Origin of the sequence: Haematomicrobium sanguinis DSM 21259 (genome assembly GCF_000688395.1) — a bacterium.
Classification (GTDB): Bacteria; Actinomycetota; Actinomycetes; order Actinomycetales; family Micrococcaceae; genus Haematomicrobium; species Haematomicrobium sanguinis.
In genome coordinates, this window is sequence record NZ_JIAG01000006.1 from 1 (window position 1) to 189,058 (window position 189,058).

Sequence of the window (189,058 nt, forward strand, 5' to 3'; positions counted from 1 at the left end):
TATCGTCGGATCGATTTCTCGCACGGTTTGAAGAATGACTCGCTGCTCAAAACTCAACCGCGAATACGCCCTCCCCCGCGCCCTCACGCCCCCGCCGCTCTCCATCAACGCCGTGTCCGGTACACGAGGACCCGTCATGCCCCCGCGGGAGCCATACACCAGTTCCATACCAGCCAGTCTGGCAAACCTGTTCACACTCGTGCGCGCCACCCCGACACGCTCAGCCACCCGCACCGCGGAAACACCCCGAGCAAGCAAATCAAGGCACAACGAAACCTTCCACCACGGAATCACAGCAGGCACGACACACACTCCAAAAAAACTCAGGTGTTGCACTAGCCCCTTGAAACCACCACCAGAATTCGCGTTTTAAGTGGCGACTCGCGGGCAGGTTCAACCCCTCACTGTGATGTTATGTCAACCTCTATTGCGCGAACTTATGTAAACTAGGCTGTGCCCGCTGGCGGTTTCTACCGGTCTCGCGGGTTTTTCGTTGGTGCCATTTTTGGCTGAGAGTCACTCGCACACGGCACCCGAGCGGCCCACACGCTGGCCGCGCATTGAACATGTAGTCGAGCGCCATGACCCGCGCATGAGGAGTAGCAACGCAATGTCGACAACACAAACGGGGGAGAGCGGCACCCCCGCAAACGCGCCGCAAACGAGGCTAGGGGATACTTCGAGTGCGTCTAGCGCCGGGACGCCCGGCTCAACCCGAGCACCCAAGCTGGACAAGCCGGCAAACCTGCCCTTGCAAAAGTGGGTGTTCTTCCCCGCGGCCGGGCTCATCACGCTCGGCGTCCTCTTGGCAGCGCTCTTCCCCACGCAAACCACCGATGTCCTGAACACCCTGCAAAGTACCGTCATTAATGGCATCGGCTGGTATTACGTGGCCATTATTGCGGTGTTCATTGTCTTTGCGCTGTGGATTGGCCTCAGCCGTTACGGCGACATCAAGCTCGGCAAAGACGATGATGAGCCTGAATTCTCGGTCATGTCTTGGTTCGCGCTGCTCTTTGCGGCGGGCATGGGCATCGGTCTGGTCTTCTGGGGCGCCGCCGAGCCGCTGAACCACTTCGCCTCGCCGCCGCCCGGCGTGGAAGGCGACCCGGTCCAAATCGCCCAGCGCGCCATGTCCCAAACGTTCCTGCACTGGGGCTTCCACGCCTGGGCCATTTACGCCGTGGTCGGTGTCGCGATCGCGTATTCCGTCTTCCGCAAGGGCAACCCCATTTCGATCCGCTGGACCCTGGAACCGCTCTTTGGCAAAAAGCGCATTAAGGGCGGCTTCGGCAACCTCATCGACGTGGTGGCGCTCATTGGCACCACGTTTGGTGTGGCAACCTCGCTCGGCCTGGGCGTCATGCAAATCTCGGCCGGATTGCAATCCACCGGGGCCCTGGAAATCGCGCCGGAAACCGAAAACTTGGTCCGCACTGGGCTCATCCTGGGCATCATGACGCTGACCCTTGCCTCGGTCGTTTCCGGTGTCGGCAAGGGCATGAAGTGGCTCTCTAACATCAACCTGATTTTGGCTGGTGTCCTGCTGCTCGCGGTTCTCTTCCTCGGCCCAACCCTGTTCCTGCTGCGCGAATTTGTGCAGTCGATCGGTAATTACCTGCAAAACGTGATCGGCCTGACCTTCAACACCTTCGCGTTTCGCGGAGCTGAAGGCGAAGCCTGGCAAGCCGCTTGGACCACGTTCTACTGGGGCTGGTGGATCTCCTGGGCGCCCTTCGTCGGGATCTTCATTGCCCGTATTTCCAAGGGCCGCAGCGTGCGCGAATTCGTGGCCGCGGTATTGGTGGTACCCAGCCTCGTCGGGTTCCTGTGGTTCTCTGTCATGGGCGGCACCGCGCTCTACCGCGAACTGTTCGGACAAGGGGGCCTGATCGATGAGGAAGGCGCGGTGGACACCAACACCGCACTGTTCACGATGCTCGGCGACCTCCCCGGCGGACTGTTGCTCTCCATCGGAGCGATGATCTTGGTGACGATCTTCTTCATCACCTCCGCCGACTCCGGTGCGCTTGTCATGGGTATGCTCTCCACCGGTGGCGACCCGGAGCCGCGCAATTGGCTTCGCGTTTTCTGGGTGCTCGCCACCGCCGCCATCGCCATTGTGCTCATGGTGACCGGAGGTTTGACAGCCATTCAGACGGCCGCCATTTTGACGGCGCTTCCGTTCTCCATAGTCATCATCATGATGTGCTTTGCGACCGCCAAGGCGTTCCACGAGGAACACAAGTTGCTCTTGCGCGCACAGCGCCGGGTAGCGCGCGAGGAAGCCCGGGCGCACATTGCCCAGGTGGTGCAAACCCAGGTGGAAAGCCACGTGCAAGACTCCATGGCCGAAGCCGTACAAGAGTCAGTGCAAGAGCACTACGCGGAGAATATGGCCGATCAGGTCGCCGAGGAAATCGAAGCGCAACTCAAGGATCACTTGCGTTCGGAAGCTCCCGGCAAGTCATAACGCACGGCCGCACCGGCTGGTGACACCGGTGATTGACCGATCAGGCCGCGCGCTCGCAGCTCCTTGGCCAACAGGGGCGCCGCGAGCGCGTGGCCTTCGGCGTTCAGGTGCACCTTATCCGCAAGGTAGGCGCCCAATCCGTACTGTGTCAGCCACCCGCCCACGTCGATGAACTCCACACCCATGGATGCGGCAAGGCGACCCAAAAGCTGGTCCACCTCCAGGCGCCGCCCGCCACCGTCCAGATAGCTTCGCGACAGCGTACCAATCATCACCATGGGCGAGGTCGGGTAGCTCTTGCGCAATTCGACAACGAGTGCCCGCGCATTGTCGGCAATTTCCGCATCGCTAGCGCCGAGCCTGGCGTCATTGCCGCCGCCTTCGATAACCACCAATGCCGGCCGGCCAAAGGGCAGCACGTAGTCGCCGCCGCGAATACCGTCCAGAAAATTAGGGCCATTCGCTTTCCAATGCGCCACAAAACCGATCCCGCCCTTACCGCGAAATATGGGTGTGAGTCCGGCTTGGCGCAGCCCCTGCAACGGCCAGGTCTGGGCGCTGGGCACCCCGCGCGCACCGGCGGCTTGCGAATCGCCAATGATCACGGCGCTCGAGGATAGATCCGCGCTCGCCGTCTCGATACGTCCCGACTCCGGATTAATGACGCGGGTGCCCGGGATCAGGCTCACGCCTTGGGCCAGGTTGCCGCCACCCAGATGCACGGCTTTTGGCTGCGTGCTCGGCAGGAACGTCAGGCCCACCAATACCAGTACGACGGCGATGCTCGCCACCGCCGCGCGCGTCACCGCATCTTTCGCGCGGGTGGGAAGGGGTGCTCGGCGCTCGCCTTGGCGGGCAGACCTCGCGCACGTGTTTTGTCTGATGCGCATGGCGACCGCCCCCTTTTTTGCCTCAACCGGTGGTCTGCGTGAGTTGATCATATGTTAGTTCCCCCACGTTTTTGATCAGCCTCAGGTATCAATCTAGGTGTCAATTGGGGAGCAGTTGCCTGCACCCACTAGAATGATTCACGGTGCCGTGTGCGCCCACGCTTCTGCCGCTAACGGCAATCCCCTTTTTGAAGAATTGAGTCTGTGAAGCATGTCTGAACTCACTGGTTCCGCCTCCCGCAATGATTTGCGCAACGTCGCGATTGTGGCGCACGTTGACCACGGTAAGACCACCCTGGTGGATGCCATGCTCCGCCAAACGAACTCCTTTGCCGCCCACGGCGAGGTCGAAGATCGCGTGATGGATTCCGGTGACCTGGAAAAGGAGAAGGGCATCACCATCCTGGCAAAGAACACCACTGTGTTCTATGACGGGCCCGCCGCAAACGGTGAACGCATCACCATCAATGTGATCGATACCCCCGGCCACGCCGACTTTGGCGGCGAAGTGGAACGCGGACTGTCAATGGTGGACGGTGTGGTGCTGCTCGTAGACGCCTCCGAAGGCCCGTTGCCGCAAACCCGTTTTGTGCTGCGCAAGGCGCTCGCCGCCAAGTTGCCGGTGATCCTGGTTGTCAACAAGACCGACCGCCCGGACGCGCGTATTGACGAGGTCGTCTCGGAAACCATGGACCTGCTCCTGGGACTCGCGTCTGACTTGGCAGACGAGGTCCCCGACCTCGACCTCGACGCAGTACTGGAAGTTCCCGTGGTGTATGCCGCCGCCCGCGCCGGTGCCGCCTCGCTGGATCAACCTGCCGATGGCAGCATTCCGGACAATGACAACCTGGAACCGCTTTTCCAGACCATCATCGAACACATCCCGGCCCCGACCTATGACCCCGAGGGCGTCTTGCAGGCACACGTCACCAACTTGGACGCTTCGCCGTTCCTGGGGCGTCTTGCGCTGCTGCGCATTTACAACGGCACCTTGAAGAAGGGGCAACAGGTCGCGTGGGCCCGTCAAAACGGCGAAGTCAAGACCGTGAAGATCACCGAACTTCTCGCCACGAAAGCGCTGGAGCGTGTGCCAGCCGAGCAAGCCGGACCGGGCGAGATCGTCGCCGTTGCCGGTATTGAAGACATCACGATCGGCGAAACCCTGACCGACGTCAATGATCCGCGTCCGTTGCCGCAAATCACCGTGGATGACCCGGCGATTTCCATGACGGTGGGCATTAACACGTCTCCTTTGGCGGGCAAGGTCAAGGGCGCGAAGGTCACTGCGCGCCAAGTCAAGGACCGCCTGGACAAGGAACTGATCGGTAACGTGTCGATTCGCGTGCTCCCGACCGAGCGACCGGACGCCTGGGAAGTGCAGGGCCGCGGCGAATTGGCGCTCGCGATCCTGGTGGAGCAAATGCGCCGTGAAGGCTTTGAGCTGACCGTGGGTAAGCCGCAGGTGGTGACCAAGACCATTGACGGCAAGATCCACGAACCGATGGAACACATGACCATCGACGTTCCCGAAGAATACTTGGGTGCCGTCACCCAGTTGCTGGCCGCGCGCAAGGGCCGCATGTCCAATATGTCCAACCACGGCACCGGTTGGGTGCGCATGGAGTTTGTGGTTCCGGCACGCGGATTGATCGGCTTCCGCACTAAGTTCTTGACCGACACGCGCGGTGCTGGCATCGCCTCGTCAATCTCGGAGGGCTACGAGCCGTGGACCGGCGACATCGAGTACCGCACCAACGGTTCGCTCATTGCCGACCGCGCCGGCGTCGCAACCCCGTTCGCGATGATCAACCTCCAAGAGCGCGGAACGTTCTTTGTCCAGCCCACCTCCGAGGTGTATGAAGGCATGATCGTGGGCGAGAATTCGCGCGCGGATGACATGGACGTGAACATCACCAAGGAGAAGAAGCTCACCAATATGCGCTCCTCCACGGCGGACTCCTTTGAAGGTCTCACCCCGCCGCGCACCTTGACCCTGGAAGAGTCGCTGGAGTTTGCTCGCGAAGACGAGTGCGTCGAGATTACGCCGGAGGCCATCCGCATCCGCAAGGTGATCTTGGATCAGAACGAACGCATGAAGGCGGCGCGCGCACGGGCCCGCGCCTAAACTCGCGGCGAAGACGCGTAATCTAGAGCGATGAGCAGAGCGCAACCCGGAGCAGAGAACGCTGTCCCTGGAGCTGAACCGACGGGGGAGGCAAGAATTACCTCAGGCAATCCTGTCGGTGCCGGGACGCCACCAGGTGAGAAGCCCTATGTGGCGCAAGGCAACTATTATTGGGCGCCGAATGGGTTGAGCGTTCCCGAACCGGAACAGCAGGGTGTTGCCACCCCGCTCAATGCACTCCTCCGGGCGCTGGTCGCCGGGATCGTTATTGCGGCGCTCGGTACTGTTCTTCATGCCAATGTGGTGTGGCTCAACGAATCGACGTGGTTCCCGGTGGGAATTTTCGGCTCCTTCGCCCTGGCGGTCTGCCTGTGCGTGCTTGTCGGTGCCTCGAGCGGGCGCCCGATCTTCGCCGTGATTACCGGGCTGATTGCCTATATCGGTGTGGGGCTCATGATGTTCGGTGTCCCCAAACAAGGGCTGATCGCCACTAACACGGCCATTCCGGTCCCCAGCACCGCCATGGGCTGGGTGTGGGTCATTTCGCTCGCTGTCGCGATAGCTGTCGGCTACTGGTTGAGTATGCGCGCCCTGCGAAAACCGCAGCGCTAACCTGCGGTATTATCCAGGTGGTGGGCTAGGAAGAGCGAGGTGGGAGTCCCGTCCGGGTCCGGTTCCCGCCGTGCGTAATCGTTGAGAACGTCTCGCAGCCGTCCCATCATTTCGGTGCGGTTGGCGTCATTGAGTTTCACGCCCATGCGCCACACATCCAGTTCTTCGGGGGTAAGCCCATCGATTTCCTGGAGAAACGTTTCAATCATTACCGGTGCGCCATTAGGCATATTGACGCCCCAGGAGAGTCCCGTTGCCTTATACGGGATTTCCTTGGCGCCGCGGTTCCCGGTACGCACATCTTGCGCCTCAAGGAAACCGGTGGCTAAAAGAGTGCGGACGTGATGCAAAGCAGTGGCCGGATTGAGATCGAGTTTTTGCGCAATTTCCTTATTGGTGTGAGCCTCATGCAAGCAGAGCCTCAAAATGCGCATGCGAACCGGGGAGCTAAGCGCCCGCCCTCGAGCTTGTGCAATGTCATCGGTACTCATGCTTCGAGTATAGGCGCAAATACCCCTGTGATTGAAATAGTCCAACCAGTTTTGCGAAAAAATGCCAATCAGTCAGGCGCGTACTTTCCGGGGATCTGGCGGCTCTGGCACCACTTTCGCCAATCGCACTGTGTCCAATTCGACACTGCGCTCACCCTTTCGGGTCAGCAACGTCACGGTGGTCGATGTGCGCCGTTGAATGTACCCGATGACGTCCGTCATTCCGGACTCAATGGCGTATCGGATGACTACTCTCGTGCCCAGCGGAAGCTCGGTGAGAAGTGCTACAAAACGTTGCGCGCCCATACCCCCAAGTATGCACACCGCCGGTTACTGGGCGATAATGAAACGGTGCCCAATTGGCGCAGACTCAGAAAGGTTCAGCTCGTTGACTTATGTGATTGCGCAACCTTGCGTGGATGTAAAGGACAAAGCGTGCATCGAAGAATGCCCGGTCGATTGCATTTATGAAGGCGAACGCACGCTCTATATCCAACCTGACGAATGTGTCGACTGCGGCGCCTGCGAACCCGTCTGTCCGGTCGAGGCCATCTATTACGAAGATGACGTCCCAGAAGAATGGGAAGAGTACTACAAGGTCAACGTCGAATTCTTTGACGAAGTAGGGTCGCCCGGCGGCGCCGCAAAGCTCGGAAACACCGGGCTGGACCACCCCTTCATCAAGGCGCTTCCGCCGCAGAATCAGGATCATGCCTAAGTTTGGACTCGATCTTCCGGATTACCCGTGGGAGTCGCTTGCGCCCTATCGAGAGATCGCTGCCACGCACCCGCAGGGCGTCATCGATCTCTCCATCGGCACGCCCATTGACCCCACACCGGAGGTTATCCAGGACGCCTTACGCCACGCGAGCGACGCACCGGGATATCCCACCACCCACGGAAGTCGAGAACTTCGCGAGGCCATCGCCCAGTGGTTCTCGCGCCGCCGCCAGTCGCCTGAGGTGAACCCGGACGGAGTCCTGCCGACCGTCGGTTCCAAAGAAGCCGTTGCCTGGCTCCCCGCCCTTTTGGGGTTGGGCAACGGCGATATTGTGGTCTACCCGCGCGTCGCGTACCCCACCTATGACATGGGTGCCCGGCTCGCCGGCGCCGAGGGTATCGCGGCGGATTCGCTGGAGGAACTCTCCGCCGAGCAACGCGGCCGCGTCAAACTCGTGTGGATCAATTCACCGGGGAACCCCACCGGAAACGTCCTGGATAAAGACGCATTGGCGAAGATCGTCGAGCAGACTCGCCAGGTCGGTGCCGTCCTGGCCTCGGACGAGTGCTACGCCGAATTGGGGTGGGGCAGGTGGGACGTGCAGCTGGGCGGTGAGCCGGTCCCCAGCCTCTTGAACCCGGAGGTCAACGGCGGTTCGCTAGACGGCTTGATCGCCCTCTATTCGCTGTCCAAGCAGTCCAACCTGGCAGGCTACCGGGCCGCGTTTATGGCAGGAGATCCCTCCCTCATCGAACCGGTGCTGACCGCCCGCAAGCACGCCGGAATGATCGTTCCTGCTCCCGTGCAGAACGCTATGATTGCTGCCCTGGGCGATGAAGCCCACGTGGTGGAGCAAAAGGGACGGTACCGGGCGCGCCGCGAAGTGCTCCGCCCCGCGCTCACCGCACTGGGTCTCACCATCGAGGAATCGCACGCGGGACTTTACTTATGGGGATCGTTCACCGGCGGCGACGCCGAACCCACTGCGCAAGACACCTGGGACGCCGTCGAACGCTTTGCCCGCATGGGGATTGTGGTGGGCCCGGGAGTCTTTTACGGCAAGGATGGCGACGGCTTCGTGCGGGTGGCCCTGACCGCCTCGGATGAGGATATCGAGGCCGCCGCTGCGCGCATGCACCTGGCGGAGGACACCCGCTCGTGAAAGCGCAGTGCACACCACAGAATTAGGGCATCTCGCTACTAGCCGGTAGCGTTTAAATCGATGTGTCTCACGGTAGAGATTGAGGATATTCATGGCTGAAACCCCTGAAGCGACGTTGAACTATGGCTCCGAGAGCCTCCCCTTGCCACTGGTGCAAGCTCAGGAGGGCAACAACGGCTATGACGTGTCCAAATTGTTGAAGGACACCGGGAACGTCACCTATGACCCGGGCTTCATGAACACGGCCGCAACCAAGTCCGCGATCACCTACATTGATGGTGACGAGGGCATCTTGCGCTACCGCGGCTACCCCATTGAGCAGCTGGCGCAAAAATCAAGTTTTGTGGAAGTCTCATACCTGCTCATTTACGGTGAGCTCCCCACCCCCGAGCAGCTTTCCGCTTTTGACCAGCGCATCCGCCGCCACACCCTGCTCCATGAGGAACTCAAGGGCTTCTTTGGCGGATTCCCGCGCGACGCTCACCCCATGCCGGTCCTCTCCTCCGCGGTTTCGGCGCTGTCCACCTTCTATCAGGATTCCCTGGACCCGTTCGATCACGAACAGGTTGAGGTGTCGACCTACCGGTTGATGGCCAAGGTGCCGGTCATCGCGGCCTACGCACACAAGAAATCCATCGGGCAGGCGCTGCTGTACCCGGACAATTCGCTGAACCTGGTGGAAAACTTCCTGCGCCTGTGCTTCGGCAACCCGGCCGAGCCGTTTGAGCTGGACGAGGATATGGTCCGAGCCCTGGATCTGTTGCTCATCCTGCACGCCGATCACGAGCAGAATTGCTCCACCTCCACGGTGCGCTTGGTCGGTAGCGCGGACGCGAACCTCTTCGCGTCCATTTCCGCGGGCATCAACGCACTGTTTGGTCCCGCACACGGCGGCGCCAACGAGGCCGTTCTGAAAATGCTGCGCCAAATCCGCGACTCCGGCGAACCGGTCGAGAAGTTCGTGGAGCGGGTGCGCAACAAGGAAGAGGGCGTCAAGCTCATGGGCTTTGGGCACCGCGTGTACAAGAACTACGACCCGCGCGCCAAAATCGTCAAGGCCACCGCAGATCAGATCCTTTCCAAGGTTTCCGGGGGCGACGAGCTCCTGGACATTGCGGTCAAGCTCGAGGAGATCGCGCTCGCCGACTCCTACTTCGCGGACCGGAAGCTCTACCCGAACGTCGACTTCTACACCGGCCTCATCTACAAGGCGATGGGCTTCCCGGAGAAGATGTTCACGGTGCTGTTCGCAATTGGTCGACTGCCCGGCTGGATTGCGCAGTGGCGCGAAATGATCGAGGACCCGGCCAAAAAGATCGGCCGCCCGCGCCAGATTTACACCGGCAGCCTAGAGCGCAACTACCCCCCCGCCTAAAATCGACTGTGCAGAACACGCACGCGACACGCCGTAAAAGTGTGCAATATCTGCACAGTCGATATCGAGTGTGCGCGTGAGACAGGCGCATGGTCGCCATTAACCCGCGGCGAACTTTCACAGCAGAGAAGAACGACGGCGATGCGCGCCCAGGTGCCTTAAGGCACCGGGGTGGGTATCGCCGTCGTACATCTTGTGGTGACCGCCGATTAAGGTCACGGGCCGGCAACCTTTGCCTATAACCCGCTAGGTAACCTCCCCAAACCCGAGGTCGCCGCGATACACTCCAATCACCAATTCCCGGTGTCAAGGAGGATCGCTGTGCCCGAATTTAATCTCGCGTCGTTGTTGGAAAGCAGTGCTGAACGGTTCCCGGAGCGAACGGCGATTGTGCTCGGCGAGACACGGCTGAGTTATGCGCAGTTGAACGCGAGCGCAAATCAGGTGGCGAATCTGCTTGTTTCGCGCGGTATTGGCGTGGGGGACAAGGTTGCGCTCATGATCCCCAATCTTCCCTATTTCACCAGCATTTATTACGGGATTCTCAAGGCTGGGGCGGTGGCGGTGCCGCTGAATGTCTTGCTGAAGGAGCGCGAGATTGCATATCACCTTGAGGATTCCGATGCCGTGGCGCTGTTTGCGTTCGAGGGAAGCGATGAACTGCCTATTGGCCGCGAGGCGCACGCGGCCGTGCAACAGGTTGGCACTGTGCGAGAGTTTTTCCTCGTGAACGCGAACCCGGGTGCGTCCGGCTCCGAGAAGGGCGTCGAGACGTTCGCGGCGGCGGTGTCAGGGCAGGCGCCGACCTTCGATTCGGTACCAACCGATGAGGATGATACCGCGGTTATTCTCTACACTTCGGGGACCACCGGGCGGCCCAAGGGCGCCGAACTTCGGCACCGGAACATGCGCGATAACGCGCTGGTGACTCAGGAACTCTTCGGGGCAGATCCGGAGAATCCGGACACGTTTTTAGCGGTGTTGCCGCTCTTTCACACGTTTGGGCAGACGGTCATTCAAAATGCGGCGCTCGCCTTTGGCGGGACGATCGTCATGCTGCCGAGGTTCGACGCGGCGGCCGCCATCGCGGCAATGCTCAAGGAGAAGGTGAGCTTCTTCGCCGGGGTGCCCACCATGTATTGGGGATTCTTGGGTGCGCTGGATGAGACCGTGGACGTTGGTACGTTGGCCGCGAATCTGCGGATGGCGGTTGCCGGCGGGTCGGCGTTGCCGGTGGAGATCCACCGCAAATTTGAGGACAAGTTCGGGGTGGTCATTGCCGAGGGGTATGGGCTGTCCGAGACGTCGCCGGTGGCCGCGTTCAAGCCTTTCGGCGCGCCGGCGCGGCCCGGCTCCATCGGTACCGAAATACCCGGGGTGCAGCTGAAGCTGATTGATCCGTCCTCGTGGGAGGAGATTGATTGGACGCCGGATGCCATTGGTGAAATTGCCGTGAAGGGGCACAACGTGTTTACCGGGTATTACAACCGGCCCGAGGCCACCAGCGAGGCGCTCAGCGAGGACGGCTGGTTCCGGACCGGGGACCTCGCTCGCCGCGATGCGGACGGCTGGTATTACATTGTGGATCGCTCCAAGGACATGATCATTCGCAACGGCTTCAACGTGTACCCGCGCGAAATCGAAGAAGTGCTCATGACCCATCCCGACGTGTCCCTGGCCGCGGTGATCGGAGTGCCGCACGAAGAGCATGGCGAGGAAATCAAGGCGGTGGTGGTGCTCGCGCCGGATGCTAGCGCTACGGGTGAGGACCTCGTGGAGTGGAGCAAAGCAAACATGGCCAACTACAAGTATCCGCGACTGGTGGAGGTGGTGTCCGCGCTGCCAATGACGGCAACCGGTAAGATTCTCAAGCGTGAGCTCAGTTGATCAAGCGGTCCTGCTAGAAGCGGACGCTTGGGTGCGCAGCCTGCCCGGCCTGTGGCGATTCTCGCGTGCCGTGGCGCACGGTGACGGTACGGTCTTCCAAGCGATCGGCGAGGCGAGGTTCGAGCCGTGGTCCCGCGAGGGGTCTGCTGCGGGCGCGACGCCGGGGGCTCGCGTGGGGATTTCCACGCCGCTTCGATGGCGCGAAAAGGGCGAGCTACGCCAGCGCGACGGCGAACATGCTTCGAGCTTTGAGCGCGAATTGCGCCTGGTGCCGCGCGGGGACAGCTGGTGGGTGCAATTTGCCGACGGCCGCGACTTCCACCCGGTACAAGACGGCGCATTCCTGCACGAGTGCGGACGCGACACGTACTCAGGCAACCTGGAGTTGCGCGCGGACGGATCATTTCAGCTGACCTGGACGGTGCGCGGCCCGAAGAAAAGCTACTGGATGGTCACCGAGTATCGGCGCGGCGATTAGCTGGTGTCCCTAATTGGCCTGCTTGAGCATGGTGACGAGGTTCTTGGACCCGTTGACCGCAACGGCACCGGCCTCGAGTACCCGTTTTTTCAGAAGAACATCGGACGTAAAAACACTGACCAAGGCCCTCTCGCCGGCCAATCGCGCCACGTGATCCACAATCGCGCCGTCGCCGTCTCGAGGCGCATCCACCACCTGCACACGACCGGAACTCTTCACGCCCTTCGCTTGCCCCTCCACAACCAGTAACCACTCTGGGAATGCCTCGCTTGGCCGCGGCGCGCCCTCGGAACTCGGCACGTCAAAGTCATGGAACAGGCTCGCGCTGACCGCCGGATTCGTCTTTGCAAAACGCTCAATGTTATCCCGCATCCGGGTGGCCGCTCCGCGACGGTCCTTCCACCATCCGTCCGGTGTGCTACCCATGACGTTGGCGACATCCACGACCAGCACCGGTTTACGGCCCAAGAGCGGCGCGAGAACTGGCCACGCGGCGGCGAACGCCGGGTGCAAATCTCGCTTTTCCACCTGATCCACCGGAACCCAGGCGACATCTTGGCTCTCACTGTCGGTGACTTTCGGCTCAAACGCCGCGACCACGTCCGCAATGACGGTGGTGTAGGTCCACACCCCGCGATCCAACACGAAACTGTATTGTGCCTTCAGCGCGCCGTCGGGGATCCCGGCTTCCTCCTGAGACTCCCGGAACGCGCCCTCGATCGCACACTCGTCGCGGTGCCGCGCACCCCCGGGGATACCCCACGTATCTCCGTGATGGCTGAAACTCGCCCGATGCTGCAGTAACACTGAGCCGGTGGCCGCATCAAAAGCGAGCACCCCGGCTGCGCCGAACTTCCCCCAGTGCTTGTTGCCTTCGCCGTCTTCGACCCATTCGTCGCCCGATTGTCCGCTCATGCTCCCAGCCTAGCCGTGACCTGCGGCAAAATTGAGGGGCGTTTCGACATTTTAGGGCGGTATAGAACCCTAAAATGTCGAAACGCCCCTCAAAAGATGAAGAACGACGGCGTGTCCCCGACTTAGGCGCTTTGGTAACCATTCGGGTTGTTCTTTTGCCAACGCCAGTGATCCTGCACCATGGCGTCCAGGTCAAGTTTGGCGGACCAGCCCAAATCGGCAAGTGCGGCGGACGGGTCGGCGTAGCTGACCGCGGCGTCGCCCGGGCGACGGTCGGTGAGCTCATAGGGGACGGGTTTGCCTGCCGCCCGGCCAAACGCCTCGATGACTTCTAACACGCTGGAGCCGCGGCCGGTGCCGAGGTTCCACCGGTACACGCCGGTGTGGTCGCGCAAATAGTTCAGGGCCGCAACGTGGCCTTCGGCAAGGTCCATGACGTGAATATAGTCGCGGATACCGGTGCCGTCAGGGGTGGGGTAGTCGCTCCCGAAAACCATGACCTTCTCGCGCCGACCCACGGCAACCTGCGCCACAAACGGCATGAGGTTGTTGGGGATGCCCGTCGGATCTTCGCCAATACGGCCCGAAGGGTGCGCACCCACCGGGTTAAAATAGCGCAGCAACGCCACACGCCATTCGGGATCGGAATGGGCAAGGTCGGTGAGGATGTCTTCGATCTGTTCCTTGGTGCGCCCGTACGGGTTGGTGGCGTCCAGGGGCATTTTCTCCACCAGCGGCACCTCTTCAGAGGCACCGTAAACGGTTGCCGATGAGGAGAACACGATGGTCTTGACCCCGTTCGCGTCCATCACACGCAACAGGTTGAGCGTGCCCGCAACGTTATTGTGGTAATACTCCAGCGGCTTCTCCACGGACTCGCCGACGGCCTTAAACCCGGCAAAGTGAATGACCGCCTCGGGGGCTGTTGCCTCAAAGAGCGCGGTGAGCCCGTCCACATCCAGCAGGTCCGTATTGTGGAATTCGACGCTTTTCCCGGTCAGTTCCTCCACCCGGCGCAAGGACTCTTCGCTCGAGTTGGACAGGTTGTCCATTACCACCACCTCGTGTCCAGCCTCTAAGAGCGCTAGTACGGTGTGCGAGCCGATGAATCCACTACCGCCGGTCACCAAAATTTTCACGGAGCCTACTTTCTCTGCTGCAACTAACTCGTCTCTTGTGAATTCTATGGCACCGAGCGGTAGAGTCCGCGTGCCGTGCCGTGCCGTGCCGTGCCGTGCCGTGCCGGTCCGCCCGGCCAGAGAACATCCCTGCGAAGCGGCGGCGCAATTAGTTCGGCGAGCCGCTAGGTCCGGCTACGGTAATGAGCACCTGGCCATCGGTCGATTCGCGGTTCTGCCAGCCACCCGCGGTGCGGTCCCATTCCAGGCCGCCAAAATTGACCCGTTCAATCTGAAACATTTCCGCATTGGCGACGGCCCAGTGCGCCACCGCCCACGCCGCCGATCCCGTAGCCGCGATCGAGAGCGTGGAGCCGGCCTGGCTAGCGGGCAATGGCCCAAACGCGGTGGCCGCGGCCGTCGCCAGCGCGTTGAGATCCCCCGGGGCCGTGGTTGGAGGCAACAGACAGTTCAGAGTGCCCTCAGATTGTCCGGTCAGCGAGGACGCAAACGCGCGCGCCGCCAACTCCCTGCGGGCATAGGCCTCGGGAAACGCGGAGTTTTGGACGGCTTGCGCGGCTTCGGTGAGCGGGATGTTCTGATAGTCGGGAACCCGCAGCAAACGGTCGTAGAAGATGTTGGTGGCATAAACCGGGTCCATGACCTGCGCTTCGGTTCCCCATCCTTGTGACGGGCGTTGCTGATACAGGCCGCGAGAATCCGGACCGGCTTGATCGCCATAGTCCAGGTTTCGCAGGCTGGATTCCTGCATCGCGGTGGCAATGGCAATCGAGGCGGCGCGCGGCGGCAGGCCGCGTTGCACCGAAATTCCGGCAATGAGCGCGGCAAAGGACGCTTGAGACGGGTTGAGGCTGTACGTCGCATCGCCCACCTGCGCCTCGCAGACAGCAACCCGCACCGGTGGCGTCTCCTCCCGGGAATTGACGGCCAGAATCCCGCCAATAATCACGCCGGAGGCCACCAGTACCACGAGCGCCACAAAGACCGCGATACGCGTCGCCGCGGATGCCTTCCTAGCCACTCGCGGATACCAGAAACGGTGCTAGTAGCCCGGCCGCGCCGCTCACACGTGCGCTCATAGGCACGCCAGCAATGGCGCCACAGCCAACCGCACTAATTCTTGTGAAGCGCACTATTGAGCTCAATACCGCCGCCGGAACGCGGCAGGGCTTCCACCGCACCGGTCGTTGAATTGCGTCGGAACAACAAGTTCGGCACACCGGCAAGTTCGCGCGCCTTGACCACCCGTGCGGCGCCTTCGCCGTCAACCAGATTCACGCGCGTTCCGGCCGTCACATAGAGCCCCGCTTCCACCACCGAATCATCGCCAATCGGAATCATGACCCCAGAATTCGCCCCCAGCAGCACCCGCTCGCCAAGCGAAATCTTAATGCTGTTTCCGCCCGAAAGCGTCCCCATAATCGAGGCTCCGCCACCGACGTCGCTTCCCTCACCGACAATCACACCGGCCGACACCCGGCCCTCAATCATGGAGTGTCCCAGAGTCCCGGCATTGAAGTTCACAAACCCCTCGTGCATCACGGTTGTCCCTTCGGCGAGGTGGGCCCCCAACCGCACCCGGTCCGCGTCGGCAATCCGCACGCCGGTCGGCATCACGTAATCCAGCATCCGCGGAAACTTGTCGACCCCATATACGGTCACCGGCCCGCGCGCACGCAACCGCAGGCGCATCGCTTCGAAGCCGTCCACCTCGCACGGCCCAAAATTTGTCCACACATTATTGGGTAGTAACCCGAAAATGCCGTCCAGATTGACGGTGTTGGGCTGCACCAAACGGTGTGAGAGCAGGTGCAGACGCAGGTAAGCATCCGGGGTGGACTTCGGCGGCGCATCCACATCGATCACCTCGGAGACGACCTCCATATGCACCCCGCGCGCATCATCGGTGCCGGCGGCGGCCGCGGCATCTAAGTCTGCACGCAACGATTCATCGATCACAGCATCAAGGCTCGGGTTCGGGAACCAGGTGTCCAAAATGGCACCGGACGCGCTCACGGTGGCAAGGCCCAAACCAGATGCCGGGCGCGCGGGAACGGCGGAAGAATCGGTAGAAGTCATAGCCAACATCCTACCGAGGCGCGGCCGTGTTCTACGCCCCGGCCCTCCACCCGCGGGGCGATATTGCGTAGTGTTGAGGGGTGACTTCTCTCAACCTCACCCAAGACGTAGCCGACCTCACTGCCGAGCTCATCGACATCATGAGCGTCTCCGGCCACGAGGGTCCGATTGCCGATGCCGTCGAAGCGTCCCTTAGGGCCTTGGGACACCTCAGTGTTCACCGGGAGGGTGACGCGATTGTCGCGCGCACCGACCTCGGGCGCGCGGAACGGGTGATCCTGGCCGGCCATCTTGATACCGTCCCGCTTCCCACGGCGCCGGGTTCGCGAGGCACCGTCCCATCCACCTGGGAGAAGAACGACGGCGATGACTCACCTCAAGCGCGCACGCTTTACGGGCGCGGGGCTACAGATATGAAGGGCGGAGTTGCCGTTCAACTCGCCCTGGCCGCCCTACTCACCGAGCCGACCCGAGACATCACCTACGTGTTCTACGATCACGAGGAAGTGGCCGCTGACCTGAGCGGTCTCAAGCGGCTCGTCGATCGCGTCCCAGAGCTGTTGAGCGGAGACTTTGCGATCTTGCTGGAACCGACCAATGGGAACGTCGAGGGCGGGTGCAACGGAACCATCCGCTTTGAGGTGCGGGCCAGCGGCAAGGCAGCGCATTCGGCGCGGGCGTGGATGGGGGAGAACGCCATCCATAAACTCGGCCCCGTGTTGGTGGCGCTCGCCGCCCATGAACCCCAGACGCTCACCGTGGATCGCCTGGACTACCGTGAGAGTCTCAACGGCGTGATCGTCACCGGTGGCAGCGCGGGCAATGTGATCCCGGATCGAGCAGTGCTGGAGATCAATTACCGTTTCGCCCCGAGCCGTACTCCTGACGATGCGGAAGACTACGTCCGAAAGGTCTTGGGGGAGTCTCTGAACGGCGTGGAATTTGTCCGCACCGACGCCGCGCCGGGAGCTCGGCCCGGGCTAGACCACCCTGCGGCGGCAAGCTTCGTTGAGGTGGTGGGAACCACCCCCATGCCAAAGTTCGGCTGGACGGACGTCGCCCGGTTTAGCGCGTTAGGAATTCCTGCGGTCAACTTCGGCCCAGGAGACTCACTGCTGGCCCATTCGGACAATGAACATGTGAGCGCCCAAGCAATCCACGACTGCTTGGGCGCCCTTAAAGCCTGGTTGAGCTAGTACTAGACCGCCCGGCCGTCCTGAATGGCCTCCACCGGGACCGGCGCCTCGATGGTTTTCTTGCTCCGACGCAAACGACGCTCCAACCACACTGCAAAGCCGGAGAGCACTAAACAGGTGGCGATGTAGATCGTTCCGCCCACGAGAGCGGCAGGAATGATCGGGTTTTCGTATGCCGAGAGTCGGAAGAACTGGCGAATCGCATAGAGCAACTCTTCATAGGTAATGATGAACCCGAGTGCCGTGTCCTTCAGCGCCACCACTAGTTGGGCAATGATGACCGGTAACATGTTGCGGATGGCTTGCGGCAACAGAATCGAGGTCATGACCTGGGATTTACGCAACCCGATCGCGTATCCCGCTTCGCTTTGACCCTTGGGTAGCGCTTGAATCCCGGCGCGGAACACTTCGGCCAGAACGGACCCGTTGTACAAGATCAGAGCCGTGACCACGGCAACATACGGTGTCATGCTGATACCGATGGTCGGCAAACCGTAGTACATGAGCATCATAAAAATCAGCACCGGGATGGCACGGAAAAATTCGGTAATCCAGGTGACCGGAATGGAAATCCACTTGTGCACGGACAAGCGCCCCATAGCCAGAACGAGGCCCAATGCCAAGGCGCCAATCGCCGCGACTACGAAGGCACGGAGGGTGGCTAGCCACCCTTCAAAGAGCAAATTCCAGGCCGCGGGTAAGGTGAAGACGGACCACTTACGGGCGCTGAATTGGCCGGCCTCGGCCAACCGCCAAATAATGAGTGCGGCGAGCGCGGCCACAATCACCATGGTGAGGATTGAAAGCATGAGGTTTCGACGCTTAGCCTTGGGGCCGGGCGCATCATAGAGAACTGTTGCTTCGCTACTCATGCCGCGATCCTCCACTTCTTCTCAAATGCTCGTTGCAGTAGTGACAGGATGCTCACAATCAGTAGGAATCCAAGGCAGACCCACAGGAGCCCCACGAGCATATTCTCGCCGCGTTCAGAGAGGTACGCTCTGATCGCGCCCGCCTCAAAGACGGAGAACCCGGCAGCGACCGTCGTGTTTTTTGCCAGAGCAATAAAGACGCTCATGAGCGGCGGGATCACGGCGCGAAATGCTTGCGGCAGGATGATCAAGCGCATGGACTGCAGGAACGTCAGGCCGATGGAGCGTGCCGCTTCGGCTTGTCCCAGCGGCACAGTATTGATCCCGGCGCGAATCGCTTCGGCAACGTATGTTGCGGTGTAGACCGACAGCGCCCCCACAGAGAGTGAGAAACTGTTGCCTACGTTGGGGAACACCAACGGGAGCGCGAAAATCGCATACAAGAACACCAGGGTCAGCGGAGTATTGCGCACCAGGTTCACGTATGCCCAGCCCAGCGCCCGGAGCGGGGGAACCGGGGATACCCGGAAGGCGGCCACAATGGTGCCCAGAATGAGGGAGAATACGGCCGACCAAACAAAGAGATAAATCGTTGTCAGGAACCCCTGGGAGAAAAGTTCCCAGTTGTTAATCAAGACATCCACATGGACCCCTGTCGGATTGAGTGAGATAGACATGAAACGCGGTGTGGGGGCGCCATGCGCCCCCACACCGCGTCGCGTTTAGCTGGCCGGGTCAACCGTGGGTTGTTCAACCTTGGTTCCGGACTTGCCGAGGGTGGCGTCATAGATCTTCGTCCACGTATCCCCGCCGTCGGTCAGGGTCGTGTTGAAGAACTCGGTTAGCGCCGTATCGCCCTTGGGCAGGCCAATGCCGTAGCGTTCCTCGGTGAACGGTTCGCCAACCACCTTGAGGGTGTCCGGCTTCTCGGAGGCGAAGCCAATCAAGATGGCCTGGTCGGTCGAGACGGCATCTACTTCCCCGCTCTCAAGTGCCTGGACACATAGGGAGTACTTGTCGTATTCGAACGGCTCCGCCTCGGGGAAGTTCTCGCGAATGTTCTGAATCGGAGTTGAGCCGGTGGCCGAGCACACTTTCTTACCAGCGAGGTCCTTCTCGCTCTTAATGTCTTCGTTGTCCTTCTTGACCAGGATTCCCTGGCCGGTCACGAAGTACGGTCCCGCGAAATTGATTTGCTGCTTGCGCTTGTCGGTGATGGAGTAGGTGCCGACGTAGAAGTCCACGTCTCCATTCTGGATGGCTTGCTCGCGGCTCGCCGACGGGATGGTCTTGAACTCAATCTTGTCCTCCGGGAATCCCAGCGACGCAGCCATCCATTTGGCGATCTCAATGTCGAAACCCACGCGCTCATCGGTCAAGGGATCCAAGTAACCCAAGCCCGGCTGGTCATCCTTGACACCGATGGTGACCTTGTCGGCGGCTTTCATCTTGTCGTAGGTGGGACTTCCGGTGAGATCGACATTGGTTGCGACGTCATAAGTGAGCGCCGAATCTCCATTGTCGCCGCCGAGTCCGCCACCGTTGGTGGACCCGCCGCTTGAGCCCGAGTCTCCACCGCAACCGCTGAGTGCGAGTGCGGCGATCGCCATCGACGCTACAACGCCGTAGCTTGCCTTCTTGATTTTCATGGTGTTCCTTTCGTCGGTGCGTGCAGTGCGCTCGCACCCTTTGTGGTCGGGAGGTTTACTTCAAGATCTTGGACAGGAAATCCTGTGCTCGGCTACTTTGCGGGTTGGTGAAGAACTCTTCCGGCGTGGCCTCTTCGACGATCTGACCATCGGCCATGAAGATCACTCGGTCGGCCGCCTTGCGGGCAAATCCCATTTCGTGAGTAACCACGACCATGGTCATACCCTCCTTGGCGAGCCCCACCATGACATCCAGCACCTCATTGATCATCTCCGGATCCAGCGCCGAAGTCGGCTCGTCAAAAAGAATCAACTGTGGCTTCATCGCCAAGGACCGGGCAATCGCGACACGCTGCTGCTGGCCACCGGAAAGTTGCGCCGGATACTTTTGCGCCTGGTGATCAACCCCGACGCGTTTGAGAAGCTCCATTGCCTCGCGTTCGGCCTCGGCCTTTTTCATGCCCTTGACCTTGATTGGGCCCAGGGTCACATTTTCCAAAATGGTCTTATGCGCAAAAAGGTTAAAAGACTGAAACACCATGCCCACATCGGCACGCAACTTTGCCAAGCCGCGCCCCTCGTCGGGAAGCACCTTGCCTTCAATGGTGATGGTGCCATCATCGATGGTTTCCAGCCGATTGATAGTGCGGCACAGTGTCGACTTGCCAGAACCAGATGGTCCGATGACCACCACCACTTCACCCGGCATCACGTCCAAGTTGATGTCCTGCAGCACATGAAGTTGCCCAAAGTGTTTGTTCACATTTTGCATGGACACGAGCGCCTCGCCGGACGCACGGGTGGCAGGGGTTTCGCTCGCCTCAATTGTCATGAGTAAGATCATGCCGAATCTTGGGCCGTGACGCCAATCACAATGCGCATTTGTGCGCAATTGTGACCCAAGAGCAACGTGAGCGGCGCACAGCCGCGGCCAGCATTTACGCTAAAGACATGTGTGCAAAAGAGAAATCCCCCAAGAAGCGTTCCCTCCACCGCCGCGGCCAAACCGAATATCGCGGTGATCTGGCCAATGTCGAAATGGCAGACAAGGCCCTCCTTGACACGCAAGATAAACAGGATTTCACCTCAACCGACCCTTGGCGGGTGCTGCGCATCCAAAGCGAATTTGTGGAGGGGTTCGATGCCCTCGCGGGCCTCGGGGCGGCCATTAGCGTCTTTGGGTCGGCGCGCACCAAACCGGGATCGCCCCGCTACGAGTTCGCCGAAAAAATAGGCGCCCTTCTGGCCGAGAAAGGCTACGCCGTCATTACCGGCGGCGGACCGGGAACCATGGAAGCCGCAAACAAGGGCGCCACGGAGGCAGGCGGGCTTTCCGTGGGACTCGGCATTGAGCTCCCGCACGAACAAGGCATTAACCCCTACGTGGAACTGGGCATCAACTTCCGCTACTTCTTTGCCCGCAAGGTCATGTTCGTGAAATACGCGCAAGGTTTCGTGGTGCTCCCCGGCGGCTTTGGCACCCTGGACGAACTCTTCGAAGCCATCACACTCGTCCAAACCGAAAAGGTCACCTCCTTCCCGATCGTTCTGGTCGGCACCGAATTCTGGGGTCCGCTTCTGGACTGGATCAAGGGAACGCTGGCCGCCGAGGGGATGATCTCGGAAAAGGACGTCAACCTGCTCCACCTCACCGACAGCGCCGAAGAAGCGGTCGAACTCGTCACCCAAGGCAAGGACGCCCACTAGCCACCAAAATGTCGGGGCACTCTGGCAAGATGGAGGCATGGAATGGGTAGTCCTTGCCGTCGCCATTGCGGCGCTCGCCGTCATTATCTTTGCCGCCGTCTTCATGAGCACCTCCGAGCGCGCCACGACGGGCGGCAACCAAAAAGGCGTTGCGCGCCAGGCTGAGAAACTCACCGAGCAGCCCGGGTTGCCGGCAGCAGACCCGCTGTTGCCTCCGGTCCTCCTCCCGGAGGACCCGGTAGCCGAGGACATTGACAAGGTGCGCTTCGCCGTCGGATTTAACGGCTACCGCGTCGAAGAGGTCGATGACTTTCTCGACAAGGTTCGCGACGAACTAACCCTGCGCAACCAGCGCATTGCCGAGCTCGAAGCCCGATTGGGTGCGCGGGGCGCCACTGCCGCGGCGAAAGCGGACGAAGCTTGAGCGAGAGCCTGATCCGCTGCAGCTGGGCGCGACACACCGAGATCGAACGCGACTACCACGACACCGAATGGGGCCGCCCGGTCACCACCAATAACGGATTGTTTGAGCGGTTAAGCCTCGAAGCATTCCAATCGGGGCTCAGCTGGCTCACCATCTTGCGCAAGCGCGAGGCTTTTCGGGCAGCATTTGCGAACTTTGACGCCCAGAAAGTCGCCCAGTACGACGGCGATGCCATCCACACGCTCTTGGCTAACCCTGACATTGTGCGCAACAGGGCAAAAATTGAAGCGACCATCGCCAATGCGCAGGCCCTCCTCGAATTGGGTCCCGGAGAAAGTTTGCACGGGATTCTCACCAAATTCGCCCCCGCCGTGCACCGGATCCCAGCCACCCGAGACCACATTCCGTCAAGCACGCCGGAATCGGCGGCCCTGGCCAAACACTTGAAAGCACGCGGCTTTCGGTTCGTGGGGCCCACCACCGCCTACGCCATGATGCAAGCGGTCGGCATCGTCAATGACCACGAAGCCAGCTGCTGGGTCAACACCCAAGCCCAGTTGCAGCACGCGAGAGCGGGGGAGAACTCATGAGCATGCCGCGAGAACCCAGGCACTCGCGCTCGCGCACCGCCCAGAAGGAGCCAGGCAACGATCTTCCTGCGCAACCGGAGAACCACGGCGAGCCGCGCGAGCAAGTCGGGAACACGCCGTCGGACCTCACCGAAGCACCCGCTTACGGCAAGGGACCCCAGCGGCCGCAAGCCGAAAGCGCGGAGGGCGGAACAAGCACATTCACCGATGACTTCCTCGCCTCCTTCGTGAACCTGGTCCGGCCGCTCGGGCGCTTGCCATGGTGGGCGCAAGTGTCCTTGGTGTTCCTGGCTACGCGACTGATCTCCTTCGCGATTTTGGCCGCAGTGGCGCTGCAGCAAGGCCTTTCGCCGTGGGGCAACGCGAAGCCCTCGTACGGCGACTTCATCAACATTTGGGATGCCGAGTGGTACAACCGCATCTTTAGCGAGGGCTACCCGAGCGAGATTCCGCGCAATCAGGACGGCGTCGCGCAGAGCAACCAGTGGGCGTTCATGCCGCTGTTCCCGGGGATTGTCCGGGGTCTAGCGGCGCTCACCGGCGGCAACTGGGCGAGTCTGGCGCCGATCGTCGCGATACTTTTTGCGTGGGCGGCCGCGCTCATGATCTATCAACTGTTTCGGCTCAAGACCTCGCACCGCAACGCGATGTGGGGGATGGCGCTCGTGTTCCTCTTCCCCGCCTCGGCGGTGTTCCAGGTGCCTTACGCCGAATCGACCAACCTGTTTTTCCTGGCGTTGGCGCTGTACCTGGTGATCCAGAAACAGTACTTGTGGGCCATTCCGATCGTGTTTTTCTCCGCGCTCTCCCGCCCGGTTGGAGTGCCGTTCGCGCTCATGCTGGGACTCTATTTTCTCTACCGGTGGATGAAACACAAGCAGATCCCTTTCCCCGTGTCCGAGGTGTGGCGCCTGGTGGTGTTGGGCATTGCTTCCGGTGCTGCCGCGCTTGCCTGGCCGATCATCGCGTGGATGTACACCGGAGAGCAAAGCGCCTACACCGATACCGAAACCGCATGGCGGTATAGCGAGCTGGTGCCGTTCTTGCCGTGGTTTGAGCGGGGGAACGCGCTCTTCGGGCCGCTGCTCGGCGCGATTTTCCCAGTTCTGCTGGTGGTTTTTGTGTACTTCGCGTTCACGAGCAAGCCGATGCGCGCGGTCGGGATCCAGATGCAGTTGTGGTGCTTCAGCTACTTCTTCTATATCTTCGCGTTCCTGAATCCGCAGACCAGCACCTTCCGGCTCCTCATACCGCTGTTCCCGATCGCGCTGGCTGTGGTACTGATGTCCCGCTCGCGCGCGTATCGGTGGAGCACCGCCATCATGTATGTACTGATGCAAATTGTGTGGGTGTATTGGCTGTGGAGGTGGACGCAACTGCCCGGGGGCGGAGATTACCCGCCGTAAACCCGTCAAATTAGCGCCCGGCGCTGCACTCGGGAATAATGGGGAGTGACCAGCGCCATACGCCCGGGCATTGCCACGCCTTGAGCGCAGGATGCTGGAAACCATTACGACGCACTCTCGAGGAACACTCAAGAGCACTTTCCCGAAGGGATGAGATCTCATGGCTGCGATGAAACCGCGCACCGGCGAAGGCCCCATGGAGGCCAGCAAAGAAGGGCGCAGCATCATCCTGCGAGTCCCCACCGACGGTGGCGGCCGCACCGTGATTGAGCTCAATGCGGAAGAAGCCGTAGCATTGCGTGATTGCCTCGTCGAAGCGACGCAGTAACGACTAGTTTTTGACGGCCACGATCAGGCCCGTACCAACAGGCAGCAAGGTAGAGCGGACGCCCTCTTCCTGGCTCAGCTTCTTAATGATCGCTCGCATGATCTGGGTGCTGGGTTTCCGAGATGTCGGTTGAGAAACCTGGTGCTCATCGAGCGCATCATTGATGATCAGCAATCCGCCGGCACGCAAGAGCCGCAACCCGTGGTCGACATAGTCGGCATAGTTGGGCTTGTCCGCGTCCAAAAAGACAATGTCATAGGCGTCTTTGGTCAGCCGGGGCAGAACCTCGGCGGCCTTTCCGGTGATGGGGCGTAGGCGGTTGCCCACAATCCCGTCCTCTGCCAGCGCTACCCGAGTGGCCTTGAGGTGATCGAGGTCCTTGTCGATAGCCGTCAGCACTCCGGTCGGTTTCATTCCGCGAAGCAGTGCCAGGGTGGAGATTCCGGCGCCGCTGCCCACTTCCACGGCCGTTTGGGCGCCGCGGCTGGCCGCCAGCACGGTCAAAAGCGATGCGACCGATGCCGGTACGGCCGCGACACCCAGGTCGGCTGCCCGGGATCGGGCGGCAAGCAAAACCTCGTCCTCCACCGGCAAAGACTCGGTGAAAGACCATGACGCACTCTTGTCGACACTCACAAATGAACTCCTAGACGGGGGAGAATGAATTTCTAGTCTAGTCCGGCGATCGCGAATGAGCGCGGACCCCGCGCGCGCACGTCTGGCGTACAGTCAACTCCCAGTATTGCTTGACACACTAAACTTCAATCCAACCAGGTTTCCAAGGGGAATTGCGTGAACAAAACTGCTTCGACGGCGCCCGTAGCGGGCGCGGGCTCGATGGCGCGCGCCGGAGACCGGATTGCCGCGAGCGTAGACTCTGCAGCCGCATTGCCGGTAAGCGAGGTGCCCACTGGGGAGGAGATTGTTCGCCAGCATGGCGCCCAGGTCATGCGGTTGGCCTACCGTCTGACCGGGAACAAGCATGACGCCGAAGACCTCGCCCAAGAGGCCTTTGTGCGCGTCATTAAATCGCTGGACACCTTTCAGCCGGGAACCATGGGCGGATGGTTGCACCGCATCACCACCAACCTGTTCTTGGACCAGGCGCGCCGCAAATCCCGCATTCGCTTCGATGCGCTACTCGCCTCGGATGACTCTCGACTCTCCACCGATGTGGGTGGCCCAGAGCGTTCCTATGAACTGAACAACCTCGATCGCGACATCATTCAGGCCCTCGCGGAATTGCAACCCGAGTATCGCGCCGCCGTGGTGCTCTCCGACCTTGAAGGTTTTTCTTATGACGAGGTTGCCACCATGCTTGGCATCAAGCTGGGCACGGTCCGCTCCCGCATTCACCGGGGCCGCGTGCAATTGCGGGAAAAGCTGGCGCACCGGGCACCCCGCTCGAAGGTACAGCGGCCAAAAGCACCCAAACTGGGTGTCGTTTAGGCGAAGTGGGAACGCTGATGACCACTTCAGGCGCCCACGAGCAGCCAAAGAAAGCTCCGTCACCCGGCGCCCAGCCCGCTGATTCGCGGCCCGCCGAGCCACAACCGCGCGGCGAAAAGGGTTTGTGGGCGCATCCGGTAGCGGTGTCCGTTTCCGCGGTCACCCTTCTTGCCCTCTTGGGCCTGTTAGCGAGCGCGTATCTCTCCGGTGCGCCAAGCGCTGCGGCCCCGCAACAAACCGGCGCTAATGAGGCGTTGCTCAACGAAATCACGTCCCTCGGCCCGAACGAGCAGATTGACCTCACCCGCGAAGAAGTCGCCCAATTGCGCGCCCTGGGCTGGTCCTGCCCGGATTACGCCACCTCTGGTTTCCGGGCCGAATGGACAACCGCGGCCATGATCAAAGGCGTGCCCACTGTCCGGCGCATCCTCTCCTATGGTCAGTACAAACTTGCCGTATACGAGCAACACAACTCGGCGCAAAAGACCGGCGACGTCCCGCTAGACATTTTCACCGGCGAGAAAATTAACGAGTCGAAATACGTCAAAGACGTCAGTCCAGACCGGACGCTCTGGATCGATGACGGACCGCCGTGGACGGCCGTCATCACCTCCAATGACGTCACCTACACGTTTGTCTCTAATCTGCCGTTACGGTGGATTCCCACCATCACCAGCCGCGCGGCTTTCAACGATTCGACCAAACTCGCCGACCCGGCCGCACCCATCGATGACAGTGTGATGAAGCGCCTGGATCGCGGCTTCAACCGTATTTTCGCGGGGATCTTCACTTAGATGAGTTACCGACCCGGCAAGGCTGCACACGCGGTAATTCCGTTTCACCCGTCTCAAACGGTAATCTGACATTCGTGCCATTTTTTGATATCAACTCGGGCGAGTTCCTGATCTTGCTAGTGATAGCCCTGCTCATTATCGGGCCCTCACGCATTCAGGATTACACGCGCAAGGGTGCCAATATGGTGCGAGAGCTCCGACGTATGGCCAACGGCGCACGCGCGCAACTGGAGGAGGAGGTTGGCGAGGACTTCACTAATATCGATTGGAAAAAGCTGGATCCACGCCAATATGACCCGCGCAAGATCATCAAGGACGTTTTTGCGGAGGACTTCCAAGAGGCCATTGACGAGGTCAAGGACATCACCGCAGAGGTGAAAAAGCCGATTGAAGCGGACGAGCCAAGCCGTCCCGCGGTTCCCATTAAGAAGTATGTTCCCTTGGCCGCCGGTGAGCGCGCCCCCTTCGATACCGAAGCAACCTAAGCTAATTTTTCGGCGAGACGCCGAGTTTGCGTCCGGCAAGTCCGCGCGGGCGTCCAGCGAGCGTGCGGGCAGCCTTGTGAAGTTCGACGGCGGCGGGAGAGTTGGGTGCCGCGATGACCATCGGGGTGCCACTATCCCCGGCAATTCTGAGCTCCGGTTCCAGCGGAATCGTGGCAATGAGCGGAATCTCATAGCCAAGTTCGCGACCAAGCGCGCGAGAAACATCGGCGCCGCCGCCGGCCCCGAAGACGTCCACCATGCTACCGTCGGGGAGCGCTAAGCCCGCCATATTTTCGATCACGCCGACGACCCTTTGTCCCGTTTGCGCGGCGACAGCCCCGGCACGCTGAGCCACCGAGGATGCCGCCAATTGCGGTGTTGTGACCACCACAATTTCCGAATGCGGCAACAGCTGCGAAACGGATATGGCAATGTCCCCGGTGCCCGGCGGCAGATCCAGCAGCAGCACATCGAGATCGCCGAAATAGACATCCTTGGTGAACTGTTCGAGCGCGCGGTGCAACATCGGCCCGCGCCAGGCAACCGGCTTGTTCGCATCGAGAAACATGCCAATGGAGATGACCTTGATGTCAAAGGCGACCGGCGGCAGGATCATATCGTCCAGACGGGTGGGCTTTTGATGAATGCCAAGCAGGCCGGGGATTGAGAAGCCATAGACGTCCGCGTCAATGATGCCGACCTTGAGCCCGTCCCGCGCCATCGCCGCCGCCAGGTTGACCGCCACCGAGGATTTGCCGACGCCGCCCTTGCCGCTGGCGACAGCAATCACCTTGGTGAGCGAATCGGGGCTCGCGAAAGGGTTCTCCCGAGACTTGTTGCCACGCAAGGCTTCGGTGAGTGCGGCGCGTTGCGCCGGACTCATCACATCGAGCTCGACGGCCACGCTGCCCACGCCCGGCACCCGGGCGATAGCCGCCCGAGAAGTCTCGACGATGTCTTCCTTTTTGGGGCACCCCGCAATGGTGAGGTAGATGCCAAGGTGCACATCGCCGTCGTGATTCACCTCAATGTTCTTGACCATGCCGAGCTCGGTGATGGGGCGGCGCAGCTCGGGGTCAAGGACGGTGCCGAGTGCCGCTTCAATGGCGGCCACGCTGGGGGTGCTCACGAGTGGGTGGCGCCCTTCTCTCCGCTGACTTTGGGCAGGGAGGAGGTGTGGTCGCTGGGTTTGCGGCGTTTCTTGGCGGGGGACTCGCCAGTCTCGTTGGCGTCGACAAGCTCCTCAAGCAGTGAACGCAATTCGCTGCGTACGTAGTCGCGGGTGGCCACCTCGCGCAGCGCGATGCGCAATTCGGCGATTTCACGGGTGAGGTACTCGGTGTCCAGCAGGTTGCGTTCGGCGCGCTGCCGGTCCTGCTCGACGCTCACCCGGTCGCGGTCGTCCTGCCGGTTTTGGGCCAGCAGCAAGAGCGGTGCGGCGTAGGAGGCCTGCAACGAAAGCATCAGGGTGAGCGCGGTGAACCCGAGTGCGGCGGAGTCGAAGCGCCAATTTTCGGGAGCCACGGTGTTCCAGAGCAGCCACACCATGCAGAAGATGGTCATCCACACGAGGAATTGCGGGGTGCCCATGAAGCGCGCAAACTTTTCGGTGGCGCTGCCGAAGGCGTCCGGGTTGGGGGAAAGGCGGGGGACCCAGCGTGTGCGGGCGGCGCGCGGTGTGTCGAGACTGTCCTTTTGCGGGCGTTTTTTCTCAGCCACGTGCACCTCCTAGGGTTGCGTCGGTGTGATCGGTTTCGCGCCAATCATTCGGGAGCAGGTTGTCCAACACGTCATCCACTGTGACCGCGCCGACAAGACGTCCGGCCGTATTGACCACCGGGAGGGCGGAGAGGTTGTAGGTCGCCAACTCCCGCGCGGCGGCGCTGACCGGTGCCTGGTCATTAATCGGCTCTAGGTCCGCATCCACGATATTGCCCAGGTGATCGGGGGGCGGGGTGCGCAAGAGTTGCTGAATGTGCACCACGCCGAGGTAGCGGCCGGTCGGTGTTTCCAAGGGCGGACGGCACACAAAGATCATTGACGCGAGCGCCGGGGAAAGTTCCTCTTGGCGCACGTGGGCCAAGGCTTCGGCGACGGTGGACTCGGGGGAGAGGATCACCGGCACCGGAGTCATGATGGAGCCGGCCGTGTCCTCCTCATATTCGAGCAGGCGCCGCACATCCTCGGCCTCCTCCGGCTCCATGAGCTCCAGCAGTTCTTCCTTGTCCGCCTCGGAGAGTTCGTTGAGCAAATCGGCGGCGTCGTCCGGGTCCATTTCCTCCAGAATGTCCGCGGCGCGCTCGCGATCCAGAGAGCTCAGGATCTGGACCTGGTCATCATCGGGAAGTTCTTGAAGCACATCGGCGAGGCGCTCGTCCTGAAGTTCGCTCGCGACCTCGATCCGGCGCTTCTCCGGCATGTCATGAAGGGCGTCGGCAAAGTCTGCGGGTTTGACGTCCTCATAGGCGGCGACGAGTTGGCTCGCGCCTTGGTGGCCGTCGTCATCCCAGTGGTAGAGCTCATCCCAGTTCACAATCTTAGAGTGGCCGCGGCGCAGTCCGCGCAACCGGGAGGCGCCCACTCGGACAAAGAGTTGGTTGACGTGCCAGTCACCGTTTTTATCTTCGGCGATAGCGACGTCTTCAATGGTGCCGTCCTCTCCATCCTTGAGCCGGACCTTGCGGTCGAAGATTTGGCCGACCACGAGTAACTCCACGCCGCGCTGCTCAAAGCGACGCATATTGACCAGACCGGTGGAAATGATTTGCGAGGTATCGATGGAGGTTATGCGGGTCATGGGCACAAATACCCGACGTTTCCCGGGAACTTCCACCACAATGCCGACCGCTTGCGGTTCGGATTGCGGACCGTGATCAAGAACAACCACGTCTCGCAAACGCCCGATGCGATCCCCGATGGGGTCAAACACGTCCAAGCCAAGAAGCCGTGCCACGAAAATGCGATTCTGGTTTTTACTCACCTATCTAGGCTACTTGTCATGGCTAGTCGGGTTCATCCTGGGTTTAAGCCTTCAGGAAAGCGTGACGCCGCATCCAGGTATGTGGGTGAGAATAGAAGAATGTCACAACCTATGGGACCTCGAACACCGATGGATTTGGCGCGCGCTCTTCCCGAGGGCGACGTGGTCGGCCAGTACCGGAATTACTTGGACGCGCAGAAGGCCGTGGATTATCTGGCGGACCAGCAGTTCCCGGTGCAAAGCGTCAGCATTGTCGGAAATGACTTGCACACCGTGGAGCGGGTGACCGCCCGGCTGAGCTACCCGCGCGTGGCTCTCTCCGGTGCTACGCAAGGTCTCATGCTGGGCTTCTTTGTGGGTCTCGTCTTTGCGATCTTTGGCCCGCAGCCCAACTATTTTTTGCTCCTGCCCACGATGGCCATCGGTGCGGCCGTGTTCATGGTCATTTCGGTGATCCAGTATTCGCTGACGCGCGGTAAACGCGACTTCGCTTCGGTGAATGCGATCGTGGCGCGCAGCTATGACGTCATTGTGGAGCGCGAGGTCGCCGGTCAGGCTCGGCAGCTTTTGAGCCAATTGCCGATGAACCCCGGTGCTGCGGCCGTTCAGCCCTTCGGCGGTTCTGGGCACACTAGCGCTCGTCAGGATACTTCGGTGCAGCCGCCGGCGCAGTGGCCGGCTTCGTGGCAGCAGGGCCAGACGAGCCAGCAGGGCCAGACGAGCCAGCAGGGCCAGCAGGGCGGCGCGCCCGAGGGGGCGTCCGGGCAGCCTCAGTCTGGCCAGGATACGCAGGCGCAGGGCACGCAGATTCAGGGCACGCAGGCGCAGGGCCCGAATCCACCGGGAGCCACGCAGGGCGGCGCGCTCGCCGGCGCGCCCGATAACCACACCTCGGGGAATGCCAACGGCACGGATCAAGCGGCTGCCGCGGAACAAGCCCAGAGGCCGAAACCGCCCTCGCAGCGTTTCCCGGATCTTCCCGATGGCCGCCCGATGTTTGGGGTGCGCGTGGATCCGAAAGATCAGCCTAGCGACGGCGAAAACGCCGAGAAATAGAAAACTTCCGTGTGAGCAATCTGTTGCTCACACGGAAGTTTTTAACTCAGCGCCGTTTTGGCGGCTCTGCGAGGCGCGACTCACCCGGCCGCGCGCCGGACGTTAATAGACGCGCTTTCCGCTTTGAACTTTTGCCATCCACGCTTCAATCTCGTCGGGATCGCGCGGTAGCGCAGCGGACAAGTTCACCGGTCCATCCTTGGTGATGAGAACGTCATCCTCGATGCGCACCCCAATACCCCGGTACTCTTCGGGGACCGCGTGGTCGTCTTCTTTGAAGTACAGACCCGGCTCGATCGTGAACACCATGCCCTCTTGGATCTCCCCGTCGAGGTAGAGCTCCCGGCGTGCCTGCGCGCAATCGTGTACGTCCAGGCCCAAGTGGTGGCTGGTTCCGTGCGGCATCCACCGGCGATGCTGCTGTCCTTCGGGGGAGAGCGCTTCCTCGAGAGATACCGGTAGCAAGCCCCACTCCGCCAATCGCTCAGCGAGAACGGTCACGGCGGCGGTGTGCACGTCGCGGAACTTGGCCCCCGGCTTGGCCGCCTCGAATCCGGCATCCGCCGCGTCCAGCACCGCTTGGTACACCTTGCGTTGGACCTCGGAGAATGTGCCGTTGATCGGGAGCGTGCGGGTCACGTCTGCGGTGTAAAGGGAGTCGACCTCGACGCCGCCGTCAAGCAGGAGGAGTTCGCCGTCGGTCAGCGCACCGTTATTGCGGATCCAGTGCAAGACCGTGGCGTTGTTGCCGGCAGCGGCAATCGTGTCATAGCCGAGGTCATTGCCTTCTACCCGGGCACGCGTGAAGAAGGTTCCTTCCACGATCCGCTCACCGCGCGGGTGCCCGATCGCTTGGGGGAGCTCGCGGACTACGTCTTCAAACCCCTTGATCGTGGCGTCCACGGCCAATTGCATTTGCTCGCGTTCCCACTCATCCTTGATCAGGCGCAGCTCCGACACCGCTTCGGTGAGTTTGCCATCGAGTTGGTCGGCGCTTTCCAGGTTGACACCGGTGTTGATGCGGGAGGTGTCCACTAACGCGTCCACGTTGAGGTCGCTTTCGCGCACCAATCGGATCTGCACGCCGCCGATATCGGCAACCCCGGCGTTCTTCGTGACCGCCACCTCCAGATCGGCGAGGTCCTTGACCGGAAGGTCCAGCTTGGCGGAAGTGACTTCGCGGTTATCGCGCGGACCGATCCAAAACTCGCCGTAGCGTGCGTTGGAGTAAAATTCTTCGGTGTCCCGCCCGGCAAGCTCCTTGAAATAGAGCGTCGCCTCATGGTTGCCGCCGTTATCCCCGGTGCCTTCATCTACCGGCTCCATCACAAGGACTGCGTCCGGCTCATGGTCAATGCCAAGACCGGTCAGATGGGCAAACGCCGAGTGGGCGCGGAACCGGTAATCGGTGTCATTAGAGCGCACCTTGAGCGGCCCGGCCGGAATCACGAGGCGCTCACCGGGGAATTTCTCTGACAGGGTACGACGGCGCGTGGCCGCGAAATCGGCGACGGCATCCTTTGCGGGGACTTGGGTATTTTCCTGCGCCCATCCTTGCGCCATGAACTCTTTGAACGCGTCGGAGTCGGGGCGTTGAGAACGGTTATTCACTCGATCGTCGAGGGCTTGGCCGTCGCCGGTGGGATTCTCGCTGGTTTCGGGGGTATTTGATTCGCTCACGTCTCCATGCTTTCACTTGGCCCGTCAACACGCCACTTCACACCGCGCGAGTTGCCACTTGCGTCGCGAAAGGTCGCCGCAAAAGCGTCGCATGTGGCAACTCGCGAAAGGGGGGTGCGGCGTTATTGCGGGAGATCAACCCCCAGAGACCGACTGGATCACGAGTATTTCTTGACCCGGGGCAATCACTGTGGCAACGCCGTCGTACTTCTTGATGTTGCGCCCATCCAGGAAAACATTCACGTGGCGCCGAATGGCGCCCGTCTCATCCCGCACGCGCTGAGTGAACTTGGGGTGCGTGGCTTCCAGGGAATCCAGGACGCTGGCGATGCTGCTCCCTGGCTCCACGGGTAGGAGCGCGGTGCCGTCCTCATCAAGGAGCGGAGCCAAAAAGGGTGCAAGCAGGCTCGTCACGTCCAGCGTGACGGTGTTTCGCGGCGGCTCGGTCATGGGATTAGCTCGGTCATGGTTAGATAGTCGCGGCGCGAATGCACAACACGTCGGCGAGGTGATCCGCAATCAGGCGGTAGGTTTCACCGTTGTCGGCGCTCGCGTACACCGCGCCGCCGCGAGTGCCGAGGTAGATTCCGGCCGGGGCACCGTCGTCAACGGTGGCGGCGTCGCGCAGGACCACGTTCTGCTCAAAGTCGGGGAGACCAGCGGAAAATCGTTCCCAGGTATCCCCGCCGTCTTGGCTGCGGTGCACCGCGAGCTTGCCGTCAACGGGGATGCGCTCGCCATCGCTGACCAGCGGGATCACCCAAATGGTGCCCGGCTTGCTTGGGTGCTGGATCATGTTAAAACCAAAGTTCGCCGGCAGGCCCTCTTCGATGGACTCCCAGGTCTCGCCGGCATTATCGGTGCGATACACGCCGCGATGGTTTTGCGCGTAGAAGCGATGCGGGTTCGCGGGATCGGCGGCGATCTTATGTACGCATTGGCCGTATTCGGGGAGCGGATCTGGCAAAAAGTACGCCGAGATGCCCTTATTGCGCGGGTTCCAGGTGTCCCCGGCGTCTTCGCTGCGGTAGACGCCGCCCGTGCTCATCGCTACGGTCAGCACCTCGCCGTCCGGGACGATGGAGTGGACGGCCGCCCCGCCAGCCCCGGGAAACCAGTCTTGGCGGTGCGGGTGGTCCCAGAGCGCCTGGTTCAAGCGGAACGTCTGGCCGCCGTCGGTGGATTTCCACAGGGACGTGGGCTCGACTCCGGCCCACACTTCATCCGGGTGAGCCGGGTCGCCGGGTTGGATCTGCCAGATGCGCTCCACCGCCGTGTCCGCGTCCTTGGGAAATGCGATGGCCGCGGTTTCCGGTTCGCTCCACGTTTCGCCAAGATCCCAGGAGTGGTACACGGTGGGGCCGAAGTGTTCGGAGCGAACCCCTGCCATGAGATGAGGAGTCTCGCCGCGCGTGTCAATGGAGATGCTGGGCACTTCTTCCATGAAGAAATGGGGGCCGCTCAGCGTGAAATTTTGCCGGTCCTCGCTGCGGGCGAACCACAGGCCTTTTTTGGTGCCGATGGCGACAAGTGTGCTCATACCCCCTAATTCCACCACCGGGGTACGGTGCTGGCAATGGTTTTCTCGGGATTTGTGCGGGCACGCAGTAGGTTGGACTCATGCGAATTGACCTGCACACCCACTCCAACCGCTCCGATGGGACCGAAAGTCCCGCGGATCTGGTGCGTTCGGCGCGAGAGGCAGGACTGGATGTCGTGGCGCTGACCGATCACGACACCGTGAGCGGGTGGGCGTCAGCGGCGCGGGCCGGCGAAGAGTCCGGGGTGCGCGTGGTGCCGGGCATGGAGCTATCCACCCGCTCGCCGCATGGGGTATCGATTCATATGCTCGCCTATGTATTTGTTCCAGCCGCCCCGGGGTTGCGTGCCGAGGCGCGCCGGTCATTCGAGGCACGGATTGGCCGTGGTCAGGCGATTGTGGAGCGGTTGGCGGCGGACTACCCGATCAGCTGGGATCTGGTGCAAGAGCAAACTCAGCCCGGGACCACGATCGGCAGGCCCCACATCGCCGATGCACTGGTGAGCGCCGGGGTTGTTGCCGATCGGGGCGAAGCCTTCGCGACGCTGTTGCACGGGTCATCCCCGTATTACGTCCCGCACTATGCCCCGGAGGCTGTGACCGCGGTGCGTTTGATTCGTGAAGCCGGGGGAGTGCCGGTATTTGCGCACCCCTTAGCGGACTCTCGCGGGCGCGTGGTCGGCGAGGACGCCTTTGACGAATTAGTGGCGGCCGGGCTTGGCGGCCTCGAGGTGCATCACCGGGATAATCCTCCCGCGGCGAAGGAGTGGCTGACCGATTACGCTCACGCTCACGACTTGATCGTGACCGGATCCAGCGATTATCACGGTGCGGGGAAGCCCAACCGCCTGGGTGAGAACCTGACCGCCGAGGATCAGTTGGAGCGCATCCTGGATCAGGGCCTGAGCGTCGAGGCGGTGTTGCGGGACGTCGAGCCCAGCTGAGCCCCGCACATCCCGCCGTTCATCCGCTAATGACGTTTTCATCCGGCAATTTCGTCATGAATATGCAATTAGCGGTTGAGCGCGCATGGGGACGGGCCGGGCTAGAGAAACTCCGCGTGCTCCCCGAGCCGTTTACGCATGACCTCGAGCGACTGCGGATTCTGGTCAATACACACAAACCTCCGTCCCAGCTGCGCCGCAGCCGCACCCAGAGTCCCGGACCCGGCGAAGAAATCCAGAACCCAATCGCCGGGTGCGCTACTTGCCGTCACGATGCGGCGCACCAGTCCCAACGGTTTCTGCGTGGGATACCCGGTTTTCTCCTTGCCGGTCGGCGACACAATCGTGTGCCACCACACATCGGTGGGAAGTTTGCCGAGTTCGCGCTTCTCCGGGGTGACGAGCCCGGGCGCCATATACGGCTCCCGGTCCACCTCGGTCGCGTCAAAGTAGTACGCATCCGGGTTCTTCACGTACACCAGGATGTTGTCATGCTTGGTGGGCCAGCGGCGCTTGGCCCGCGCCCCAAAGTCATACGCCCAGATAATCTCGTTCAAAAAGCACTCGCGGCCAAAAAGCGCGTCCAAGAGCACCTTGGCGTAATGCACTTCCCGGTAGTCCAGGTGCACATACAACGTGCCATGATCGGCCAACAGCCGCCACGCCTCGCGCAACCGCGGCTCCAAGAACTCCCAGTAATCCTCAAAGGAATCGTCATAACTGGCAAGCGCGCCGCGAATCGTCTGGTAGCTCTGCCCCTGAAACCCGATCCGATCGCCCTGCTCGGCACGCACCATTTTCATTTCCTGGCGCCGCTGCACCCGCCCGGTATTGAACGGCGGATCGACATAGATCAGCGAAAACGCGCCGTCCGGCAATTGCGGCAAGACGGCGGCGTTATCCCCGGCAATGACCAAGTTCGGGCCGTCCGCACGCCATGACACGTGCTCGACCATCGGCTACTGCGACTCCGGCGCCGACCGGCGGGTGCGGCGGCGGCGCCGGCCATTTCCCTCACCGTTGGATGTACGACGGCGTTGCTCGCCCCGGGCGCTCTGCTCGCCCTGGCCTTCGCTCGCCTGGGCGTTTGCGCTCGAAGAGTTCTCGGCACCCGCGCGGTTATCCTGCTTCCCGCCGGAACGGCGACGATCGGTGCGGTTGCGGTCCGAGCGGGGCTTCCGCTCGCGATTGCCCTCGCGTCGATCGCTCTGGCCGGAATTGCGTCCCGAACCGCGGCCGCCACTACGGTTGCCGCCAGTTCTGCCGGAGCTCTGGCGGGAACGTTTGCCGTCCGGGCCGCCCAAGTCTTCGACCTCTTCGGCATCTAGTCCGGCAAGCTTTTGCTCTGATTTGGGCAGGCGCCCCTTGGTTCCGGCCGGAATGTTGAGATCGCTATAGAGGTGCTCGGAAGAGCTGTAGGTCTCGACCGGCTCTGGCACATGCAGGCCCAGGGCTTTGTTGATCATTCCCCAGCGGTGCACGTCTTCCCAGTCGACAAAGGTCACGGCGGTGCCCTTGTTCCCGGCACGGCCGGTACGTCCGACACGGTGCAAGTACGTCTTTTCATCATCCGGGCACTGGAAGTTGATGACGTGGGTGATGTTTTCCACGTCAATGCCGCGGGCCGCGACGTCGGTAGCGACCAACACGTCAATCTTGTCGCCGCGGAAGGCGCGCAACGCCTGTTCGCGTGCGCCTTGGCCGAGGTCGCCGTGAATGGTGCCAGCGGCGAAACCGCGCGCGGTCAATTCATCCGAGAGTTTGGCCGCGCTGCGTTTGGTCTGGGTGAAGATGATGGTCTTGCCCCGACCCTCGGCCTGAAGGATACGCGCGACGACTTCATCCTTGTCCAACTGGTGCGCGCGGTAGATGACCTGGCGGATGTCCTTCTTCGTGATGGAGTCATCGTCCGGGTCGGCGGCGCGAATGTGGGTTGGGCGGCTCATATACTGACGTGCCATCGCCACCACCGGGCCTGGCATGGTCGCGGAGAACAGCATGGTTTGGCGCTTGCTCGGGGTGGCGGCGAGAATCGTTTCGACATCGGGCAGGAAGCCAAGATCCAACATTTCGTCGGCTTCGTCCAGCACCACCATGCGCACATCGCCCAAGTTGAGGTGCTTTTGCTTGTACAGGTCGATGAGGCGCCCGGGGGTGCCGACGACGATATCCACGCCGCGGCGCAGTCCCTCGATCTGGGGTTCGTAAGCGCGGCCGCCGTAAATGGTGATGACCCGGACCGGGAGTTTGCGGCTGGCGGTCTGCACATCGTTGGCTACCTGCACCGCTAGTTCGCGAGTCGGCACAACGATGAGGACCTGTGGGGCGCCTGGGTGTGCGAGCTGCGCTTCTTCCGGGCTGTCTTTGAGGATGACCCGGTTGATGGCGGGCAAACCGAAGCCGAGAGTCTTTCCGGTGCCGGTCTTGGCCTGGCCGATCACGTCATGGCCATCGAGTGCCACGGGCAAGGTCATCGCCTGAATGGGGAAGGGGTGAGTGATTCCGGCGTCCGCCAGGGCGGCGACAATTTCTGGCTTGAGACCAAAGTCGGCGAAAGACTCGGACTGAATTTCTTCGCGCTTAGCCTCGGTTTCGAGGTGGTTTTCAACGGGCAATTCTTCGGCAGAGTTGTCTGCATGCAAGGGCTCAATGCCCTCGTGAGTATCAGTGTTCACAGAGGTTCATTCTGGTAAGGCTTGGTCAATGCTCAACGAGAAACCCGGAGCCAGCCAAGGGTGCGGCACGGAAGCCGATCGCGATTTTCTTTGGCGCCGTGGCGCTCTGAAGTGGATTGGGTACAACTGTACGACCGGGCATCCACAAAATACTTGACCATCTTACCGGTATCTTGGCGGTTAATACGTCAAAGGCGGCTTAGGGCTGAATTGTGAACGTCACGGTGCGGGCCAGTATGTCCGCGCTTTCCAGCTTGACCTTGACCCGAGTGCCGGCTTGAGCGCTTCCTGTTGCCGACGCCGCGACCGGCGGGTGCGCGATCTGAATTGTCACTCGGGGCTTCTCTCCAGCGTCCTTGCCGTTGCTGCCATTGATAACCACGGCGTCAAATACTTCGCCGACGCGATCGCGCAATAGGGCCGCCTCTACGGCGTCAATCGCGGCGCGGTCCGCTGCGTTCGCGATCTGATCGCCGCGTCCCATGAGTTTAGGAAGTTCGGGAAGTGCTTGACGAACCCAATCCGGGATGTCGGAATCGCTCGCGATTGCCAAACACAACGCCAGCACAAAGCGGTCCACGAGTCGGCGTAACGGGGCGGTGGTGTGCGCATACGGGGCGCCGATTGCGGACTGCACCGCGTCCTCGGGCACGGTGCCATCAAAGGGCGTGTAACCCACCCCGCGAAAGAGCGAGGTTGCGGCGACGAGAATCGCCAGATGCTGCGGATTTTCCGGGTCGAGCGTTCGCAAATATGCGCCATACTGCATATCTTCGGGCCACGGGGCGTTAAGTACTTGCGTCTGGAGCCGAAACTTGGCAATGGCCTCGGCTGTGGGTTCGGGCATGGTGCGCAATATGCCAATTTTGGCATCAAGCATCAGCTGTGCCGCTTCCATACCGGTCATGAGCGATATTTGCGCATTCCAGGCTTCCACCGGTAAAGCCGGGCGCGAACGCAAACTGTACCGACCGCCGTCGTACTCAATTTCCTGATCCGGAATATTAAGGCTGGCGCCGCCGCGAAGGTTCTCGAGTTCCACCCGCTTGAGCCCGACCGTCTTTAACAAGGTGAGCGTCGGCAGAATGCGTTCGTCCTCGGGAGGCGGGGCGGAACCGTCAATCCAGGCCTGGCACTGCACGTAATTGAGCTTCGCGATGCTCTTGATCCGTGCTCGCTGCAAACTGGTTTTCTGCACTGCGCCGTCGGCGTCGAGATCAAAACGCCAGACGTAGGCGCCACGCACCTGGTCGGCGATCAGCGAGGCCGCGTCCTCGCTGAGCGATTGCGGGTGGAGCGGGATGCGCGCGTCGGGCAGGTAAATGGTTTGGGTGCGCTGGCGGGTTTCGGCGTCGAGCGCGCCGCCGGGATTGACGAAGTGCGGGACGTCGGCAATCGCGTAATGCACGGTATAGCCCGGGGTGTTTTCCTCGAGATACAGCGCCTGATCGAGGTCCATGGAGCCCTCGGGGTCAATCGTGATGAAGGGCAGGTCGGTCGCGTCCTCATCCGGGAGGCGGTACTGCTCGATCGAGCGTTGTGTGTCCTGAAGCACCTCGGGGCTGAAGTCTTGCGGTAGCTTGAATTCCTCGCGGATCGCCGCAAATGCCTTGATGAGCGTGCGTTCGCTGGACGGATTGGTGACGGTGACATGGGTTGCAGGCACGGTGTTTAGCCTAACGCGTGTGCCTGGAGAATGGCACGGCTAAGCTGAGGGCATGAGCGATTCTCAGCCCGTGGAGTCTCATCCGGCGCCCAACGAACAGTCCACCATCGACCTTTTGGGCCTGATGGCGTATGGGGAGCTGTCCGCATTTGAACGGCTCGCCTATGATGCGAGATTCTCGCCCACGTTGGCCGACCGGAAAATGCTCGGGGCGCTCGCGGTATCCGAGTTTGAGCACTTCGAACGCGTGAGCGCTGCGCTCGGTTCGCTTGGCGCCGATGTCGATCAGGCGATGGAGCCGTTCCGCGCCTCGGTCGACTTCTTCCATGAGCGTACGCGGCCGGCGGATTGGTATGAATCCTTGATGAAGGCGTATGTGGCGGATTCGGTGTCCAGCGATTTTTACCGCGAGGTTGCCGACTTTTTGCCGGAATCCGCACGGGAGGTGGTGCAGTCCATTCTGAGCGATGCGCACTCCGGCGACCAGTTGAGGGATCGGTTGCGCAGGGCCCTGGATGAGGACCCGCGGCTGAGTTCTCGCCTGGCCCTGTGGGGGCGGCGGCTGGTCGGCGAAGCGCTGACACAGGCGCAGCGGATCGCGATTGAGCGGGCGGTTTTGATGGGGCTGGGCGTGGACCAACACCCCGAGCTGGCCGCCGCGATCTCCACTCCGCTCATGGCGCGGCTGACCCAGAATCACTCGCGGCGTATGAGCGAACTCGGGCTGACCGCTTGATCCGCGGCGCCCCGCGGCCGGGGATGCGCGCCCACCCGCACCGAGCCCACCCGCACTGAGCGCACCCGCACTGCGCGCACGCGCACTGCGGCCGCGTTATTTGGGAGCGAGCTCGGGTAGCGCCGCACGTAGACGCCTCGCCGCAGCCCGGGGATCCTCGGCGTCGGTGATCGCACGGACAACCACGATCCGGCGGGCGCCGGCGTCCACCACCTGGGTGACATTAGTTTCATCGATGCCGCCGATCGCGAAAAACGGGATGGCGGGATCTAGTCCGGCGGCGTATCTGACCAAATCTAGGCCAACCGCCGTTCGGCCGGGTTTGGTGGGTGTGGACCAGAGTGGGCCGGTGCAAAAATAGTCGAGAGTGCCTGCGGCCAAGGCGGCGTCCACATCCTGTTGCGAGTGTGTGGACAGGCCGATTGCTGGTTCCTGCCCCAGGAATGTACGGGATTGCTCAGGGGTGAGGTCCAGTTGCCCGCCGTGGAACACCGTTGCCCCGGCCAGCGCCGCAATGTCGGCGCGATCATTGACCGCCCAGAGCGCATCGAATTCTTCGGCCACGGTGCGCAACGTCTCTAGCAGCGCGAGCTCTTCTTGCGCCTCAAGGTCCTTGTCCCGAAGCTGAATGATGTCCACACCCCCGTCAAAGGCGGCGCGGAGAAAGCCGGCGAAGTCGCCTTGGGCCCGGCGGGCATCGGTGCACAAATACAGTTGCGCGCTCGCCAGTTTTGACGTCACAGCAGAATCGGTCATGAACTCCACGGTATCGGCGAGTAAGATGAAAACCTACTACGGGAGCCCGCACGGGCTGAGAGGGCGCATAGCGCCGACCGTGATTCTCTACCGCGTTTCGCAAGTGGCGCGCGCACAGAATCGAACCTGATCCGGGTCATGCCGGCGGAGGGAAGGGCAAGGGTGGAGTCACCAACAACAGACGTAGCCGTCATCGGCGGCGGCATCATTGGCTTGATGATTGCCCGTGAGCTCGTCCGCTCGGGGCGCCATGTCACACTGATTGACCCGGCCCCGTTCTCTGGAGCTACCAGCGTCGCGGCGGGCATGCTTGCGGACATCGACGAATTTCATTTCCAAGAAAGCGCCCTGGCCGAATTCACCGTTGCGGCGCGCGGGATGTGGGACGAAATATTCACCCAGTACGGCGCCAGCGAATTAGGGGTGACCACCGGCATTTTGACGGTGGGCGTTGATCGTGATGACCGGGACACTATCGCCAGGTTGCGTGGGGCGTTTCACAGTGCGCAAGGCAGCGACGGATCCGAGGACAGGCTGTTGACGCTCCGGGAGGCCCAAGAGCGCGAGCCACAATTGTCGCGCCGCATTTCTGGGGCATTTTTCTCCCCGACGGGCGCCGCTCTGGACCCGGCCGCGCTCTCCGAACTCTTGTGGTCCGAGTTGCAGGAGAACTCTCGATTCTCCCACCGCCCGCTGGCCGTGAGCGGGCTCGCCGTATCTCATGGCCCGGGCTCAGACGGTATGGGCATCCGCCTCAACGAAGCGGCCGAGCCCGCCCGCGTTCTCGGCGCCGAGTGTGAGAACGGCGAAACGATCTTCGCCCAGGAGACGATCATCGCCAATGCCGTTGGGGCGGCCGCGCTCGCGAACCTCCCCGCGCCGCTTCCGCTCCGAGCGGTATACGGTGACATTCTTCGCCTCATCCCCGCGATCCCCTCGGAGCTCCCAAGACACACCCTGCGGGCCTTAGTCGGAGGCCGCAGCGTTTACCTTGTCCCACGCCGCGACCACATGGTTTTGGGAGCCACCGTGCGCGAGGACGGGCGCCCGGGAGTGAGCGCCGAGGGCGTGCACCAGCTCCTTCACGACGCCCACCTGGTGTACCCGGCAATCTTCAACGCGAGCATCCTCCGCCAGGAAAGCGGCGCGCGCCCGGGTACCCCAGACAATCTCCCGCTACTGGGCCGGTTCCTCGAGGACGAGGGCACAGAGATACCCGGATGCGTTGTTGCGACCGGGTTTTTCCGGCACGGTGTGCTCCTCGCGCCGTTGGCGGCGCGCGCGGTTGCGGACATTCTCGACGCGCCCAAAACACCCGAACGCTGGCGCGCCTTAGCCCCAGATCGCTTCCACTCGCGCCACGGCCAGATCGCCAGGAAGGTCAGCATATGAGCACTCACACAGTAGAAATCAACGGGACTCGGCGTGATGTGCCCGCCCACGCCACCATGATCGACGTGGTTCACATGGTCACGGGACAAAACTTTGATGCCAATGGGCGGCCTACCGACGGCGGGCGGGTCGGCGTCGCGGTGGCGATCAACGGACAGGTGGTACCTCGGAGCAAGTGGCGGGAAACCCGCGTGAGTGAATCAGATCAGGTAGAAATCGTCGGAGCCGTACAGGGAGGCTAACCATGGATGAATTGATGTTCGACGGCGTTGGGCTGGGTTCCCGGCTCATCATGGGTACCGGGGGCGCACCGAGTTTAGCGGGATTGGCGGAAGCCTTGAGAGCGTCCGGAACCGAATTGACCACGGTTGCCATTCGGCGGTGGAACCCGGCACAGACCGGTGGCCTCTACGACGTGCTCGATGAGGCGGGCATCAGGATCTTGCCCAACACCGCAGGTTGCTTTTCGACGCGCGAAGCCGTGACAACGGCAGAACTTGCCCGCGAGGCACTAGAAACCAACTGGATCAAGCTTGAGGTCATTGCCGACGAGGATACCCTGCTCCCGGAAGTCGTGGGTTTGTTGGATGCCACCGAACAACTCGCGAACAAGGGTTTCGTGGTGTTCGCGTACACCAATGACGATCCAGCCGTGGCCCGCGCATTAGAGGATCGCGGGGCGGCAGCGGTCATGCCGCTCGGTTCACCAATTGGGAGCGGGCTTGGCATCTTGAATCCGCACAATATCGAATTGATTGCTGCGCGAGCGTCGGTGCCGGTGGTCCTGGATGCGGGAATCGGCACCGCATCGGATGCCGCCTTGGCGATGGAACTTGGCTGCGACGCCGTGCTCGTAGCTTCAGCAGTGACGCGGGCCGAAGACCCGGTGCGGATGGCAAATGCCATGCGCATGGCAGTCCAAGCCGGTTGGGAAGCCGCGCATGCCGGTCGCATTGTGCGCCGGGAACTCGCCATGGCGTCCTCGACAATGGAGGGGCGCGCCGATCTGTAGCGCGCCCCTCCATTCAGAAACGTTAACGAACTGCGAATCCCACCGGGCGAGACTCGCTGGCACCGATTTCGACGTAGCCCAAAACCGATCCGGGGACGATAATAGTGCGACCCTTGGTGTCTTTGACCACCAAGTCCGTCTTATCGGCGATGGACTTGGACACCTGGGCGGCAAGGTCTTCGGCCGATTGGTCCGTTTCCACCACGATTTCTCGGGAGACGTTTTGCACACCAATTTTAATTTCCACGGTCTAGGCACCCTTTCTCAGCTTTGAATGTGTTGCGAGCGTATCTAAGTTTCTTTCGGGAAGCGGCTGATTCCGCGCCAAGCTAAACGGTAAATCAACCCGATTGCTTCCTCGATGTCTAACGCCCGGTCACTGCGCAACCATTGCAAGGTGCCCTCCTCCACCATGCCGGAGAGTCCGCGGCCCAGCAGCAAGGATTCGTCATTGCCTAAGTGCGTGTCCGCCGCAATGACTTTGGCAATGGCAGCGGCAAATCCCGTGTGGAACTTTTCTAAGAGTCGGTGCACGTCCGGGTCCACCGTCAGGTCGGATTGGAAGACCAAGCGATGCGCCTCGGAGTGTTCGTCGGCGAAACCGAAGTATGCGGCCATGGTGGCGCGCACTCTCTCGCGGTTGTCGTCGGTTGACTCGAGTGCGCGGTCCAGCCGATCGGCCAACTCGGCGAGGTGTTCCTCCAGCAGGGCCAAATACAGTTCCCGTTTTCCGGGGAAGTGCTGGTAGAGCACGGGCTTAGAAACGTGAGCGGCATCGGCAATGTCATCCATGGCCGCACCGTGGTAACCGCGGCTGACAAACACTTCTCGCGCGGCCGCCAGGAGCTGTCGACGCCGCTCAAGGCGAGGCATTCTCAAGGTTCTCGACCCTCCGCCTGTAGACACGAGCCACCTTTCATTGCCAAAGCTCTCCCGCCCGTACGGTGGGCAGTGTCTTTCAGTCTAAACCTTCACGGGCCAGCGGGTGGGCCAAGAAACAGTTATCCAATGCCTGCGCAGCGGGCATACATTGGAAGAATGCAGAATCAGGTCAACAACGGCGGGAAACTCGAACCGCTTGTCCAACCTACTGATGCGCTGAGCGACTCACAGCTGCAACGCTATTCGCGGCACTTGGTCATCCCCGGGTTTGGTGAAGAGGCGCAACGCAGGCTCGCCAATGCGCGCGTGCTGGTGATTGGCGCGGGCGGACTAGGGTCCCCGGTTCTCATGTATCTGGCAGCGGCAGGGGTCGGAACAATTGGAATCGTTGATGACGACACCGTGGACGTGTCCAATTTGCAGCGCCAAATCATCCACGGCCAAGGCGACATCGGAACACTCAAGTCCTCATCCGCGGCACGTTCGATCGCGGAGATCAACCCGGACGTCACCGTGATCGAACACCGCGAACTGCTTGATAACTCCAACGCCGTCGAGCTCTTTTCCGGATACGACATCATCCTTGATGGCACCGACAACTTTGCCACTCGCTATCTGGTTGCCGACGCCGCGACCCTTGCCGACAAACCATACGTGTGGGGATCCATTTTGCGCTTCGAGGGCCAGGTGAGCCTCTTTTGGGACTCCCACGGCCCCAGCTACCGCGATCTCTTTCCCGAACCGCCGCTCCCCGGCACCGTGCCTAGTTGCGCCGACGGGGGAGTGCTCGGCGTACTCTGCGGGATAGTTGGTAGCGTCATGGCGACGGAAGCTATCAAGGCCATCACCGGCGTCGGCAAGACGGCACTGGGCACATTGATGGTGATCGACGCTCTCAACCTGAAATGGCGCACCCTTCAGATCGAGAAGGACCCTGAACGCGCTCCTGTCTCTCAATTGGGAAACTATGAGGCGTTCTGCGGAATCGACACCACCACAATGCTCCCCGAGGTCAGTGTCGAAGAATTGGCCGAACTCCGGCATCGCGGTGAGCCCGCCATTATCGATGTGCGGGAGCAGAGCGAATGGGACATTGTGCACCTCGATGATGCGACTCTCATACCCCGCGGCCAGATCATGAGCGGTGAGCGAGACCCTGGCGCACTCGTCCCGGCTGGCGTGGAAGAAGTCTACGTCTACTGCAAGGGCGGAACGCGGTCCTCGGAGGTTGTGCGGTATTTGCGCAATCGCGGCGTCAACGCGATCAACGTGCGCGGCGGCGTGATCGACTGGGTTGAAAAGATCGAACCGCACAAGCGCCGCTACTAATTCCCATCTATGTAGCGCGACACGCCGAGGAAACACGTGTTTCCTCGGCGTGTCGCGCTACATAGATGAGGGGAGGCTAGGCGGAATGGCGGGTCTCGGTCTCGACGTCGGCACCGGCGCCAGCACCGGCATCGACGGGGCAGCTCGCTTGCGACGCATGGGCACCGGTATCGCCGCGCTCGCCGACCTCGAGTCCAAACAGCGACTCAAGCGCATCGACATACTCTTGACCGCGCCCCTCGGCGGCAAGCTCGCGGGCCCGCACCGTCGGAATGTGCAAGAACTGGCGCATCATCCGGCGCAGCGCGAACTCGACCTCTTCGGCCGCCGCGGTGCACCCGTGTTGCGCACGCACCTTTGCCATCTCGGCGTCCAACACCTGCATTGTGTGCGAACGCAAAGCCACAATCGCCGAGTCGATTTCTCGGGCGGCATTGCGCTCGGCGAACTCCTCGACCGCCGAATCCACAATGTCCCGTGCCTGCTCCACCACGGCCGCTTGCTCCAGCGGCGCCGCCATCCGCACCGACTCCAAGGTCAGCATGTCCACCCCGGGAAGCTGCCCGACACCGGGTTCAAAGTCGTGTGTCAGTGCCAAATCGATCACGGTCAACTGCCGTGCCTCGCGTCCGGACCGTGAGCGTCCGGTGGCAAGCGAGGACGCCTGCACCTGAAAATCCCCGCCGGAGCAACCGATCAGCACGTCGGCGCTAGAAATCGCCGCATCCAACTCATCGGAGGGAACCGCGGCAACCCCGCGCTTGGCCGCAAACTCCGCGGCCCGCCCGGAACTGGAGAACACGCCAATATTGGCGGCACCGCGCTCGCGCAGCAGTGCCACCGTGGCACCGGCATACGCCCCGGTCCCGATAATCACCACGCGCCGATCCGCCCACAACGGCACCTCGGCCAGATCATCGGCCAAATCCAACGCCACCGACACAATGGAGCGGCCACGCTCGCCCAAACTGGTCTGCGCCCCGACCTCTTTCGCGGTCTTGGATGCGGACTGGAACAGCTTAGACAAGGGCTTGCTCGTCAATTGAGCCGCCTGAGCCTCGCTGTGCGCGCGGCGCACCTGCCCGGCGATCTCCCGTTCGCCCACGACCGCGGACTCCAAGCCGGCGCTGACCGCGAAAAGGTGATGAACGGCGTCGTTCTTGGCAAAAACCTGAAACGCGCTCTCCAGGCGAGCCGCGGGAATGCCGGTGGACTCCGCCAGCCCGGCAAGGGCAATACGGCGGGTGCGTTCAACATCGGACTCTTCGGCGACCTCAATATAGAGTTCCAGCCGGTTACAGGTGGAAAGCGGAATGACGCCGGAAACCCAGGAGTGTTTAGACAGCGTGGAAGCGACCTCGGAGAAGGACGTGCTCAGCCGAGCGATCGTCTCCAGGTCTACTTCGTGATGCGATGCAACGAGTGAAATGAGAACCACAGCAGAACAATGCTAACGCGCCGCGCGCCCCAAGGAGCATTAGGCAGACCTAAAGATGCCCCTATTTCTACACGTTGTAGAAGTGATTCTGGCCACGATCGCCACCCCGATTGCTCGCGCGTGCGCCAAACAAGTTGCTCGCGCGTGCACCAAACAAGGCAGAATCGAAGCATGACTGCGCTTTCCACGACTCTCCCCGCGAGCCACCCGCTGACCACCGGCGCCACGGCGAACGCACCGCTCATCCAGGCCTACCGCGGCCAGCGCCCGGATCGACTGCCGGTGTGGTTCATGCGCCAGGCCGGACGCTCGCTACCCGAATACCGCGAATTGCGCGAAGGCGTCGCGATGTTGGACTCGTGCCTGCGCCCCGAGATGGCCGCCGAGATCACCCTGCAGCCGGTCCGCCGCCACGGGGTCGATGCCGCGATCTTCTTCTCCGACATCATGATCCCGCTCAAGCTCGCCGGCGTCGACGTGGATATCAAGCCGAACGTCGGCCCGGTGCTCGGCGCGCCGATCCGCACCGCCGAAGACATCGCGCGCCTCCCCGAGCTGGAGGACGCTGCACTGGATCCCATCCGGGAGGCAGTTGGCCGGGTGGTCGCCGAATTGGGCACGACGCCGTTAATCGGCTTTGCGGGGGCACCGTTCACCTTGGCTGCCTACATGGTGGAAGGAAAACCAAGCCGAGACCATTTGGGGCCGCGCACCATGATGTACGCGGATCCGGCGGCCTGGGATGCCTTGGCCTCGTGGGCGGCGCGCACCTCGGGCAAATTCTTGCGCGCCCAAATAGAGGCGGGCGCCTCCGCCGGGCAGCTCTTCGACTCCTGGGCGGGCTCGCTCTCCTTGGGCGACTACCAAGAGTTCGTTGCTCCCGCATCTGCCACCACGCTCTCTGCCGCCAAAGACCTGGGTGTGCCGCTCGTGCACTTTGGCACCGGGACCAGCGAACTGTTGGTGGCCATGCGAGATGCCGGTGCCGACGTCATGGGAGTGGATTACCGTTTGCCGCTATCCGTGGCGAATCAACGGCTAGGAGGCACCACGCCGCTGCAGGGCAACATCGACCCGGCGTTGCTCGCTGCGCCCTGGGACGTGTTGGAAGCACACGTGCGCGATGTCGTGGAGCAGGGGCGAGCGGCTCCGTCCCATGTGGTCAACCTGGGACACGGCGTGCCCCCGGAAACCAACCCCGAGGTGCTCACCCGTATTGTGGAATTAGTGCACTCACTCTAAATACAGGAGGACGCGCATGGCGGATCGAGACAAAGCGAAACGCGCAGATGTCGTGGTCATCGGCGGCGGCATCGCCGGACTGGTGTCTGCGCTGGAGTTGGCCGATCGCGGCTTTTCGGTAATCGTGATCGAAGCCGCGGAAACCGTAGGCGGTGCTCTCGCGCAACATACCGTGGGCGGTCTGACTCTGGATGCCGGAGCCGAATCCTTCGCGACCCGCAACACCGCGACACGCACCCTGATCGAGGAGCTGGGGCTCGCCGACGCGATCGAAACCCCCGAGCGCACCGCATGGATTCAGTACCCCGGCGAACCGGCAAGCGAGCACGCACGCGAACTCCCGGTCACCGGGATGCTTGGCATTCCCGCCGACCCCGAGAGCAAGAGCGTCACCGAGACCATCGGCACCGCCGGTGCGCTGCTCGCCCTCAAAGACCACGTGGCTCCCACCAAGAAAATTGCCGCGCAACGGCCGTTGAGCCTCGCGCAACTCGTCGAAGCGCGCATGGGCAAGGCGGTACTGGATAAGCTCGTGCGGCCGATTGTCGCCGGGGTGTATTCGGCCGAGCCCGAAGACCTCGACGCGGACCTGGCGCTCCCGGGGATTCGCAAGCGACTGGTGGACGCCGGTTCGCTCGCCAAGGCGGTGGCCTCGATGCGGCAAGCGGCTCCGGCCGGTTCCGCTGTCGGCTCGCTCAAGGGCGGAATGCACACCCTCGTCAAAGCCGTGGATGCGGCCCTTCGCGAGCGTGGCGTCACGATTCTCACCGACACCGCGGCGCACACACTTGAGCGGGAGGGCGAAGAGTGGGTCGTCACCATCCCGAGCCGCGGCAAAGGCGCCGCCGACGCGCACGTGGTGGGCAACGCCGTCGTACTTGCTCTCCCCGAAGCCGAGGCCAGAGCCCTGCTCAACGGAATTCTCGAGGTGCCCGGCGAGGACGCGGTGACTCCGGAAATTCACTTGGTCACGCTGGTGGTGGACAAGCCGGAGCTCGATACGGCCCCGCGCGGTTCCGGCGTGATCGTGGCCGAGGGCGCACCCGTGCAGGCCAAAGCGCTCACCCACGCGAGCGCCAAATGGGAGTGGCTGCGCGAAGAGGCGGGGCCGGGCACGCACGTCATACGGCTGTCCTATGGCAAACAGGGCGACGGCGCCGACTATGCCAGCTGGGACGCACAGACCTGGCGGGACACCGCGCTCGCCGACGCATCGGTGCTGCTCGATACCGAGCTCACCGGCCAGGACGTGCTGGACTGGGACCGGGTGAGCTGGCAGGGCGCGCAACCCTCGGCGCGCTTGGGCCACGCCGCGCGCGCCGCCGCGATTCGCGAAGCCGCTCACGGCGTGCCGGGCTTGGCGTTGACCGGCGCATGGCTCGCCGGCACCGGTTTGGCCCGCGTCATCCCAGACGCTCGGGCGCGGGCCGAGGCGCTCGCCGAAAGCCTCGGCGCCCCGTTGGGGGAGGACCCAGGGATCGGGGATACGCTCGGCGGCCCCTGAGCCGCGTGGGATTGCTCACAAACCGCGCACACCGCTTTTCTACAGGCTGTAGAAGATTTCGTGGAAGCCCGGCAAGTCAATAGACTGGATACGGCAAAAACCCCGAGATTCTGGAGCAGAGCGTGAGCGAAACCGCCGTCACCGAAGAAAAGTTCTACACCCTGTGGACCGTTTTCAAACGCACCGGAGCCGCGGGGGGCGAAGTCGGCCCGGAGCGCGCCGCCGCGGCGTTTGACGAGTTGACTGCTTCTCTTGCCGCCGACGGGGTCACCTTGCGCGGCCTCTACGATGTCTCCGCCATGCGCGCCGACGCCGACGTGATGACCTGGTTCCACGGCGACACCCCGGAAGCGCTGCAGGAAGCCGTGCGCCGGGTGCGCCGCAGCGACCTGTTTACTGGTGCGGAAATTGTCTGGTCCGCGATGGGCGTGCACCGCAACGCCGAATTCTCCAAGGACCACTCGCCGGCCTTCGCGCGCGGCGTGGATCCGAGCAACTGGGTGTGCGTATACCCGTTTGTGCGCTCCTACGACTGGTACATCCTCGATCCGGCCGAGCGCGGCAAAATGCTCCGCGACCACGGGCTCATGGGCCGCGATTACCCGCAAGTGCTTTCCAACACGGTCGCGTCCTTTGCACTGGGGGATTGGGAGTGGATTCTGGCGCTTGAAGCACCCGAACTGACCGATTTGGTCGACCTCATGCGGCACCTGCGCGGCACCGAAGCCCGCCTGCACGTGCGCGAAGAAATCCCGTTCTACACCGGGCGCCGTATTGCCGCGATCGATGTTGCCGAGGTGCTCGCGTGAGTTTCGACCCGTTTGCCGGTGTGGACGATTCCGGTTTCATGACGCCCAAAGCCTATGACGCGATTGTGCTGGCGTCCTTTGGCGGTCCCGAGGGGCAGGATGACGTGATTCCGTTCCTGCGCAATGTCACGCGCGGCCGCGGCATCCCGGACGAGCGGCTTGAAGAAGTCGCCGTGCACTACCGCACCTTTGGCGGCATCAGCCCGATCAATCAGCAAAACCGCGACCTCCGGGCCGCCCTGGAGGATGAGCTTGCCCGCCGTGGCATCGCCTTGCCGGTGTTGTGGGGGAACCGGAACTGGGCGCCTTACCTTGGCGAGGTCCTCCAAGAAGCGTACGACGGCGGTCACCGCCAAATCTTGGCCCTCACCACGAGCGCCTACTCCTGTTATTCGAGCTGCCGGCAATACCGCGAGGACTTTGGCGGGGCGCTCACCGAGCTGGGTTTGGACACCAAACTCAATATTGACAAGGTGCGCCAATACTTTGATCACCCCGGATTTGTGGGCCCCTTTGTTCAAGGTGTGCGCGAAGACCTGGATTCGATCCGCGCCGAGATCGGCGAACGGGTGGATGCCACGGGCGAGGGACGAGTCCACATCCTGTTTTGCACGCACTCGATTCCAACTGCAGATGCCCAGGCTGCGGGCCCGCGCGATGAATCCGGCGGACCCGCGATTGCCGAGGGCGCCTACGTGGCGCAGCACCTGGCTAATGCCGAGGTCATTATCGGGCGGCTGGAGTCAGAAGGCATCGACCTGTCCCAGGTCACGCACTCCCTGGTCTATCAATCGCGCTCCGGCGCGCCGCACGTGCCGTGGCTGGAACCGGACGTCAACGACGCGCTGGAAGAACTGGCCGCCGAGGGCGTGACCGGTGTGGTGGTGGTACCGCTTGGTTTCGTCTCCGATCACATGGAAGTGGCCTGGGATCTGGATACCGAGGCGAAGGACACGAGCGAGCGCCTGGGCCTCGCATTCCGGCGCACACCCACACCGGGAACGCACCCCGACTTTGTGTCCGGTCTTGCCGATCTGATCGAGGAGCGGTTGGCCGAACCGGGAACTGACGCCGCCGCGCTCGCCTCCGGCGACGCGATGAAGGAACGCCCCGCCGCGACCTCGATCGGCCCCTGGCCGGACGTCTGCCCGGCGAACTGCTGCGTCAAGGGAGATGGCTCCAAACCGACCGTGGCAGCCATGGACTCCACGGTTGGTGTCACGCCGTGAGCAGTGCCAGCAACGCTGACAAAGGCGTCATCCGTATTGGAACGCGCGGGAGCAAACTTGCGGTGGCGCAGTCCGGTATGGTCGCACGCGAGGTGGAAGCCATCCTCGGTGTGCCCTGCGAACTCGTCACCATCAAGACCGACGGCGATGTGCTCACCGGGTCCCTGGCGAACCTGGGCGGCACCGGCGTCTTTGTGGCGGCGCTGCGCCAAGCAGTGTTGGACGGCCGCGTCGATATCGCGGTGCACTCGCTCAAGGACATGCCCACCGCCGATGCCCCAGGTTTGGTCATCGCGGCGACCCCGAAACGGGCGGATCCACGCGACGCGCTGTGCGCCCGGGACGGACTCACCCTGGCCGAGTTGCCCACTGACGCGAGTGTCGGCACCGGCTCCCCGCGCCGGGTCTCCCAGCTCAAGGCATTCCGTAAGGACCTGGAGACCCACGATATTCGCGGCAACGTGGACACCCGGCTGGCCAAGGTGCGTGCCAGCTCAACCGCCCAGGCGAGTCACGAAAACGGAGGGGAAGGCACCGGGGTGCTAGACGCCGTCGTACTCGCCTGTGCTGGCTTGGATCGCGTGGGGCTCGCCGAGGCAATTACCGAGCGCATCGACCCGGCAGTGATGCTCCCCGCGCCCGGGCAGGGCGCGCTTGCTCTGGAAACCCGGGCGGATTCCGAGCTCGCGCGGGCCCTCGCCGCTTATGATGATGCCCCGACCCGGCTTGCGGTGACCGCCGAACGTGCGTTGCTCGCCGCGCTCGAAGCGGGTTGCGCGGCACCGGTGGGGGCGCTCGGAACGTTTGCGGACGGGCAGCTGCATTTGGAGGCGGTCGCCGGGACGCTGGACGGTACCACCATGTTGCGACATGCCATGAGCCAGGCGGTCAGCAGCCGGGAACAGGCCCGAGCGTTAGGGTATGAATTAGCTGAATTCCTGCTGGAGGCAGGGGCGGACCAACTGCCAGGAGTTCGCACCTCCAGCGATTCAGGGGATTAGCGTGAGTGATGCGAGTGGCCCGCTATCGGGGCAAACCGTTCTGGTGCCGCGCCCAATTGGCCGGGCCGAGCCGATAGTTCGCGCCCTTGAAGATCGGGGGGCCCAAGCGGTCGTGATGCCGCTCATTGATTTTGAGCGGGTGCAAGACTGCGAGGAATTCACCAGTGCCATGCGTTACCTGCACTCCGGCGAATTTCAGTGGCTTTTGGTCACCAGTGCCACCACCGTGGCGGCGCTCTTGGATTGGTGCCGTTCGCAAGCGCTGAGTTTGCGCGAATTCATCCCGGAATCGACAAAAATTGCTGCGGTCGGTAAGAGCACCGCGGCGGCCCTGCAGGCGCTCGGGCGAGAAGCCGACTTCATCTCCTCCCGCAAGCAAAGCGCGCACGGCCTGGGTGAGGATTTTCCGACGCCTACCGGGGTGGCGCACAGCGTACTGTTACCCCAATCCGACCTCGCCGACCGCGACCTTGTTGAAGCGTTGCTGGATAAGGGCTGGCAGGTGGCGCAAGTAACCGCGTATCGGACCGTCGATTTCCCGGCGGATCCCGAGCGGCGCTTGCCGCTCGGGGCGGAGCGCTCCAGCAATGGCGCGGAATGGAGCGCAAGCCAACTGCCGTTAATTATTCGGGACGCCGACACCGTGCTGTACGCGCTGATGTTGGCACCGAGCGTGGCGCGAAAGTTTATCGAGGCGGCCGGAGCCCGAATCGGTTCGGTGCGGCTGGTCGCCATTGGTGAACGGACCGCACGTGAAATCGAAAAAACCGGGCACCGCGTGTTCGCGACCGCGGCCGAGCCCACCGTAGAAGCCATGATGGCGGCATTAGAAGAGTCCGCCAGCCCTGGCCTTGGACATGGAAAGAGCGTGAAGGCATGAGTTTCCCCACCGACCGGCCGCGCCGGTTGCGGCAAAGCCCGGCGATCAGGGCGATGGTCGCCGAGCACCGAATGGGCGCGCGCGATCTGATCCTGCCGATGTTCGTCAAAGAGGGGTTAGACGCGCCACAGCCGATTTCCTCGATGCCCGGGGTGGTTCAGCACAGCGAAGCGTCCCTGCTTCAGGCAGCGCGCGACGCGCTTGAGGCCGGTATTGCCGGTGTCATGCTCTTCGGTATTCCCGCGGTGCGAGACGCCGAGGGCAGCCAAGGAGTGGACCCGCAGGGCATCTTAAACCGCTCGATTGCGGCGTTGCGCGCCGAATTCGGCGATTCGCTGGTGATCATGGCCGACCTCTGCCTGGATGAGTTCACCGACCACGGGCACTGCGGGGTGCTGCGCGAGGACGGCGCCGTGGACAATGACCGGACCCTTGAAATTTACGCTGCCATGGCGGTGGCGCAGGCGCAGGCCGGGGCCGATGTTGTAGGTCCGTCCGGCATGATGGACGGACAGGTCGGCGTCATCCGGGAAGCCTTGGATCAAGCCGGGTTCCAGGACGTCATCATTCTCGCGTACACCGCAAAATACGCGTCCGCGTTTTACGGGCCGTTCCGCGATGCCGTGGATTCGCAACTCACGGGCGATCGGCGCACCTACCAAATGGATGCGGCAAATCGTCGCGAGGCGCTGCTGGAGTTAGAACAGGATGTGGCAGAGGGCGCGGACATCGTGATGGTGAAGCCGGCCATGTCCTACCTCGATATTCTGGCCGACGTGGCCGCAGCCTCCCCGGTTCCGGTGGCCGCCTACCAAATTTCGGGGGAGTACTCGATGATCGAGGCCGCCGCCGCGAACGGCTGGATTGACCGGAAGGCCGCGATCATGGAGTCATTGCTGTCCATCAAGCGGGCCGGAGCCACCTTGATTTTGACCTATTGGGCGCTGGAAGCCGCCGCCTGGATTCGCGAGGGAGACGCATGAGCAACTCGGATGACCTTTTCGCCACCGCACAAGAGCTCATGCCCGGCGGCGTGAACTCGCCGGTGCGCGCGTTCGGCTCGGTGGGTGGCACGCCGCGTCTCTTAACCGGTGCCCGCGGCGCCTATGTCACCGATGCCGACGGGCGCGAGTACGTCGACTTGGTGTCCTCTTGGGGTCCGGCATTACTCGGTCACGCGCACCCGGCGGTGCTGGCGGCGGTACATCAGGCGGTGGACCGTGGGTTGTCCTTTGGCGCATCCACACCTGCCGAAGCGGAATTGGCTTCCCTGATCACCGAGCGAGTCAGCCCGGTCGAGCGAGTGCGCATGGTGTCTACCGGCACCGAAGCGACCATGACCGCGACCCGCCTTGCCCGCGGGTACACCGGGCGGGACCTGATCGTGAAATTCGCCGGAAACTACCACGGCCACGTCGACTCATTGCTGGCGCAGGCCGGTTCGGGAGTGGCGACGATGGCTCTCCCCGGTTCCGCCGGGGTGTCCGAGGCGGTGGCAGCCGAAACCCTGGTGCTGCCCTACAACGATCTTGACGCCGTTGCCGAAGCTTTTGGCCAACACGGTGAGCGCATCGCCGCCATTATTGTGGAGTCGGCGCCGGCCAATATGGGCGTGGTGGAGCCGCTGCCCGGCTTCAATAAGGGGCTCAAGGACATCGCCGCGGCACACGGTGCGCTACTGATTGTGGACGAAGTGTTGACCGGTTTCCGGGTGGGACCTGCGGGTTATTGGGGTGAAAACGGCGCCAATGAAGGTTGGGCTCCCGACCTCTTTACCTTCGGCAAGGTTATTGGCGGTGGAATGCCGGTGGCGGCCCTTGGCGGCCGTGCCGAGGTGATGAACCAGCTGGCGCCGCTCGGTCCGGTGTATCAGGCGGGCACGCTCTCCGGGAACCCCGTGGCGATGGCCGCCGGTATTGCTACCTTGCAGAACGCGACCGCCGAGGTGTACGCGCACATTGACGCGCGTTCTGCCGAACTGTCCGCCGCGTTGTCTGCGGCGCTGGATGCCGAGGGCGTCAACCACTCGATTCAGCGGGCCGGCAACCTATTCTCGGTGGCCTTTGGCACCGCGGAGCGCGGAGTGCGCAACTACGCGGATGCGACGGCCCAGGAAGCGTTCCGGTACGCCCCGTTCTTCCACTCCTTGCTGGATGCCGGAGTGTACCTGCCGCCCTCGGTGTTCGAGGCGTGGTTCCTGAACGCCGCGCATGACGACGCCGCCATGGAAAAGATCGCCGCGGCACTTCCCGCCGCCGCAAAAGCCGCCGCAAAGGCCCAACCCCACCCCTAATCGCCCCACACCCCTAATCGACTGTGCAGAACACGCACGCGACACGCCGTTAAAGTGTGCATTTTCTGCACAGTCGATTTCGAGTGTGCGCTGTGGTGCCCGCTCACCGGACATTAAAGTACGACGGCGCGTGGTCACCTTTCGTACGAAAGGTGACCACGCGCCGTCGTACCTCATCTATGTAGCAGTTAATGCCCATCCAGAGAAAAACATGGGCATTAACTGCTACATAGTCGAGGGGGTTAGAAGGCGGGGCTGACGTCGCCGGCCGGCCAGGTGTCCTCGATGAACTTCTTGACCTCAGGGGTGTGCAACAGTTCCTCCAGCTTGGCGATGGCCGGGGTGGATTCGCCGGCGCGCCAGACCAGGAAGTTGGCGTACTTGTTGTCGGTCAGCGACTCGACCGCAACCGCGTCTTTGGTGGAGAGGCCCGCGTCCAGGATGTAGTTGCCATTGATGATCGCAAGATCGACGGTCGGGTCCTTCAAGTCATTGACCAACAGTTCCGGCTGGTTCTCGCTAAAGGTCAGTTTTTTGGGATTTTGCTCCTCGGTGAGGGCGAGCACGCTCGCGTCATCCGGCACGTTCTCCAGCAGACCATTGGCTTCCAGGAGCTTGAGCGCGCGGGTCTGGTTGGCCGGGTCATTGGTGATGGCGATCTTGCCGCCCTCGGGGACCTCGGAAATGTCCTGGTACTTCTCCGAGAACGCGGCATACGGCTCCACGTGCACGCCTGCGCCGTGCTCGAAGTTGTAGCCCTTCTCCGCCGACTGGGATTCCAAATAGGGCAAGTGCTGGTAGAAGTTGGCGTCCAGCGAACCGTCCTGCAACGCAATGTTCGGGAGGTTGTAGTCGTCGAATTCCTTGATATCGATCTTGAGTCCGGCTTCGGGAGCCAGTTTCTCATTAATGAATTCTAGGATTTGTGCGTGCGGACGTGGGCTTGCGCCGACGGTAATGGTGACCGGGTTTGCCGGGTCCAGTGTTGCCTGATCGGAGGCATCGGTTGAGCCGGAGTTGGCTCCGCAGGCGCTCAAGCTCATGAGCGCAGCCGCAGAAATGGCAATGGTTTTGAGCGCCAGGCGTCGTTTCATCAGGGTTCTCCTTGTGATGTGAGTGAGTGTTGAGGGACGGGAAAGGGGATTCGCCAGGGTCGCGGGCGCGTCAACTGGCCGTCAGGTTCCGGGCCCGGCGCGGCCGTTTGGCGGCGGCATCCCGGTTCCGATGATCGGCCTTTCGGGCCAGCCAGTCTCCGGTGAGTTGCACCGCCTGCACCAGGATCACGATGATAATGATGATCACCACCATGGTCGTGACATCGAAGCGTTGCACACCATAGTTGTATGCGAGGCGGCCGAGCCCGCCGCCGCCCACCACACCGGCCATGGCCGAGTAACCGATGATGGTAACCACCGTGGTGGTGAACGCGGCAATCAGGCTGGGCTTGGCCTCGGGCAAGAGCACCTTGCGCACAATCTGTGTGGTGGTGGAGCCCATGATTCGGGCAGCATCGATCTTGCCCGCATCGATCTCGCGCAGTGAAACCTCCACCAGGCGGGCGAAAAACGGGATGGTGCCGATGGTCAGCGATACCGATGCCGCAATCGGTCCAATGGAGGAGCCGGTGATGAACCGGGCCACCGGGATCAGCGCCACCATCAGGATCGCGAACGGGATCGACCGGGTGATGTTCACGATCACCCCGGAGAGGATGGCGCTCACCACCGGCATGGGTTTCAGCCCGCCGGGCGCCACAAGATAGAGCAGCACACCAAGCGGCAGGCCGATGAGGAGCGTCAGAAGCGCGGAGATGCCCACCATCTGCAAGGTCGCCACGAACTCGACCGGTAGCGCCTTGGTCAGGGCAGGGTTGCTCGTCAGGTCGCTCCAAAAATCGGTGCGGACGCCCGCGGCCATGGAGCCAGCAAGTGAGATCGCCATCAGCCAGCCACCTCCTCGGCAAGCTGAGAAGCCCCGGAGAGATGCGCCCGGTAGGCCCTGAAGTTCATGGATTTTTCGCCCAAAACCTGTTCCAGCCGGGCGCGCTTCTCGGGGGAGGTTTCGGCAGGGGTATCGATGTAGAAATGGCCAAACGTTTGACCGCCCAATTGCTCCACCGTGCCCGCCAGAATGTTCACGTCCACACCGCTCTCCCGCATGAGCCGAGCAAATTGCGGTTCGGCCGCCTCGGAACCCGAATACAGGACCTCCAGCGCGGAGGCGCTGTCCAACGATGGATCCAAGACCGGCAGCGGCAGCAACGCCTCGCTCAGCGGAGAACCGAAGTCCGCCGCCACCTCGGTGATGTCCCCGCTCTGCGCGATCTTCCCGGCGCTCAAGAGCGACACCGAATCGCACAACGATTTCACAACCGACATTTCGTGGGTGATGATCAGCACGGTGATACCCAGCCGCTCGCGCAAGGAGCGCAAGAGATCAAGGATCTCGCCCGTGGTGCTGGGGTCCAACGCGGACGTGGGTTCATCGCACAACAGCACATGCGGGTCATTGGCCAGGGCGCGCGCAATGCCCACGCGTTGCTTTTGCCCGCCGGAGAGCTGGGAAGGATAGGACTCGGCGAACCCGGCAAGCCCCACCAAATCCAATAACTCGGCGACCTTGCGCGAAATGTCGGCGCGCGGCACGCCGACAATCTCCAAGGGGTGCGCCACATTCTGCGCGGCGGTCCGCGAGTCCATCAGATTAGCGTGTTGAAAGACCATGCCTAAGCGGCGCCGAGCCGCGCGCAATTGCGAATCCCGCACGCCGGCCAGGTCCACACCGTCGATACTGACAGTGCCGCTCGTCGGCCGCTCCAGCAGCGTCAGGCATCGTACTAGCGTGGACTTGCCGGCGCCCGACGGCCCAATAATGCCGTGGATGCGCCCGGCGCCGACCTCCAAATCGACGCCATCCAACGCCACAATATCGGTGGCACCGGAACGGTAGACCTTCCGCAGGTCCGTGACTGAAATCAATGGTTCCCCTCAACACAAGCGATAACTCGTCGCAAAAGCGACTCATTATTACAGCATGGGGCGAACAATCAACAGAAATCGGCCGTCATACTCGATCACAACCGAATATTCTGATCCAATTTCACAATCACGCGCAATAAGTAACGATTATTGCGTGAGGAGGCATCGCCGTCGTCATTAATTCGCTCACTTGCCGGATACCGGCCAACTTCCGTCGATAACCACCCCCGGTTTACTGCGCCTGAGATACTCTTGGAAGCTCGCGGCCTGCTCGCGAGCCCATATAATCTGCGCATCATGCAACGCCTCGGCCTCGATATCCACCTCCGCAAACGCCTGCGCAATTTTGAGCGCCACCTCGAGTGTGGCGATCGAGTCCGCCGCCGAGGAGTGCGCATCATCCAGACGCACACCGTAGTGTTCGGTCATCGCGACCAGGGTGCGGTTGCCGCGCCGAAAACGATCGACGCGCTTGTCCATCACCAACGGGTCCAACACCGGCCGCGGCGACACCTCGCCGAATCCGTGCCGCCTGGCCTCCGCATTGATCAGCGTGAAATCATACGGCGCGTTGAACGCCATCACCGGGGTCCCCGCCGCAAACAAATCGCGCAGCGCCCCCAGGATTTCCGGTAGCGCAACCTGCGGGTCTACGCCCTCGCGCTGCGCTTCTTCGGTGCTGATCCCATGAATTGCGCTCGCCCCCGCGGGGATCGGCACACCCGGGTTCAGCAGCCACGTCCGCTCCTCCACGAGCGAATTATCCGCGCCATAGTGCACAATTGACGCGGTCACCACACGCGCGCTGTGCGGATCCCGACCCGTTGTTTCCAGGTCAAAAGCCGCCCGCGCCTCTTCCGTCCATTTGCTCATGTGACCACGCTAGCGCCTACCTCTGACATTGAGCGCATAAGCTGGATTGGTGCGGGAAAAGCTCACCGAAATTGTGCTCCAGGTAGTGTCCATGGTGCCCGAGGGTACCGCCCTCAGCTACAAGGACGTCGCCGAACTCATCGAGTACGCCGGCCCTCGCCAGATCGGGCGAATCATGGCCGTTGGCGGAATCACGGTGCCGTGGTGGGGGATTGTGCGGGCGGATGGGAGCCTGCCGGGCCACCTTTTTGAGCGGGCCCTGCCGGAGTATGAGCGCGAAAACACCCCTTTAAAGATGTACGACGGCGTGGCGGCGCGAGTTGATATGAAAAGGGCGCGTTGGGTGCCCACTGAGATAGAGCTCGAGGCAATCGATCGGCTGGCCGAACCGTTACACGTGGGGGCGTCCGCGCCCGATTATTGGCAGGGTGCGCGCTCACTGTCAGAGCCGGGTGGTGTGCTGTAGTCATGAATGTGGAGAGAGGGGTCACGCGGGTCGTGGACTGGGACGGGGAGCAAGACGCGTTTATTCGTAGCGAACCCGGCGGCACGAAAGTGCTGTGGGGGGCGCCGGGGACGGGCAAGAGCGCGGCCTTGCTCGAAAAGGTGGGCAACGCCGTCGAACATCAGAACATTGACCCGGACTCGGTACTGTTTCTGACGCCAAGCCGGGTGAGTGCGGGGCGGGCGCGGGAGCGGATTTCGGCGCGGCTGGGGCGAACCATGAGCGTGAATCCGGCGCGGACCTGGAGTTCTTACGCTTTTGATCTCATTCAGCGAGCGGTCGCCGCCGGCCTGATCGAGACGGGGCAACGTGCCCCGAAACTGCTCTCCGGAGCCGAGCAGGATGTCATCATTGCCGAGCTTCTGGCCGGCCACGCGAAGGGGGAGGTGGATGGACCGGAATGGCCGGAAGGGCTGGAATTGGCGGTGCGCACACGTGCCTTCCGGCAAGAGGTCCGCGAGCTTTTTGATCGCTTAAACGAGGCGGGGTTGGACGCCGCGGATCTTGCCGAATTGGGGCGGGAACACGGTATTCCCGAGTGGGTTGGTGCGGCGCAGCTGTTTGGCGAATACCTGGATACCCTGGATTTGCGCATGCCCGAAGCGTTTGACCCGGCTCAAGTCATGCGGGCGGCAATTCTCGTCTTGCGCAATAACCCCGAGTTCCTCGCCGCCGAGCGAGAACGACTGCGTCTTGTGGTGGTGGATGATCTGCAGGACGCCACGGGCGCGCAATTGGAACTGTTGGACGAGTTGCGCGGGTCCGGCGATCAAGCGGCGCCCGCGGTCGTGGTCGCGATTGCGCCGGATTCCACGGTGCAGGGATTTCGCGGGGCGAGCGCCGAAGCGGCGATTGACGTGATTGAGCGTTGGCGGGCCGCGGGGAGCGTGCAGGATGTGGTGCTGGAGACGTCGCACCGGATGTCTGCGGAGGTGGCGCAGGGATGGTCACGCGTTGTCGAACGGATCGGCGTGCGCGGCGGGGGTCGGAACTCTCGCGTGCTGGACACCTCCGGTACCGCCACGGAGCAGCAGGGCGTCCGGGCGGACGTGGCGGCCAGTGTGCACCATGAGCACCGGCTCATCGGGTCTCGGATCATGGATGCTCACCTGGACGAGGGTGTGCCGTTCTCATCGATGGCCGTGATTGTGCGAAACTCTGGGATGGTAGAGCCGCTGGTGCGGTCCCTGGCGCAGCAGGGCGTGCCGGTGCAACGTGCGAGCAGTTCGGAGGTGCTGGCCAGTAACCGGGCGGCGTGGGCGGTGCTGACGGTCTTGAAGATTGCCCGGGATGCCGCGGTCTTGACCGAAGAGATCGCCGTCGAGTTGTTAGGTACACCGTTTGGTGAATCGGATGCGGTGCGCTTGCGGCGTTTGCGGCATCAGTTGACGCGGGCGGCTGCCAAGTCCGGGCGGGAAGTGTCCCCGGAGCCAGGCGTGTTGGCGCGTGCGCTGTTGGGCGACATCGATATCCCGAATGATGCTGGCGCCGATGGGGTGGGAGCACGGCGAATTGCGGCGATGATCGCTGCGGCGCGTGGGGCGTATGCGCGGGGGGTAGACGATATTGAATTGACGCTGTGGAAGGTGTGGGAAGCGGCCGGGGTCGCCGCAACCTGGCAGCGGCTTGCACTCGGGGAGGACGGGCACGGCGACGGTGGGCACAGTGCCGGTGGGCACAGTGAGGCGCTGGGGGCCGGGAATGACGCCGTGGCGAATTCTCGGGCGGCGCGCTCTGCCGCGGCGAGCAGCGCCAACGAGAACCTGGATGCCATGATCATACTGTTTGCCGCGGCAGAACGGTTCAATGAGCAGCTTGCCGCCGCGAACGCCCGACAGTTTGTGGAATACGTTTTGGGTCAAGAAGTGCCGATGGATTCGCTCGCGGGTCCCGACGCGGCCGAGGACTCCGTCGAAGTCATGACGGTCGCCGCAAGCGCGGGACGATCCTGGGAACGAGTTTTTATTTCCGGGGTGCAAGCGGGGGTGTGGCCGAACACTCGAATTCGCGGGCAAGTTCTCCGGAGTGCGGATTTGGCGGACCTGGTGCGAACCGGGGTCATGCAAACCGATTACTCGACCCAAGTAAAAGACGTGGTCTATGACGAGCTAAAAACCTTTGCCGTTGCACTATCGAGAGCACGTACGCACGTCTACGTAAGCGCGGTTGACGGGGATGATGCCGCGGTTTCTCCGTTTGTCGACCTGGTTGATCCTCAAGGGCAGACGGATACGCCGCGTGAACGGGTGGTTGTGCCGCGGACAAAGAATTTGCGGAGCCTCGTTGCGGCGCTGCGTCAGAAGGCGGAAGCCGGGTACGCGGAGTGGCCGGACGCGGGGGCGGACGGAAACGCCGGCATTCGGGACGCGGTAGAGACTCTGACGTTTTTGGGGCAACCGGAACAGGGAGTCGAGGGTGCGCACCCGAACTCTTGGTGGGGGCTGCTGCCGTTGTCGAGCGATGCCGACATCATCGCCGATGGGCAAGCGGTATCGGTTTCACCGTCGCGGATTCAAACCGCGATCGATTCCCCATTGAACTGGTTCCTGTCCGCAGCGGGCGGGGAAGTCGCCACCGACTTTGCCCGCTCGCTGGGTACGCTCGTCCACGAAATTGCCGAACTACTGCCGGCCGGCACGCCACCCGAACTCTCGGCAAAACTTGAAGAGCTCTGGCCCCGTCTGAACATGCCGAACAACTGGTTGGCTGCCAAAGACCGGGAACGCGCAGAGCGCATGGTGGACAAGCTGGGCCGATATATCAATGAGGATCTGCCGGCGAGCGGCCGCGAACTGGTCGGAACCGAGGTACAGTTTCGCGCCGACGTCTCGGGCACGGACCGGTACGCGATCTTGAGCGGCATTGTGGACCGGCTGGAACGGGACGAGCAGGGCCGGCTCGTTGTCATTGACTTCAAGACCGGGCGAACGAAACCTACCGCCGAGGATGTGCGGGAATTGCCGCAACTGGCCGCCTACCAGGTTGCCGTAGAAGAGTCCGCTTTTGGAGACGGGTCAGGAAACGAATCCGGGGGAGCGGCGCTTGTTCAGCTCGGTACAAGCGAGGCGTCTCTCGCGGTGCAAACCCAGGGCCCACTGGGCGCGGAAACCTGGGCGCTCGAATTGCTGCATGAGGCTGTCGATGCAATGTCGGGAAACAGCTTTGCCGCCCACCACGAGGCCGGAAGCGGCGGCCAGTTCGGGGCGCGTTGCACGGTCCCATGGGTGTGCCCTCTGTGTGAAGGATTGCAGGTGACTGAATAATGTACAGCCCCGAAGAGCTTGCCGACATTCTCGGGCAGCACCGGCCCACCGCGCAGCAGTCGGCGGTGATTTCCTCGCCGATGCAACCCGCCCTGGTGGTGGCTGGCGCCGGCTCCGGTAAGACTGCGACGATGGCCGACCGCGTGGTGTGGCTTCTGGCCAACGGTCTTGCCCGTCCGGAAAACATTTTGGGTGTCACCTTCACCCGAAAGGCCGCGGGCGAACTTCAGGCGCGAATCGGTGCCCATATAAGCGCCTTGCGGGACAAGGGTCTGTTGCAGGTAGAAGATCATCAGACTCCATTGGATCCAGAAATATCGACCTACCACTCCTATGCCAACCGCATTGTCAGCGACTATGGCATCCGTTTAGGCATCGAACCGGATGCCACCATGCTGGGCGCGGCGCAAAGCTATCAGGTGGTGTCCCGGCTTGTTGACGAATACCAAGGAGATTGGCAGCACCTGAATCTTGCCCGCTCCAGTCTCATTGCCGCGGTACTCGCGTTTTCCTCCGAGTGCGCCGAACACCTGGTGGATCCCAGCGACGCCGAAGAGTATCTCGCGGGCGAGTTCGGTCGGCTGTCGGCGCTGCCTCAAGAGGAGGGCAAAGCGAAAGCGCCCACGCTCGCTTCCAAAGGGTTGCTCGAACGCTTGCACATACGCATTACCGTGTCTCAATTAGCCGCCGCTTTTGCAGCACGCAAAGCCGAAATGGGTGTACTCGATTACGGCGACTTGGTGCGCTACGCGGCCGAACTCGCCACCACGGTTCCTGCGGTGCGGGATCAAGAACGGGAACGCTTTTCGGTGGTCTTGCTCGATGAGTTCCAGGACACCTCGCATGCTCAATTGAGCCTCTTCTCGAGCCTGTTCTCCGATGCGGCTGTGCCTGAGGGCAACTCCCGCACGCCCCGGGCCGTGATGGCCGTGGGTGACCCGAATCAATCGATTTACGGTTTCCGCGGCGCCAGCGCGGGACAGCTCTTTTCCTTTGCCCATGCCTTTCCGGTGCTGACAACGGAAGGGAAAGCAGTTGCCCCCACATACTTCTTGAGTACCGCGTGGCGCAATAGTATCGCCATTTTGAATGCCGCAAACGCTGTTTCGGCGCCATTGCGGTTGGGTGGAAGCGGTAGCACGCCGTCCGCTGAAGCATTGCCAGAACTCCAACCGCGTCCGGGCGCGCCAGAGGGCGTGGTCTTTGCGCACTTCTATCCCACCCAGGAGGAAGAGGCCGCCGCACTAGCCGACCAGATACTTGCGCTCAAGAACCCCAATGCGTCGGCGGACGGCGCTACCGTGGGCGAGTTACCGGACACCGTCTCAACCATGGCGATTCTGTGTCGACAGCGTTCACAGTTCGCCGCCATCGCCCCGGCGTTACAAGAGCGCGGAATCAGCTACGAAATAGTGGGCCTTGGAGGGCTTATTGCGCAGCCGGAAATTGTTGACCTCATGGCGACGATGCATCTGCTCGTAGACCCTAGCCGCTCGGACGCCCTCATGCGCCTGATGACCGGGGCACGCTGGCGGATTGGCCCCGCCGATCTGATGGCGCTCTCCGATTGGGCGCGCGAGCTCTCCCAGCGGTCCGAAGTTCGCGGCGATGACGCCATGGACTCGCTCAGACACGAACACAGCATCGTGGATGCCATTTCACAGCTACCACCAGAGGGGTGGGTCTCGCAGCGGGGGCGTTCTCTCACCGGGGCCGCGCGGGAGCGCCTGCAGAAGCTACATCAAGAATTGTCCTGGCTGCGAACCCGGCTGAATGAAAACCTGCTGCAACTGGTCGCCGACATCGAGCGAACCATGCTTTTAGATATTGAGGTGGCAGCAAAGCCCGGTGTCACTCTCTCACGCGCCCGCTTGCACCTCGACGCCTTTTATGAGGAAGTGGCGAACTTTGTCAGGGGGAGCGATCGCGGGGATCTCGCCGCGCTTCTGGCGTGGCTCGAAGACGTCAAGGAGCAAGAGCAAGGACTTGCCATGGCCCAAGAGGAGCTCGATCCGAGCGCGGTGCAGATCATGACCGTGCATGCCTCCAAGGGCCTGGAATGGGATGCGGTTTTTGTTCCAGGGCTCGTAGAAGGCAGTTTCCCCACGGCTAAATCCGCACGGTGGAGCCATGATCAGGGGGCACTGCCGTGGCCATTGCGCGGGGACCGCGCGGACCTTCCCAGCTGGAATACGGATCAGCCCGATCTGAAAAACCTGGTGCTTTCGGAAAAGCAATTGGCCGATGATGCCAAAGAGTATTCGCGGGCCGAGGAGCGCCGTCTGGCATATGTGGCGTACACCCGTGCCCGCAATTATCTCTGGCTCTCCGGGGCGCGCACCAAACTCTCCGCGATCAAACCCTTGGAACCCTCAGCCTTCTTTCGCGATGCCATGGAGGCGCTCGAGCTATCCGAGGCTCGAACAAGTGTGGAGCGAGCCCTCGAGATTGAACAAGGCGATCGCGCCGAACTCGATCCCATTCGGGTCGGTTGGCCCTACGATCCGCTCGAAGGCCCGCTGCGGCTGGACACCGGACAAGGCGTTCACCCCCTGCGCGGACGGCGCGAACCCATGGAAGCCATGGCGCAGGACGTGCTCGAGCGTCTGTCCGATCCACAATGGAGCGTTTCGGGGGAATCTGCTTTGCTTGGCGAGGCCGAAAAGCTCCTGGCGCTGCGTGAACTACAGCGGCGTCAGAAAGTCGGCGGTGTTCCGGAGCATTTACGGGCCTCAGATGTTGTCGAAATGGCCGAGGACCCCGAGCAATGGATACGGCAGCAACGTCGCAAAGTTCCACGGCGCCCGTCACGGGAGGCCAAGGCCGGGACGGCCTTTCACGCCTGGGTGGAGAACTACTTTGCCAGCAATGGCGGCCTCGAGCTTGGCGAATTCGTGAAATCGGTCGACGCCGATCTGGGAGCCGACGAGCAGACGGTCAAGCTCCAAGAAACGTTTAAGGCATCCGAATGGGCCGACCGCCAGCCCGCATTCGTCGAATACCCCATTGAGACCGCGATCAACGGCCGCGTCATCCGCGGTCGTATCGACGCGGTGTTCCAAAATTCGGATGGAAGCTGGGAATTGGTGGACTGGAAGAGCGGACAAACGCCGGCGGCCAAAGACCTGAAGACAAAGTCCATTCAGCTGGCGCTCTATCGATTGGCCTGGGCGCGGCTTCAGGGGATCGATACGCAACAGGTATCAATTGCGTTCTATTACGTGGGCTCGGGGGAAACCGTGAGGCCCACCGATCTTCACACGGAATCCGAGCTGGAAGAGATCCTCGGCTCATCTATGTAGCGCGACACGCCGAGAAAACCGGCGTTTCCTCGGCGTGTCGCGCTACATAGACGAGGTTAGGGGTTTTTTGTGTCCTTGGGCTGCGTCGGCGGGGTTAAGGGGACGGTCGGGATCGCCGAGGTTTCCGGTTCTGAGTCGGTTTCGGCTGGGGCTGCCGCAGCCCGATCCTCGCTCACGGAGGCGCCTGCCGTCGCTGGCTCGGCTTCCCGGTCGGCGCGATCCGCCCGTTCGCGTTCGGCAATTGCCGCCAGGCGCGACTGTTCGGCCTCGTCTTTGAGTCGCTGTTGCTCTTCGATATCGGCAACCAACGAATCCATCATGTCCTGAGCTTCGATAATGGTGTGCTCATTTTTCGTTGCCACACCCTTGGCGAGCCATCGGGCCAGCGCGAACTCGGCGTGGAAAGCGGCGCGGGCTTCGATGTGCTCATCCACCTTCTCGTGACGCACGTCCCGGTAGGCCTTGAGGACTTCATCCCGTAGCGTTGGGTCGCTCGCGGCGATGAGCCAGGCAAAATCTTCGGCGGGGTCGGCTACTTTCAGCTCGCTCCATCCGGTCACCGCCCTCACCTCGCGATTACTGAAGTACAGGTTCTCTTCATGGAGGTCACCGTGAACAACGGTCGGGTTGAAACGCCACAGCCCAACGTCTTCCAGCACATTCTCCCAACGCTTAAGGAGCAACGGCGGCACCTTTGAGGACGTCGCGATTTGATCGAGTTCGTTGAGTTTTCGGCCGCGATATTCGTCGGCGTCATAGCGTGGAATGGACGCGAACTGATCGAGCTCAAGGTTCGCGTTGTGTAGCGATGCGATTGCCTTGCCAATGCCGGGACCGTAGCTGGACGCCTCGAAAGCGAGGTCGTCAAGGTCCACCAACTCACCATCGAAATGCGAATACACAAAGGTGGTGAGCCCAAAATTTCGGGTGGTCCCCGCGACGCTTGGCACGGTAAACGACAGCGCTGCGCGAACCTGGGCGCTCAGCGCAGAGAGAACCTGAAATTCGGTTTCAAGACGCAGGCTGGCTTCGGGGTGCTTTGGCGAGCGCACCCGCCAGAGCCGATCCTGCTCGTCGCGCAATACCGCTGCGTCAAAGTCCTCGACGTCATCCGCAGAGGGCGCCACCTGATTGGGCGAAAGTCCGGGAACGGCCGCGGTCGCTAACGCAGCCAACTCAAGAGGTAAGCGGTTCACCCCTCCACGGTATAGCCCGATGGCTCCATTTGGGCTTCTTAACGCGAGGTGAGTCGCCAATAGCCGCGCCGAGCAAAGCGAGCTGTAGTAGAGCACAATGTCACTGTCGGTGAAGAGCAGTACGGTAGGAGTTATGGTTTTCACGCCTCACCCCCCACACCCACAACGCATCGCCAGCAAAGACCTGCCCTTGGCCAGGAATCCGCTCAACCGCAACTCTGAAGCGCGCAATGAAGACGGCTTCTATGAGTCCGTCCTAGCTGACCGGAGCGCTCGCGTACTCGTGCTTGATCGCAATCTCGCCCCGCTTCGCGAGGATCGCCTGGTCACAGTCCCCATAGCGGCCCTCGAACTCCAGGCCGATGCCCGCACCCTCTACTTGGCTAAAGCCGAGGATGCCGCCGCGCACTACGTCCTTGCACTGCGGGAGGACCTAGAAAACCTGCCCGCCGAATTGATGGCAGAAAACATTACCTGGCACACCTTGCGTGAGGCGGCCCGCACGCTGCCCGAGACCGACGCCGCGCTCCTCGTGGAGTCGACGGCGGCACTCCATTGGTTGACGAACCATGGTTTCTGCCCCGTGTGCGGTGCGCCTGCCGATCTGACGCATTCTGGGTGGGTCAGAGTGTGCCGGGCCGAGGGCAGGGAACTCTACCCGCGCACCGATCCCGCCATCATCGTCAGTGTCATCGATCAAGACGATCGGATTCTGCTAGGCACATCGGCCACCTGGAAACGCCACCATTTCTCGGTCCTCGCCGGGTTTGTGGAGCCCGGAGAATCCTTAGAGTCTGCGGTCATCCGCGAGGTCGCCGAAGAGTCCGGGGTGACGGTCACCGATCCCGAATACTTGGCCTCGCAGCCCTGGCCGTTCCCGGCCTCGCTCATGCTGGGTTTCACGGCTCGCGCCGTGACGACAGAGCTTGTCCCAGACGGGCTGGAGATTAGCGCCCTCCGGTGGTTCAGCCGCGAGGAACTCGAGCGGGAGGTGCGTACGGGGTCAATTACCATCCCGGGTCCGGTTTCCATTTCACGGGCTATCATTGAGCACTGGTTTGGCTCCAGCCTCGAGGAGGCGAGCAAGCACGGTGCAAAATTACTTATCGAAAATGCTTCATGACTGAAATATCACCCGAACAACTCCTCGACGCCCTCGACCCGGAACAGCGTCAGGTCGCAGAAACACTCTCTGGCCCAATGAGCGTACTGGCGGGTGCAGGTACCGGGAAAACGCGAGCCATCACCCACCGAATTGCCTACGGTGTGGCCAGCGGCGCATACAACCCCAGCACGGTCCTGGCAGTGACGTTCACGGCCAGGGCGGCCGCGGAGATGCGTACCCGGTTGCGCGCACTCGGCGCCCCGAACGTTCAGGCTCGGACCTTCCACGCGGCGGCGCTGCGCCAGTTGCAATACTTTTGGGCCGATTCCATTGGGGGACAGGTGCCAGTGCTTCTTGATCACAAGGCTGGACTGATCACCGAGGCGGCCCGGAGACTTCGCTTTAGCGTTGACCGGGCAACCATTCGGGATATCGCCGCCGAAGTGGAGTGGGCAAAGGTGTCCATGCTGACCCCGGAGAGCTATGTGCGCGCGGCAACCGGACGGGCAATGCCTCCCGGCCTCGATCAACGATCCATCGGCCGGATCTTCCAGGGATACGAGGACCTCAAATCAGACCGTAACGCCATCGATTTCGAAGACGTCCTGCTCATCACGGTGGGATTGTTGGAAGAAGATGAACGCGTTGCGGCCGCCGTTCGCCAGCAGTATAAGCACTTTGTGGTTGACGAGTTTCAGGATGTCTCCCCGCTCCAGTACCGATTGCTCTCGCTATGGCTGGGCGGACGGCAGGAACTGTGCGTCGTGGGGGACGCGAGCCAAACCATTTACTCCTTTACCGGAGCTCGTTCCAGCTATTTGACCGGGTTTGCCGCGCAGTTTCCCGAGGCGACGCTGGTCAAACTGATTCGGGACTACCGTTCGACTCCGCAAGTGGTTGCGCTCGCGAACTCCCTCCTGGCCGGGCGTAAACCCGAACGACGGCTTGGCCCCGCCGCGCTCAAGACACAGTGGACACCGCCGCTCGAATTGGTGGCTCAACGTGAGGCCGGACCAGAACCCACGTTCTTTGAAGCCGCCGACGATGAAGACGAAGCGGCCAAAATCACCGCGGCAATCCGCACACTCCTGGATCAAGGGGTGCGCGCTCAAAATATTGCCATTCTCTACCGCACCAACGGTCAGTCCGAAGCCTACGAACAGGCATTGGCGGCCGCCAATATTTCCTATCAGCTTCGCGGTGCGGAACGGTTTTTCTCACGCCGAGAAATCCGCGAGGCCATTGCCGCACTGAAATCTGCGAGCCTGGCCCCCGACGGTGAACCGATTGTCGATCGGGTGAAAGACGTGCTGGCGCCGCTGGGGTACACCTCGGCGGCTCCGCAAGGTAGCGGCGCGGTTCGCGAACGCTGGGAGTCGCTCTCCGCGCTGATACTGCTTGCCGAGGAACTCGATGCCGCCCGTCGCCATAACGCCGCCGAACCGCTGACCATGCGTGAATTTGTCACAGAATTGCTCGAGCGCGCGACCACGCAACACGCGCCGCAATCCGACGGCGTGACTCTCGCCTCGTTGCACTCAGCCAAAGGGTTGGAATGGGAAGCGGTCTTTCTCGCCGGTCTCTCCGAGGGACTGATGCCGATCAGTTTCGCGAGCACTCAAGCCGACCTGGATGAGGAACGGCGTCTGCTGTACGTCGGAATCACACGAGCCAAACGCTTCCTCAGCCTGTCATGGTCCCGCTCCAGGACTGCTGGAGGTCGCGGCAACCGTCAGCCCTCGCGGTTCCTGGACGGCCTGCGCCCCGCCAGCGCCACCCAAACCCCGCGCGAGAGCGCCCCGCCACGAACCCGCAAATCCAACACTCGCACCTTTAGCCACTGCCGGGTGTGCGGAAACTCCCTGGCGACCGGCCGGGAACGCAAGATTGGCCGCTGCGGTGACTGCCCGCCGTCGTACTCGGAAAAAACATTCGAGGCACTCCGGCAATGGCGCCTGGACACTGCCCGCGAAGCCGACGTGCCGGCGTTTGTGGTCTTCACGGATGCGACGCTGACCGCGATCGCAGAACTGACCCCCGGCTCGCTGTCCGAATTGGGAACTATCTCCGGGGTCGGCTCGCGAAAACTAGAGCTCTACGGCGATGCAGTGCTCACCGTTCTTGGACGCATTGCAGATGACACCCGCAATCCAGGCTCGGACGTATCAGCGTTCGCTCCACGCTCATAAGACCGGCGTCGCATACCCAGCCAGTTGCGGCCGGTGCAGCCTCAGCCGACCCCTCGTCGAGCCAGCGCAATGCGCTTTCTGCCGCAATACTTGCCACCACGTTTTCGGCGGCAAAGGGGAGTTCCCGGCCAGGAGCCGCTTCCGTCCCTTCCTCAAAGGCGAGGCAAACGCACTCGACGCACGGTTGCGTCAAGGCGGAGGCCACGGGGCCGATGAGTGTCAGCGATCCAGAACGGATGACGGGCAAAACCATGGCGGGCTCCGGCGCAAGCATACGCATGCGCGCGAGAAAGTCGGGTCGGTCGGCATAGACGATGGTCAGTGAATTCTGGGCGGACAAGGGGGCGGGGGACGAGGCATCGCAAAAGTACACCGTCACATTGGGATCTATCGCGCGGGCGTGACTTAGCGCCACCACTCGGAGAGGCAAACCGACGTCCGCTCGAGTGAGGACGTAGCCGCCAAGGTCCTCAGCAGCAACCATTTCGGCAGCGCTCAACTGGATCTGCGGAACGCCGCCGGCCACCAGCTGGGTAGCCACAGCGACGGTAAAGCGGGATGGCGCGTGAATCATGACGCTTGCCGAAAGCCGCCTGTTCAACCGCTCGCTGAGCGCGCGGTCCACTGCCGAAGAAAACTCAATGTCAGAGCCGGCATTTACGCTCAATTCGTCACGGTCGCTGATTTCCATTCCTCGACTCAGCTCCGCGCTCAATCGCTGCCAATCGAATCGAGACAAGGTGTCTAAAGAATCCACGGTCATCACCTCACCTACCCCCATATGTTTGCGATGTGTGCCCAGCATGCCACAGTGTGATTCGCGTCGCAGAAGTTATCCACAGGCACCCTTGTCGCATAGGATTTTTCTGTCAGTCAATGAAGACTCCCGTAGAAAGTGAATGTGATCGCCGTGCCGACTCCTGTCAAGGAATTGCGACAAGAATGGACCGCCCGTGAAGCGCAAGCCGAGGCGCTTATCCCGCTGATCGGGAGCCTGTACCGGGACAACAATGTGGTGACCTCCATTCACGGTCGGAGCCTGATCAACAAATCGGCCATTGACATTCTGAAACTGCACCGTTTTGCCCGTCAGATTGATGAAATTGAGCTGCCGATCGCGGACACGCTCACCTTTGTTAAGGCGTTGGACGCGCTGGACTTGGGCGCTGCGTCGCTGGATATTGCCCAACTGATTTACAAGTTCAAGGAATCCGACTTTGCCAGCCCCGAAGACTTTCTGCGGGCCGAACTTGCCGAGATTGTCGGAAAGAAGGGTGCCGATGAGCGCACCGCAACCGACGTGGTGCTTTACGGGTTTGGGCGCATCGGCAGGCTTGTCGCTCGGATCTTGATTGAAAAGGCCGGGGGAGGGTCCGGCGCTAACCTGCGTGCCGTGGTGGTGCGCAAGGGCGGCGAGGATGACCTGGTCAAGCGCGCCAGCCTGCTTCGCCGCGACTCCGTGCACGGAGCATTCAACGGCACGATCGTGGTGGATAAAGACAACAACACCATTCAAGCCAATGGCACTCTCATCCAGTTCATTTATGCCAATGACCCTGCCGCAATTGACTACACCCAGTACGGCATCAAGGATGCTGTGGTCGTGGACAACACCGGACGGTGGCGTGACGAGGCCGGCCTCAGCCAGCATCTTTCCTCCAAGGGCGTCTCACGCGTGCTGTTGACCGCGCCGGGCAAGGGCAACCTCAAAAACGTGGTGTACGGCATCAACAATGACATGATCACCGATGAAGACAGCATCATCACGGCAGCGTCCTGCACCACGAACGCCATCACCCCCGTTCTCAAGGCCATCAATGATGAATACGGTGTGGAGCATGGACACGTGGAAACCGTGCACTCCTACACCAATGACCAAAACCTGATTGACAACTTCCATAAGGGCGACCGGCGCGGCCGTTCGGCGGCCCTGAACATGGTGCTCACCGAGACCGGAGCGGCGCAAGCCGTCGCGAAAGCGCTACCTGAGATGGCCGGAAAACTCACCGGCAACTCCATCCGGGTACCCACCCCAGACGTCTCTATGGCGATCCTGAACCTCACTCTCGCGAAGGAGACCACCAAGGAGGAGCTCAACAAGTACCTGCGCAAAATGTCGTTGAACTCTCCGCTGCGCAAGCAGATTGACTTCATCTCTTCCCCGGAAGTGGTGTCCACCGATTTCGTGGGGTCCCGTCGCGCCGGAATTGTGGATGGACTTGCCACCATTGTGAATGGCAACCACGCGGTGCTGTACGTCTGGTATGACAACGAATTCGGCTATTCCTGCCAAGTGGTGCGCATTCTTGAGGACATGGCCAAGGTGCACGCCCCGGCTTTCCCGGAGAAGGTGTAACCCATCGCAGGACGCCAGACCCGAGTCACCTACGAGCGTGTGGTCGATGGGACCGCCGTCACCGTGGTGCGCTCGGCGCGGCGTCGCCGCTCGGTCGAAGCCCGCATGGACGGGGACAGATTGGTCGTGCTGCTTCCCACCAGCATCGAGGTGAGCGAAGAAGAACAGTGGATTCGGCGCATGATGGGTCGGATTGCGCCGAAGGTCGCGGCGGCACAGGCGCTACGTGAACAGCATGCCACCCAACTCGAGGTCTTTGGCGACTCGCCGGGCACGCCGGGTAACCACAGTTCCACCGCCAACCTCAAAGAGTGGCTTGCCGCACCGGCGAGTAAGCGCGCGGCGAACGCGCGTTTACTCGCCCGTGCGCAGTGGATCGCAAACCACTATCTTGAAGGCAAACCGCAACCGACTCAGGTCAGATGGGCCACCAATCAGCGAACACGCTGGGGCTCGGCAACCTACTCCACGAAAGTCATTCGTATCTCGTCCCACCTCGGCGGCATGCCGGACTGGGTTGTCGACTACGTTCTGGTGCATGAGCTCGCACACTTGATTGAGCCGAACCACTCGCCCCGATTTTGGGCGTGGGTCAACCGTTACCCGCACACCGAACCCGCGAAACGCTACCTCAAAGTGGCGGCGCTCGCCGGCGTCAACAGCCGCTAAGCTTGGTCCTTCGGAGCATCGCCATCCGGATCGGCCTCATCCGCGCCGCCGCCATCCGCGCCATTGCCGTCGGAACCAGCTGAACCGTCGGACCCGTCGGAATCGGCTGAACCAGCGGAGCCGCCCATGTCGCCATCGAGCAAGGCCTGGAGCGCCTCATCCATTTCACTGGAGGACGCCTCCAGCAGCGACCGCCTGCTCGTAAAGCCTTGCGGATCGTCGAGGTCCTCGTCGCTGGGCATAATGTCCGGGTGCTCCCAAATGGCATCGCGCCCGTCGATTCCGCGCTCGTCCTTCAAATGCGCCCACAAAGCGGCAGCCTCGCGCAGCCGGCGCGGCCGCAACTCCAACCCCACCAACTGCCCAAATGCCTTTTCGCCCGGACCACCGGTTGCCCGGCGCCGCCGCACGGTCTCGCGAAGAGCCGCGGCATTGGGCAAATTCGTGGTGGCCGCCGCGGTGATTTCATCCACCCACCCTTCAATGAGCGCAAGGGTGGTCTCTAGCCGGGTGAGCGCCTGCTTTTGCGGCGGCGTGAGTTCCGGCGTCAACACGCCCCCGGAGAGCGCCTCTTGCACCGATTCGGGGTTGGACGGGTCGATCCCGCGAGCAACGTCCTCGATACGCGACATATCAATGTGCACACCGCTCGCGAACTTCTCAATCGAGCTGATCAGGTGCGGGCCCAGCCACGGCACGCGGGTGAACAAGCGTACGTGTGCGGCCTCGCGGACGGCCAGGAACAAACGTACTTCCTCCGCCTCGATGTCCAGCCCGTCGCCGAAGGCTGCGATATTGGTGGGCAGAAGCGCCATCGTGCCGGGGACCAGGGGTACCCCGATATCGGTGGATGAGACCACATCTTGGGACAGCGTGCCAATGGCCTGCCCAAGTTGCATGCCGAACATCGCGCCGCCCATGTTCTGCAACATCGGCGCCGCCTGGCCCAACATGGAGCGCATCTCTTCGGGCATTTGCTGGGTCAACGCCTCGCTCATGGCGGCTGCCATGGAGTTCGCCACCGGTGTGGTCATCTTCTGCCACACCTCCATGGTCTTTTCCACCCATTCGGCGCGAGACCACGCCTGACCCACCAGACCGGTCTCCGAAAAAGCGGTCACCGGGTCGATCCACAGTTCGGCAACGCGCAGAGCCTGAGCGGCATCATTTTTCTGCTTCTCACTCAGCGAGGGGTCTTGAGTCGAGGCGGCGATCTTGCGGGCCTGCTCCTTAGCCATGGACCAATTCACCGGCGAGTCGCCAGCGGCCGATGGCGTGGTCATCGCCTGGAACATGGCCTGCACCTGGCCCATCATGGCCTGCAACGCGTTCGGGTCCGAGGGCAAACCGGCGGCCTTTGCCAACTCCTCCGGATTGACCGCACCGGATGTGCCAAACATTCGCGCCAGCATTTCCTGGAACGGATCTTTATCGCGATCGTCATTGGGTTCAAGAGGATTGGACGACATTGTGGGGAACCACCCATCTGCTCGTATGTGACTTCCAACTTTACTCTTCCCCAACGAGGCGCACCCCGACCCCGTTCCGCCGTTCGCTACCGGCAAAGTTGAAGCCGTCCAAGCCAAAGCGCGTAGGCTTAGGCAGGTGAGTCAGCGCAATAATCCGCAACCAGCGCCGAACGGCAACCAGGCACCCACCCCGCTCGGGTTACCCGCGCCCAGCGCGCCGACGCGCTCAAGGCGGCAGAACGCCGTCGTACTTTCTGCCACCGGAACCCTGCTGGTTGGTGCCATTGCCCTCTTTTCCCCGACCCCCTATGTGGTGGAATCGCCGGGGCCCACCTATGATACGCTGAGCGAGATCGACGGGCAAAGCCTCATTCAGATCAACGGCACTCAGACCTACCCCACCGATGGCACGCTCAATCTCACCACCGTCTATGTTGCCGGCGGCCCGAGCGGAAGCGTCACCGCATTTGACGCGATCGGCGCTTGGCTGAATCCCACCCAGGCGATCACCCCCGAAGATTTTGTGTACGCGCCGCAGACCACCGCGGATCAGATCAGCCGCCAAAACCAGGCGGATATGACCAGTTCGCAAGAGCTCGCTATCGCGGCGGCGCTCAGGGAGCAGAACATCCCGGTCACCGAGACGCTCACCGTGGCCGGCGTTGTGCCCGGCCTCGCATCCGATGGCATTATCCAGACCAATGACACGCTGCGCACCATCGATGGCACTCCGATTGAGTCGCTTACGCAGCTGCGTGAAGCGCTCAACAGGGCCGCCGGCGCCCCGGTCACCCTGGGCATCACGCGCGATGGCAAGGACGTCGAAGCCCAGGTCACGCCGCGCCAAAATGAGCAGGGCGACTACCAGCTCGGCGTGCAACTCAAGCAAAATTTCACCTTCCCGTTCGAGGTCAAAATCGGGCTGGAGAATGTGGGCGGCCCTTCCGCGGGCATGATGTTCGCGCTCGGGATCATCGACAAACTCACCCCCGGACAGATGACCGGAGGCAAGAACTTTGCCGGCACCGGCACCATCGCCGCGGATGGCTCGGTGGGGCCGATCGGCGGCATCCAGCAAAAAATGGTGGGGGCAAAGAACGACGGCGCGAGCTACTTTATTGCCCCATCCGCCAATTGCAATGAGGTAGTTGGGCATATTCCCGAAGGGCTCAGCGTAGTCAAGGTCTCGAACCTGGGGGAGGCAGTTGATGCGGCCACTCGAATCGGACAGGGCGAGGACCCCGCGAACTTGCCGCAGTGCGGCTAAGGCTCCGCTCTGGGCATGATCGCGCACGCGGGTTAGGCGTGCGGGCTGGAGGCAAGGCAGAATGGAAAATGCTGTAGCCCACCACAAACTATGAGGTAAAACTTGAGCTCCGGTCCCAATTTCCCATTCGGCACCTCAGGCTCCTCCGGGTCTGATTCCACACGAGGCCCGTCGGTTTCCGACACCTTGCGCAAACGCGGGCCGCTCATTGGCACCGTCATTGTGGTGGCGGCGCTCGTCATCGGTTTTGTGTTTTTCACCCAGATTTATGCCGACGTGCTGTGGTTCGAACAACTGGGCTACGTCGACGTGTTCTTCAAGCAGTACGGAACCCGGATCGCGCTGTTCGCCGTGGGGTTCCTGATTACCGCGATTGTCACATTCTTGAGCCTGAACATGGCGTTTCGAAGCCGTCCCACCTACGCCGCGAATTCTGCCCAGGCGGACACCTTGGCGCGCTACCAGGCGCAGTTGGAACCGATTCGGCGCCTCTTGATGTACGGCATCCCGGTTCTGCTCGGTGTCTTTGCCGGTGCCGCGCTGTTCAGCCAGTGGCAGACCGTGTTGTTGTTCTTCTTCCAGGAGCCGTTTGGGCAAACCGACCCCGAATTCGGCATGGACGTCAGTTTCTATGTCAACACGCTGCCGTTCTTGACCATGGTGGTCGGTTTCTTGATGACCGTTGTGGTCATAGCCGGTATCGCAGGGATCTTGACCCAGTACATTTATGGGGGCATTCGCTTCGATGAGCGCAGCGTGGTGCTCACCACCGCCGCGCGCATCCAAGTGATCGTGTTTGCCGGCCTGTTCTTGCTGCTGCAGGCGGTCAATTTCTGGTTGGACCGCTACCTGACATTGGAAACGGTGCGGAGCAACTGGACCGGCGCGATGTACACCGACATCAACGCGGTGATACCCACCAAGACGATCCTGGCGATTGCCTCGGTCTTGGTGGTCATTCTGCTGGTCATTACCGCCGTCTCCGGACGGTGGCGCTTCTCCGTTATTGGGACCGCAATGCTCGTGGTCACGATGATTCTGGCCGGCGGCATTTACCCGGCAGTGGTCCAGCAGTTCCAGGTGCGTCCCACCGAAGAGGGTTTGGAAAGCCCGTACATTCAACGCAATATCGACATGACCCGCCTTGCCTACGGTTTGGATAAGATCGAGTCCACCGAATACTCGGCAACAACCGATGCGGAAGCGGGCGCGCTGCGCCAGGACGCGGCTACGACCGCAAACATCCGCTTGATGGATCCCAATATCATTGGTGCGGCGTTCTCCCAACTGCAGCAGTTCCGCCAGTTCTACGGGTTCCCCAAGAACCTGAGTGTGGACCGGTACAACATTGACGGCAAGATCACCGATACGGTAATTGCGGTTCGCGAGTTGCGCACCCAGGGTGTGCCAAATGACTGGGTGAACCAGGTCATTAACTACACCCACGGTTACGGTGTGGTGGCAGCCGCCGGTTCGCGCGCAGCCGCGGACGGTAAGCCTGATTTCCTCCAGTCAGGAATGCCGAGCAACGGCTTCCTCGGCAATGACAGCGATTACGAGCCGCGCGTCTACTTTGGTGAAAACTCGCCAACCTATTCCATTGTGGGTGCCCCCGAGGGCAGCGCGCCGCAGGAAATTGACCGTCCGCAGGATGCTGAAACCACCGCCGAGGGCCAGGATGCGGCTGAAGCGAGCGATTCAACCGCGGCCCGCTACACGTTCCAGGGCGACGGCGGACCCAATGTCGGCAATATCTTCAACCGCTTGGTGTATTCGATCAAGTTCCAGTCCACCGACCTGCTGCTCTCCAACAACGTGAACTCCGAGTCGCAGATTCTCTACGATCGCAATCCGCGCGAGCGGGTGCAGAAGGTGGCGCCGTACCTGACGGTGGATTCGAATACCTATCCCGCTGTGGTGGATGGGCGGATCAAGTGGATTGTGGACGCCTACACGACGTCCTCGGATTACCCGTACTCGACGCCCACCCAGTTGGCCGCCGCAACCCGGGACGCGCTCAATCGCGATCCGCGCAGCCCCCAGCTGAACCAGGACGTGAACTATGTGCGGAACGCGGTCAAGGCGACCGTGGACGCCTATGACGGCTCGGTGACACTCTACGCTTGGGATGACCAAGATCCGATCCTGAAGGCCTGGCAAAAGGTGTTCCCGACCTCGCTCAAGCCGTATTCGGAAATGTCCGGCCAACTGATGAGCCACGTGCGCTACCCGGAGGATCAGTTCAAGGTCCAGCGCGAGTTGCTCGGCCGTTACCACGTCACCGACCCCGGCACCTTCTACCGCAATGACGACGCCTGGATGGTGCCCGATGATCCGACCAACGCGTCGACGAGCAATGACGGAAACAGCACCGCAAACCCGGCGAACAGCAACACCGGAATCAAGCAACCGCCGTATTACCTGTCCTTGCAAATGCCCGGCCAGGAATCTACGGCGTTCTCGCTGACGTCCACCTTCATTCCGTTTAGCCCGCAAGGGGAGACCCCCCGCAACGTGCTCTATGGATTCCTTGCCGCAAGCGGCGATGCGGGCAATAAGCCCGGCGTGAAGAGTGAAGAGTACGGCAAGCTGCGGCTATTGGAATTGCCGCGTCGCGTCACGGTGCCAGGTCCGGGCCAAGCTCAAAACCGCTTCAACTCGGACCCCGAAGTCTCTCGCGAACTCAACCTGCTCCGTCAGGGCGCCTCGACCGTGGAGAACGGCAACTTGCTTTCGCTCCCGGTGGGCGGCGGCATGCTCTATGTGCAGCCCGTCTTTGTCCGCTCCTCTGGCGATTCCTCCTACCCGACGTTGCAGCGCGTGCTGGTCAACTTCGGCGAGAAGGTCGGATTCGCGCCGACCTTGGACGAGGCGCTGGACCAAGTGTTTGGAGGCGACTCCGGTGTGACCGCGGAGGACGCTGGGAACAACAAGGGCGGCTCCGGTGGTTCCGGTGGTGGTTCCGGTGACACTGGCGGAACCCCGACCACGCCGAGCGATGATCTCAAGAGCGCCCTGGATCGAGCCAACAAGGCCATCCAGGACGGTGAGAAGGCCCTGGCCGACGGTGACTTCGCTGCCTACGGCGAGGCGCAGAAGCAACTGCAGCAGGCCATTGCCGACGCGCTCGAGGCGGAACAGAAGTCCGGTAGCGGGTCCGGGTCGCCGTCGCCGAGCCCGAGCCCCTCGCCGAGCCCGTCGCCCTCCAGCTAGGGGCGCCACACGGCTTCACCCCGCTCGATTTGTGAAACGGCAGGTTAACGCGTAAAGTTAAATGCTGTGCCGCGGGGTGGAGCAGTTCGGTAGCTCGCCGGGCTCATAACCCGGAGGTCGCAAGTTCAAATCTTGCCCCCGCAACCACGAAGGTCCCGGAATCCACGGATTCCGGGACCTTTTTTATGTGCCCGGCGTCCCCTCCGCAAGATTATGTGACGGCTATTCGAAGCGCGCCGTCACACAATCAGCCACCCAATCTGCACCAGCCGGGCACCTAGAGGTGCGGGAACACCGTCGTGTCCGGTTTCTCGCGCGGCATCGGCCCATCCAGGGAGCGTAAGAACTCGACTTCATCCCGGAGCGCGCCGAGGAACGCCGTTGCCAGGTCCTTGGATAGCCCGTTCCGCACCACAATCCGCTGCACCACGATGTCCTCCAGGTCCTGGGGCATCGGGTACGTCGGCACAAGCCATCCGCGCATCCGCAAGCGGTCCGAGAGGTCATACAGCGTCCAGTTTTTATCGGCGGGATTGGTCCCATCCCGCCGAAAACACACCACGGGCAATTCGCTTCCGTCGCCCAGCAGCGAGAAGCCGCCGAGCGCGGACACCCCGGAGGCAATAAATTGTGCGACCTCGCGGCTCGTGCGCTGTACCGAGGTGTATCCCTTCATCCCCAGGCGCAAGAACATGTAGTACTGCAACACCACTTGCGCGCCGGGCCGAGAAAAATTCAGTGCAAAAGTCGGCATATCGCCGCCAAGGTAACTCACCTTGAAGATCAAGTCGGAGGGCAGCAGCGACGCGTCGCACCACACCACCCAGCCAATGCCCGGGTAGACCAGCCCGTACTTGTGCCCGGACGTGTTGATCGACGCCACCCGCGAGCACCGGAAGTCCCAGCCGAGCTCGGGGTCTAGAAAGGGTGCCACCATCCCGCCGGATGCCGCATCCACATGCAACGGCACCGATATCCCACGAGACTCCTCAATCTCATCGAGAGCCGCCGCGATCGCCTCCACCGGTTCAAACCGGCCTGTGTAGGTCACGCCAAGGATCGCCACCACGCCGATCGTGTTCTCGTCCACGTAGTCGGAGAGACCCGCACCGTCCAGCACCGGATGCTCTTCGCTCACCGGCACGAACCGCGGCTCAACATCCCAGTAATTGCAAAACTTTTCCCAACACACCTGCACGGCCGAACTCATGACGAGGTTGGGCCGGGACGCGTCGAGCCCGGCGGCCTTGCGTGCATTTTGCCAGCGCCGCTTGAACGCCAATCCCGCCAGCATGCATGCCTCGGATGAGCCGATGGTGGACGTCCCAATCGAGGACTGGGCATCGGGAGCATGCCACAGTTTCGCGAGCATCCGCCAACACCGCTTCTCGATTTCAGCGGTGGAGGGGTACTCATCCTTGTCGATCATGTTCTTGTCCGCGGTCTGCACGTAGAGGTGCCGCGCCTCGTCATCCATCCAGGTGGTGACGAACGTTGCCAAATTGCGCCGCGCATCCCCGTCCAGCGCCGCTGCGTCATGCACGATTTGATAGGCGGTCTCCGGTAGCGCGGATTCTTGCGGAATCTCATAGCGCGGATACACGCTCGCCTCACCGGGGCGTGAGAACAGGGGGTTGATTTGTGCGTAGGGTTCTGGTGTGTCGTTGTGGCTCACCGAAGTTCCTCCCGAGAGGTGATTAAAAGAACGACGGCGCGTGCCCACCAAAGGTGGGAACGCGCCGTCGTGCTTGGCAAAAGTTGGGCAACGGCTACTGGGCGCTGCCGGTTGGCGAATCCGAGTTCTCCAGGGCGGGGGAGGGCTTGGAGCCGCCGGTCTTTAGCGCGGCCAAGCGCGCCTCGATCTCGGTTTGCTCGCCGAGGTCTTCCAGGCTCTCAAACTGGGCGTCCAGGCTGGAGGACTGGATTTCCGCGGCGCCGCGCACGCGAGCTTCCTCGCGGCGGATCTTCTCTTCGAAACGGCTGACCTCGCTGGTCGGGTCCAGAATGTCGATGCTCTTCACGGCGTCCTGCACCTGCGACTGCGCCTTGGCGGTCTTGGAGCGGGCGTTGAGCTCGTCGCGCTTGGCGGAAAGCTCGGTCAGTTTCTGACGCATGGTGTTCAGGCCGGTCTTGAGCTTCTCGACGACCTCGGACTGCGAGGCAATGGTCGGCTCGGCGCTCTTAGCCTGGTTCTCGGAGGCGATCTGGCGCTGCAGCGCAACCTTGGCGAGGTTATCGAACTTGTCGGCGTTCGCGGTGTCCCCGGAAGTGCGGTACTGGTCCGCCTTCTGGCTTGCCGCGGCGGCCTTGTCACCCCAGGACTTGGCGTTGGCGATGTCCTCGTTGTAGTCGTCCTGCATCATGCGCAAGTTGCCGATGGTTTGGGCGACGGCGCCCTCAGCCTCGGCAATGTTGTTGGTGTAGTCACGAACCATCTGATCCAGCATCTTCTGCGGATCCTCGGCCGAATCGAGAAGCGCGTTAATATTCGCCTTGGCCAATTGTGCAACTCGGCCGAAAATAGACTGCTTTGCCACGTGAGTAACCTTTCGTTGTGGTTGGTGATCCTCTATGCAACCAGCCGGCTGCCTAGTTTTGATACTACTGACATCGTTGGGGGATAAAAACCGTTTTTCGCGAAATTCTGGGCGTCCCCTCGGCGGGGATGCGGGACGCTAAAAGCTGCCGCCGTCTCCGCCGCCAAAACCCCCGCCGAAGCCGCCCCCGCCGTCTCCGCCAAAGCCGCCGAAACCGCCTCCGCCAAAGACGTTGCCGTCGTTTCCGCCGCCAGAACCATGCGAGCCTCCGCCTAAGATCTGGCCGAGGAGGATGCCGCCCAAGAGCGCGCCGCCCATGCCGCTTCCGCCACGGTTGCCGCCGCCCCCGAACATGCCCCCGCCGCCGAAGCCGCCCATATCGAATCCGTCGACGTCTTGCTGCGCTTGTTGCGCCGCTTGCTGGGCCAGCGCGTTGGCTTGTTGAGCGTAGGCGAGCGCGGAGACCGGGTCCGAACTTTGCAGCGCGATGGCTTCCTGGAGATTGCGCTCGGCCTCGGCCAAACGCGTCCGTGCTTCCGCTCCGACGCCGCCGCGACGCGCCCGGATGAAGTCCTGGGTTCCGGAGATTTGCGCCTGCGCAGTTCCGATCCACTGTTGCAGCGACTCTGCGGCGCGGCGAGCTTGCTCCTGCTGATCCCGAATCGCGCCGAGCGGTCCGTCCAAGGTGGATTGTGCCGCCTGCACCTGCTGAAGCAACGCAATGGGGTCGATCCGCCCCGAGGAGAACGCCGTCTTCACGTTTGCCAGGGTGGACTCCATCGAGGCAACCGGTCCGGCGAGTTCTGGGTTGGATCCGCTGGCCACGAGCGCTCTCGCCTGGGCGAGGTCTTGCGCTGCGGTGCCCACCGCGGACTCGAGGGTCTTCCGTTCTTCGGCGAGGTCGCTTCCGGCCTTCTTGATCGCGTCCACCAGGACGTTCGCCTGGTAGACGCTTTCTTCGGCGGCCCGTACCGCGACGGCGGCCGCGGAGGTGTCCCCGGCATCCAGTTTTTGTTGGGCTGTAGTTGCGGCGTTCTTGACAAAATCCAAACGCTCACGGGCCTGATTGACGTTGTCCTTGACTTGAGTCAGTGCCGAATCGGCATAGGTCGCGGCCAGTGAGGCAATGTCTTGATCCGCGGTGGCCAAGCTTGCCTCGACCTTCGCGGCCTCGGCTTGAGCGGAGGCTAAGGCTTCGGGTGCGCGGGATTCCAGCTCGCGCAACTTATCGAAGTCCGCCTTGTGTTCTTGCAACGACTGGTTGACGGCCTCGCAACGTCGGATGATGTCCTTGAGCCAGGTGCGCTGCTGCTCCTCGGTATCCGGGATCGAGTCATCGAGCTGCTGCTGCAGTTTGAAGGATTCGGAGAGATGCCCCTTGGCCTTTTCAATGTCCTCGGCGAAGGTCGTGATGGATTCTTTGCCGTATTGGGCTTCCGCGAAACCGAGCTCCTGCTCACTGGACTTTATGGCGTCGTCGGCAGCAATAAGAAGGCTCCCGGCGCGCTTGCGCAACTCTTCCACGCTCATCGCGTCCAGCGGATCAAGCGGCTTTCCGTCCGGACCCACCTGCGTCTGGAACTGACCCTGCTTGTCGCCGCCCTGCTTCTTCTTCCGGTTGCGCAACACAAAGTAGGTCGCAACGCCGCCCGCTCCCAGGAGTAACACGCCGCCCACCGCGGCGCCGCCAAATCCGCCACCGGACGAGTCAGAGTCGCCCGAACCCGAACCCGACCCGGCCCCCGAGCCTCCAGCCACGGCGTTTTGGAATGCGGCGTTAGTGTCGGCGATTGCCCGCTGGAGGCTTTCAGCCGAGACGTTGCCGCTAATCGAGTTTCGGAACGCTTGCTGGATAGCGTCGCGCTGGCTGGAGGTGAATTGGCTTTGATACTGGGGTGAATAGGCGAGCGCGAATTGCTTGGAACCGGTTGCGACCGCGAGAACCGCAGCATTGTTGGGTAGTTGGTTCTGGTTCCCAACCTGCGACACCCATTTCGTGCGATCCGACGGGTTAGAGAAGTTGTCAACGACCGCGACATAAAGTTGCCCGCGCCCGTTTGACAGCGTTTGATTGATTTCCTCTACCTTGCCATCGAGAATTCCAGTTGTGTCGACAACTTGGCTACCCGAAGGAAACGTCACCGGAGACTCGGCATGAGCAAGCGAGGCGGGAAGAACCAGAGTGAGCGCAAGTGCCAAGACAGCGCCCAACCGAGCGAACCACCGGGGCGAGACACCGGAGCGGTCCTGGGGGAGCTTGTCGTCTGCGTGCGCCATCACATCGGCCTGTCTACGTGCGTTCATCGCTACCCTTCGTGGCACACGAGCGGTGCCAGTACTTGAGGAGAAATCCCCAATGACCTAGTTATCTGTGATTCTATGGTCACCACCGGCAAGCGTCCACAATGCGGGTCTATGCTGAGCGAGAAATCATGCTTTCGGCGGAGCCCACCCCAACGCGGCACTGTAGGAAACTTACAGAAACCATCCAGGAAACGTCACCCAAAGCTCCAGCCGGGACTGGCACAGTGGTGAGAAAGCAACGATCGAGAACAAGGAAGAACTATGAGTAACCCCCTCAACTCTCAGCCAGACCCGAATTACCCGCCCAAACCCCACAACGCCCCGCAAAACTCGCAGCCAGTCGAGAACACCGAGCGCACCGAAGAGCTCGCCTCGGCTCCGCAAACGGCACAACAGTCGCAGCCCGGTTACCAGCAGACCACCGAAATTCCGCGGCACCAGCCCTCAAGCTATGCCTCGCAGTCGGCTCCGGCGCCCGCCCCCGGCACCAATTCCTTTGGCACCCCCACGTATGCCTCCGGCTATGCCACCCCGGTGACCCCGGTCTACAAAAAGCCCAAGAAAAAGGTGGGCATCGCGACCTTGGTGGTCGCCGCGTTGGCGGCAGGGCTGATTGGTGGGGGAACCGCCGTCGGACTTCAAACTGTGCTGAACCCCGGCACCAGCTCCCCGGCCGCAACCACCAGCAATGTCAATACGGACCCGGTCCTTGTCAATAATCCCGATTCCTCGACCAACGTGACCGCCGCGGCGCAAAAGGCGGCGCCGAGCGTGGTGACGATTTCGGCGGCCGGGCAGAGCGGTTCGGGTACCGGCTCGGGCATTATCTTGGATACAGACGGCAATATCCTGACCAACACCCACGTCATTACCCTTGGCGGTCAGGAAGCGAACGCTCAGATTCAGGTGCAGCTGTCCAACGGCAAGGTGTATGACGCGAAGGTTGTGGGCATGGACCCGACCAATGACCTCGCGGTCATCAAGATCGACGCCCCGGATCTGGTCCCGGCAACGCTCGGCGACTCGGCCAAGCTCAATGTCGGTGACGTCGCGATCGCGATTGGCGCGCCGCTCGGCCTCTCCAACACCGTGACCGACGGCATCATCTCCACCCTGAACCGCACCATTTCGGTGCAGTCCTCGGCGGCACCGGAGCAGACCCCGGACAGCCAACAGGGCGAGGGCGGGGACCCGTGGAACTTTGCGCCGCCGGAGGGCGCGACCCCGCGTCAACAGCAGTCCAAGGGCGTGACCTACCTGAACGTGATCCAGACCGATGCGGCCATCAACCCGGGTAATTCCGGCGGCGCGCTCGTGAATGAAAAGGGCGAGGTCATTGGTGTGAACGTGGCGATTGCGTCCGCGGGCCAGTCCTCCGAGGGTGAATCCGGGAACATCGGTGTCGGCTTCGCGATCCCGATCAATAACGCCAAGCGCATTGCCGAGGATATCATCCAAAACGGTAAGGCCTCACACGGATTCTTGGGCGTCTCGGTGACCCCTGTCGGTCCCGAGGGCACGCAGGCGCAGTCCTCGGCATTCTCGGTGGGCGCCCAGGTGCGCTCGGTGGAGCCGAACTCTCCTGCCTCCGGCGCGGGCCTCAAGGAAGGCGACATCATTACCGCGGTGGGCGATCGTCCCATCCGCGACGGCCAGGAACTGACCGCAACCATCCGCGAGTATGCGGCCGGTTCGGACGCGAAAATCACGTTCACCCGTGATGGTCAGAGCCAAACCGTCGATGTGAAACTCGGCACACAACAGCAGTAAAGGTTACCTCCCATTGCCCGGGCCCAGAATCGTGAGAGCGATTCTGGGCCCGTTCTGTGATTAGCTAAAAGGGCAAAAATCTGAGTCGAAGAACTAAGGAACACTGTGTCCGCACTCACGATCGCCGTCCTGGTCAAGTATGTGCCAGATGTGCAACTTGAACGCTCCTTCCGCGCCGACCAACCGGTGCTCGATCGCTCCAATAGCATCCTGTCCGAGCTGGACGAATACGCTGTGGAGCAGGCGGTGCAGATCGCCGAGGCGAACCCTGGAAGCACCGTCACAGCGCTCACGATGGGCCCGCCCGAGGCCGAGAGCGCATTGAAGAAGGCCCTGCAAATGGGTGCCGACCGGGCCATCTTGCTCAGCGATGACGCCCTTGCCGGCTCCGACGCATACGCTAGTGCGCTGGCGCTCACCGAAGCGCTGCGCCGCATCGACGGGGTAAACCTGGTGGTCACCGGTATGAGTTCCACTGACGGGGAGACCGCGCTTGTGCCCGCACAAATTGCCGCCCGGCTGAATTTCGCGCCGGCCCTTTTTGCCGCGCAGGTGAATTACGACGGCGATGCCCTCACCTACCAGCGCGAGCGGGACAACGATTCGCTCACTCTCTCCGTGCCGCTTCCTGCCGTGCTGTCGGTGACCGATCAGGCAAATGAACCGCGGTATCCGAATTTCAAGGCCATCATGGCGGCGCGCAAGAAGCCGTTGGAGACGTGGAGCCTCGCCGAGGTCGGGTTGGATGCGTCGCAAGTCGGCGCCGCCGGGTCAAAGACCGAAGTCGTGTCCGTGGCCGCTCGCGGGGAACGCGGCGCAGGGCAGATTGTGACCGATGACGGCACCGCGGCCGCCCAACTTGCCGAGTTCTTGGCCGCAAAAAAGCTGATCTAAACGGGAAGTTTCAGGAACAACTCATGACAACACTTGTGTATTTGGCCGGAGCGGATGAGCACCTTTCCGGAACCCACCTCGAACTCTTGGCGGCGGCCGGGGCTCTGAGCGCTGGACCGATTGCCGTCGCGATCGCAGGGGAGCCGGACGAGGCGTCCATACCGGCGCTGGTGGCGGCCGGTGTCGACACCATCTACTTCAGCGTGCAGGAGGAACTGGAACCCGGCCTCACGGTGGCGCTCGCGGATTTTGTTTCGCAAGCGGCCACGACGGCCGGTGCTAGTGCGGTGGTCTTGGACAGCTCGCAGGAGTCGGCTGAAATTGCCGGTCGGCTCGGCGTGACCTTGGATGCTGGGGTCATCACCGACGTGGTGGGCATCAACAAGGACGGCTCCGCGCGCAAATCCGTCCTTGCCGGCGAGTTTGTGAGCGTGGCACGGCCTACAGCTGACATCGCGATTTACACCGTGAAGCCCAACTCCTTTGAAGCCGTTCCCGGTAGCGGCACCGCCATTCCGGACGCTGCCGAGGTCGAGACGGCGTTCTCCGATGTTGCCCGCAGTATTTCGTTGATTTCCCGAACCCCGCGCGAGTCCACCGGGCGTCCGGAGTTGACCGAGGCGCGCATTGTGGTGGCTGGAGGTCGGGGCGTCGACGGCAATTTTGCGCCCGTCGAGGAGCTAGCCGATGTGCTCGGTGCCGCTGTTGGAGCGTCCCGAGTGGCCACCGATGCCGGGTGGATCGACCACAACGCACAGGTGGGGCAGACCGGCAAGACGGTGTCCCCGCAACTCTACGTTTCGGTCGGTATCTCGGGCGCGGTTCAACAAAAGGCGGGTATGCAGACGGCGCGGACCATTGTGGCTATCAACAGTGACCCCGATGCGCCGGTGTTTGAGATTGCCGACTTTGGCATCGTCGGCGACCTCTTCGAGGTACTCCCGGCGCTGACCCAAGAGATCAAAAACCGCAAAGGTATGGTCTAAGCGTGGGCGCTGACACCGTTTTGACGGGGCTCGATGACCGGGCGCTGGGGGAGATCCGGCGCGTTCTGGTTTTTAGCGCGCACCCGGATGATGTGGACTTCGGGGTAGCCGGGACGGTTGCGCAGTTGACCGATCGCGGCGTTGAGGTGACCTACGCGATCGTGACCGACGGCGATGCTGGCGGATTCGACGCCGAAACGCACGGTGACATCACCGAGACGCGGCATGAAGAACAGCGCGAAGCGGCGGCAACCGTGGGCGTGAGCGACGTCCGGTTTATGGGCTACCGCGACGGCTACGTGGAACCCAGTATCGAGCTGATCAAGGACATGGTGGCGATCATCCGCGAGGTCCGTCCCGATGTGGTGATCTCAATGCACCCCGAGCGCGACTGGAACCGCCTGCAAAAGAGCCACCCGGACCACCTCGCGAGCGGCGAGGCAGTGGTGCGCGCGGTATACCCGGCGAGCGAGAATCAGTTCGCGTTCCCCGAGTTGGCTGCGGCCGGATTGGACTCCTACCGGGTGCCGTGGCTGTGGCTCTATGCGGCCCCGAGCCACCTAGAAAACTTCGCCGTGGACGTTACGAGTACGGTGGATCGGAAAATGTCAGCGCTGCGCCACCACTTGAGCCAGCACCCCGACATTGAGGGCATGGAGCGCAATGTCCGCGCGGGACTTGAGGAGAACGCCACACGGTTCGCCAAAGACGGCTCCGCGGAACTCTTCCATGTGGTCGGGGTCAATACGCCGAGCACTTTCGCCGGTTTCTAGCCCACCGCTCATCCGCTGTTCATCCGCTAATTGCGTTTTCATCCGGCAATTGCGTCATGAAAACGCAATTAGCGGATGAGCAGCGGGGGATGGCGCTACTCGGCGCCGGCAAAGCCGTTCTGACGCCACGCTTCGTAGACGGCGATGGATGCAGAATTGGCGAGGTTGAGCGAACGGCGTGCCGGAACCATGGGCAGGCGCACCAGAGCGCTCACGTGCGGGTCGGCCTTGACCTCGGCGGGAAGCCCCACCGACTCGGGGCCAAACATGAGTACGTCGCCCGGCTCGTAGGCAATGTCGGTGTGGCGCATCGAGCCTTCCGCGCTGAACGCCCACACCCGCTCGGGTTTCAGATGTTCCCACGCGGCCTCGAGGTTCGGGTGCACTTTCAGGACAGCGAGGTCGTGATAATCCAGTCCGGCCCGGCGCAGTTTCGCGTCTTCGAAATCGAAACCGACCGGTTCCACGACGTGCAATTCGCTTCCGGTGACCGCGGCCAGACGGATCGCGTTGCCAGTGTTGCCGGGAATTTCGGGGGTGTAAAAGAGGATGCGAAACACCTGGACAAGTGTACCGGCAGTCAGTCATCCACTAGTTCGCGGGCGTGCCGCAACGCGGCGAGGTCCACCTTCAAGGGGGTGGGGGAGGAGGCAAAAAAACTCTTGAGCCCGCGAAGGAGGCTTCCGGGATTTGCCGGGGACACGTCGTCGTACTTCCATGCGGGTCCGGTGGATAGGTTGGCAATCACGGGGGTAAAGGGATTCCCGTCCCGGTCATGGAGCACGGCCCAGCCGGCCACCCGGAAGCCGGGGAAGGCGAGCGTCGCTTCGAGGACCTTCATGCGCAAGGGCTCGAGCGATACCTCGGTGTTGCCGTGGCGGAGCGCCGCCCCGTCCCAAGAGTAGGACTCAAAGGGGGCGTGGAGGGACTCGATCACGGCAAGGTGGTCGCCGCCGAAGATGAGGTGGTGCGCTCGGCTTGCGTCTCGCCCCTCGCCGAGCGCCACATTGTTGATGACGCGGGCGGCCTTGTATTTGGTGAGCAGGGTGCCGTTGAGCCAAGTGAGGGTCGCGCGGGCGGCGTCATTGGCTTGACCGGCGCTGCGTCGGAGCGCGTTCAAGCCGCGCGGGGCCGGAATGTCGCCATAAATTTGTTGACTCGCGTCCGCCGGGGAGAGCAGGAACGGGGAATCGCGCTGGAATGGCGGCTCGAATTGCGGGAGACCTGCGAGCGCGGAATCGTCCGGGCTCGCGGCACCAGCGGCGGTGCGGGTCGCGTCGCGTGTGGCCTGGCTGGGACGGGTGCCGTTGCGGTAGGCGCCGCCCGTGTAGGTACCGCTGGTGTATGCGCCGGTCGTCGAGGATGGGCGCGTGCCATTGGTCGAGGGGTTAGTGAGGCGGAGGTCGTAGCTACGGCGCAACTCGACGTGGGAGAGGACCCGATACGCCTCGGCAACGGCGTGGAATTGAGTGGGACTGCCACCGGAGTCGGGATGGGCGGCACGGGCGGCCTTGCGGTAGCCGCGCCGAATTTCGGTGTCTGTGGCGTCGCGGGGCACGCCGAGGATCTCATAATGAGTCGGCGTGGCGGACATGAGCTCTCCTGGGTGAGGCGCCGGGTGCGGGCTTGCGGTAGCCGCGCCGGCGCGAAATTTGTACCTAGCCAGGGTACCGAATCAGTCTTTCCAGTAGCGCAGAAACAGCATGCTGTTCTCCACCAGCGCAGACTTGAGCGTGAAGGGGCTGAGCTGCTCGGAGACGGCGCCGGCGGTGATGCGGGTGGCGTCCGTGAGGGCGAGGTGGGGGCTGAGCGTGAGGCACAGTTCGTCCGCGAGCCCTTGAGCGGCGAAGGCGCCGAAAACGTGCGGGCCGCCCTCGCTGAGCAGCTTGGTCAGGCCGCGATCTTTGAGGTAGTCGATCAGCGCCGTGATGTCGACTGTATTTTCACTGCCGTCGGCGCTGAGCGGCAACACGTCCGCTACCTCGCGGAACTGGTCGCCGCGACTCGCGGCAGCGCTGTCCGTGGTGACCAGAAGTGGCCGGCGCGGCGCCTGGGTGAAGAAGTCGCTACTGGGTTCTAGGGTGAGGGTTCGGGAGAGCACCACTACCAGGGGAGGGTCCTCCCGCTCCACGAGTGCGCCGACGTACCCTTCGGCGCGGATGGTCCCGGCGCCCACAATGATCGCGTCGGCGCTGCGGCGCAATACTTGCATGACTTCCTGATCGGTGGGCGAGCCGAGCGGCCCGGCGTGCCCGTCAAAGGCGGCGATGCCATCGAGCGAAGACACAAAATTGAACCGCAGCCAGGCGGTGCCGGCGGGAAGATCCTCGGGGTAGGCGTAATTTGCCTCGATTTGGGCACTGCTGAGGGCTTTGCCGGGTGTCAGCTCTTCCATGTGGTTCCTCTCTGCGATCGGGCGCCGAGTCTAGTCGTTCCGCTCACCCATATTGTGCTTGAGATACGCCGGTTCGCGCAGACCCAGCACGGCCTCGGTCATCGTCAGTGCCGCTCGGGCGGCGGCAATGTTGTGCATCCGCACGAGCCTCGCCCCGGCAGTGGCGCACATGGTCATGACGGCGAGCGAACCTTCGAGGCGGTGTTCTTTGGTGGCATTCAGGGTTTCGCCGATGAAATCCTTATTCGACACCGCGGCCAAGACCGGGAAACCAGCGTCGGTGAACTCGGCGAAGCGACGGGTAATCTCCAGGCTGTGCAGCGTGTTTTTGTTGAGATCGTGGCCGGGATCGATGATGATCCGATCCTCGGGCACCCCGAGCGCAACCGCTTCATCGACCTTGCGCAGCAGAAATTCGCGTATCTCAGCAACCACGTCGCCGTAGCTGGGTCGAGGGTACTGGGTGCGCGGCGTTGCTAAGGAGTGTGTGATCACCAGGTGCGCGTCATGTTCGGCGACGGCGCGGGCGAGGTCCGGGTAGGCGAGTCCGGTGGTGTCATTGATCACATGCGCGCCGGCGTGGAGGGCAGCCGAGGCGACCGCAGGCTGAAATGTGTCCACCGAGATGATAGCGGCCGAGCGTTCCGCAACTTCTCGCACCACCGGGATCACCCGCTGAATTTCCTCGGCCGCCGGAATTTCCGGTCCCGGTCGAAACGGCACCCCACCGATATCTATCCAGTCCGCCCCGTGGCGTTCGGCCTGCAGACTAGCGGAAACCGCTGCCTCGAGAGCGAAGGTGGCACCAGAGTCATAGAACGAATCCGGTGTCCGGTTCACGATCGCCATCAGCGCAACGCGGGTCGAGAAATCGAAGGTGCGGTCGCCGAAATGGCGCACCGGATGGCGCAGGGTGGGGGCGGTGAACGAGGTCATCGATTCTGAGCCTAGCCGAGCGAGCCCGCACACGCATCGACCCTGAACCGACCAAGAGCCGACCAGGAGCCGACCCGGTCAGGTGCGCTAAAATTGTCTGGTGCCCGTGAACCGTCAAGATCCGGTCTACTTGGATCACGCGGCGACCACGCCGATCAGCGTGCCAGCCCTCGCCGCACTCACCCAAGAACTCAGCCGTAGCACGAACCCCTCGTCCCTGCACGGCTCGGGCCGTCGCGCCCGAATGGTGGTGGAGGACGCTCGCGAAACCATCGCGCGCGCCGCCGGAGCGCACCCCTCGCACGTAATTTTCACGTCTGGGGGGACCGAGTCTGACAATCTTGCAGTCAAGGGTTTGTGGTGGTCGCGGCTGGCCGAAGACCCGGCGCGGCGGGTGATTTTGTGTTCGGCAATCGAGCATCACGCGGTTCAAGATGCCGTGGAATGGCTCGAAAGCCATGAGGGCGCCGAGGTTACCTGGCTCCCGGTGGACGCCGAGGGCCGCATCGATCTCGAGGCATACCGGCAGGCGCTTGCTGAGCATGCCGGGCGGATCAACTTTGCGACGCTCATGTGGGCGAACAATGAGGTCGGCACCATTCAGCCGATCGCCGAGTTTACCGCGCTCGCGGCCGCGCATGGGGTTCCGGTGCACTCGGATGCGGTGCAGGCGTTCGGTCAGATTCCGGTGGATTTCGCGGCGTCCGGCCTTGCCACGATGGCGATTTCCGCACACAAGATCGGTGGGCCTGTTGGCATCGGGGCGCTGCTAGTGGACCGCGCGGTGAAGCTGACTCCCACCCAGCACGGTGGCGGGCAGGAGCGGGATCTGCGCTCGGGAACGTTGGACGCGCCGGCGGCCGCGGCCTTTGCTGTTGCGGCAGGCGAGGTGAGTGCGAACCTGGAAGGCGAGCATCGCCGTCTTACTTCACTGCGGGATGAATTGATTGCCGGGGTTTTGGAGCGCGTGCCGGATGCCCGCCTGAGCGGGCCGAATCCGTTGGCACCCAAGATGTACGACGGCGATGCTCGCCTCCCAGCCAACGCGCACTTTACCTTTCCCGGTACAGAGGGCGATTCGCTGTTGTTTCTGTTGGATGCCGCCGGCGTGGAAAGCTCGACCGGCTCGGCGTGCACGGCCGGGGTGCCGCGGCCTTCGCACGTTTTGCTCGCGATGGGCATGAGCGAGGAACAAGCGCGGGGTGCGCAGCGCTTTACCTTGGGGCACTCGAGTACCCGCGAGGACGTTGCGGCGTTGCTTGATGTGCTTCCCGAGGCGTATGAGCGGGCCCGGAAGGCCGGAATGGCCGGGCACGAGTCGAGAATTCAAACGGCGGCGACGGTGGCACGAAGCCGGGCCAGTTGAAGCGATGATTGAGGATATGACATGAAGATTTTGGCAGCGATGAGCGGCGGAGTGGATTCCGCTGTGGCCGCCGCGCGTGCGGTGGAGGCCGGGCATGAGGTTGTCGGCGTGCACTTGGCGCTTTCACGGATGCCCGGCACTTTGCGCACCGGGAGCCGCGGCTGTTGCACGATCGAGGACTCGCGTGACGCGTGGCGGGCGTGCGACAAGCTGGGTATTCCGTACTATGTCTGGGATTTTTCCGAGCGGTTCAAGGAAGACGTAGTGGATGACTTCATTGAAGAGTATGCGGCCGGGCGGACGCCGAATCCGTGCATGCGCTGTAATGAGCGGATCAAGTTTGCGGCGCTCTTGGAGAAGGCGCTGGCGTTGGGATTTGATGCGGTGTGCACCGGGCATTACGCGAAGGTTGTGACGCTAGAGGATGGTTCGCGCGAGTTGCACCGGGCGGCAGATTGGGCCAAGGACCAGAGCTATGTTTTGGGTGTGCTGACCGCTGAGCAGTTGGAGCACTGCTACTTCCCGCTCGCCGATACGCCGAGCAAGGCCGAGGTGCGGGCCGAGGCGGAGCGGCGTGGGCTCTCGGTGGCGCAAAAGCCGGATTCGCACGATATTTGCTTCATTCCCGACGGGGATACCCGCGGGTGGCTCGAGGAGCGCATCGAGATGAGCGAGGGCGCGATCGTGAACCAGAATGGGGAGACGGTGGGTTCGCACACCGGGGCGAACGCGTTTACCGTGGGTCAGCGGCGCGGGCTGAAGTTGGGCACGCCGGCTGCGGATGGGAAGCCGCGCTTTGTGTTGGAGATTCGTCCCAAGGAAAACACCGTGGTGGTGGGTCCGCAGGAGCTGCTGGACATTGAACAGTTGCGCGGGATCAAGGTTTCCTGGGCCGGAGCACCGGTGCCCGAAGTTGCCGGTGTGTCTTCCGCGGTGGGCAGCGTCGGCGAAGAGTTTGAGTGCATGGCGCAGGTGCGCGCACATGGCGACCCGGTTCCGGCCTCGGCGTGGGTCGAGGTAGTTACAGAGGGGGTGACCGAGCTGGTGGTGCGTCTGGATGAACCATTACGCGGTGTTGCGCCGGGGCAGACTGTGGTGTTGTACCAGGGGTCGCGCGTGTTGGGGCAGGCGACGATTGATTCGGCGCGGTCGCTGGCTTGGGATGCTGCGGCAGTCTCCTAGACTGCTTGTATGAGTTCCACGAGCGCGAACGAGTACACCCCGGCGCCCTTCGACCCGAGGGCATCATCGTTGCAAGGTGAAGTGCCTGAGGACGTGATGGCAGAGCTATTGTCGATGCGATCGAGTATCGACAACATCGACGCGACGTTGGTGTTTTTATTGGCCGAGCGGTTCAAAGCGACGCAACGGGTGGGCGTGCTCAAGGCGCAGCACCAGCTTCCTCCGGGGGACCCGGACCGGGAGGCCGCGCAAATTGGCCGGTTGCGGGTGTTGGCTGAAGAGGCGCACCTGGATCCGGCGTTTGCAGAGAAATTCTTGAACTTCATTATTTCCGAGGTGATTCGCCACCATCAGGCGATTGCCGACGATCATCAACGTGATGACGGCGCCGGTGCCGGCTCAAGTGACGCAGTCCGTGGACGCGATGACGTTGGGCGCAGTGACGTTGGGCGCAGTGACGTTGGCGCGCAAGCTGCGCCGGAGGGTCATGGCGACTGAGCTTGCCGGAGCGGACGGGACGGGCGCAGTCGGGCCGCGTGCGGTTGCGACGGGCTTGGGTCCCTGGCCCGGGAGCGATCCGCTGGAAGCGTGCCGAGTTGTTTTTGGTGAACTCGCCGATTCCAACTTGCCGTTTGTGCCGTTGCTTTCCGCCCGCGGTGCCGGAAGCGACATCATTGGGCGTACGCTCGCGGTCATGCCCGAGGTGTTTGCCGAGACCGCGCCTTACGGTTGGCGGTTAGTCCCAGTTGCCGGGGTAGATCACGGGCGGTTGCTGAGTTTTTGGCGTGACGATCTATTGGCGGTGGAGACCGTTGCACGAGCCTATGGGGATGGGAGGGCGGGCTCAGACCCGGGGCTCAATGCGCTGAAAGTGCAGTTTGCCGGTCCCGCACAACTCTGGTCCAACGTCCGGCTTGGGGTGGGGGAACGCGCCGTTAGAGATTATGGTGCCCGCCGGGATCTGAGTGCTGCGCTGGCCGAGGGTGTCGAGGAAGCTGTCAAGGCACTCTTGGTGTTCAGTCCCGGCACCCGCATCGTGGTGCAACTGGATGAGACGCTGGTGAGCAATGCGCTCGAGGGCACGCTCAAGACCAGTAGCGGATACCAGACGCATCGTTCCGTGGATCGGCAGGAAGTGCGGCAAGCGTGGAGCACGGTGATCGATGCTGCGCACTTGGCTGGGACTAGTGAGGTGTGGGTTAACCTCGTTGGACGGCCGATGTCGGCGATCCCGTGGGAGCTTATCGCGGATTCGCGTGCGGATGGGCTTGTCTCTGATATGCCCTCGAGTGCGCGGGGTCTTGACCGATTGAGCGAGTTCATCGATTCCGGGCGCCACGTGTGCTGGTCTGCTGTCCGAGATGATTCGGTGGCGTCTCAAGCCGGTTCGATTCTGCAGGTATGGCGCGATCTTGGGTTTGGGTCCGCGCAACTCGGTCGACTCGTCCTTGCTCACCGACCAGGGTTGGCTTCTGGAAGTGTGGTGCAGGCTCGGGCAGCGCTCAAGACAGCTGTTTATGTCGCGAGTGCGATCAACGAACAAACCTCGGCGTAATTGTTGCTCCATTTGCCCTGCTGTGGGCTTTTCAGAGCGAAAACATCGTATCTCGATCGAAGTCTCTAAGATTTTTCACTGGTGATCTGCTGTACCGTTTTTCGGGGGTCGCGACGTTCTTGGTATCGATGTGTAAATTCTGACTTAATGCCGTTAGGCTGCAGAATTTCTCGCGTCGACTTGACGCGGCAGATTGCCTGCTGTGAGAGGTAAGCAGAGCGGCTGGATGCGCGCGATAGATTTCTTAAATCGGCGCAGAAAAGATTACGTAAAAGGCTCGTATACTTAACCTTAAACCATTGGTTGAAGAATTGTGTTGAATTATCCGAAATAAGTTGTGGTGTGCCTCACATGAGAGTAGTATTAGGGGTATGGAAGACCTGAATCCCGGGGCGCAACGCCCGGACCGGAAACCCGGTGACACTCGTGGGGATGACACCCCGACTGTCACCGGTCCGGTTGCTGCGGGCAACGGTGCGCGCGAGGCGACGGGGGTGTCCTCGGGTAACGGTTCTTCTGCTCATGGTCCCGACGTTAACAGCCGGCACCGACATCCAGTTTCCGGCCCCGATGCCGTCCCGGAGCCTGCCACCGATACAGACGCTGACACTGACACTGACACTGACACTGGCGCTGACACTGGCGCTGACATTGGCGCTGATGCTGTGGCTGGTGCGGGGGTGGTGAGTGTGTTTTCGGGGGTGGCGGGGTTGGCGGGCGTGTCCGCGGTGTTGCGGGGTCTGGTGGATGAGTTGGGTGTGGTGGGGGTGGGGGCGCCGCGGCGGGATATTTTGGATGCGGCGTTAGAGGTTGAAGCGTTATCCCGTGTGGTGGGTTCGGTGCAGGTGCGGTTGGCCGGGTTGTTGGAGAGCGAGCATGTGGCCTCCAGTCCGCGGGGCGGATCGTATGGGTGGGAGGATGAGCCGTTACGTCCGGAATATAAGACCACGAAAGACTTGATGGTCAACACGTTGCATATTCGGGCCCGGGACGCGGCGAACCGGTTGACCTTGGCGGAGGTGACCGCGCCGCGGGTGCATATGGACGGGTCCCCTCGGGACGCGAAAGAACCGGAGTTGGCCAAACTGGTGGCCGCTGGTGAGGTCGGGATCGATGGTGCGGTGGTGATCCACGAGGCGGTGAAAAGTATCCGGTCCCATAGATCGGTGGTTCCCGCGTTTGAGGGGGAGTCATCGGGCGTGGATGTGGATGAGTTGGCGGTGGCCGCGGAGCAGCATTTGTGTGAGCTTGCCTCCGGGTTCGGGCCCGAGTTCTTGCGTCGGGTCGGGCAGCATTACGAGGCGATCGCTGATCAGGACGGGGCTGAACCCTCTGAACGGTATTTGGCGGTGCATCAAGGATTGTTTTACCTGGGCCGTCAGGGGAAGTTGCATGTGCTCAAAGCTGTGCTCACCCAGGAACAATACGAAGCGTTAGCGACCACGTTGAACGCGTTCCTCACCCACCCCCGCACCAGCGCCGACACCGGCACGGGCGCTAGTACCGGCACGGGCGCCGGTGCTAGCGCGGGCGCGGGTGCTGGTGTGGGTGTGGACACGCCTGTGGGTCAGGTGTTGGCGATGCTCGGTGTGGAACCTAGCGGTAGGCAGGTCGAGCGCTCCAGGCAGGGGTGGGAAGCGACGTACCCGCAAAAACTTCTCGACATCCTCATCGCCACGGCCCGGCACGGCGGGCTCGCGCTCACCGATCCACCCACCAAACCCCGTACCAACACTTCGCCCAGCAGCAAGAATGGCGGCATTGGCCCGGCCGCGGCGGAACATGGAGAATCGGCGCCTGACGAGATGGCCGGCGGGGCGCTCGCGCACCCGGCCGGGGCCGACGGACCCGAACCAGCAGCGCCACCGCGCCCCGCTACCGCAGATTCGGCCGCAGATGTTTCTGCAGGTCCGGGGCCGGAGCCCGGGCCGGTTAGTGGCGATGGTGGCCTGGATTCTCGGGTGATGGTGCGTTCTCAGCAAACCCTGATCGCGATCATTGATCAGAACGACCTGACCGGCGCACTCGAGTCCGCTCACGGGGTCGGGTTCTTGGAACGGACCGGACCGATCCCGGCCAGCCAGTTACGGAAAATGGCGTGCGAGGCGAACATCATCCCCGTCGTGATGGGCGGCAACGGGCAACCCCTGGATGTCGGGCGGGCGAAACGGCTTTTCACCCCCGCCCAACGCGCCGGCCTTTACGCCAGGGACCGGGGCTGCATCTTCCCGAACTGCACCACTCCCATGAGCCTGTGCGAAGCACACCACCTGAACCCCTGGTCCGCTGGCGGGGCCACGAACCTGGACAACGGGGTACTGCTGTGCTCCTATCACCATCATCTGATCCACCGGGAACACTGGAAAATCATCATCACTAACCACACACCCTGGCTCATCCCGCCACCCTGGACCGATCCCGCTCAACACCCCGTGCGCAACCAACTCCACCACAACCCCACCACCACACCACCGCCCCCACCCACACCACGCCAATAAACACGGCGCCAATAAACACGGCGCCAATAAACACGGCGCGAATATGGCGACGCTAATAAACACGGCTTCGCCGCGAACAAGTGGAAGGCGCCGCGATGACGGGCTTTAGGCGGTGACATCGGCTGAGCGATCCCGAACTGGCGTCCTTCAGAGCTCCCAGTCGAGTCGGTGGCTCAAAATTGCCAGGAGCGACCTCGCCTCGTTTTGCCGGTGCAATTGCAGAAACGGGCTGGTCGGGACCTCACGATTCCCGGCCGCAATCATGTAACTCAGCAGAGACGAGTACCAGGAATCAATAAACTCCGCGGGAACATCTCTGGTCAGGGTTGAGCGCAGAATCCACGAATCGACGTCGAGACCTTGGCCGTGAGCCTGCATCAACACATAGAGCCAGTCAGACCATATCGGCCCGATAGTCAGCCAATTCCAGTCGACAATGAAGGCCGCGCCGCCGCTGTCGATCACAATATTGTCGGCTCGCAAATCATTGTGAACTGCGCACTCACCCTCCAACGCTTGTGGCGCGAGCCACGTGAGCTGATCTAGATGGCCAAGCTGTTCTCGGTTGAGGGTGCGTCCTAGCCAGGGTGCGTCAATTTCGCCTCGCATGAGGAAACGAAATGAAGCCATGGCAGAAGAGCCCGGCGTCCAGTCGTCGATCATTCTGCTGAGCTCTAACTCTGGAGGCGCAGGAGCCAACGCTTGCTCGTACTGGATGCAGGCACTTTCGACTCGTGCGAGGTCGTCATGAGTCCAAGGACGGCCGGGCATGTGCCCCAATACCGCTCTCGTCAAGAGAACCTGCCAATTGGCGTCCTGGTGGGGAACGAGAAAGGCGGCAATCAATTCAGGCGCCGGAACCTCGGCTGGAAGAACCTGCAACACTTCGGCTTCACGAACATAGCTTGCAAAGATGTGCTCCGAATCGGTCGAGGTCGCTTTCACAAAGGCGCGGCGCTCCCCGTATGTCACGACCGCCGCGAATCCATCGGTAAAACCTCCGGACGCAACTTCCACGCTAACCCGTCCGGCACCGGCGGCGCTCGGGCTTCCCTCCGAAGGCGAGCACAACACCCCACGCGACAGCACTGCCTCCAGGATCCTCGACTGCACGAGTACAGGCAAAGCATCCCACGGTTGCCGATTGGCCGTCGCTGCGTAATCAATACCAGAAGAATTCACGCTTACAACCGCCCGGCTGCCTTTAAACGTAAATACAAGTCAACGAGCGCCGACGGAAGCTCATACGGAGGAGCTTCTACCACTTCAGCGCCGGTCTGCCTGATCATCTGCGCAAGCGACTGCTGCTCTAAGACCGCGCGGTCGGCAGCGGCTGCCTGATAAGCCGTCGGTACCGTTGCCTTGACAGAACCTTGAGTATTCGAGTGCTCCCCAGCCGGCCGTCGCTTACCGTGAGCATCCACAGTTTCTGTGCCCCAACCGCCGAGGGTATCGTGTTCCAGTTCCGGGTCACGCACCGACGCCACAGCGACCGTATGGCGCGCCGTCAACATCGGCAGTACCGGCAGCAAGCCCTCGAGCACGGCACCCGTATCCAGGGCCGTCAAGAACACCACAAAACTCCGCTGTTTCGACAACCGCAATACTTCTGATGCGACAGCATCCCAGTCAGCCTCAACCAGTTCCGACGTGAGTCCAGACATCGCGGCGCCCAAACTGGTGAGCGTTGCCATTTTCATGGTTGATCGCACCCGTGAGCGCACGCGCCGATCGAAGGCCACGAAGTCAACGCGATCGCCGCCGCGCTCGGCCAGCGCCGCCAAAAGCAACGCCGCCTCAATACCGGTATCCAAACGCTGCTCATCAAGAATTCGGGCCGCCGAAGTCCTCGACGTGTCCAGCACAATGATGACCCGGCGGTCGCGCTCTGGGCGCCAGGTGCGCACCACCACTTCGCGGCTGCGTGCGGTGGCTCGCCAGTCGATGGACCGCACATCGTCGCCGCGAACGTATTCGCGTAACGAGTCGAACTCGGTGCCCTGGCCCCGCACATTCACGCTTGCCCGTGAATCAATCTCGTTCATGAGTTTGAGCTTCGAGGGCAAGAGCCGTTTGGACTTGAACGCGGGTAAAACGCGCAGCACTTCGGGGGCCGCGATCGTTGCCTGCCGACCAGCCACGCCCAACGGCCCCAATGACCTCATCGCCACATGACTTGCCCTGATGTCGCCCCGACGCGACGGGGTCAGCCGATAGCGCAACGCTCGCACTTCGCCGCCCGGAATGTGCAGACGAGCCACATTCCCCTCCGCTCCAGCAGACGGTTGCCACGCATCCTTGACCACCGCACGCAGAGTTTTACGATCGTGATTGGTCAACCGCAACGCGACCTCAGCGGTCTCACCCAAACGCACCGCACGCTCAAGATCGCGGGCCAACTCCACCCGGCGCGGAGAAGCTGCAAGAGCGACATCAACCACAACAGCAACAATGACCAGCGCGAGCCACACCGCCATCGTGACCCAACTCGGAAACAGGGCCACGGGCACCACGCCCAGCAACGCCACAATGACGGCTCGGTAGGTCAGCGCCATATCACTTGGGAACCGGCACGTTAGCCAGAATGGTGCCGAGAACCTCGTCCGCCTTGACGCCATCCATCTCAGCCTCGGGCCGCAACATGACCCGGTGACGCAAAGTAGGCAGCGCCAAATCCTTAATATCGTCCGGAGTGACAAAATCTCGCCCGCCAAGCCACGCCCACGCCCGCGACGTCTTGAGCAAGGCGGTCGCACCACGCGGGGAGACGCCCAAAAGGAAGGACGGCGTGTTGCGCGTCGCACGCACAACGTCCACCAAATAGGCGGCTACCTCTGGAGAGATACGCACCGTTCCCACCTGAGCGCGCGCGGCCTGGATATCCTCGGCCGAAGCCACCGCCCGGATTCCGGCGCCCGCAAGGTCATGCGGATCAAAACCAGTGGCATGGCGCTCGATAATGGCTACCTCGTCTTCGCGGTTCGGCAATGACAAATCCAACTTCATCAAGAACCGATCCAGTTGCGCCTCGGGCAACGCATAAGTGCCCTCATATTCAACCGGGTTCTGCGTCGCCGCGACTAAGAACGGCTGCGGAAGAGGACGGCTGAGCCCGTCCACCGACACCTGTTGCTCCTCCATCGCTTCCAGGAGCGCGGCCTGCGTCTTGGCCGGTGTGCGGTTGATCTCGTCTGCCAGGAAAATATTGGTAAAGATCGGTCCGGGCCGAAAAATGAACTCGGCGTCCTTCGACTCGTACATCATCGACCCGGTGATGTCCCCGGGCATCAAATCGGGCGTGAATTGGACGCGTTTAGTCCCCACGTCCAGGGCGGCGCTCAACGAGCGGACCAACAGAGTTTTGGCGACGCCCGGAACACCTTCCAAGAGCACGTGCCCACCGGAAATGAGAGCGATCAGCATCCCTGTGACCGCGCCGTCCTGCCCCACCACGGCCTTGGCAACCTCGGCTCGAACTCGCGTAAGCGCTTCTTGGGCACTCGCCCCGGGCTCAGCATTCATAGGTCTTCGACGGCACCTTCCAGTTCTCGTACGTTGTGCGCAAACGCCGCCAATTGGCGGTCAGTCTGCGGTAAATCTGCATCCATCACATCACGAATGAGCTGCTCGCGCCCGGGGAGCCTTGCAAAGAGTTCGTCGCGAACGTGCCGAGCGTCAGCGCCGCGCCCGACCCCAAGCTTCTTGCTGATCCGCACCATTGCCGCAGAGCGCAGGTTTTGCGCAGCATGAGCCCGCGCCCGAGCATTCTCATACAATCGCGCGCGCCCCATGGCGGTTTCGGCGGCGGGCACCGTCACCGGCAACGGCTCCAGCACCAACGGCCCTAAACGGCGCGCCCGCCATAGCACCAAGAACAGCGCACACACGAGCAGCCAACCAATCACGAAGTTGTATGCGGCCGGCAAATAGGACAGCGGAGACTTTAGCGGGGCGCTCGCCTGCGTCGCGAGGTCTTCCTCCCCGGGCAGATACCAGACCACGCCCTCGCCACCAGATAACACCCGGAGGGCTAAAGCAGCATTGCCATCCTGATCGATTTGGTCATTGGTCCACACCCGGGCGGAACCCAAAACGTCAACTTCCCGAACGGTATCTCGCACAAAAAGTCCGCCTGCATCCTCGGTATCGCGAAAACACACCGGCCCGTCCTCGCTGCGATACACCGAGGGTGCAACGCCAAGGTCCCGGGACCCGCGGGTCACCGACTCGGCGGCCACCGCATCGGGATCGGCGCAATTGGCCGGTACCGCCCCCAACGCAACGGAATCATCCTCCGCCTCGGCCGAACCGATGGCAGCCACACCAGCGAGACGCACAGCGGGAGTGAACGCCTCGAGCGTCGCCGCAGACGGCGCAATCAACACCGCGCGCTCGGACGCCGCGGCGAGTTCAGCCAACTGTCGCTCATCCAAGCTCACCCGGTTCTCGAAAAGCACCAACCTCGCACGCGGATTCGCGCCCAGCGCAGCTTTCGCATCCGCCAGGTTCCGCACGTCGGTCACCGGAACCCCGTTTTGGCGCAGCACCTCAGCAAGTGCCGCCGCGCCCGGCCCCTTCGGGTTGCTTGGGGCGAGCAAATCCGCCGAATTCTGCGCTCGCGGCCACAACGAGATCACCACAAACGCTACGAGCGCCAGCGCCACCAACCCCACCGGCCACCATCTCCGCCACCGACGCGCGCCCCTCCGCTCATCGGCATCGGCATGATCCGCCGCCCCCAGCGCGGCTGGAACCTCGGTGATCGCGAGCGGACTCATCGAGGCAACACCAACTCGTCGGCGCGCCCGGCGGCACCGGGTCCACGCAATCGCGGCGCCGCCTCGATCAACCGGTCAATGTCCACGACCCGCTCATAATCGTTCCCGGTCGCCTCAACATCGGCGTAAGCAAACGCATTAAAACTGGACGCCAACCAGGCCAGCATCGCGCCATCGATATCCACCGCACGCCCCACCGCGCGCGTAAATTCGCTCACCGTCAACGTCGCAGTAGCATCCACGAGCGCGCGCTCCTCGGCCGAGCGCGCAATGGCACGCACCCGCTCGCGCACGGCCTCATTAAACTGGCCCGCACGGGCCGCCTGCTCGGCCCGTTTTCGGTGCGATGAGGCACTGAGGCGGGCATCGCCGTCGAACATCACCTTCTCTTTGGCCGCCGAGCGCGCGGCAATCCGGGGGCGCACAAAAAGCACAATAAAAAGCACGACGGCGATAATCACCGCTGCGAACAACAGTGTCCCAATTGCCGGGTCAACTTGGCGCACATTGTCGATAACGTCGCCAAGCCAGCGGAAGAAGTCGCCTATCCGCTCGCCGATCCAGTCAGCAATCGTCGGCTGGTATTGCGCCTTGGAGAGCTCGTCTTCGAGCATGCGGCGCGCCTCGTCCTTGCTGAGATCATCCAGCGATGCGGATAACCCGGGCGCGATTCTCATGAGTTGTCGGTGGGCCGATACCCGTAGCTGGTGCCCGGTGTCTCCGGCGAGGGGACGCCGGTGCCGCCGGGAAGATCGGAGGTGTTCTCCATTTCCTGGATGAGCACGGCCTCAAAGCCTTCGCGGCGCATCCGCACGTCGACATAGAGCAGGCCAACCAGAGCCGCGGCGAACGCGCTACCGATACCGGAGAAAATCCCCACCACAAGGTAGGAAATGACCTGTTGAATATTGAAAGTGGCGAGCGTTTCAAATTGGGCCTGCGGATCGGAAAACGGCATGGTGGTCAGTCCAAGGATCGCGTTCACCAAGCCCTGGATGATGCCGGTGATGGCCATGACTATGACGGCGCCCAGAAGGGTGATGCCGAAAACTCGCCACCAGCTTCCCCGGATCAGCGTCCAGGATCGGGCAATCGCGGCGAACACTCCCGCATTCTCTAAGACGATGGCCGGGGGAGCGAAGGCGATCTTGATGCCGATCCAGATCATCAGCACGGCAAAGCCCAAGGCGAGTGGGAGCACGAGTAGCGCACCGGCGCCACCCAAACCGGCGAGAATGCCCGCCACGATCAGGGCGAACACGGTGATGACAATCGCGTATGCCACGATCGTCAAGAGCACAAATCCCAGGAGCGGAAGAATGCGCTTTCCGCCGATGCGGAACATTTGGGTGAAACTTGTCGGGCGGTTCAAAATGGCGCGGGAGACCGGGATGAGGATTAGCCCCTCGGTGACCCTGCTAAAGAGAGCAGTGAGAATCGCGCTCACGACTGCCACCAGGCTCGCGGCGCCCAACATTTGAAATGCCAGCGTGGAGGACATGGTCGTCTCGTCGATGTTGGCGACGCCGATCTGGCTGAAAATGAGGGCGCTGAGCAAACCCACCAGGAAGGTGCTGATCACCGTGACGATGATGGCTGTTCCGAACGTCGCAATGGGGTTTTTGCGGCAGGCCTGGAAGGCGCCGTCCAAGATTTCTCCCACGCCGAGCGGACGCAACGGGATGACACCGGGCTTTGGCGGGGCAACCCAGCCCTGGTACGGGGAGTTGCTATACGGGCTCTGGCCGTATGGGCCCTGCCCGTAGGGGGCCGGGTGCTGCTGGCCATATGGGGATTGGTTTGGCGCGCTCTCCCCGTACGGGTTTGGCTGTTGGCCCCTGGGCGCGCCGTCGCCGCGGTCCGCATACGGGGACGCGGGGTTGGCTGGTTGGGGCCGATTTTCGCGCTCCCACTTTTCCCAGGGCGACTCCTCGCGTCGCTCGGCCGGTGTGCCCGAAACTGGCGGATCTTGCCGAGATTGGTGCTCAGGTTGGTCGTGGTCACCTGGTGGTTGTGAAGACATGCATTTTCCCAATCGCCGTGTACTCGTCAGATTCGTTGTGTTGCTGCGTTGCTCGCCTAGGATGGTGAGTAACTCGCGCCTACTTTGAACTATAGGCTTAAAGAGCAGCGCGATGTTGGGCGTGACACAGCGAGGGCAAACACGGGAGTTGGCATGAAGACACGGGTTCTGGTCGTAGACGACGATGAGGCACTGGCCGAAATGATCGGCATTGTGCTGCGGAACGACGGGTTTGAGCCCATCTTTTGCAACAACGGGGCCGAAGCGCTGGAAACATTCCGCGAGTCCGATCCCGATCTGGTTCTTTTGGACTTGATGCTGCCGGGAATTGACGGCATTGAAATTTGCCGGCAAATTCGGGCCGAATCGGATTTGCCGATCGTGATGCTGACCGCCAAGTCTGACACCGCAGATGTCGTGAAAGGTTTGGAGTCCGGCGCGGACGATTACGTACCGAAACCGTTCAAACCCGCCGAGCTGGTGGCTCGGGTGCGGGCGCGGTTGCGCCCTGCAGATCAGAAGACCCCGGAGAACTTGACGATTGGCGATGTCCACATCGATGTGGCCGGTCACGAGGTGCGCCGTGGAAACGAGCTCATTTCCCTGACGCCCCTGGAATTTGACCTGCTGGTCGCACTGGCGCGCAAACCGTGGCAGGTGTTCACCCGTGAAGTTCTCCTGGAACAGGTGTGGGGCTATCGCCATGCGGCCGACACCCGCCTGGTGAATGTACACGTGCAACGGTTGCGCTCCAAGATTGAGCGCGATCCCGAGGCGCCGGAAATCATCATGACCGTGCGTGGTGTGGGGTATCGCGCGGGCCAAGGATGACGTTTGACCAGTCTTGACCCGACGCCGCTGAAGCCACTGCCGAAACCGGAACGGCCCGAGTGGCTCCGCAAGCTACAGGCTCGCCTTGGCTCCGCATACCGGCGGATCGCATCCGCTCTCTCTGGCGTACTGCATCACTGGCGTACCTCCTTGCAATTTCGCGCCGTTGCGGCGACGGTGCTGCTCACGGCGGTAGCGTTCCTCGGGGTGGGCGCCTTTTTGTCCTCGCAAATAGCCAATGCGCTATATCAGGAGCGGGTTAGCACCTTTACCGAAGAGTCGCGTACGGAACTCAGCCGTATGCAAAACCTGTTTAACTCCTTTACCGATCAGGACAAAGATTCCACCCAATTCGCGGTGCGAAACCAACTCAGCCAGTTGGAACGGACCGGATCGGATATCTCGCGAAAATTCATTCTGACGCCCATTAACCCCGGTCAGGACTCCTGGGTGTACCAGCAATCCTCGCCCGGGCTGGCCCCCTCGCAGATCCCGCCGGACCTGGCCCGGGCAGTGGCGACCGGACCGGACCAGTATTACGAGGCGCTGCAAATTACGAGCGACGGCCGAAACGTTCCCGCCATCGCCTACGGCACGCGCGTCAACGTGCCGCCCAACGCGCAATATGCTCTGTACCTCGTCTATGACTTGGGCGCCATGCAGAGCACGCTCAACAACATTCACGGTGTGCTGTGGCTGGGCGGCAGCATCCTCTTGCTGGCCATTGGCGCCATTGCCTGGCTTGTGACTCGATCCGTCGTAAAGCCGGTCTCGGAAGCGGCGCAAGTCTCGGAGCGGCTCGCGGCGGGCGACCTCGAACAGCGCATGGCGGTTCGCGGCGAGGACGAGGTCGCGCGACTGGGCGCGGCGTTTAACCACATGGCCGCGAGCCTCCAGGAGCAAATTACCCAACTGGGACGCCTGTCAGAAATGCAACAGCGCTTCGTTTCCGATGTCTCGCACGAATTGCGGACGCCAATTACGACCGTCGGTATGGCCGCCGAAATGATTTACGACTATCGCGACTCGCTCTCCCCAGATATCCAACGTTCCGCAGAGCTCCTGCATGATCAGGTTGGCCGGTTCCAGTTACTACTTTCCGACCTGCTCGAAGTATCTCGTTTCGACGCCGGTGTCGCGGTGCTCGATCCGGAACCCACCGACCTCCTGACGCTGGTACAGGACGTCATGGCCGGTTCCGAGCCGTTGGCGACCAGTCACAATGCGCTCGTGCGTCTGCACGCCTTGGCACCGACGTCCGGAGACGAGGGCGGCGAGGATTTTGTTGCCGATGTGGACCGGCGCCGTATTGAGCGCATTGTACGCAATTTGGTGGTCAACGGCCTGGAGCACGGCGATGGGAAACCACTGGACATTTACCTTGCAGGCAACGATCAGGCTATTGCCATTGCCGTACGCGATCATGGTGTCGGAATGACACAAGTTGAAGCGACCCGGGTGTTTGATCGGTTTTGGCGAGCCGATCCGGCGCGCGCTCGCACCACGGGCGGCAGCGGACTGGGCCTGTCTATTGCCACGGAAGACACCCGCCTGCATCATGGGTGGTTGCAGGCCTGGGGAGAGCCGGGTCAGGGCGCATGCTTCCGGCTGACCTTGCCCCGGCACCGTGATGGAGCGCTCACTGGCTCGCCGCTAGCGCTCCCACCCGATCTCACGCTCAGCCAACGGCAGCTTCCCGGACCGGAGGACTTGACCGCGGTCACGAACAGGGCCTCGGGCGATGTCGCCGAAACAGAGAAGGAGGAAGAAATCTCATGACGCGTTCGCGACTTCTCGCCATACTTGTCGGGGTCTTTGCCCTCATTCTCGTTTCCGGATGTTCCACTATTCCCACTTCCGGACCTATTGGGACCAATAAGGCAACCGGCGGGCAGTCGGCGCCCCCACCGGTGATCGACGCGCAAGCGCCCCAAGACGGCGCAACAGCAGAGGATATTGTTCGCGGATTCATTAACGCCGGGGCAAACACGCGCGACGATTTTGAAACCGCCCGCCTGTACCTCAGCTCAAAGCTTGCCGAAACCTGGAAACCGGGAGCCAAGACCACCCTTTACGCCTCCGACTACACCGTCAAGAGCGGCGCGGCCGCGCAACGGAGCACCGCCGAACGGCCAACCGCAACGGCCGAATCTACGCCGACGGCCAGCGAACCCACGGCAACGACCGCCACGGTCGAGTTCCAAATTGCCGGGCAAATCGATGCCAATGGCATTAAGACCTCGAATGGGCGCGGCACCGAAGCAGAATTGCCGGTGCAACTGGTACGTGAGGACGGCCAATGGCGCATTAGCAAGATTGACGACGGGCTGATCATTGGCGAAATGTTCGCCAATCAAATATTCCAGCCGCAGTACCTCTACTTCTACAACTCAAGCTTCACCACCATGGTTCCGGACACCAGGTGGTTCCTCTCCCGCCCTTCGGTGATTGCCGGGAGCATGGTTCAAGCATTGCTCAAGGGTCCGGCCCCGTATCTGCAGGGCGCGGTCGTTTCCGCCTTCCCCGACGGAAGCACAATCGGCGTGAACTCTGTGCCCATTAATTCCGGGCAAGCTGTCGTGGAACTCCCCGAAGACCTCCTCGCCGGGGCTAGCCCCCAGACGGTGCGGCATATGGTTCAACAATTGCAGTTCACACTCCAGGGTTTATCCAGTGTCACGTCGGTGATGCTGACCGTCAATGGGGTAGAAGTGCGTGCAGGAACCCCGGCGGGATTCACCCCGGCTACCAGTTCCGTCTCGGTAGGTACCACGATGGTGGGCACCTCAAAGGATAACCGTCTTGTCACGGTGACCGGCTCAAGCGTGGATCCGCTGGAGGGACTCGACGTTGTCCGCGAACTGCAACCGCGCAAACCCGCCATGTCCTATGACGGCCAGAATTTTGCCTTCCTTGGACCTAACGCCGCGAACCTGTATGCGGTGACAACCCAGAAAACCTACGCGCCCGCGGTCCAGGGCAAAGCGCTCACCGCGCCAAGCTTCAATCAAGTCTCGGTGAACTCTGCCATCCAAAACTGGGTGTGGACAACCTCTCGCGACGGGGACACCGAAGTTATGGCCGCGCGCGTAGACGATGCAATAGATCAGCCCGTCAAGGTCTCGGCCCCCTGGATTTCCAACCTGAAAGTCACCGACTTCCGGGTTTCCCCCGACGGCTCGCGAGCGCTCATCGGAGCGATGTCTGATGGCACCCTTCGGATACTCATTTCCGGCATTGTTCGCGACGGCAACGGTGCGCCACGCTCACTCACCGAACCCATTGAACTCACCACACGGGAGGGCCAAGCCCAAGTGCGGTGGTCTGGTCTCACCGACATTCTCACACTGGGCACCGACCCAGAAAACGAAGGTGTCCCGGAAAGAATTCGGCTGGATAACGCGGACTCCGAATACTTCCAAGGCATCGCCAATGCGAGCGCCATCACCTCCGGCAACGGCGCCAATGAAATATACGTCTCGACAGACACCAGCGTCATGCTGCTCTCCGGAAGCAAATGGGAGGTATTCGCTAAGGACGTGACCCAGGCGGCCTTCCCGGGATAGTCCTCCACAGGCGGGTTTTTTGCCGACTTTCTGGATACTTATCCACAATTGTGTCTTCTGACGCTCTGTAGATCCCATTTTTGTGATGCCCTAAGGAATGCGAACGGCGGGCGGGCTCTACACACTCACACGGCAGATCAGAGACCTAAGTCACCAAGTGCTGGGCGTGATTCTTCCCCAAGAATGCGCGGTATGTTCTCGAGAGGACTGGTCGGTGTGCCCACAATGCCAGAGCCTCGTCCGCCGTTTGACGTCCGTCCCCTTCCGTGCCGAGGCCGGCGCGGAGGCGCTACCGTGGCTTCCCGGCCACGAGTTCGAAACGATTCTGCCGGTGCACGCGAGCGGCCGCTACCTTGGTCCGCTCGCCCAGGCGATGCTCTGCTTCAAAGACTGCGGCGACACCCTGACGGTGCGACTGTTCTCCAGCATCCTGGCCCGAACGCTCGCAACCCTGGCGGCGCACTATCCCGATTCGCTCGTGGTGGTAGTTTCCGTTCCCAGTTCGCTTTCGGCTCGGCTCAAGCGCGGGTTTTCGCCCTTGGAACTGCTCACCAAAAATGTACGACGGCGATGCCTCCTCCCCGACAACCTCACCATTGCGCCGGTGCTGAAACACTCCACGGCCCACGAAATACGCCACCTTTTCCGGGTGAGTCAAAAACGGGCAGACATCCGCCATCGGCAACGGCTGACCCGTGGCAAATTCACGATGAGGCCGCGCAGGCACATCCCGCCGGATGCCGTCGTCGTCATTCTCGATGACGTCTTGACAACCGGAGCAACCATCGCGGAGGCGACTCGCGCCTTGGTGAGCCACGGGATTAAGCCGAGTGCCGCCGTCGTACTTGCCAGCACGAGGTCCCCGCGCGACACGGTTGAGGAGCGCAAGGGGGAAAGTACCTAAGAGTTTGCCGAAAAAGTCTGTGGAAAGGGGTGCATGGAACCGGTGTCTGAACTACGGTGGAGTATGGGCAACATCGTCAAGACAAGAACCCATCTTCAGCGATTGTGATCACCTGATCACAATCGCTGTTGTGTCACCAAGAGCAAAACTGGAGGACACTATGGAACTGATCGTCGCTGGACGAAACGTGAGCATCCCGGACCGCTTCCGCGATTATGTCGAGGAAAAGATCGACAAGGTGGACATGCTCAGTGATAAGGCGCAATATCTGGAAGTCAAGGTCACTTCCGTTGACCATGCGCAACGCGCAGACACCGCCATCACTGTAGAACTCACCGTCAAATGCAAAGGACCGGTAGTTCGAGCCGAAGCCGAGGCTGCAGACAAGTTCGCCGCCTTCGATATTGCTTACGGAAAACTCGTCGAACGATTGCGCCGAGCGCGAGACAAGCGAAAGGTGCATCACGGGCGGCACACGCCCATGGCGGTTTCCGTGGCGACCGCCGGACTTGGCGACGGTCTCAGCCTTGCCGATAGCGACCAACGGCGCGGGGATTTCCCCGATGACGCTGCATCAACGGACGAGGGTGTTGATTCGCCGGTGTTGATCCGCCGAAAGACGTTCCAGGCGGCACCGATGAGCGTCGATGACGCCGTGGACAACATGGAGCTCGTCGGTCACGACTTTTACTTGTTCATCGACCAGGACAGTGGCGAAACGTCGGTGGTGTACCGGCGCAAGGGCTGGACCTACGGTGTGCTTTCGCTCGCCGAGACGCTGGATGGCGAAGGAAGTGAAACGACCGAACTCCCGTACCGGGCCTCCGCGCCCGAACCGGAGCGCGCAAACGCCTCCTAGCCCCTCATCTATGTAGCGCGACACGCCGAGGAAACACCGGTTTCCTCGGCGTGTCGCGCTACATAGACGTAATAGTGTGAAGTCATGCCGCCACGGATCAGCCTGCAACAAGCACGACGCATTGCGCTCGCCGCTCAGGGGTTTGGCGGACGCAAGGACTCTCGGCCCACCTCGAGGGCGCGCATTGTGTCGATGATCGACCGGCTCGCGCTCCTGCAGATCGACAGTGTGAATGTGCTGACGCGGGCGCATTATTTGCCGCTGTTCTCGCGGATGGGCAACTATGACACCGCGGTGTTAGACAATCTCTCGCACCGTAAACCGCGCCAACTCATCGAGTACTGGGCTCACGAGGCAAGCCTGATTCAGCCCCAGTATTTCGCCGCGGCCAAAACCTGGCAACGTCGCGGCTGGTCCTCCACGGACCTGCGAACGCGCGCGGGGGCGGACGGACTCACCCGACGCATTGTCGACCTGCTGGGCGCCGGCAAACCGCGAAGCGCCCGAGCCATCTCCGCTGCCCTGGACATCACCGAGGAGCGGGCCAAGGTTAATTGGGGCTGGAATTGGTCTGAAGTGAAGCTGGTTCTCGAGTCGCTCTTTGAACGCGGAATCGTGGCGAGCGCGCGCCGCAACGCTCAGTTCGAACGCGAATACACGCTGATCGAGAAATTGGGAGTAGGGCTCGATCGGTTCGAGGGCATTAGCGGGCAGCACCGCGACCAGATCGCAGCCGCTGAGGACCCCTTCGGCGCGTTGACCGCCTTTACCCACCCGGATCGGGGCGATGAGGATGCCCAAGCGCACCTGGATCAACTCATTGAAGCGGGTGCTCGCGCGCATGGGATCGGTACGGTTCGTTGCTTTGCCGACTATTTCCGGGTGCCATTGACCCACACCGAGCTAGCAGTGAAACGCTTGAGGGATCGCGGCGTGGTGGAAGAAGTCGAGGTGCCCGGGTGGAAGGGGCCGGTGTACCTGCACGCCGAGGCACGCCGACCGAGAAAAGTCCGCGCCCGGGCGTTGCTCTCGCCCTTTGACTCGCTCATCTTTGAAAGAACACGGCTCGAGCGGCTCTTCAACGTCCACTACCGCATTGAAATCTATACGCCGGAAGCGAAACGGCAGTACGGCTACTATGTCCTTCCCTTCCTGGATGGCGAGAACATTGTTGCCCGCGTGGACCTCAAGGCCGACCGCGCCACCTCCCGCCTTCTGGTGCGCAGCGCCTGGGGTGAGCCGGGCGCTCAGGCGAGCAACGCCGTCGAACTTCACCAAGAGTTGCTGGACATGGCGCACTGGTTGGGACTCGATGAGGTAGAAATTGAGCAGCGCGGAAATTTTGCCGGGCAGCTGCTCGCGGCGGCACGGCAGGCATGACTGTAGGGGAGTGTTCAGTTAGCCCGGCTAAGGTGTCGCATAGACTAGTCAAGCTGATAAGCCTCAACCGGACATGGAGCAATTGCTGTGGCATCAATCCTTGAGCGCGTCCTGCGCATGGGTGACAAGAAGACACTCAAGCAACTTCGCAATTATGCGGACGCAATCAACCTCCTTGAAGACGAATTCAAGGACATGTCAGACGAAGACCTTCGCAACGAAACCACGGTCCTCAAAGAGCGGTATGCGGACGGGGAAACGCTCGATGATCTGCTACCCGAAGCATTCGCTGCGGTCCGCGAGGCGGCCGCCAGGACGCTCGGGCTGCGCGCCTTTGATGTGCAGCTCATGGGCGGCGCGGCACTGCACCTGGGCAATATTGCCGAAATGAAGACCGGTGAAGGTAAGACCCTGGTTGCGACCTTCCCCGCCTATTTGAATGCGCTCACCGGCAAGGGCGTGCACGTGGTGACGGTCAATGACTATTTGGCCGAATACCAGTCCGAACTGATGGGCCGCGTGTTCCGATTCCTCGGGTTGGAAACCGGTTGTATCTTGACCGGCCAGGACCCCTCGGTGCGCCGCGCGCAATATGAAGCGGACATTACCTACGGCACCAACAACGAGTTTGGGTTCGATTACCTGCGCGACAACATGGCCTGGAGCGTGGACGAGCTGGTCCAGCGCGGGCACAACTTCGCGATCGTGGATGAGGTCGACTCGATCTTGATCGATGAAGCGCGTACCCCGTTGATTATTTCCGGGCAGGCGACCGGGGACGTGAACCGCTGGTACACCGAGTTTTCCAAGATTGTGCAGCGTCTGAAGCCTGAAGAAGATTACGAGGTCGATGAGAAGAAGCGCACCGTGGGTGTGCTGGAGAGCGGCATCGACAAGGTGGAGGATTACCTCGGTATCAATAACCTGTATGAGTCCGCGAATACGCCGCTCATTGGGTTTTTGAATAATGCGATCAAGGCGAAAGAGCTGTTCAAGAAGGACAAGGACTATGTTGTCTTGAATGGCGAGGTCATGATTGTGGACGAGCACACCGGACGTATTCTGGCCGGCCGCCGCTACAACGAAGGCATGCACCAAGCCATTGAGGCCAAAGAGGGTGTGGAGATCAAGGCCGAGAACCAGACGCTGGCCACGATCACCCTGCAAAACTACTTCCGTCTGTATGACAAGCTTGCGGGAATGACCGGTACCGCGGAAACTGAAGCAGCCGAGTTCATGAACACCTACAAGCTTGGTGTGGTGCCGATTCCTACGAACCTGCCGCTGGCGCGCGAGGACCAGTCCGATCTGATTTACAAGAATGAGATCGCAAAGTTTGACGCTGTGGTCAAGGACATTGTGGAACGGCATGAGACCGGTCAGCCGGTGTTGGTGGGAACCACCAGTGTGGAAAAGAGCGAGTACCTGTCCAAGCAACTGGCAAAGGCCGGGGTTCGGCACGAGGTGCTCAACGCGAAAAACCACGCACGCGAGGCCGCGATTGTTGCGCAGGCTGGACGGCGCGGCGCGGTGACCGTGGCAACTAACATGGCCGGCCGCGGTACCGACATCATGTTGGGCGGTAACGCCGAGTTTAATGCGGTAGCCGAGATGGAACGGCGCGGCCTGGATCCCGCCGACAACGCCGACGAATACGAGAAGGTGTGGCCCGAGGTGTTTGCGGCGGCCAAGGAAGCCGCTGAACGCGAAGGCGATGAGGTCCGCGAACTGGGCGGCCTGTACGTGCTGGGCACCGAGCGTCACGAGTCGCGCCGCATCGATAACCAGTTGCGTGGCCGTTCCGGGCGTCAGGGCGACCCGGGGGAGAGCCGCTTCTACCTGTCCTTGACCGATGACCTGATGCGCCTGTTCAACGCGGGGGCAGCGGAGCGAATCATGAATACCACATCCATCCCAGACGATGTGGCTTTGGAATCCAAGATGGTCACCAAGGCGATTGCGAGCTCGCAGGCGCAGGTCGAGGGACGCAACGCCGAGCAGCGCAAAAATGTCTTGAAGTATGACGACGTGCTCAACCGTCAGCGCGAGGCAATCTACTCGGATCGGCGCCGCATTCTGGAAGGCGACGACCTGCATGAAAAGGTCAATAACTTCCGCGTGGACGCGATCACGGCGATTGTGCAGGAAGCTACCGCCGAGGGCTCGGCCGAGGACTGGGACCTAGACGCGCTGTGGGCGACGTTGAAGACCGTATACCCAGTGAGCATTACCGTTGAAGAACTTGAAGAAGACGCTGGCGGACGCTCCGCATTGAGCACCGAGCGGATTCTCGAGGAAGTGCTTTCCGATTCCGAGGTGCGCTACGAGGCGCGCGAAGAGTCGCTGGGATCGCCGGCGATGCGCGAGTTGGAGCGCCGGGTGGTGCTTTCGGTGATCGGCCGTAAGTGGCAAGAGCACCTGTATGAGATGGACTACCTCAAAGAAGGCATTGGTCTGCGCGCCATGGCCCAGCGCGATCCGCTGGTGGAGTACCAGCGCGAAGGCTTCGTCATGTTCCAGTCCATGATGGAGGCGATCCGCGAGGAGAGCGTCGGGTACCTGTACAACATGGAAGTTCAAGTGGCGCAACCGGCCGAGCAAGCTCCGGTGAACGTGTCCGGGGCGGTCGATGGCCGTGCGGCTGCGGCCGGCTTGGTCAGCGCTCCGGGACTGCAGGCTCCTCAGCAGCCGGCCACGCTCCAGTTCAGCGCTCAAGGCGATGACGGCGAAATCGAAACCCGCACGCAGCGTACGCAGAGTTCTGGGGCCCGCGGTGGCGCGGATGCGAGTGCGGGTGCAGTTGCGCGTGCGGGTGTTGCGGGGCGCGGAGGCAGCGGCGCCGGCAAGGACAGCGCCGGCAAGGGCGGCGCTGCGCGTTCAGCGGGGAATCGCGGAGGCGGCAATAAGCGCGGCGGCTCGAACTCCAAGAAGCGCAAGCGGCGGTAGGCGTGTGCGCTAGCGGTAAGCGGTAGTCGGTGCGCGCAAGCGGTAGGTAGTAAGAATGGCGCGCAAGCGGTAGTCGGTGCGCACGGCGCGGAAGCGGTAGTCGGATGGCCCGTAGGGTCGTGGGCGCGTCTGCGCCTGTGGCGGTTCGAGCGTGTGGACTCGGACGCTTTTAGGCGATGTCCAGTGCGGTGATCTTCCAGAGCCCGCGGTGTTGCTCAATGCGCAGAGCGATGGCGCGGGCCCGCGTCTTTTCCGCGATGATGACCGCGGTCTCATATATCCCGGGTGCGATCCGTTGCGCCTGGGAGCGCTGAATGTGGGCGCCGGCGTGGACGTTGCGGATGAAACCCGCTGAGTTCAGCCGCACAGTCAGACTTGCCCTGCGCGCTACCCGTTCATATGTCTCACGGTCGAGCCAGCGCGTCAGTTGAGCCAACGAGCGGTGCCCGGCGAGCGCTTCAATGGCTGCCACCGCTACGGCGCAGGCTATTTTGTGGATGTGTTGTTCTTCCCGGGCAAGGTACGGGGACTGCACGTTCGGTACAGCGGCAGATGATTCGGTGGCGGGTGCAAGGGCGGTGTTCATGGTCGGCTCTTTTCGCTAGGTTCTTTCTGGGCTTTTCGGGCTGTTAGGGGCGTTGCTGGTCGGCTTGTTTCGGTCGGTGTTGTTGTCATTGGTTCTTATCTGCTCTGCACAGGCTCTGGGACGGTCAAAACTTGACCGGGCAAGATCAGATCGGGGTCCTCACCGATGACGGACTTATTGGCCTCGTACCAGGCCGGCCAGAGCCGTGCGATGTCCGCGTTGGTGGCGAAACCTCCGAGTTGTCGAGAGGCCAGCGACCACAGCGAGTCGCCGACATCGACGACAACCTTGGTACCCGGCACCATCGCAGTTTCGACGTCCCGCGAAGTATCCGGGATGAGGGCAGAGCCCGAGGTGTCCTCTGGCGACGGGGTCCATAGCGGGTTAGGGTCGGGGGTGCCTGGAGCGGGAATGGTCGGGTCTGGGGCAGGCGCGCCCTGTGACGTCAAGAGCGCGGTGGCGACGGTCGCGGTCGGGGAAACCGAGGCACTTGGAAAGGTAACGGGCTCGGCGAAACTGGCAGTCGCCGCCGACGTGCCGATCAGGCTTGCTCCCAGAACGGCAGTCGCCAGGCGCCTCATGAAGCTCGGCGCGATTTTTCGCGAAATGCTGGCAAGTGCGTTCTGAAAGCGCCCGCGAAGTGCGGGACTTGAGATGTGCCTTTCCAGTTGCGCGAGCCAGAGGGAGAGTGCAGCCGCCACTATCCACCAGAGGGCAAGTGTTGCACCGAGGGTGGCGGCAGTGAGGCCGATCAGGTATTCCACCCGGGTCAGCGGAGCCTCCTGCGGGGTCAATGCCAGCAGTGCGGTGCCTACTGCAATCAGTCCGAATGCGCAGAGGACAAACAGTGCAGCCATAAAGACGTCGGCGACGTGAAGCCGGCTTTGGCATGCGGGACCGAACTCGTCACCAGCGTTGGTCACCGGCCCGCTCTGGTTGGTATCCAAGCATTTAATGGACATCCTGACGCCTTTACTTCAGTTTGATGCAGTTTAATAACTTATGATGCTTAATGATTACCGCAGTATGAATACGATGTCTAGTGGTTGACGACAAGTTTTTTTAGATTTAGCGTGTGCCTATGCGTTGGGAATCACTCTTTGACGACCTAGCCGGGCGTTTCGACGCCCTCAACCAGCAAGAACGCGACAACGACATCCGTGAGATCTTGCGCTACGAGTCCTCCCAGATAGCTCTGCATGAACGGTTACTCGGCGCGCTCGGCACCCGTGTTCGGTTGTGGCTGGATGCCCAGGCGAGTATTACCGGCGTCATACGCCATGTGGGCAGCGAGTGGGTGAGCGCGGAATCGCAAATCGCCTCGCACCTCATCCCGCTGAGCGCCATTAATCTTGTGGAAGGTCTACCGGCGCGGGCGCGCACCGAAACGTCCGCCGTTCAACTGCGCCTCGGCTTGCCCAGCGCAATGCGTGAAGTTGCCGCGCTGTACCAGCCCGTCCATGTGCGACTGGTCTCGGGCAAAGAATTTACTGGGATGATCGCCCGCGTGGGTCGGGACTACGTCGAACTTGTTTCCAGCATGTCGGGGGAGTCCGAGCCTGGAAAGCCGGGACTCGCTATCCCGTTCGCTGCGCTAGCTTGTGTGACAAGCTCCTAATCACGCGAGTCGAGTTCAGAGCGAGGCGTGAGGGACCCCGCCGTAGTTCGCCTACTTTTCCGCCTTCTTACGGTTCTTCTCTTCCAACGCTTTTTCCGTGGCGCGGTACCGATCTTGAATGTACTGCTCCAAGACATCCTGCTCGATTCGCCATTGGCCGCGTCCGCCGACCTGTATGGCGCGCAACTCTCCCGAGGTCACCAAAGCCCGCGCCTGAACCCCAGAAATGCCCAAAATTTCAGCGACGTCGGTGAGTGTAATGAATCGTTGCTGTGCCACGTGCGTCAACTTTCTCTTCGGACTCTGCAGGTTCTGCCGGCCGCCTCCACAATTGCTTCAGCGGCCGACTCGCTGGCCGCCTTGCCGGCTACCCCCAGCGCTACCTGTGAGGATTCCCGCGAATGTGTACCCTAGTCTGCCATCGTTTGATGTCGTTCGCATAAGTTATCCACAGTTTTGACAGATTTGGTGCGAACCCGTTCTCAAACTCGCCAAAGTGAAGCAGAATGACTCTCACTACTGAAAGGCACACCGTGCCTGGCTCAGGATGAACACAATGGGGGATCATGGCTCAGAATCAGGGGACTCAGCGCACGGAAGCGGCTCGGCTCAAAGCGCCGTCGTGGAAAGATCCCAAGCTGCTCATCGGGGTGCTGCTGGTATTGCTCTCGGTGGTGGGCGTGGTGTTCCTCGTCAATGCAGCTAAAAATACGAGCTCCTATTACGCGCTGAAAACCGATCTTGCGGCAGGCTCGCCGCTCTCACCGGACAACCTCACCGTCGTCGAGGCGAATCTGGGCACACAGGCGGAAAACTACCTCCCGGCGACTCAAGACATTCCCTCCAATTCGGTCCTGCAGCGGTTCGTCAAGGCTGGCGACCTACTCGCCAAGGACGTGATGACGAGCGGCGAGGAGATGGATCGCAAGCCGTTTGGATTGATTGTGGAGGATCCGCTTGCGTCCACGGTGACAAGCGGAGACACCGTGGATGTGTGGGTCTCGTTGCCGGGCGAGGATCGGCAATTTCAAGACCCGGTCCGTTTGATTGAACGTGCCGAGATCGCCGAGATCGATCGCGGCGACACGGGTTTCTCCTCCACCACAAAAACAACTGTCCAATTGCTCCTGCCGGACAACGAACTGCCCGCAATCATCAAAGCGGTCAACTCGCAAGCACGCATCTCCCTGGTGCCAAGCGTCAGAGCGGCATCATGAATATTTCGGTTGCGACAGTGGGTGCGCTCGCCTCAACGCATACCGATGCCCTCGAGGCGCTGCGCGGAGAAATCACCGTTTTCAGACGGTGCGACGAACTCACCGAGGCTATCGCGCTTGCCGAAGTCGGCCGGATCGACATCATTGTGCTCTCCGAGGCTTCCCCTGACCTTGACGCGACGCTCATTGAGCGCTTGGGCCAGAGCAACGTCAAGGTCATCGTCATGGATGATGGCTCGCAAACCGAACGCGCCCGCGCGCTCAACATCGCCACCGTATCTGACGTTGCCGAAGTTGATGCGCTCGTCAACGTCATCACTGCGGTGCACCGGGGCCAGCTTGGCGGCGAGAGAGCTCGGCCGGGTGCGGAGAGCTACGCGCGCTCCAGCACGGGCGAGTTGCCTGCGGATGAGTTTGACCGGAATGCGATCACCGGCGATTTTTCCCCATCGGAGAAGCACGACGGCGATGCCTCGCCTCGCCGTCTCGGCTCGCCTTTGAGCGCGCGTCACCACATACCCCAGGATGGGGAGCAGTCGGAGGAGGGGGAGTTGCGCGGTGACTCCCCACTTGGTCATGGAAAGGTCATCGCGGTGTGGGGTCCTTTGGGTGCCCCGGGCACAAGCACGGTTGCGGTCAACCTTGCCGCTGAGCTCGCCCTCGAAGGCGAACAGGTCATCCTCATTGATGCCAACACCTACGGGGCGTCAATTGCCGGGATGCTCGGCCTCTTGGATGAATCAGCGGGACTTGCCGGCGCCTGCAGGCAAGCCGACCAAGGGCTGCTGACTCCGCAATCGCTCCAGTCCCTGGTGCTCAACATCTCGATTCTGGGGGCCCGTCTGCAAGTGCTTACCGGGCTCGCTCTCTCCTCACGCTGGATGGAAGTGCGAGCTGCCGCCCTGGAGAAAGTCATTTCCTGTGCCGCACAATGCGCCACCACCGTGGTGATAGATGTTGGGTTCGCTCTGGAGTCAAGCGACGAACTCTCCTGGGACTCTCCGGTGCCGCGGCGCAACGCGGCAACCTTGCGCTCCTTAGATAGGGCAGAGGAAATCGTGGCAGTGGGAAGCGCAGACAGTGTGGGTGTGCCCCGATTGATCAACGCTTTGGGGGACTTAGCCGAAAACGGGTACACCGCAAGTCTCAAGGTAGTGCTCAATAAGGTTCGTGCCGGCGCGGTCGGTTCGCATCCGGAGCGACAGTTGAGCGCAGCATGGGAGCGATACTCTCCTGTGTCCAAAATCACAGCCTTCTTACCCTTTGATCCAACGGTGTTGGACAAGGCGCTTTTGGCCGGAAAAACCTTGGCGGAAACCGGGCCCGAATCCGAGCTGCGGCGCGGGATTCGAGGGCTTGTGATCTCTCACCCAGAGGCGCCCCGACGCAGAGGCGTGCGCAAGGAAAAAGTCAAAGTGAAGTTTTCTAGAAACGGCGATAGGCTCGAAGGTGACGGGGCGCAAAGGGGCGCCTCAAGTAAGCACATTTGAGAGGCACATCCATGTCGTCGGGTATCCAGAATCTGGATTCACAGCAACGCAACGAAATTTGTCAGAAACTTCAGGAAAGTTATTACCGACTACTGGATCCCGCAGATCTTCAGGGCCATGACGAGAGCGAAATGTCTGAACGCATCGTCGAACACTATGCCCTTGCGACCAACCGCACTAAAGGCGAGGTCAACATCGACGTTGTCGACTTTGAGGACTCGTCGCTCTTAATCATCGTCACCGACGATATGCCGTTCCTTGTCGATTCGGTCATGGCAGAGATCGTCAAAGAAGCGCTGGCCATCCGCCTGGTCATCCACCCGACCTACGTCGTCACCCGAGACATGAGCACTGGGGAGCTCGTCGACGTGATCGATGTGCCCACCAATGTTGCCGTTTCTAGTGGCGACACTGCCACGCTCCCGAACCTTAGCGCGTTGAAAACGGGAGAGAACCAGACAACCGTCATAGAGTCGTGGATTGCCATTGAGCTCGGCAAGATTGATGACGCCCAGCGTGCCACCCTGATCGAACGCCTCGGCAAGGTTCTTCATGACGTCAAGCTTGCAGTGGAAGATTGGCCACGCATGCGCTTTGCCGCCCGCGAGGCTGTTAAGGCCCTTAAGGACGTTCCGGCAGGATCCGGCGTGGCCAACATCGACCAAGCGGAAGAATTTCTCACCTGGCTCGACGAGGGAAATTTCACCTTCCTCGGATACCGCGAATACGAACTGCGCGAGGTCGAGGGCCATAACGCCCTCGAAGTAGTCCCGGAAAGCGGCCTTGGCGTGCTCCGGGACGCACCGAGCTCCAAACCGGTCCAACTGCTGACCGACGCCGGGGATGCAAAGGCGCGGGAGAAAGATCCGCTTATTATCACGAAAGCCAATTCCCGCTCCACGGTGCACCGCGGGAGTTGGTTGGACTACGTCGGCGTCAAAAAATTTGATGCCGAAGGCAATGTCACCGGTGAACGCCGCTTCATTGGACTTTTCGCAACCCGCGCTTACACCACCTCGGTACGTGACATTCCGGTCATTAAAGACAAGGTCGCCGCGGTCCTGAAGAATTGCGGGTTCCCCGCAGACTCTCACTCGGGTAAGGACCTCGTGACCATCCTTGAGACGTACCCCAGGGACGAACTGTTTCAAATGTCGACGGCGGAAATGGAAGAAGCCGCCATCGGCATCCTAAGACTTCAAGAACGGCGCCAAACTCGGGTCTTTTTGCGCCCCGATGTTTATGGTCGCTTCATGTCTGCCGTCGTGTTTTTGCCGCGAGATCGGTACACCACCAACGTTCGATTGCGCATGGAGGCCGAGTTGCGACGCGTCTTCAATGCAGAGTCGATCGACTTCGAAGCACGCATGAGCGATTCGGCGCTCACCCGGGTGTTCTTCCGAATTCGACTGCCGCGCGGCGCGAAGGTCAGCGACGTCAGTGCTAGCGAACTAGAAAGGAAGCTGGCCGCGGCGACCCGCTCGTGGTCCGAAGGCATTGAAGAAGTGTCGCGCCAGCGCTTCGATGTCGCAACCGCGCGAGATCTCAGCGCACGCTGGTCCGAAGCATTCCCGGCCGCATACCGCGTCGACTATGAAGTCGAAGACGCCATTGATGACATCGAACGCCTTCGCCAGGCCGCCCAAAGCGAAAACGGTGTCCCGGTGCTCCATGTGTATGTCCCCAAGGAGACCCCCGCCGAAGAGGGGAATTTCGCGCGGCTTCTGGTGTATTTGAAGGAACCCCAGAGCCTGACCCAGCTCCTGCCGACGTTGCAAAATATGGGCCTGGAGGTCATGGACGAAAAGCCGTACGAGGTTACTCCCGCGGGCGAGGATTCCATGTACATTTACGACCTCGGTTTGCGCTACCCCGACGGAGTAGACCCGGTGGACGCGGCAACGCTGTTGGAAGAGGGATTTGCCGCCGGGGTCACCGGTCAGAGCGAGTCGGACAGCTTTGACCGACTCATCCTCCGCGAATCACTGCCCTGGCGGTCCGTGGCAATGTTGCGAGCCTACGCCAAGTACTTGGGTCAATTGGGTTCGCAAAGTTCCTACGGTTTCCTGGCGGATAATTTGGTCGCCAACCCGGAGGTTTCCAAAGCATTGGTCGCCCTCTTTGAAGCAAGCTTCGACCCCGCAGTTGACGAAGCCGATCGTCCCGCCCGTATCGAAGCCGCCCGCGCTGAACTCTCGGCGGGTCTGGAGAAGGTTCCGACCCTGGATGCAGACCGGGTACTGCGTTCCCTCGCTGAACTCATCGAGTGCACGCTACGCACCAACTACTTCCAGGGCAAAGATTACTTCAGCTTCAAAATCAACACGCGCAAGGTGTCTGGAGCGCCATTTCCTCGGCCGGAATTTGAGGTATGGGTGTACTCCCCGCAGGTCGAAGGCGTCCACTTGCGATTCGGGAAGGTCGCTCGTGGCGGTTTGCGGTGGTCGGATCGACGCGAAGATTTCCGCACCGAAATCCTCGGACTCGTCAAGGCGCAAACCGTCAAGAATGCCGTGATTGTGCCGACCGGAGCCAAGGGCGGATTCTTCCCCAAGCAATTGCCCGATCCCGCGGTGGACCGCAACGCCTGGTTGGAGGAAGGCAAGTCCAGCTACACCACGTTCATCTCAGGTCTGTTGGATATCACCGACAACCTGGAAGACCAGGGTGGTGCTCAAGCGGTCGTTCCGCCGCAAAACGTCGTCCGACACGATGCCGATGACACCTACCTCGTCGTCGCGGCAGACAAGGGCACCGCCACCTTCTCTGACTTGGCGAACTCCATTTCGGCGCAATACAACTTTTGGCTGGGGGACGCTTTTGCCTCGGGCGGGTCAGTGGGCTATGACCACAAAGCCATGGGCATCACCGCGCGCGGTGCGTGGGAGTCGGTCAAGAGCCACTTTGCCGAGTTCAACGTTGACACCCAAACGCAGGACTTCACGGTTGCCGGTATTGGCGATATGAGCGGTGACGTCTTCGGCAACGGCATGCTGCTCTCCGAGCACATCCGGCTCATTGCCGCGTTCGATCACCGCCACATATTCCTGGATCCCAACCCCGATGCCGCCAGCAGTTTCCAAGAGCGCAAACGCCTCTTTGAACTGCCCCGCTCCAGCTGGGATGACTATAACCGTGACCTCATTTCCGCCGGTGGCGGCGTGTACCCCCGATCGGTGAAATCGGTACCGATCAGCCCCGAGGTGCGGGCGGCCCTGGACCTCGGTGCGGACGTCACATCGATGAGCCCTCCGGATCTGCTTCAAGCCATCCTGCGCGCGCCGGCCGACCTGCTGTACAACGGCGGAATCGGAACCTATGTGAAGGCGTCAAGCGAGTCCAACCTGGAAGTGGGGGATAAGGCCAATGATGCCATCCGCGTCAACGGCAACGAGCTCCGTGTGAAAGTTGTGGGCGAGGGCGGAAACCTTGGCCTCACCCAACGCGGGCGTATCGAAGCTGCGCTCGGTGGCGTGCTGATCAACACCGACGCGATCGACAACTCCGCAGGCGTGGACTGCTCCGACCACGAGGTCAACATTAAGATTCTCGTTGACCAAATGGTGACCCAAGGAAAACTTCCGGGCGAAGAGCGCGCCGCCTTCATCGAGTCGATGACGGATAACGTTGCCACTCTCGTTTTGGCCGACAATATCGACCAAAACATGCTGCTCTTGAATGACAAGTACCAGGTCAAAGAGTGGTCGCCCAGTTACGAGCGGTTCATGGACTGGCTGGAAGCCAACGCCGGTCTCAACCGAGAACTCGAAGCACTGCCCACCACCAACGCGCTCCGCAAGCGAATCGACAAGGGGGCCGGACTGACCACCCCAGAGCTGTCGGTACTCGCGGCCTACGCCAAGATCGAATTGGCTAAGGCGCTCGTGGACAGCGACCTCGCCGATGATCCCTTCTTTGTCGACACCCTCGCCGCGTACTTCCCCGCACAAATCGGAGAACGGTTTGCCGCGGAACTGGCAGATCACCCCTTGCGCAAAGAGATCATTTGCACGATCGTGGCCAATGACATGATCAACATTGGCGGCATCACCTTTGCCTTCCGGGTCATGGAAGAAACCAGCGTCAATGAGGCGCAGGTGGCCCGAGCCTTCGTCGCACTCAATGAAATTTTCGGGTTCGAACGCTTTGCGCAGGCCATGCTCCAGCTACCCAAGGACTTCCCTACCGAGCAGTGGTGCCGCATCAATCTGGATGCTCGCCGGCTTCTGGACCGGGCAACCCGCTGGTTCATTAACCATTCGGCGAACACCGGGCCGGTTCAAACCGAAATCGATCGATTCGGCTCGGTTGTTCAGGAACTGTCGCCGCGCCTCATGCAGCTGCTTCAAGGCAATGACCTGGAGCGAGTTGAATCGGCGCTCGGCACCGGACGCGAATGGGGACTGCCAGAAGAATTGGCGGTGCGCTGGGCAGATCAGTTTGAGTCCTACACTCTCTTGGACATCACGCTCATTGCCGAGCGAGCCGAGGAGAGCCCGGCAAGCATTGCGGAGATTTACTACCGCGTGTATGACCAGTTCAACGTCGACGCACTACTGGAGCGCATTACGAGTTTGCCGCGCAAGGACCGTTGGCAGGCTCTTGCCCGTGCTGCGCTCCGCGACGACCTGTACAGCACCGCTGCCGACATCACGCTCGATATTGCGCGCACCACTCCGGCCGACGCCGCGGAGGGGGCGCAAGAACGCATGGATGTGTGGGTGGGGGCGAATCAGGACCGTCTGCAACGAACCAAGGCAATCTTCACCGAGGTGAACAAGCTCGTCAACGATGACATGGCTTCGCTCTCGGTCGCGTTGCGATCCTTGCGTTCCATCGTTCAGCACTAGGCCTCGGTACACCGCATGGCAATGTTCACCGGGCCCCTTGAGGCCTTTACCGGGTTCGAAGCGGGAGACGTCGAATGGTTGCACCTCTTGGTGGGGGATTGGCAACTGGTTGCGGACCTCGCGTTCGCCGATCTCGTGCTGTGGTTTCCGGCCGCAGAGGGCGGATTCGTCGCGTTGGCGCACGTGCGTCCCTCGACGGGGCTCACCGTGTTTCACGCCGACCCGGTTGGCGAACCCATTCCGCCAGCGCTCAAGGACATTGTGCAGAAGGCCTGGGATACTAAGTCTCTGGTGACGCAGGAGGACGTTTCGAGCGATACCGATGACGGCGTACGCATCGAAGCTGTCCCCATGGTGCGTGGATCGAGGCCGTTGGCGGTCATTACCAGCCACTTCGACTTGTCCTCGGCGCGCATGCCCTCACGGCTCGAACTCACCTATCGGCAGTCGGCCCGCGATCTGCTCGCCATGGGCGCCCTTGGGCTCTGGCCGGATTTCGCGACCCCGACCGGCGGGAAACGCGGCGCCCCGCGCGTGGGCGATGGCTTCGTGCGCTTGGACGTGGAGGGCAAGGTTCTCTACGCGAGCCCCAACGCTGTCTCCGCTTTCCGCCGGCTCGGCACCGAGGGCGCGCTAGAGGGCAATTTCTTGGCCGAGATCACGGCAGGGCTGTTGAAGGATCGGCGGCTCATCGACGAAACGCTGCCGCTGGTACTCACCGGCCGCATGCCGTGGCGCACCGAAGTGGAATCGCGGGGAGTCGCACTGACGCTGCGCGCGATTCCGTTGCGCAATACGCAGGGCCGTTTCGGTTCGCTCGTACTGTGCCGAGATGTCTCGGAACTGCGTCGGCGCGAAAAGGAACTGGTGAGCAAGGACGCCACCATCCGCGAAATCCATCACCGAGTCAAGAACAACTTACAAACGGTTGCCGCGCTGTTGCGTATGCAGTCGCGAAGAATGAATTCGGATGAGGGGCGGATGGGCTTGGAGCAGGCGATGCGCCGCGTCTCCACGATCGCGCTCGTGCACGAAACGCTTTCCCAGGGCCTGACCCAAGAGGTCGAATTCGACGAGATGATCGAGCGCCAATTCCACCTCAGCGCCGAAGTCGCTTCCAACGCGACCAACGTCCGCACCCGCATGGACGGCTCGTTCGGGGACATCCCGAGCGATTTGGCGACCCCGCTCGCCCTCGTCATTAATGAACTGGTGACCAACTCGGTGGAGCATGGTTTGCCGGACGGGGGAGAAGTGCGGCTCGTCGCGGACCGCACCATCAACGAAGCCGGAGAGACGATCCTCACCGTCCAGGTCATCGACAACGGCGTTGGGATGGACAACGAGCCCGGCCGCGAAGGCCTTGGCCTGCAAATTGTGCGCACGCTCGTCACGAGCGAACTCTCTGGAACTATACAGTGGGCCCCGGCCAAAAACGGGGGCACCGCGGTCACCCTCGTCATCCCGCTCAAAACCCCCAAATCGACTGTGCAGAACACGCACGCGACACGCCGTTAAAGCGTGCATTTTCTGCACAGTCGATTTCCACTGCGCACTTCTCTAGGGTCGACCGATCACACCTGCCGTCTCGGCGAAAAAGGTGGTGGGCAGGGCAGGTGAGCGCGGGTGCGCTTTGGTGAGGGACGACGGCGTGACCTCACCCCCTTAAGGCAACGCACCGCCGTCGTCCCTCACCAAAATCTATGTAGCGCGACACGCCGAGGAATCCGCGAAAACCTCGGCGTGTCGCGCTACATAGACGGGGGCGGGGGACCGTATCCACAGTCCCCCGCCCCGAAAAAATCTGAAATTGTGCCCTGCTTTAGGAAGCGCGCCTAGCGCGTGCGGCCCGGCGCTTGAGCGCCCGGCGCTCGTCCTCGCTCATGCCGCCCCACACGCCTGCGTCCTGACCGGTTTCGATGGCCCATTGCAAACACGTGTCAACTACTTGACACCGCCGACATACGCTCTTGGCTTCCTCAATTTGCAACAGGGCGGGACCGGTGTTCCCTACCGGGAAGAAAAGTTCCGGATCCTTATCCAGGCAGGCCGCTCGGCTACGCCAATCCATGTTGCTCACAAACTCCTTTGCTGCGTTCAGCCGCATCTTGTGAAAGTTTTCACTAACGCTTTCACAGTAAAGGGCCCCACCCTCGAGGCCCCTGTTTCTCTCGCTTTTAAGGGTTTCACGTAACCATCGGTGAAACAAGGGGTAAACAGCTACTAATTTGCGCCAGACGTGAGGTGTTGATCACACTTGGGCTTAGATATGCACTACCCTGACTATCTCTACTACAGTGCGATTGTGTCAAGAGTGAATCCACAGAACATTTCCCAGCCAACCCGCCCGCCTGCGGCGCTAGCCATTGCGCTCATTCTGCTCGCCGAGTCGGTTCTGCTTGCCGTGCTCGCGGTCCTCTCGGTGATCGATCTATTTATTAACCAGCCGATCTCGCTTGCCGGTTCGATCTTTCTGACGGTCCTTCTGGTCGCCTTCAGCGCCTGGCTTGCGGTCCTGGGCCACTTCCTGTTCCGCGGCTACCGCTGGACGCGCAATCCCGCTCTCGTGATCCAGCTCTTCGCCATCATCCTCGCGTTTCCTGCGTTCCAGGAAGGATTGCCGCTGGTGGGCTTCGCCATTCTGATTCCCGCAGTGATAGCGGTGGTCCTGCTCTTTACCCGCAGGGTTGTCGAATTCTTAGTCCGCACCACCGATTCATCGTCAGGCAACATCCACTGATTCCGAATCCTGTGGCGCGTACGTTTGTACCGCGATAGCTTGCGGGCCGCCGAGCACAAACGCCCGCCCGCGCGGGGCCGGGTATTCGGTTTCCAGCCGGTACCCGAAGTTTTCCGCGTCACCAGATTTATCGGGGGACAACAGTACGACGCCGTTGCCTCCACGAGCGCCCAGCGTCACCGGGCAACGGGCAAACAGTCCGGGACGATTCCCTGCCGTGGCCACAATCGTGAGGCCGGCATGCCCGAGGTCGGCGAGATCTTGTCCTGACGCAGGGGGCAATCGATCCATATCGTCGATGAGCAGAATGGGCGGCTGTTCGTCGAGGTCCCCGGCGCGGGCCCGACCAAGGAGCTCGCGGATTTCTGTCGCGGCCGCGGCGCTAGTGCCTTTTAAGATGTGGGCGTTCGGTCCTGCGATCACGGTGCCAATTCGTGTCAGAAGGCTCGATTTTCCGCTACCGCTCGAGCCAATGATGAGCAATAACGTTCCGGATTCAATCGTGATGACGTGTTCCCGGGTGGGATAGGCTGCAATCCCGAGGGAGACGCTCCACGGCGCGCCTTGTGTAGCTCTGTGCACGGACGCTATTGACGGAATGCCAGGGATGCTGGACGGCTCGCACGCATAGAACGGCAGCGGTTCGATCCTGAACCTCGGCTCTGGAGCAGTGAGCGTACGCGGCAACGGGTGCGTTGCCAAGTCTCGTTCGCGCAATTGGACCGTGGTGCCGGTGAAGGGATTGTCATTGGAGGGCTCGACGAGCGAACCTTGCAGGAAGCCGCGGCCCGGAATCGGTGTCGAGTGCGGCATTTTTGGTAGGAGCATGGTCATATCTTCGGCGCGCTCGTAGCTCAGGGTGACGCGGTTACTCGCCTCGGCGCTGAGCTTGGAGGTCAAGAGCTCGCGTTCGCCGGTGACGACAATGGTGATGTGTCGACGATAGGCCGGGCGGGCAAGTTCAATGAGTTTGTCCTCGATCCAGGTGTACCGTCCCTGCCGGAAAAGTGCTGACCAGGCACCCCAACCGGTGATGACCAGGCACATATGCGGGCCTGCTGTGTCAGCAGCAGTACCGGTATCACGTGCGGCTTGCATGGCGATCTCATGGAGCCGCTCGACAAAGCGCCCGGAATCGATCACACTCTCCTGGCTCTGGTACCCCGCGATCGCCCCGTGGCCCTGCAAGGAACCTAGAGTTCGGTCGCCGTCCATGATGTAGACGAGCGCATCCTCTTGCATGGAGAGAAGGTGTGAGATCAGGTGCCCGATCACCCTGGAGGTTCCAGACTGAGGGGAGCCCACCAGTGCGAGGTGACCGTGACGGTGCGGATTCCACTTCACCGGGGCAACACGTTGCTCAAAGGGCAGATCCTGGACGCCGAGGTCAATCTCGTCGCTCTCGGCCTCGGAGCTCTCGCCAACGAGGAGGGAGGCGGGCAGCGGGTCGCTCACCGGGCGGCGCACACGATCAGCGGGCTGCCACCGCGAGGTAAGCGCGGCAACCGCGCGCGGGAGCGCATCGGGGGCAGGAGCGATGGCGGGCCGCTCCCGAGCGGTGAGCCAGTGGGCAAAAGTTTGCACCGCTTCCGGTGCGAGTGCGTGTGCGCCGGCTCGTATCGCGGTGGATGCGGACTGGAATTCGAGCGGTTCGGTCTGGGCGATTTTGAGGTAGGCACGTCCCGGTGTTCTTGAGTCGATTGACGCCGCGATATCCGTGCCCGTGACGTCAATCGACTCGGCGGCGTGCGCCATCCGTAACGCCACCGTGGTGGTGATATTGGCGCGGATATCGGCATTCATGGCACCTTGCGGGCGTTGCGTGCACAGAATCAGGTGCAGGCCAAGCGAGCGACCAATCGTAGCGATGCGCATGAGCTCGGTCACCGCGGCAGGGCTTTCCTCGCTCAGCATCCGAAATTCGTCAACGACGATCACCAAGCGGGCTAGGCGCTCGCCCTCGGGGCTGAGCTCTCGATAGTGGCGCAGATCGGAGGCGTTGACTGCCCCGAAGAGTCGCTTTCGGTACCGGATCTCGGCACGCAGGCATTCGAGCGTGCGCTCGATCGACTCCAACCCCAAGTCGGTAATGAGTCCCGCGAAATGCGGCAACGGCTGAAAGGGAGCGAGACCGGCGCCGCCTTTGAAGTCGATCATGAGGAAATTGACGTCCCGGGGGCTGGCCGCGTGAGCCAGGGACAAAATCATTGAACGTAAGAGTTCGCTCTTGCCCGAGCCCGTGGTGCCCGCGACCAAAAAGTGTGGGCCGTCGCGTTCAAGATCGATCTCGACGATGCCTTCTTGAGAGAGCCCGATCGGGAAGCGCACCGTGGAGGCGACCTCGGCGGAGGTGCCTATTTCTACGGCGGCGGATTCATGGGCAGAGTTTTCGTCGGCGCCGCGCCCGGTGAGCGAGTCCAAGTCCACCATGGTGGGGAGAGTGCCGTTGGGATCGGCGGCCAGGGCGGATGCGTCACGATGATCAGAGACTCCACATGAATCCAGGAGCGCTTCGGTGCTTTGCGCGTCGGGAACAAACCGTTCCGGTTGGGTCATGCGCGGGTCAAAGAGTGTTCCGCGCGCCGGAGTGAGCTGGACGGTGACGGTGTGAGGTAACGCAACATCGCGGGGCGGGGTAGGGCGCGCCGAGTCGGTGATCCAGATGAGCGCGTCGGTCACGTCCACGTGGTCGGCAACCAGGTCGAGGTCGTCGGTGACAATTACGCGAGCGGTAGCCAAGCGGAGTAGGTCAAGGCGGTGCGGCGGCGTCACCGTGAGCCCGCTTGCGAACCGCCAGGGTTCAATCCAGGACGGGTTGCTACTTGTCAGGATGACCGGTGGAATACGCCCAACGCGGGAAAGGGCGCCGAGTTGAGCGAGGAGTTGGGTAGAGGGTGAGGGTTCTCCGGGGGTGGGGTTTCCCTCCTGCATCACCCTGGCAAAGACCCCTGGGCCAAGGTCAAGGGTCACCGGAAGGCGCTCTATTACGGAGAGCTGGGACGGCTCAAGGGGCGTGCCGTCGGCGTGTAGCAGCGGTGCCGTAATGGTCGTGAGGCCGAGGTTGATGGATCCGCACCAGGTCGATTTGTGGTCGGCGGGAGCGGCGTTGATCCCTTGCCCTGGTGAGCCCAGCGTCAGGAGGTGTGGCACTATGGTGGCCACTCGCCGTCGTAATTCAAAGGCGCGTGACGCTTGGGCGAGTTCGCGGCGGTACTTTTTGCCGCCGGGCGCCCCGAATATCCCGGCGATTCCGGTGATCGCGCCAACCGCGGAAAATGCCAAGAAGAACCAGGACGCGAACGCTACCGCCATGACAACTCCCAGTACCAGTGGAAGGAGAGCTCCCAAGAGCACGACGAACTTTCCGCGCGAGGAGGGCTGGGCTTTGATCTGGATAGGGGAAGCGGGAGGTCCGGGAAAGCGAAGCGGTTGCAAGAGATCGGCCGGGGAATAGACAGCGATTTCCGTGCTGCCAAGGTAGATGCGATCCCCAGAACGCAGCTCCTGACTGGACACCGGCGCTCCATTGACGAGGATTTTGCCGGAGTGGGGAGCAGCGTGGAGCCGAGCGTGGGCACCGGAAAGCTCGATTCTCGCGTGCTCGCGGGACATGCTCGGGTCTGCGATGCGCAGGTTGGCGGCACCGCGGCCAACCGTATAGGTACCGCGGCCAAGAGTGAAGGTCTTACCCATGTCCGGGCCATGCTCGATGCTGAGGATCAGCGAGGGGCCGGCGGCGGTGCGCATGGGAGAGGCTGGGGTTGGGCAGCGGCGTTCCGGCTGCCGGCGCGTCTGTTGTGGGGGCGCATCCGGTGGATGCAGGGCAATGACGGAGCCTGTGGGCAGGTGTTGCTCCAATGGCCCGGGGCCCAGAGCGGACGATTCAACAATGGGTATGCCGCCAAGGTGGTTTCGGCACCACGTGCTCAGATCCTCGCCACTTGCGGCCAGATCAGTATTGATAACGGCCGCCACGGGATCCGCGGTGATCCTCAGCGCGTGCGCGAGTGGATGCGTTGCGTGAGCAGGCGGATGGAATCCCTCGGCTCGGCGAATCCACACCTGGAGCTCCACTTCCGCTCCTTTCTGCCCGTGGTTGCTAACGACGATAGACCGGCGGTGCGCGCGGCGATGCTCCTAAGGTACGGCAGGGAGGAGGCGGGCGCGCGCCAGTATTGCCAATCTGTGGATAACTTTGAAGGATTGCTGGTGAGCTTGCTCACCCGGTTGGCGCCTTGCGGAGCCGGGAACCGGGGATTCTCGGTTTCACCAGGTAGTCTTTATGGTCGAGTACAGATGTCTAAACGGCGCTCGCCGTGTGAACAGGAGAAGCAGTGGATACTGATCTCGTGGTTGTTGGGTCGGGCTTTTTCGGCCTGACCGTTGCCGAACGGGCAGCAAACGAACTCGGCCTCAAGGTAGCGGTGCTGGACCGTCGCCACCACATTGGCGGCAATGCCTACAGTGAGAACGAAGCGCAGACGGGCATTGAGGTTCACCGGTACGGTGCGCACCTGTTTCATACCAGTAATGAGAAAGTCTGGAACTACGTCAACCAGTTCACCGACTTCACCAATTACGTGCACAAGGTCTACACACGTCACAACGGCGAGGTGTACCCCATGCCCATTAACTTGAGCACCATTAATCAGTTTTTCCGCTCCGCGTATTCGCCAAGCGAAGCGCGGGACTTGATCCTGGAGCAGGCTGGAGAGTTGGCGGGGACCGATCCCTCAAACCTGAACGACAAGGGCATTCAGCTCATCGGCCGGCCGCTCTACGAAGCGTTCATTAAGTACTACACCGGCAAGCAGTGGCAAACCGATCCGAAGGATTTGCCGGCGTCCATCATTTCGCGGCTCCCGGTGCGCTACAACTATGACAATCGCTACTTCAACGACAAGTACGAAGGTCTCCCGGTTGACGGGTACACCGCGTGGATCGAGCGAATGGCCGATCACCCCAATATTTCGGTGCATTTGAACACCGACTTCTTCGACGAGGGCGGCGAATTCTCCCGGTCTGCGGTGTCCGGCCAAGTTCCCGTGATCTACACCGGACCGGTGGACCGCTACTTTAATTACGCCGAGGGATCCTTGTCCTGGCGCACCATTGATTTGGAAGAGGAAGTCCTGCCCATTGAGGATTTCCAGGGTTGCCCGGTGATGAATTACCCGGACCAAGATGTTCCCTTCACCCGTATTCACGAGTTCCGGCATTTCCATCCCGAGCGTGACTACACCAAGGACGCGACGGTCATTATGCGCGAATTCTCCCGGTTTGCCGATGAGAACGATGAGCCGTACTACCCGATTAACACGGCCGATGACCGGTCCAAGTTGCTCGCGTACCGAGATTTGGCCAAGGACGAGAAATCGGTCCTCTTTGGTGGTCGCCTGGGTACCTATAAGTACCTGGACATGCACATGGCCATCGGTTCTGCGCTGAGCATGTTTGAAAACAAGATTCGCCCGCACTTCGCCGAAGGCGTGGCATTGGAAAGCGGGGGAGTGGACGCATGAGCGCAACGACCAACGAATCAGACAGCCAAAACCGGGTGCTTCTGCAGCGCGTAATTCTGCCGCAAGAAAGCCAGCAGGATTCTGCGATGCTTTACATCGATTCCGGTGTGGCATTCGGGGCGCAAATCAACACGATGACCGGCGGCGTCAAGAAGTCGGCCGGTGACAGTGATACTGCGGTAGCCGATACCGGCGCCTCAGGGTCGGTGGACATGCACCTCGAAGACGTCGAGTCTCGGCTATCTACCCGCGTGCGTCCCGGATCTCGCCTCTCCTTTGGCACCTATTTCAATGCGTTTCCCGCCAGCTACTGGCGTCGCTGGACCGAGATTGAGACGATCTCGCTGAGGGTTCGTACAGTGGGTGCAGGAAGCATCATTGTCTACAAATCCAACGCGCGCGGATCCATTCAGCACGAAAAGAGCATTCGCGTGTCGGGTACCACCACGACGGAAGTCGATCTGTCGCTTAAGGCTTTCGGCGACGGAGGCTGGTATTGGTTCGATGTGGTGACCGGTGCCGAGCCAATTGTTATGGAAGAAGCTTCCTGGTGGGGATACGCGCAGGAAAAGCCTCGGCCCAAACTCACCATGGAAATCACCACCATGGACAAGGTTGATTACTGCATGCGCAACCTGTCCGAATTGGGGGCACATCCTGAGGCGCTCGATCTGATCGACGAACTCCTGATCGTTGACCAAGGCAAGAAGCTGTTGGCAGAGGCCGAAGGTTTCTCCGAGGTCGCCGGACGACTCGGCGGGAAACTGCGCATCATCGAGCAAGATAACATCGGCGGCTCAGGCGGGTTCACCCGCGGAATGTATGAAGCCGTGCACAACGGCAGTGATTACGTGCTGCTCATGGATGATGACGTAGAACTTGAGCCCGAGTCCATCCAGCGGATGTTGACGTTTGCCACGTATTGCAAAAAGCCGACCATCGTAGGTGGTCATATGTTTGATTTGCACGCACGTTCAGTGCTGCATACTTTCGGTGAAACCGTGAATATGTGGTCCATTTTCCCGGATCAGCCGCTAGCCGAGCAGTATTTGGGCCATGACTTTGCGCGCTCGAACCTACGCACGACCTCTTGGATGCATCGTCGCGTTGACGTCGACTACAACGGGTGGTGGATGTGCATGATCCCCACCAAGATCATTAAAGAAATTGGCCTCTCGCTACCCCTGTTCCTCAAATGGGATGACTCAGAGTATGGGTTGCGAGCCAAAGCACAGGGCTTCCCCACCGTGTCCTTCCCCGGCGCTGCGGTGTGGCACATTTCGTGGGCAAATAAAGATGACGGTGTGGGGTGGCAGTCGTACTACCACTGCCGCAATCGCCTGATTACCGGCTTGTTGCACAGCCCGTATCGCGGCGGTGGCAACGTTGTTGGTCTCACCGGAGCTATCGATTTCAAGCACCTTATTTCCATGCAGTACTACACCTCGGCTTTACGCGCCATGGCGCAAGAAGACATTTTTGAGGGTCCGGAAGCGCTCTTCCGGTTGCAGGCTGAACGGCTGGGCGAGATACGTCAGTTGAGTGCAGAATTCACCGACGCGCAGATGAAGTCGGAGCCGGACGACTTCCCCGAAATTAAGGTCAGTAAGCCGCCAAAACACGGTGGTAAGCTCACAAGCCCGTCATATCTGTTCCTCCTACCCAACTTGCTCAAGACCATGGTGAAACAGGTTTTGCCGGTTTCTCAGGAGCGCCAAGACCACCCGCAAGGTCAGATACCGCACATCGACAATCGTTGGTGGCGGCTGTCCAAATTCGACTCGGTGTTGGTTTCCAATGCCGAAGGCACAGCTATGTCCTGGTACAAACGGCAACCAAAGGTTGTGCGAGAGGGACTGGCAAATGTCGCTAAGCAGAACATGCAATTGCGGTTGAAGTGGAATAGCCTCACCAAACAGTACCGCGAGGCACTGCCCCGAATTACCTCCTTCGATGCGTGGGAAAAGGCGTTTGAGAAGCACACCAAGAATGAGTTTCGTCCGTGAGTGAACAAGGTTTGATCACCCCCGGTCACGGGGGTGGTTTCCGTGAGGTTTTCCGCAATAAGTACTTGCTAAAGCTTCTGGTTTCCAAAGAAGTCAAGGTCCGCTACCGTGGCTCCGTCCTGGGCATCCTGTGGTCCTATTTCAAGCCTGCCGTGCAATTCCTCGTGTTTTGGGTGGCTATCGGGCACTTCTTGAACATGAATTCGCAAGTGCCCAACTTCCCAATCTATCTATTTAGCGGCATTATTCTCATTAACTTTTTTACCGAGGCGCTGAGCAACGCCAGCCGCTCGATCGTGGGTAATGGCGGTCTCATCAACAAGATCTACCTGCCGCGAGAGCTCTTCCCTGTCGCGTCGGTGTGGGTTTCGGCGATTCACTTTGTGCCTCAACTGGTCATTATGATCGCCGCCTCGCTTTTTTTCGGCTGGCGTCCTGGACTAATGGAACTGGGAGCCGCAGTTGCTGCCTTTGTGATCGTGGCTTTACTCGCAACCGGGCTCGGCCTCTTCTTTGGTGCGGTCAACGTGTACTTCCGCGACTCGGAAAACTTTGTTGACATGCTCTTGATGATCGCAACCTGGGCTTCCCCCGTGTTGTACATCTGGACCATGGTCCGCAATGCCCTCGGGGACGTGGGAATGATGATTTACCAAATCAACCCGCTCACTCCGGCCGTGGAACTGTTCCACTATGCCTTTTGGCTACCAACCACCGACCGCTCACCGGATCAGCTGGTCAATGCCATGCCGCCGCACCTCTTTACCTTGTGGACGCCGGTGGCACTAGGTGTGGCGCTCCTCATCCTGATACTTGGCCAATTCACCTTTAGCCGGCTTGAGGGCCGCTTCGCCCAGGAGCTCTAAACGTTGAGTACCGCAATCGATGTACAGTCCGTCTCCAAGGAGTTTGTCCTCAGGCATACTCGGTCCATCAAAGAGGCCTTCGTGTGGCTCATCAAGGGCCGCAAGGGCGAGTTGAGCGAGAAATTCCACGCTCTCAAAGATGTCAACCTGCACGTCAAACAGGGCGAAACGGTCGCGCTCCTGGGCCTGAATGGATCGGGAAAATCCACACTCCTGAAGCACATCTCGGGTGTGATGCTTCCAGACTCGGGCACGGTCAAAACTCGCGGCAAAGTCGCGGGGCTGATTGAAGTGGGTGCTGGTTTTCATCCAGACCTCACCGGTCGCGACAACGTGTACCTGAACGGCGCGATCCTCGGCATGAGCCAAAAGGAGATCGACGTACGCTTCGATTCGATCCTGGCGTTCGCCGAGATCGACCAATTCATCGACACCGAGGTCAAGTTTTATTCCTCGGGCATGTACCTTCGCTTGGCCTTCTCTGTGGCGGTTCATACCAACCCCGAGGTGTTCCTCGTGGATGAAATCCTTGCCGTCGGCGACGAACCCTTCCAAAAGAAGTGCATCGCGAAGATCAAGGAACTCGTCGCTCAAGGGCAGACGCTCGTGGTGGTTTCGCATGACCTGGACCTTGTCGCCCAAATTTGCCAGCGCGGCGTGGTCCTTGACCACGGCAATGTGGTATTTGACGGCAAGATCGATGACGCAGTGCGCAAACTTCGAGGCTAGGGACTAAAAGTCATGGCACACGGACGCGAGCGTATCGCCCGGAGGAGACTGCTTACCCTGGCCTTAGCCCTCCCAACCCTCGCCGCATGCTCACCCCGCCCCGCGCTCTCGCAGCCGCCCGAGCCCTCGGGCGCATTTCCTGTCACTATTGAGCACAGCCTTGGATCCAGCACGATTCCCGCGCCAGCTGAACGGATTCTCACCCTGAGCGGTGCCGACGCCGATATTGCCGTCGCGCTGGGCCGCCTACCTGTCGCCATGGATGATTCGGCAAACTCTGAATGGATGGGTATCGCGGAAGTCGCCCTTGGCCAGGGCATTGCACCGCGATTCTCTAATGCTGAAGGCATTAACTTCGAGGCCATTCGCGAGTTCGCACCAGATCTCATCCTTGCGCTCGAGGCGGGCTTGGACTCCACCTCGTACGCGCAACTTGCAGAGATCGCGCCGACAATTGCACGCCTGAGCGATCATCAGGACTCCCTTGAAGCACCCTTGTGGTTGCGAAATACCGAGGCTGCCGCACGCGCCCTGGGGTACCAGAGTCAACTTGAGAAAGTAAAGAACGACGTCGATGCCTCCTTTGCGGCATTGCCCACCATTTATCCCGGGCTGGCAGGGTCGAGCCTGGCAATGGTCATCTCGCAAGTTGACGTGGGGGCGGACTTTCTCATGTATCGCGGCAATTCGGTTCAAATGACGAACTTGCAGCGCATGGGCACCGTCATGGCGGAAGAGAGCCGTGCGCTTGAGCAAACGGGGACCGCGGTAGAAGAGAACCCGAGCGTTGTGGGTCTGTCCGAAGATGCCGCCCAACAATTGCGTGCCCAAGCCGTCTTGATCGAGTTGGACCCGCGTTCAACGACAGAAAACCTTGGGTCTGCATCTCAGATACCTGCGGTGGTCAACGGCGCGTTTTCAATCCTGGCCGGTGACCCACTGCGTGCGCTGGGAACGCCGTCGCCGCTGGCCGCAAAGTTTGCGTGCGAGAGGGTAGCCTCAGAAGCGGCAAAGGCCGCTTATACCGGCAGTGGCGGTAGCGAGTAACACTAACGACACGCGGTGAGCTCTAGCAACCGCGCAGTTCCTTGCTGTGCCGCGACCCGGACACCGGGAGCGCTCGTGCCGACAACGTCGTCCAAGCCCGCAATGGTATTCCGATTACCGTGCACGCCCTGTTGCCCGAAGTCCAGCGCCCAGTAGGCACCGGTATCGCGCACCGCGTTACACACTTGCGTGTTGTAGGCCGCCTCATCCCACTGGGTGAGCAGCAACTCCTCGTCAGTGCTGCGCTTTCCAAAGATGTGCGGCGCGATGGTGCGGCGGTCGCCCAGCGCAAAAACCAAGGATCCGCCCATCCATGGGTCGGCAACAACCGCCTCGTTTTCCGGCACAATGTCATCCACCTGTTTCAGGATGGCCATTTCATCTGTCGTGACAAGACGGGACTGCGACGTGAGCGCGAACGCGTCTGCAATCTTTCGCTCCGCTTGCGAGAGGGAACTGTTCTGTAATAAGACGCAAAGCGCTAGACCACATACCAGCAGTACCGCTACTTGTGCGCTGGCGAACCGCGACGTAGTGCGGACTCCTGGCACCCGTCGCCACGCGGACGTTGCCTGTTGCGCGAGCCACACGATGCCATAGGTGGCCAACGGAATTGTCGCAAGCGGGAGTAGGGCTGCAAGTCGAGGACTGTCCGAGTACCAGATGCCAGAGAAAAAGAGCCGGAATTCTTCGCGGGGAAAGCTGGATGTCACCACAAAGAGAAAAACACCGACGAGGAAGAATCCGATGAGCGGCCATTTGGTGCGGAAGTTTCGAACGGCGGCAAAGATGCCGACGAGTGTGAGCGCGAGTAGCGGTACGGACGTCGCGGCCCCCAGCGGGGCGCTGGAGAGAGCCTCTCCGAAAGCTTGAGCCGGAGTTTGAACCGGCGGCCAAGTGTCGGCTCCTTCGGGGCGCAGCACCGTTGCTGCGAAATATGTTGCAATCAAGTACACTACGACGCCGAGACAACTCACCGAGATCATGGCCGTCGCACGCGGGGTGCCCCAATACTTCCGCACTCTCTGGACGCCCCAGGCAAAGACGAGCGGGACCGCGAAGAAAAGGAGTGCCATGACTGCGCTCGGGTGTGTAAGTGCCACACCCGGAAGCGTCGCCACGAGAGCTACGAGCGCGAGAATGCGGGATTTCCGGCGTGTGCGCGACAGGCCGAGCGCCTCGACCGTAAGGGCGAGTAATACCGGCAGCATCGCAAACGCGGCGTGGTTCGGGTAGAGCACGCCAAAGGACGCCAGCAAATACGGGAAGGAGGAGAAGGCCATGCTGAGCAGGCCCGCGCCGAGGAAGACAACCTTGGATTCGCCCAGGAGTTTAGTGGTCAGCAAGATCATGCCAAGCGGCCAAGCAATCGAAGCCATCACAACGGTTGTGGCATTGATGACCTCGGGAACACTGAATCCTCCCGTCATGCCAATCAATGCCATGGAGTCGTGAAGCGCAGCGGGGTACAGGCCAGCGGATGTTTCGGTGAGGTTGCCGAGTTTTAAGGTGGATCCCTGACCGGTCTCCATGATGAACTTGACGGCGTTGAGATGAAAAATGTCGTCAAAGGTTTGTGAGATATTCTGCGGATTTCCGATCCCTCGCAGATAGCGAAAGGCGATGAGGGCCATAGGAATGAGAAAGGCGCCCAATAACACCAAAGCCGAGAGAAGTTTAGGCCGCCGGTACGCGACCTTAAAGTCATTGGAGCCCATTGTCGCGCCGTTCCCGCGCCGCCTTAGGATTCTGCGCGTAACCCAGCCAAGGGCAAACACCACGGCGACAAGAACAGCAGAGACGCTGAAGAAAATGGTCGGGCTAAGGGGGAGACCCACAAATCCAAGCGCGATCGCAAGTACCCCCGACACGCCCAACGAAAGCGGGATAGCCAGGGCCAGCGAGTTCAGCCATCGCGCGCCCGCAGCCACTGCGATCAGGAATCCCGGCAGGAATAAAACCGCCAGAGCGGTCACGAATAGCGGTATCGAGCCAAGCCAAATGATCACGGGCACATCCGATTAAGTCTGGAAACGTCTGAATGGTCGCCGCGCGCACAAGGTCAAGCCACTATTCAGGAGGTACCCTTCAGGGTATCAATTCAGTGATGACATTGGGTGCGGACCGTTAGCCAATGCGGAGATTGCCCTGTGCGATAATGGCCAAGTGAGTCGAACGTGGTTTGTGGTGCCGGTTTATAACGAGGCAGAGGTCGTGGGGGAGGTCATCCGCAAACTCCGGGAGCAGTTCCCGTATGTGGTGTGCGTTGACGACGGAAGTACCGATGGATCGCAACAAGAGTGCGCCAAGGCAGGCGCCGTCGTGGTGCAGCACCCGATCAACCTCGGCCAAGGCGCCGCTTTGCAAACAGGGTTCGATTACGCCTTGCAGGACCCCGAGATGACATCGGTAGTGACTTTTGATGCCGACGGACAGCACCGCATAGTCGACGCAAGCGCCATGATTGACATCATCGATCGAGGCGAAGCCGACCTGGTGCTAGGCTCACGATTCCTGGACGACCGGACACAAGTGAGTTCCATGAAGCGACTCGTATTGCGGACGGCTGCGCTCCAGTCCAGATTGTCCACCGGCATGAACCTGACCGATGCGCACAATGGCCTGCGCGCTATTGGCCGAAATGTACTGGAACAGATCCACTTGAAGCAAAACCGAATGGCGCACGCCTCAGAGCTGGTCCATCAATTTGCATCCATCAAGCCCACGTGGGTCGAATACCCCGTGGAAATCCTGTACACGGATTACTCCAAGTCAAAGGGGCAGTCATTGCTCAACGGCGTCAACATTTTGACCGATTTGTTTGTGAAGTGAACCCATGATTGTCGTAGTACAGATACTGCTGGTTATTGCCGTTCTGGTTTTCTCCCTGATCCTATTGCGAGACAGCGGCAGCGATAAGCGGATGGCTATTCGCCGCATCCTTGTTTTGATCTTTGCGGTCGTGGCCATCGTGTCGATCTTCTTCCCGGATATCTTGACCCAAATTGCAAATTTTGTCGGGATTGGACGCGGAACCGACCTCGTTCTTTACGGCCTTGTCGTCACATTTTTGGTCTACATGGCGACAACTCACCAGCGCTTCAAGCAAACCGAATCCATGATTACCCGCCTCGCTCGGCGTATCGCCATTGATGAAGCGGAATCCCCGCGAGAGGCTCACGCTCGCATTACCGGCGAGACCCGTGAGTGAGCCGGTAGAGCTAGGCGCTATCGAAGGAAGTGGAACACCGGCTACGGTATCCGCCTCGCATGCCCTGAAGCTGACGGTATCTTCGGTCATCGCCGGTGTCGCAGGAATCGTTTTACTTTTTGTCGTGGCACGGTCAATTTCGGCCGATGAATACGCACAATTCATGCTTTACTGGTCGCTGTTGTTCTCGCTTTTCGGGCTGCTGACGGGCCTGCAACACGAAGCGAACCGCGCCGTCAGCTATACCCACATGCGGCCTCCCGTTACCGCTTCTGGCTTTAAACCCGTGCGAGTCATACCTGCGTCCTTGATGATAGGCGGGGTCGTGGCGTTGGCCATTATCGCCATCGGACTTGCTACGGCGGTCATTGGGCACACGGGGGATCCGGGTGCTTTGTGGAGCACCGTGGTCATTATTGGCACCCTCGCGATAGCGGCGATTCTCTATGCCGGACAAGCGGCGCTCAGCGGGGCTGTTGCCGGACAGGCGTCATGGGGTGTGCTGGCTGGAATTATCGGTGCTGATGCCATCATCCGCTCGATAGCGGTCCTCATGGTCGTGATTGTTGGTGGCTCGCTTTTGGGCATCGAAGTAGCAAGCGCGGCTGGCGTGCTCACCTGGTTGGTCTTTTTGGCCTTCAGTCCGCAGGCACGCGCCGGCGCTCGGAGTACGGGCGACGTCGATACCAGACGGTATCTTCGCAATGCCGCGCTAACCATGGTGTCTGCCGCTTCCACGACAATTCTGATGGTCGGTTTTCCCATCCTGTTGCGCGTCACCACACCTCAAGAGATCTACACTGGGCTGGGCGGATTATTGCTTGCGATTTCGCTCACCCGCGCGCCCATCATGATGCCGTTGCTGGCCCTGCAATCAGTGGCGCTGAGGTTCTTCGTCTCCACGGCAGCCACTGCACGCAAGGCGCATGTACTAATACCGGTCATGGCGCTTTTGGGCGTTGGCGTCCTCGGTGCGCTCGGCGCATACCTTATCGGACCGTGGCTGCTGTCGCTGTTTAACCCAGAGTTCGTAGTGTCGCCTTGGACACTGGCTTTGCTCACGTTTGCGGCCGCGATCTTTGCGATTTTGACTTTGACAGGGACCGCAAATGTGTCCCTCAACAAGCACGGTGGCTTTGTCGCCGGTTGGGTCACCGCCACCGTGATAGCGCTCGGCGTACTCTTGCTCCCGGCGGACGCCGACGTGAGAACAGTCCTGGCTCTCTTGGTGGGCCCATCAGTAGGAATATTCGTGCATTTGGTATCGCTGTGGAGGCGCTCCAGCAGATAAGATCAGCGGGCGGCCCGACCAGCGGCTAAGCCTTGAGTAGGTTCGTGAGGTAACGGCCGTAACCGCTCTTCATCAGGGGTGTTGCTCGTTCCACAAGTTCTTCGTCGCTCAGCAAACCGGTGCGCCACGCAATCTCTTCGGGGACCCCGATCTTGAGTCCCTGCCGGTTCTCCACCGTCCGTACAAAGTTGGACGCGTCGTTGAGGTCACCAAACGTGCCAGTGTCCAACCATGCGGTGCCACGCGGCAGAATCGAAACCTGAAGTTTTCCTTCGTCCAAGTACAGGCGATTCAGGTCGGTAATCTCCAACTCGCCGCGGGCCGATGGCTTGAGATCCCGGGCAAGTTCTACCACGCGATTATCGTAAAAGTACAAACCCGGTACCGCATAGTGGCTCTTGGGTTGTTCAGGTTTTTCTTCCAAGGATTGAGCAACGCCATCGGCGTCAAAACTGACCACGCCGTACGCGCTCGGGTCGCTGACCCAGTAACCAAATACCGCGGCACCCTCGAGATCACGATAGTGACGCAACTGTGTGCCCATACCAGGACCATAGAAAATGTTGTCACCCAAGATGAGCGCGACATTCTCGTCACCAATATGGTCCTCGCCAAGAATAAACGCCTGAGCCAGTCCGTCCGGCGAGTCCTGAATGGTGTAGCTCAACGAGATTCCGAACTGGCTTCCGTCGCCCAACAGACGCTTGAACTGCTCATTGTCATGCGGCGTCGTAATGATCAGGATCTCGGTGATCCCAGCCAACATCAAGGTCGACAACGGGTAGTAAATCATTGGTTTGTCATACACCGGCATGAGTTGCTTGCTCACGCCAAGGGTAATGGGGTGGAGCCGAGACCCCGTGCCTCCGGCAAGAATAATTCCGCGCATTCCAGCCACCTTTCCGCTCACCACAGCGCGATTCGTACGAGCCGAGGTATTTTTTGCCAATTCCGAGACTTCACCATGGCGGGGAGCTTGCTCAAGAGCGCAACCCGAGAGGTCCAGTGCAGCCGTGCAGCGCGAGCCGCTCTCTTCCAGCCACGTTCAGCAAACGTGGTCGCCATAGTTCTAAAGTAGTTGCTTTCTTCTGCGTAGCGCCGCAAATCGGCAGCTTGTACCGATGAGACGGACTCGCCATGACGCCGATACTGGAAAACAACGTCATTGCCTACCTGAAGCGAACCGCCGCCCAAAACCACGTCCATGGTCAAGGCGAGGTCTTGCACAATCTCAAACCCTTCGCGGAAGCGATGTCCTTGCATTGCGGTTCGCCGCCAGGCCAGCGAGGGGAAATAGAGCCAATTCCCGCTCATGAGGGATGTAGCGAGGTTTTCTCCACTCAGCACCGAGGTTCCGCTGCTTTTGAGCGCCTGAGTGCGGAGCCGAGCCTTGATGCGGTCACCCAGCGGAGCCGCGAGATTGCCCTCGCTGTCAATGACCTCGACGCCGGGTTGAATAATACTGGCCTCGGTACCGGCGGCCAGTTCTAGGACCTTCTCGACGTAGTTTGGTTTCATCACGTCGTCGCCGCCCATGATGACGATCCAGTCGCGTTGCGCATGGTCGAGCGCCTGCTGAAAATTTGCGAGAATTCCCACATTTTCGGCATGCCGGTGATACGTCACACTCTCGTTCTGGCTCGCAATGCGGGAGAAGAGCTCCCGCGCAGCGGGGTCCGGGTAGGCGTCGTCAAGAATGGTGAGGTGAAAATCGGAGGACGTTTGCGCAAGCACCGAATCCACAGCGCGTTTGGCGTACGCCACATCGCCATAGAAGGGCATCATGATGTCAATCGACACGAAGAGAGCCGCCTTTCGCCGCGGGAGGTGTCCACCCAGGCGATTTTAGTAGTCAGGAAAGTGTCAACGCTAGCACGGCACACCGTGCCAGAGAGCTCGGGAGATCAGTAAGCTTGTTGACATGCGCAATATCCTCGTCACCGGCGGCGCCGGGTTCATTGGTTCGAATTTTGTCCACTACGCGGTCAAGAACACCGACCTGAATATCACTGTTCTGGACAAACTCACCTATGCGGGCAGCCTTACCACGCTTGAGGGCCTCCCCGAAGATCGGGTGACATTCGTGAAGGGCGATATTGCCGACGCGGACCTTGTGGATACGCTCGCCAAAGACACCGACGCGATCGTTCACTACGCAGCCGAATCGCACAACGACAATTCTTTGCGAGACCCGCGCCCCTTCTTGGACACCAACATTATCGGCACCTACACGCTGATCGAGGCGGCCCGGAAGCACGGAAAACGCTTCCACCACATTTCCACGGATGAGGTCTGCGGCGACCTTGAACTCGACGACCCGGCACGCTTCACCGAAAACACCCCGTACAACCCGTCCAGCCCCTACTCGTCAACCAAGGCCGGCTCAGACCTGCTCGTACGCGCCTGGGTCCGCTCCTTTGGCCTCAATGCCACCATTAGCAACTGCTCCAATAACTACGGGCCGTTCCAGCACATCGAAAAGTTCATCCCGCGCCAAATCACTAACGTTTTGGACGGCCGCCGCCCCAAACTCTATGGCGAGGGCAAAAACGTTCGGGACTGGATTCACGCCGATGACCACTCCAGCGCCGTCCTCACCATCCTGGATAAGGGCGTCACCGGGGAGACCTACCTCATCGGCGCGGACGGCGAGGTCGACAATAAGAGCGTCGTGGAACGCATCCTGACAGCACTCGGCCAACCAGAAGACGCCTACGACCTCGTCAAGGATCGCCCGGGGCATGACATGCGCTACGCCATCGACTCCACCAAGCTGCGTGAAGAACTGGGCTGGCACCCCAGCTACGGCAACTTTGACGAGGGCCTGGCGGCAACCATCGAGTGGTACCGGGCACACGAAGACTGGTGGCGCCCCTTGAAGGATCAGGTGGAACGCAACTACCAGGAACAGGGTCAGTAAACCGTGAAAGAACTTCGCGTCACCCCCACGCCCATTGACGGTCTCCTTGTCCTGGACCTCCCCGTCCCGGAGGACAACCGCGGCTGGTTCAAGGAAAACTGGCAACGCGCCAAAATGACGGCGCTTGGCCTGCCGGACTTTGGTCCCGTGCAGAACAACATTTCCTTCAACGCCAAGCGCGGCGCAACCCGCGGTATCCACGCCGAACCGTGGGACAAGTACGTCTCCGTTGCGACCGGGCGGATTTTCGGTGCGTGGGTCGATCTGCGCGAGGGCCCTGGCTTCGGCACCGTCTTCACCACCGAGGTAGGTCCGGATACTGCGGTCTTTGTGCCCCGTGGAGTCGGCAACGCGTTCCAAACCCTGGAGGATGGAACCGCATACACATACCTAGTCAACGCGCACTGGTCGCCCGATGCAACCTACACCTTTCTGAACCTTGCCGATGAGACCGCGAACATTCAGTGGCCTATTCCCTTGGAGGATGCCGAACTGTCGGAGAAGGACAAGGCGCATCCCCGGCTGAGCGACGTGATCCCGATGGCGCCGCTCAAAACGCTGGTGATCGGCGCCAACGGCCAACTGGGCCGTGCCTTGCAAAAAATGTACGACGGCGATGCCTCCGTGGACTTCGTGTCTCGCCTTGAATTGGACCTGAGTGATACCAAAGCCCTCCAGGGCTTTGGTTGGGAAAGGTATGGCACGGTTATTAACGCGGCCGCCTACACTGCCGTGGATACCGCGGAAACCCCGCTGGGACGCAAGGACGCGTGGGAAAGCAATGCACGCGCCGTCGTACATCTTGCCAGTATGGCCAATGTTCACCGCTTCACGCTGGTGCACGTTTCCAGCGACTATGTTTTTGACGGCACCGAAGAGGTCCACAGTGAGGAGGAAGCGCTCTCGCCGCTCGGAGTATACGGGCAGTCAAAGGCGGCGGGCGACCTGGCCGCACTCGCCGCCGAACGGCACTACATCGTCCGCACGTCTTGGGTGATTGGCGAGGGGAAGAACTTTGTTGACACCATGGCGTCGTTGGCCGAGCGCGGGATTGATCCCGCCGTGGTGGATGATCAAATCGGGCGGCTGAGTTTCACCGAGGACATCGCCGGCGCGATTCGCCACCTTCTGGATGCGCGCGCGCCATATGGAATCTACAACGTGAGCAACTCGGGGCCGGCCATAAGTTGGGCGGACATTGCGCGCTCCGTTTTCGAATTGACCGGCGCGGACCCGCAGCGGGTGAGCGGGGTGAGCACCGCCGACTATTTCGCCGACAAGCCGGACGCCGCACCGCGCCCGAAGTACAGTACTCTTGACTTGGCCAAGATCACCGCCACCGGTTATGAGCCTGTCGATGCGGCGCAACGTCTGCGCGAGCACCTGCGCCGCGGTTAAATCTTCCCCCACGAGAAAGCCCCACCCCATGCACAAACTTTCGTTGCCGCGAAGGCGCGCTGTCATCACTGCCGCCACTCTTGGACTGCTCGGGGGCGGCCTCGCAAGCGCCCGGGCCGACGAGTCCGGTCCGCAAGTAGATCCCGGGTACTACGATCGTTTGAATTCTGGCGTGCTGGGCCCGGTCAGCGCCTATGCGCTCATCACCGCGGACAGTTTCTTCGCCAAGTACAACGGGAAGTACGTGGATGTGGACGGTGCACCGGCCTACAACAAATACCAGTGCTGGGATGTGTTTGAGGCGTACTCGCGGGAAGTAGTGGGCAAGGCCGGCATCAGCACCGCATATGGACCGCACCCGTGGTACGCGATCGCCCTGTGGGACGGGTATGCCCAAAACGGTGCGAGTTCCGTGTACAGCAAGGTCTCGGCAACTTCCGCGCCGCGCAAGGGCGACGTGGCGATTTGGCAGTGGGGTTCGCGGGTCGCCCCCTACTCGCACGTGGCCATTGTCGCGGCCGATCAAGGCAGCAGCATCAAAACCTTCGGGCAGAACGCGCCCAATGGCGCCCCGGCAAGCTATTTCACCCTGCCGAAAGAGGGCCTCGCCGGATATCTTCGCCGCAAGACCGTCTACACGTTGCGTGGAGCCATCGGCGCACGCTACTACGCCGATGGCGGTGCCGCGGTGTACGGGCAGCCGCTCAGCAACGAAATCGTGCTGCGCGATGGCGGCTGCTACCAAAAGTTTGAGAAGACCCGGATCTTTTGGAAGTCATCGACCGGCGCGTGGAGTGTGCGCGGCGCCATCTACAACAAGTGGCGCGCCTATGGCGGGGAGAACGGACGCATCGGCTACCCCACCGGAGGCATGTATAAGAACTCCAAGGGCGTCACATACCAAGGCTTCGAGGGCGCGGTCATCTACTGGACCTCGACCAAAGGCGCCTGGATTTCCTACCGGTAGCAATCTGGCACGACAAAGTTATCCACAATTTTGTCTCAACCGTCTGGCGCCGTGGCGCTCCCTCTCGTAGTCTGAACACCACTAAGTGCACCCTTCCAACGAGGGAAGCGTGCCGAAGTGGAACAGTTGGGGGAACTGTCTATGGACGCAGTGGCGATCGTGGAGGAAGAAGTCCGCGAACTCATCCGCCGCCAGGGCCTGGATCCGACCACGCAAGTGGCCGAGGTGCGTCGGCTCATCAACGCTGCTGTCAATGACTACGATGACCGCGCGCTCCGTTCCCCACTGCCGCCGCTGGGCCAGCGAGATGTCGCCCAACAACTGCTCTTTGACGCCGTCTCGGGTTTCGGGCCCATCCAACCGCTCCTGGACGATGACGCCGTAGAGGAAATCTGGATCAACTCGCCAGAGCAAATATTTGTGAGTCGCAGCGGCGACAGCGAGTTAACGTCCTTGAGGCTGACCGAGCAGCAAGTGCGGGATTTAGTGGAAAAGATGCTCAAGTCCTCGGGGCGCAGGCTGGATCTGAGTTCGCCGTTTGTGGATGCCACGTTGCCCGATGGTTCGCGGCTACACGTAGTGATTCCCGACATTACTCGCAAGCACTGGGCGGTGAACATTAGAAAGTTCATCGTGCGGGCAAACCGGCTTGAACATCTCGTGGATTTGGGCTCTCTCACACCCGCGGCGGCGCACTTTCTGGCCACTGCGGTGGCCAGCGGACTCAATATCTTGGTGTCCGGGGCCACCCAGGCGGGCAAGACCACCATGTTGAACTGCCTCGCCTCCAGCATCCGACCCCGCGAGAGGGTCGTCACCATTGAGGAAGTTTTTGAGCTTCAAATTCCACTACGTGACGTCGTCGCGCTGCAGTGCCGACAAATGAACTTGGAGGGTGCCGGCGAGATCCCCATGCGCCGGCTCGTCAAAGAAGCTCTGCGCATGCGGCCGGAGCGGATCATCGTCGGCGAGGTCCGTGAGGCCGAAAGCTTGGATATGATTATCGCCCTCAATAGCGGGTTGGCGGGCATGTGCACCATCCACGCCAACAGCGCCCAAGACGCGGTGACCAAGCTGTGTACTCTTCCGCTTCTGGCTGGCAGCAACATTTCCAGCTCGTTTGTGGTCCCCACCGTCGCGTCCTGCATCGACCTGGTGGTGCACTGCGAACGCGACGAAAAGGGGCGGCGACGAGTGGGCGAGATTCTCGCCCTTGGCCGCCGGGTAGAGAACGGCGTCATTGAAACCTCGCCCATCTTCCGCACCGTTGACGGGCAGCTCAAGCTCACGGCCACCTCGATGCCCTTTGATGAAAAGTTCCGCAAGAACGGCGTGAACATGGCACGGCTCATGGGGGCTATCTCATGAGCGTACTCTTGGGAGCGTTGCTCGGCGCGGGGGTACTGCTCGTGTGGTGGTCCTTTTGGCCGTCCGCGCCGCGCGGCAAAAAACGGGCACGTTCCTGGCTTACCGAGAATCTCAACCAGGCAGGAATCGATCGGGTTAAACCAGCCCAGGTGATCGCGAGCTGTATCGGCGTCGGGGTGTTCCTCTTCCTGCTTGTCTACCTGATTTCAAGATCCCTGCCCATAGCCCTGTGCTTCCTGATCTTCGGCTCCTGGTTACCCATTACTCTCATCCGATACCGGGCCAGGAAGCGTCAAGCGGTCTTGCGAAACCTGTGGCCGGACGTCGTGGACCATTTGCGCTCGGCCATTCGCGCCGGAATGTCTCTGCCGGAGTCGCTTGCGCAATTGGGGGACAAGGGGCCAGAAGAACTGCGCCCGGTGTTCCAGGATTTTGCCGCCGATTACCGTTCCACCGGCAACTTTGACCTCACGCTGAACCGGCTCAAGGTGCGGCTTTCGGACCCGGTCGCAGACCGCATAATCGAAGCGCTGCGACTCGCCCGAGAAGTCGGTGGCACCGACCTCGGCAAGCTTTTGGGCACCCTAGGGGATTTTCTGAGAGAGACCACGCGCACCCGGCGGGAACTCGAGGCCAGACAATCCTGGACGGTCAATGCCGCACGCCTCGCGGTCGCGGCCCCGTGGATTGTTCTCCTTCTGCTCTCCACCCAACCGCAGGCCGTGCGCGCCTACAACTCTCCAGCCGGGGTCGCGATTTTGCTCGGCGGGCTCCTTGTCTCCTTCATCTGTTATCGCTTGATGTTGCGCATCGGCGCTCTTCCAGAGGAAACCCGGGTGCTCAAGTGAGTACCGAAGCGATCCTTGCCATTGCCGTGGGACTAGTAGCCGGAGTCGGTCTAGTGCTCATTGCCCGCTACGTTCCGTTCGCCCGCAAACGCAGCTTCGCAGAGCGGATATCGACCCAGCTCTCTAGCGCAGACACCGGATCTCGATTACTCAATCCCGGTGCTAATCCCATCACGCCCTTCGGTTCTCTGGAACGAATTGCGGGCCCCATCATTCGGGACGGCGTGTCCCGCCTCAATCGCCTTTTACCCGTTTCCGCGACGATCAAGATTCGGCTCAACCGAGCCGGGGCGAGCAAAAGCGTCAATGATTTTCGTGCCGAACAAATCATGTGGTCCATCACCGGACTCGCCGGGGCAATCCTGCTCGTGATCTACCTTATTGGGCAGGGGACCGGCAACCTCGTGGTGTATATCCTTCTCATCGCGGCGCTACCGACGATCGCCTTCCTGACCCGCGACTACGCGCTGACCCGCCAGGTTGCCCGGCGCGAGCGGCGCATGCTCGAGGAGTTCCCGGCACTCGCAGAAATGATTGCCCTGGCCGTGGGGGCAGGGGAATCCGCAACCGGCGCGGTGGAACGGGTATGCCGCAGCGCCGATGGCGAACTCGTCCGCGAATTCGAGAACGTTTTGGTGGCCACCCGCTCTGGCGTCCCGCTCCTCGCGGCCCTCCAGAACATGTCCAACCGCGTCCAGGTCACACCGCTGGTGCGATTTGTCGACGGCATCACCGTCGCTGTCGAGCGCGGAACCCCGCTCGCCGACGTGATTCGCGCCCAAGCGCAAGACGTCCGCGATCTCGCGAAACAAGAGCTCATGGAGTCGGCCGGCCGCAAGGAGATCGGCATGATGGTTCCCCTGGTTTTCGGCGTCCTCCCGCTCACCATCATCTTTGCAGCCTTCCCCGGCCTGACACTTTTGCAGATCGGCCTCAACTAGAACTCGTCACCGATGACCTCAACACAAGGAAAGACATGAAACTCATCACCCGATACATACTGACACTTCTCGCGATTGCTGCCACCGCTCGGCTGTGGCTGGTCGATCGCTGTGCCGCTACCGTGGCCCCGCGCGAACACCATGACACGCCCGAGCGCGGCGACGTGCCTGGCTGGGTGCTGGTGACACTGATGACCGCGCTCTTGGTCGCCGGGCTGCTCGCCATCGCGTGGCCGGCGCTGCGCGACATGCTCAACAAAGCCATGACGGATCTGAACCTGGGCAAATAGTTGGTGACTAGGCGAGAGCGGACAGATGAGCGCGGTTCCGCGCCGGTCGAGTTTGTGCTCATCGGCACGGTGCTCATAGTGCTTTTCCTTGCCATCATCCAGCTCGCCTTGGCGCTGCACGTACGCAACACCTTGATTGACGCGGCCAGTTCCGGAGCGCGGCTCGCCTCGCTCGCGGATCGCACCGAGTACGACGGCGTTGACCGCACCAAATCCCTCATCACCTCCCGGTTGAGCTCACGTTTCGCCAACGACGTCACGGTGGCTACCCAAAACATTGACGGGGCCAAGACCGTAGTCGTTACGGTGCGTACCAGTCTTCCGCTCTTCGGCTATTTTGGGCCGAACAACGCTCTAGAAGTGACCGGCCATGCGCCCGCTGGTTAGACGATGCTGGGAGCGGGTAGCAGGCCGTGAGGACGAGGCCGCCGAGGACGGCAGCGCCGTGGTGGAGTTTATTTTTCTGGGCGTTCTGCTGATTGTGCCGCTCATTTATTTCATCCTGACCGTCTCCCAAGTGCAGGCCGCCGCCTACGCCACGAGTAACGCAACCCAAGGGGCCACCACGGTGCTCGCGCAGGCCCCCGACGAAGGGACCGGCCGCGAACGCGCCGAAGCGCTCAAACGGTTCGCCTATGCGGACTTCGGGCTTAACCCTGACGCCGGTGCCATGACCATCAGCTGTGCCGGGTCATGCTTGGCGCCGGGGTCCAAGGTCACGGTATCGATCTCTTACAGTGTCGACTTGCCGCTGTTCTCCAATGTGTTTGGAAGCGGCCTCAAAGTTGTCCAACTCAACGATTCGGCAACCGCCTACATCCCGAGGTACCGATGACACGGCTCGCACCGCGCATCCGGGAGGTGCGTGAGGGACGGGACGAGGGACGCATTATGCTCCTCAGCATCGGTTACCTCCTCATTGCCATGTTGATCCTGACCGTGGTTGTCGCCGTGACGGCAGTCTTTTTGGAACACAAGCGGCTCTTGGACGTTGCCGATAGAGCATCCTCGGCCGCCGCGGATTCTTTCGGCGCCCAAGACGTCGCCACCCGGGGCGGACCCTATCTCGGCGACGCGGCGGTCCGCCGGGCCGCCGAAAACTACCTCACCGAGGTCAATGCCGCCGCGCAATTTAGCGAATTTGGAATTCTCGGAACTACCGGGGCACCCGACGCAACGACCGCGCGGGTGTCTCTACGCGCCGTCGTACATCCGCCTCTGGTGAATTTCATTGTCCCGGCGGGCATCGAGATCGAGGTGGAATCGGATTCGCGCATCGTTCTCTCACGGTAGGCTGGATGGATCATGGCCATTGATTTTCCCGCTGACATTGCTGCGCTTCGCGCCACCTACGCATCCATTGCCGACGTCTCTGACCTCGATCAGATCCGCGCCGACATCGCCGAATTGAGCGAGCAGGCCGGTGCTCCGGACCTCTGGGATGACCCGGATGCCGCGCAACAGGTCACCTCGAAACTCTCACACCGGCAGTCCGATCTGGAACGGCTGGAGCGCTTGGAATCGCGGATTGATGACGTCGAGGTGCTGGTCGAGTTGGCCGGCGAGGAAGGCGACGAAGCTTCGCGCCTGGAGGCCGAGAAAGAGGTCGCCAGCATCGCGAAGGCGCTTGAGGAACTGGAAGTGGTAACGCTCCTCTCCGGTGAGTATGATTCCCGCGAAGCCGTGGTGACGATTCGCTCCGGCGCCGGCGGAGTAGATGCGGCGGACTTTGCCGAGATGCTTCTGCGCATGTACTTGCGGTGGGCCGAGCGGCACGGGTACTCCACGAAAGTCATGGATACCTCCTACGCCGAAGAAGCGGGCCTCAAGTCCGCGACTTTTGAGGTGAACGCGCCGTTCGCGTACGGAACGCTGTCGGTGGAAGCCGGTACGCATCGCCTGGTGCGCATCAGTCCCTTCGATAATCAGGGCCGGCGCCAGACGTCTTTCGCGGCGGTAGAAGTGGTGCCGCTCATTGAGCAGACCGATCACATCGATATCCCCGACGCGGATATTCGGGTAGATGTGTTCCGTTCCTCCGGGCCCGGCGGTCAGTCCGTGAATACGACGGACTCGGCCGTACGCCTGACCCACTTGCCGACCGGCCTGGTGGTCTCGATGCAGAATGAGAAATCGCAGATCCAAAACCGTGCGGCCGCGATGCGCGTGTTGCAGTCTCGGTTGCTGCTGCTGAAAAAGGAACAAGAGGACGCAGAGAAGAAGGCGCTCGCCGGGGATATTAAAGCGTCCTGGGGTGATCAAATGCGCTCCTACGTGCTCAACCCCTATCAGATGGTCAAGGATCTGCGCACCGAACACGAGGAAGGCAACCCCTCGGCGGTTTTCGACGGTGCGCTCGACGCGTTCATTGACGCCGGAATCCGCTGGCGGGCTTCCGCACGGGCCGACGCCGAAGCCTAAACCCCGCGATCCAGCGAACGCCCAGCGAACTCTCCGACGCGCGACGCGTGCGGAAATGCCCCGGATATGCGCTAGCGCGCGTTTATAGTCGAAGAGCCGGGGCTTCCTTCCCCAACCGCCCAAGCCCGGCATGCCAAGCTTCCGATGCTTCGGTAAGGGCAGAGCGAAGACATGATCAGATTCGACAATGTCACCAAGGTGTATAGCCAGAAGTCGCGCCCGGCCTTGGATGATGTGAGCCTTGAGGTTGATCGAGGCCAATTTACCTTCCTGGTGGGTGCTTCCGGTTCCGGAAAGTCCACCTTCATCCGCCTTGTCATGCGTGAGGACCGTGCTACGCGCGGCTCGGTCTATGTGGCCGGGCAGAATGTCGCCAAGCTGGCGAGTTGGCGGGTGCCCAAGCTACGCCGCGGCATCGGCGTGGTGTTCCAGGACTTCCGGCTCTTGCCGCAAAAGACCGTGTTCGCGAACGTCGCGTTTGCCATGCAGGTGATCGGCAAGTCGCGCGCCCTGATCAAGACCACAGTTCCCGAAGTCTTGGAAACCGTGGGGCTCGAAGGCAAGGGCAACCGCATGCCGCATGAGCTTTCCGGCGGTGAGCAGCAACGCGTGGCCATTGCCCGCGCGATTGTGAACAAGCCTGCCATCCTCTTGGCCGACGAGCCCACCGGTAACTTGGACCCCACCACGTCCATGGGGATTATGAGCGTGCTGGACCGCATTAACCAGAATGGCACCACCGTGGTGATGGCAACCCACGACGATGACATCGTGAACACGATGCGCAAGCGAGTCATTGAGCTTGTCAATGGCAAAGTGGTGCGCGACGAATCCGAAGGCATCTATGTGGGTGCCAAACCGGAAGATGTCGAGGGGACCGACAGCGAGCTTCTGGTAGCCGATGACGAGAAGACGGGGGAGAGCGCATGAGGCTTGCCTTTATCCTCGGAGAAATCGGGTCCGGGCTACGCCGAAACCTGTCCATGGTCATCTCGGTCATTTTGGTGACCTTTATTTCCTTGACCTTTGTTGGCGCCTCGGCGCTACTGCAATTGCAGATCAACCAGATCAAGGGCTACTGGTATGACAAGGTCGAAGTTTCGGTGAACTTGTGTGCCACATCCTCGACGGCAGAGACCTGTGCGGGCGGCCCGATCACAGACGAGCGACGCGAAGAGTTGCGCGCCATGTTTGATGACCCTGCTCTCTCCGGATACATCAAGTCCGTGCAGTATGAGTCCCAGGACGATGCGCTCAAGCGTTTCAAGGAACAGTTCGCAAATTCGCCGATCGTCGACTTTGTCACGGCAGACCAATTGAGCCCCTCCTTCAAGGTCGCGTTGAACGACCCGACGAAGTTCCCCATCATTCAGGAAGCCTTTGTGTCCCAGCCCGGCGTGGACTCGGTGTTTGACCAGAAGGAGCTCTTCGAGAAGATCTTTGCCTTCATGAATGGCGCGTCACTGGTTTCTTTGGGCATTGCCGGGGTCATGATCTTCTGCGCGATCCTGCTGATTGCGACAACAATTAGATTGTCAGCTTTCAGCCGTCGCCGAGAAACAGGGATCATGCGTTTAGTGGGAGCCTCCCGCGCCGTCATCCAGTTGCCCTTTGTGCTAGAAGGCGTCATCGCCGCGGCAATCGGTGGACTGTTAGCATCCATTACCTTATGGGTGGTAATGAAGTTCTATGTGAATGGCCCGCTGTCACAAGATATCCTCGATATCCCGTTTATTCCGGCCAGCAACATGTTCTGGTTGGGGCCGCTCCTGATACTGCTCGCAGGCGTTTTGGCAGGATTTTCCTCGATTTTAACCCTACGGCGGTACTTGAAGGTTTAGACTAGGAAACGTTGACTGTCTTTCCACCCCGCTCGATGCGGTGTCCAATGCGTGCCGGAGGGCCCCAAATGCGCACGAATAAAGCTGTTTCGATGGCGCTTGCCACCGTGGCAATGATCGCCATGGTGGCTCCAGCGACGGTCGTGAATGCCGACGAGCTGGATGACAAAAAGGTACAACTGGAGCAACAAGAGCAAGAGCGCGAACAAGCCCTTGAACTTGTGAATTCGGATTTAGCAAAGACGGAAAGGGAACTCCAGGGATACCAAAATCAATTGCCCGGCGCTCGGCAAGCGCTCAGCGACGCCGAGGGCCGCGTGAGTGCCGCTCAAGCGGAAGTTCAGGCTCTGGCAAACCGGGTGAGCCTAGCCGAGGAGAATAAAGCCAAAATTACCGATCGGATTGAAAAGGATAAGGCCGCCATGGTCGAGTCCAAGAAATCGATCGGGCAGATCGCGGCCCAGGCTTACAAAATGGGTGGCGTCCCCTCCACGTTTACCTTGATGTTTAGCGGCGGCGAGTCACAGAATTTCACCGATTCCATGAACATGGTGGACCAGGTTCTGCGCTCTCAGGGCCAGGCCGTGAGCACCCTGGCGGAACAAAACGCGACGAACGTCAACTCCGAGGCGCGCCTTGCAGCCATCGAGGAAGAGATTAAAGCGCTCAAGGAGAAGGCTGATCAGGCGCTGGCGGCAGAGCAGCAGGCGCGTGATCAAGCGGCGCAAAAGAAGGCCGAACTCGATGGCCTGGTCTCCAAGGCGACCGCTCTCTCCGACAAATTGGAGGCGCAAAAGCCCAAGATTCAAGCGCAACTGAACAAGATTCAGGACGCTCAGGACGCGAACAACGCTGCCATTGCCGAGCGCCAGCGCAAGCTCCTTGAGGAGGCAAAGCGTCGCGAAGAAGAAGCGCGACGGCAGGAAGAGGAGCGTCGCCGTCAGGCCGAAGAGGAAGCTCGCCGCAACCAGAACAACGGGGGCGGCGGAGGCGGAGGAGGCGCTCCCGCTCCGGCCCCGCCTCCTCCAGCACCGGCTCCCGGACCCGGAGGCGGCGGCGCGTTCAACCTCATCAACCCTGTCGATGCTCCACTCACCTCCGGTTTTGGCTGGCGCCCCACCCCTCCCGGAACCCGCGACTGGTTCGGCACCGGCGGATATCTCCACTCCGGCCAGGATTATGGTGCAGGATGTGGGGTCCCGATTAGAGCCGCGGCCGGGGGAGAAGTGTGGTTCTCCGACTATGAGGTGTACCCGGGTTCGGGCAACCGCATTGTGCTCAACAACGGAGTTCGCGGCGGGACCGCCATGGTGCAAAACTACTACCACCTGACCCAGCGCTACGTGTCTCAGGGACAGACAGTGTCGCAAGGCCAAATCATCGGCACCGTTGGCACAACTGGAAACTCCACCGGTTGCCACTTGCACTTTGAGACCATGGTTAACGGGACGCTCGTCGACCCGATGCCTTACCTCCCCTAACACCGCCCTCGTTTCGCATCCCCGTAACGCATTTTGAGAGCCGTACGCGGGGATGAGAACGCGGTACGGGGATGCGAAACGCGGGCGGGAGTGGTTGAGTAGCGCCAATCAGTGCTAAGATAGATTCTTCCGTGTCGACAAGCGCTGACGTATGTGAGGAGGTGCGCCGTGGCTAAGTCCAAGAAGGATGACTCGCGAAACAAGGTTGTCGCAACCAATCGCAAGGCCCGTCACGACTACCTCATCCTCGATACCTTTGAAGCCGGGCTGGCTTTGATGGGCACCGAAGTGAAGTCCTTACGGGAAGGGCGCGCCTCGCTCACCGACGGATACGCCACGTTCTACAACGGCGAGCTGTGGCTGGAGGGAATTCACGTACCCGAATATACGCAAGGTTCGTGGACCAACCATGCTGCGCGCCGCCGTCGTAAGTTATTGCTGCACCGCGAAGAACTGAACAAGATGGAGCGGAAGGCCAGCGAAGCTGGACTGACCATTGTTCCGTTGCAGTTGTACTTCAAGGACGGCCGCGCCAAGGTGGAGATCGCGTTGGCGCGCGGTAAGCGTGACTACGACAAGCGGCAGACGCTGCGGGAAAAGCAGGACAACCGTGAGGCGCTTCGCGCCATGCGCGAACGCAACCGCGGCGCCTGAGACTGCCGGGTAGAATGGAATAGTGCGGCCACGGAAGTGGTTGCACATTTGGTAACTCAATATGGGGATGACTGGTTTCGACGATGTGAGTCGCGTCAGGGGAAGCGGGCCGAGGATGCAGAATTATCTCGTAAACGCTTTCTGCAAAACTATAAGTGCCGAATCTAAGCGCACTGACTTCGCTCTCGCTGCCTAAGTAGCGAGACAGTCCGTCAGCCCGGGTTTGCCTTTGACCCGGTCACTGGCGTCAGCTAGAAGGCCACTGCTTGGTGATGATGTCGTGGCGTCACCAGGGACTTTTACACGGCTGGGCTCGGCGATCACTTGTTTGCATGATGATCGGAGCCGAGTAGACCTAGCGCAAACTGCGCCCGGAGAAGCCCTGACAAAGCAACATCGGACCGGGGTTCGATTCCCCGCATCTCCACAGTAAACGCCCTAGCCACACATTGTGGCTAGGGCGTTCGCGTGTCTGCGCGCAGGCGACCGCGCGATTCCGTGGCAGTTTTCGTGGCGAAACTGCCACGGAATCGATTATGTGGCAGTTTGAGCCCCACCGCTGCCACATAAAATCTGCGGTGGCAGAGCACGCAGGGCGTAAAGTGCCACTATGACCGCCTTGCAACGCCGTGTACTCATCGTCGCGATCCTCGCCTCTTTCATGTCAATCCTGGACGGCTCGGTGGTCAATTTGGCGTTGCCCGCCATGACACGGGAACTCGGCGGCGGCCTCAGCTCACAACAGTGGATCGTAGACGCATACCTCTTGACCCTTGGCTCCCTGATTCTCTTGGCCGGCTCGCTTTCGGACCAATTCGGTCGGGAACGGATCATGCGATGGGGGCTGATTGGCTTCGGCATCACCTCGGTCGCCTGCGGGCTCGCGCAAAGCGACCTGCAACTGATCATCGCCCGCGCGATTCAAGGCATCGCCGGTGCACTCCTCGTCCCCAGTTCCCTGGCCATGATCATGGCGGCATTTAGCGGCAAGGCGCAGGGCCGGGCGATCGGGCAGTGGACCGCCGCTACCGGCGTGGCCGTCGTCGCGTCCCCGCTCATTGGTGGACTCGCCGTTGACTTCCTGTCCTGGCGGGTGATCTTTTTCATTAACATCATCCCGATCCTGATCGCCCTGCCGTTTCTCGCGAAGATCCCCAACCTCGAAGAGAGCAAAAGCGCCCGGCACATCGACTTTGTTGGCGCGCTACTGGGCGTGATCGGGCTCGGTGGCAGCGTCTTTGCGTTGATCGAAGCACCCCGGTTGGGACTTTCCGATCCGAGCGTGTGGGGACCACTCGCCGTCGGACTTCTGGCACTGGTGGCGTTCATTTGGTGGGAAAAGCGCGCTAAGGCACCAATGATGCCGCTCGGGCTGTTCTCGATCCGCAACTTCTGGGTGGGGAACCTCTCCACCTTCTTGACCTATGGCGCGCTCAGTCTAGGCACGCTTGCGCTTTCGCTATACCTGCAGCAGGTGGTGGGGCTCTCCGCGACGATTACCGGGCTCGCGACGATCCCGAGCACCATAATCATGCTGACGCTGTCCACCTATTTCGGTGACTTTGCCGGCCGGATTGGACCGCGGATCTTTATGGGGCTGGGCCCGATCATCGCCGGTGTGGGTTTCCTACTCATGCTGACCGTGAGCCGGGACTTCAATTATTGGTGGCAGGTCCTGCCGGGGATTTTGGTCTTTGGGCTCGGGCTCACGATGACGGTGGCGCCGCTAACCGCGGGCATTCTAGGTGCGGTGCCGACGGCCAACGCGGGTGTCGGGTCGGCGATTAATAACGCAATCTCGCGCATTGCCGGGCTCATTACGGTGGCGCTCATGGGTGTGATTGGCGGCAGCACGCTCGGGCTGGATGCGCTGCACCGGCTGGTGCTCGCCACCGGGCTGATGATGATCGCGGGCGGCGTCATTTCGCTAATCGGGATCCAGAATCCGCGGCCGGATAACGCAGTGGCGGTCTCGGCGAGCAAGTAGGGCCTCCGCGCCGGGCACCCGAGCCCGCCCCGCGCCTGGCACCCGGGGGCCCCGCTCCCCGCGCCGGGCACCCGGGGGCCCCGCCGCCCCGTCCGGCGCGCCTCGTCCCCGATTGGCAATTGCGAATCACCGGCGCATTTCCGGGTAGGATGACGTGGTGTCCACCACACCCCCAGATCCCGCGCACCCGGTCGAGCCGGGCCCGCACGAAGGCCCGCGCACAGGCATCCTCCGCGGCCAAGGCATCCTCCGCCGCACCGGCCGCGCCATCCTGCCCCACAACCTCGGCCCGCAATTCGGCCGCCTCTGGGGAAGCGCGATCGCCTCCAACCTCGGCGACGGCATCATGATCGCCGCCGGTCCGCTCATTGTCGCCGCGGTGACCAATAACAACCCGCTTCTGGTGGGCCTTGCCGCCGCGATTCAACGCATCCCGTGGCTCATTTTCGGCCTGTTTGCCGGCGTGGTCTCGGACCGCATCAACCGCAAGACGATCATCATCGCGATGGCCGCCGTGCGCGTGCTGGTGCTCAGCTACCTCGCCGTCACGATCCTGACCGGCACCGTCAACGTCCCCATCTTGATGAGCGTCCTCTTCCTCGTTGGCACGGCGGAAACCTTCGGCGACACCGCAAACTCCGCGGTCCTGCCGAGCATCGTCCCCAAGTCGGCACTCGGCACCGCGAACTCGCGTATCTTCGGCACCGCCATGCTGCTCAACCAACTTGCCGGCCCCGTCCTTGGCGGGTTCCTCTTCCTCGCGGGCATGGCCTTCCCGGTCGGCATCCAAGCGCTGTGCCTGGTGATCGCGATCGCGTTCATCGCCCGCATCCGCCTCCCCGGGCATGAGCCGCGCACCGCGAAAACCGGCATCCACCACGACCTCAAGGAAGGCATCGTGTGGATCTGGCACCACCCGCCGGTGCGCACCCTGATCCTGTTGATCACCGTGTTTAACCTCAGTTTCGGCGCGTCCTTTGGCATGTTGGTGCTGTACGCGCAAGAGTGGCTTGGCATCGGCGAGGCGGGATACGCGATCCTGCTCGCGATATCCGCGGCGGGCGGATTCGTCGGCTCGCTCATCTTCCCCGCACTGGAGCGCCGTTTCAGCTACGCCTTCCTGCTGCGTACCGGACTGATTATCGAAACCTTCATGCACCTGATACTGGTTCTGACCCGCAGCCCGATTGTCGCCGGAGCGATCCTGTTCCTGTTCGGCATCCACGCGATCGTCTGGGGCAGTACCTCGGCCACGATCCGCCAACGCGCCGTCCCGCTTAAGCTCATGGGCCGCGTCTCCAGCGTCCACATGATCGGGGTCACCGGGACGCTCGCCATCGGCCAAATCATGGGCGGCTGGTTCGCCGGGATCGGCAACATCACCACACCCTACTATGTGGCGTTTGGCTTGGCCGGACTCGCGACAATCCTGGTGTGGGGGCAAATTGCGAGCGTCGCGCACGCGGGTGAAATCTCAGAACACCCCGAGGATGAGCCGGGCAAACCCCAGCCCGGCTAAAGCCCCTGCAACGCACAGGACGAACATGCCGAGCGCGTGGACGAGGGCCGCCACCGGGCGGCGCAATTGCAGGAGCCGCAGGGTCTCGTAGCTCGCAGTGGAGAAGGTCGTGTAGCCGCCCAAAAATCCGGTGCCCACCATAGCGAAGTACGACGGCGTGTCCCCGACTCCCAGCGCACCGGACCAGAGTGCCAGTCCGGTGAGTAGCCCTAGGGCCAACGACCCAGAAACATTGATGGTCCAGGTGGCCCAGGGGAAATTGTCGCCCACTCTCGACTTGATCAGGCCGTCCAGCATGAAGCGAGCACCGGCACCGAGGCCGCCGCAGAGGGCAATAAGAAGTAAGAGGCCGAAGTTCACTGTGAGTCACCGCCCTCGTCAGGCAAGGAGCCAGGTGAGGCATCAGTTGAGGTACTAGCTGCACCGTTGTCTCGGGCTCCGCGGGACGGGACGAGCGAACCCAGCCACAATCCAACCCCGCTCGCTGCGGCGCCACCGAGGAGGGTCGCCACGGCATAGACGGCGAACCCGCCAATGTTTCCGGCAATCAAGAGTTCGGAGTTTTCGGTAGCAAGAGCGCTATACGTGGTGAACCCGCCAAGCAGCCCGGTGCCGAGGGTGAGCCGTATTGCTTGGCGCCGCCCGCGGTCGGGTCCGCGGCGGGCGAGCGCTTCTAGGAGGAAGCCCAAGGCACATGCCCCCAGAATGTTGACGGCAAATGTCCCGGCAGGAAAGGGGAGCGTGGTACCGGCCCACAGCCCGACGAGCTCGCGCAACAGGGTGCCCAGGGTACCGCCCGCGATGACAAGTGCCACCAGCTTTGGATGAAAGTGAACCGGACGGCGCGGCCCGAGGCTTTCGCTATCCGGGTCTACTGGGACATGCGTCATGGCGAGCTGTCTCTCTTGCGTGGGCTTTTGCCCGGGGTGCAGAAGGCGCGGTATGCCTGCGTCACATAGTGGAGCTCGACGATCTCGCCGGGCCGGTGGCCCAAATGCTCAAAGAGGTACCAGTGAAGGTTCGCGAGGACCTTGGCGCGAGTGGCTTCCGTCGCCTTGAGAAAGTAGCTCCGGGTTTGGGCAAGCTCAATCAGCTCCTCGGCCGCGAGTTCTTGTTGCCAGTGCACTTCGCGGGTTTCAATCGGCGTGAACCCGGTGCCGAGCGGTGGACGGAAGTTGTGTCGAAGCACATCCCCGGCGTGCATGATGCGGGAAAGACGGTGCACCCAGGGCACGGTGACGTCGAGTTGGTTCCAGATCAGGCCCAGGGTGCCGCCGGGGCGTAGCGCCGATCGGATGCGTGCGCTGGCCGCCTCGACATCGAACCAGTGCCAGGCTTGCGCCACGAGTACCGCGTCCAGTGCACCGCCGGTCTGGGTGACCCAACTCTCGTCTTCGGCGTTCGCTTCGATGGTGCGCACCCCGGGGAGTTTCGCCTCGACGTGGGCCAACATGTCTGCCGAAGGGTCTACGGCGAAAACGTCCGTGACTCTGTGCACCAGTTGTTCGGTGAGTTTCCCAGTCCCTGCGCCCAGGTCGACAATGCGCCGGGCATCCTCCGGGAGCAACCAGTCCACAGCCTCGGCAGGGTAGCCGGGACGCAACCGCTCATAACGCTCGCCGCCGGTGTTGAACGCGCTAGAAAAATGGGTCCGCTGCGCATCATCGAGTTTGGGGCCCCGATTGTGCACAGCGATTCCTCTCCACGTCGATCCGGTGTCCAGCGACCGGCAGTCGGTTATTACCTTAGCCCTGTTCTCCCGGGTTACGCCGCTGACCGAAAGCCGTGGCGGGCACTAGTCACTCGAACACGGCGCCGCACCGGCGGTCCCCGGGCGGTTCGGCGCCCACGCCGGGAACTCCCGAGTATCCTGAGCCGGAACCCAGCGGCCCTCATCCACCACATAGTCAAACCGCAACCCGCGCTCCACCAGCGCCGTCACACCCGTAACCAGCCGGTCCACGTGGGCGCTCGTGCTTCCGAGACCAAAGCTCGCCCTTAAGGCCCCGGACGGAAGCCCGAGCTTATTCAGGAGCGGGTGCGCGCAGAATTTCCCATCACGCAACCCCACGCCGAACTCGGCGGACAAGAATGCGGCGACCAATCCGCCGTCGTACCCCTTGACCGAAAAGTTGACGACTCCAATGGCATCGATTGAGTCCTCGAAGATGCGGTGAATCTGGACGCCGGCGATCGCGTTGAGACCGTCGATTAGGCGCGCGCGCAACGCCTCTTCGTGGGCGTGCCAGGCATGCGGATCGAGCGCCTCGATGGCCTCAATGGCGGCGGTGAGGGTTGCGGCTCCCAGGACATTGGGGCTCCCAGCCTCGTGGCGCGCCGGGCTCACCGCCCAAGTGACCGAATCCGGCTTGACCCGGACGACGGCACCGCCGCCCGCGAGATACGGGGGAGCGGCGTCCAGCCAGTCGGCAGGACCCACCAGGAGCCCGGCACCGAAGGGGGCGTACAGCTTGTGGCCGGAGAGCGCGAGGTAATCGATTCCCGCGCCCACCATGTCGATCCGGCGGTGCGGAGCAAGCTGCGCCGCGTCCACGGCGAGCCGAGCGCCGTGGCGGTGCGCGATCGCGGCAAAGCGGGCTAGGGGGAGGATTTCACCGGTGACATTGGACGCGCCGGTGATCGCCACGAGAGAGACGGAGCCCTCCGTGAGCGCGGCCTCCACGTTGGCGAGCGTCTGCTCAAGAGTGGGCGCGGAGAGCACCGAGCGGTGTGCACGGGCCTGCCACGGCAGCAGATTGGCGTGATGTTCCAGGTCCAGGTAGAGCACCTCGGTGCCCTCCGGCACGGCGCTTGCCAGCAGGTTCAGCGCGTCGGTGGTGTTGCGCGTGACGATGACCTGCGCATCTTCCGGTGCATTGAGGAATCGGCGCGCGGCAATGCGGGTGCCCTCATAGAGCGATGTGGATACTTGCGAGGCGTACCCGGCGCCGCGGTGGACGCTCGCGTAGTACGGGGTGACTTCGGCGAGCCGTTTTTGCACCGACTCCAGGATCGGCGCGCTGGCCGCGTAGTCGAGATTGGCGTACGGCACCGTGTTGCCGTCAAGAAGCGGGGTCTCCAGGTCCCCGCCCACAACGGGCAGGAGCGCCTGGATGGTGGTTGTTTCGGCCAGAGTTTCCCCGGGCAATGTCGCTGTCATGGTGTCCTCTCAGATGGAGGGCGTCCTCGCAAAAGCAGTGCCGCGTTGGGCTAGCTGTGCCGTCAAGGTGCGCCGCGCTTGCCACCGGGAGTGTGCCCGGCGGCCAGGTCTTCACCCGGGGCACCCCACCGCGTGTGGAGGGTTGCCGTCCAGCAAACCGGGGTTTAGCGCTGGAACTCGTGACCTCAGTGCGAGTCTAGCGAAGGCGGCGCGAACATGACGTTTATGTGACATTTCACCCGTGAAACTGCCACATAATCGATTCCGTGGCACTTTCGGCCCACAAACTGCCACATAAACTCGGCGCGCGGCTCAGGGAAAGAGCCGCTGCTCCGGCGAATTGAGCATCGTGAGTACGGAATCATGCAGAATCCCATTGGTTGCCACCGCGTTCCCGCCAAAGGGGCCAGCGTTCCCGTCCAACGACGTGAACCGCCCGCCAGCCTCGGTCACGATCGGCACCAGCGCCGCCATGTCATAAACCTCGAGTTCCGGTTCACACGCGATGTCCACGGCGCCCTCGGCCACCAGGCAGTAGGACCAAAAATCCCCGTACGCACGGGATCGCCAGGTCGTCTCATCCAAGGTCAAAAACGGCCCCAACATTTCGCGCTCGCGCCAGCCGTCCAGGCTGGAGTAACTCAGCGACGCATCCGCCAACGTCCCCACCGAAGACACCTGCAGCCGAGACGCGCTCGCCAAAGACTTTCCGGTATACGCACCCGAACCCTTCGCGGCCCACCACCGTTTACCCAGCGCAGGCGCACTCACCACGCCGAGAACCATCTCATTGCCCTCGCGCAGCCCGATCAGCGTCGCCCACACCGGCACGCCGCGCACAAAATTCTTGGTCCCGTCAATCGGGTCGATGATCCATTCCCGGTTGCCGCTGCCGGTCGCACCAAATTCTTCACCGAGAATCGCGTCCCGCGGCCGCGACCGCCCCAGCTGCGACCGAATCATCTCTTCGGCGCGACGATCGGCGTCGCTAACCGGTGTCAGGTCCGGTTTGGTCTCCACCACCAGGTCTTGGGCTTTGAACCGGTCCATCGTGTGCGCGTCGACCGAGTCCGCGATCACGTGTGCGAGTCGGAGGTCATCGGTGTACGCGCTAGCCAGATTCATGATCCCAATCTATCCCGGCTGGACGGCACCCAGTGCTTACACCGCGCCCAATTCTTTATCTTCGCGATCGGCCTCGGCCCCCAAGAGCGCCCGCAGCGATGCCAACCGCTGTGCACCGTACGGCCCCGCATGGCCGCCGGCTACCCAGGCATCGAGCGCGCAGTTCGGCGCACCCGAGCGGTGCGTACACCCGCGCGGGCAGTCCGCGGTCGCCGGCGCCAACTCCTCAAACGCCTCCACGATCCGCTCGGAATCCACGTGCGCCAACCCAAAGGAGCGAATCCCCGGCGTATCGACAATCCAGGAAGCGGCCCCCGCGCCCACGAGCGGCAACGCCAGCGCGCTCGAGGACGTATGCCGCCCGCGCCCGGTCACCGCATTCACCGCGCCGGTTGCCCGCACCGAGCCGGTCAGCGCGTTCACCATGGTGGATTTTCCGACTCCGCTCGGTCCCACCAGCACCGAGGTGTGCCCATCCAAGAGTTCTCTCAGATGTCCGACGGCGTTGCTCACCAAGGCGAGCGAACTCGCCTGATCGGCGGGGCCGGCAGAGTTTTCCGCCGCCCGGCTCAACACGATCGGGACATCGATGTACGAGTACATTCCCACCAGGTCGGTCGGTTCCTGAAGGTCGGTCTTGGTAATGCACAAAATGGGTTCGATCCCGGCGTCATAGGCGGCGACCAGTGCACGGTCAATGAATCCGGTCCGCGGTTCCGGGTTTGCGGCCGCGACCACGATGACCAGCCGATCGGCATTGGCAACCACAACCCGTTCCACCGGGTCGGTGTCATCGGCGCTTCGGCGCAAAACGGTGCTCCGCTCTTGGACCCGTACCAGCCGCGCGAGCGAATCGGGGCCGCCGGAGACGTCGCCAACCAAATCCACAAAGTCGGTCGGCACGATCGAGGTGCGCCGCAGTTCGCGGGCGCGCACGGCTAAAACGGTGCGCTCGGTGTCTAAACCCTCATCGACGACGGCGGTATAGCGTCCGCGGTCAACGGTAATGACGCGACCGGTTTGGGCGTCTTTAAAGTCTGGACGGTCCTTGGTGCGGGGGCGCGACCCCTTCTTATTGGGGCGTACCCGGACGTCGGACTCGTCCCATTCGCGCGCTGCCACGGGCTAAGAGCCAACCATCTGGGTCCACAGTTGCACAAATTCGGGCATCGTCTTCGCCGTCGTCTCCACGTTTTCCACCCTCACCCCGGGCACGGCCAGGCCAATGATGGCCCCGGCGGTGGCCATCCGGTGATCGTGGTAGGTCTGAAATTCGCCGCCGTGAAGCGGGCGGGGCCGAATGATGAGACCGTCCGCGGTCTCTTCGGCGTCCCCGCCGAGCCGGTTGATTTCGGTGACGAGCGCGGCCAATCGGTCGGTCTCATGCCCGCGCAAGTGCGCGATTCCGGTCAGCCGAGTTTCGCCGCTGGCCAGGGCCCCAATGGCGGCGACCGTGGGAGCCAGTTCCGAGGCGTCCGCAATAGTAGCCCCGGATGGCCGCCGATTGGCACGTACGGTGAACGCGCCGTCGTACATTTGGGTGGTGGCGCCGAAGGCGGCCAAAATTTCCGCCCATTTGGCACCTACCTGTGTGGTCTCGGCGGGCCAGCCGGTCACGCGTACCGTGCCGCCGGTGGCCAGTGCGGCCGCGAGGAACGGGCCGGCGTTGGAGAGGTCCGGCTCGATAGTGACGTCGAAGCCGGGGATGGTGCCCGGGCTTACGCGCCAATGGTTGGGGACGCTGTCATCAACCTCGACGCCGACTTCGCGCAAGGTGGCGACGGTCATCGCGATGTGGTCGATGCTCGGGAGCGGCTTGCCGACGTGCTCCAGGTGGAGCCCGTGCGTAAAGCGCCAGCCGACCAACAGGAGCGCACTGACGAATTGGCTGGATTTGCTGGCGTCGATGATCACGTGGTCCGCGTCGATGCGGCCGGTGCCGTGGACGGTGAAGGGGAGGGCCGGTGCGCCGTTGGTGGTGACCTCGACGCCGAGTTCTTCCAGGGCGTCGATGACCGTGCTCATCGGGCGGACGCGGGCTTGGGCGTCGCCGTCGAAGCGGGTGTGGCCGGTGCGCAGCGCCGCGAGCGGGGGCACAAAGCGCATGACGGTGCCGGCCAGACCGCAATCGATGGTGACCGGGCCGGACGTTCCGGTGGCGGTGGGGATGGGTTCAACGATGAGGTCCGGGCCGAACTCGCTGTGGCCCTCAACCTCGGTGATGGTGGCGCCGAGGGCGGTGAGGGCCTGGATCATGAGGCGCGAGTCGCGTGAATGGAGCGGGGCGCGCAACCGGCTGGGGGCGTCGGCGAGAGCCGCCAAAATGAGGTAGCGGTTGGTCAGCGACTTGGAGCCGGGAACGCTCACGGTCGCGTCCACGGGGTGGGTTGCGAACGGGGCGGGCCAGGCGGGATTTCCGGTCAAACTTTAGGCCTTGTCGAAGCCGACGGCGTGCAGTGCGTCCTGGGTGGACTCCTTGACGTTCTTGCGTGCGGCCTTCACTTCTTTTTGTGCCTTCTTGGCGAGTTTCTCCGCCTTTTTGGAGAGGTTGTCACCGGTCTTGGCAAAGTTTTTCTTGGAGTCCTTGGCAATGTTTTCGGCGCGCCAGGCGAGGCTGGGCTTGCCATCGCGGTCCACCGAGGCCACCAGCACGCCGCCAATGAGCGAAATGTTCTTCAGTAGCGCCGAGGTGCGGTTGGCCCGGCCTTCCTTGGTGCTCGCGTCCGCGTTCTTGAACTCGGCAATGGAGGTCAGGATCGCGGTCAGGGCAAGCAGGGCGGAGGACAGGCGCGGGAACTTGCCGATCGCGAGTAGCGCACCGGCGCCGACCTGGGTTCCACCGACAACCTTCGCGACGGTGGCCTCCTGGGAGGCCAGGCCGTTAATGGAGGGGACCAGGGACTCGATGCGCTCCAAGGTGGGGCGCAGCTGTTCGCCCGTGGTGCTCGAATTCTTCAAGCGCGCGACGCCGGAGGCCACAAAGCTGGTGGCGAGCATGGGGCGGGCAATCAAGCGGATCAGACTCATTTGGGCCTCCTGGGGCTACATGGGGCGAAGTTCACGGTGTGGGCCACGCGCGTCTGCGGTGGTCGCTCTTGTGATCTCCAGCCTAGTCTTTCCGCGGACAGTGTGCACAAAGTGATCTGGGAAATCCGTCCCGGGCGGCGCGCCTGCTTGGTGCGGTTCGGGGTTCCTGTTCGGTGCCGTTCGCTTGGAATGAACCGGCGTTTGTTGCTGTTCTACTAGGCGAACCGCGGCTGACCTCAATATTGAGGGAGTGCCGCAACCGGATGATGGAGAAGAATGAACACCTCTGTGTTGGAGCGCCCCGGAACCCACATAACCGCTGGCCGCAAGGACAGCGCCGCCCGCGTAGACTTGAGGGCGATGACAACGGAGAACCCAGACACGCTTGAGACCGATCCGGAGCTCGAGACCGTCGAACAGCGCACCGCGCGCTTTGAGCGCGATGCGATGCAGTATGTTGACCAGCTCTACTCCGCCGCGATGCGCATGGCCCGCAACCCCTCGGACGCCGAGGACCTGGTGCAGGAGGCCTACGCGAAAGCGTTTTCGGCCTTCCACCAATACAAGCCGGGCACCAACCTCAAGGCGTGGCTGTACCGCATCCTGACGAACACCTATATCAACCTGTACCGCAAGCGCCAGCGCGAGCCCTTGCAAACCAACTCGGATCAGGTTGAAGACTGGCAAATGGCCGCATCCGCCGAGCACACCTCGACGGGATTGCGCTCGGCCGAAGCCGAAGCCTTGGACCACCTGCCCGATTCCGATGTGAAGCAGGCCCTGCAGGCCATCCCCGAAGATTTCCGCCTCGCCGTCTACTTTTCGGATGTCGAAGGCTACTCCTATAAGGAGATTTCCGAGATCATGGATACGCCCATTGGCACCGTGATGTCTCGGTTGCACCGTGGCCGCAAGTTGCTTCGAGAGCACCTGGCCGACTACGCCCGCGAGCGTGGATTTCGTGACAAAAAGCAGGAGCAAAACTGATGGGTGATTGTCAGACCCTGGGCGATTGTGAAGACGATCGGCTCGTCAAAATTTATGAGTACCTCGACGGTGCGCTGACTCGCGAGGACCTTGAGGCGATCAAGGAACACCTCGACACGTGCGAGGACTGCGCGAAAGAGTATGACGTCGAGTGCATTCTTCGCGCCGCCGTCAAGCGGTGCTGCACCGAGTCGGCGCCGAGCGATCTGCGCGCCAAGATTCTAGCCAAACTCCACGCCCCCGCCTAAGCAAATTTCATGGCCTCCCGTGCGTTTCATGACCTTGGGAGGCCATGAAACGTATGTAAGGCCATGAAATTTGCGGGGGAGAACGACGGCGCGTGGTGACCTTTCGTGCGAAAGGTCACCACGCGCCGTCGTACTTTTCTCAAGTGTTGGGACGCTTCCCGTGGTTCGCGCCACCGCGCTTGCGGTCGCGACGCTTGCGAGCGCGCTTGCTCATCGCAGTCTCCTTTGATCGAATAGCACAAAGTGCAGCCTACAGTTTCTCACACCGTGGCTGCGCCCACCGAATCCCGTGAGGTTGAGGAGAAGTCATGCTCGCAGCGTACGTCGAAAGCTTTTCTCAGGACGATCCGATCCAGGGATTGCGGGTGGGGGAACTTGACGTGTCGCCGACCGAGGGGTTTGTCCCGGTCACGGTTAAGGCGGCGGCGCTTAATCATCATGACGTGTTCTCCCTGCGCGGAGTTGGCCTGAGCGAGGAGCAGCTTCCCATGGTGCTCGGGACCGACGGGGCCGGTGTGGACGAGGACGGCAATGAGGTCATTATTCACGGTGTGATTGCCTCGCCGGACTGGATGGGGGATGAGACTCTGGACCCGAAGCGTTCGCTTCTTTCCGAGCGGTACCCGGGGACGATGGCCGAAACAGTGTGGGTGCCGCGGCGAAATCTGGTGCCCAAACCGGATTTCCTCAGTTTTGCCGAGGCGGCCTGTTTGCCGGTGTCCTGGCTGACCGCGTACAAGATGCTGTTCAAGGTGTCGCCGGCGGCCCCGGGGTCGACCATGCTGGTGCAAGGCGCCGGGGGCGGCGTGGCCACGGCGCTCATTGCGATGGGGCGGGCCGCAGGATACCGGGTTTTCGCTACGACTCGAAGCGAGCGCAAGGCCGAACGTGCCCGTGAATTGGGGGCCCTGGAGGTCTTTGGATCTGGCGAAAGGCTGCCGGAGCGGGTGGACGTGGTCTTCGATTCGGTCGGTCAGGCGACGTGGGAGCACTCGATCAAATCGCTGAAACCCGGCGGGACGATCGTGACGTGCGGGTCAACGTCGGGGCAGGTAGCGCAGACGGATCTGATTCGCGTATTTTTCACGCAGTTGCGAATACTGGGATCCACGATGGGCACGCGCGCCGACCTGGAAGGGTTGCTCGGGTTCTTGGACGTCACTGGGGTGCGGCCGCTCATTGAGGCGGAGATACCGCTGGCCGATGCTCGCGATGGTTTTGAGTCGATGATCAACGGCGAGCTGTTTGGGAAAGTGGTCTTCACGCTGCCGTAAATTCGCGCCGTGTCCGCGACTCGGTGCGGGCACCCCGTCCGAGGTCAATGGTGTACGGTACAGACCGTCTGGGAGTCAGCCACATTAGGGCCGCTGGCAAGCCGATTGGATATCTCGCGCATGAGCGGGTCGGACGCGAAGTCGGCAGTGTCACTGGCATCGCGCCACCGCTCCGGCGGATAATGCCACACCCGCGGTTGGACTCTTCTGCACGTAATTCGCACGAAATGAGGTGCAGAAGAGTCTAACGGCGGGAGATCGGGCCAGCACCCGGCTACTCCGGGTCCGCGCCCGGTTGCAACGTGTCCAAGATATTGGCCTTCGCCTGCTCCAGGAGCACCCGGATCGTCGGCTCTGTCGCCGCAGTGATCCCCCCGCGCGCCGCACTCAACCGCAATTGCAGCCGCACATCGTCGCGGAAGCGTTGCAACTCCAGTTCCAGCGCCTTGAGCCGCGCCGCCTCGATGCGAGTCCCGCCGTTCCGCGTATCCGACCCAGCGATTCCAGACGTCCTGGAACCACGCGAACCACTCCGCGAGTCCCGCCGCACTTGCGCTGCGCTCGCAGCCATATCTGCCTTGAGCGAGCGCATCTGATCCCGAATGTCGCCGCGAATATCCTCGGCAAGCCGCTTGATCGAATCCGCCACGTCCTCGCGGATGTCCTCGACTTCGCTGCGCCTGGCATCGAGTTCGGCGAGGCCTGCTTCGGCGATGCGATAAACGGTTCTCCGCCCATCGGGCCGAGAGGACAAGAGTCCTTCCTCCACCAGCTTGGACAGTCGGGGATAAATCGAGCCGGCGCTGGGGGAGTAGGTTCCGCCGAACCGGTCGGAGAGCGCCTTGATGATCTCATAGCCATGCCGCTCGTTGCCGTCGGCGAGAATATCCAACAAATACAGCCGCATGGCGCCGTGGGCAAAAACCGGAGGCATTACTCTGCCAGCCCCCCGCCCTCGGTGCCGGGCGTGAGTGAGGGGGCATCGCCGTCGTGCATCTCATCCCGAGTGAATACGGACACGTTGCCGGACACCGAGCCGAAGCTGAGGTGGGTGCGCGGGCTCGCCGGTCCTTCGCTGACCTCAACCTTGCCGTTGGTGCTTTGCGAATCGAGCGAGCCCATGGTGACGCGCCCGGAGACCGTCTTGGCCACGAGCGCGACGCCCACACCCTCAGGGATGCGCACCAGCGCGTTGCCGGACACTGTTTTGATAGTGACGCTCGGGGGCGCGCCCTCGAGGTCCAAGGTGACATCCCCGTTGACGGTTTTCGCGTTGACGTCGGTCATGTCGCCGCTCGCGGTGATTTCGCCGTTGGTCGCCTTGGCGCTCAGCGTGCCGCGATGCCGTTGCACGGAAATGTCGCCGTTGACCATGTTGATGCGCAGGTCGCCCGCGGTTTCGGAGGTCAGGATCGCCCCGCTGACCGTTTTGAGCGATTGCGCGCCGCTCACGCCCGAGAGCATGCCGTCCGCGCTGATGGTGCCGATGTCGGCGCTGATGCGGCGCGGGACGAGCACGGTGACCACGGCCGAATCATTCATGGTGCCGCGGAAGCCGTCGGTGAAAAGCCGCTCGAACCAGGTGCCCGCGCGGCTCAGATGCGAGATCGACAGGGAACTGCCGTCTTGGCGGACCTCGATCGGCTGTCCCTTGACCTCGGAAATTTCGATGCGGACGTCCTCGGCCTCATGCCCCACCACGTCGATGCGGCCCGCGATGAGTTTCACGCTGAGATTGTTGATCCCGCTGGTGTCGATTATTTGTTCGTCGGAGACGAGCCATTCTTCGCTCACGATTCTTCCTTCCGATATATCGTGTTTGATAGTTACGATATATCGCGTTTTGCCTCGCGTCAATAGCGAATCTATGTAGCGCGACACGCCGAGGTTTTCGCGCGGGCCTCGGCGTGTCGCGCTACATAGACGGGGAGGGGAGGGCGAGCCACTCGTACCAGCCGCGATGCAACACCACCCACGCCATCAACCCGTACCCGACCTGCCCAGGCGTCCCGGCGTTCGCGGCCAAATCCTGGTGCCACCCTTCGTGTTCGGCGAGCGGGGTATACATGTCCACATAAGAATTACGACGGCGGGTCGTCACGTCCCGGAACGCAGCGGAAAGTTCCGCAGTGCCTTCCGAGAGCAACGGATCAATGCTTGGCGGCGGCCCGACGACCAGCGTATTCAGGCTCATTTGGGCGGCGGCATCCAACACGTTTGCCAGGTTGAGGCGGCTACGTGCGGTGCCGAGGCCGCGGGCAATGTCCTCAGCAGACAACGCAATAATGAGCCGGTTCTCGGCCTCCGGGTCTAGACGCGGCTTGACCTCCTGCATCCACCTGGCAGCCAGCGCCTCGGTGCCTTCATGCGGACTGGCAAGGGTATACGAGGCGATTCGAGTGTTCTCTGCGGCGGTGCGCGCCAGAACCCGGCCGAGCCAACCCAGGGCGCGCGGATCGCCAACACCGGCGAGGAGTTCATCGCCACAGGAAATGAGTTGAATAGTGCGGGTCTCCACCGAGCGATGCTCCTTTAAAGTGTGATGGGGAATGACGTTTCCATCATTCCCCATCATAGTGTTGATGCTCGGGACTGCGACCTAGGTGCAAACCAGAGCGTGTGCCCTTAGCGCGTCACTGGGCGAACGCCTCATCAATCAGTGTGGCTTCTTCGAGGCTGTGACGCTTGGCCGAGCCGGCGGCCGTGGACGCCGAGGCGGGGCGCGAGACTAGACGCAACGCCTTGCCGCTCGGGATGTCCAGCGCCGTCGGCAAGTGCATGCCCATGAACGGCCACGGACCCTGGTTGGCGGGCTCATCCTGAACCCACACGACCTCGGCGTTCGGGTACTTGTTGATCTCCTCCTGAATTTCCTCGACCGGCAGCGGGTACAACTGCTCCACCCGAACAATCGCGGTATTACTCAGGCCATTCTTCTGGCGATGCGCCAAGAGATCGTAATACAGGCGGCCGGAGACGAGGAGCACACGGTTGACCGCGTTGTTGTCCAGGTCTTGGGTTTCGCCGATGACCGGTTGGAACTCGCCCTGGGTGAAGTCCTCGACGCTCGTGGCCGCGGCCTTCAAACGCAAGAGCTGCTTCGGCGTGAACACAATCAGCGGCTTCCGCGGCTTGCTGTAGGCGTGGCGGCGCAAGAGGTGGAAGTGCGAGGCGCCGTTGGAGGGCTGCGCCACCACCATGTTGTCTTCCGCGCACATTTGCAAGAAGCGTTCGATGCGGGCGGAGGAGTGGTCCGGCCCCATGCCCTCATAACCGTGCGGCAAGAGCAATACGAGCGAGGAACGCTGTCCCCACTTTTGCTCCGCCGAGGAAATGAATTCATCGATGATGGTTTGCGCGCCGTTGAGGAAGTCCCCGAACTGCGCCTCCCACAGGACCAACGCGTCGGGCCGCTCCACGGAGTAACCGTATTCGAAGCCCATGGCCGCGTATTCGGAGAGGAGCGAGTCATACACCCAGAACTTGGCCTGGTCTTCGCTCAAGTGGTTCAGCGGAGTCCACTCGGCGCCGTTATCGCGGTCGTGAAGCACGGCGTGGCGCTGCACAAAGGTACCGCGACGGGAATCCTGACCGGCCAACCGAACCGGCGTACCCTCCATCAAGAGCGAGCCAAAGGCCAGGATCTCGGCAAAGCCCCAATCGATGCCGCCGTCCTTGGACATGGCGGCACGCTTTTCCAAGAGCGCCTTGAGCTTCGGGTGCACGGTGAAGCCCTCGGGGACATCCACCTGAGCCTCGCCGATGCGGGCGAGAGTGTCCGCGGAGATCGCGGTGGACTCGGGGCGCTGCACACCGCCATCGTTTTGCTGCGAATCGGGGAGCTCAATATCCGAGATCGTCTCGCGTTCGGAGCTGACCACAGGGTTGGGCGAGGTTTGCGCCGCATGGGTTTCGGCGAACACCCGCTCCAGGCGCTCTTGGTAATCCTGAAGCGCCTGATCTGCTTCCTCTTGGCTGATATCGCCGCGGCCAACCAGAGCCTCGGTGTAGAGCTTGCGCACCGAGCGCTTGGCCTCGATGAGGTTGTACATCATCGGTTGGGTCATTGAGGGGTCATCGCCCTCATTGTGACCGCGGCGGCGATAGGAGACCACATCGATGACAACATCCTTGTGGAACTTTTCACGGTAGTCATAGGCAAGCTTGGCAACCCGGACCACGGACTCGGGGTCATCCCCGTTGACGTGGAACACCGGAGCCTGGATGACCTTGGCGAAGTCGCTGGCGTACACCGAAGTGCGCCCTGCCGCCGGAGCCGTGGTGAAGCCCACTTGATTGTTGACCACCACGTGGATGGTGCCGCCCACGCGGTACCCGCGCAATTGCGAGAGCTGGAACGTCTCTGCTACCACGCCCTGACCGGCCATGGCGGCGTCGCCGTGAATGAGGATCGGCAACACCGGGAAGGCTTCGCCGCGATCCAGACGGTCTTCCTTGGCGCGCGTGATGCCTTCCAGTACCGGGTCCACCGCCTCCAAGTGAGACGGGTTCGCGGCCAGGTATACCTTGGTTTCCTTGCCGTTATCCGAGGTAAACGTGCCCTCGGTGCCCAAGTGGTACTTCACGTCGCCAGATCCCTGTACGCTGCGCGGATCCGGAGTTCCTTCGAATTCGCGGAACACCTGGGTGTAGGTCTTGCCCGCAATATTGGTGAGCACATTCAAGCGCCCGCGGTGCGCCATACCGATCGTGACTTCTTCCAGCCCATCCTCGGCGGCACCGGAAATGATGGTGTCCAACAGCGGGATGAGAGATTCGCTACCTTCCAGCGAGAAGCGCTTTTGTCCCACAAACTTGGTTTGCAGGAAGTTCTCAAACGCTTCGGCCGAATTCAGCTTGGACAGAATACGGAACTGCTCTTCGCGGCTTGGCTTGGAGTAGGGGTGCTCCAACTCGTCCTGGAACCATTTACGTTCGGCGGGGTCCTGGATGTACATGTACTCGATGCCGGTGTTGCGGCAGTACGCATCGCGCAGCACACCGAGAATCTTGCGCAGAGACAAGAAGTCCTTGCCGCCAAAACCGCCGGTGGGCCACTCGCGGTCCAGGTCCCACAGCGTCAAACCGTGACTGGTGATGTCCAGGTCCGGGTGGCGGCGCATGACGTATTCGAGCGGGTTGGTGTCCGCCATCAAGTGACCGCGAACCCGGTAGGCGTGGATCAGTTGCTGAATCCGCGCCACCTTGTTGATCTCGTCAAAGGGATCGACTTGGATATCGGCCATCCACTTGACCGGCTCGTATGGGATGCGCAGTTCTTCGAAAATTTCCTCATAGAAGTTGTCTTCGCCAAGCAACAGTTGGTGAATAATTCGCAAGAACTCGCCGCTACCAGCACCCTGAATGACGCGGTGGTCATACGTGGACGTCAGGGTGATGATCTTGGAGATCGCGTTTTGCGCAATGGTCTTTTCCGACGCGCCCTGGAACTCCGCCGGGTACTCCAGCGCACCGGCGCCGATAATAGCGGCCTGCCCCTTGGACAAGCGCGGCACCGAGTGCACGGTACCGATGCCGCCGGGGTTGGTCAGCGAAATCGTGGTGCCGGCATAGTCATCGGCGCTGAGCTTGTTGCTGCGTGCACGAGAGACGAGATCCTCATAGGCGTGCCAGAACTCGCTAAAGGTCATCGTTTCGGCGCGTTTGATATTTGGCACCACAAGCAAGCGGGTGCCATCGGGCTTAGGCATGTCAATCGCCAAACCGAAGTTCACATGTGCGGGGGTCACCGCCACAGGCTTGCCGTCCACCTCGTCATAGTGCACGTTCATGGACGGGAACACCTTGAGCGCCTTGACGATCGCCCACCCTAAGATGTGGGTGAAGGACACCTTGCCGCCGCGGGCACGGGAGAGGTGGTTGTTGATCACCACACGGTTGTCGATCAACAGTTTTGCCGGAACCGCGCGCACGCTGGTCGCGGTGGGGACCGTGAGGCTCAGGTCCATGTTGGTGGCGATGGCCTTGGCGGGCCCGCGCAACGGGACAACTTCATCCTTGTCCGGCTCACCCTGCTCGGCCTTGGTCTTATCGTTTTGCGCCGGGATCGGTGCCGACTTGGGTGCCTTGTCCTTTGCGGCCTTCCCGTCCTTGTCCTCCGAGCTCTTTGCAGAATCCGCAGCTTTCGCGGTTTCGGCCGTCGCCGATTTGGGGGCGGGCTTGGGGTCGGCGGGCACAGCCTTGGTGGTTTCCGCGGCGCTGTTCTCTCCGTTGTCCGCCCCCGTGGACGTGAAGCTCTTTCCCGCAGTGGCGCCGGACGCGGTGGAACTGGTCACCGGGCGCGCGCTGGAGCTTGCATTCGAGCCAGAGCTTGCGCTCGCCCCGGACCCGCTCGCCCCGGACCCGTTTGCCGTTTCCTGCGTGGAACTAGCACCCTTGCTAGTGTCGGCCCCCGACGTTTCAGACGCTGCGTGCCGGGCTCCGTTCTTGGTCCCGTTGGATTCGTTTCCCGAGGCATCATCGGCCCCGAATGACTCGAAGACACTCCACCACTTTTTGTCGACGGAATTCTTATCGTTTTGAAACCGTTCGTATAGATCGTTGACTAACCACGCATTGTCACCGAATTCTTCGCTCAGGCGATTGGTGGGTTGTTCTGGCACTTGAGATACGCCTCTTCCGTGAGTTCACTCTTGAGTATCGGCACCGCAAGCCTCCCAATTCCGGGCGCGGAACACCACAAAATCCTTAGCTGAATGCCCTGCCGTCCAGTCTAGTGACATCCAAGGCTGACATTCCACTTGGAATTGAGGTGTGGCGCAGATGTGTGACTAGCATCAAAGTAGAATGCTCATCCGGGAGGAACCTGATGCACTTTATTAATGAGCCACAAACCGACCTCACTTATTCCGACGTCTTCTTGATCCCCAGCGCGTCCGAGGTCACCTCGCGCCTGGACGTGTCCATTGCCAGCGATGACGGTACCGGCACCACTATTCCGCTGGTTGCCGCCAATATGACGGCGGTCACCGGGCGCCGGATGGTGGAAACGATGGCCCGCCGCGGCGGTCTCGCGATCCTCCCGCAGGACGTGCCGCTGGAGGTCATTGAACAGGTCACCGAGTGGGTCAAGGCCCGCCACCCACTGCTGGACACCCCGGTGCGCCTGCACCCAGACAACACCGTGGTCGACGCCATGCACCTGATTGACAAGCGCTCCCACAACGCCGTGGTGGTGGTGAACAAAGACAACATCCCGCAGGGCATCATCACCCGCGAAGACCTCGAGGGCGTGGACCGCTTCACCTCCTTGGACGCGATCATGCGAAAGGACTTCGACACGATCGCCGAGACCGACGTTGACTCCGACAACCAGGAACAGCTCTTCGATGCCGCCACTCGCGCCGGCGGTTTCTTGCCCGTTGTCGCCGACACGGGCGCCCTCGCGGGCGTGCTCACCCCGAAAGGCGTGATGCGCTCCTCGATCTACCAGCCCGCCGAGGATGCAAGCGGCAAGCTGAAGGTGGGTGCCGCCGTCGGAATTAATGGGGATGTGAAGGCCAAGGCGGAGGCGTTGCTCTCCTTCGGCGTGGACACCCTGGTGGTGGACACGGCGCACGGCCACCAGGGGAAGATGTTTGATGCGTTGCGTGCAGTGTCCTCGCTCAAGCCGAGCGTTCCCATTGTGGCCGGCAACGTGGTGTCTGCGGCGGGCGTGCGGGACCTGGTCGAGGCCGGTGCGAACATTATTAAGGTTGGTGTGGGGCCCGGCGCCATGTGCACCACCCGCATGATGACCGCCGTGGGGCGCCCGCAATTTTCCGCCGTGCGCGAAACCGCGCAGGCGGCGCGCCAACTCGGGGCGAGCGTGTGGGCGGACGGCGGGGTGCGGTATCCGCGCGACGTTGCCTTGGCGCTCGCGGCCGGCGCGTCTCAGGTGATGATTGGCTCGTGGTTCGCGGGCACCTATGAGAGCCCCGGGGATTTGAAGTTCGACGGCGATGGGCGGGCTTACAAGGAAAGCTTCGGCATGGCCTCGGCTAGGGCAGTTCAAGGGCGCACGAAGACCGAGTCCGCCTTCGCCAAGGCGCGTAAGGCGCTCTTTGAGGAGGGCATTTCCTCCTCCAATATGTATTTGGATCCTGCCCGCCCGAGCGTGGAGGACCTTCTGGACATGATCACAACCGGAGTGCGCTCCTCGATGAGTTACGCGGGTGCAAAGAACCTGGCCGAATTCCGGGAGAAGGCGATTGTGGGCATTCAGTCCGCTGCCGGTTATGAAGAGGGACGCCCGCTATCCCAGAGCTGGTAGTAGTGCTTGCCCGCGCACCGCATCCTGCCCCCGACTCGTCTGTGGCGGGTGCGGCGCGGTGCGCTACACTAAAAAATCTCATGAACTCGACTAGATCATCCGCGCGTCGACGCAGGAAACGCCGAAGTATCGGCTCCCTTGAGGAGCCTGGAGGGAGCAGCCAAACGTGCTCACTGACCCGGAAACGGGGAGGTGAATCATGGAGTGGCTGAGTTTAGTTTTCGGTCTGGTGCTGATTGCCGGCACCGGATTTTTCGTTGCCGTGGAGTTTGCGCTGGTAGCTCTCGACCAGCCGCGGGTGCAGCGGGCTATCGATAACGGCGATACGGCGGCCGTCCCGCTCATGAAATGCTTGAAGACGCTGTCCACCCAGCTCTCGGCCTGCCAGCTCGGTATCACCGTCACAACCTTGCTGACGGGTTTTGTGCTGGAGCCAGCAATCTCGCACTATCTGGACCCGGTGTTGCTCGGTTGGGGCACGCCGGAAGCCCTGGCAAAAACCATCAGCACCCTGGTCGCGATTGCGCTGGCCACACTGTTCTCGATGTTGCTGGGCGAGCTGATCCCCAAGAATCTTTCCATTGCCGAACCGTTCACCGTCGGAAAATGGGTAGCCCGTCCTCAGCTGATGTTCACCGCGGTATTTCGTCCGGCGATTAACCTCCTCAATGGTTTTGCCAACGGGGTCTTGGCCAGGATGGGTATCGAGGCGAAAGAGGAATTGACCGGCGCCCGCACCCCCGATGAGCTGTCCTCGCTGGTGCGCCGCAGCGCTCTGATGGGCACACTGGATGAGGGGACCGCGAACTTCTTGGCCAGAACCTTGCAGTTTGGCGACCGCCGTGCCGATGACGTAATGACCCCGCGCATCCGGGTGGAGTTTCTCGACCAATCGGATTCGGTAACGGACATGCTCGAGCGCTCCCGCAAGACCGGATATTCCCGCTTCCCGATTATTAATGACTCGCCGGACGATGTGGTGGGTGTCGCCCACATTAAGAACGCCGTGGCGATACCGAAATCCGAGCGGGCCAGCACCCCTATTGCCACAATCATGACGGACGTGCTGAAGGTCCCGGAGACCGTGGAATTAGACTCGTTGCTCTCGCAATTGCGCGATGCCAATTTGCAACTCGCGGTTGCCCTCGATGAGTACGGCGGAACCGCGGGCATCGTATCGCTGGAGGACCTCGTCGAGGAGATCATCGGCGATATTTCCGATGAGCACGACAAGAAACTCCCCGGCGTGCTCATGTCCACCAACGGCAACTGGTTCTTTCCCGGGATGCTGCGCCCGGACGAGGCCAGCGAGCAGGTACCGGGCTTGCGCGTGGAAGACGGGCCGGACTACGAAACGATCGGCGGCTTGATCATGGCCGAGTTGGGGCGTGTCCCCGAACGCGGCGACGAGATCGACGTAGACGGCGGGGTGCTGCAAGTGGCCCGCATGGATGGTCACCGAGTGGATAGGGTGATGTTCCGCCAAGCGGCACCGGCGGAATCAGTAGCCCCGGCAGCCCCGGCGCGCGGCGAGGAGGCGCACCATGAATAGCGAAGTCATGGGCTTTGTCTGGCTGGTGGTGCTACTGGCTGCCAACGCATTCTTTGTGGCAAGCGAGTTCGCCATTATGAGCGCCAGGCGTTCTCAGATCGAGCCGAAGGCGGACGCCGGCTCCCAGCGCGCTAAGACCACGCTGTGGGCCATGGAACATGTGTCCCTGATGTTGGCCTGTGCGCAATTGGGCATCACCGTGTGTTCGCTGTTGATCTTGAACGTTGCCGAACCCTCCATCAAGGCCGTCTTCGAGGGGCCGTTGGAGTGGATGGGCATCCCCGGCGAGGTCGGTTATTGGATTGCTTTTGCCATTGCTCTGCTCCTGGTGACGTTCTTGCACGTGACGCTGGGCGAGATGGTCCCCAAGAACTGGGCGGTCACTTTTGCCGACCGCGCGGCGCTGCTGTTGGCGCCGCCGCTCGTCTTCATTTCCAAGATCGTCAAGCCTATTATCGTGGCGTTGAATTGGCTCGCCAATCATGCCTTGCGGCTGGTGGGTATTCAGCCCAAGGACGAGGTCAACTCCACGTTCACCCTCGATGAGGTGCAGTCCATTGTGGCCGAGTCGCAACGGCACGGATTGGTCGATGATGAGTCCGGAGTCATTTCTGGTGCGCTCGAATTCTCCGGGCATACCGCCGACGAAGTGATGGTTCCACTGGATCAACTGATCACGATGCCAGAGTCCGCCACGCCTGCAGAGGTGGAGGCTGCGGTCGCCAATTACGGCTTCTCCCGCTTCCCGGTCAAGGATGCGGACGGCGAGCTGACCGGCTATGTGCACCTCAAAGACGTCATGAGCGTGCGCGAAGACCTTGCCGACAAGCCGCTTCGCGAAACCCAAATTCGCACGCTCAGCAATTCGCGCGCCGACGAGGAGATCGAGGACGTCTTGCTGGATATGCAGGGCAAGAACACCCATATGGCGCGAGTTCTGGACGCTAAGGCAAATACACTCGGGGTGATTTTCCTCGAGGACATCGTGGAGGAGCTCGTCGGCGAAATTCACGACGCCACCCAAGAGAACGGCCACGAGGCCCACCACACTCACGGCTAGATGAGAATTGTTCGCAAATAAGCTACTGTGGTTTTTGCGAACAGTTCTCAACAAGATGGGTGTGTCATGTCGTGGCGTCGGCCGTTAACTGTCTTGCTCTCCGCCGCGCTGGCTGTCAGCCTCGGCGCGTGCTCTAGCGCCGAGTCTGGAGCAAGCGGGGCAGGGGATGAGTCCACCGGCGACGCCGCGGTCCACGTTGTCACTACCACGAACGTCTACGCGAGCATCGTCCAAGAGATTGGGGGCGACGCCGTTTCGGCACAGCCGATCATCACCTCTGGCGCCCAGGATCCGCACTCCTACGAGGCCACCGCACGCGACCGGCTCGCCGTCCAAAAGGCCGATCTGGTGGTTCTCAATGGCGGTGGGTATGACGATTTCATGACCACGCTCGCCGAGGCATCCGGGAAAAACCAGGAGTCCGTGGTCAACGCCGCGGAGGTCTCGGGCCTGGACGGCGCCGATGAGTCAACCGCCGAGCATGAGCACAGCACGGATGAGCACAATACAGATGAGCACGGTACTGATGAGCACTGTACAGATTCACAAAGCGCAGAAGGGCATGAGCACGAGCACGGCGATTTCAACGAACACGTTTGGTACTCGCTGGATGCCATGCGCGCACTCGGGAACACCATTGCCGAGAAGCTCGGCGCTCTCGCTCCCGAGCGCGCCAACGACTTTGCCGCCAACGCCAGCGACTTCGTCAGCCGCATCGATAAGATGCAGGAACGCGTGAGCGCAATGCGCCCGGCATTCAACGGAAAAACCGTCGCGGAGACGGAACCCGTGAGCGCCTACCTCCTCGAAGACGCCGGATTGCAGAACCAGTCACCGAGCGAGTTCATTGCCGCAATGGAAAACCAACAGGACGTCTCGCCCGCGCTCATGAAGAGTATGAAGGATCTCTTAGACGCCAAAGTGGTACTCGCTCTTGTCATCAATTCCCAAGCGAGCACCCCGCAAATCGAGCAACTCGCCGCGCAAGCGCGATCGCTCGAGACCCCGGTACTGAGCTTTGGCGAAACCATTGACGGCGATCTGAGCTATGTGGAGTGGATGGGCGCCAATATTGAGCAACTCGCCGCAATCCACCCACAAAACTAAAGGGAGCATTTCGATGAGCGCACCGCCCACGCACCCCGACAATCCCGTCGTCGCGGTTCGCGACGCGACCGTAGTTCTCGGCGAACGCACCATCTGGTCCCACCTGAACCTACAGGTGAGCCCCGGCGAATTCATTGCCATCCTGGGGCCCAACGGTTCGGGAAAAAGCACACTGCTCAAGGCCATGCTCGGGCAGGTCCCGCTGGCGCACGGCGACATCGAGATCGCCGGAAAACCGGTCCACCGCGGAAACCCGCGGCTGGGCTACATCCCGCAGCAACAACTCTTCGCACCGCAAACTCCGGCCCGGGTGAAAGACCTCGTCGCGATGGGGATCAACGGCACCAAGTGGGGCCTGCCGCTTCCCAAGGCATCGGTCAAGAACCGTGTAAATACTCTGCTCACACAAGTCGGCGCGGCGCACCTGGCAACAGAATCCGTCGGCGCCCTTTCCGGCGGCGAACAGCAACGCGTGCGCGTCGCCCAAGCGCTCGCCACCGATCCCGACGTCCTGCTGTGCGACGAACCGCTCCTGTCCCTGGACCTGACCCACCAGCGCAGCGTCAGTGCCCTGATCAACCAGCAACGCGTTACCCGCAGCACCGCTGTCCTCTTTGTCACCCATGAGATCAACCCGATCTTGCCCTACGTCGGCCGGGTGCTGTACCTGGTGGATTCGCGCTTCCGCATCGGCACCCCGCAGGAAGTCCTCACCTCTGCGGTGCTCTCCGAGCTTTACGGCTCGCCGGTTCAGGTGCTGCACCTGGACGGTCAAATATTCATCCACGGCGAGCCGACGGCGCGCTGCGATCACGAGCACACCGAGGTCGCATGAACTGGGACAACATTTTCGGACGAATCTTCAACTTCGACGACTTTGCGGACCTCGTGCCACTCGTCCAGAATTCGCTATGGGCCGCCGTGATCTTGGGCGTCGTCGGCGGAGTCTTTGGCGTTTTTGTGATGATGCGGGACCTCGCCTTCGCCGTCCACGGTATCGCCGAACTCTCCTTCGCAGGGGCCGCCTTCGCTCTGCTGATCGGGGCGGATGTCATGACCGGGTCGTTAGTCGGCTCCTTCCTCGCGGCCCTGCTCTTGGGCATGCTGTCGCTACGCTCCTCCACCCAAAACTCGGTCATCGGGGTGCTCATGCCCTTTGGGCTGGGCTTGGGAATCCTTTTCCTATCTCTTTACGAGGGCCGCGCCGCCAACAAGTTCGGGCTACTCACCGGGCAGATCGTCGCGGTGGACTCCATTCAACTCACCGGCCTGATCGTCATGGCCATCATCGCCCTCGCGATCCTCGCCGGAATCTGGCGCCCGCTCGCCTTCGCGAGCGTCGATCCCGTTGTCGCCGCCGCCCGAGGCGTTCCCACCCGCACCCTCGGCGTGCTCTTCCTGATGCTGTTGGCCATTGCCGTCGCACTTTCCATCCAAGTGGTCGGTGCGCTCCTCGTCTTGGCGCTCTTAATTACCCCCGCGGCCGCCGCGCTCCGCGTGGCCAAGGCGCCTATCGCCGTCGTTCTTCTGAGCACCATTTTTGCGCTCACGGCGATGGTGGGCGGCATCCTGTTGTCGCTTGGCGGCACGATTCCGGTGAGCCCTTACGTGACCACCATCTCGTTCGTGATCTACCTGCTGTGCCGCGGAATCGAGGCTATGCGGACGCGGAGTTTGCGCGCTGGCAGGTTGCGCACAGCCCCATGATTTCCACGGTGTGATTCACCTCGGTGAACCCGTGTTTCGCGGCAATGGCCTGCGCCCACTTCTCCACCTCGGGAGCCTGAATTTCTACCGCTGTGCCGCACTGGCGGCACAGCACATGGTGGTGATGCTGCTCCGCCTCGCAGCGGCGATAAATGGCCTCGCCGTCGCCACCGCGCAACACATCCACCAGCCCGGCGTCCGCGAATGCCTGCAAAATCCGGTAGGTGGTCGCCAGCGACACCCGTCCGCCCGCCTCGGTGATCGTGCGGTGTAACTCTTGCGTGCTCATGAAGTCGTTGGCGTTGTCCAGAGCGGTCGAGACGGCCAAGCGTTGCTTTGTGACGCGTTGATCGCCCAGTTTGGCGTGCATATGCTGAGCCATATTCCACCCTTCGCTTGGCCTGAATTTCTCCTTTGTAGCCTAACAGTGCCGCGTCGGGGAGCATTCCGGCGCCAGATGCGAGGTGTTAGATTCAGAGCATGAAGATCACCAAGTTCACTCACGCCTGCGTGCGACTGGAAAAAGACGGCTCGATCATCACCGTGGACCCGGGAGGATTCTCCGAGATTGAAGAGGCGTGCCAGGGCGCCGACGCGATCCTCATCACCCACGAGCACCCCGACCACATCGACCCCGACCGGGTGCTCGAGGTACTGGCCGCTCAACCCGAAACGGTGCTCTATGCGCCCTCAGCCGTGGTGGCGATGCTAGGGGACAAGGCATCGACCGAGGTGGGGGCCCGCATTATGGAGTCGGCGCCGGATTCCCAACTCGAGATTGCCGGTTTCCAGGTGCGCACCTTCGGCGGGCAGCATGCGGTCATTCACCCGCTGGTTCCGCTCGTGGCCAACATCGGCTACCTCTTCGATGATGCGGTGTACCACCCGGGCGATTCCTTGGTCGTGCCTTACCGCGCGGAGCCCGAAGTGCTACTCATCCCGTTCCACGCGCCGTGGTCGAAAGTGTCCGAGGTCGTTGACTTCCTCATTTCGGTGCGCGCCCCGCTGGCTCTCCCTGTTCACGACGCGCTCCTGAATGAGCTTGGCCGCGGGATCGTTAACCGCAACCTGACCGGGATCGCCGAGCGCTATGGCCTCACCTATGAAGATTGGGCGCCGGGGGATACCCGCGAGGTGTAGTATTCGGGGCGTCTCACCCGCTGATGCACGACGGCGTTGCCTCCGCAGCCGCGGGGGTCACCAGGTACCGGTGGCTAAGAAATTTTCAATCCGGGCGACCTCGTCGCGAGGTGCGAGGCCCTTGGAAGCCAGCCACTCGTCGTCGTAATAGGTGCAGGTGTAGCGCTCGCCGGGGTCGCATAGCAAGGTGACCACGCTGCCGCGTTCGCCGTTTTCCAGCATGTTGGCGATGATGCCCCAGACGCCCCATAGATTGGTGCCGGTGGAGGGGCCCGCCGCGATTCCGGTCAGGCTTTTGAGGTGTTGCATGGCGGCGATCGAGGCGCGGTCCGGGACTTGGATCATCGCGTCAATGACACCGGGGACAAAGCTCGGTTCCAGGCGCGCCCGGCCGATGCCCTCGATCCGGGATCCGCTCTGCGAGCTCGGGGATTCGGTGCCAGCCCAACTGGAGTAGAAGACGGAGTTTTCCGGGTCGACGACCGCGAGGTTCGTCGCGTGCCGGTGATAGCGCAGGTAGCGTCCGATCGTGGCGCTGGTGCCGCCGGTACCCGCGCCCACGACAATCCAGGCCGGGATCGGGTGCGGCTCCAGGCGCATTTGATCAAAGATCGAGTTGGCGATGTTGTTGTTGCCGCGCCAGTCGGTGGCGCGCTCTGCGAAAGTGAACTGATCCATGTAGTGGCCGCCGGTCGCTTCGGCCAACTCGGCGGCCTTGGCGTACACCTCGCCCGGGGACTCCACAAAGGCGCAGGTCCCGCCGTAATTTTCAATGAGCGCGATCTTTTCCGGAGAGGTTGTCTTAGCCATCACGGCAATGAATTTCAGGCCGAGCAGGCTCGCGAAGTAGGCCTCGGAGACGGCGGTGGATCCGCTGCTCGCCTCCACGATGGTGGAATCCTCGTGGATGTCCCCGTTGACCAGGGCGTAGAGGAAGAGCGAGCGGGCGAGCCGGTGCTTGAGGCTGCCGGTGCGGTGGGTCGATTCGTCCTTGAGGTAGAGATCGATGCCCCAGTCTTGCGGCAGAGGGACCGAGAAGAGATGGGTGTCCGCCGAACGGTTGCCGTCAGCTTCGATGCGGCGGATGGATTCGTGGATCCACTGGCGTCTTGCGGAGGAGTGTTCGGTGAGCACACTAAGAATATACGCGAGTTGCCTTGGCGGAGGCGAAAATGTGGTTGTACTGTCTCAATACATAGTGGACAGTTAGGTCTCAATACATAGTGGACAGTTTTTGTGGGGTGTGTGGTGTCGGGTGTGTGGGTGGGTGAGTTGGCGTGCGATGGCTTCGTATTTGACGGATTTGGGTGGGGGCCAGGGTTTGAGTATCAGGCTTTCGCCCTCGCGGGTGAAGAGTTCGACGGTGTTCGGGGTATGGATGACGTGGATCGTTTGCCCGGTCCATGCTTTGCCGAGGACGTAGACGTGCCCT

General features: G+C 61.7%; 166 protein-coding genes, 1 tRNA gene, 1 other RNA gene and 1 riboswitch. Of the genes, 100 read left to right on the plus strand and 68 right to left on the minus strand.

Annotated features, from left to right (window positions below; genetic code table 11):
- Positions 1-610: 610 nt before the first annotated feature.
- Positions 611-2,473 carry a BCCT family transporter gene (locus O148_RS15245; protein WP_084157149.1) on the plus strand — a complete coding sequence of 621 codons (1,863 nt, stop codon included), beginning with the start codon at positions 611-613 and terminating at the stop codon, positions 2,471-2,473.
- Here O148_RS15245 and O148_RS15250 read toward each other — a convergent pair.
- Positions 2,440-3,363 carry an SGNH/GDSL hydrolase family protein gene (locus O148_RS15250; protein ID WP_169737510.1) on the minus strand — a complete coding sequence of 308 codons (924 nt, stop codon included), beginning with the start codon at positions 3,361-3,363 and terminating at the stop codon, positions 2,440-2,442. The two genes, O148_RS15245 and O148_RS15250, sit on opposite strands and share 34 nt — an antisense overlap.
- Positions 3,364-3,574: 211 nt before the next feature.
- Here O148_RS15250 and typA point away from each other — a divergent pair, with 211 nt between their 5' ends.
- Positions 3,575-5,488, plus strand: a complete 1,914-nt coding sequence (gene typA / locus O148_RS0106520) for a translational GTPase TypA (protein ID WP_026530268.1) — start codon at positions 3,575-3,577, stop codon at positions 5,486-5,488.
- Between the two features lie 30 nt (positions 5,489-5,518).
- Entirely contained in the window at positions 5,519-6,100 is a 582-nt protein-coding gene (locus O148_RS0106525) for a hypothetical protein (RefSeq protein WP_157374546.1), read from the plus strand.
- Here O148_RS0106525 and O148_RS0106530 read toward each other — a convergent pair.
- Positions 6,097-6,591: an ArsR/SmtB family transcription factor gene (locus tag O148_RS0106530; protein WP_026530270.1), complete on the minus strand. Its 495-nt coding sequence runs from the start codon at positions 6,589-6,591 to the stop codon at positions 6,097-6,099. The genes O148_RS0106525 and O148_RS0106530 overlap by 4 nt on opposite strands.
- A gap of 72 nt (positions 6,592-6,663) precedes the next feature.
- The gene (locus O148_RS0106535; protein WP_026530271.1) at positions 6,664-6,897 is read right to left on the minus strand and encodes a putative acetyltransferase; all 234 of its coding nucleotides are present in this window, start codon (positions 6,895-6,897) and stop codon (positions 6,664-6,666) included.
- Positions 6,898-6,979: 82 nt separating this feature from the next.
- On the opposite strand from O148_RS0106535, the gene fdxA reads away from it, so the two are divergent.
- The 5 genes from fdxA (at position 6,980) to O148_RS17040 (ending at position 12,214) form a co-directional block, all read left to right on the plus strand.
- Positions 6,980-7,309, plus strand: coding sequence for a ferredoxin (fdxA, locus tag O148_RS0106540; protein WP_026530272.1), 330 nt, complete (start codon positions 6,980-6,982; stop codon positions 7,307-7,309).
- Complete coding sequence (gene dapC / locus O148_RS0106545) at positions 7,302-8,474, plus strand: succinyldiaminopimelate transaminase (RefSeq protein WP_026530273.1); 1,173 nt, start codon at positions 7,302-7,304, stop codon at positions 8,472-8,474. Before fdxA ends, dapC begins: the two co-directional genes overlap by 8 nt.
- Before the next feature lie 91 nt (positions 8,475-8,565).
- On the plus strand, positions 8,566-9,849 hold the full coding sequence (locus tag O148_RS0106550; protein ID WP_026530274.1) for a citrate synthase: 1,284 nt from the start codon (positions 8,566-8,568) through the stop codon (positions 9,847-9,849).
- A gap of 321 nt (positions 9,850-10,170) precedes the next feature.
- A complete protein-coding gene (locus O148_RS0106555) occupies positions 10,171-11,736 on the plus strand; it encodes a long-chain-fatty-acid--CoA ligase (protein WP_026530275.1) in 1,566 nt (521 codons plus the stop codon).
- Positions 11,723-12,214 (plus strand): DUF6314 family protein, encoded by a 492-nt coding sequence (locus O148_RS17040; RefSeq protein WP_051619937.1) that lies wholly within the window; start codon positions 11,723-11,725, stop codon positions 12,212-12,214. Before O148_RS0106555 ends, O148_RS17040 begins: the two co-directional genes overlap by 14 nt.
- Positions 12,215-12,223: 9 nt before the next feature.
- Here O148_RS17040 and O148_RS0106565 read toward each other — a convergent pair whose 3' ends face one another.
- From O148_RS0106565 to dapD, 4 genes are all read right to left on the minus strand, one after another.
- A complete protein-coding gene (locus tag O148_RS0106565) occupies positions 12,224-13,129 on the minus strand; it encodes an NUDIX domain-containing protein (protein ID WP_026530276.1) in 906 nt (301 codons plus the stop codon).
- 122 nt (positions 13,130-13,251) lie between these two features.
- A complete protein-coding gene (galE, locus tag O148_RS0106570; RefSeq protein ID WP_026530277.1) occupies positions 13,252-14,268 on the minus strand; it encodes a UDP-glucose 4-epimerase GalE in 1,017 nt (338 codons plus the stop codon).
- 148 nt (positions 14,269-14,416) lie between these two features.
- Complete coding sequence (locus O148_RS0106575) at positions 14,417-15,289, minus strand: transglycosylase SLT domain-containing protein (protein ID WP_035745272.1); 873 nt, start codon at positions 15,287-15,289, stop codon at positions 14,417-14,419.
- A gap of 92 nt (positions 15,290-15,381) precedes the next feature.
- Entirely contained in the window at positions 15,382-16,347 is a 966-nt protein-coding gene (gene dapD, locus O148_RS0106580; protein ID WP_026530279.1) for a 2,3,4,5-tetrahydropyridine-2,6-dicarboxylate N-succinyltransferase, read from the minus strand.
- A gap of 80 nt (positions 16,348-16,427) precedes the next feature.
- Between dapD and dapE the strand changes: the two genes are divergently transcribed.
- Positions 16,428-17,543 carry a succinyl-diaminopimelate desuccinylase gene (dapE, locus tag O148_RS0106585; RefSeq protein ID WP_026530280.1) on the plus strand — a complete coding sequence of 372 codons (1,116 nt, stop codon included), beginning with the start codon at positions 16,428-16,430 and terminating at the stop codon, positions 17,541-17,543.
- 2 nt (positions 17,544-17,545) lie between these two features.
- Here the strand turns inward: dapE and O148_RS15260 are convergent, their stop codons facing one another.
- Genes O148_RS15260 through O148_RS0106605 form a run of 4 tightly spaced genes read right to left on the minus strand, consistent with a single transcriptional unit; the run spans position 17,546 to position 20,836 of the window.
- A complete protein-coding gene (locus tag O148_RS15260) occupies positions 17,546-18,415 on the minus strand; it encodes an amino acid ABC transporter permease (protein WP_051619965.1) in 870 nt (289 codons plus the stop codon).
- Positions 18,412-19,092 (minus strand): amino acid ABC transporter permease, encoded by a 681-nt coding sequence (locus O148_RS0106595; RefSeq protein ID WP_240470812.1) that lies wholly within the window; start codon positions 19,090-19,092, stop codon positions 18,412-18,414. The genes O148_RS15260 and O148_RS0106595 overlap by 4 nt, the downstream gene beginning before the upstream one ends.
- A 45-nt stretch (positions 19,093-19,137) precedes the next feature.
- On the minus strand, positions 19,138-20,064 hold the full coding sequence (locus O148_RS0106600) for a glutamate ABC transporter substrate-binding protein (protein ID WP_026530282.1): 927 nt from the start codon (positions 20,062-20,064) through the stop codon (positions 19,138-19,140).
- A 55-nt stretch (positions 20,065-20,119) separates the two neighbouring features.
- Positions 20,120-20,836, minus strand: a complete 717-nt coding sequence (locus O148_RS0106605; RefSeq protein ID WP_035745323.1) for an amino acid ABC transporter ATP-binding protein — start codon at positions 20,834-20,836, stop codon at positions 20,120-20,122.
- 179 nt (positions 20,837-21,015) lie between these two features.
- Here O148_RS0106605 and O148_RS0106610 point away from each other — a divergent pair, with 179 nt between their 5' ends.
- The 5 genes from O148_RS0106610 (at position 21,016) to O148_RS17370 (ending at position 24,519) form a co-directional block, all read left to right on the plus strand.
- The gene (locus O148_RS0106610; RefSeq protein WP_026530284.1) at positions 21,016-21,771 is read left to right on the plus strand and encodes an LOG family protein; all 756 of its coding nucleotides are present in this window, start codon (positions 21,016-21,018) and stop codon (positions 21,769-21,771) included.
- A gap of 37 nt (positions 21,772-21,808) precedes the next feature.
- On the plus strand, positions 21,809-22,195 hold the full coding sequence (locus O148_RS17045) for a DivIVA domain-containing protein (protein WP_051619938.1): 387 nt from the start codon (positions 21,809-21,811) through the stop codon (positions 22,193-22,195).
- Positions 22,192-22,785 carry a DNA-3-methyladenine glycosylase I gene (locus tag O148_RS0106620; protein WP_026530285.1) on the plus strand — a complete coding sequence of 198 codons (594 nt, stop codon included), beginning with the start codon at positions 22,192-22,194 and terminating at the stop codon, positions 22,783-22,785. Before O148_RS17045 ends, O148_RS0106620 begins: the two co-directional genes overlap by 4 nt.
- Positions 22,782-24,191, plus strand: coding sequence for a hypothetical protein (locus tag O148_RS0106625; protein WP_240470813.1), 1,410 nt, complete (start codon positions 22,782-22,784; stop codon positions 24,189-24,191). Before O148_RS0106620 ends, O148_RS0106625 begins: the two co-directional genes overlap by 4 nt.
- A gap of 160 nt (positions 24,192-24,351) precedes the next feature.
- Positions 24,352-24,519 carry a DUF3117 domain-containing protein gene (locus tag O148_RS17370; RefSeq protein WP_075204308.1) on the plus strand — a complete coding sequence of 56 codons (168 nt, stop codon included), beginning with the start codon at positions 24,352-24,354 and terminating at the stop codon, positions 24,517-24,519.
- A gap of 3 nt (positions 24,520-24,522) precedes the next feature.
- Here O148_RS17370 and O148_RS0106635 read toward each other — a convergent pair whose 3' ends face one another.
- Positions 24,523-25,155, minus strand: a complete 633-nt coding sequence (locus O148_RS0106635) for an O-methyltransferase (protein ID WP_026530287.1) — start codon at positions 25,153-25,155, stop codon at positions 24,523-24,525.
- 156 nt (positions 25,156-25,311) lie between these two features.
- On the opposite strand from O148_RS0106635, the gene sigE reads away from it, so the two are divergent.
- The 3 genes from sigE to O148_RS0106650 all read left to right on the plus strand — a co-directional run bounded on the left by sigE (position 25,312) and on the right by O148_RS0106650 (position 27,247).
- Entirely contained in the window at positions 25,312-25,968 is a 657-nt protein-coding gene (gene sigE / locus O148_RS0106640) for an RNA polymerase sigma factor SigE (protein WP_240470814.1), read from the plus strand.
- Positions 25,969-25,985: 17 nt separating this feature from the next.
- On the plus strand, positions 25,986-26,762 hold the full coding sequence (locus tag O148_RS0106645) for a hypothetical protein (protein ID WP_026530289.1): 777 nt from the start codon (positions 25,986-25,988) through the stop codon (positions 26,760-26,762).
- A gap of 74 nt (positions 26,763-26,836) precedes the next feature.
- Positions 26,837-27,247 carry a twin-arginine translocase TatA/TatE family subunit gene (locus O148_RS0106650; RefSeq protein ID WP_026530290.1) on the plus strand — a complete coding sequence of 137 codons (411 nt, stop codon included), beginning with the start codon at positions 26,837-26,839 and terminating at the stop codon, positions 27,245-27,247.
- 1 nt (position 27,248) lies between these two features.
- On the opposite strand, the gene O148_RS0106655 is transcribed toward O148_RS0106650, so the two are convergent.
- The 3 genes from O148_RS0106655 to O148_RS0106665 are packed head-to-tail and all read right to left on the minus strand — an operon-like array spanning position 27,249 to position 30,227.
- Positions 27,249-28,376, minus strand: a complete 1,128-nt coding sequence (locus O148_RS0106655; protein ID WP_026530291.1) for an Mrp/NBP35 family ATP-binding protein — start codon at positions 28,374-28,376, stop codon at positions 27,249-27,251.
- A complete protein-coding gene (locus O148_RS0106660) occupies positions 28,373-28,966 on the minus strand; it encodes a DUF1003 domain-containing protein (protein WP_035745276.1) in 594 nt (197 codons plus the stop codon). The genes O148_RS0106655 and O148_RS0106660 overlap by 4 nt, the downstream gene beginning before the upstream one ends.
- Entirely contained in the window at positions 28,959-30,227 is a 1,269-nt protein-coding gene (locus tag O148_RS0106665; protein ID WP_026530293.1) for a magnesium transporter MgtE N-terminal domain-containing protein, read from the minus strand. The genes O148_RS0106660 and O148_RS0106665 overlap by 8 nt, the downstream gene beginning before the upstream one ends.
- A 99-nt stretch (positions 30,228-30,326) precedes the next feature.
- Here O148_RS0106665 and O148_RS0106670 point away from each other — a divergent pair, with 99 nt between their 5' ends.
- Entirely contained in the window at positions 30,327-31,283 is a 957-nt protein-coding gene (locus O148_RS0106670; protein ID WP_026530294.1) for a YflT domain-containing protein, read from the plus strand.
- Between the two features lie 102 nt (positions 31,284-31,385).
- On the opposite strand, the gene O148_RS0106675 is transcribed toward O148_RS0106670, so the two are convergent.
- The 3 genes from O148_RS0106675 to O148_RS0106685 all read right to left on the minus strand — a co-directional run bounded on the left by O148_RS0106675 (position 31,386) and on the right by O148_RS0106685 (position 34,503).
- Positions 31,386-32,963, minus strand: coding sequence for an aminopeptidase P family protein (locus O148_RS0106675; RefSeq protein WP_026530295.1), 1,578 nt, complete (start codon positions 32,961-32,963; stop codon positions 31,386-31,388).
- Between the two features lie 135 nt (positions 32,964-33,098).
- Entirely contained in the window at positions 33,099-33,413 is a 315-nt protein-coding gene (locus O148_RS0106680; RefSeq protein ID WP_026530296.1) for a MoaD/ThiS family protein, read from the minus strand.
- A gap of 19 nt (positions 33,414-33,432) precedes the next feature.
- A complete protein-coding gene (locus O148_RS0106685; RefSeq protein ID WP_026530297.1) occupies positions 33,433-34,503 on the minus strand; it encodes a WD40/YVTN/BNR-like repeat-containing protein in 1,071 nt (356 codons plus the stop codon).
- A gap of 80 nt (positions 34,504-34,583) precedes the next feature.
- Here O148_RS0106685 and O148_RS0106690 point away from each other — a divergent pair, with 80 nt between their 5' ends.
- Positions 34,584-35,447, plus strand: coding sequence for a PHP domain-containing protein (locus O148_RS0106690; protein WP_026530298.1), 864 nt, complete (start codon positions 34,584-34,586; stop codon positions 35,445-35,447).
- 101 nt (positions 35,448-35,548) lie between these two features.
- On the opposite strand, the gene O148_RS0106695 is transcribed toward O148_RS0106690, so the two are convergent.
- From O148_RS0106695 to O148_RS0106705, 3 genes are all read right to left on the minus strand, one after another.
- The gene (locus O148_RS0106695; protein WP_026530299.1) at positions 35,549-36,403 is read right to left on the minus strand and encodes a DNA-methyltransferase; all 855 of its coding nucleotides are present in this window, start codon (positions 36,401-36,403) and stop codon (positions 35,549-35,551) included.
- Positions 36,404-36,406: 3 nt separating this feature from the next.
- On the minus strand, positions 36,407-38,122 hold the full coding sequence (locus tag O148_RS15270; protein ID WP_420805764.1) for a DEAD/DEAH box helicase: 1,716 nt from the start codon (positions 38,120-38,122) through the stop codon (positions 36,407-36,409).
- 199 nt (positions 38,123-38,321) lie between these two features.
- On the minus strand, positions 38,322-39,788 hold the full coding sequence (locus tag O148_RS0106705) for an RNB domain-containing ribonuclease (protein ID WP_026530300.1): 1,467 nt from the start codon (positions 39,786-39,788) through the stop codon (positions 38,322-38,324).
- A 52-nt stretch (positions 39,789-39,840) separates the two neighbouring features.
- Between O148_RS0106705 and O148_RS0106710 the strand changes: the two genes are divergently transcribed.
- Complete coding sequence (locus O148_RS0106710; protein ID WP_026530301.1) at positions 39,841-40,524, plus strand: ferritin-like fold-containing protein; 684 nt, start codon at positions 39,841-39,843, stop codon at positions 40,522-40,524.
- A 96-nt stretch (positions 40,525-40,620) separates the two neighbouring features.
- Here O148_RS0106710 and thiE read toward each other — a convergent pair whose 3' ends face one another.
- Positions 40,621-41,280: a thiamine phosphate synthase gene (gene thiE, locus O148_RS0106715; protein WP_026530302.1), complete on the minus strand. Its 660-nt coding sequence runs from the start codon at positions 41,278-41,280 to the stop codon at positions 40,621-40,623.
- Between the two features lie 162 nt (positions 41,281-41,442).
- On the opposite strand from thiE, the gene O148_RS15275 reads away from it, so the two are divergent.
- Genes O148_RS15275 through O148_RS0106730 form a run of 3 tightly spaced genes read left to right on the plus strand, consistent with a single transcriptional unit; the run spans position 41,443 to position 43,684 of the window.
- Entirely contained in the window at positions 41,443-42,672 is a 1,230-nt protein-coding gene (locus O148_RS15275; RefSeq protein ID WP_051619940.1) for an FAD-dependent oxidoreductase, read from the plus strand.
- Positions 42,669-42,914: a sulfur carrier protein ThiS gene (thiS, locus tag O148_RS0106725; RefSeq protein ID WP_035745280.1), complete on the plus strand. Its 246-nt coding sequence runs from the start codon at positions 42,669-42,671 to the stop codon at positions 42,912-42,914. The genes O148_RS15275 and thiS overlap by 4 nt, the downstream gene beginning before the upstream one ends.
- 2 nt (positions 42,915-42,916) lie before the next feature.
- Positions 42,917-43,684 carry a thiazole synthase gene (locus tag O148_RS0106730; RefSeq protein ID WP_026530304.1) on the plus strand — a complete coding sequence of 256 codons (768 nt, stop codon included), beginning with the start codon at positions 42,917-42,919 and terminating at the stop codon, positions 43,682-43,684.
- A 22-nt stretch (positions 43,685-43,706) separates the two neighbouring features.
- On the opposite strand, the gene O148_RS0106735 is transcribed toward O148_RS0106730, so the two are convergent.
- Positions 43,707-43,931 (minus strand): DUF3107 domain-containing protein, encoded by a 225-nt coding sequence (locus O148_RS0106735; protein WP_026530305.1) that lies wholly within the window; start codon positions 43,929-43,931, stop codon positions 43,707-43,709.
- Positions 43,932-43,975: 44 nt separating this feature from the next.
- Positions 43,976-44,557: a TetR/AcrR family transcriptional regulator gene (locus O148_RS0106740; protein WP_026530306.1), complete on the minus strand. Its 582-nt coding sequence runs from the start codon at positions 44,555-44,557 to the stop codon at positions 43,976-43,978.
- A gap of 165 nt (positions 44,558-44,722) precedes the next feature.
- Here O148_RS0106740 and moeB point away from each other — a divergent pair, with 165 nt between their 5' ends.
- Positions 44,723-45,895, plus strand: coding sequence for a molybdopterin-synthase adenylyltransferase MoeB (gene moeB, locus O148_RS0106745; RefSeq protein WP_026530307.1), 1,173 nt, complete (start codon positions 44,723-44,725; stop codon positions 45,893-45,895).
- Positions 45,896-45,971: 76 nt separating this feature from the next.
- Here the strand turns inward: moeB and O148_RS0106750 are convergent, their stop codons facing one another.
- Positions 45,972-47,333, minus strand: coding sequence for a glutamyl-tRNA reductase (locus O148_RS0106750; RefSeq protein WP_026530308.1), 1,362 nt, complete (start codon positions 47,331-47,333; stop codon positions 45,972-45,974).
- Between the two features lie 171 nt (positions 47,334-47,504).
- On the opposite strand from O148_RS0106750, the gene hemE reads away from it, so the two are divergent.
- The 8 genes from hemE to hemL all read left to right on the plus strand — a co-directional run bounded on the left by hemE (position 47,505) and on the right by hemL (position 56,291).
- Positions 47,505-48,575 carry a uroporphyrinogen decarboxylase gene (gene hemE / locus O148_RS0106755; RefSeq protein ID WP_035745284.1) on the plus strand — a complete coding sequence of 357 codons (1,071 nt, stop codon included), beginning with the start codon at positions 47,505-47,507 and terminating at the stop codon, positions 48,573-48,575.
- A gap of 16 nt (positions 48,576-48,591) precedes the next feature.
- A complete protein-coding gene (gene hemG / locus O148_RS15280; protein WP_051619941.1) occupies positions 48,592-50,079 on the plus strand; it encodes a protoporphyrinogen oxidase in 1,488 nt (495 codons plus the stop codon).
- A gap of 122 nt (positions 50,080-50,201) precedes the next feature.
- Entirely contained in the window at positions 50,202-50,888 is a 687-nt protein-coding gene (gene hemQ / locus O148_RS0106765) for a hydrogen peroxide-dependent heme synthase (protein ID WP_240470815.1), read from the plus strand.
- A gap of 38 nt (positions 50,889-50,926) precedes the next feature.
- Entirely contained in the window at positions 50,927-52,117 is a 1,191-nt protein-coding gene (locus tag O148_RS0106770) for a ferrochelatase (protein WP_051619968.1), read from the plus strand.
- Positions 52,114-53,118 carry a hydroxymethylbilane synthase gene (gene hemC, locus O148_RS15285; RefSeq protein ID WP_035745285.1) on the plus strand — a complete coding sequence of 335 codons (1,005 nt, stop codon included), beginning with the start codon at positions 52,114-52,116 and terminating at the stop codon, positions 53,116-53,118. Before O148_RS0106770 ends, hemC begins: the two co-directional genes overlap by 4 nt.
- A 1-nt stretch (position 53,119) precedes the next feature.
- The gene (locus tag O148_RS15290) at positions 53,120-53,998 is read left to right on the plus strand and encodes a uroporphyrinogen-III synthase (protein WP_051619942.1); all 879 of its coding nucleotides are present in this window, start codon (positions 53,120-53,122) and stop codon (positions 53,996-53,998) included.
- Positions 53,995-54,981 carry a porphobilinogen synthase gene (hemB, locus tag O148_RS0106785; RefSeq protein WP_026530312.1) on the plus strand — a complete coding sequence of 329 codons (987 nt, stop codon included), beginning with the start codon at positions 53,995-53,997 and terminating at the stop codon, positions 54,979-54,981. Before O148_RS15290 ends, hemB begins: the two co-directional genes overlap by 4 nt.
- Entirely contained in the window at positions 54,978-56,291 is a 1,314-nt protein-coding gene (hemL, locus tag O148_RS0106790) for a glutamate-1-semialdehyde 2,1-aminomutase (RefSeq protein WP_026530313.1), read from the plus strand. The genes hemB and hemL overlap by 4 nt, the downstream gene beginning before the upstream one ends.
- A gap of 242 nt (positions 56,292-56,533) precedes the next feature.
- On the opposite strand, the gene O148_RS0106795 is transcribed toward hemL, so the two are convergent.
- The 4 genes from O148_RS0106795 to O148_RS0106810 form a co-directional block, all read right to left on the minus strand.
- Positions 56,534-57,385, minus strand: a complete 852-nt coding sequence (locus O148_RS0106795; RefSeq protein ID WP_026530314.1) for a MetQ/NlpA family ABC transporter substrate-binding protein — start codon at positions 57,383-57,385, stop codon at positions 56,534-56,536.
- A 70-nt stretch (positions 57,386-57,455) separates the two neighbouring features.
- Positions 57,456-58,232, minus strand: a complete 777-nt coding sequence (locus O148_RS0106800) for a methionine ABC transporter permease (RefSeq protein ID WP_240470816.1) — start codon at positions 58,230-58,232, stop codon at positions 57,456-57,458.
- A complete protein-coding gene (locus O148_RS15295; protein WP_075204309.1) occupies positions 58,232-59,269 on the minus strand; it encodes a methionine ABC transporter ATP-binding protein in 1,038 nt (345 codons plus the stop codon). The genes O148_RS0106800 and O148_RS15295 overlap by 1 nt, the downstream gene beginning before the upstream one ends.
- Positions 59,270-59,455: 186 nt before the next feature.
- A complete protein-coding gene (locus O148_RS0106810; RefSeq protein WP_026530316.1) occupies positions 59,456-60,142 on the minus strand; it encodes a 3'-5' exonuclease in 687 nt (228 codons plus the stop codon).
- A 49-nt stretch (positions 60,143-60,191) separates the two neighbouring features.
- Here O148_RS0106810 and O148_RS15300 point away from each other — a divergent pair, with 49 nt between their 5' ends.
- From O148_RS15300 to O148_RS0106825, 3 genes are read left to right on the plus strand one after another with little or no spacing between them, the layout of a single operon-like run.
- Positions 60,192-60,608: an MGMT family protein gene (locus O148_RS15300; protein WP_205618173.1), complete on the plus strand. Its 417-nt coding sequence runs from the start codon at positions 60,192-60,194 to the stop codon at positions 60,606-60,608.
- Positions 60,609-60,610: 2 nt separating this feature from the next.
- Positions 60,611-63,910 (plus strand): ATP-dependent DNA helicase, encoded by a 3,300-nt coding sequence (locus O148_RS15305; RefSeq protein ID WP_051619943.1) that lies wholly within the window; start codon positions 60,611-60,613, stop codon positions 63,908-63,910.
- The gene (locus O148_RS0106825; protein ID WP_035745288.1) at positions 63,910-67,212 is read left to right on the plus strand and encodes an ATP-dependent helicase; all 3,303 of its coding nucleotides are present in this window, start codon (positions 63,910-63,912) and stop codon (positions 67,210-67,212) included. The genes O148_RS15305 and O148_RS0106825 overlap by 1 nt, the downstream gene beginning before the upstream one ends.
- Positions 67,213-67,268: 56 nt before the next feature.
- Here O148_RS0106825 and O148_RS15310 read toward each other — a convergent pair whose 3' ends face one another.
- The gene (locus O148_RS15310) at positions 67,269-68,408 is read right to left on the minus strand and encodes a phosphotransferase (protein ID WP_051619944.1); all 1,140 of its coding nucleotides are present in this window, start codon (positions 68,406-68,408) and stop codon (positions 67,269-67,271) included.
- Positions 68,409-68,541: 133 nt separating this feature from the next.
- Between O148_RS15310 and nudC the strand changes: the two genes are divergently transcribed.
- Together nudC and O148_RS15315 are read left to right on the plus strand one after the other, a co-directional pair.
- Positions 68,542-69,531, plus strand: coding sequence for an NAD(+) diphosphatase (gene nudC, locus O148_RS0106835; protein ID WP_051619945.1), 990 nt, complete (start codon positions 68,542-68,544; stop codon positions 69,529-69,531).
- The gene (locus O148_RS15315; protein WP_051619946.1) at positions 69,528-71,702 is read left to right on the plus strand and encodes an ATP-dependent DNA helicase UvrD2; all 2,175 of its coding nucleotides are present in this window, start codon (positions 69,528-69,530) and stop codon (positions 71,700-71,702) included. Before nudC ends, O148_RS15315 begins: the two co-directional genes overlap by 4 nt.
- Here O148_RS15315 and O148_RS17755 read toward each other — a convergent pair.
- Entirely contained in the window at positions 71,626-72,459 is an 834-nt protein-coding gene (locus O148_RS17755) for a hypothetical protein (RefSeq protein ID WP_157374548.1), read from the minus strand. The two genes, O148_RS15315 and O148_RS17755, sit on opposite strands and share 77 nt — an antisense overlap.
- Before the next feature lie 153 nt (positions 72,460-72,612).
- Here O148_RS17755 and O148_RS0106845 point away from each other — a divergent pair, with 153 nt between their 5' ends.
- Positions 72,613-74,058, plus strand: coding sequence for a glyceraldehyde-3-phosphate dehydrogenase (locus O148_RS0106845; RefSeq protein WP_051619970.1), 1,446 nt, complete (start codon positions 72,613-72,615; stop codon positions 74,056-74,058).
- 39 nt (positions 74,059-74,097) lie between these two features.
- Complete coding sequence (locus O148_RS0106850; RefSeq protein WP_026530320.1) at positions 74,098-74,727, plus strand: M48 metallopeptidase family protein; 630 nt, start codon at positions 74,098-74,100, stop codon at positions 74,725-74,727.
- Here the strand turns inward: O148_RS0106850 and O148_RS0106855 are convergent.
- Positions 74,724-76,196 (minus strand): zinc-dependent metalloprotease, encoded by a 1,473-nt coding sequence (locus tag O148_RS0106855; protein ID WP_026530321.1) that lies wholly within the window; start codon positions 76,194-76,196, stop codon positions 74,724-74,726. The genes O148_RS0106850 and O148_RS0106855 overlap by 4 nt on opposite strands.
- A gap of 136 nt (positions 76,197-76,332) precedes the next feature.
- Between O148_RS0106855 and O148_RS15320 the strand changes: the two genes are divergently transcribed.
- The 3 genes from O148_RS15320 to O148_RS0106870 all read left to right on the plus strand — a co-directional run bounded on the left by O148_RS15320 (position 76,333) and on the right by O148_RS0106870 (position 80,823).
- Positions 76,333-77,463 (plus strand): YlbL family protein, encoded by a 1,131-nt coding sequence (locus O148_RS15320; protein ID WP_035745290.1) that lies wholly within the window; start codon positions 76,333-76,335, stop codon positions 77,461-77,463.
- 186 nt (positions 77,464-77,649) lie between these two features.
- Entirely contained in the window at positions 77,650-80,676 is a 3,027-nt protein-coding gene (locus O148_RS15325) for a UPF0182 family membrane protein (protein ID WP_051619971.1), read from the plus strand.
- A 70-nt stretch (positions 80,677-80,746) separates the two neighbouring features.
- Positions 80,747-80,823, plus strand: a tRNA-Met gene (locus tag O148_RS0106870).
- Between the two features lie 130 nt (positions 80,824-80,953).
- On the opposite strand, the gene gad is transcribed toward O148_RS0106870, so the two are convergent.
- The 3 genes from gad to O148_RS0106885 form a co-directional block, all read right to left on the minus strand.
- Positions 80,954-82,351: a glutamate decarboxylase gene (gene gad / locus O148_RS0106875; RefSeq protein ID WP_026530322.1), complete on the minus strand. Its 1,398-nt coding sequence runs from the start codon at positions 82,349-82,351 to the stop codon at positions 80,954-80,956.
- Positions 82,352-82,445: 94 nt separating this feature from the next.
- Positions 82,446-83,213, minus strand: a complete 768-nt coding sequence (locus O148_RS0106880; protein ID WP_026530323.1) for a PspA/IM30 family protein — start codon at positions 83,211-83,213, stop codon at positions 82,446-82,448.
- A 138-nt stretch (positions 83,214-83,351) separates the two neighbouring features.
- Positions 83,352-85,517, minus strand: a complete 2,166-nt coding sequence (locus O148_RS0106885) for a TPM domain-containing protein (protein ID WP_240470817.1) — start codon at positions 85,515-85,517, stop codon at positions 83,352-83,354.
- Positions 85,518-85,778: 261 nt separating this feature from the next.
- On the opposite strand from O148_RS0106885, the gene O148_RS0106890 reads away from it, so the two are divergent.
- The 4 genes from O148_RS0106890 to O148_RS0106905 all read left to right on the plus strand — a co-directional run bounded on the left by O148_RS0106890 (position 85,779) and on the right by O148_RS0106905 (position 89,940).
- Positions 85,779-87,287, plus strand: coding sequence for a trypsin-like peptidase domain-containing protein (locus O148_RS0106890; RefSeq protein WP_026530325.1), 1,509 nt, complete (start codon positions 85,779-85,781; stop codon positions 87,285-87,287).
- Between the two features lie 105 nt (positions 87,288-87,392).
- Entirely contained in the window at positions 87,393-88,181 is a 789-nt protein-coding gene (locus O148_RS0106895; protein ID WP_026530326.1) for an electron transfer flavoprotein subunit beta/FixA family protein, read from the plus strand.
- Positions 88,182-88,204: 23 nt separating this feature from the next.
- Positions 88,205-89,167, plus strand: coding sequence for an electron transfer flavoprotein subunit alpha/FixB family protein (locus O148_RS0106900; protein WP_051619948.1), 963 nt, complete (start codon positions 88,205-88,207; stop codon positions 89,165-89,167).
- Between the two features lie 2 nt (positions 89,168-89,169).
- Complete coding sequence (locus O148_RS0106905) at positions 89,170-89,940, plus strand: PIG-L deacetylase family protein (protein ID WP_051619949.1); 771 nt, start codon at positions 89,170-89,172, stop codon at positions 89,938-89,940.
- Between the two features lie 95 nt (positions 89,941-90,035).
- Here the strand turns inward: O148_RS0106905 and O148_RS0106910 are convergent, their stop codons facing one another.
- The 4 genes from O148_RS0106910 to folP all read right to left on the minus strand — a co-directional run bounded on the left by O148_RS0106910 (position 90,036) and on the right by folP (position 93,271).
- A complete protein-coding gene (locus tag O148_RS0106910) occupies positions 90,036-90,500 on the minus strand; it encodes a tRNA (cytidine(34)-2'-O)-methyltransferase (RefSeq protein ID WP_026530329.1) in 465 nt (154 codons plus the stop codon).
- 20 nt (positions 90,501-90,520) lie between these two features.
- Positions 90,521-91,534, minus strand: coding sequence for a J domain-containing protein (locus tag O148_RS0106915; RefSeq protein ID WP_026530330.1), 1,014 nt, complete (start codon positions 91,532-91,534; stop codon positions 90,521-90,523).
- Between the two features lie 81 nt (positions 91,535-91,615).
- Positions 91,616-92,335 carry a dihydrofolate reductase family protein gene (locus O148_RS0106920; protein WP_051619950.1) on the minus strand — a complete coding sequence of 240 codons (720 nt, stop codon included), beginning with the start codon at positions 92,333-92,335 and terminating at the stop codon, positions 91,616-91,618.
- Between the two features lie 30 nt (positions 92,336-92,365).
- Complete coding sequence (gene folP, locus O148_RS0106925) at positions 92,366-93,271, minus strand: dihydropteroate synthase (protein WP_026530332.1); 906 nt, start codon at positions 93,269-93,271, stop codon at positions 92,366-92,368.
- Positions 93,272-93,371: 100 nt separating this feature from the next.
- On the opposite strand from folP, the gene O148_RS0106930 reads away from it, so the two are divergent.
- The 5 genes from O148_RS0106930 to O148_RS17970 all read left to right on the plus strand — a co-directional run bounded on the left by O148_RS0106930 (position 93,372) and on the right by O148_RS17970 (position 99,872).
- Complete coding sequence (locus O148_RS0106930) at positions 93,372-94,637, plus strand: cysteine desulfurase family protein (protein ID WP_240470818.1); 1,266 nt, start codon at positions 93,372-93,374, stop codon at positions 94,635-94,637.
- 21 nt (positions 94,638-94,658) lie between these two features.
- Positions 94,659-95,819 carry a tRNA 2-thiouridine(34) synthase MnmA gene (mnmA, locus tag O148_RS0106935; RefSeq protein WP_026530334.1) on the plus strand — a complete coding sequence of 387 codons (1,161 nt, stop codon included), beginning with the start codon at positions 94,659-94,661 and terminating at the stop codon, positions 95,817-95,819.
- A gap of 9 nt (positions 95,820-95,828) precedes the next feature.
- Positions 95,829-96,317 (plus strand): chorismate mutase, encoded by a 489-nt coding sequence (locus tag O148_RS15330; RefSeq protein WP_084157157.1) that lies wholly within the window; start codon positions 95,829-95,831, stop codon positions 96,315-96,317.
- Positions 96,307-97,374: a uroporphyrinogen decarboxylase/cobalamine-independent methonine synthase family protein gene (locus tag O148_RS15335; RefSeq protein WP_051619951.1), complete on the plus strand. Its 1,068-nt coding sequence runs from the start codon at positions 96,307-96,309 to the stop codon at positions 97,372-97,374. The genes O148_RS15330 and O148_RS15335 overlap by 11 nt, the downstream gene beginning before the upstream one ends.
- Before the next feature lie 371 nt (positions 97,375-97,745).
- A complete protein-coding gene (locus tag O148_RS17970; RefSeq protein ID WP_026530335.1) occupies positions 97,746-99,872 on the plus strand; it encodes an HNH endonuclease signature motif containing protein in 2,127 nt (708 codons plus the stop codon).
- 147 nt (positions 99,873-100,019) lie between these two features.
- Here the strand turns inward: O148_RS17970 and O148_RS0106955 are convergent, their stop codons facing one another.
- Genes O148_RS0106955 through O148_RS0106980 form a run of 6 tightly spaced genes read right to left on the minus strand, consistent with a single transcriptional unit; the run spans position 100,020 to position 106,673 of the window.
- Positions 100,020-101,054 (minus strand): phosphotransferase family protein, encoded by a 1,035-nt coding sequence (locus O148_RS0106955; protein WP_084157159.1) that lies wholly within the window; start codon positions 101,052-101,054, stop codon positions 100,020-100,022.
- A 2-nt stretch (positions 101,055-101,056) separates the two neighbouring features.
- Positions 101,057-102,427: a DUF58 domain-containing protein gene (locus O148_RS0106960; RefSeq protein WP_026530337.1), complete on the minus strand. Its 1,371-nt coding sequence runs from the start codon at positions 102,425-102,427 to the stop codon at positions 101,057-101,059.
- Position 102,428: 1 nt separating this feature from the next.
- Positions 102,429-103,394 carry an AAA family ATPase gene (locus O148_RS0106965; RefSeq protein ID WP_051619952.1) on the minus strand — a complete coding sequence of 322 codons (966 nt, stop codon included), beginning with the start codon at positions 103,392-103,394 and terminating at the stop codon, positions 102,429-102,431.
- Entirely contained in the window at positions 103,391-104,650 is a 1,260-nt protein-coding gene (locus tag O148_RS15340) for a DUF4350 domain-containing protein (RefSeq protein ID WP_051619953.1), read from the minus strand. The genes O148_RS0106965 and O148_RS15340 overlap by 4 nt, the downstream gene beginning before the upstream one ends.
- Positions 104,647-105,327: a hypothetical protein gene (locus tag O148_RS15345; RefSeq protein WP_051619954.1), complete on the minus strand. Its 681-nt coding sequence runs from the start codon at positions 105,325-105,327 to the stop codon at positions 104,647-104,649. The genes O148_RS15340 and O148_RS15345 overlap by 4 nt, the downstream gene beginning before the upstream one ends.
- Entirely contained in the window at positions 105,324-106,673 is a 1,350-nt protein-coding gene (locus O148_RS0106980) for a DUF7847 domain-containing protein (protein WP_157374550.1), read from the minus strand. The genes O148_RS15345 and O148_RS0106980 overlap by 4 nt, the downstream gene beginning before the upstream one ends.
- Before the next feature lie 153 nt (positions 106,674-106,826).
- On the opposite strand from O148_RS0106980, the gene mtrA reads away from it, so the two are divergent.
- The 7 genes from mtrA to secA all read left to right on the plus strand — a co-directional run bounded on the left by mtrA (position 106,827) and on the right by secA (position 117,159).
- The gene (gene mtrA, locus O148_RS0106985; RefSeq protein WP_026530340.1) at positions 106,827-107,504 is read left to right on the plus strand and encodes an MtrAB system response regulator MtrA; all 678 of its coding nucleotides are present in this window, start codon (positions 106,827-106,829) and stop codon (positions 107,502-107,504) included.
- A 3-nt stretch (positions 107,505-107,507) separates the two neighbouring features.
- Positions 107,508-109,283, plus strand: a complete 1,776-nt coding sequence (gene mtrB, locus O148_RS15350) for an MtrAB system histidine kinase MtrB (protein ID WP_240470819.1) — start codon at positions 107,508-107,510, stop codon at positions 109,281-109,283.
- Positions 109,280-111,070: an LpqB family beta-propeller domain-containing protein gene (locus O148_RS0106995; RefSeq protein WP_026530341.1), complete on the plus strand. Its 1,791-nt coding sequence runs from the start codon at positions 109,280-109,282 to the stop codon at positions 111,068-111,070. The genes mtrB and O148_RS0106995 overlap by 4 nt, the downstream gene beginning before the upstream one ends.
- Positions 111,071-111,317: 247 nt before the next feature.
- A complete protein-coding gene (locus O148_RS15355) occupies positions 111,318-111,974 on the plus strand; it encodes a ComF family protein (protein WP_051619955.1) in 657 nt (218 codons plus the stop codon).
- Positions 111,975-112,134: 160 nt separating this feature from the next.
- Positions 112,135-112,833 carry a ribosome hibernation-promoting factor, HPF/YfiA family gene (gene hpf, locus O148_RS0107005; protein WP_026530342.1) on the plus strand — a complete coding sequence of 233 codons (699 nt, stop codon included), beginning with the start codon at positions 112,135-112,137 and terminating at the stop codon, positions 112,831-112,833.
- Between the two features lie 84 nt (positions 112,834-112,917).
- Positions 112,918-114,213, plus strand: a complete 1,296-nt coding sequence (locus O148_RS0107010; RefSeq protein ID WP_026530343.1) for a winged helix-turn-helix domain-containing protein — start codon at positions 112,918-112,920, stop codon at positions 114,211-114,213.
- Between the two features lie 87 nt (positions 114,214-114,300).
- On the plus strand, positions 114,301-117,159 hold the full coding sequence (gene secA, locus O148_RS15360) for a preprotein translocase subunit SecA (RefSeq protein ID WP_051619956.1): 2,859 nt from the start codon (positions 114,301-114,303) through the stop codon (positions 117,157-117,159).
- Between the two features lie 169 nt (positions 117,160-117,328).
- Here secA and O148_RS15365 read toward each other — a convergent pair whose 3' ends face one another.
- Both O148_RS15365 and O148_RS17050 read right to left on the minus strand, forming a co-directional pair.
- Positions 117,329-117,745, minus strand: a complete 417-nt coding sequence (locus O148_RS15365) for an Rv3235 family protein (RefSeq protein WP_051619957.1) — start codon at positions 117,743-117,745, stop codon at positions 117,329-117,331.
- A 95-nt stretch (positions 117,746-117,840) separates the two neighbouring features.
- Positions 117,841-118,707 carry a LysM peptidoglycan-binding domain-containing protein gene (locus O148_RS17050; protein ID WP_051619958.1) on the minus strand — a complete coding sequence of 289 codons (867 nt, stop codon included), beginning with the start codon at positions 118,705-118,707 and terminating at the stop codon, positions 117,841-117,843.
- A gap of 119 nt (positions 118,708-118,826) precedes the next feature.
- Between O148_RS17050 and O148_RS0107030 the strand changes: the two genes are divergently transcribed.
- Positions 118,827-119,363, plus strand: coding sequence for a hypothetical protein (locus tag O148_RS0107030; protein ID WP_026530344.1), 537 nt, complete (start codon positions 118,827-118,829; stop codon positions 119,361-119,363).
- Positions 119,364-119,414: 51 nt separating this feature from the next.
- Here the strand turns inward: O148_RS0107030 and O148_RS0107035 are convergent, their stop codons facing one another.
- On the minus strand, positions 119,415-119,642 hold the full coding sequence (locus tag O148_RS0107035) for a helix-turn-helix domain-containing protein (protein ID WP_026530345.1): 228 nt from the start codon (positions 119,640-119,642) through the stop codon (positions 119,415-119,417).
- Between the two features lie 287 nt (positions 119,643-119,929).
- Here O148_RS0107035 and O148_RS0107040 point away from each other — a divergent pair, with 287 nt between their 5' ends.
- From O148_RS0107040 to O148_RS0107055, 4 genes are read left to right on the plus strand one after another with little or no spacing between them, the layout of a single operon-like run.
- Complete coding sequence (locus O148_RS0107040) at positions 119,930-120,580, plus strand: SAF domain-containing protein (RefSeq protein ID WP_026530346.1); 651 nt, start codon at positions 119,930-119,932, stop codon at positions 120,578-120,580.
- Positions 120,577-122,070, plus strand: coding sequence for a CpaE/TadZ family protein (locus O148_RS0107045; protein WP_026530347.1), 1,494 nt, complete (start codon positions 120,577-120,579; stop codon positions 122,068-122,070). Before O148_RS0107040 ends, O148_RS0107045 begins: the two co-directional genes overlap by 4 nt.
- 11 nt (positions 122,071-122,081) lie before the next feature.
- A complete protein-coding gene (locus tag O148_RS0107050) occupies positions 122,082-126,920 on the plus strand; it encodes an NAD-glutamate dehydrogenase (protein ID WP_026530348.1) in 4,839 nt (1,612 codons plus the stop codon).
- Between the two features lie 15 nt (positions 126,921-126,935).
- A complete protein-coding gene (locus O148_RS0107055; RefSeq protein WP_026530349.1) occupies positions 126,936-128,438 on the plus strand; it encodes a sensor histidine kinase in 1,503 nt (500 codons plus the stop codon).
- A 304-nt stretch (positions 128,439-128,742) separates the two neighbouring features.
- On the opposite strand, the gene O148_RS0107060 is transcribed toward O148_RS0107055, so the two are convergent.
- Entirely contained in the window at positions 128,743-128,991 is a 249-nt protein-coding gene (locus O148_RS0107060) for a WhiB family transcriptional regulator (RefSeq protein WP_026530350.1), read from the minus strand.
- Between the two features lie 243 nt (positions 128,992-129,234).
- Here O148_RS0107060 and O148_RS15375 point away from each other — a divergent pair, with 243 nt between their 5' ends.
- Positions 129,235-129,660: a hypothetical protein gene (locus O148_RS15375; RefSeq protein WP_035745298.1), complete on the plus strand. Its 426-nt coding sequence runs from the start codon at positions 129,235-129,237 to the stop codon at positions 129,658-129,660.
- Here O148_RS15375 and O148_RS0107070 read toward each other — a convergent pair.
- Positions 129,643-133,407, minus strand: coding sequence for an FtsK/SpoIIIE domain-containing protein (locus O148_RS0107070; RefSeq protein ID WP_026530351.1), 3,765 nt, complete (start codon positions 133,405-133,407; stop codon positions 129,643-129,645). The two genes, O148_RS15375 and O148_RS0107070, sit on opposite strands and share 18 nt — an antisense overlap.
- Before the next feature lie 587 nt (positions 133,408-133,994).
- Between O148_RS0107070 and glf the strand changes: the two genes are divergently transcribed.
- The 5 genes from glf to O148_RS0107100 are packed head-to-tail and all read left to right on the plus strand — an operon-like array spanning position 133,995 to position 139,830.
- Positions 133,995-135,182: a UDP-galactopyranose mutase gene (glf, locus tag O148_RS0107080; protein ID WP_026530353.1), complete on the plus strand. Its 1,188-nt coding sequence runs from the start codon at positions 133,995-133,997 to the stop codon at positions 135,180-135,182.
- Entirely contained in the window at positions 135,179-137,188 is a 2,010-nt protein-coding gene (locus O148_RS0107085; protein WP_026530354.1) for a glycosyltransferase, read from the plus strand. The genes glf and O148_RS0107085 overlap by 4 nt, the downstream gene beginning before the upstream one ends.
- Positions 137,185-138,054: an ABC transporter permease gene (locus O148_RS0107090; protein ID WP_026530355.1), complete on the plus strand. Its 870-nt coding sequence runs from the start codon at positions 137,185-137,187 to the stop codon at positions 138,052-138,054. The genes O148_RS0107085 and O148_RS0107090 overlap by 4 nt, the downstream gene beginning before the upstream one ends.
- 3 nt (positions 138,055-138,057) lie before the next feature.
- Complete coding sequence (locus O148_RS0107095) at positions 138,058-138,783, plus strand: ABC transporter ATP-binding protein (protein WP_026530356.1); 726 nt, start codon at positions 138,058-138,060, stop codon at positions 138,781-138,783.
- A 12-nt stretch (positions 138,784-138,795) separates the two neighbouring features.
- The gene (locus tag O148_RS0107100) at positions 138,796-139,830 is read left to right on the plus strand and encodes an ABC transporter substrate-binding protein (protein ID WP_075204311.1); all 1,035 of its coding nucleotides are present in this window, start codon (positions 138,796-138,798) and stop codon (positions 139,828-139,830) included.
- Positions 139,831-139,832: 2 nt separating this feature from the next.
- Here the strand turns inward: O148_RS0107100 and O148_RS0107105 are convergent, their stop codons facing one another.
- Positions 139,833-141,839 carry a DUF6541 family protein gene (locus O148_RS0107105; protein ID WP_026530358.1) on the minus strand — a complete coding sequence of 669 codons (2,007 nt, stop codon included), beginning with the start codon at positions 141,837-141,839 and terminating at the stop codon, positions 139,833-139,835.
- A gap of 157 nt (positions 141,840-141,996) precedes the next feature.
- Between O148_RS0107105 and O148_RS0107110 the strand changes: the two genes are divergently transcribed.
- From O148_RS0107110 to O148_RS0107120, 3 genes are read left to right on the plus strand one after another with little or no spacing between them, the layout of a single operon-like run.
- Positions 141,997-142,662 carry a glycosyltransferase family 2 protein gene (locus tag O148_RS0107110; protein WP_026530359.1) on the plus strand — a complete coding sequence of 222 codons (666 nt, stop codon included), beginning with the start codon at positions 141,997-141,999 and terminating at the stop codon, positions 142,660-142,662.
- Between the two features lie 4 nt (positions 142,663-142,666).
- Complete coding sequence (locus O148_RS0107115; protein ID WP_026530360.1) at positions 142,667-143,041, plus strand: DUF2304 domain-containing protein; 375 nt, start codon at positions 142,667-142,669, stop codon at positions 143,039-143,041.
- Positions 143,034-144,332 carry a hypothetical protein gene (locus O148_RS0107120; protein ID WP_157374554.1) on the plus strand — a complete coding sequence of 433 codons (1,299 nt, stop codon included), beginning with the start codon at positions 143,034-143,036 and terminating at the stop codon, positions 144,330-144,332. Before O148_RS0107115 ends, O148_RS0107120 begins: the two co-directional genes overlap by 8 nt.
- 25 nt (positions 144,333-144,357) lie before the next feature.
- On the opposite strand, the gene rfbA is transcribed toward O148_RS0107120, so the two are convergent.
- Together rfbA and O148_RS0107130 are read right to left on the minus strand one after the other, a co-directional pair.
- Positions 144,358-145,221 carry a glucose-1-phosphate thymidylyltransferase RfbA gene (rfbA, locus tag O148_RS0107125; RefSeq protein WP_026530362.1) on the minus strand — a complete coding sequence of 288 codons (864 nt, stop codon included), beginning with the start codon at positions 145,219-145,221 and terminating at the stop codon, positions 144,358-144,360.
- A gap of 17 nt (positions 145,222-145,238) precedes the next feature.
- The gene (locus O148_RS0107130; protein ID WP_075204312.1) at positions 145,239-146,132 is read right to left on the minus strand and encodes a glycosyltransferase family 2 protein; all 894 of its coding nucleotides are present in this window, start codon (positions 146,130-146,132) and stop codon (positions 145,239-145,241) included.
- Positions 146,133-146,253: 121 nt separating this feature from the next.
- Between O148_RS0107130 and rfbB the strand changes: the two genes are divergently transcribed.
- From rfbB to O148_RS15395, 18 genes are all read left to right on the plus strand, one after another.
- Positions 146,254-147,252 carry a dTDP-glucose 4,6-dehydratase gene (rfbB, locus tag O148_RS0107135; RefSeq protein WP_026530364.1) on the plus strand — a complete coding sequence of 333 codons (999 nt, stop codon included), beginning with the start codon at positions 146,254-146,256 and terminating at the stop codon, positions 147,250-147,252.
- A 3-nt stretch (positions 147,253-147,255) separates the two neighbouring features.
- Positions 147,256-148,650, plus strand: coding sequence for a sugar nucleotide-binding protein (locus O148_RS0107140; RefSeq protein ID WP_026530365.1), 1,395 nt, complete (start codon positions 147,256-147,258; stop codon positions 148,648-148,650).
- 28 nt (positions 148,651-148,678) lie between these two features.
- Positions 148,679-149,617, plus strand: coding sequence for a CHAP domain-containing protein (locus O148_RS17055; protein WP_026530366.1), 939 nt, complete (start codon positions 148,679-148,681; stop codon positions 149,615-149,617).
- A 141-nt stretch (positions 149,618-149,758) separates the two neighbouring features.
- A complete protein-coding gene (locus O148_RS0107150) occupies positions 149,759-150,985 on the plus strand; it encodes a TadA family conjugal transfer-associated ATPase (protein ID WP_026530367.1) in 1,227 nt (408 codons plus the stop codon).
- Positions 150,982-151,833: a type II secretion system F family protein gene (locus O148_RS0107155; protein ID WP_026530368.1), complete on the plus strand. Its 852-nt coding sequence runs from the start codon at positions 150,982-150,984 to the stop codon at positions 151,831-151,833. Before O148_RS0107150 ends, O148_RS0107155 begins: the two co-directional genes overlap by 4 nt.
- Positions 151,830-152,774 (plus strand): type II secretion system F family protein, encoded by a 945-nt coding sequence (locus tag O148_RS0107160; protein ID WP_026530369.1) that lies wholly within the window; start codon positions 151,830-151,832, stop codon positions 152,772-152,774. The genes O148_RS0107155 and O148_RS0107160 overlap by 4 nt, the downstream gene beginning before the upstream one ends.
- A gap of 35 nt (positions 152,775-152,809) precedes the next feature.
- Positions 152,810-153,064 carry a hypothetical protein gene (locus O148_RS15385; RefSeq protein WP_026530370.1) on the plus strand — a complete coding sequence of 85 codons (255 nt, stop codon included), beginning with the start codon at positions 152,810-152,812 and terminating at the stop codon, positions 153,062-153,064.
- Between the two features lie 3 nt (positions 153,065-153,067).
- Positions 153,068-153,451 carry a TadE/TadG family type IV pilus assembly protein gene (locus tag O148_RS0107170; RefSeq protein WP_051619974.1) on the plus strand — a complete coding sequence of 128 codons (384 nt, stop codon included), beginning with the start codon at positions 153,068-153,070 and terminating at the stop codon, positions 153,449-153,451.
- On the plus strand, positions 153,435-153,899 hold the full coding sequence (locus tag O148_RS0107175; RefSeq protein ID WP_051619959.1) for a hypothetical protein: 465 nt from the start codon (positions 153,435-153,437) through the stop codon (positions 153,897-153,899). Before O148_RS0107170 ends, O148_RS0107175 begins: the two co-directional genes overlap by 17 nt.
- Complete coding sequence (locus O148_RS0107180) at positions 153,896-154,357, plus strand: pilus assembly protein TadG-related protein (protein WP_075204313.1); 462 nt, start codon at positions 153,896-153,898, stop codon at positions 154,355-154,357. Before O148_RS0107175 ends, O148_RS0107180 begins: the two co-directional genes overlap by 4 nt.
- Before the next feature lie 9 nt (positions 154,358-154,366).
- Positions 154,367-155,485 (plus strand): peptide chain release factor 2, encoded by a 1,119-nt coding sequence (prfB, locus tag O148_RS0107185; RefSeq protein ID WP_026530374.1) that lies wholly within the window; start codon positions 154,367-154,369, stop codon positions 155,483-155,485.
- A gap of 171 nt (positions 155,486-155,656) precedes the next feature.
- A complete protein-coding gene (ftsE, locus tag O148_RS15390) occupies positions 155,657-156,415 on the plus strand; it encodes a cell division ATP-binding protein FtsE (protein WP_051619960.1) in 759 nt (252 codons plus the stop codon).
- The gene (gene ftsX / locus O148_RS0107195) at positions 156,412-157,326 is read left to right on the plus strand and encodes a permease-like cell division protein FtsX (protein ID WP_026530375.1); all 915 of its coding nucleotides are present in this window, start codon (positions 156,412-156,414) and stop codon (positions 157,324-157,326) included. Before ftsE ends, ftsX begins: the two co-directional genes overlap by 4 nt.
- A 92-nt stretch (positions 157,327-157,418) precedes the next feature.
- Positions 157,419-158,807, plus strand: coding sequence for a M23 family metallopeptidase (locus O148_RS0107200; RefSeq protein WP_240470820.1), 1,389 nt, complete (start codon positions 157,419-157,421; stop codon positions 158,805-158,807).
- Between the two features lie 168 nt (positions 158,808-158,975).
- Positions 158,976-159,461, plus strand: coding sequence for an SsrA-binding protein SmpB (gene smpB, locus O148_RS0107205; RefSeq protein ID WP_026530377.1), 486 nt, complete (start codon positions 158,976-158,978; stop codon positions 159,459-159,461).
- A 63-nt stretch (positions 159,462-159,524) separates the two neighbouring features.
- Positions 159,525-159,891, plus strand: a transfer-messenger RNA (tmRNA) gene (ssrA, locus tag O148_RS17375).
- A gap of 180 nt (positions 159,892-160,071) precedes the next feature.
- Positions 160,072-161,448 carry an MFS transporter gene (locus O148_RS0107210; protein ID WP_026530378.1) on the plus strand — a complete coding sequence of 459 codons (1,377 nt, stop codon included), beginning with the start codon at positions 160,072-160,074 and terminating at the stop codon, positions 161,446-161,448.
- A 157-nt stretch (positions 161,449-161,605) separates the two neighbouring features.
- On the plus strand, positions 161,606-162,967 hold the full coding sequence (locus tag O148_RS15395) for an MFS transporter (protein ID WP_169737512.1): 1,362 nt from the start codon (positions 161,606-161,608) through the stop codon (positions 162,965-162,967).
- Here the strand turns inward: O148_RS15395 and O148_RS0107220 are convergent.
- The 8 genes from O148_RS0107220 to O148_RS0107255 all read right to left on the minus strand — a co-directional run bounded on the left by O148_RS0107220 (position 162,923) and on the right by O148_RS0107255 (position 170,279).
- Positions 162,923-163,327 (minus strand): fluoride efflux transporter FluC, encoded by a 405-nt coding sequence (locus tag O148_RS0107220; protein ID WP_026530379.1) that lies wholly within the window; start codon positions 163,325-163,327, stop codon positions 162,923-162,925. The two genes, O148_RS15395 and O148_RS0107220, sit on opposite strands and share 45 nt — an antisense overlap.
- Complete coding sequence (locus tag O148_RS15400; RefSeq protein ID WP_075204314.1) at positions 163,324-163,857, minus strand: fluoride efflux transporter FluC; 534 nt, start codon at positions 163,855-163,857, stop codon at positions 163,324-163,326. The genes O148_RS0107220 and O148_RS15400 overlap by 4 nt, the downstream gene beginning before the upstream one ends.
- A complete protein-coding gene (locus O148_RS15405) occupies positions 163,854-164,657 on the minus strand; it encodes a class I SAM-dependent methyltransferase (protein ID WP_051619962.1) in 804 nt (267 codons plus the stop codon). Before O148_RS15405 ends, O148_RS15400 begins: the two co-directional genes overlap by 4 nt.
- 105 nt (positions 164,658-164,762) lie before the next feature.
- Complete coding sequence (locus tag O148_RS0107235; RefSeq protein ID WP_026530380.1) at positions 164,763-166,127, minus strand: aminotransferase class V-fold PLP-dependent enzyme; 1,365 nt, start codon at positions 166,125-166,127, stop codon at positions 164,763-164,765.
- A gap of 69 nt (positions 166,128-166,196) precedes the next feature.
- A riboswitch (SAM riboswitch) is annotated at positions 166,197-166,312 on the minus strand.
- Between the two features lie 127 nt (positions 166,313-166,439).
- Positions 166,440-167,252, minus strand: coding sequence for a histidinol-phosphatase (gene hisN / locus O148_RS0107240; RefSeq protein WP_420805768.1), 813 nt, complete (start codon positions 167,250-167,252; stop codon positions 166,440-166,442).
- A 36-nt stretch (positions 167,253-167,288) separates the two neighbouring features.
- Positions 167,289-168,374: a ribosome small subunit-dependent GTPase A gene (gene rsgA / locus O148_RS0107245; RefSeq protein ID WP_026530382.1), complete on the minus strand. Its 1,086-nt coding sequence runs from the start codon at positions 168,372-168,374 to the stop codon at positions 167,289-167,291.
- Positions 168,375-168,377: 3 nt separating this feature from the next.
- Complete coding sequence (gene aroA / locus O148_RS0107250; RefSeq protein ID WP_026530383.1) at positions 168,378-169,676, minus strand: 3-phosphoshikimate 1-carboxyvinyltransferase; 1,299 nt, start codon at positions 169,674-169,676, stop codon at positions 168,378-168,380.
- Between the two features lie 3 nt (positions 169,677-169,679).
- Positions 169,680-170,279 carry a DoxX family protein gene (locus O148_RS0107255; protein WP_026530384.1) on the minus strand — a complete coding sequence of 200 codons (600 nt, stop codon included), beginning with the start codon at positions 170,277-170,279 and terminating at the stop codon, positions 169,680-169,682.
- 276 nt (positions 170,280-170,555) lie between these two features.
- Here O148_RS0107255 and O148_RS0107260 point away from each other — a divergent pair, with 276 nt between their 5' ends.
- Together O148_RS0107260 and rsrA are read left to right on the plus strand one after the other, a co-directional pair.
- Entirely contained in the window at positions 170,556-171,266 is a 711-nt protein-coding gene (locus O148_RS0107260; protein WP_026530385.1) for a sigma-70 family RNA polymerase sigma factor, read from the plus strand.
- Positions 171,266-171,514, plus strand: a complete 249-nt coding sequence (gene rsrA / locus O148_RS0107265; protein WP_026530386.1) for a mycothiol system anti-sigma-R factor — start codon at positions 171,266-171,268, stop codon at positions 171,512-171,514. Before O148_RS0107260 ends, rsrA begins: the two co-directional genes overlap by 1 nt.
- A 139-nt stretch (positions 171,515-171,653) precedes the next feature.
- Here the strand turns inward: rsrA and O148_RS18245 are convergent, their stop codons facing one another.
- Positions 171,654-171,728 (minus strand): 50S ribosomal protein bL37, encoded by a 75-nt coding sequence (locus tag O148_RS18245; RefSeq protein WP_369299106.1) that lies wholly within the window; start codon positions 171,726-171,728, stop codon positions 171,654-171,656.
- A gap of 94 nt (positions 171,729-171,822) precedes the next feature.
- Here O148_RS18245 and O148_RS0107270 point away from each other — a divergent pair, with 94 nt between their 5' ends.
- Positions 171,823-172,788 (plus strand): zinc-binding dehydrogenase, encoded by a 966-nt coding sequence (locus O148_RS0107270; protein ID WP_026530387.1) that lies wholly within the window; start codon positions 171,823-171,825, stop codon positions 172,786-172,788.
- 274 nt (positions 172,789-173,062) lie between these two features.
- Here the strand turns inward: O148_RS0107270 and O148_RS0107275 are convergent, their stop codons facing one another.
- The 4 genes from O148_RS0107275 to O148_RS0107290 form a co-directional block, all read right to left on the minus strand.
- Entirely contained in the window at positions 173,063-173,722 is a 660-nt protein-coding gene (locus O148_RS0107275; RefSeq protein ID WP_026530388.1) for a PadR family transcriptional regulator, read from the minus strand.
- Positions 173,722-174,582 carry a DUF4097 family beta strand repeat-containing protein gene (locus tag O148_RS15410; RefSeq protein WP_051619963.1) on the minus strand — a complete coding sequence of 287 codons (861 nt, stop codon included), beginning with the start codon at positions 174,580-174,582 and terminating at the stop codon, positions 173,722-173,724. Before O148_RS15410 ends, O148_RS0107275 begins: the two co-directional genes overlap by 1 nt.
- 121 nt (positions 174,583-174,703) lie before the next feature.
- Positions 174,704-175,306 (minus strand): GDSL-type esterase/lipase family protein, encoded by a 603-nt coding sequence (locus tag O148_RS0107285; RefSeq protein WP_026530389.1) that lies wholly within the window; start codon positions 175,304-175,306, stop codon positions 174,704-174,706.
- 115 nt (positions 175,307-175,421) lie between these two features.
- Entirely contained in the window at positions 175,422-179,411 is a 3,990-nt protein-coding gene (locus tag O148_RS0107290) for a multifunctional oxoglutarate decarboxylase/oxoglutarate dehydrogenase thiamine pyrophosphate-binding subunit/dihydrolipoyllysine-residue succinyltransferase subunit (RefSeq protein ID WP_026530390.1), read from the minus strand.
- Positions 179,412-179,617: 206 nt separating this feature from the next.
- Between O148_RS0107290 and guaB1 the strand changes: the two genes are divergently transcribed.
- From guaB1 to O148_RS0107320, 6 genes are all read left to right on the plus strand, one after another.
- Positions 179,618-181,060, plus strand: a complete 1,443-nt coding sequence (gene guaB1, locus O148_RS0107295; RefSeq protein ID WP_026530391.1) for a GMP reductase — start codon at positions 179,618-179,620, stop codon at positions 181,058-181,060.
- 199 nt (positions 181,061-181,259) lie between these two features.
- A complete protein-coding gene (locus O148_RS15415) occupies positions 181,260-182,612 on the plus strand; it encodes a hemolysin family protein (RefSeq protein WP_035745304.1) in 1,353 nt (450 codons plus the stop codon).
- Positions 182,605-183,672 carry a hemolysin family protein gene (locus O148_RS0107305; RefSeq protein WP_026530392.1) on the plus strand — a complete coding sequence of 356 codons (1,068 nt, stop codon included), beginning with the start codon at positions 182,605-182,607 and terminating at the stop codon, positions 183,670-183,672. Before O148_RS15415 ends, O148_RS0107305 begins: the two co-directional genes overlap by 8 nt.
- Before the next feature lie 66 nt (positions 183,673-183,738).
- On the plus strand, positions 183,739-184,779 hold the full coding sequence (locus O148_RS0107310) for a metal ABC transporter substrate-binding protein (RefSeq protein ID WP_026530393.1): 1,041 nt from the start codon (positions 183,739-183,741) through the stop codon (positions 184,777-184,779).
- A gap of 13 nt (positions 184,780-184,792) precedes the next feature.
- Positions 184,793-185,614, plus strand: coding sequence for a metal ABC transporter ATP-binding protein (locus O148_RS0107315; RefSeq protein WP_026530394.1), 822 nt, complete (start codon positions 184,793-184,795; stop codon positions 185,612-185,614).
- Positions 185,611-186,486 (plus strand): metal ABC transporter permease, encoded by an 876-nt coding sequence (locus tag O148_RS0107320; RefSeq protein ID WP_026530395.1) that lies wholly within the window; start codon positions 185,611-185,613, stop codon positions 186,484-186,486. Before O148_RS0107315 ends, O148_RS0107320 begins: the two co-directional genes overlap by 4 nt.
- On the opposite strand, the gene O148_RS0107325 is transcribed toward O148_RS0107320, so the two are convergent.
- Complete coding sequence (locus O148_RS0107325; RefSeq protein WP_026530396.1) at positions 186,437-186,868, minus strand: Fur family transcriptional regulator; 432 nt, start codon at positions 186,866-186,868, stop codon at positions 186,437-186,439. The genes O148_RS0107320 and O148_RS0107325 overlap by 50 nt on opposite strands.
- A gap of 98 nt (positions 186,869-186,966) precedes the next feature.
- On the opposite strand from O148_RS0107325, the gene O148_RS0107330 reads away from it, so the two are divergent.
- Positions 186,967-187,626: an MBL fold metallo-hydrolase gene (locus tag O148_RS0107330; RefSeq protein WP_026530397.1), complete on the plus strand. Its 660-nt coding sequence runs from the start codon at positions 186,967-186,969 to the stop codon at positions 187,624-187,626.
- A 57-nt stretch (positions 187,627-187,683) separates the two neighbouring features.
- Here the strand turns inward: O148_RS0107330 and O148_RS0107335 are convergent, their stop codons facing one another.
- Positions 187,684-188,760, minus strand: a complete 1,077-nt coding sequence (locus tag O148_RS0107335) for a PLP-dependent cysteine synthase family protein (RefSeq protein WP_026530398.1) — start codon at positions 188,758-188,760, stop codon at positions 187,684-187,686.
- Between the last annotated feature and the right edge of the window lie 298 nt (positions 188,761-189,058).

Bases quoted from the DNA above. Each gene is read 5' to 3' on its own strand.
- O148_RS15245 (WP_084157149.1), top strand. From the start codon at position 611: ATGTCGACAACACAAACGGGGGAGAGCGGCACCCCCGCAAACGCGCCG.
- O148_RS15250 (WP_169737510.1), bottom strand. From the start codon at position 3,363: ATGCGCATCAGACAAAACACGTGCGCGAGGTCTGCCCGCCAAGGCGAG.
- typA (WP_026530268.1), top strand. From the start codon at position 3,575: ATGTCTGAACTCACTGGTTCCGCCTCCCGCAATGATTTGCGCAACGTC.
- O148_RS0106525 (WP_157374546.1), top strand. From the start codon at position 5,519: ATGAGCAGAGCGCAACCCGGAGCAGAGAACGCTGTCCCTGGAGCTGAA.
- O148_RS0106530 (WP_026530270.1), bottom strand. From the start codon at position 6,591: ATGAGTACCGATGACATTGCACAAGCTCGAGGGCGGGCGCTTAGCTCC.
- O148_RS0106535 (WP_026530271.1), bottom strand. From the start codon at position 6,897: ATGGGCGCGCAACGTTTTGTAGCACTTCTCACCGAGCTTCCGCTGGGC.
- dapC (WP_026530273.1), top strand. From the start codon at position 7,302: ATGCCTAAGTTTGGACTCGATCTTCCGGATTACCCGTGGGAGTCGCTT.
- O148_RS0106550 (WP_026530274.1), top strand. From the start codon at position 8,566: ATGGCTGAAACCCCTGAAGCGACGTTGAACTATGGCTCCGAGAGCCTC.
- O148_RS0106565 (WP_026530276.1), bottom strand. From the start codon at position 13,129: ATGAGCGGACAATCGGGCGACGAATGGGTCGAAGACGGCGAAGGCAAC.
- dapD (WP_026530279.1), bottom strand. From the start codon at position 16,347: ATGACTTCTACCGATTCTTCCGCCGTTCCCGCGCGCCCGGCATCTGGT.
- O148_RS15260 (WP_051619965.1), bottom strand. From the start codon at position 18,415: ATGAGTAGCGAAGCAACAGTTCTCTATGATGCGCCCGGCCCCAAGGCT.
- O148_RS0106595 (WP_240470812.1), bottom strand. From the start codon at position 19,092: ATGTCTATCTCACTCAATCCGACAGGGGTCCATGTGGATGTCTTGATT.
- O148_RS0106600 (WP_026530282.1), bottom strand. From the start codon at position 20,064: ATGAAAATCAAGAAGGCAAGCTACGGCGTTGTAGCGTCGATGGCGATC.
- O148_RS0106605 (WP_035745323.1), bottom strand. From the start codon at position 20,836: ATGCAAAATGTGAACAAACACTTTGGGCAACTTCATGTGCTGCAGGAC.
- O148_RS0106610 (WP_026530284.1), top strand. From the start codon at position 21,016: ATGTGTGCAAAAGAGAAATCCCCCAAGAAGCGTTCCCTCCACCGCCGC.
- O148_RS17045 (WP_051619938.1), top strand. From the start codon at position 21,809: ATGGAATGGGTAGTCCTTGCCGTCGCCATTGCGGCGCTCGCCGTCATT.
- O148_RS0106625 (WP_240470813.1), top strand. From the start codon at position 22,782: ATGAGCATGCCGCGAGAACCCAGGCACTCGCGCTCGCGCACCGCCCAG.
- O148_RS17370 (WP_075204308.1), top strand. From the start codon at position 24,352: ATGGCTGCGATGAAACCGCGCACCGGCGAAGGCCCCATGGAGGCCAGC.
- O148_RS0106645 (WP_026530289.1), top strand. From the start codon at position 25,986: ATGACCACTTCAGGCGCCCACGAGCAGCCAAAGAAAGCTCCGTCACCC.
- O148_RS0106670 (WP_026530294.1), top strand. From the start codon at position 30,327: ATGTCACAACCTATGGGACCTCGAACACCGATGGATTTGGCGCGCGCT.
- O148_RS0106680 (WP_026530296.1), bottom strand. From the start codon at position 33,413: ATGACCGAGCCGCCGCGAAACACCGTCACGCTGGACGTGACGAGCCTG.
- O148_RS0106685 (WP_026530297.1), bottom strand. From the start codon at position 34,503: ATGAGCACACTTGTCGCCATCGGCACCAAAAAAGGCCTGTGGTTCGCC.
- O148_RS0106690 (WP_026530298.1), top strand. From the start codon at position 34,584: ATGCGAATTGACCTGCACACCCACTCCAACCGCTCCGATGGGACCGAA.
- O148_RS0106695 (WP_026530299.1), bottom strand. From the start codon at position 36,403: ATGGTCGAGCACGTGTCATGGCGTGCGGACGGCCCGAACTTGGTCATT.
- O148_RS0106710 (WP_026530301.1), top strand. From the start codon at position 39,841: ATGAGCGATTCTCAGCCCGTGGAGTCTCATCCGGCGCCCAACGAACAG.
- thiE (WP_026530302.1), bottom strand. From the start codon at position 41,280: ATGACCGATTCTGCTGTGACGTCAAAACTGGCGAGCGCGCAACTGTAT.
- thiS (WP_035745280.1), top strand. From the start codon at position 42,669: ATGAGCACTCACACAGTAGAAATCAACGGGACTCGGCGTGATGTGCCC.
- O148_RS0106730 (WP_026530304.1), top strand. From the start codon at position 42,917: ATGGATGAATTGATGTTCGACGGCGTTGGGCTGGGTTCCCGGCTCATC.
- O148_RS0106740 (WP_026530306.1), bottom strand. From the start codon at position 44,557: ATGCCTCGCCTTGAGCGGCGTCGACAGCTCCTGGCGGCCGCGCGAGAA.
- moeB (WP_026530307.1), top strand. From the start codon at position 44,723: ATGCAGAATCAGGTCAACAACGGCGGGAAACTCGAACCGCTTGTCCAA.
- hemE (WP_035745284.1), top strand. From the start codon at position 47,505: ATGACTGCGCTTTCCACGACTCTCCCCGCGAGCCACCCGCTGACCACC.
- hemG (WP_051619941.1), top strand. From the start codon at position 48,592: ATGGCGGATCGAGACAAAGCGAAACGCGCAGATGTCGTGGTCATCGGC.
- O148_RS0106770 (WP_051619968.1), top strand. From the start codon at position 50,927: ATGACGCCCAAAGCCTATGACGCGATTGTGCTGGCGTCCTTTGGCGGT.
- hemB (WP_026530312.1), top strand. From the start codon at position 53,995: ATGAGTTTCCCCACCGACCGGCCGCGCCGGTTGCGGCAAAGCCCGGCG.
- hemL (WP_026530313.1), top strand. From the start codon at position 54,978: ATGAGCAACTCGGATGACCTTTTCGCCACCGCACAAGAGCTCATGCCC.
- O148_RS0106795 (WP_026530314.1), bottom strand. From the start codon at position 57,385: ATGAAACGACGCCTGGCGCTCAAAACCATTGCCATTTCTGCGGCTGCG.
- O148_RS0106800 (WP_240470816.1), bottom strand. From the start codon at position 58,232: ATGGCGATCTCACTTGCTGGCTCCATGGCCGCGGGCGTCCGCACCGAT.
- O148_RS0106810 (WP_026530316.1), bottom strand. From the start codon at position 60,142: ATGAGCAAATGGACGGAAGAGGCGCGGGCGGCTTTTGACCTGGAAACA.
- O148_RS15305 (WP_051619943.1), top strand. From the start codon at position 60,611: ATGAATGTGGAGAGAGGGGTCACGCGGGTCGTGGACTGGGACGGGGAG.
- O148_RS0106825 (WP_035745288.1), top strand. From the start codon at position 63,910: ATGTACAGCCCCGAAGAGCTTGCCGACATTCTCGGGCAGCACCGGCCC.
- nudC (WP_051619945.1), top strand. From the start codon at position 68,542: ATGGTTTTCACGCCTCACCCCCCACACCCACAACGCATCGCCAGCAAA.
- O148_RS15315 (WP_051619946.1), top strand. From the start codon at position 69,528: ATGACTGAAATATCACCCGAACAACTCCTCGACGCCCTCGACCCGGAA.
- O148_RS0106855 (WP_026530321.1), bottom strand. From the start codon at position 76,196: ATGTCGTCCAATCCTCTTGAACCCAATGACGATCGCGATAAAGATCCG.
- O148_RS0106885 (WP_240470817.1), bottom strand. From the start codon at position 85,517: ATGAACGCACGTAGACAGGCCGATGTGATGGCGCACGCAGACGACAAG.
- O148_RS0106890 (WP_026530325.1), top strand. From the start codon at position 85,779: ATGAGTAACCCCCTCAACTCTCAGCCAGACCCGAATTACCCGCCCAAA.
- O148_RS0106900 (WP_051619948.1), top strand. From the start codon at position 88,205: ATGACAACACTTGTGTATTTGGCCGGAGCGGATGAGCACCTTTCCGGA.
- O148_RS0106915 (WP_026530330.1), bottom strand. From the start codon at position 91,534: ATGTCCGCCACGCCGACTCATTATGAGATCCTCGGCGTGCCCCGCGAC.
- O148_RS0106920 (WP_051619950.1), bottom strand. From the start codon at position 92,335: ATGGAAGAGCTGACACCCGGCAAAGCCCTCAGCAGTGCCCAAATCGAG.
- folP (WP_026530332.1), bottom strand. From the start codon at position 93,271: ATGACCTCGTTCACCGCCCCCACCCTGCGCCATCCGGTGCGCCATTTC.
- mnmA (WP_026530334.1), top strand. From the start codon at position 94,659: ATGAAGATTTTGGCAGCGATGAGCGGCGGAGTGGATTCCGCTGTGGCC.
- O148_RS15330 (WP_084157157.1), top strand. From the start codon at position 95,829: ATGAGTTCCACGAGCGCGAACGAGTACACCCCGGCGCCCTTCGACCCG.
- O148_RS15335 (WP_051619951.1), top strand. From the start codon at position 96,307: ATGGCGACTGAGCTTGCCGGAGCGGACGGGACGGGCGCAGTCGGGCCG.
- O148_RS17970 (WP_026530335.1), top strand. From the start codon at position 97,746: ATGGAAGACCTGAATCCCGGGGCGCAACGCCCGGACCGGAAACCCGGT.
- O148_RS0106960 (WP_026530337.1), bottom strand. From the start codon at position 102,427: ATGGCGCTGACCTACCGAGCCGTCATTGTGGCGTTGCTGGGCGTGGTG.
- O148_RS0106965 (WP_051619952.1), bottom strand. From the start codon at position 103,394: ATGAATGCTGAGCCCGGGGCGAGTGCCCAAGAAGCGCTTACGCGAGTT.
- O148_RS15340 (WP_051619953.1), bottom strand. From the start codon at position 104,650: ATGAGTCCGCTCGCGATCACCGAGGTTCCAGCCGCGCTGGGGGCGGCG.
- O148_RS15345 (WP_051619954.1), bottom strand. From the start codon at position 105,327: ATGAGAATCGCGCCCGGGTTATCCGCATCGCTGGATGATCTCAGCAAG.
- O148_RS0106980 (WP_157374550.1), bottom strand. From the start codon at position 106,673: ATGTCTTCACAACCACCAGGTGACCACGACCAACCTGAGCACCAATCT.
- mtrA (WP_026530340.1), top strand. From the start codon at position 106,827: ATGAAGACACGGGTTCTGGTCGTAGACGACGATGAGGCACTGGCCGAA.
- O148_RS0106995 (WP_026530341.1), top strand. From the start codon at position 109,280: ATGACGCGTTCGCGACTTCTCGCCATACTTGTCGGGGTCTTTGCCCTC.
- hpf (WP_026530342.1), top strand. From the start codon at position 112,135: ATGGAACTGATCGTCGCTGGACGAAACGTGAGCATCCCGGACCGCTTC.
- O148_RS0107010 (WP_026530343.1), top strand. From the start codon at position 112,918: ATGCCGCCACGGATCAGCCTGCAACAAGCACGACGCATTGCGCTCGCC.
- O148_RS15365 (WP_051619957.1), bottom strand. From the start codon at position 117,745: ATGAACACCGCCCTTGCACCCGCCACCGAATCATCTGCCGCTGTACCG.
- O148_RS17050 (WP_051619958.1), bottom strand. From the start codon at position 118,707: ATGTCCATTAAATGCTTGGATACCAACCAGAGCGGGCCGGTGACCAAC.
- O148_RS0107030 (WP_026530344.1), top strand. From the start codon at position 118,827: ATGCGTTGGGAATCACTCTTTGACGACCTAGCCGGGCGTTTCGACGCC.
- O148_RS0107040 (WP_026530346.1), top strand. From the start codon at position 119,930: ATGGCTCAGAATCAGGGGACTCAGCGCACGGAAGCGGCTCGGCTCAAA.
- O148_RS0107045 (WP_026530347.1), top strand. From the start codon at position 120,577: ATGAATATTTCGGTTGCGACAGTGGGTGCGCTCGCCTCAACGCATACC.
- O148_RS0107050 (WP_026530348.1), top strand. From the start codon at position 122,082: ATGTCGTCGGGTATCCAGAATCTGGATTCACAGCAACGCAACGAAATT.
- O148_RS0107055 (WP_026530349.1), top strand. From the start codon at position 126,936: ATGGCAATGTTCACCGGGCCCCTTGAGGCCTTTACCGGGTTCGAAGCG.
- O148_RS0107060 (WP_026530350.1), bottom strand. From the start codon at position 128,991: ATGGATTGGCGTAGCCGAGCGGCCTGCCTGGATAAGGATCCGGAACTT.
- O148_RS0107070 (WP_026530351.1), bottom strand. From the start codon at position 133,407: ATGCGCACCGCCGCCGGCCCCTCGCTGATCCTCAGCATCGAGCATGGC.
- O148_RS0107085 (WP_026530354.1), top strand. From the start codon at position 135,179: ATGAGCGCAACGACCAACGAATCAGACAGCCAAAACCGGGTGCTTCTG.
- O148_RS0107100 (WP_075204311.1), top strand. From the start codon at position 138,796: ATGGCACACGGACGCGAGCGTATCGCCCGGAGGAGACTGCTTACCCTG.
- O148_RS0107115 (WP_026530360.1), top strand. From the start codon at position 142,667: ATGATTGTCGTAGTACAGATACTGCTGGTTATTGCCGTTCTGGTTTTC.
- rfbA (WP_026530362.1), bottom strand. From the start codon at position 145,221: ATGCGCGGAATTATTCTTGCCGGAGGCACGGGGTCTCGGCTCCACCCC.
- rfbB (WP_026530364.1), top strand. From the start codon at position 146,254: ATGCGCAATATCCTCGTCACCGGCGGCGCCGGGTTCATTGGTTCGAAT.
- O148_RS17055 (WP_026530366.1), top strand. From the start codon at position 148,679: ATGCACAAACTTTCGTTGCCGCGAAGGCGCGCTGTCATCACTGCCGCC.
- O148_RS0107150 (WP_026530367.1), top strand. From the start codon at position 149,759: ATGGACGCAGTGGCGATCGTGGAGGAAGAAGTCCGCGAACTCATCCGC.
- O148_RS0107155 (WP_026530368.1), top strand. From the start codon at position 150,982: ATGAGCGTACTCTTGGGAGCGTTGCTCGGCGCGGGGGTACTGCTCGTG.
- O148_RS15385 (WP_026530370.1), top strand. From the start codon at position 152,810: ATGAAACTCATCACCCGATACATACTGACACTTCTCGCGATTGCTGCC.
- O148_RS0107175 (WP_051619959.1), top strand. From the start codon at position 153,435: ATGCGCCCGCTGGTTAGACGATGCTGGGAGCGGGTAGCAGGCCGTGAG.
- O148_RS0107180 (WP_075204313.1), top strand. From the start codon at position 153,896: ATGACACGGCTCGCACCGCGCATCCGGGAGGTGCGTGAGGGACGGGAC.
- ftsE (WP_051619960.1), top strand. From the start codon at position 155,657: ATGATCAGATTCGACAATGTCACCAAGGTGTATAGCCAGAAGTCGCGC.
- ftsX (WP_026530375.1), top strand. From the start codon at position 156,412: ATGAGGCTTGCCTTTATCCTCGGAGAAATCGGGTCCGGGCTACGCCGA.
- O148_RS0107200 (WP_240470820.1), top strand. From the start codon at position 157,419: ATGGCGCTTGCCACCGTGGCAATGATCGCCATGGTGGCTCCAGCGACG.
- O148_RS0107210 (WP_026530378.1), top strand. From the start codon at position 160,072: ATGACCGCCTTGCAACGCCGTGTACTCATCGTCGCGATCCTCGCCTCT.
- O148_RS15400 (WP_075204314.1), bottom strand. From the start codon at position 163,857: ATGACGCATGTCCCAGTAGACCCGGATAGCGAAAGCCTCGGGCCGCGC.
- O148_RS0107235 (WP_026530380.1), bottom strand. From the start codon at position 166,127: ATGACAGCGACATTGCCCGGGGAAACTCTGGCCGAAACAACCACCATC.
- hisN (WP_420805768.1), bottom strand. From the start codon at position 167,252: ATGAATCTGGCTAGCGCGTACACCGATGACCTCCGACTCGCACACGTG.
- O148_RS0107255 (WP_026530384.1), bottom strand. From the start codon at position 170,279: ATGAGTCTGATCCGCTTGATTGCCCGCCCCATGCTCGCCACCAGCTTT.
- O148_RS0107260 (WP_026530385.1), top strand. From the start codon at position 170,556: ATGAACACCTCTGTGTTGGAGCGCCCCGGAACCCACATAACCGCTGGC.
- rsrA (WP_026530386.1), top strand. From the start codon at position 171,266: ATGGGTGATTGTCAGACCCTGGGCGATTGTGAAGACGATCGGCTCGTC.
- O148_RS0107270 (WP_026530387.1), top strand. From the start codon at position 171,823: ATGCTCGCAGCGTACGTCGAAAGCTTTTCTCAGGACGATCCGATCCAG.
- O148_RS0107275 (WP_026530388.1), bottom strand. From the start codon at position 173,722: ATGCCTCCGGTTTTTGCCCACGGCGCCATGCGGCTGTATTTGTTGGAT.
- guaB1 (WP_026530391.1), top strand. From the start codon at position 179,618: ATGCACTTTATTAATGAGCCACAAACCGACCTCACTTATTCCGACGTC.
- O148_RS15415 (WP_035745304.1), top strand. From the start codon at position 181,260: ATGGAGTGGCTGAGTTTAGTTTTCGGTCTGGTGCTGATTGCCGGCACC.
- O148_RS0107305 (WP_026530392.1), top strand. From the start codon at position 182,605: ATGAATAGCGAAGTCATGGGCTTTGTCTGGCTGGTGGTGCTACTGGCT.
- O148_RS0107310 (WP_026530393.1), top strand. From the start codon at position 183,739: ATGTCGTGGCGTCGGCCGTTAACTGTCTTGCTCTCCGCCGCGCTGGCT.
- O148_RS0107315 (WP_026530394.1), top strand. From the start codon at position 184,793: ATGAGCGCACCGCCCACGCACCCCGACAATCCCGTCGTCGCGGTTCGC.
- O148_RS0107320 (WP_026530395.1), top strand. From the start codon at position 185,611: ATGAACTGGGACAACATTTTCGGACGAATCTTCAACTTCGACGACTTT.
- O148_RS0107325 (WP_026530396.1), bottom strand. From the start codon at position 186,868: ATGGCTCAGCATATGCACGCCAAACTGGGCGATCAACGCGTCACAAAG.
- O148_RS0107330 (WP_026530397.1), top strand. From the start codon at position 186,967: ATGAAGATCACCAAGTTCACTCACGCCTGCGTGCGACTGGAAAAAGAC.